Origin of the sequence: Delftia sp. DT-2, assembly GCF_028401915.1 — a bacterium.
Taxonomy (GTDB): domain Bacteria; phylum Pseudomonadota; class Gammaproteobacteria; order Burkholderiales; family Burkholderiaceae_C; genus Comamonas; species Comamonas tsuruhatensis.
On sequence record NZ_JAQOTI010000006.1, the window covers coordinates 227,413 to 421,109 of the forward strand.

The 193,697-nt window shown below is 66.6% G+C and carries 161 protein-coding genes, 5 tRNA genes and 1 riboswitch (1 of these 167 running past the window's edge); of the genes, 104 read left to right on the forward strand and 62 right to left on the reverse strand.

Annotated features, from left to right (window positions below; translation table 11 throughout):
* Positions 1-391, forward strand: partial view of a methyl-accepting chemotaxis protein gene (locus PO605_RS12570; protein WP_272206530.1) — the final stretch only. It extends 1,379 nt beyond the left edge of the window; 391 of the gene's 1,770 nt are visible here — the last part of the coding sequence; its start codon lies beyond the left edge, outside the window; it ends in the stop codon at positions 389-391.
* A gap of 40 nt (positions 392-431) precedes the next feature.
* On the opposite strand, the gene PO605_RS12575 is transcribed toward PO605_RS12570, so the two are convergent.
* Positions 432-890: a RidA family protein gene (locus PO605_RS12575; protein ID WP_047474742.1), complete on the reverse strand. Its 459-nt coding sequence runs from the start codon at positions 888-890 to the stop codon at positions 432-434.
* A gap of 174 nt (positions 891-1,064) precedes the next feature.
* Here PO605_RS12575 and PO605_RS12580 point away from each other — a divergent pair, with 174 nt between their 5' ends.
* The 3 genes from PO605_RS12580 to PO605_RS12590 all read left to right on the forward strand — a co-directional run bounded on the left by PO605_RS12580 (position 1,065) and on the right by PO605_RS12590 (position 6,166).
* Entirely contained in the window at positions 1,065-3,584 is a 2,520-nt protein-coding gene (locus PO605_RS12580; RefSeq protein WP_047474740.1) for a DNA internalization-related competence protein ComEC/Rec2, read from the forward strand.
* Positions 3,585-3,727: 143 nt separating this feature from the next.
* Positions 3,728-5,197: a circularly permuted type 2 ATP-grasp protein gene (locus PO605_RS12585; protein WP_016447617.1), complete on the forward strand. Its 1,470-nt coding sequence runs from the start codon at positions 3,728-3,730 to the stop codon at positions 5,195-5,197.
* Entirely contained in the window at positions 5,198-6,166 is a 969-nt protein-coding gene (locus PO605_RS12590; RefSeq protein WP_016447616.1) for an alpha-E domain-containing protein, read from the forward strand. It abuts the gene before it with no gap.
* A gap of 62 nt (positions 6,167-6,228) precedes the next feature.
* Here PO605_RS12590 and PO605_RS12595 read toward each other — a convergent pair whose 3' ends face one another.
* Positions 6,229-6,771, reverse strand: a complete 543-nt coding sequence (locus PO605_RS12595; RefSeq protein ID WP_052195882.1) for an ureidoglycolate lyase — start codon at positions 6,769-6,771, stop codon at positions 6,229-6,231.
* A 216-nt stretch (positions 6,772-6,987) separates the two neighbouring features.
* Here PO605_RS12595 and PO605_RS12600 point away from each other — a divergent pair, with 216 nt between their 5' ends.
* From PO605_RS12600 to PO605_RS12610, 3 genes are all read left to right on the forward strand, one after another.
* Positions 6,988-8,322, forward strand: coding sequence for an MFS transporter (locus PO605_RS12600; RefSeq protein ID WP_272206531.1), 1,335 nt, complete (start codon positions 6,988-6,990; stop codon positions 8,320-8,322).
* A gap of 86 nt (positions 8,323-8,408) precedes the next feature.
* Positions 8,409-9,134: a FadR/GntR family transcriptional regulator gene (locus PO605_RS12605; RefSeq protein ID WP_016447613.1), complete on the forward strand. Its 726-nt coding sequence runs from the start codon at positions 8,409-8,411 to the stop codon at positions 9,132-9,134.
* Positions 9,135-9,231: 97 nt separating this feature from the next.
* A complete protein-coding gene (locus tag PO605_RS12610) occupies positions 9,232-10,530 on the forward strand; it encodes a sensor histidine kinase (RefSeq protein WP_070080937.1) in 1,299 nt (432 codons plus the stop codon).
* 95 nt (positions 10,531-10,625) lie between these two features.
* On the opposite strand, the gene bfr is transcribed toward PO605_RS12610, so the two are convergent.
* Positions 10,626-11,102 (reverse strand): bacterioferritin, encoded by a 477-nt coding sequence (bfr, locus tag PO605_RS12615; protein WP_016447611.1) that lies wholly within the window; start codon positions 11,100-11,102, stop codon positions 10,626-10,628.
* A 368-nt stretch (positions 11,103-11,470) separates the two neighbouring features.
* Between bfr and ahpC the strand changes: the two genes are divergently transcribed.
* The 5 genes from ahpC to PO605_RS12640 all read left to right on the forward strand — a co-directional run bounded on the left by ahpC (position 11,471) and on the right by PO605_RS12640 (position 17,835).
* A complete protein-coding gene (ahpC, locus tag PO605_RS12620; RefSeq protein WP_016447610.1) occupies positions 11,471-12,034 on the forward strand; it encodes an alkyl hydroperoxide reductase subunit C in 564 nt (187 codons plus the stop codon).
* Between the two features lie 104 nt (positions 12,035-12,138).
* A complete protein-coding gene (ahpF, locus tag PO605_RS12625; protein ID WP_047470073.1) occupies positions 12,139-13,695 on the forward strand; it encodes an alkyl hydroperoxide reductase subunit F in 1,557 nt (518 codons plus the stop codon).
* A 309-nt stretch (positions 13,696-14,004) separates the two neighbouring features.
* Positions 14,005-16,293 (forward strand): TonB-dependent hemoglobin/transferrin/lactoferrin family receptor, encoded by a 2,289-nt coding sequence (locus PO605_RS12630; protein WP_334313804.1) that lies wholly within the window; start codon positions 14,005-14,007, stop codon positions 16,291-16,293.
* A gap of 70 nt (positions 16,294-16,363) precedes the next feature.
* Positions 16,364-16,717, forward strand: coding sequence for a hypothetical protein (locus PO605_RS12635; RefSeq protein ID WP_016447606.1), 354 nt, complete (start codon positions 16,364-16,366; stop codon positions 16,715-16,717).
* Positions 16,714-17,835, forward strand: coding sequence for a hemin-degrading factor (locus PO605_RS12640; RefSeq protein ID WP_047475400.1), 1,122 nt, complete (start codon positions 16,714-16,716; stop codon positions 17,833-17,835). The genes PO605_RS12635 and PO605_RS12640 overlap by 4 nt, the downstream gene beginning before the upstream one ends.
* A 36-nt stretch (positions 17,836-17,871) precedes the next feature.
* Here the strand turns inward: PO605_RS12640 and PO605_RS12645 are convergent, their stop codons facing one another.
* The gene (locus tag PO605_RS12645; RefSeq protein ID WP_016447604.1) at positions 17,872-18,153 is read right to left on the reverse strand and encodes a DUF2798 domain-containing protein; all 282 of its coding nucleotides are present in this window, start codon (positions 18,151-18,153) and stop codon (positions 17,872-17,874) included.
* Between the two features lie 144 nt (positions 18,154-18,297).
* Between PO605_RS12645 and PO605_RS12650 the strand changes: the two genes are divergently transcribed.
* The gene (locus PO605_RS12650) at positions 18,298-19,242 is read left to right on the forward strand and encodes a LysR family transcriptional regulator (RefSeq protein ID WP_047475398.1); all 945 of its coding nucleotides are present in this window, start codon (positions 18,298-18,300) and stop codon (positions 19,240-19,242) included.
* 8 nt (positions 19,243-19,250) lie between these two features.
* Here the strand turns inward: PO605_RS12650 and ppsR are convergent, their stop codons facing one another.
* On the reverse strand, positions 19,251-20,072 hold the full coding sequence (ppsR, locus tag PO605_RS12655) for a posphoenolpyruvate synthetase regulatory kinase/phosphorylase PpsR (protein ID WP_016447602.1): 822 nt from the start codon (positions 20,070-20,072) through the stop codon (positions 19,251-19,253).
* 208 nt (positions 20,073-20,280) lie between these two features.
* On the opposite strand from ppsR, the gene ppsA reads away from it, so the two are divergent.
* The 4 genes from ppsA (at position 20,281) to PO605_RS12675 (ending at position 25,853) form a co-directional block, all read left to right on the forward strand.
* Positions 20,281-22,671: a phosphoenolpyruvate synthase gene (gene ppsA / locus PO605_RS12660; RefSeq protein WP_016447601.1), complete on the forward strand. Its 2,391-nt coding sequence runs from the start codon at positions 20,281-20,283 to the stop codon at positions 22,669-22,671.
* 17 nt (positions 22,672-22,688) lie between these two features.
* Positions 22,689-23,051 (forward strand): DUF4212 domain-containing protein, encoded by a 363-nt coding sequence (locus PO605_RS12665; protein ID WP_016447600.1) that lies wholly within the window; start codon positions 22,689-22,691, stop codon positions 23,049-23,051.
* The gene (locus PO605_RS12670; RefSeq protein WP_016447599.1) at positions 23,044-25,134 is read left to right on the forward strand and encodes a VC_2705 family sodium/solute symporter; all 2,091 of its coding nucleotides are present in this window, start codon (positions 23,044-23,046) and stop codon (positions 25,132-25,134) included. The genes PO605_RS12665 and PO605_RS12670 overlap by 8 nt, the downstream gene beginning before the upstream one ends.
* Positions 25,135-25,337: 203 nt before the next feature.
* Positions 25,338-25,853, forward strand: coding sequence for a hypothetical protein (locus tag PO605_RS12675; RefSeq protein ID WP_016451268.1), 516 nt, complete (start codon positions 25,338-25,340; stop codon positions 25,851-25,853).
* Between the two features lie 132 nt (positions 25,854-25,985).
* Here the strand turns inward: PO605_RS12675 and PO605_RS12680 are convergent, their stop codons facing one another.
* From PO605_RS12680 to PO605_RS12705, 6 genes are all read right to left on the reverse strand, one after another.
* Complete coding sequence (locus tag PO605_RS12680) at positions 25,986-26,339, reverse strand: FKBP-type peptidyl-prolyl cis-trans isomerase (protein ID WP_012206859.1); 354 nt, start codon at positions 26,337-26,339, stop codon at positions 25,986-25,988.
* Between the two features lie 79 nt (positions 26,340-26,418).
* Positions 26,419-26,724: a winged helix-turn-helix transcriptional regulator gene (locus PO605_RS12685; protein WP_012206858.1), complete on the reverse strand. Its 306-nt coding sequence runs from the start codon at positions 26,722-26,724 to the stop codon at positions 26,419-26,421.
* A 220-nt stretch (positions 26,725-26,944) separates the two neighbouring features.
* A complete protein-coding gene (locus PO605_RS12690; protein ID WP_047475396.1) occupies positions 26,945-28,033 on the reverse strand; it encodes a Bug family tripartite tricarboxylate transporter substrate binding protein in 1,089 nt (362 codons plus the stop codon).
* A gap of 156 nt (positions 28,034-28,189) precedes the next feature.
* Complete coding sequence (locus PO605_RS12695) at positions 28,190-30,712, reverse strand: TonB-dependent siderophore receptor (RefSeq protein ID WP_047475394.1); 2,523 nt, start codon at positions 30,710-30,712, stop codon at positions 28,190-28,192.
* Positions 30,713-30,838: 126 nt separating this feature from the next.
* A complete protein-coding gene (locus PO605_RS12700) occupies positions 30,839-31,882 on the reverse strand; it encodes a FecR domain-containing protein (protein ID WP_052195904.1) in 1,044 nt (347 codons plus the stop codon).
* Positions 31,879-32,394 carry a sigma-70 family RNA polymerase sigma factor gene (locus tag PO605_RS12705; protein ID WP_013801139.1) on the reverse strand — a complete coding sequence of 172 codons (516 nt, stop codon included), beginning with the start codon at positions 32,392-32,394 and terminating at the stop codon, positions 31,879-31,881. The genes PO605_RS12700 and PO605_RS12705 overlap by 4 nt, the downstream gene beginning before the upstream one ends.
* A gap of 225 nt (positions 32,395-32,619) precedes the next feature.
* On the opposite strand from PO605_RS12705, the gene PO605_RS12710 reads away from it, so the two are divergent.
* The 6 genes from PO605_RS12710 (at position 32,620) to PO605_RS12735 (ending at position 39,684) form a co-directional block, all read left to right on the forward strand.
* On the forward strand, positions 32,620-33,258 hold the full coding sequence (locus PO605_RS12710) for a PepSY-associated TM helix domain-containing protein (RefSeq protein WP_013801140.1): 639 nt from the start codon (positions 32,620-32,622) through the stop codon (positions 33,256-33,258).
* Between the two features lie 20 nt (positions 33,259-33,278).
* Positions 33,279-33,806 carry a DUF2271 domain-containing protein gene (locus PO605_RS12715; protein WP_013801141.1) on the forward strand — a complete coding sequence of 176 codons (528 nt, stop codon included), beginning with the start codon at positions 33,279-33,281 and terminating at the stop codon, positions 33,804-33,806.
* A 100-nt stretch (positions 33,807-33,906) separates the two neighbouring features.
* Positions 33,907-34,725 carry a DUF4198 domain-containing protein gene (locus tag PO605_RS12720; RefSeq protein ID WP_012206854.1) on the forward strand — a complete coding sequence of 273 codons (819 nt, stop codon included), beginning with the start codon at positions 33,907-33,909 and terminating at the stop codon, positions 34,723-34,725.
* A gap of 41 nt (positions 34,726-34,766) precedes the next feature.
* The gene (locus PO605_RS12725; protein WP_272206533.1) at positions 34,767-35,843 is read left to right on the forward strand and encodes an FAD:protein FMN transferase; all 1,077 of its coding nucleotides are present in this window, start codon (positions 34,767-34,769) and stop codon (positions 35,841-35,843) included.
* A 45-nt stretch (positions 35,844-35,888) separates the two neighbouring features.
* Positions 35,889-37,274 carry a sulfite reductase subunit alpha gene (locus PO605_RS12730; protein ID WP_212646511.1) on the forward strand — a complete coding sequence of 462 codons (1,386 nt, stop codon included), beginning with the start codon at positions 35,889-35,891 and terminating at the stop codon, positions 37,272-37,274.
* 229 nt (positions 37,275-37,503) lie between these two features.
* Complete coding sequence (locus PO605_RS12735; RefSeq protein WP_047470607.1) at positions 37,504-39,684, forward strand: TonB-dependent receptor domain-containing protein; 2,181 nt, start codon at positions 37,504-37,506, stop codon at positions 39,682-39,684.
* Here PO605_RS12735 and PO605_RS12740 read toward each other — a convergent pair.
* From PO605_RS12740 to gabT, 3 genes are all read right to left on the reverse strand, one after another.
* The gene (locus tag PO605_RS12740) at positions 39,672-40,649 is read right to left on the reverse strand and encodes a ketopantoate reductase family protein (RefSeq protein ID WP_203400546.1); all 978 of its coding nucleotides are present in this window, start codon (positions 40,647-40,649) and stop codon (positions 39,672-39,674) included. The two genes, PO605_RS12735 and PO605_RS12740, sit on opposite strands and share 13 nt — an antisense overlap.
* Positions 40,650-40,754: 105 nt before the next feature.
* On the reverse strand, positions 40,755-42,212 hold the full coding sequence (locus PO605_RS12745; RefSeq protein WP_047470609.1) for an NAD-dependent succinate-semialdehyde dehydrogenase: 1,458 nt from the start codon (positions 42,210-42,212) through the stop codon (positions 40,755-40,757).
* Between the two features lie 31 nt (positions 42,213-42,243).
* Positions 42,244-43,572 (reverse strand): 4-aminobutyrate--2-oxoglutarate transaminase, encoded by a 1,329-nt coding sequence (gene gabT, locus PO605_RS12750; RefSeq protein ID WP_047470610.1) that lies wholly within the window; start codon positions 43,570-43,572, stop codon positions 42,244-42,246.
* A gap of 156 nt (positions 43,573-43,728) precedes the next feature.
* Here gabT and pdxR point away from each other — a divergent pair, with 156 nt between their 5' ends.
* A complete protein-coding gene (gene pdxR, locus PO605_RS12755; protein WP_046985635.1) occupies positions 43,729-45,237 on the forward strand; it encodes a MocR-like pyridoxine biosynthesis transcription factor PdxR in 1,509 nt (502 codons plus the stop codon).
* Positions 45,238-45,315: 78 nt separating this feature from the next.
* Positions 45,316-45,822 (forward strand): GNAT family N-acetyltransferase, encoded by a 507-nt coding sequence (locus tag PO605_RS12760; protein WP_016447586.1) that lies wholly within the window; start codon positions 45,316-45,318, stop codon positions 45,820-45,822.
* A 112-nt stretch (positions 45,823-45,934) separates the two neighbouring features.
* Here the strand turns inward: PO605_RS12760 and PO605_RS12765 are convergent, their stop codons facing one another.
* The 5 genes from PO605_RS12765 to PO605_RS12785 all read right to left on the reverse strand — a co-directional run bounded on the left by PO605_RS12765 (position 45,935) and on the right by PO605_RS12785 (position 54,277).
* Positions 45,935-46,414 (reverse strand): CYTH domain-containing protein, encoded by a 480-nt coding sequence (locus tag PO605_RS12765; RefSeq protein ID WP_016447585.1) that lies wholly within the window; start codon positions 46,412-46,414, stop codon positions 45,935-45,937.
* 150 nt (positions 46,415-46,564) lie between these two features.
* Positions 46,565-49,000 carry an RNA polymerase sigma factor RpoD gene (rpoD, locus tag PO605_RS12770; RefSeq protein ID WP_016447584.1) on the reverse strand — a complete coding sequence of 812 codons (2,436 nt, stop codon included), beginning with the start codon at positions 48,998-49,000 and terminating at the stop codon, positions 46,565-46,567.
* A 260-nt stretch (positions 49,001-49,260) separates the two neighbouring features.
* The gene (dnaG, locus tag PO605_RS12775; RefSeq protein ID WP_272206534.1) at positions 49,261-51,297 is read right to left on the reverse strand and encodes a DNA primase; all 2,037 of its coding nucleotides are present in this window, start codon (positions 51,295-51,297) and stop codon (positions 49,261-49,263) included.
* A 41-nt stretch (positions 51,298-51,338) separates the two neighbouring features.
* Complete coding sequence (locus PO605_RS12780) at positions 51,339-53,555, reverse strand: sensor histidine kinase (RefSeq protein WP_272206535.1); 2,217 nt, start codon at positions 53,553-53,555, stop codon at positions 51,339-51,341.
* On the reverse strand, positions 53,552-54,277 hold the full coding sequence (locus PO605_RS12785; RefSeq protein WP_016447581.1) for a response regulator transcription factor: 726 nt from the start codon (positions 54,275-54,277) through the stop codon (positions 53,552-53,554). Before PO605_RS12785 ends, PO605_RS12780 begins: the two co-directional genes overlap by 4 nt.
* A gap of 265 nt (positions 54,278-54,542) precedes the next feature.
* Between PO605_RS12785 and PO605_RS12790 the strand changes: the two genes are divergently transcribed.
* The 3 genes from PO605_RS12790 to PO605_RS12800 all read left to right on the forward strand — a co-directional run bounded on the left by PO605_RS12790 (position 54,543) and on the right by PO605_RS12800 (position 59,474).
* Positions 54,543-55,880, forward strand: coding sequence for an SPFH domain-containing protein (locus PO605_RS12790; protein WP_047470060.1), 1,338 nt, complete (start codon positions 54,543-54,545; stop codon positions 55,878-55,880).
* Between the two features lie 3 nt (positions 55,881-55,883).
* On the forward strand, positions 55,884-57,356 hold the full coding sequence (locus PO605_RS12795) for a hypothetical protein (protein WP_272206536.1): 1,473 nt from the start codon (positions 55,884-55,886) through the stop codon (positions 57,354-57,356).
* 471 nt (positions 57,357-57,827) lie between these two features.
* Positions 57,828-59,474: an acyl-CoA synthetase gene (locus tag PO605_RS12800; RefSeq protein WP_047472036.1), complete on the forward strand. Its 1,647-nt coding sequence runs from the start codon at positions 57,828-57,830 to the stop codon at positions 59,472-59,474.
* A 27-nt stretch (positions 59,475-59,501) separates the two neighbouring features.
* On the opposite strand, the gene PO605_RS12805 is transcribed toward PO605_RS12800, so the two are convergent.
* Genes PO605_RS12805 through PO605_RS12815 form a run of 3 tightly spaced genes read right to left on the reverse strand, consistent with a single transcriptional unit; the run spans position 59,502 to position 60,918 of the window.
* On the reverse strand, positions 59,502-59,837 hold the full coding sequence (locus PO605_RS12805) for an SMR family transporter (protein WP_012206837.1): 336 nt from the start codon (positions 59,835-59,837) through the stop codon (positions 59,502-59,504).
* 2 nt (positions 59,838-59,839) lie between these two features.
* On the reverse strand, positions 59,840-60,646 hold the full coding sequence (map, locus tag PO605_RS12810) for a type I methionyl aminopeptidase (protein WP_047472033.1): 807 nt from the start codon (positions 60,644-60,646) through the stop codon (positions 59,840-59,842).
* Positions 60,643-60,918 carry a ParD-like family protein gene (locus PO605_RS12815; RefSeq protein ID WP_016447576.1) on the reverse strand — a complete coding sequence of 92 codons (276 nt, stop codon included), beginning with the start codon at positions 60,916-60,918 and terminating at the stop codon, positions 60,643-60,645. Before PO605_RS12815 ends, map begins: the two co-directional genes overlap by 4 nt.
* A 397-nt stretch (positions 60,919-61,315) precedes the next feature.
* Here PO605_RS12815 and PO605_RS12820 point away from each other — a divergent pair, with 397 nt between their 5' ends.
* Complete coding sequence (locus PO605_RS12820) at positions 61,316-62,638, forward strand: NAD(P)/FAD-dependent oxidoreductase (RefSeq protein WP_043790781.1); 1,323 nt, start codon at positions 61,316-61,318, stop codon at positions 62,636-62,638.
* Between the two features lie 16 nt (positions 62,639-62,654).
* On the opposite strand, the gene PO605_RS12825 is transcribed toward PO605_RS12820, so the two are convergent.
* The 5 genes from PO605_RS12825 to PO605_RS12845 all read right to left on the reverse strand — a co-directional run bounded on the left by PO605_RS12825 (position 62,655) and on the right by PO605_RS12845 (position 69,991).
* Positions 62,655-64,268, reverse strand: a complete 1,614-nt coding sequence (locus PO605_RS12825; RefSeq protein ID WP_047468602.1) for a phospholipase D family protein — start codon at positions 64,266-64,268, stop codon at positions 62,655-62,657.
* Between the two features lie 23 nt (positions 64,269-64,291).
* Positions 64,292-65,521, reverse strand: a complete 1,230-nt coding sequence (gltS, locus tag PO605_RS12830) for a sodium/glutamate symporter (RefSeq protein ID WP_047468599.1) — start codon at positions 65,519-65,521, stop codon at positions 64,292-64,294.
* A gap of 137 nt (positions 65,522-65,658) precedes the next feature.
* Entirely contained in the window at positions 65,659-67,293 is a 1,635-nt protein-coding gene (locus tag PO605_RS12835; protein WP_047468597.1) for an alkaline phosphatase D family protein, read from the reverse strand.
* Between the two features lie 60 nt (positions 67,294-67,353).
* A complete protein-coding gene (locus PO605_RS12840; protein WP_047468594.1) occupies positions 67,354-68,952 on the reverse strand; it encodes a GGDEF domain-containing protein in 1,599 nt (532 codons plus the stop codon).
* A gap of 58 nt (positions 68,953-69,010) precedes the next feature.
* Positions 69,011-69,991: an NADPH:quinone oxidoreductase family protein gene (locus PO605_RS12845; RefSeq protein ID WP_016447570.1), complete on the reverse strand. Its 981-nt coding sequence runs from the start codon at positions 69,989-69,991 to the stop codon at positions 69,011-69,013.
* A 117-nt stretch (positions 69,992-70,108) separates the two neighbouring features.
* Between PO605_RS12845 and surE the strand changes: the two genes are divergently transcribed.
* From surE to PO605_RS13005, 32 genes are all read left to right on the forward strand, one after another.
* Positions 70,109-70,912 (forward strand): 5'/3'-nucleotidase SurE, encoded by an 804-nt coding sequence (surE, locus tag PO605_RS12850; RefSeq protein WP_047468590.1) that lies wholly within the window; start codon positions 70,109-70,111, stop codon positions 70,910-70,912.
* Positions 70,909-71,697 (forward strand): protein-L-isoaspartate(D-aspartate) O-methyltransferase, encoded by a 789-nt coding sequence (locus PO605_RS12855; protein WP_016447568.1) that lies wholly within the window; start codon positions 70,909-70,911, stop codon positions 71,695-71,697. The genes surE and PO605_RS12855 overlap by 4 nt, the downstream gene beginning before the upstream one ends.
* Positions 71,698-71,710: 13 nt before the next feature.
* Positions 71,711-72,622, forward strand: a complete 912-nt coding sequence (locus tag PO605_RS12860) for a peptidoglycan DD-metalloendopeptidase family protein (RefSeq protein ID WP_047475284.1) — start codon at positions 71,711-71,713, stop codon at positions 72,620-72,622.
* Positions 72,622-73,710: an RluA family pseudouridine synthase gene (locus tag PO605_RS12865; protein ID WP_272206537.1), complete on the forward strand. Its 1,089-nt coding sequence runs from the start codon at positions 72,622-72,624 to the stop codon at positions 73,708-73,710. Before PO605_RS12860 ends, PO605_RS12865 begins: the two co-directional genes overlap by 1 nt.
* A 110-nt stretch (positions 73,711-73,820) precedes the next feature.
* Positions 73,821-74,738: an SMC-Scp complex subunit ScpB gene (gene scpB / locus PO605_RS12870; RefSeq protein ID WP_047474400.1), complete on the forward strand. Its 918-nt coding sequence runs from the start codon at positions 73,821-73,823 to the stop codon at positions 74,736-74,738.
* Positions 74,735-76,132 (forward strand): pseudouridine synthase, encoded by a 1,398-nt coding sequence (locus PO605_RS12875; RefSeq protein ID WP_272206538.1) that lies wholly within the window; start codon positions 74,735-74,737, stop codon positions 76,130-76,132. Before scpB ends, PO605_RS12875 begins: the two co-directional genes overlap by 4 nt.
* Positions 76,133-76,256: 124 nt before the next feature.
* Positions 76,257-76,682: a nucleoside-diphosphate kinase gene (gene ndk, locus PO605_RS12880; RefSeq protein ID WP_016447563.1), complete on the forward strand. Its 426-nt coding sequence runs from the start codon at positions 76,257-76,259 to the stop codon at positions 76,680-76,682.
* Between the two features lie 92 nt (positions 76,683-76,774).
* Positions 76,775-77,899 carry a 23S rRNA (adenine(2503)-C(2))-methyltransferase RlmN gene (gene rlmN, locus PO605_RS12885; RefSeq protein ID WP_017404144.1) on the forward strand — a complete coding sequence of 375 codons (1,125 nt, stop codon included), beginning with the start codon at positions 76,775-76,777 and terminating at the stop codon, positions 77,897-77,899.
* Between the two features lie 28 nt (positions 77,900-77,927).
* Positions 77,928-78,788, forward strand: coding sequence for a type IV pilus biogenesis/stability protein PilW (gene pilW, locus PO605_RS12890; protein WP_174538864.1), 861 nt, complete (start codon positions 77,928-77,930; stop codon positions 78,786-78,788).
* Positions 78,781-79,752, forward strand: a complete 972-nt coding sequence (locus PO605_RS12895; RefSeq protein WP_047472010.1) for a RodZ domain-containing protein — start codon at positions 78,781-78,783, stop codon at positions 79,750-79,752. Before pilW ends, PO605_RS12895 begins: the two co-directional genes overlap by 8 nt.
* A 2-nt stretch (positions 79,753-79,754) precedes the next feature.
* Positions 79,755-81,038, forward strand: a complete 1,284-nt coding sequence (ispG, locus tag PO605_RS12900) for a flavodoxin-dependent (E)-4-hydroxy-3-methylbut-2-enyl-diphosphate synthase (RefSeq protein WP_047472013.1) — start codon at positions 79,755-79,757, stop codon at positions 81,036-81,038.
* Between the two features lie 184 nt (positions 81,039-81,222).
* Positions 81,223-82,482: a histidine--tRNA ligase gene (hisS, locus tag PO605_RS12905; RefSeq protein ID WP_212646543.1), complete on the forward strand. Its 1,260-nt coding sequence runs from the start codon at positions 81,223-81,225 to the stop codon at positions 82,480-82,482.
* A gap of 70 nt (positions 82,483-82,552) precedes the next feature.
* The gene (locus PO605_RS12910) at positions 82,553-83,236 is read left to right on the forward strand and encodes a YfgM family protein (RefSeq protein WP_016447557.1); all 684 of its coding nucleotides are present in this window, start codon (positions 82,553-82,555) and stop codon (positions 83,234-83,236) included.
* Between the two features lie 20 nt (positions 83,237-83,256).
* Complete coding sequence (gene bamB / locus PO605_RS12915) at positions 83,257-84,414, forward strand: outer membrane protein assembly factor BamB (RefSeq protein ID WP_016447556.1); 1,158 nt, start codon at positions 83,257-83,259, stop codon at positions 84,412-84,414.
* Positions 84,415-84,429: 15 nt separating this feature from the next.
* Complete coding sequence (der, locus tag PO605_RS12920; protein WP_016447555.1) at positions 84,430-85,776, forward strand: ribosome biogenesis GTPase Der; 1,347 nt, start codon at positions 84,430-84,432, stop codon at positions 85,774-85,776.
* A gap of 102 nt (positions 85,777-85,878) precedes the next feature.
* Positions 85,879-86,130 carry an RNA chaperone Hfq gene (gene hfq / locus PO605_RS12925; RefSeq protein ID WP_012206813.1) on the forward strand — a complete coding sequence of 84 codons (252 nt, stop codon included), beginning with the start codon at positions 85,879-85,881 and terminating at the stop codon, positions 86,128-86,130.
* Between the two features lie 67 nt (positions 86,131-86,197).
* The gene (gene hflX / locus PO605_RS12930) at positions 86,198-87,412 is read left to right on the forward strand and encodes a GTPase HflX (protein WP_016447554.1); all 1,215 of its coding nucleotides are present in this window, start codon (positions 86,198-86,200) and stop codon (positions 87,410-87,412) included.
* 71 nt (positions 87,413-87,483) lie between these two features.
* Positions 87,484-88,878, forward strand: a complete 1,395-nt coding sequence (hflK, locus tag PO605_RS12935; protein ID WP_016447553.1) for an FtsH protease activity modulator HflK — start codon at positions 87,484-87,486, stop codon at positions 88,876-88,878.
* Positions 88,879-88,890: 12 nt separating this feature from the next.
* On the forward strand, positions 88,891-89,781 hold the full coding sequence (gene hflC, locus PO605_RS12940; protein ID WP_016447552.1) for a protease modulator HflC: 891 nt from the start codon (positions 88,891-88,893) through the stop codon (positions 89,779-89,781).
* Positions 89,782-89,982: 201 nt separating this feature from the next.
* Complete coding sequence (locus tag PO605_RS12945; protein ID WP_272206539.1) at positions 89,983-91,131, forward strand: ATP phosphoribosyltransferase regulatory subunit; 1,149 nt, start codon at positions 89,983-89,985, stop codon at positions 91,129-91,131.
* Positions 91,132-91,170: 39 nt separating this feature from the next.
* Complete coding sequence (locus PO605_RS12950) at positions 91,171-92,547, forward strand: adenylosuccinate synthase (protein ID WP_016451293.1); 1,377 nt, start codon at positions 91,171-91,173, stop codon at positions 92,545-92,547.
* 43 nt (positions 92,548-92,590) lie between these two features.
* Positions 92,591-93,115 (forward strand): phosphoribosyltransferase, encoded by a 525-nt coding sequence (locus PO605_RS12955; RefSeq protein WP_047472007.1) that lies wholly within the window; start codon positions 92,591-92,593, stop codon positions 93,113-93,115.
* 152 nt (positions 93,116-93,267) lie between these two features.
* Positions 93,268-94,539 carry a YncE family protein gene (locus PO605_RS12960; RefSeq protein ID WP_047326700.1) on the forward strand — a complete coding sequence of 424 codons (1,272 nt, stop codon included), beginning with the start codon at positions 93,268-93,270 and terminating at the stop codon, positions 94,537-94,539.
* On the forward strand, positions 94,539-95,357 hold the full coding sequence (locus PO605_RS12965; RefSeq protein WP_047472006.1) for a polysaccharide deacetylase family protein: 819 nt from the start codon (positions 94,539-94,541) through the stop codon (positions 95,355-95,357). Before PO605_RS12960 ends, PO605_RS12965 begins: the two co-directional genes overlap by 1 nt.
* Positions 95,358-95,396: 39 nt before the next feature.
* A complete protein-coding gene (locus PO605_RS12970; RefSeq protein ID WP_013801177.1) occupies positions 95,397-96,377 on the forward strand; it encodes a sterol desaturase family protein in 981 nt (326 codons plus the stop codon).
* 15 nt (positions 96,378-96,392) lie between these two features.
* Positions 96,393-97,292: an EI24 domain-containing protein gene (locus PO605_RS12975; protein ID WP_016447546.1), complete on the forward strand. Its 900-nt coding sequence runs from the start codon at positions 96,393-96,395 to the stop codon at positions 97,290-97,292.
* Positions 97,289-98,107 (forward strand): competence/damage-inducible protein A, encoded by an 819-nt coding sequence (locus PO605_RS12980; RefSeq protein ID WP_047472004.1) that lies wholly within the window; start codon positions 97,289-97,291, stop codon positions 98,105-98,107. The genes PO605_RS12975 and PO605_RS12980 overlap by 4 nt, the downstream gene beginning before the upstream one ends.
* A 225-nt stretch (positions 98,108-98,332) precedes the next feature.
* The gene (glnA, locus tag PO605_RS12985; RefSeq protein ID WP_016447544.1) at positions 98,333-99,748 is read left to right on the forward strand and encodes a type I glutamate--ammonia ligase; all 1,416 of its coding nucleotides are present in this window, start codon (positions 98,333-98,335) and stop codon (positions 99,746-99,748) included.
* A gap of 180 nt (positions 99,749-99,928) precedes the next feature.
* Positions 99,929-100,432, forward strand: a complete 504-nt coding sequence (locus PO605_RS12990; RefSeq protein WP_047472003.1) for a hypothetical protein — start codon at positions 99,929-99,931, stop codon at positions 100,430-100,432.
* Between the two features lie 30 nt (positions 100,433-100,462).
* Positions 100,463-101,539: a nitrogen regulation protein NR(II) gene (gene glnL, locus PO605_RS12995; protein WP_016447543.1), complete on the forward strand. Its 1,077-nt coding sequence runs from the start codon at positions 100,463-100,465 to the stop codon at positions 101,537-101,539.
* A 45-nt stretch (positions 101,540-101,584) separates the two neighbouring features.
* Positions 101,585-103,153, forward strand: coding sequence for a nitrogen regulation protein NR(I) (ntrC, locus tag PO605_RS13000; RefSeq protein ID WP_047472001.1), 1,569 nt, complete (start codon positions 101,585-101,587; stop codon positions 103,151-103,153).
* A gap of 143 nt (positions 103,154-103,296) precedes the next feature.
* Entirely contained in the window at positions 103,297-104,109 is an 813-nt protein-coding gene (locus tag PO605_RS13005; RefSeq protein ID WP_227472451.1) for a hypothetical protein, read from the forward strand.
* A 15-nt stretch (positions 104,110-104,124) separates the two neighbouring features.
* Here PO605_RS13005 and xth read toward each other — a convergent pair whose 3' ends face one another.
* Complete coding sequence (gene xth, locus PO605_RS13010; protein WP_047472000.1) at positions 104,125-104,901, reverse strand: exodeoxyribonuclease III; 777 nt, start codon at positions 104,899-104,901, stop codon at positions 104,125-104,127.
* A 332-nt stretch (positions 104,902-105,233) separates the two neighbouring features.
* Here xth and PO605_RS13015 point away from each other — a divergent pair, with 332 nt between their 5' ends.
* Together PO605_RS13015 and PO605_RS13020 are read left to right on the forward strand one after the other, a co-directional pair.
* Positions 105,234-106,289: a fimbrial protein gene (locus tag PO605_RS13015; protein WP_272206540.1), complete on the forward strand. Its 1,056-nt coding sequence runs from the start codon at positions 105,234-105,236 to the stop codon at positions 106,287-106,289.
* Positions 106,290-106,390: 101 nt separating this feature from the next.
* Positions 106,391-107,662, forward strand: coding sequence for an amidohydrolase family protein (locus tag PO605_RS13020; RefSeq protein WP_047471997.1), 1,272 nt, complete (start codon positions 106,391-106,393; stop codon positions 107,660-107,662).
* A 35-nt stretch (positions 107,663-107,697) separates the two neighbouring features.
* Here the strand turns inward: PO605_RS13020 and PO605_RS13025 are convergent, their stop codons facing one another.
* Together PO605_RS13025 and PO605_RS13030 are read right to left on the reverse strand one after the other, a co-directional pair.
* Positions 107,698-108,417, reverse strand: coding sequence for a Crp/Fnr family transcriptional regulator (locus PO605_RS13025; RefSeq protein ID WP_016451304.1), 720 nt, complete (start codon positions 108,415-108,417; stop codon positions 107,698-107,700).
* A gap of 51 nt (positions 108,418-108,468) precedes the next feature.
* Complete coding sequence (locus PO605_RS13030; RefSeq protein ID WP_047471996.1) at positions 108,469-109,380, reverse strand: LysR family transcriptional regulator; 912 nt, start codon at positions 109,378-109,380, stop codon at positions 108,469-108,471.
* Positions 109,381-109,531: 151 nt separating this feature from the next.
* On the opposite strand from PO605_RS13030, the gene PO605_RS13035 reads away from it, so the two are divergent.
* Both PO605_RS13035 and PO605_RS13040 read left to right on the forward strand, forming a co-directional pair.
* Positions 109,532-110,524 (forward strand): Bug family tripartite tricarboxylate transporter substrate binding protein, encoded by a 993-nt coding sequence (locus PO605_RS13035; RefSeq protein ID WP_272206541.1) that lies wholly within the window; start codon positions 109,532-109,534, stop codon positions 110,522-110,524.
* Entirely contained in the window at positions 110,521-111,813 is a 1,293-nt protein-coding gene (locus PO605_RS13040) for a hypothetical protein (protein WP_047471994.1), read from the forward strand. Before PO605_RS13035 ends, PO605_RS13040 begins: the two co-directional genes overlap by 4 nt.
* A 47-nt stretch (positions 111,814-111,860) precedes the next feature.
* On the opposite strand, the gene PO605_RS13045 is transcribed toward PO605_RS13040, so the two are convergent.
* Genes PO605_RS13045 through PO605_RS13060 form a run of 4 tightly spaced genes read right to left on the reverse strand, consistent with a single transcriptional unit; the run spans position 111,861 to position 117,959 of the window.
* Positions 111,861-116,459 carry an IPTL-CTERM sorting domain-containing protein gene (locus PO605_RS13045; RefSeq protein WP_047471993.1) on the reverse strand — a complete coding sequence of 1,533 codons (4,599 nt, stop codon included), beginning with the start codon at positions 116,457-116,459 and terminating at the stop codon, positions 111,861-111,863.
* Between the two features lie 8 nt (positions 116,460-116,467).
* Positions 116,468-116,989, reverse strand: a complete 522-nt coding sequence (locus PO605_RS13050; protein WP_047471992.1) for a phage tail protein — start codon at positions 116,987-116,989, stop codon at positions 116,468-116,470.
* Between the two features lie 5 nt (positions 116,990-116,994).
* On the reverse strand, positions 116,995-117,486 hold the full coding sequence (locus tag PO605_RS13055) for a phage tail protein (protein ID WP_047471991.1): 492 nt from the start codon (positions 117,484-117,486) through the stop codon (positions 116,995-116,997).
* Entirely contained in the window at positions 117,486-117,959 is a 474-nt protein-coding gene (locus tag PO605_RS13060; protein WP_047471990.1) for a phage tail protein, read from the reverse strand. Before PO605_RS13060 ends, PO605_RS13055 begins: the two co-directional genes overlap by 1 nt.
* A 142-nt stretch (positions 117,960-118,101) precedes the next feature.
* Between PO605_RS13060 and PO605_RS13065 the strand changes: the two genes are divergently transcribed.
* Positions 118,102-118,473 (forward strand): DUF6916 family protein, encoded by a 372-nt coding sequence (locus tag PO605_RS13065; RefSeq protein ID WP_047471987.1) that lies wholly within the window; start codon positions 118,102-118,104, stop codon positions 118,471-118,473.
* Here the strand turns inward: PO605_RS13065 and PO605_RS13070 are convergent.
* The 6 genes from PO605_RS13070 to PO605_RS13095 form a co-directional block, all read right to left on the reverse strand.
* Complete coding sequence (locus PO605_RS13070) at positions 118,460-118,984, reverse strand: GNAT family N-acetyltransferase (RefSeq protein ID WP_047471986.1); 525 nt, start codon at positions 118,982-118,984, stop codon at positions 118,460-118,462. The two genes, PO605_RS13065 and PO605_RS13070, sit on opposite strands and share 14 nt — an antisense overlap.
* Entirely contained in the window at positions 118,974-119,333 is a 360-nt protein-coding gene (locus tag PO605_RS13075) for a DUF6916 family protein (RefSeq protein ID WP_047471983.1), read from the reverse strand. Before PO605_RS13075 ends, PO605_RS13070 begins: the two co-directional genes overlap by 11 nt.
* Positions 119,334-119,444: 111 nt before the next feature.
* On the reverse strand, positions 119,445-120,374 hold the full coding sequence (locus PO605_RS13080; RefSeq protein WP_047471981.1) for a dihydrodipicolinate synthase family protein: 930 nt from the start codon (positions 120,372-120,374) through the stop codon (positions 119,445-119,447).
* An 11-nt stretch (positions 120,375-120,385) separates the two neighbouring features.
* On the reverse strand, positions 120,386-121,558 hold the full coding sequence (locus tag PO605_RS13085) for an L-rhamnonate dehydratase (RefSeq protein ID WP_047471979.1): 1,173 nt from the start codon (positions 121,556-121,558) through the stop codon (positions 120,386-120,388).
* Between the two features lie 28 nt (positions 121,559-121,586).
* Positions 121,587-122,615, reverse strand: a complete 1,029-nt coding sequence (locus PO605_RS13090; protein WP_047471977.1) for a 4-hydroxythreonine-4-phosphate dehydrogenase PdxA — start codon at positions 122,613-122,615, stop codon at positions 121,587-121,589.
* A 7-nt stretch (positions 122,616-122,622) separates the two neighbouring features.
* Positions 122,623-123,594 (reverse strand): Bug family tripartite tricarboxylate transporter substrate binding protein, encoded by a 972-nt coding sequence (locus tag PO605_RS13095; protein WP_034367281.1) that lies wholly within the window; start codon positions 123,592-123,594, stop codon positions 122,623-122,625.
* Positions 123,595-123,708: 114 nt separating this feature from the next.
* On the opposite strand from PO605_RS13095, the gene PO605_RS13100 reads away from it, so the two are divergent.
* Positions 123,709-124,665 (forward strand): LysR family transcriptional regulator, encoded by a 957-nt coding sequence (locus PO605_RS13100; protein WP_047473884.1) that lies wholly within the window; start codon positions 123,709-123,711, stop codon positions 124,663-124,665.
* Here the strand turns inward: PO605_RS13100 and PO605_RS13105 are convergent.
* The gene (locus PO605_RS13105; protein WP_016447520.1) at positions 124,662-125,591 is read right to left on the reverse strand and encodes a LysR family transcriptional regulator; all 930 of its coding nucleotides are present in this window, start codon (positions 125,589-125,591) and stop codon (positions 124,662-124,664) included. The genes PO605_RS13100 and PO605_RS13105 overlap by 4 nt on opposite strands.
* 126 nt (positions 125,592-125,717) lie before the next feature.
* Between PO605_RS13105 and PO605_RS13110 the strand changes: the two genes are divergently transcribed.
* From PO605_RS13110 to PO605_RS13120, 3 genes are all read left to right on the forward strand, one after another.
* Positions 125,718-126,500 (forward strand): putative hydro-lyase, encoded by a 783-nt coding sequence (locus tag PO605_RS13110; RefSeq protein ID WP_047473885.1) that lies wholly within the window; start codon positions 125,718-125,720, stop codon positions 126,498-126,500.
* A 232-nt stretch (positions 126,501-126,732) separates the two neighbouring features.
* Positions 126,733-130,365, forward strand: coding sequence for a hydantoinase B/oxoprolinase family protein (locus PO605_RS13115; protein ID WP_047473886.1), 3,633 nt, complete (start codon positions 126,733-126,735; stop codon positions 130,363-130,365).
* A 126-nt stretch (positions 130,366-130,491) separates the two neighbouring features.
* Positions 130,492-131,781, forward strand: a complete 1,290-nt coding sequence (locus PO605_RS13120) for an MFS transporter (RefSeq protein ID WP_047473887.1) — start codon at positions 130,492-130,494, stop codon at positions 131,779-131,781.
* 28 nt (positions 131,782-131,809) lie between these two features.
* On the opposite strand, the gene PO605_RS13125 is transcribed toward PO605_RS13120, so the two are convergent.
* Positions 131,810-132,319 carry a DUF1993 domain-containing protein gene (locus PO605_RS13125; RefSeq protein ID WP_047473888.1) on the reverse strand — a complete coding sequence of 170 codons (510 nt, stop codon included), beginning with the start codon at positions 132,317-132,319 and terminating at the stop codon, positions 131,810-131,812.
* A 116-nt stretch (positions 132,320-132,435) separates the two neighbouring features.
* Between PO605_RS13125 and hxpB the strand changes: the two genes are divergently transcribed.
* The 4 genes from hxpB (at position 132,436) to PO605_RS13145 (ending at position 137,835) form a co-directional block, all read left to right on the forward strand.
* Positions 132,436-133,131: a hexitol phosphatase HxpB gene (hxpB, locus tag PO605_RS13130; RefSeq protein ID WP_231574515.1), complete on the forward strand. Its 696-nt coding sequence runs from the start codon at positions 132,436-132,438 to the stop codon at positions 133,129-133,131.
* 162 nt (positions 133,132-133,293) lie between these two features.
* A complete protein-coding gene (locus tag PO605_RS13135) occupies positions 133,294-133,914 on the forward strand; it encodes an RNA polymerase sigma factor (protein ID WP_047473890.1) in 621 nt (206 codons plus the stop codon).
* Positions 133,911-134,945, forward strand: a complete 1,035-nt coding sequence (locus PO605_RS13140) for a FecR family protein (RefSeq protein WP_272206542.1) — start codon at positions 133,911-133,913, stop codon at positions 134,943-134,945. The genes PO605_RS13135 and PO605_RS13140 overlap by 4 nt, the downstream gene beginning before the upstream one ends.
* Positions 134,946-135,216: 271 nt before the next feature.
* On the forward strand, positions 135,217-137,835 hold the full coding sequence (locus tag PO605_RS13145) for a TonB-dependent siderophore receptor (protein WP_047469924.1): 2,619 nt from the start codon (positions 135,217-135,219) through the stop codon (positions 137,833-137,835).
* Positions 137,836-138,031: 196 nt separating this feature from the next.
* Here PO605_RS13145 and PO605_RS13150 read toward each other — a convergent pair whose 3' ends face one another.
* From PO605_RS13150 to PO605_RS13160, 3 genes are all read right to left on the reverse strand, one after another.
* Positions 138,032-139,114: a metallophosphoesterase gene (locus PO605_RS13150; protein ID WP_016447512.1), complete on the reverse strand. Its 1,083-nt coding sequence runs from the start codon at positions 139,112-139,114 to the stop codon at positions 138,032-138,034.
* Positions 139,115-139,209: 95 nt separating this feature from the next.
* Positions 139,210-139,710 (reverse strand): dihydrofolate reductase, encoded by a 501-nt coding sequence (locus PO605_RS13155; RefSeq protein WP_017406729.1) that lies wholly within the window; start codon positions 139,708-139,710, stop codon positions 139,210-139,212.
* Positions 139,711-139,731: 21 nt separating this feature from the next.
* Positions 139,732-140,556, reverse strand: coding sequence for a thymidylate synthase (locus PO605_RS13160; RefSeq protein ID WP_047469008.1), 825 nt, complete (start codon positions 140,554-140,556; stop codon positions 139,732-139,734).
* 176 nt (positions 140,557-140,732) lie between these two features.
* Between PO605_RS13160 and PO605_RS13165 the strand changes: the two genes are divergently transcribed.
* Positions 140,733-141,314, forward strand: coding sequence for a hypothetical protein (locus PO605_RS13165; protein ID WP_016447509.1), 582 nt, complete (start codon positions 140,733-140,735; stop codon positions 141,312-141,314).
* A gap of 78 nt (positions 141,315-141,392) precedes the next feature.
* Here PO605_RS13165 and PO605_RS13170 read toward each other — a convergent pair whose 3' ends face one another.
* Both PO605_RS13170 and PO605_RS13175 read right to left on the reverse strand, forming a co-directional pair.
* On the reverse strand, positions 141,393-142,823 hold the full coding sequence (locus PO605_RS13170; protein ID WP_016447508.1) for an FAD-binding oxidoreductase: 1,431 nt from the start codon (positions 142,821-142,823) through the stop codon (positions 141,393-141,395).
* Positions 142,824-142,867: 44 nt separating this feature from the next.
* Positions 142,868-143,266, reverse strand: coding sequence for a DUF2069 domain-containing protein (locus PO605_RS13175; RefSeq protein WP_016451330.1), 399 nt, complete (start codon positions 143,264-143,266; stop codon positions 142,868-142,870).
* 101 nt (positions 143,267-143,367) lie between these two features.
* On the opposite strand from PO605_RS13175, the gene PO605_RS13180 reads away from it, so the two are divergent.
* Entirely contained in the window at positions 143,368-144,720 is a 1,353-nt protein-coding gene (locus tag PO605_RS13180; RefSeq protein WP_017406725.1) for a YihY family inner membrane protein, read from the forward strand.
* Here PO605_RS13180 and PO605_RS13185 read toward each other — a convergent pair.
* Positions 144,717-145,070 carry an Mpo1-like protein gene (locus PO605_RS13185; RefSeq protein WP_016447505.1) on the reverse strand — a complete coding sequence of 118 codons (354 nt, stop codon included), beginning with the start codon at positions 145,068-145,070 and terminating at the stop codon, positions 144,717-144,719. The genes PO605_RS13180 and PO605_RS13185 overlap by 4 nt on opposite strands.
* Before the next feature lie 219 nt (positions 145,071-145,289).
* Between PO605_RS13185 and PO605_RS13190 the strand changes: the two genes are divergently transcribed.
* A complete protein-coding gene (locus PO605_RS13190; protein ID WP_047469015.1) occupies positions 145,290-146,117 on the forward strand; it encodes an alpha/beta fold hydrolase in 828 nt (275 codons plus the stop codon).
* Positions 146,118-146,130: 13 nt separating this feature from the next.
* Here the strand turns inward: PO605_RS13190 and PO605_RS13195 are convergent, their stop codons facing one another.
* Positions 146,131-148,563, reverse strand: a complete 2,433-nt coding sequence (locus PO605_RS13195; RefSeq protein ID WP_047469019.1) for an acetamidase/formamidase family protein — start codon at positions 148,561-148,563, stop codon at positions 146,131-146,133.
* Positions 148,564-148,723: 160 nt separating this feature from the next.
* On the opposite strand from PO605_RS13195, the gene PO605_RS13200 reads away from it, so the two are divergent.
* Complete coding sequence (locus PO605_RS13200; protein ID WP_047469023.1) at positions 148,724-150,199, forward strand: acetamidase/formamidase family protein; 1,476 nt, start codon at positions 148,724-148,726, stop codon at positions 150,197-150,199.
* 48 nt (positions 150,200-150,247) lie between these two features.
* Here the strand turns inward: PO605_RS13200 and PO605_RS13205 are convergent, their stop codons facing one another.
* Together PO605_RS13205 and PO605_RS13210 are read right to left on the reverse strand one after the other, a co-directional pair.
* On the reverse strand, positions 150,248-151,057 hold the full coding sequence (locus PO605_RS13205) for an alpha/beta fold hydrolase (RefSeq protein WP_047469025.1): 810 nt from the start codon (positions 151,055-151,057) through the stop codon (positions 150,248-150,250).
* Positions 151,058-151,079: 22 nt separating this feature from the next.
* Entirely contained in the window at positions 151,080-152,378 is a 1,299-nt protein-coding gene (locus PO605_RS13210; protein WP_047469027.1) for an O-acetylhomoserine aminocarboxypropyltransferase, read from the reverse strand.
* Between the two features lie 106 nt (positions 152,379-152,484).
* Between PO605_RS13210 and PO605_RS13215 the strand changes: the two genes are divergently transcribed.
* Complete coding sequence (locus PO605_RS13215) at positions 152,485-152,937, forward strand: CBS domain-containing protein (protein ID WP_012206758.1); 453 nt, start codon at positions 152,485-152,487, stop codon at positions 152,935-152,937.
* 100 nt (positions 152,938-153,037) lie between these two features.
* Here the strand turns inward: PO605_RS13215 and PO605_RS13220 are convergent, their stop codons facing one another.
* Positions 153,038-153,415: a helix-turn-helix domain-containing protein gene (locus PO605_RS13220; protein ID WP_223275132.1), complete on the reverse strand. Its 378-nt coding sequence runs from the start codon at positions 153,413-153,415 to the stop codon at positions 153,038-153,040.
* A 319-nt stretch (positions 153,416-153,734) separates the two neighbouring features.
* On the opposite strand from PO605_RS13220, the gene aroC reads away from it, so the two are divergent.
* Positions 153,735-154,832, forward strand: coding sequence for a chorismate synthase (gene aroC / locus PO605_RS13225; protein ID WP_016451332.1), 1,098 nt, complete (start codon positions 153,735-153,737; stop codon positions 154,830-154,832).
* 66 nt (positions 154,833-154,898) lie between these two features.
* Here the strand turns inward: aroC and nrdR are convergent, their stop codons facing one another.
* The 3 genes from nrdR to PO605_RS13240 form a co-directional block, all read right to left on the reverse strand.
* Positions 154,899-155,354, reverse strand: coding sequence for a transcriptional regulator NrdR (nrdR, locus tag PO605_RS13230; protein WP_012206755.1), 456 nt, complete (start codon positions 155,352-155,354; stop codon positions 154,899-154,901).
* Between the two features lie 22 nt (positions 155,355-155,376).
* The gene (glyA, locus tag PO605_RS13235) at positions 155,377-156,624 is read right to left on the reverse strand and encodes a serine hydroxymethyltransferase (protein ID WP_016447497.1); all 1,248 of its coding nucleotides are present in this window, start codon (positions 156,622-156,624) and stop codon (positions 155,377-155,379) included.
* Positions 156,625-156,658: 34 nt separating this feature from the next.
* Positions 156,659-156,834: riboswitch (ZMP/ZTP riboswitch) on the reverse strand.
* Positions 156,835-156,970: 136 nt separating this feature from the next.
* Positions 156,971-157,891 (reverse strand): lytic transglycosylase domain-containing protein, encoded by a 921-nt coding sequence (locus tag PO605_RS13240; protein WP_016447496.1) that lies wholly within the window; start codon positions 157,889-157,891, stop codon positions 156,971-156,973.
* 767 nt (positions 157,892-158,658) lie between these two features.
* On the opposite strand from PO605_RS13240, the gene PO605_RS13245 reads away from it, so the two are divergent.
* The gene (locus tag PO605_RS13245) at positions 158,659-162,471 is read left to right on the forward strand and encodes a DUF748 domain-containing protein (protein WP_047469037.1); all 3,813 of its coding nucleotides are present in this window, start codon (positions 158,659-158,661) and stop codon (positions 162,469-162,471) included.
* A 154-nt stretch (positions 162,472-162,625) separates the two neighbouring features.
* Positions 162,626-165,250 (forward strand): DUF349 domain-containing protein, encoded by a 2,625-nt coding sequence (locus PO605_RS13250; protein WP_047469040.1) that lies wholly within the window; start codon positions 162,626-162,628, stop codon positions 165,248-165,250.
* Positions 165,251-165,403: 153 nt separating this feature from the next.
* Here PO605_RS13250 and PO605_RS13255 read toward each other — a convergent pair.
* The 5 genes from PO605_RS13255 to PO605_RS13275 form a co-directional block, all read right to left on the reverse strand.
* Positions 165,404-165,488: transfer RNA gene (locus PO605_RS13255), tRNA-Leu, on the reverse strand.
* Positions 165,489-165,643: 155 nt separating this feature from the next.
* Positions 165,644-165,728, reverse strand: a tRNA-Leu gene (locus tag PO605_RS13260).
* A gap of 154 nt (positions 165,729-165,882) precedes the next feature.
* Positions 165,883-165,967 (reverse strand) — tRNA-Leu (locus tag PO605_RS13265).
* Positions 165,968-166,125: 158 nt separating this feature from the next.
* A tRNA-Leu gene (locus tag PO605_RS13270) sits at positions 166,126-166,210 on the reverse strand.
* 158 nt (positions 166,211-166,368) lie between these two features.
* Positions 166,369-166,453 (reverse strand) — tRNA-Leu (locus PO605_RS13275).
* A gap of 34 nt (positions 166,454-166,487) precedes the next feature.
* On the opposite strand from PO605_RS13275, the gene rnr reads away from it, so the two are divergent.
* Positions 166,488-169,055: a ribonuclease R gene (gene rnr, locus PO605_RS13280; RefSeq protein ID WP_017404495.1), complete on the forward strand. Its 2,568-nt coding sequence runs from the start codon at positions 166,488-166,490 to the stop codon at positions 169,053-169,055.
* 6 nt (positions 169,056-169,061) lie between these two features.
* On the opposite strand, the gene PO605_RS13285 is transcribed toward rnr, so the two are convergent.
* Both PO605_RS13285 and PO605_RS13290 read right to left on the reverse strand, forming a co-directional pair.
* A complete protein-coding gene (locus PO605_RS13285) occupies positions 169,062-170,642 on the reverse strand; it encodes an NAD(P)H-hydrate dehydratase (RefSeq protein WP_047470476.1) in 1,581 nt (526 codons plus the stop codon).
* Between the two features lie 45 nt (positions 170,643-170,687).
* On the reverse strand, positions 170,688-171,959 hold the full coding sequence (locus PO605_RS13290; protein WP_047470474.1) for an FAD-dependent oxidoreductase: 1,272 nt from the start codon (positions 171,957-171,959) through the stop codon (positions 170,688-170,690).
* Positions 171,960-172,326: 367 nt separating this feature from the next.
* Here PO605_RS13290 and rpsB point away from each other — a divergent pair, with 367 nt between their 5' ends.
* From rpsB to PO605_RS13395, 21 genes are all read left to right on the forward strand, one after another.
* Complete coding sequence (gene rpsB / locus PO605_RS13295) at positions 172,327-173,079, forward strand: 30S ribosomal protein S2 (protein ID WP_016447490.1); 753 nt, start codon at positions 172,327-172,329, stop codon at positions 173,077-173,079.
* A gap of 114 nt (positions 173,080-173,193) precedes the next feature.
* Positions 173,194-174,090 carry a translation elongation factor Ts gene (tsf, locus tag PO605_RS13300; RefSeq protein ID WP_016447489.1) on the forward strand — a complete coding sequence of 299 codons (897 nt, stop codon included), beginning with the start codon at positions 173,194-173,196 and terminating at the stop codon, positions 174,088-174,090.
* Positions 174,091-174,155: 65 nt separating this feature from the next.
* Positions 174,156-174,878: a UMP kinase gene (pyrH, locus tag PO605_RS13305; protein ID WP_016447488.1), complete on the forward strand. Its 723-nt coding sequence runs from the start codon at positions 174,156-174,158 to the stop codon at positions 174,876-174,878.
* A gap of 43 nt (positions 174,879-174,921) precedes the next feature.
* Positions 174,922-175,482, forward strand: a complete 561-nt coding sequence (frr, locus tag PO605_RS13310; protein WP_016447487.1) for a ribosome recycling factor — start codon at positions 174,922-174,924, stop codon at positions 175,480-175,482.
* 35 nt (positions 175,483-175,517) lie between these two features.
* A complete protein-coding gene (uppS, locus tag PO605_RS13315) occupies positions 175,518-176,264 on the forward strand; it encodes a polyprenyl diphosphate synthase (RefSeq protein ID WP_043792021.1) in 747 nt (248 codons plus the stop codon).
* A gap of 13 nt (positions 176,265-176,277) precedes the next feature.
* Positions 176,278-177,132: a phosphatidate cytidylyltransferase gene (locus PO605_RS13320; protein ID WP_016447485.1), complete on the forward strand. Its 855-nt coding sequence runs from the start codon at positions 176,278-176,280 to the stop codon at positions 177,130-177,132.
* Positions 177,129-178,307: a 1-deoxy-D-xylulose-5-phosphate reductoisomerase gene (ispC, locus tag PO605_RS13325; RefSeq protein ID WP_047470471.1), complete on the forward strand. Its 1,179-nt coding sequence runs from the start codon at positions 177,129-177,131 to the stop codon at positions 178,305-178,307. The genes PO605_RS13320 and ispC overlap by 4 nt, the downstream gene beginning before the upstream one ends.
* Before the next feature lie 82 nt (positions 178,308-178,389).
* Positions 178,390-179,760: an RIP metalloprotease RseP gene (gene rseP / locus PO605_RS13330; protein ID WP_047470468.1), complete on the forward strand. Its 1,371-nt coding sequence runs from the start codon at positions 178,390-178,392 to the stop codon at positions 179,758-179,760.
* A gap of 45 nt (positions 179,761-179,805) precedes the next feature.
* Positions 179,806-182,103, forward strand: a complete 2,298-nt coding sequence (bamA, locus tag PO605_RS13335; RefSeq protein ID WP_016447482.1) for an outer membrane protein assembly factor BamA — start codon at positions 179,806-179,808, stop codon at positions 182,101-182,103.
* Positions 182,103-182,612, forward strand: a complete 510-nt coding sequence (locus PO605_RS13340; RefSeq protein ID WP_016447481.1) for an OmpH family outer membrane protein — start codon at positions 182,103-182,105, stop codon at positions 182,610-182,612. The genes bamA and PO605_RS13340 overlap by 1 nt, the downstream gene beginning before the upstream one ends.
* A 24-nt stretch (positions 182,613-182,636) precedes the next feature.
* Entirely contained in the window at positions 182,637-183,644 is a 1,008-nt protein-coding gene (lpxD, locus tag PO605_RS13345) for a UDP-3-O-(3-hydroxymyristoyl)glucosamine N-acyltransferase (protein ID WP_016451336.1), read from the forward strand.
* Entirely contained in the window at positions 183,641-184,081 is a 441-nt protein-coding gene (fabZ, locus tag PO605_RS13350) for a 3-hydroxyacyl-ACP dehydratase FabZ (RefSeq protein WP_012206736.1), read from the forward strand. Before lpxD ends, fabZ begins: the two co-directional genes overlap by 4 nt.
* Positions 184,082-184,088: 7 nt before the next feature.
* Positions 184,089-184,886, forward strand: a complete 798-nt coding sequence (lpxA, locus tag PO605_RS13355) for an acyl-ACP--UDP-N-acetylglucosamine O-acyltransferase (RefSeq protein WP_017404505.1) — start codon at positions 184,089-184,091, stop codon at positions 184,884-184,886.
* A gap of 21 nt (positions 184,887-184,907) precedes the next feature.
* A complete protein-coding gene (lpxB, locus tag PO605_RS13360) occupies positions 184,908-186,098 on the forward strand; it encodes a lipid-A-disaccharide synthase (RefSeq protein WP_016447478.1) in 1,191 nt (396 codons plus the stop codon).
* Positions 186,061-186,768 (forward strand): ribonuclease HII, encoded by a 708-nt coding sequence (gene rnhB, locus PO605_RS13365; RefSeq protein WP_047470463.1) that lies wholly within the window; start codon positions 186,061-186,063, stop codon positions 186,766-186,768. Before lpxB ends, rnhB begins: the two co-directional genes overlap by 38 nt.
* A gap of 64 nt (positions 186,769-186,832) precedes the next feature.
* Complete coding sequence (locus PO605_RS13370; RefSeq protein WP_047470460.1) at positions 186,833-187,624, forward strand: TrmH family RNA methyltransferase; 792 nt, start codon at positions 186,833-186,835, stop codon at positions 187,622-187,624.
* A 174-nt stretch (positions 187,625-187,798) separates the two neighbouring features.
* Positions 187,799-188,971 (forward strand): glutamine-hydrolyzing carbamoyl-phosphate synthase small subunit, encoded by a 1,173-nt coding sequence (gene carA, locus PO605_RS13375; protein ID WP_016447475.1) that lies wholly within the window; start codon positions 187,799-187,801, stop codon positions 188,969-188,971.
* Complete coding sequence (gene carB, locus PO605_RS13380) at positions 188,964-192,212, forward strand: carbamoyl-phosphate synthase large subunit (protein WP_016447474.1); 3,249 nt, start codon at positions 188,964-188,966, stop codon at positions 192,210-192,212. Before carA ends, carB begins: the two co-directional genes overlap by 8 nt.
* 251 nt (positions 192,213-192,463) lie before the next feature.
* A complete protein-coding gene (gene greA / locus PO605_RS13385; protein WP_016447473.1) occupies positions 192,464-192,940 on the forward strand; it encodes a transcription elongation factor GreA in 477 nt (158 codons plus the stop codon).
* Positions 192,941-192,984: 44 nt separating this feature from the next.
* Positions 192,985-193,428, forward strand: coding sequence for a DUF4149 domain-containing protein (locus tag PO605_RS13390; protein ID WP_016447472.1), 444 nt, complete (start codon positions 192,985-192,987; stop codon positions 193,426-193,428).
* A 101-nt stretch (positions 193,429-193,529) separates the two neighbouring features.
* The coding region (locus PO605_RS13395) for a helix-turn-helix domain-containing protein (protein ID WP_272206543.1) at positions 193,530-193,697 on the forward strand (168 nt) is incomplete at its 3' end.

Below are 193,697 nucleotides of genomic sequence, written 5' to 3' on the forward strand. Positions count from 1 at the left end.
GGAGCAAAGCGCGGGCGTGGCCCAGGTCAATCAGGCCGTGGGACAGCTGGACCAGATGACGCAGCAGAACGCGGCCCTGGTCGAGCAAAGCGCGGCCGCGGCGCAAAGCCTGCGAGAGCAGGCCGAGCAGCTGTCGCGCACGGTGGCGGTGTTCAAGGTGGCGCACCTGGCGCCCTCGCCGACGACGCTCGCAAGGCAGGCTGCGCCGGCGGTGCGCACTGCGCACAGCGCGGCCGCAGCGCCAAGGCGGCCGGTAGCAGCCGTGGCGCCTGCGGCTGTCGGGCCGGTTGCCGCGCGGCCTGCCGCAGCAAGGGAGGCGGCGCCCAAGCTGGCCTCGGCGCCCCGGCCCGCCGCACCGGCAGCCGAGGATGGCCAATGGGAGAGTTTCTAGCCGCCTGCGAGCACGGCGGCGCCGTGCGGCGGCATGCCGATCAGGCCAGTTCGGCGATCAGCTCGATTTCCACGCAGGAGCCCAGCGGGATCTGGGCCACGCCGAAGGCGCTGCGCGCATGCGTGCCGGCATCGCCGAAGACCTGGCCCAGCAGCTCGCTGCAGCCGTTGGCCACCAGGTGCTGCTCGGTGTAGTCGCCCGTGGAGTTGACCAGGCACATCAGCTTGACGATGCGGCGCACGCGGCCCAGGTCGCCGCCGGCGGCGTGCTGGAGCGTGCCCATCAGGTCGATGGCGATGGCGCGCGCGGCCTGCTGGCCGTCGTCAGTCTGCAGATCACGGCCCAGCTGGCCTGCCCAGACCTTGCCGTCCTTGCGTGCGATATGGCCGCTCAGGAACACCAGATTGCCCGTCTGCACATAGGGCACGTAGGCTGCCGCCGGGATGGCAGGCGACGGCAGTTCGATGTTCAGGGCCTTCAGTTGTTCGTAAACGCTCATCGTTGATTCCTTCGAGACAAGAAAAATCCGGCGCCAGTGCCGGGGTGGCGGACAGTGTGACACAGCCCCCGTGCACCCTGGCATGTCAGGGCCTGGGCTTCCGTCAGTCTGATTGTTGTCTGAATCCGAGGCGGTGCATGGTGGCTGCGCGGCATCCGCTCCTAGCATGTGTGGATGCACCCTGCGGCAGCTGCCCAAACTCTCTCGCCGTCTTCCTGGACGCCCCTGCTGCTCGGCTGCGTGGCCGGTGCGGCCTGGCAGGTCACGCAGCCGCGCCTGTGGCCGCTGTGGATATATCTGCTCTTGGCGTGCATGGGGCTGGCAGGCCTGGCATGGAGGGCGTGGCGGGCATGGGCAGGCCGGCGCTGCCGTGTTGTGCACGGCCTGTGGGCCGCTGTCTGCGCCGCCTTGCTGATGGGCGGGTTGACAGGCTGGCGTGCCCAGGACTTTGCGGGCCAGGCGCTGTCTCCGCCGTTGGAGGGGCGTGACCTGCGCATCGTCGGCGTCGTGGCATCGCTGCCCCAGAACATGGCCCAGGGCATGCGCTGGCGCATGGCCGTGGAGCAGGCGCAGATCGCGGGCCGCGAAGAGGCCCTGGCTCCGTTTCCCGGGTTGATTGAGCTGTCCTGGTACGCAGCCCGGGGCCGGGCGTCCAAGGGCGCCGCAGCGTCGCTGCCCGTCCTGCGCCCGGGCCAGCGCTGGGCCCTGACCGTACGGCTCAAGCGCCCGCATGGCGCGCGCAATCCCCACGGTTTCGACTATGAGCTGTGGCAGTGGGAGCAGGGCGTGCAGGCCACGGGCTATGTGCGCGAACAGCCAGCGGCGAGCCTGCTGGCCGACACCGGCGCCTACGCCCTGCAGCGCTGGCGCCAGCAGATGCGCGAGGCCATCGTGAACCGGGCAGCCGCACTCGCGCAAGCCATGCAGCGCGTAGGCATGGACCCCGCGCAGTCGCCGCGCATGCTGGGCGTGGTGGCCGCCCTGGCCATGGGCGATCAGCAGGCCATTGCGCGTGACGATTGGACGCTGTTCCGCCATACCGGCGTGGCCCATTTGATGAGTATTTCCGGACTGCATATCACCCTGTTCGCATGGCTGGCTGCGCTGGTCGTGGGGCGACTGTGGCGTTGCAGTGCCCGGGCCTGCCTGTGGTGCCCGGCACCGCAGGCGGCGCTGCTGGCCGGCGTGCTGCTGGCGGGCGGCTATGCCCTGTTCAGCGGCTGGGGTCTGCCGGCGCAGCGCACGGTGTGCATGCTGGCAACGGTGGCCGCGTTGCGCGTCACAGGGCTGCGCTGGCCCTGGCCCGCCGTGTGGTGCCTGGCGCTGGCCGTGGTTGTCGTGCTCGATCCCTGGGCCCTGTGGCAGGCGGGCTTCTGGCTGAGTTTTGTCGCCGTGGGCGTGCTGCTGGCGACCGATGCACGCATGCAGGGCGCGGTGCGGCCGTCGCTGCCCGCCCGTGCCCTGGCGTTGTGGGGTGAGCAGTGGCGCATCACTCTGGCGCTGGCGCCACTGGGGCTGATGCTGTTTGGCCAGCTGTCGCTGTCGGGGCTGCTGGCCAATCTGGCCGCGATTCCCTGGGTGACTTTCGTGGTCACGCCACTGGCCTTGCTGGGGGCCTTGTGGCCCCCGTTCTGGACGGGCGCGGCGCTGGCGTTGGCGCCGCTGCTGGAACTGCTGCAGTGGCTGGACCGGTGGGGCTGGGCCGTGTTGCAGCTGCCGCAGCCGCCGCTGTGGGCGGGGCTGGCTGCGCTGGGTGCAGGCCTGGCGCTGGTGGCTCCGGTGCCGGCCGGATGGCGTTGCTGGGGCCTGGCCATGTGCCTGCCGGCCCTGTGGTGGCCGCCGGCCGCACCGGCGCATGGCGAGTTCGATTTGATGGCCGTGGACATAGGCCAGGGCAATGCCGTGCTGCTGCGCACGGCCCGGCACGCCCTGCTGTATGACACGGGTCCGCAGTACGGCATGGACAGCAATGCCGGCGAACGGGTGCTGGTGCCGCTGCTGCAGGCCCTGGGGCTGCGCCTGGATGCGCTGTGGCTCAGCCACCGCGACGGCGACCATACGGGCGGCGCCTTGGCCGTGCATGCCGCGCAGCCGCAGGCCGAGGTCTGGGGATCGGACTCCGTGATCCTGGACCCCGCTCTGGCCGGCCTGGGCGCCGTGCGCCGATGTGAGGCCGGCCAGCAGTGGGAGTGGGATGGCGTGCAGATGCAGGTGCTGCATCCACCCGCGGGCGAACCGCTGCCGGCCGCGCAGGCCCTGGCCCACGCCAATGCGGGCAGCTGCGTGCTGCTGCTGCGTTCGGCATCCGGGGTGCAGGCCTTGCTGGCCGGCGATATCGAGGCTGCACAGGAAAGGGCGCTGGCGCAGGCCGGCGCCCTCACGCCCGTGCAGTGGCTGCTGGTGCCGCACCACGGCAGCCGCACCTCATCGAGCACTGCTCTGGTGCAGGCCCTGGCACCGCGCTGGGCCATGGTTCAGGCGGGATACCGCAGCCGTTATGGACATCCGGTCCCCGAGGTGGTGCGGCGCTATGAGGCCAACGGCTCCAGTGTGGTGCAGTCGGCCCGCTGCGGCGCAGCGCATTGGCGCTCTGCCGATCCCGCACAGCTGGTCTGCGAGCGGGAGCGGGCGCGCCGTTACTGGGACATGCATGTCACGCACGTCAGGCACATCACGCAGAGGCAGGGCGGATAGGACGGGTGCCGATGGCCGCGCAGCCGGCATATGCTGGATACCGCTTGTCCGGATTGAGGTTACCTATCGCTACACTGGTGCGATACGAGGGCTGGCCCGCAGCTTGCTTTACCTCGTACACATGCAGCGACAGGAGGTGACGAATGCATCCATTTGACGAGATGTACACGATGACGCCGTTCGACGGCAGCGATGTGCGCCTGCACTACAAGGACTATGCGCAATGGCTTGCGCGCCAGTCCGAACAGACGCTGCGAGCGCGCAGCGCCGAGGCCGAGATCATCTTCCGGCGCGTAGGCATCACGTTCGCCGTCTACGGCGACAAGGATGAAAGTGGCGCCGGCACCGAGCGCCTCATTCCCTTCGACCTGATTCCGCGCGTCATCCCGTCCCATGAATGGGAGCGCATGCAGGCAGGCCTGGTGCAGCGCGTGACGGCGCTCAACCGCTTTCTGCACGACGTCTACCACGACCAGGAAATCCTGCGCGCGGGCCTGCTGCCGCGCGAGCTGGTGCTGAACAACAGCCAGTACCGCCCCGAGATGCGGGGCCTTGCCGTGCAGGGCGGCATCTACGCCCACATCGCCGGCATCGACATCGTGCGTGCCGCCAATGCCCAGGGCGAGGGCGTGTACTACGTGCTGGAGGACAACCTGCGCGTGCCTTCGGGCGTGTCTTACATGCTGGAGAACCGCCGCATGATGATGCGGCTGTTCCCCGACCTGTTCTCCCGTCATCCCGTGGAGCCCGTGGCCCACTATCCCGACATGCTGCTGGAGACGCTGCGCGCCAGCGCTCCGGCCGGCACGCCCGAGCCCACGGTGGTGGTGCTCACGCCCGGCATGTACAACAGCGCCTACTTCGAGCACGCCTTCCTGGCCCAGCAGATGGGCGTGGAGCTGGTCGAGGGCCAGGACCTGGTGGTGGACAAGGACGTGGTCTACATGCGCACCACGCGCGGCCTGCAGCGCGTGGACGTGATCTACCGGCGCGTGGACGATGATTTTCTGGACCCCGAAGTCTTCCGTCCCACCTCCACGCTGGGCTGCCCCGGCCTCATGCGCGCCTACCGCGCGGGCAACGTCAGCATCTGCAATGCGGCGGGCACGGGGGTGGCCGACGACAAATCGGTCTATCCCTATGTGCCGGAGATGATCCGCTTCTACCTGGGCGAGGAACCCATTCTGCAGAACGTGCCGACCTGGCTGTGCCGCAAGCCCGACGACCTGCGCTACGTGCTCGACCACCTGGATGAGCTGGTGGTCAAGGAAGTCCACGGCGCCGGTGGCTACGGCATGCTGATCGGGCCTGCCGCCTCGCGCGGCGAGATAGAGGATTTCCGCCGCGCGCTCATTGCCAATCCCGGCGGCTACATCGCGCAGCCCACGCTGGCGCTGTCCACCTGCCCCACCCTGGTGGAGCAGGGCATCGCGCCAAGGCATATCGACCTGCGTCCCTTCGTGCTCAGCGGCAATCAGGTACGCATGGTGGCCGGCGGCCTCACGCGCGTGGCGCTCAAGGAAGGCTCGCTGGTGGTCAATTCATCACAGGGCGGCGGCACCAAGGACACCTGGGTGCTCGGGGCCGGTGAGTCAAACGAGGGAGGACATTGAATGCTCAGCCGTACTGCCGATCATCTGTACTGGATGTCCCGCTACACGGAGCGTGCGGAGAACACTGCCCGCATGCTCAACGTCTCCTATGACACTTCCATGCTGCCCCAGGCGCCTCAGGCGGCGCGCAAGGCCTGGCAGGGCGTGCTGTCCATCAGCGAGCTGATCCCCGCCTATGCCTCCCGCCACGGCGAGGTGCAGCGAGAGGCCGTGCTGCACTTCATGGTGCGCGACGAGAGCAACTCCTCGTCCATCGCCTCCTGCCTGCGCGCTGCGCGGGAGAATGCGCGTGCCGTGCGCGGCGCGCTGACCACCGAGGCCTGGGAGACCCAGAACCAGACCTGGCTGGAACTCAAGCGCCTGCTGGCCGAGGGGGACTGGGAGCGCGATCCGGGCCAGTTCTTCGAATGGGTCAAGCACCGCTCGCACCTGTCGCGCGGCGTGACACTGGGCACCATGCTGCAGGACGAGGCCTTCCACTTCCTGCGCCTGGGCACCTTCATCGAGCGCGCCGACAACACGGCGCGCCTGCTGGACGTGAAATTCCACGCCATCGAGCGCGACTACCATGGCAGCGCGCGCAACGGAGCGTCGGGCAAAGGGGCCACGCCCTTCGACTTCTACCACTGGAGCGCGCTGCTGCGCAGCGTCTCGGCCTTCGAGGTCTACCGCAAGGTCTACCGCGACGTGATCACGCCCGAGCGCGTGGCCGAGCTGCTGATGCTGCGCAGCGACATGCCGCGCTCGCTGCTGGCCAGCATGCTGGAAGTGGTGGCCAACCTGGAAAGCGTGGCCAACGACCAGTCGCGCGAGACCCAGCGCAAGGCGGGCCGCCTGCTGGCTGACCTGCGCTATGCGCGCATCGACGAAATCCTGGCCACGGGCCTGCACGCCTATCTCACGCAGTTCCTGGATCGCGTGCACGACCTGGGTCAGGGCATCAGCCGCGACTTCCTGGTGCCTGCCTGAGCCGCCGTCGCCCAATGAACAAAGCCGCCCTCGGGCGGCTTTGTTCATTGGGGCAGGGCCATTCAGTCCTGCGCGCTGTCCAGCTCCAGCACAACGCCTTCGGCATCGCCGATGGGTACCACGTCGCAGTTGTCGCCAGGGCCTCCCCGGTCCACCACGATGAAGCGCGCGGGCGCGTTCAGGGCAATCAGCGAGTGGTGCCAGACGCCGCGGCGGTAGTTCACGCCCTGGCGTCCGTTGGTGATGAAGGCGCGCAGGTCGCCGGGCGCCACCTGCTCGCCCAGGGGCGCAACCACCACGATGAAGGGCTGGGCGTCCAGCGGCATGAAGGCCTGGCTGCCCAGGGGATGGCGCTCCATGCTCGTCAGCTGCAGGGGCAGCGCATAGGGGCGGGCGTGGAACAGGTTGATCAGCGCATGGCCCTCGCTGCCGCCCGTGTCCACGCGGGCCAGGGCATGGTAGCGCTCGGTCATGCCGTCATTGATCAGCAGCGGCGTGTGGCCGGCACTGTCGATGACCTCGCCAAACTCGGCAAAGGCTTCGGCGGTCAGCGGTTGGGCGCGCAGGCGAAGGCGGGCGGGGCGGGCTTCTGACAAGGTACTCACGAAGTATTGCCTCTTGTTTTCATACTGGTATTACCAGTTTGCCGTTGCCTGGGGATTTTGTCAAACCTGAGTGACGCCAGCCTGTGTCCTGCGCGTCATTTGTGGTGGTTCGGGTAAATGCGAGTGTGCATTGGCCGGCGGGAAGGGCAACATTCGCTCCGTATTTTCAGACCGGTCATACCAGTTGATCGCAACCCTTCAACCAAGGACTTCCTGATGTCATCACTTCCCGCATCCGCCGAGGCCGCCGGCGCGGCCCCGGCGCTGTCCAGCGAAACGCCGGCCGAGGCAGCCGTCTACCGCAAGGTGGCCTGGCGCCTGCTGCCCTTCATCATGGCCTGCTACGTGGCGGCCTATCTGGACCGGGTGAACGTGGGCTTTGCCAAGCTGCACATGCTGGCCGACCTGCAGTTCAGCGAGGCCATGTACGGCCTGGGCGCGGGGCTGTTCTTCATCGGCTATTTCTTCTTCGAGGTGCCCAGCAACATGCTGATGCACCGCATAGGCGCCAAGGCCACCATCTCGCGGATCATGATCATGTGGAGCCTGATCTCGGCGGCCATGATGTTCGTGACCACGCCCACGCAGTTTTACGTGCTGCGCTTCCTGCTGGGCGCGGCCGAGGCCGGTTTCTACCCCGGCATGATCCTGTACATGACCTACTGGTTTCCCTCGTACCGGCGCGCCCGCATGGTGGCGCTGTTCATGTGCGCGATCCCGGTCTCGGGCATCCTGGGCGGACCGCTGTCGGGCGGCATCATGGACCTGATGCAGTGCGTGGCGGGGCTGCGCGGCTGGCAATGGCTGTTCCTGATCGAGGCCATTCCCTCGCTGATCCTGGGCCTGGCCGTGCTCTGGTACCTGGACAACAGCATCCGCGCAGCGCGCTGGCTGACCGAGGCGGAAAAGACCCTGCTGGAGCGCAACATCGCCCGCGAGAACGCCAGCAAGAGCGACAGCCACGTCACGCTGCGCGCACTGTTTTCCGACCCGCGCATCATCAAGATGGCCATGATCTGCTTTTGCACCGTCATGGGCCAGTACGGGCTCACGTTCTGGCTGCCCAGCCTGATCCGCCAGTCGGGCGTGGAGGGTGCCTTCCAGATCGGCCTGCTGACGGCCGTGCCGTTTTCGGTGGCCGTGGTGTCCATGAACCTGGTCAGCCGCAGCTCGGACCGCATGCGCGAGCGCCGCTGGCACCTGATCGTTCCGTTCTGCGTGGGCGCGGCGGGCCTGATGCTGTCGGCCATCTTCAGCGGCAACGTCTACCTGTCGCTGGCCGCCCTGGCGCTGGCCGCGGGCGGCAGCCTGGCGACCTCTCCGCTGTTCTGGAGCCTGCCCACGGCCATCCTGTCCAGCGCAGGCGCGGCGGCCGGCATTGCGCTGATCAACTCCTTCGCCAACCTGGCCGGCTTCATCAGCCCCTACATGATCGGCCTCATCAAGGATGCGACGCAGAGCACCAATGCGGCCATGTTCGTGCTGGCCGGCGTGCTGCTGTTCGGGGCCTTCCTGACCTATACCGTGCCCGCCAAACTGGTCAACAAGTAGCGCCGGACAGGGCGCGTGAACCGGCGGGCGAGGCGCGCAGTCGCTAAGATCGGCGCACCGCCCCCGGGCCAGAGATCCGCCAACGCATGGAACCCAGCACCGCCATCAGCACACCCGCCGGCAACCCTGCCAGCACCGCCGTTGCCGGCAATGCCGCCCGCGTGATCCGCGAGTGGATCGAGGGCGGCGTGTATCCGGTGGGCTCGCTCCTGCCTTCGCAGCGCGACCTGTCGGAGCAGTTGGGCATCAGCCGCACCTCGCTGCGCGAGGCGCTGTCCACGCTGCAGGGGCTGGGCCTGGTCGTGGCCCGGCCTGGCAAGGGCATGTACGTGACCGAGGCGCCCGAGGCTGCGGCCGCAGACGCCTGGCGCTTTGCCGACTCGCATGCACTCACCGATGTCTATCAGCTGCGCTACGCGCTGGAGGGCTTTGTGGCGCGCCTGGCGGCCCTGGTGGTGCAGCCTGAGGATGTGCAGGCCCTGCAGGCCAATCTGCAGGCCATGCAGCAGAGCATAGAGCGGGCCGATTTCGTGCAGGCCACGCGACTGGATTTCGAGTTCCACCTGCAGATCGCCACCATCTCGGGCAACCATGCCATCGCCGACGTGCTGCGCGGCAGCGGCGAGGTCATGCAGGAAAGCCAGCGCCTGCCGTTCTACAAGCGGGGCGCACGGCATGCGACCACCGAGGAGCATGCGGCCATCATCGATGCCCTGTCCCGCGGCCATCCCGAACTGGCCCAGCAGGCCATGGCCACCCACATCGTGCAGGCGGCCCAGCGCGCGGGCGTGCACTTTCCCACCGGCCTGTAGGCACGCCAGCCCGTGCCTGATCGGCCGGGTTTTTGGCCTTACCATCATCGGCGCAGCGCATTTTTTCCCTATCTACAGACCGCCCGGATGCCGATCCATGACAAGCCAAGGAAATGAACTCTGCATACTGGCAGACGCCCTAGAGGCGCAGCGCGAAGGACTCTTGCAGACATGGCGCAAGGCCGTCAGGCGGGACCCGGCGCTGACCGCTGGTGAGGCGCTTCCCCGAACCCAGCTGAACGATCACATCCCGGCCGTGCTGGCCGCGTTCGAGCAGCAACTGCGGACCCTGGGCGGTGCACCGGCAGACACCGCCGAGCCGCCGGGCGATGGCGAGCAGGCCGCCGCCCACGGCCTGCACCGCTGGCAGCAGGGCTATGACCTGCATGAAGTCGTGCGCGAGCTGGGGCTGCTCAACGAAGTCATGGTGGCGCAGCTGGAGGACTATGCCCAGGGGCGCCCTGATGCGCACGTCGCCATGCCCGTTGCGCGCAAGGCCTGGGCCGCCACCTATACCCGCGACGTTCAGGACAGCAGCACCCAGTATTTCCGCCTGCAGCAGCAGGAGGCCGAGGGCCATGTCCGGGACCTGGAAGCGGCGCTGCATGACCTGAGCGCGCTGGACCTGCAGCGCTCGCAACTGTGGGAGCAGGTTGCGCATGACCTGCGCAGCAACGTCGGCGTGGTGGCCAATGTGACGCATGGCCTGGGCATGCAGCATGCGCCGGCGCAGTCGCGCGAGAAACTCCTGCGCATGCTGGACCGCAACGTCCAGTCGCTGCGACATCTGCTGGATGACGTGACGGAGCTGGCCAAGCTGCACGCCGGGCGCGAGCATCGCCAGCTGACCTCCTTTGACGCAGCCCAGGTGATCACCCATCTGTGCGAGGGACTGCAGGCCCTGGCCAACGAGCGCGGCCTGTACCTGCACCTGCAGGGGCCGGGGACGATGCCGGTGGAGGGGGATGCCTTGAAACTGCGCCGCATCGCGCAGAACCTGGTGCTCAACGCGCTCAAGTACACCCAGGAGGGCGGCGTCACGGTGAAGTGGGCCCTTGGTGATGGGGAGGACCAGCGCCGCTGGATGCTCTCCATCGGGGATACGGGCCCCGGCATGGAGCCGGCGGCGCCCCTGGTTGCCGCCCTCAAGCACGCCACGGACCTGGACCCTTCGGGCCATCTGACGTCGGCGGCCTCCGCAGAGGTCCGCGCCGGGGGCGAGCCACGGCCCGGCGTCGCGGCGGCCCGCTACCGCAGCGGCGCAGGCGAGGGGATAGGCCTGTCCATCGTCAAGCGGCTGGCGGAATTGCTGGACGCCACGATCGAGGTGCAGTCGGCCGCGCAGACCGGCACGACCTTTCTACTTCTGTTTCCGCTGCGATATGCCGACGAGTGACCGATAGCTGGGCCATGAGATGAAAAAAACGGGCACACAGGCCCGTCGTTTCGCGTGCGGGGCGCAGCCTGTGCCGCCGCCCCTGAGTCCGGTGCTCAGGACTCTTCGTCCATCTGCGACTGCAGATAGTTCTGGATGCCGACCTTGTCGATCAGGTCCAGCTGGGTTTCGAGGTAGTCGATGTGCTCCTCGGTATCGTCCAGGATCTTTTGCAGCAGGTCGCGCGAGACGTAGTCGCGCACGCTTTCGCAGTGGGCGATGCCGTCCTTGATGGTCTGCTGCGCGGTTTTCTCGCTGCTCAGGTCGCAAGCCAGGGCTTCGGGCACGTCCTCGCCGACTTGCAGCTTGCCCAGGTCCTGCAGGTTGGGCAGGCCGTCGAGCACGAAGATGCGGTCCATGAGCCAGTCGGCGTGCTTCATCTCGCCGATGGACTCCTTGTATTCCTTCTTGGCCAGCTTGTCGAAGCCCCAGTGCTTGTACATGCGGTAGTGCAGGAAGTACTGGTTGATGGCCGTCAGCTCGTTCTTGAGCTGGGCTTGCAGCCAGGTGATGACTTGTGCGTCGCCTTGCATGGGGAACTCCTTTGTTGTACGTGGGGGACCGCGCCGATCGCCGGCCGCTATAGGGGTGGATTGTCTAGGGTTTCTGCGTCAGATCAAGCAAACCCCTGTTATCACGCATTGGCTGCTTATGAGGCGCGTTCTCGTTTGCGGGCCGGCATGCTGACGCGGCTGCGGGGTTGCTGCATTGCCTTGTCATATTTCGGCCCAAAATAGCCTCTTCAGGCCGGTGGCGGGCTGGTCAAGCCCGCAGGCCTGGAGACAAGGATGTTCACATAGTTTTTGGCAATCGGATGAATTCAATCAATTCATTGGATCAATCGATGGCCTGGGCCTAGACTTCGTCCTGTGTTCACTCACCAACCACAAAGGAAACAGCAATGTCCGTGATCAACACCCAAATCAAGCCCTTCAAGACGCAGGCCTTCAAGAATGGCAAGTTCATCGAAGTGACCGAAAAGGACGTCCTGGGCAAGTGGGCCGTGTTCTTCTTCTACCCCGCTGACTTCACCTTCGTGTGCCCCACCGAGCTGGGCGACGTGGCCGACCACTACGACGAACTGCAAAAGCTGGGCGTGGAAGTGTTCTCCGTGTCCACCGACACCCACTTCGTGCACAAGGCATGGCACGACGCGTCGGACACCATCCGCAAGATCAAGTACACGATGCTGGGCGATCCCACCTGGGAAATCAGCAACAACTTCGAAGTCCTGCGTCCCGGCCAGGGCCTGGCTGACCGCGGCACCTTCATCGTCGACCCCGATGGCGTGATCCAGGCCGTGGAAATCACCGCCGAAGGCATCGGCCGCAACGCCGTCGACCTGCTGCGCAAGGTCAAGGCTGCCCAGTATGTCCGCAACCACCCCGGTGAAGTCTGCCCCGCCAAGTGGGAAGAAGGCGACAAGACCCTGGCTCCTTCGCTCGACCTGGTCGGCAAGATCTAAGCGGTACACCGCTTCCTGTTCACAGTTGAACTGTTGAAGACGCCCGGGTGCCTGGCGCCCGGGTTTTTTTTTCCCAGAATTTCGTATTTCCAGAGGAGTCCGACATGCTTGACAACAACCTGAAAGCCCAATTGCAGGCCTACCTGGAGCGCCTGCAGCGTCCGGTGGAGCTGGTGGCTTCGCTGGATGACAGCCAGGGTGCGCGCGAGCTGAAGGAGCTGCTGCTGGAGATCCGCGAGCTGAGCGACAAGATCACCGTTGTCGAGCACAACGATGCCCAGGTGCGCAAGCCCTCCTTCCTGATCACCAATCCCGGCGTGGACAGCGGCGTGCGTTTCGCAGGCGTCCCCCTGGGCCATGAATTCACCTCGCTGGTGCTGGCCCTGCTGCAGGTCGGCGGCCATCCGTCCAAGGAATCGGCCGAGTTGCTGGAGCAGGTGCGCAACATCGACGTGCCGCTGCACTTCGAGACCTACTACTCGCTGTCCTGCCACAACTGCCCGGACGTGGTGCAGGCGCTGAACCTGATGTCCGTGCTCAATCCCAAGATCAGCCATACCGCCATCGACGGCGGGCTGTTCCAGAAGGAAGTCGAGCAGCGCGAAGTCATGGGCGTGCCCACCGTCTTTGTGAACGGCGAGCGCTTCGGCCAGGGCCGCATGGAGCTGGCCGAGATCGTCGCCAAGGTCGACACCGGCGCCGCTTCGCGTGAAGCGGCCAGGATTTCCGCCAAGGACGCCTTCGACGTGCTGATCGTCGGCGGCGGCCCGGCCGGCGCGGCCGCTGCCATCTATGCGGCACGCAAGGGCATCCGCACCGGCATTGCCGCCGAGCGCTTCGGCGGCCAGGTGCTGGACACCGTGGACATCGAGAACTTCATCTCGGTCTCCAAGACCGAAGGCCCTCAGCTGGCCGCCGCCATGGAGCACCATGTGCGCGACTACGAGGTGGACATCATGAACCTGCAGACGGCGTCCAAACTGATTCCGGCTGCCACGGAAGGCGGGCTGATCGAGGTGCAGACTGCCTCGGGCGCCAGCCTCAAGGCCAAGACCGTCATCCTCTCGACCGGCGCGCGCTGGCGCAACATGAACGTGCCGGGCGAGGACAAGTACCGCACCAAGGGCGTGACCTACTGCCCGCACTGCGACGGACCGCTGTTCAAGGGCAAGAATGTGGCCGTCATCGGCGGCGGCAACTCGGGCGTGGAAGCGGCCATCGACCTGGCCGGCATCGTGCGCAGCGTGACGCTGCTGGAGTTCGCCAGCGAGCTCAAGGCCGATGCCGTGCTGCAAAAGAAGCTAAAGAGCCTGCCCAATGTGACCGTCATCCTCAACGCCCAGACCACCGAGGTCAACGGCGACGGCAAGAAGGTTACCGGCCTGACCTACAAGGACCGCACGACGGAAGAGGTCAAGACCGTGGCGCTGGAAGGCATCTTCGTGCAGATCGGCCTGCTGCCCAACACCGACTGGCTCAAGGGCACGGTGGAGCTGACCCGCTTCGGCGAGATCGTGATCGATGCCAAGGGCCACACCAGCGTGCCTGGCGTGTTCGCCGCAGGCGACTGCACCAACGTGCCGTACAAGCAGATCATCATCGCTGCCGGTGCCGGCTCCACGGCGGCGCTGTCGGCCTTCGACCACCTGATCCGCCACTGAGCTGAACAGGCGTGAGAAAGGGCCCGGATGCCTCGGCATCCGGGCCTTTTTTCATTCCGGCGCTGTCAGGCGCGTGCCTTGCCGGCGCAGGTGGCACACAGATGGCTGTCCAGCAGCCCGGTGTGCCAGCAGGGATTGCGCCAGGGCCTATGCGCCAGATCAAATCAATGAATGAGAACTATTCGCATATAATTTTTCTTCATCCAGCCAGCACATGACGCGCCAACGGCTGGCGGGCCGACCGCCAGCCGCTGCAACCAGAAGCCAGCTCTCGCACATCCATGTTGATCAGAGAGAGAGGGCTTCGCAATGGCTTATGACTTCGCAATGCAATCATGCGCCCGGCGGGCGCGCCATCCCCTGGCCGCCGCCTGCGCGCTGCTGTGCGCCTCCGCTGCCCTGGCCCAGGGGCCGGGGCAGGCCGCCGCAGACGCGGCAAATGCCGCAAACGCCGGAGATGCCGACACGCAATTGCTGGCGCAGGCCGCGTCCGGGGCACGGACCCGTGCCCCGGCCCTCAAGGAGATGGTGATCAGCGCCTCGCGCGAGGTGCAGGACCCTGACACCCTGCCCATGAGCATCGACGTGATCGACGCCGGCCGCATGGAGCGCGAGCAGGCCAGCGACATCCGCGAGATGGTCAACCTGCTGCCCAATGTCGATGTGCCGCGCGCCCCGGCCCGCTTCTCGCTGGCGGCCTCGTCGGCCGGGCGTGACCAGAACAGCGGCTTCAACATCCGTGGCCTGGATGGCAACCGCGTGCTCATGCTGGTCGATGGCGTGCGCCTGCCGCGCAGCTACAGCTTCAGCGCCAACAGCTTCGGCCGCGACTACCTGGACCTGGGCCTGGTGCAGCGCGTGGAAATCCTGCGCGGCTCCACGCCTGCGCTGTATGGATCGGACGGCATGGGCGGCCTGGTCAACTTCGTGACCGTGCAGCCGGACGATCTGCTGGGCAGGGACAAGCGCATCGCCGGCCGCGTGGCTGCCGGCTATGACGGCTCGGACAACGGCCGCAAGCTGGGCGCCACCGTGGCGGGCCGAGTCAGCCCGGAATGGGCCTGGCTGCTGTCGGCGGGCCTGGGCCGCTCCCGTGCGCTGGAGAACATGGGCACGAACAACGTGACGGGCGCGGCGCGCACCACGCCCAATCCCGAGAAAGACCGCAGCGAATCGCTGATGGGTCGCCTGGTCTTCACGCCCAGCGCCGTGCAAAAGCATGTCTTCACCTTCGAGAACGTGGACAAGCGCGCCGACTACGCCCTGCTGTCCGCGCGCTCGGCCACCGTGGCCAATTCCGACTCGCGCACCGACATGAAGCGCTGGCGGGCCAGCTGGCAGGGCCAGTGGCAGCAGCTGGGCACGGCGCTGGCCGACGAACTGCAGCTGATGGCCAGCTACCAGAAGTCCGACGCGCGCGAATTCGTCACCGAGACGCGCATCGGCCTGCCCTACCGCGAGCGCGACGTGACCTATGACGAGGACGCGATCCAGCTGCACGCCCAGGCCAGCCGCCTGCTGCGCTGGAGTTCCTCGGCCAGCGGCAAGTTCACGTACGGGCTGGACTACCTCCGCAACAAGGTGGTCAACGTGCAAAACGGCATCACGCCGCCCGTGGGCGAGAGCTTCCCGCTCAAGCGCTTCCCTGACACCACCGAAAGCGCCACCGCCCTGTTCGCCCAGGCCGAACTGCACAACGGCCCCTGGAGCGTGACCCCGGGCCTGCGCGCCGAGCACTACAGCATCAAGCCCCGGCAGAACGGCTTTGTGCCCACCGTGGTCAGCAACTCGGACTCCGCGCTCTCGCCCAAGCTGGGCGTGATGCTGCAGGCCAGCCCGGTCTGGTCCGTCTATGGCAACTATGCGGCAGGTTTCCGGGCGCCCAACGCCGGGCAGATCAACGCCTTCTTCGAGAACCCGGTGGCGTTCTACCGCAACATTCCGAATCCCGACCTGCGGCCCGAAAAGAGCCAGACCTTCGAGCTGGGCCTGCGCGGGCGCATGGACAGGCTGCGCCTGGACGCCGCCGTGTTCACGGCGCGCTACAAGGACTTCATCGTCGACCAGCAACTGGTTGCGGGCCAGCCCGGCAACGCGGCCAACCCCGCCATCTACCAGTCCATCAACGTGGGCCGCGCCCGCATCAGCGGCTTCGAACTCAAGGCCGACTACGACTGGGGCCGCTGGGCCGGCGGCGACTGGCAGACGCGCCTGGCCTACGGCTACACCGACGGCAAGGACACGCAGTCCGACAAGCCGCTGGACACCATCTCGCCCCAGCAACTGGTGCTGGGCGTGCGCTACGAGCGCTCTGTCGTGGGCGTGCAGTTCAACGTCTCGCACTGGAGCGGCAAGAAGGCCGGCGACGTGTCCAACGGCAGCACGGCCTGGCTCAGCCCCTCGGCCACGGTGCTGGACCTGAGCGCGCAATGGCGCATCCGTCCCGACCTGCGCCTGAACGCCGGCATCTACAACCTGACCGACAGGAAGTACTGGCGCTGGTCCGATGTGCGCGGCCTGCTGGCCACCACGGCGATTGCCGACGCCTACAGCCAGCCGGGGCGCCATGCGCGCGTCTCGCTGATCAAGGATTTCTGAAGCCCGGCGCCTGAAGGCCAGGCGCCGCGACCCGTGTCCCTACGATGTTTTGCAACGCAAGGAGAGCCCCATGCACCGTACCGAGAGTGAAAGCCTTGCCCGTGACGAGGAATACCTGCTGGCCGAAGGCGAGGCCCAACTGGCCGCCACGCTGGCGCTGATGACCGGCTTCGGCCACGGTTGCTGCGAGGCCCACCGGCCCGCCATTGCCGGCAAGGTGGCCGATCAACTGCAGGGCCTGTCCGGCGACAGCAGCTTTTCGCCGGACATGCGGGCCTTGCTGCAACGCCTGCAGCGGCGCTGGCAGGCGGTCTCCGAGGCCAGCGCCGCGCAGCGCGCACCCCGGGCCGAGGCGGCGGCCGAGACCCGCCATCCCTCCGTTGCCCACGCGCTCTGGCATGCCCCTTTGGAGACCCTGCAATGATCACCACCGCCGCCGCAGCCTGCGATGACCTGCTGATTCCCGTCAATGCGCCCGACGTGCGCCAGCGCTTTGCCCAGGCACGCCAGAGCGGCCTGCGTGCCAAGGAGGCCGCCGAATCCATGGGCCTGCCCGAAGGCGCCGCCATCGGCGCCCACGCGGGCCTGCATGACGGCGGCCTGCAGGTCGTGCCGCTGCGCGCGCAGTGGCTGCAGGTGCTGCGCGCGCTGCAGGACTGCGGCACCGTGATGGCGCTCACGCGCAATGAGTCCACGGTGCATGAGAAGACGGGCGTGTACCAGAAGCTCTCGGCCAGCGGCGGCGTGGGATTGGCGCTGGGCCGCGAGATCGACCTGCGCCTGTTCTTTGCCCAATGGCATGCCGGCTATGCCGTGACCGAGCAGCCCGCCCAGGCTGGAAGGCCGGCCACGCACAGCCTGCAGTTCTTCAATGCCCATGGCCGCGCCGTGCACAAGGTCCATGCGCGCGAGTCCACCGACATGGCAGCGTGGGATGCGCTGGTACGGCGCTTTGCCGAGCCCAGCGCGGGCTACCTGTTTCGCCATGCCCGGCCCAGAGCGCTGCCGCAGTCCGACAAGGTCATCGACGTGCACGGCCTGAGCGCCGCCTGGGATGCCCTTCAGGACACGCATGAATTCTTCGACCTGCTGCGCCGGTTCGGCGTGGAGCGCCAGCAAGCCTTCCGTCTGGTCCCCGGCCATTGCGCGCGGCTGGCACCCGAGTCCGTGGCCCAGTTGCTGGGCGATGCGGCGGTGGACGACCTGCCCATCATGGTCTTCGTGGACAGCGGCGGCTGCATCCAGATCCATACCGGCCCCGTGCACAACATCCAGCCCATGGGCACGCCCGGCGGCGCGCAATGGATCAATGTGCTGGACCCCGGCTTCAACCTGCATCTGCGCTGCGACATGATCGCCAGCGTCTGGGCCGTGCAAAAGCCCACGGCCGATGGCGTGGTCACCTCGGTCGAGGCCTTCGACGCGCAGGGCGATCTGATGGCCATGTTCTTTGGCGAGCGCAAACCGGGCCTGGCCGAACTGCCGGGATGGCGCGAGCTGGTGGCGGGCTTGCCGCGCTTGGCAGTGCAGACACTGGCCTGAGCGGCCCAGCCCCTGGAAAGAGCCGGCCGGGCCGCCTCAGAGATGCACGGTGGCGGCCACCAGCCTGCCCACCAGCGGACGCACCACCATCACGCAGACAAAGGCCACGGGCATGGCCAGCACATAGGTCTGCATCACGCGCCGCAGGTAGTCGGCGCCCAGGCCGCTGTTGGCGCCGACGATGGCGCAGCACATCAGAAACGCCATGATGGCCGACATGTAGAAGGCAAAGACGATGGGCGCGAAGCGGCGGTGCAGCTTGCGGCTGCGCGGTGCCGCAGGGGTTGCGGGAGCGATGGAGGCAGAGGTATCGGGCATGAAGGCGTATCCGGTCAGGCCGCTTGTCGATTCGGCGCGGCAAGTGCGCAACTGTAGGCAAGGCCCGGGCCGCCGTGTAGAGGGCTGCAGCTTGGTGTACTCGTAAGCTATATTGATGAATTGATTTTTCATCCATAGGTTTTTGTGCCTAATCTGCGCTCCATCGAGACCTTCGTCAAAGCCCTGGAAGGCGGCTCCATCGCCTCGGCCGCGCGCCAGCTGGGTATTTCTCCGGCGGCGGCCAGCCAGAACATCGCCCGGCTGGAGCGCGAACTGGGCACGCGCCTGATCACGCGCACCACGCGCTCCATGGCGTTGACCGAAGCCGGCGAGCGCTATCTGGCACGTGTGGGCCCTGTGCTGCAGGAGCTGGAAAAAGCGCAGTCCGACCTGTCGCAGCTGCATGGCGAACTGCAGGGCCGGCTGCGCATCGCCTGCATGGCCGCCTTTGGCCGCCATGTGCTGGCGCCGCTGCTGCCGGCCTTTGCCGCGCGGCATCCCCGGCTGGAGCTGGAGTTGCTGGTGGTGGACCGGCAGGTGGATGTGCTCAAGGAAGACGTGGACATCAGCGTGCGCTACCGCGATGTGCTGGAGCCCGGCATGGCCGTGCGCCAGCTGGCGGCCGTGCCGCGCGTGCTGTGCGCCTCGCCGGCCTACCTGCAGGCCCACGGCAGGCCGCAGACCGCGCAGGACCTGCTCGACCATGACTGCCTGCTGTACCGGCGCGAGGCCGATGGCCGCTTCATGCGCTGGCCGTTTTCACGCGACGGCAAGCGCGTGGACCCGCAGCTGCGCGTGACCGCCATCGCCAGCGATGTCGATGCACTCACCGAAATGGCCGTGGCCGGTGGCGGCATCGTCTGGATCGGCAGCTTCATCGCCCACCGGTACATGCGCGAAGGGCTGCTGCAACCGCTGGCCCTGGGCCCTGCGCGCAAGGGGCAGCTGCACTTCGATGACACCACGCTGGATTTCTTCGCCTGCTTTCGCGACCGCCAGTACGTGCCGACCAAGGTGCGTGCCCTGGTGGACTATCTGGTCGAGACGCTGCCGCAGCAGCCCATGCTGCGCTGGAACGCCTCGGCCTGAGACCGGGTTCAGTGCCCCAGGTGCTGGGGCAGGACTTCCTGCAGGATCGTGGTGGCGATTTCCTCGATGGACTTGGTGGTGCTGGACAGCCACTGGATGCCGCTGCGGCGCATCATGGACTCGGCCTCGGCCACCTCGTAGCGGCAGTTGGCAAGGCTGGCGTACTTGGAGTCGGGCCGGCGCTCGTTGCGGATGCTGGACAGGCGCTGGGGGTCGATGGTCAGGCCGAACAGCTTCTTGCGGTAGGGCACCAGGGCGGGCGGCAGCTGCTTGCGCTCGAAATCCTCGGGAATCAGCGGGTAGTTGGCCACCTTGAGACCGAACTGCATGGCCAGGTACAGGCTGGTGGGCGTCTTGCCGCTGCGCGAGACGCCGACCAGGATCACGTCGGCGCCCGTCAGGTCCTGGTGGGTCTGGCCGTCGTCATGGGCCAGCGTGTAGTTGATGGCCTCCATGCGCTCCAGGTATTCCTTGCTTTCGCTGATGTCGGCGAAGCGGCCCACGCGGTGCAGCGACTTCTGGCCCAGCTCCAGCTCCAGCGGCCGCACGAAGGTGCCGAACATGTCGAATACCTTGCCCTTGCATTGGCTCTCGATCAGGTCGAGCATGTCCTGGTTGACCAGGGTGGTGAAGACGATGGGCTTGTGGCTTTCCGACTCGGCCACATGGTTGATCTGCCGCACGGCCTGGTGGACCTTGTCCATGGTGTCCACGAAGGGGATGCGGACCAGGCGCGACTTGGTGTCGAACTGGGCCATGATGGCCGTGCCAAAGGTCTCGGCTGTAATGCCAGTGCCATCGGAGATGACGAAGATGGTGTGGGTGTGCATGGTGGTCGGGCTCTGGACAGGGGGCTGCCGTCGGTTCACGGCAAACGCCTACAATGGCGCCCATTATTCCCAATTTCCCATCCATGCTCGCTGCCGGCCTCCAACCAGAACAGCAAAGCCTCGCGCACGCCTGCGTGGGTGGATCGACCGTGCCCGGCTTTGGCAGCCGGGGCGGCGCACTACGGTTTTCAACTTCTGGAGCTTTCCCATGTCTCAACTGTTCGAGGCCACCGCCCTCGTCGTTCCGTTTGAACAACTGAGGATGACCGATGTCGAGTCCGTAGGCGGCAAGAACGCCTCGCTCGGCGAAATGATCTCGCAGCTGCCGCAGGGCGTGCGCGTGCCCACGGGCTTTGCCACCACGGCCCATGCCTTCCGCCAGTTCCTGGCCCACGACGGCCTGGCCGACAAGATCAGTGCCAAGCTGGCCGCCCTCGACGTGGAGGATGTCCGCGCCCTGGCCCAGGTCGGTGCCGAGATCCGTGCCCTGGTCGAGAACCAGCCCTTCCCGGCCGATCTGGAGCAGGCCATCCGCGAGGAATTCGTGCGCCTGCAGGGCGGCAACGAGGCAGCCTCGTTCGCCGTGCGCTCCTCGGCCACGGCCGAAGACCTGCCCGACGCCTCGTTCGCGGGCCAGCAGGAAACCTTCCTGAACGTGGTGGGCATCGAGTCGGTGCTGCACAAGATGAAGGAAGTGTTCGCCTCGCTGTACAACGACCGCGCCATCTCCTACCGCGTGCACAAGGGCTTTGCCCACGACGTGGTGGCCCTGTCGGCCGGCGTGCAGCGCATGGTGCGTTCCGACCTGGGCGCGGCCGGCGTGATGTTCACCATCGACACCGAATCGGGCTTCGAGGACGTGGTCTTCATCACCTCCAGCTACGGCCTGGGCGAGACCGTGGTGCAGGGCGCCGTCAATCCTGACGAGTTCTATGTGCACAAGCCCATGCTCAAGGCCGGCAAGAAGGCCCTGATCCGCCGCAACCTGGGCTCCAAGCTGATCCAGATGGTCTTTGCCTCGCCCGAGGAAAAGGCCGCCAGCGGCAAGCTTGTCAAGACCACCGACGTGGCCCATGAGCTGCGCAACCGCTACTCGCTGTCCGACGAGGACGTGCAGCAGCTGGCCCACTATGCCCTGGTCATCGAGCAGCACTATGGCCGCCCCATGGACATCGAGTGGGGCAAGGACGGCACGGACGGCCAGCTCTACATCCTGCAGGCCCGTCCCGAGACCGTGAAGAGCCAGGCCAAGGGCCAGGCCGAGCAGCGCTATGCCCTCAAGGGCACGGGCAATGTGCTGGCCGAAGGCCGCGCCATCGGCCAGAAGATCGGCACGGGCCCGGTGCGCCTGGTCAATGACATCGCCAACATGGACCAGGTCCAGCCCGGCGACGTGCTGGTGACCGACATGACCGATCCCAACTGGGAGCCGGTGATGAAGCGCGCCTCGGCCATCGTCACCAACCGTGGCGGCCGCACCTGCCACGCGGCCATCATTGCGCGCGAGCTGGGCATTCCGGCCGTGGTCGGCTGCGGCAACGCCACCGATCTGCTCAAGGACGGCACCCTGGTCACCGTCAGCTGCGCCGAAGGCGATACCGGCAAGATCTATGACGGCCTGATCGAGACCGAGGTCACCGAGGTGCAGCGCGGCGAGATGCCCGCCATCAAGACCAAGATCATGATGAACGTGGGCAACCCCCAGCTGGCCTTCGACTTCGCCCAGCTGCCCAACGAGGGCGTGGGCCTGGCCCGCCTGGAGTTCATCATCAACAACAACATCGGCGTGCACCCCAAGGCCATCCTGGACTATCCCGCCGTGGATGCCGACCTCAAGAAGGCCGTGGAGTCCGTGGCCCGTGGCCATGCCTCGCCGCGCGCCTTCTACGTGGACAAGGTCGCCGAAGGCGTGGCGACGATTGCCGCCGCCTTCTGGCCCAAGCCCGTGATCGTGCGCATGTCGGACTTCAAGTCCAACGAGTACCGCAAGCTCATCGGCGGCAGCCGCTACGAGCCCGAGGAAGAGAACCCCATGCTGGGCTTCCGTGGCGCGGCGCGCTACATCTCCGAGGACTTCGGCGAGGCCTTCCGCATGGAGTGCGAGGCACTGCGCCGCGTGCGCGAGGACATGGGCCTGACCAACGTGCAGATCATGATTCCCTTCGTGCGCACGCTCAAGCAGGCCGAGCGCGTCACCCAGCTGCTGGCGGCCAACGGCCTCAAGCGCGGCGACAACGAACTCAAGCTCATCATGATGTGCGAGGTGCCCTCCAACGCCATCCTGGCGGACGAGTTCCTCGAGTTCTTCGACGGCTTCTCCATCGGCTCCAACGACCTGACCCAGCTCACGCTGGGCCTGGACCGCGACTCCGGCCTGGAGCTGTTGGCCGCCGACTTCGACGAGCGCGACCCCGCCGTGCGCAAGATGCTGTCGCGCGCCATCAAGGCCTGCCTGGACCAGGGCAAGTACGTGGGCATCTGCGGCCAGGGCCCATCCGACCACCCTGACTTCGCCCAATGGCTGGCTGACGAAGGCATTGCCTCCATCTCGCTGAATCCCGACAGCGTGGTCGCCACCTGGCAGCGCCTGGCGCAGTAAGGGCTGGCAGCGTCGCCATGCATACGCCGGACGCGCACTTGCATGACGACGCAGTCGGGGGACCGTCCGAAGGCGAGACCTTCGCCCCCGACCTGCACGACATCCACCATCTGTGGCTCAAGGCCGTGCTGCTCGCGGTCTGGGTCGCCGTCTCCTTCGGTGCCTGCTACTACGCACGCGACCTGCAGGCGCTGGTCCCCGACTGGCCGCTGGCCTACTGGTTCGCGGCCCAGGGGGCAGTCCTGATGTTCCTGGCCATCGTCATCGTCTATTGTCTGTCCATGGACCATTTCGAGCGCCGCGAGGCCCGGGCCGCTGCCCCGTCTGAACCCGCCGCCCCGCAACCGCCCGCCCCGCCGTCGCCTCCCGGCCATGGCTGAGCGCTCGCTGCTGACGGCCGCCTCCCGCTGGCGGCTGCACCGCATCGTGGCCCTGTACACGCTGGGCGTGCTCGGCTTTCTGGCCCTCATGTTCTGGGCCGAGCAGCAAGGCCTGTCGCGCCACTGGATAGGCCCCATCTTCCTGTTCTTCACCGTCATGGTCTACGCGGCCATCGGCGTGTACCTGCGCACCAGCGATCCCGAGGAGTACTACGTCGCGGGCCGGCGCATCCCGCCCTTCTACAACGGCATGGCGGCAGCGGCGGACTGGGTCAGCGCGGCGTCCTTCATCAGCCTGTCGGGGGCGCTGTACCTGCAGGGCTTTGCCGGCGTGCCGGGGCAGGCCGGCGGACTGGCCTACCTGCTGGGCTGGACGGGCGGCTTTTGCCTGGTCGCCATGCTGATCGCGCCGCACCTGCGGGCGATGAAGCTCTACACCATTCCCGACTTCTTCCAGCAGCGCTACGGCGGGCGCTGGCCGCGCGTGATCGCGGCGCTGGCTGCCGTGACCTGCTCGTTCACCTACGTGGTGGCCCAGATCTACGGCGTGGGGCTCATTGCCTCGCGGCTGACGGGCGTGCAGTTCGAGATCGGCATCATGCTGGGCTTGGGCGGTGTGCTGCTGTGCTCCTTCCTGGGCGGCATGCGTGCCATCACCTGGACCCAGGTCGCGCAGTACGTGGTCATCCTGCTGGCCTTTCTGATCCCCGTGTCCTGGCTGGCCTACCGGCAGATGGGCAATCCCGTGGCGCCGCTGGCCTATACGGCCCAGCTCGGCCAGATCGCGGAGATGGAGCAGCGCCTGCTGGACTCGCCGGCCGAACAGGAAGTGGTCGCCGCCTACCGCCTGCGCGCCGAGGTGCTGGAGGACAAGCTCAAGGACGTGCCGCGCGTGCTGGCCGCCGAGCGCCAGCAGCTTTCCGAGCGCATACGCGATCTGCGCACGCGCAGCGGCGACATTGGCGCCATCATGGCGGCCAGCCGCGAACTGGCCGCCATGCCGCGCGACGAAGCGACTGCGCGCGCCCTGTGGACACGCCAGCTGCAGGAGATGCGCGAGCGCGAGAAGCCGCTGGGCGGCATTCCGCTGCACAGCCTGCCCTTTGCCGGCAACCCCGATGGATCGGCCGAGGAACGTCAGGTCTACGAGGACAGCCGGCGCAACTTCCTGGCGCTGATGTTCTGTCTCATGGCCGGCACGGCAGGCCTGCCGCATTTGCTCACGCGCTACTACACGGCGCCCTCGGTGTCGGGGGCGCGGGCCTCGGTGGGCTGGACGCTGTTCTTCATCGGCGTGCTGTACATGAGCGCGCCGGCCCTGGCCGTGCTGGTCAAGTTCGAGGTCATGAACAACCTGGTGGGCATACGCTTCGACGAATTGCCCACCTGGATGGCGCAGTGGGCCCGGGTCGATGCCTCGCTGCTGGCCGTGGAAGACGTCAATGGCGACGGTGTCCTGCAGTTCGGCGAGATCCGCATGGGCGCCGACCTCATCATGCTGGCCACGCCCGAGCTGGGTGGCATGCCCTACGTGGTCTCGGGCCTGGTCGCGGCGGGCGGCCTGGCCGCCGCGCTGTCCACGGCCGATGGCCTGCTGCTGACCATCAGCAATGCGCTGGTGCGCGACTTGTACTTTCGCGCGCGGCGGCGCCGCGCCTCGCCCGAGCAGCGCGTGATCCTGTCCAAGTTCGCGCTGCTGGTGGTGGCGCTGTCGGCCGCCTTCGTGGCCTCGCGCCGTTCCTCGGACATCCTGCCCATGGTCACGGCCTCGTTCTCGCTGGCGGCATCGGCCTTTGTTCCGGCCATGGTGCTGGGCATCTTCTGGCGCGGCACCACGCGTCGCGGGGCGGTGGCCGGCATGCTGGCCGGCCTGGGCATCACCGTCTACTACATGGTCTCGCACGTGCCCGCGCTGCAGCCTGTGTTGCCCGAGGCGCTTCATGCCCGCCTGTGGTGGGGCATACAGCCGATTTCCTCGGGTGTCTTCGGCGTGCCGGCGGGCCTGCTGGTGACCTGGCTGGTCAGCTGCCTGGACCCGCGCCGGCGCGCTGCGGCGCGCTCCGTGCCAGGGCGCGTGGCCTGACGCGGCATGGGCTCCATGGGCCGACGACATTGCCAACGAAATTGCCAACGAAATTGCCAATTTTTGTCTTGATGGCAGATCTGGATCAGTCCCGGCCCAACTGAAGCCCGCGCGTGCTGGAAAACCCGCTTTTGGGAGCCGGAGGCTCATGACACGCTGCGAGCCGTGTCCGATCCGATCCCCTGCAGAGAATTGCGTCCGCCATGCATCTTGTGAAAACGTCCGCCGGCCAACAGGCATTCAAGGAACGCCATGCCGATCTCTCTCCCCGGCTGCGCTCGGCCTTTTTGCTGTTTGACGGCCAACGCAGCGTGGCGCAAGTGCTGCAGGCCGTTGCCGGCATGGGCGTGACCCAGGACGAAATCCTGGCGCTGGTGGAGCGCGAATGGCTGGCGCCCCGCGATGCAGCCGAACCCCGGCTGGGCGTGGTGGCCGTTGCGGCGCCTGCCGTCACTGCTGCCGCCGCATCGCCGGCCCAGCCTGCCGGCGATGCGTCTGCGCCATCCGAGCCTTCGCTGGCCGTGCGCTACCGCAACGCCTATCCGCTGGCGGTGGCCATCACGGCCAATATGGGGCTCAAGGGATTCCGGCTCAACCTGGCCGTCGAGGCGGCCATGGGCTACGACCAGCTCGTGGCGCTGGCCCCGCGCCTGCGCGAGGCTGCCAGTCCCGCCAGCTATGTGCCGCTGCACGAGGCGCTGTTCGGCAAAGCCCCCTGAGCGAGAAGCCGCCCCCACGCTGTCCTTGCCGCGCAAGGTCCGATGCTCCTGGGGGCTCTTGGGACGGTCCGCAAATGAAAAAAGGCAAGGCGCCTTCGCGCCTTGCCCTTGCGTGGGCCAGCGGGTGCAGGCTCAGACGGCCAGCAGCTCCACATCGAACTTCAGCGTGGCGTTGGGCGGGATCACGCCGCCAGCGCCGCGTGCGCCGTAGCCCAGTTCGGCCGGGATGATCAGGGTGCGCTGGCCGCCCACCTTCATGCCTTGCACGCCTTCGTCCCAGCCCTTGATCACCATGCCGCCGCCCAGGGGGAAGACGAAGGGATCGTTGCGGTCCTTGCTGGAGTCGAACTTCGCGCCTTGCACGCCGTTGTTGTAGAGCCAGCCCGTGTAGTGCACGGTCACGCTGCGGCCGCGCTGGGCCTCGGCGCCGTCACCCACGACGGTGTCTTCATACTGCAGGCCGGATGCGGTGGTGGTGAAAGCCATGGTGGTATTCCTTGAGAGAGAAACGGTGGGGGAAAAAGACTGTCCGGCGGCAAGAGGGCGAAGGGCCTGGCCGCAAGAATCACTTCTTGGCGCGCGCGGCCACCCAGCGGTTGGCGAATGCCTGCACATCGGACAGGCGCTTGAGCAGGTCCTGGCCGGCCAGCGTCACGGTATAGCCGTCGGAGCCATGCTCCAGCAGCCCGCATTCGCGCAGTTCCTTGATGCGGGTGTTCAGCGTGTTGGGCGTGATGCCGCCCACGCTGTCTTGCAGCAGTCGAAAGGTCTGAGGATGGCCGTCACGCAAAGCCCACAGCACGCGCAACGCGTAGCGGCATTCGAGTTTCTCGAACAGCTGGTTGATGGCGGCGTTTTCCTTGGAGCTCATGACGCTTCTCCTTGCGCAATGGTGTGTGTGAGCCGGCGGGGGCATCCGGGTGGGACGCGCGCCGAGCCAAGTCCCGGGGAACTATAGCTCTGGATCCATTCTGCTACAAGTTTGGTAGCTCAAAACCCACAGCGGCAATGCGCTTCGCTAGAGGAATACGCGAATCTCCGAACCAGTGTTGCAGGCCCGCCACGCAACCTGCCCGCTGGACTTCGGTTTCTCAGCTCTTGAGTTTGAGCAGATAGGTCATGACGCTGGCCGTGGTGTGCTCCAGCTCCAGAAAGCCGCTGAAATCGCGGCCTGCCTGCCACGAAGGCTCCCAGCGGTTCTGCCGCAGGGCGCGCTGCCAGCTTTCGTGCTGGGTCGCCTGCTCCACGGCGCCCAGCAGGGCCTGGGCGCGTGCGGCGCTGACCTGCTTGCCCGTGAAGACGGCGCGCCAGTTGGCCATGTCGGCATCCAGTCCCTGTTCGCGGAACGAAGGCAGGCCGAACAGGCTGCGGCGCGAAGACACGCCAATGGCGCGCAGCCTGCCGCTGGCCAGGGCTTCGCTGAACTCGCTGTAGCCGGACACACCCATGCGCGCATCGCCCTTGAGCAAGGCCTCCACCACCTGGGCGCCGCCCGGAAAGGGCTTGTAGACCAGTTGCTCGGGCACCGCCTTGGCGGCGCGCGTGAGCAGGCCGGCAAACATGTGGTCCACGCCGCCGGCCGAGCCGCCCGCAAACGACTGGTGGGCCAGATCGCTGCGCAGCGCGGCGACCAGGTCCTTGGCATTGCGGATGGGGGAGTCGGCAGGCACGGCCACTACCAGATAGTCGCTGGTCAGGCGGGCAATCGGCTGCACGTGCGACATGTTCACGGCCGGCTTTTGCAGCGCCACGGCACCGACCATGACCATGCCGCCGATCAGCAGCGCATCGGGGTCCTGGCCATGGCGTTCGACAAACTGTGCCAGGCCGATGGTGCCGCCCTTGCCGCCCAGGTTTTCATACTCCACGCGATCTGCCGCGCCGCATGCCACCAGGGCCGCGCCCAGTGCGCGGCCGGTCTGGTCCCAGCCGCCCCCGGCATTGGCCGGAATGACGATGCGCAGGCTGGTCGCCACGCGCTGGGCGCTGCCGGCCGCCCGTGTCGCATGGGCTGCAGGTGCTGCCGCTGGCGGTGCGGCATGGGCCAGAGGAGAGCACAGCATGGCCAGGGCAGCGCCCTGGGCCAGCATCTGGCGGCGGTTCTGGCGCATTCCATCGGCGGTATGGGCGGCGGTATGGGAGGCGTTGGCGGCGGTTTGCGAAAAGCTCGGAAGGCGCATGCAGTCTCCAATCGGGTTCGCGCGCCATTGTGGGCGCAAATGAATCAGAAAAGCAGATTATGTAAGCATGTGCGTCAGCTGCTTGACACAACACAGTACAGCGCAGTCCGGCCCGCGCGGCTCTGGGGTCCCAAGGCCGGTGCGGTCCCTCGGAGCTCAGAAGTCGTAACGCATGCTCACGTTGACGCTGCGCGGCGCACCCCAGGTGTAGTACAGGCCCTGGGCATTGAAGTTGGTCACGCCCGAGAAATAGTGCTTGTCGAACAGGTTGTTGACGTTGGCCGCGATGCTGAGATGGCGGTTGATCTGGTAGCGCGCCATCAGGTCCATCACCCAGTAGGCGTCCTGGCGCAGCGTGGCGGCGCCGCGGCTGGTGGAGATGGCGCTCTGCCAGCGCGCGGCGCCGCCCACGGTCAGGCCGGACAGCGCGCCCTGCGCGAAGCGGTAGGTGGTGCCCAGCTTGAACTGGTGGCGCGGGCTGGTGGCGGCGTTGTCCAGATTGCTGTTGATGGTCACGTAGCTGCCCTGGGCCTGCCAGCCCTTGGCCAGCTCGCCGGACAGTTCCAGTTCGAAGCCGCGCCTGCGCGCGCCCTGGACCGCGCGGTAGGCCGTTTCGCCATTGGGCATGAGCCCGTCTTCCACGGCCGTGTTGTCGGTGCGCATCCAGAAATGGGCGACGCTGGCGTTCAACCGCTTGTCGAAGAATTCGCCCTTGGCGCCGATCTCGTAGGTCAGGCCTTCCTCGGGCGGCAGGGTGCGTTCCTGCAGATCCTTGGCGCTTTGCGCCTTGAAGATGCTGGCGTAGCTGCCATACAGCGAGATGTTCGGGCTGACGTCATACACCAGGCCCGCATAGGGCGTGACCACGCCGTGCTCGCGCATGTTGTAGTTGTACCAGCTGATGTCGGTCACATCCTTCTGGTCGTAGTTGGTCACGCGCAGGCCGGCGATCAGCTTCAGCGGATCGGCCAGATTGAGGCGTGCCGCGCTGTAGAGATAGCTGCGCTTGTTGCTGAACAGGTCGTTGGAATAGGGGATGTTGTCCGCTGGCGCCGGGATGGCTGCGCCGCCCTGGCTGAAGTCCACCTGCGGCAGGTCCAGGCCGGGGCGCGCGCCGCGCAGCAGCGTGGTGCGGTTGCGTGCGGCGCCCGCGCCCACCAGCAACTCATGCTGGCGGCCGAACAGCGTGAACGGGCCCTGCACGTCGATGCTGATGTTCTGGTTGCGGGACTCGATGTCCTTGTAGGCCGCGAACTGGGCGGAGCTGGGCAGGGCGTAGCGCAGCAGGCCGATCTGCATGTCGGGCGTCTTCACCTCTTCATGCGACATCTGCAGCTTGGCCTTCCAGCCGCTGGCAAAGCGGTGCTCCAAGCGCGCGAAGCTGTTGAGCGACTCCTGCTCGTAGCCCGACCAGGGCGCTGCGATGTTCAGCGAGCGCGGCATCCAGCCGACGAACTGGCCGGTGCCCGTGTAGCCCTGGATGGGCGTGGTGCCGCCCGAGCCGCGCAGCTCGCGCTGGCGGTAGGTGATGCCGGCGCTCAGCAGGGTGTCGGGGGTGAGGTCGTATTCCAGCGTGCCGTACAGCATGGAGCTGTTGCTGTGCTGGTGGTCGCGGAAGCTGTCGCCGCTCTTGCGCGAGGCCACCAGGCGGCCGCGCAGGCTGCCTTCCTGGTTCAGCGGACCGGCAATGTCGGCATCGGCACGGTAGGTGCCCCAGGTGCCCGCGCTGGCCATTGCGCTGGCCTGGAAGTCGCGCGCGGGGCGCTTGCGGATCAGGTTGACCGTGGCTCCGTAGGCACCGTCGCCATTGATCAGGCCCGACGAGCCCTTGAGCACTTCAACGCGGTCGATCTCGGCCAGATCGTCCAGCGAGTACATGATGTGCGTGTTCCAGCCCCAGCCATTGGTGAGCTGGCGGCTGCCATCGGTCTGCAGGTTGACGCTGGAGCCGCGCACGTTGAAGGTGGTCATCTCGCTTTGGCGGACCACGGCCACGCCGGGCGTCTGCTCCAGCACGTCGGCCAGCGTCTCCAGCTTGAAGTCGTCCATGCGCTGGCGCGTCATCACGCTCACCGACTGCGGCGTCTCGCGCAGCGACAGGCCCAGGCCCGTGGCCGTGCTGCTGGGTCCGGTCGCGGTGTAGGCGCCCGTGCCTTCCGTGGCGCTGCCGACCTCGGCCTTGGCGGTGACGTGCACCTCGCCCAGCGTGGTGGCGCCCACGGCTGAGGCGGCAGGCGCTGTCGAGGACGCAGGCGATGCCTGCGAGCGTCGCAGCGTATAGCCGCCGTTGCCCGAGGTCGCGGCCGCCAGGCCCGAGCCCGCCAGCAGGCGGGTCAGCGCCTCGGCCGGCGCATGGCTGCCCTGCACGCCCGGGCTTTGCAGATCGCGCACCAGCTCGGGCGTATAGGCCAGCAGCACTCCCGAGGCCTTGGCGAAGCGCGTGAGCGCGGCCTCCAGCGGTCCTGCCGGAATGTCGTAGGCCTGGGCGCGCTCGGTACCTGTCTGGGCCTGGGCCTGGCCCTGGGCATTCGCGGGCAAGGGCAGGGCGGACAGGCTGGCCAGTGCGGCGGCCAGGGCCAGGGTCAATGCGGACAGGTGGAACACGGGCGCAGGCTGCGCGGGGCGGAGGACGCGTGCCGCCGCGGTAGCGAGGCGGCGCTGGTGATGGAGGTCGGACATGTTGGTGCGGTCTTTGGATCAGGGAGGAAACATGGCGCCGCAAAGCGCCTCTCCCCTGCTTGTCACGCGAGATGGGAAAAGGTACAGACCGATGTCACCGGGCCGGGTTGTCCCGCCGCCTTCTCTTCATGCCGGACCTATGCGCACCCAGTAGCGCACCGGCACATGGATGCGCACGGGCAGCACCTGTACCAGGGACTGCAGGATGCGGTCCGTATCGGCGAGCGGGAAGACGCCCGACAGGCGCAACCCGGCCACCTCGGGTGCCAGCGTGATCAGCCCGGGTCGGTAGCGGCGCAGTTCGTCGATGAAGCGGTCCAGGCGCATGTCCGAGGCCACGAGCACGCCTTCGTCCCAGCCCGGCCCCTCGCCGGCCGCGCCGGCCGGCAGGGCCTGCGTGGCACTGAGCCTTGCGGCTTCGCCGCTGTCGACACGCAGCAACTCGCCCGTGCGGCTGCGGGCCTCGACCGCACCCTCGAAAACGGCCACGCGCGTATCCGCAGTCTCCATGTCATGGCGCACCGTGAAACGCGTGCCCAGGGCGCGCAGCCTGCCCGCGGGCGTGTCCACCACAAAGGGGCGCGCGGGCTGGGCCGTGTCATGGGCGGTGGTGACCATCAGCTCGCCGCGCAACAGCAGCACGCGGCGCAGCTGGTCGTCGAAGGCAAGGTCCACGGACGTCTCGGTGTTGAGCAGCAGCTGCGTGCCATCGGGCAACTGCAGGGAGCGCCGCTCGCCCTTGGCGGTGCTGACATCGGCATTCCAGGCCTGCCAGGGCAGGCGCTCATGCGCAGTCCATGCCGCAGCACCTGCGCCGGCCAGGCCAGCGACGCTGGCCAGCAGGCGGCGGCGTGACTGGGAGGTCTTGAGGCTGCGCGCCAGCGTGGCCGTGGCAAGGGGGCCATTGAGGGGACCGCTGTCCGGGCGTGTGTCAGGCAGCCTGAGCCGCGCATTCGTGGCCTCGATGCGCTGCCAGGCCCGCTCATGCAGCGGATGGGCCGCGCGCCAGTCCAGCCATTGTGCGCGTTGTTCCTCTGTGCACTCGCCTGACCACAGCTGCACGAGCCAGTCCACGGCGCTGTGGACCACGTCAGGCGGCAGCGCGGGGTCGGCACTATGGGTGGAGCCATCGGCGCCATGGACGCGCCCGGCAGCGCAGCGCTGTGTCATGCCGCATGTTCCGGGAAGTAGCAATGCCGGATGGCGCGCGCCATGTACTGCTTGACCGAGCTGACCGAGACCTGCAGCAGCAACGCGATCTCGGCATAGGCCATGCCGTCCAACTGGGCGTGCAAAAAGGCCGCGCGTACCTTGGGCGGCAGGCCGTCGAGCAGGCGGTCCAGCTCGCACAGCGTCTCCAGCACGATGGCCCGTTCCTCGGGCGAGGGCGCCAGCGGCTCGGGCTGCAGCGCCAGCGTGTCCAGATAGGCACGTTCAATTTCTCGGCGGCGCAGGTGGTTGGCCATCACGCGCTTGGCCACCGTGGTGAGGAAGGCGCGGGGCTCCCGGATCTCGGACAGTTCGGTGCGGGACTCCATCACGCGCACGTAGGTGTCCTGTGCGAAATCTGCCGCATCGCCTGCATGGCCCAGCCGGCGCTGCAGCCAGGTGCGCAGCCAGCCATGGTGCTGCTGGTAGAGATGGGCAAGGGCCTGGTGGGGAGTCACGGCGGGACAGGACACGAAGGGCGAAGAGAGGGGATGCAAGTGATAAGCATTCTTATTTTACTTTGAGTGATGCTGGCACCGCCTTGGCGTGGCGCACGATTAAGCCGGTAAAGCTTGTGTAAATGCGATCAATTCTTATTTGTGGGCGGTAGAATCCCCGGGCCTTTCCTTTCCTGGGCTCCCGTGCCCGCCATCCGTGATGGTTGACGCCGCGTGGCGCTGCCGCCTTTTTCTGTTGCGATGACATCCCCCAAACCGGACCCTCGGCGCCGTTCCTACTGGCTCAAGACACTGCACGAGTGGCACTGGGTCAGCTCCGCGCTGTGCCTGATCGGCATGCTGCTGTTCGCCGTCACGGGGTTCACGCTCAACCATGCGGGGCAGATCGAGTCCAAGCCGCGCATCGTGCGGGGCGAGGCGGCATTGCCCGATGCGCTGCGCGTGCAGTTGGTCCAGCAGCAGGCCAGCCAGCCGCGCGACCGGGCGCCCGTGCCTGCGCCGTTTGCGGACTGGGTGCGCGGCCAGTGGGGCCTTGAGGCCGAGGGCCGCGAGGCCGAATGGACGGCCGACGAACTCTATGTCTCCCTGCCACGCCCCGGCGGCGATGCCTGGGTGCGCGTTGCCCTGGCCGATGGCGAGGCCGAATACGAGCGCACCGACCGGGGCTGGATCGCCTATCTGAACGACCTGCACAAGGGCCGCAACACGGGCGCCGCCTGGAGCTGGTTCATCGACATCTTTGCCGCAGCCTGCCTGGTGTTCACCGTCACGGGCCTGTTCATCCTGAAGATGCATGCAGGCAACCGCCCCTTCACCTGGCCCATGGTCGGCATGGGGCTGGTGATTCCCATGCTGCTGGCCCTCCTGTTGATCCACTGAGAACCGAAAGAGCCTTGCCAATGAATCCGCACTTCTCTCTGCGCTACACCATGGCGCTTGGCGCCTGCCTGGGCGCGGTCCCGGTCTTTGCCGCCGGCCTGAACGTGGGCGTGGAAATTCCGCGCCTGGATGTCGCCGAATACCACCGCCCCTACGTGGCCGTGTGGATCGAGCGCGCCGACGCCTCGGTGGCCTCCACGCTGTCGGTCTGGTACGACGTGAAGATGCGCAATGCCGAAGGCACGAAGTGGCTCAAGGACATGCGCCAGTGGTGGCGCCGCACGGGCCGTGACCTGACCCTGCCGATCGATGGCGTGACCAGCCCCACGCGTCCCGTGGGCAAGCACCAGCTGAGCTTCACCGAAGGCTCCAATCCCTTCGCCAAGCTGCCGCCCGGTGAATACAAGCTCGTGGTCGAGGCCGCGCGCGAAGTCGGCGGCCGCGAAGTGGTCACCGTGCCCTTCAAGTGGCCCGCGGCCAAGGCCGAGCAACTGAGCGCCAAGGGCAGCAGCGAGCTGGGCGAGATCAGCGTCGAGCTCAAGCCTTGAAATTGAAAGCCGCCCAGGCGCTGTGCGCCTTCCCCCTCACGAGGGGGACGACGCCATCGCTGCACGTGCCAGACCCATCCACGAACCAAGGAGATTTTTCATGAAGTCCAAGACCCGCTTTGCCGTCCGTCTGGCTGCCAGCCTCGCCATTGCCTGCGGCGCCTTCCAGGCCGCGCAGGCCCACAACCTGTGGCTGCTGCCCTCGACCACGGTGCTGTCCAAGGCCGAATGGATCACGGTGGATGCCGCCGTCTCCAACGACCTGTTCTTCTTCAACCACGTGCCGCTGGGCCTGGACAACCTCGTTGTCTCGGCACCCGACGGCTCGGCCGTCGCGCCGCAGAATGCCCATCGCGGCAAGCTGCGCAGCGTGTTCGACCTGGACCTGCAGCAAAGCGGCACCTACCGCCTGGCCATCGTCAACGACGGCCTGTTCGCCTCCTGGAAGGACAAGGCCACGGGCCAGAACCGCCGCTGGCGCGGCTCGCCCGAGAAGTTCGCCGCCGATGTGCCCGCCGACGCGCAGGACCTGAAGGTGACCCAGTCCGTGGGCCGCATCGAGACCTTCGTGACCGTGGGCAAGCCCAGCGCCGTCAAGCCTTCGGGCAAGGGCCTGGAGCTGGTGCCCGTGACCCATCCCAACGACCTGGTCAAGGGCGAGAAGGCCACCTTCGCCTTCCATGTGGACGGCAAGCCTGCCGCCAACCTGGAAGTCGTGCTGGTGCCCGGCGCCACGCGCTACCGCGACAACAAGGGCGAGATCAAGGCCACGACCGACGCCAAGGGCGAGTTCAGCGTGACCTGGCCCACCGCCGGCATGTACTGGGTGGATGCCGACGCGCAGGACAGCAAGACCTCGCTGCCCCAGGCCAAGGAGCGCCGCCTGTCCTACGTGGGCACGTTCGAGGTGCTGCCCTGAGCCTTGCGTCCCCACCCGGGGCTCCGTCTGCGCCCACGCCCGTGCGCGTGAGCTTCGCGCCCGCCCTGTTGCAGGGCAGCGCAGGCCGGGGCCTTGCCGCGCCTGTGTCCACAGGCGCGGCGTCCTTTGCCGTCTCCGGCTACGCGCCGCAGGCGGTGCGGCGGGCAGACCCCGCCGCGCTGCAAACACTCACCGGCGAGGCCATGGGCACGACCTGGAGCGTACGCCTGCACAACCCGGATTTCCGCCCGCTCGATGAGGCGCGCCAGGCCATAGAGGCTGCGCTGGCCCTGGTCGTGCGCCAGATGAGCAACTGGGAAGCCGGCTCCGACATCTCGCGCTTCAACCGCGCCGAGCCCGGCAGCTGGCATGCACTGCCGCCCGAATTCTTCACCGTGCTGGCCTGTGCACTCGATTGGGCACAGGCCAGCGGCGGCGCCTGGGACCCCACCGTGGGGCCGCTGGTCGAGCTGTGGGGCTTCGGCCCGCGTGCGGAAAAGGCGCAGGGCGCTGGCATCCCCGATGCCGATGCACTGCGGCGGGTGCGCGAGCGCGTGGGCTACCAGCGCATCGTGCTGGACCTGGAGGGCCGGCGCGCGCTGCAGCCCGGCGCCGTGCATGTGGACTTCAGCGGCATTGCCAAAGGCTATTCGGTGGACCTGGTCACCGAGCGCCTGCAGGCGCTGGGCCATACCGATTTCCTCGTCGAGGTGGGCGGCGAGCTGCGGGCCTGCGGTCAGCGCCCTGGCAACCAGCCCTGGCGCGTGGCCGTGGCCAGCATGGCGGACCAGTCCACGCCGCTGGCGCTGCCGTTGCGCGACATGGCCATCGCCACCTCGGGCGACCACTGGCATGCCTTCGAGCAGGGCGGGCGCCGCTACTCCCACACCATCGATCCGCGCAGCGGCGAGCCCGTGGCGCACGGCCTGACCAGCGTCACCGTGCTGCATGCCGAATGCATGCAGGCCGACGCCCTGGCCACCGTGCTCACCGTGCTGGGGCCGCGTGCGGGCCTGGACTTTGCCGAGCAGCACGGCGTGGCCGCACTGCTGTGCGAGCGCACGGCGCAGGGCCCTGCCATGGCGATGACCACGGCGTTTGCCGCGCTGGCGCCGTGAGCGCCCCTAACCTTTTCTGCGCCGTGTAGATTTTCCGGTCACGCCATGTTCCTGTCCGAATCCGGGCTGCGCATACTCGCAGCCGCTGTCCTGGTACTGCTGTATGTGGCCATGTGCGCCGCCATCTGGTGGCGCGAGCGCCGCCAGCGCGCGCGGGCGCAGCACGAAGCCGCGGCGCTGGCCTCGGCGCGCGAGGGCGCGCTCCCCCTGCTTGTGGCCTATGCCAGCCAGACGGGCCAGGCAGAGGAGCTGGCACGCGAGACTGCGCGGCTGCTGCATACGGCCGGTGAGAGCGTGCATCTGTGCGCCCTCGATGCCGTTGATGTGAAGCTGCTGGCGCAGACCCAAAGGGCGCTGTTCATCGCCAGCACCTATGGCGAGGGCGATCCGCCCGACAACGCAGCCCTGTTCCTGGCGCACTCCATGGCGCAGGCGCAGGGCCTGTCCCATCTGCAATACGGCCTGCTGGCGCTGGGTGATCGCCAGTACGCGCAGTTCTGCGGCTTTGGCCGCGCGCTGGACGGCTGGCTGCGCGCCGGTGGCGCCAGGCCCTGGTTCGAGCGCATTGAAATGGACAACGGCGCGCCGCAGGCGCTGACCGCCTGGCAGCACCAGCTGACCCAGATCAGCAGCCTGGGCGACATGCCGGCATGGGAGCAGCCGGTCTTCAGCGAATGGACGCTGGCCGCGCGCCGGCATATGAACCCGGGCAGCGCAGGCGAGCCGGTGTTCCACATCGAGCTGCAGCCCCCTGCAACGGAGGCCGCGCTGTGGGAGTCCGGCGACCTGGCGCAGGTCTGCATTCCTGCGGACCCGCGGCATCCGCGCGAGTACTCCATCGCCTCCATCGCCCAGGATGGCTGCGTGCATCTGCTGGTGCGCCAGGCGCGGCGCGAGGACGGCTCGCCGGGCCTGGCCTCGGGCTGGCTCACGCAGGGCGCGCCCCTGGGGGCAGCCATCACCCTGAGGCTGCGTGCGCACCGCAATTTCCGGCTGGAAGACAACCTGCAGCGCCCGCTGGTGCTGATCGGCAACGGCACGGGTCTGGCCGGCCTGCGCAGCCACCTGCGTGCGCGTGCCGCAGCAGGCCTGGGGCCCAACTGGCTGCTGTTCGGCGAGCGCAATACCGCGCATGACCGGCTCTATGGCGACGAGCTTCAGGCCTGGTGCGAGGGCGGCGTGCTGCAGCGCCTGGACCTGGCTTTCTCGCGCGATCGCAGCGAAGGCGCGCCGCGCGCCTATGTGCAGGACCTGCTGGCGCAGTCCGGCGATGTGCTGCGCCAATGGGTGGCGCAGGGCGCAGCCATCTATGTGTGCGGCAGCCTGCAGGGTATGGCCCAGGGCGTGGACCAGGCGTTGCACGCCGTGCTGGGTGAGGCGCAAATGGACCAGCTGGTGCGCAGCGGCCGCTACCGGCGTGACGTGTATTGAGGTGGTGAGAGCAGCTTGCGCCAGCGCAAGCATTGGTGCCGTCAGCGCTTTCTGCTCCTAGGAACGTAGCATCCGTGCGACAGATAAATCCTATTGTGATCATGAGAATGGAAATGATTCTCAATGTTCATATAATTTCGTTACATATCCCCATCCCATCGCATAACCAAAGATTTCAAAGCGAGTTGCACGGGCCTCACAGCCCGTTTTCCGTTTCTGGAGTGTTTGCATGTCGTATCGCGATCTGCGCGGCGTTCTTCCGTCGCGTCCTTCCCCTCTGGCCCTCCTGGTGGCCGCCATCTGTGCTTCGGGTGCCGCATCGGCACAGACCCCATCGCAAAGCAATGCGGCTGCCGCCACCGAGTTGCGCGAAGTCGTGGTCTCTGCATCGGGCTTCGAGCAGGACATCAAGGAGGCGCCGGCCTCCATCACCGTCATTCCGCGCGAGGAACTGGCCAAGGGCCGCTTCGGCAGCCTGACCGACGCGCTGGAGAGCGTGGAAGGCATCGACGTAGGCGCCCCCGCGGGCAAGACCGGCGGCCTGAACATCAGCATCCGTGGCATGCCCAGCGACTACACGCTGGTGCTGATCGACGGGCGCCGCCAGAATTCGGCCGGCAATGTCACGCCCAACGGCTTTGGCGAGACGCAGACCAGCTTCATGCCGCCCATCGGCGCCATCGAGCGCATCGAGGTCATCCGCGGCCCCATGTCCACGCTCTACGGCTCCGACGCCATGGGCGGCGTGATCAACATCATCACGCGCAAGGTCGGCAAGACCTGGACGGGCAGCGTCAGCGCCGACTACACGCTGCAGCAAGAGTCGGAGTTCGGTGATATCAAGTCCGGCAAGTTCTACCTGAGCGGCCCCATCAAGGAGGACCTGCTGGGCCTGTCGATCCGCGGCAGCACCCAGCGCCGGGCCGCTTCGGACATCACCTATGCGGGCGCCAACGGCCAGCCAGCCGTTCCCATCATGGGCGGCAACCCCGTCAAGTCCGAGATCAACAACCTGGGCCTGCGCCTGGCGCTCACGCCCAACAGGTACCACGACATCACGCTGGACCTGGACTCGGGCCGCCAGACCTATGACAACTCGCAGGGCCAGTTGGGCACGCTGGGCACGGGAGGCTACAGCCCCGAGCAGAAATACAACCGTGACCAGCTCACGCTGGCCCATACCGGTCGCTACGGCTTCGGAACCTGGGACACCAGCTTCATGGTCAACCGGACCGAGACCATCGGCCGGACCGTTCCCCGGGGAACCCCGGGCGCGACGCCAGGTGCCGCGCGCACGCTGGAGGTGGAAAGCAAGGTGCTGGACAGCAAGCTGGTCCTGCCCTGGGGTGCCCACCTGACCACGCTGGGCGGCCAGTGGTGGGATGCCGAGATGAAGGACGGCGTGGCGCCGAACAAGTTCGCCTTCACGCAGAAGGCCCTGTTTGCCGAGGACGAATGGAGCCTGACCGACGCCTTCAAGCTCACCATGGGCGCGCGCTATGACCGCCACAGCCTCTTCGGCGGCAAGCTCAGCCCGCGTATCTACGGCGTGTGGAATGCCGCGCCGCAGTGGACCGTGAAGGGCGGCGTCAGCAACGGCTACAAGACGCCGCGCGTGGAGCAGCTGGCGCCCGGCATCAACGGCTTCGGCCAGCAGGGCCGCCTGCCGCTGGTGGGCAGCCCCAACCTCAAGCCCGAAACCAGCCGCACCACCGAACTGGGCGTCTATTTCGACAGCCCCACGGGCTTTGCGGGCAGCGCCACGGTGTTCAACAACGAGTTCAAGGACAAGATCACCAGCGGCCCGGGCCTGATCAACTGCGACTTTGCGGCAGCGCCCAACCGCCCCGGCTGCGTGAGCTTCGGCGACTGGCCGCTGGTGGATGCCTTCGGCCAGTCCATCAACGTGGACGAGGCCGTCACGCGCGGCCTGGAGCTGAGTGCGCGCATGCCGCTGGCGCGCGGCTGGAACGCCAGCGCCAACTACACCTTCACCAAGAGCGAGCAAAAGAGCGGCCCCAACCTTGGCAACCCGCTGAGCGACACACCCAGGCACGCGCTCAACGCCCGCCTGAACTGGGAGCCGGGTGCCCAGTGGAACCTGTGGCTGCGCGCCGAGTACCGCAGCGAGCGCTACCGTGACCCCGGCACCAGCGCCAGCTCCCAGGCCGCCAAGGCCGCGCTGGGCAACTACAAGGCCTATACCCAGTTCCACCTGGGCGGCAGCTACCGCGTGAGCAAGCAGTTCACCATCAACGCGGCCATCTACAACGTGTTCAACAAGGATTTCGTGGACTACCAGCCCTACAACGTACCGGGCCAGGTCCAGGGCACCGTGATCTTTGGCAACCGCTACGCGAACAACCAGGAAGGCCGCCGCCTGTGGGTGTCTGCCAACTACGAGTTCTGAGGCGGGTTCAGGGGCTCCTGGCTGGCCTGCACGCGTGAAGGGGCCAGCCTGACCAGCACCTGCAGCGTGCGGTTCAGCGGCACGGGCACGCCCAGGGCCTCGCCGCGCCGCACCACGTAGCCGTTGAGGTGATCGATTTCGCTGGGCTTGCCCAGCGCCAGGTCCTGGGCGGTGGACGAAAACTGGCCCGGCATGGTGGCCGGCAGGCCGCGCACGGCAGCGGGCACGTCGCCGGGCAGGGCCACGCCGTCGGCCCTGGCCACGGCCAGGCATTCGGCCACCACGTCGTCCACCACGTCCGTCACGCCGGGCGACTGCACCAGCGGGCCGTAGGGCAGCTGGCACAGCGCCGACAGCGCGTTGTAGGCGCAGTTGATCACCAGCTTGGCCCACAGCGCGCCGCGCACGTCGGGCGATACCTGCACGGCAATGCCTGCCTTGCCAAACTGCAGGGCCACCTGTTCACTGAGTGCAGACGGCGCAATGACCAGCTCGCCGCGGCCGAAATGGCGCACATGGCCGGGGCCGGCCATGGCCGTGGCCACGTAGACCACGGCGGCCGCCACGGCCACGGACGGGCCCAGCACGGCGCGCACGCGCTCGTCGTTGTCCACGCCGTTTTGCATGGTCAGCACCAGGGTGCCCGGCGCCAGGTGCGGCTGCATCTCGCGGGCCGCTTCCTCGGTGGCCGTGGACTTGACGCAGAACATCACCACATCGGCATCGCGCACGGCGCTGGCCTCGGTCGATGCCTGCATGGGCACCTGGATGTCCAGCGCCGCCGTCTCCAGCCGCAGGCCATGCTGCTGCACGGCCTGCACATGGGCGGGGCGGCCGATCAGCGTGACCTGGTGGCCGGCGCGCGCCAGCAGTGCGCCGAAATAGCAGCCCACGGCGCCTGCGCCCATGACGGCGATGCGCAGCGGTTCGGAAGGAGAGGGGAGGCGGGCGGAAGAAGCGTCCATGGTGCAGATCGGATGGGCCTTTGATGGCGCCCAGTCTAGCCAGGCTGCCGTCGAAGGCCCATGCCGTCTTCCCTGCCGGGTGCCATTGCGGACGTCAGGCAACCCTCATGCCGTCTGCAGGCACAGGTACTTGGTCTCCAGGTATTCCTCGATGCCGTGGCGCGAGCCCTCGCGGCCCAGGCCGGACTGCTTGACGCCGCCGAAGGGCGCGACCTCGTTGGAGATCAGGCCGGTGTTGATGCCCACCATGCCGTACTCCAGCGCGCGCGACACGCGCCAGATGCGGCGGTTGTCGTTGGTGAACAGGTAGGCGGCCAGGCCGTAGATGGTGTCGTTGGCGCGGCGCACCACCTCGTCCTCGTCATGGAAGCGGAACAGCGGCGCCAGCGGGCCGAAGGTCTCTTCCTCGCAGACTTGCATGCTGTCGTTCACATCGGCCAGCAGCGTGGGCTCGAAGAACAGCTGGCCCGGCACCGGGCGCCTGCCGCCCGCCAGCAGGCGCGCGCCCTTGGACAGCGCATCGGCCACATGGCTTTCCACCTTCTGCACGGCCGCCTCGTTGATCAGCGGGCCATGGGTCACGCCGGGCTCCAGCCCATTGCCGACCTTGAAGCCCGCCATGGCACGGGCCAGGCGGCGGGCCAGTTCGTCGTGGATGCCGTCCTGCACATAGATGCGGTTGGCGCACACGCAGGTCTGGCCGGCGTTGCGGAACTTGGAGGCCACGATGCCGGCCACGGCCTGGTCGATATCGGCATCGTCAAACACGATCAACGGTGCATTGCCGCCGAGCTCCAGCGACAGCTTCTTGACCGTGTCGCTGCACTGGCGCATCAGCAGCCGCCCGGTGGCCGTGGAGCCCGTGAAGCTGAGCTTGCGCACCACGGGGCTTTGCGTCAGTGCCTGGCCGATGTCCTGCGGATGGCCGGTCAGCACCTGGAAGACGCCGGCGGGAATGCCGGCCTCCTCGGCCAGCACGGCCAGGGCCAGGGCCGTGAAGGGCGTGCTTTCTGCCGGCTTGACCAGCATGGTGCAGCCGGCGGCCAGCGCCGGGCCGGCCTTGCGCGTGATCATGGCGGCCGGGAAATTCCAGGGCGTGATGGCGGCGCACACGCCAATGGGCTCGCGCAGCGTGAGCAGCTGCTGGCCTGCGTTGGGCGACTGCAGCAGCTCGCCGTCCACGCGCTTGCCTTCCTCGGCAAACCATTCGATGAAGGAGGCCGCATAGGCGATCTCGCCGCGCGCCTCGGCCAGGGGCTTGCCCTGCTCCAGCGTCATCAGCCGCGCCAGATCGTCCTGGTGCGCCAGCATCAGGTCGAACCAGCGGCGCAGGATGCCGGCGCGCTGCTTGCCCGTCAGCGCGGCCCAGGCGGGCAGGGCGCGCTGTGCGGCGGCAATGGCGGCCTCGGCCTCGCCGGCCTGCAGGGCGGGTACCTGGCCCAGGCGTTCGCCGGTGGCGGGATTGAAGACATCGATGGCGGGGCCGGAGCCCACGGGGTGCCAGCCCTGGGCAAGCAGGCAGGCCTGGCGGAACAGATCGGGGCGTTGCAGTGAAAGACTCATGGTGCGGGAAGGCTCAGGCTGTGGAATGGATTCAGGCCGCGACCGGCTGGGGCGCGGTCTGGGTGATGGCGTTGGCGATGATGTCCAGCGCCTTGCCGAACAGCGGCTCTGGAATCGTCAGCGGATAGAGAAAGCGGATGGCGTTGCCGTACAGACCGCAGGTCAGCAGCAGCAGGCCTTGCTGCTGCGCACGCTGGACGATGGCGGCCACGCGCTGCGCGTCGGGCGCACCGCTGCCGGGAATGTGGAATTCCACGGCCAGCATCGAGCCCAGGCCGCGCACTTCGGCGATGCCGGCATCCTGCGTCTGCAATGCCTGCAGGCGCGAGCGCAGCTGGCTGCCCAGTGCCAGGGCCCGCTCGCACAGGCGCTCTTCATCGATCACATCGAGCACGGCATGGGCAGAGGCCACGGCCAGCGGGTTGGCGGCGTAGGTGCCGCCCAGGCCGCCGGGATGGGGTGCGTCCATGATGGCCGCGCGGCCGACCACGCCCGAGATCGGCAGGCCGCCGCCCAGGCTCTTGGCCATGGTGATCAGGTCGGGCCGCACGCTGTAGTGCTCCATGGCAAACAGCTTGCCCGTGCGTGCAAAGCCGGTCTGCACCTCGTCGGCGATCAGCAGCATGCCGTGCTGGTCGCACAGCTGGCGCAGGCCCGTGAACAGCGCGGCAGGCACGGGGTTGAAGCCGCCTTCGCCCTGTACGGGCTCCACGATGATGGCTGCCACGCGCTGCGGGTCCACCGAGGTCTTGAGCAGCATGGCAATGGCGTCCAGCGACTGCTGCACGCTGATGCCCTGCACATCGCTGGGAAAGGGCGCGTGGAAGACTTCGCCCGGCATGGGGCCGAAGCCCTGCTTGTAGGGCGCCACCTTGCCCGTCAGCGCCATGCCCAGCTGGGTGCGGCCGTGGAAGGCGCCCTGGAAGGCGATCACGGCCGAGCGGCCCGTGGCATGGCGGGCGATCTTGACGGCGTTTTCCACCGCCTCGGCGCCCGTGGTGAAGAAGGCGGTCTTGGCCGGGCCGTCGATGGGCGCCAGTGCATTGATGCGCTCAGCCAGTGCAATGGCGCTTTCATAGGGAACGATCTGGAAGGCCGTGTGCGTGAAGCACTCCAGCTGGCGCTGCACGGCCTGCACCACGCGCGGATGGCGGTGGCCCGTGTTGAGCACGGCAATGCCGGCCGCGAAGTCGATGTACTGGCGGCCCTCGGCATCGGTCAGCAAGGCGTTGTCGGCCTGCACGGCGTGGAAGCCGCACATCACGCCCACGCCGCGCGGCATGGCGGCGGTGCGCCGGCTCTGGAGTTGCTGGTTGACGGACGAGGCTCTGGTGGTGTCGTTGGTGGCGGCGCTGGACATGAGAAGGTCTCCGTTGAGGTGGCTGCAATGCTTACGGTTATAGTGGCGATTGGTTCCATGAATGGAGCCATCTTTTGAAAAGATGATGGTGCCAATCGAGTTCGCCACCATCGCTTCCACAAGGCAGGCAACGCAGGCAACGCAGGCAAGGCAGACATGGCAAAACCTTCCGTGTGCGCGGACCTCATCCTCCAGATGGACTGGCGCGGGCTGGGCGGGGACCGCGTCCGCCTGAACCGGGCCCTGTACCTGGCGCTGCGCCAGGCCGTGGACAGCGGGGCCCTGTTGCCGGGCAGCCGCCTGCCGGCCTCGCGCGACCTGGCCCGCGAGCTGGATGTGTCGCGCAACACCGTCAACCATGCCTATGAGCAGCTGCAGGTGGAGGGCTATGTGCGCAGCCAGGTCGGGCGTGGCACGCAGGTGGTCGACACCCTGCCTGCGGCCATGCTGCTGAGCGGCGGACGTGCACCCGCCCGCCGCGCTGCCGCCGCAGCGCCTGCGCCTGGCGGCGGCCTGTCCGTGCAGGCACAGGCCTTGCTGAAAACCGCCCAGGCTTCGGAGCAGCAATGGGGCGCCTTCATGCCAGGCGTGCCCGACGTGACGCAGTTCCCGCGCGCCGCCTACGCGCGCATCCACAACCGCCTGCTGCGACACGCCGGGCCGCAGCTGCTCACCTATGGCACGCGCGGCGGCGTGGAGGCGCTCAAGCAGGCGCTGGCCGAGCACCTGCGCGTGGCGCGCTCGGTGAACTGCGCGCCCGACCAGGTGCTGATCACAGAAGGCGTGCACCAGGCCATCGACCTGGTGGTGCGCAGCCTTGCCGACCCTGGCGACTGCGTCTGGATGGAGGAGCCGGGCTACTGGGGCATCGCCAACGTGTTGCGCATGCAGCACGGGCTGAGCCTGCACAGCGTGCCAGTGGACGAGGAGGGCATGCATCTGCCGGACGGCCTGCCCGTGCCGCGGCTGATCTTCGTCACTCCCTCGCACCAGTACCCGCTGGGTGCCGTCATGAGCATGGCGCGGCGCCGCGCGCTGATCGCCTACGCGCGCCGGGTGGGTGCCTGGATCGTCGAGGACGACTACGACAGCGAATTCCGGTTCTCCGGCAGCCCTGTGCCCAGCATGCAGGGCATGGAGGAGGACGCGCCCGTCATCTACATAGGCACCTTCAGCAAGACCCTCTACCCGGGACTGCGCATGGGCTACATGGTGCTGCCCCCGACCCTGGCCGAGCCGCTGCGCCGCATCCATTCCGAGCTGTACCGAGAGGGTCACCAGCTGCCGCAGCAGGTCATCGCCGAACTGATCGTGGAAGGCCACTACGCCGCCCACATCCGCAAGATGCGCCTGCTCTACGGCAAGCGCCGCCGCATGCTGATGGCCTTGATCGAGCGCTATCTGGGCGCCGACCACCTGCCCTGGGTGGACAGCGGCGCGGGGCTGCATTTCGTGATGCAGCTGCCCGGGCAGGACGATGATGTCGTGCTCGCCGAGGACCTCCGGCAGGCCGGCATCTTCGTCAAGCCGCTGTCGCGCTACTACGCGGGTCCGCACCGGCGGCGTGGCCTGCTGCTGGGGTACGCCTGCGTTTCCGAGGAAGAGATAGGCGCAGCCTTCTTCCGCATGCTGGCAGTGCTCGGAGCCCGGCATGGCCGGCGCTGAGGCCCGGGCCGGACCATCCGGCCGGGCGCCGCCTTGGCTCCCGACGCCAACCCTTTTTTGTCTGCCTAAGGATGCACCATGATCTCCATCCGCCCCGTTGAACCCCATGAATGGCCGCAGTACCGGGATATCCGCCTGCGTGCCCTGCGCGATGCACCCGACGCCTTCGGCAGCACCTGGGAGTCGGAGGCCGCAAGGGTTGACGCGGACTGGGCTGCGCGGCTGCAGGCCGCCGTTGCCGGCGGCAGGGACAGGGTGCTCTTCGCCGTCAACGGCGGCCAGGCCTGCGGCCTGCTCTGGTGCAAGCTGTGTGCCCCCGAGCCCGGCGTGGCCGATCTCTTCCAGATGTGGGTCGATCCCGCCGTGCGTGGCCGGGGTGCGGGCCAGGCCCTGCTGGCCCAGGCCGTCGCCTGGGCCTGGCACAAGGGCATGCAGCGTGTGCGGCTGGGTGTGACCGATGCCGACTCTCCCGCCATGCGCCTGTACCTGGCGAACGGCTTCCGGCCTGTGGGCGGGCTGCAGCCGCTGCGCGAGGGCTGCGAACTGCGCGTGCAGACGATGGCCCTGGACCGGGCCGGCGGCTGAGCCGCTGCACAGCGCAGGAAGTTCCGGCAGTCAGTCCCTGCGGCCTCTGTCGCCCCCTGGTGGCCCCGTGTAGCCCCCCGTAGCCCCGGGGCGTCCACAAGGCCGTCCTGCATCAGCCCGGCAGCACGGCCGGTGAAGGCACCTGCCGGGTCTTGGCCAGTTGCGCGTTGCTGTAGCGAAGATCCGCGGTGACCTCCGCTCCCAGCCAGGCGGGCGAGGGCGGCTGGATATCCTCGCTGGCCAGTTCGATCTCGGCCGTGACCAGCCCGGCCAGCGGGCCTTCGAATACATCGACCTCGAAGTCGAAGCCGTCCACCGTCACGATGTAGCGCACCTTTTCGAGTGCGCCATGCGCGCAGTGCTGGGCCAGCAGCGTCTCGGCGTCGGCCAGCGGAATCCGGTATTCGAATTCGGCGCGGCTCATGCCGCGTGCCGGCCCCTTGAGCGTGAGAAATCCGGCGTCCCCGGCGATGCGCACCCGCACCCACATGCCGTTGTCGGCGATGTATCCCTGCGCCATGCGCACGCCGGTCAGGCCGGTCACGACGCCGGGGTCGGCCACAAGGTATTTGCGTTCGATTTCGAGAGCCATGCTGATGCCCTTGCAGACAAAGGCGGCAGTCTATCGCGCCACCATCGCCCTGCCCGGCAGATGGCCGGCCACAAACAAAAAGCCCCGCAGGGGAGTGCGGGGCTTTCCAGGGGGCGGTTGCCGGCCCGGGGGGGCGGCATCCACAGCGCCTTACAGCGAGTCGATGAAGCTGCGCAGCTTGTCCGAGCGGCTCGGATGCTTGAGCTTGCGCAGGGCCTTGGCCTCGATCTGGCGGATGCGTTCGCGCGTGACGTCGAACTGCTTGCCCACTTCTTCCAGCGTGTGGTCGGTGGACATTTCGATGCCGAAGCGCATGCGCAGCACCTTAGCTTCGCGCGGGGTCAGGCCGTCGAGGATGTCCTTGACCACGTCGCGCAGGCCGGCCTGCATGGCGGCGTCCACGGGAGCGGTGTTGTTGGTGTCCTCGATGAAGTCGCCCAGGTGCGAATCGTCGTCGTCGCCGATCGGCGTTTCCATGGAGATCGGCTCCTTGGCGATCTTCATGATCTTGCGGATCTTGTCTTCCGGGATCTCCATCTTGGCCGCCAGGATGGACGCGTCGGGCTCGAAGCCGAACTCCTGCAGATGCTGGCGCGAGATGCGGTTCATCTTGTTGATGGTCTCGATCATGTGCACCGGGATGCGGATGGTGCGCGCCTGGTCGGCGATCGAGCGCGTGATGGCCTGGCGGATCCACCACGTGGCATAGGTCGAGAACTTGTAGCCGCGACGGTATTCGAACTTGTCCACGGCCTTCATCAGGCCGATGTTGCCTTCCTGGATCAGGTCCAGGAACTGCAGGCCACGGTTCGTGTACTTTTTGGCGATGGAGATCACCAGGCGCAGGTTGGCCTCGATCATCTCCTTCTTGGCGTCACGGCTGGCGCGCTCGCCGTCGTTCATGCGCTTGTTGATGCGCTTGAGCTCGTCCAGCGGCACGACCACGCGCGATTGCAGGTCGATCAGGTTCTGCTGCAGTTCCTGCACGGGCGGGACATTGCGCTCCAGCACGCTGCTCCAGGGCTTGCCCGCCGCGACCTGCTCCACCACCCACTGCAGGTTCAGCAGGTTGGGCGGGAACTGGGCGATGAAGGTTTCCTGCGGCATGCCGCACTTGTCCACGATGATCTTGCGCAGCTCGCGTTCCTTCTTGCGCACGTCATCGACCTGGGCACGCACGAGGTCGCACAGCTTCTCGATGGTCTTGGCCGTGAAGCGGATGGTCATCAGCTCTTCGGTCAGGGCCTTCTGCACCTTGATGTACGTGGGCGTGCCGTAGCCTTCCTTGTCGTACACCTTGTGCATCTTGTCGAAGTTCTCGCGCATGGCGTCGAAGCGGCGCAGCGCCTCGTTCTTGAGTTCTTCGAGCTTCTTGGTCAGTGCCTTGGAGCCGCCCTTGCCGTCGTCGTCGTCCTCTTCGTCGTATTCGTCGAAGTCTTCTTCGGCCACGTAGTCGTCGTTCTCATTGGCGTTGACGAAACCGTCGACGATGGTGGAGATGACGACCTTGCCTTCGCGGATTTCCTCGGACATGGCCAGGATTTCTGCGATGGTGGCGGGCGAGGCCGAGATGGCCTCCATCATGTCCATCAGGCCGCCTTCGATGCGCTTGGCGATTTCGATCTCGCCTTCGCGCGTCAGCAGCTCCACCGTGCCCATTTCGCGCATGTACATGCGCACGGGGTCGGTGGTGCGGCCGAATTCGGAGTCCACCGTGGACAGGGCGGCTTCGGCCTCTTCCTCGGCTTCCTCTTCGGTGGTGGCGGACTGGCCCGTGTTGTTCAGCAGCAGGGTTTCCGCGTCGGGGGTCTGCTCGTAGACGGCCACGCCCATGTCGTTGAGCATGGAGATCACGACTTCCAGCGTCTCGGCATCGACCAGCTTGTCGGGCAGGTGGTCGTTGATTTCGCTGTGCGTCAGGTAGCCGCGCGTCTTGCCCAGCTTGATCAGCGCCTTCAGGCGCTGGCGGCGGGTGGACATTTCCTCTTCGGTCAGGACGGTTTCGTCCAGGCCGAATTCCTTCATCAAGGCACGTTCCTTGGCCTTGCTGATCTTCATGCGCAGGGGCTTGACCTTTTCAGCCGGGGCCGAGGAGGCCTCGACCTCGACTTCCACTTCGGTCTCGACTTCGCCTTCCACTTCGCCATCGATGTCGCCATCGATGTCCGACAGGTCGGCGTCGTCCATGTCGTCGCCCGCTTCCTTGGCCTTGGGCTTGCGGCCGCGCTTGGCGGGGGTCTTGGCTGCAGCGGTGGAAGTGGCGGCCTTGGCCGGCGCCTTCTTGGCGGCAGCAGGCTTCTTTTCTGTCTGGGCGGGGGCGTCGTCGCCTTCGGCTGCCTTCTTGCGGCCACGCTTGGGCGTCGCGGCGGCGAGCAGTTCGTCGGCCATGGCTTTGAGTTCGGCTTGGGACTTGGTTACCACGTCGGTATCTTTCTTTGCTTTGGCCGCAGATGCGGCGCTCTTCGGTCCTGCAGCGGCTTTGCCGGCACCGGCCTTGACGGCCGGGGCTGAAGAGGTTGTCGAAGTCTTGGGCTTCGCTGGAGCTTCGGGGGCCTGCTTGGACTTCACGGACTTTGAAACGGGCATGAGCACCTCACGGTCGGGAGCGAACACACACAAAGGGAAACTCAAACAAGCGCCGCCTAAGCGCGCGCGGACGGACTAGGCCCGCCAGGGAAGCGTACATATTCCAGGCAAGATGTCTGGGCGATCATTTGGTGTGCAGTCCTTGCGGGAAATTGGGCCGTGCAGTTGCTGCAATCACGTGAGTTCGTCACGGGGCCCGGTCCGGAGGTGCTGCTGTCGCTCTTGCCGATAGCCCCCAATTATATCTGCTTACCTCGATTTCAAGAGGAAGTGCGCATCTGGTTTTCCAGGGCCTGCTGTCGGGCAAAGAGATCGCGATAGCGCTGGGCGGCGCTGGGGTCCCGTGCCATGTCGCGCAAGGCTTCGTCGATCTGAGCCTTGATGTGGACGATGACCATGCGATTGAGGACATCACGCAACTCACGGCGCAGCTCGGGCAGTTCGCCCTCGGGGTGCGCGTGGGGGCCGCTCATGAGCCTGTCTGCCAGCGTTTCGTGAGGCAGGCCGCGCAGTTGTTCGCGCAGCACGGCAAAGGGCCGGGCCCCGGATTCCTGGAACTGTGCCTCCATCCAGCGGAACATGGCGCCATGTTCGCCTGAGCAGTGCGCCAATGCCTCGAAGTCCTCGTGGGTGAGTTCTTCCATGAATTCCATGTGCGCCATGAGCAGGCGTGCCGCCTGGTCGGTGCGTGTGGCTGGCGCGCCACGCGGGCCCATGGGGGGCGGGTTGAAGTCGGCCCGGCCATTCTTGTCCCAGGGTTTGCGCGGCCAGGGCTTTTTGCCGCCGCGCCCGGGCTCGCCGCTGCGCCAGCCGCCCGCGCCGCTTCCATGGCCGCCACGCTCGTGCCAGCCCGAAGGCGCGCCGTATTCGACAGGCTGGCCCCAGTCGGGCGCGGCCGGTGCATGGCCGGCCTGCTGGCCCGGATGGGAAGCACCGCCGGCCATGGAGCCCCGCGCCGGGGCGCTGCGAGCGGCTTCCTGCGACCACAGGTCGGAGAGGTCGCGCGCATCGAGCTGCACGAGTTCGGCGATCTCGCCCAGCAGCTGGCGCTTGAGCGCGCCGTCAGGCAGGGCCGTCCACAGGGGGCGGGCATTGCTGGCCATGTGGGCACGGCCTTCGGCCTGGCCCAGGTCGCAGCCTTCGCTGGCCGCCTCGATGAGAAAGCGGCTCAGCGGCAGCGCGTCGCCCACGTAGCGGGCAAAGGCTTCGCTGCCGTATTCGCGGATGAAGCTGTCCGGGTCGTGTTCGGCGGGCAGGAAGAGGAATTTGACGCTGCGCGTGTCGCTGGCATAGGGCAGGGCCGCATCGAGCGCCTTGCGCGCGGCGCGCCGGCCCGCCCCGTCGCCGTCGAAGCTGAAAACGACGGCGTCAGTAAATCGAAACAGTTTGTGAATGTGATCGGGCGTGCAGGCCGTGCCCAGCGTGGCGACGGCGTTGGCAAAGCCCAGCTGGGCCAGGGCCACCACGTCCATATAGCCTTCGGTGACCAGCGCATAGCCCATGTCGCGCAGGGCGGTGCGGGCCTCGAACAGGCCGTAGAGTTCGCGCCCCTTGTGAAACACCGGGGTTTCGGGCGAATTCAGGTATTTGGGCTTCTCGTCGCCGAAGACGCGGCCGCCGAAGCCTATGCACTCGCCCTTGACGTTGCGGATGGGAAACATCAGCCGGTCGCGGAAGCGGTCGTAGCGCTTGCCGTCGTCCTCGCCGACGATGACCAGGCCCGATTCTTCGAGCTGCGGATCGTCGTAATGCGCAAACACGCTGGCCAGGTTGCGCCAGCCGGCGGGCGCATAGCCCAGGCCGAAGCGCCTGGCGGTCTCGCCCGAGACGCCGCGGCGCTTGAGGTAGTCGATGGCCTGGGGAGAGGCCTTCAGGTGCTTGCGGAAAGATTCGCCGGCCTTTTCCAGCACGTCGGTGAGGGTGGCCTGTTTCTGCTTCTGGGCGGCCTGGCGCTCGCGCTCGGCCGGGCTGATGTCGTCCTGCGGCACCTGCAGGCCAACCTGGCCGGCAAGATCCTGCACCGCTTCGACGAAGCCCATGCCGGCATGGTCCATCAGAAAACCGATGGCGTTGCCGTTCTTGCCGCAGCCGAAGCAGTGATAGAACTGCTTGCTGGGGCTGACGGTGAAGGAAGGCGACTTCTCGCTGTGGAAAGGGCACAGGCCCATGAAGTTGGCGCCGCCCTTCCTGAGCTGTACGTAACGGCCCACGATGTCGACCACGTCGACGCGCGCGAGCAACTCCTGGATGAACGATTGGGGAATGGACACCCGCGTATTGTGCCTTCGCGGGGCCATCCGGCCGTGCCCCGGGGGCACTGGCCGGCAGCGCCCGGCCCTCAGCCCAGGCGCTGGAAGGTCAGCGTGAAGGCCACGCCATCGCGCGTGTTGTGGGCCCTGATCGTGCCGCCCATCTTGGCCATGTAGGTCCTGGCCACGAACAGGCCCTGTCCCCGGTGCTCGGCGCCGCTGGCGGCAGAAGGCTCCTGGGGCGCGGACACCCCCAGCTCGAAGATGCGCTCCAGCAGGTCCTCCGCAATGGTGGCGCCCTGGTTGTGCAGCGTGGCGCTGGCGGTGGACTCGGAGGCCGACAGCGACAGCGTGATGGCCGTGCCGGCCGGCCGGTAGCTGTCGGCATTGCGCAGGATGTGGGTGACCACGTCCTCCAGAGCAAATTCGTCGGCGCGCACGATCACGGCGCCGGCGGCTCCCGCGCTCCCGCTCTTGTTCCCGCCTTCGTAGACCACATCGGCAATGCCCGCATAGTGCGCGTTGGCCGCCACGTGGCTGAGGAAGGCGTCCAGGTCCAGCCGGCCCTCCGGCACGGTGGCGGCCTGCAGCGCCTCGGCCGGCGATGCCGTGCCGTAGAGCACATGCACGGCCTGCTGCATGCGCTGCACATAGCGGTGGCCGGGGTCGTCGGGGCCGTACAGCACCATCAGCGATTGCAGGGGCGACATGATCTCGTGGCCCACGGCATGCCACATGTCGCGTTCCTGCTGGGCGCGCAGCTGCTCGCGCTGCAGGTCGTCCTTCACGCGCTGCAGCAGGTCGGCCAGGCCGCCGGCCAGAATGCCCAGCTCGTCGGAACCACGCAGGTCCGACACTTCGAGATCGCCCAGGCGTGGCCCGACATGGCCGTCCTGCACGTTGTAGGAGACGGCGGCGGCGCGCCGGGTGAGGGCGGTCACGCGGCGGATCAGCCCCAGCTCGACGATCAGCCAGGCCAGCGCAATGGCGGCCAGCATGGCGCCCAGGTACCAGGACAGGCGCGTGGCCACGGCGGCCAGGCCCTGCTCCACATCGCGCGGGTGGCCGGTGAAGCTGACGGTGTAGTTGCCCGTGGGCGTGTCCAGAATGTCCTGGCCCGTGGGCACGGCCGGGGTCATGGTGGCGGCGGAGACGCCGGCTGCATCCAGCGGCAGCCAGCTGATCAGGCGCAGCAGCCAGGGCGCCGACGGCGCGGCCTGCACATCCACGCCCTTGAGGGTGATGGCGCTGGCCTCGTCGGCACCCACCTTGCGGATCTGCACGCGCTCGCCGGGCAGCAGGCTGCGCGAGATGTCGTTGAGCGAGGCGGCCAGCTGCGCCCCCGGCGCATTGCTGTCGAACAGGGGCGCGGCCGCCTCGCCCGGGGCCAGCATTTCCACGCGCACACGCATGCTGCCCAGGTCTTCGGGCGGCCAGACGGGGCGCACGTCCCTGCGGAACAGGGCCTCGCGGAACAGCTCGACCGGCAGGCGGATGGAGTAGTGCGTGCGGCGCAGGCAATCGGCTGCAGGGGGCGTCTTGTCATTGCCCGCATGGCCCTGCACGCCAGGAGGCAGGTCGCGGCAATGGCCGTTCTGCCAGAGCCAGCCACGGAAATCGCGCACGGGCCGCGCGCGGGCGTCAAGCTGGGGCGTGCCGTTGTCCACAAAGCCGGTGAGCCGGCCGTGCTCGCCGTTGCCGGCCCTGCTGCCCTGCTGCGGCATGGCCTCATAGGGGGCGATCCAGCGGTAGGTGCTGCCGCGCATGTCCAGCGTGATGCGGGCGCGGTGCGCCTGGGCGGGCTCGCGCGAGCCGCGCTCGCGCGGTGTCAGCTCGCCTGCGAAGAAGCTGCCCACCAGATAGATGAAGCCGCCTGCGTAGGGATTGTTGCCGATGGCCGCGCACAGCGAGGCGCCATCGGGATACTGCACCGAGCAGCCGGCCATCTCCACGGCCTGCTGGGACTTTTGCGGATCGTCGAAGTCGATGGCCGCGTAGGGCAGCAGCAGCGGCGCCAGCGGTGTCACGCCCTGGCCCAGGTGGCCGGCGTTGAGCAGGGCCAGCCGGCCCGAAGGATGGCGCAGCCGCGCCATGACCTCGGCCTGGCTGCGCACAAAGCCGTGCTGGTAGGCCTGCCAGGCGCGTTCCTTCTCGTCCTTGAGCACCACCACGCTCAGCGCCACCGTGGCCACGGCCAGCAGCACGAACACGCCGCGCAGCAGGATGCGCTGGCGGAAGGCGGCCAGGCCCAGGCGCGGAACTTCCAGCCGGGGCAGCTCCAGTTTGGGGTTGAGCAGGCGCTTCATGCGCGGGCGGCGGCGCCGGCCTGGCCCACCCAGCGAAAGCCGCGCATGGGCACGTTCTCTATGCCTTCGAAGCCCGGGTCCACCTCGCGCAGGGCCTCGCGGATGGTGCTGACGTGCTTGCGCACGTTGTCGCGGTTGCGGCCGCTTTTGACCACCTCGAACAGCTCGTCGTAGGACACCACTTCGCCGCTGCGCTGGTGCAGCGTGGCCAGGATACGCTGGGCCGTCAGCGGCAGGTTGATGCGCTCGCCGCGCCAGGTGGGCGTGCGCTGCCACAGGGGGTCCAGCACCAGGGCATCGCCTGCGGGCGCTGCGGCGGCCTGCGCGGCCACGGGCGCCGCGCGCTGCGTGGTGCGCAGGATGTCGAGGAAAGTCTCGATGAAGTCGGCCTCCTCGAAGGTGGTCTTTTGCAGGTAGTCCCAGGCGTCCAGCGCTTTCATGATGCTGCGGTAGATGGCGGCCGGCATGGCCGACACCACCAGCACCGGCGTGCCCTGGCCCAGCTTGTTGATGGCGTTGATCAGCGCCACGCCGGCATGGCGCTCGCGGCCCAGCTCGATGTCCAGCACCACGGCGTCGTAGTGCTCGCGCGCCAGGGCGGCCTCGGCCTCGTCGCGCGTGAACCACTGGTCGATCACGATGCCGCTGCGCGCACTGCGTATCCATCCCGCCAACTGGTTGCTGGTGGGCAGGTCGTCTTCGATCACGGCGATACGGGTCATGGGGCTGTGCAGGGGTGGGGTCGGGGAGGCCGCCGTGGCGGTGTTCGCGGGATTATCTCGGCCCTGCGCCGGCCCGGGTGTGAGTTTTTCTTCCAGGGCCGGAGCGTTTGCGCCGCCGGTGTGAGCGCTTTGGTCCGTGCGCTGCGTTGTTGCTTCCGGGGTGGATCCGAACAATCGGTCCTCAATGAGCCACCCCTGTTTCCGGTGCCTCAGAAACAGCCAACAACAGCCAACAACAGCCATCACAGCCGAGAGAGAGAACACCATGAAAGCCACCTGGAACCGCATCATGCAGGCCCTGACGGGTCGCAAGTCCGCCCGCCTGGACGGAGCCGGCCCTGCCGATTCCTCCGAGCCTGCAGCCGACGCCGGCACGCTGCCGGGCAACGCGCCCCGCCGCCAGCCCGTGGACTGGGCAGTCCTGCTGCCCACGGCACGTACCGTGCGCTGGCTGGCCATCGGCGTCGTGGTGGTGGCAGCCGGCCTGGTGGTGGTGCGCAACCCGCCCGTGCAGCACCTGGAGCAGGGCACGCTGGGCGTGCGCCTGAACCAGTTCACGGGCTCCGTCAGCCTGTGGCGCGATGGCAGCGTGTGGGTGGTGCCGGGCCTGCACACGGTGCGCGTGTTCTCCCTGCGCGACCAGAGCTACCGTCCGGAGGCCATGCGCCAGGCCAATGGCAGCGCACCCCTGCAGTCGGTCGAGGGCCTGTCCCTGGGTCTGGACCTGAACGTCCGCTATGCGCTTGATCCCGCATCGCCCGCCGTCAAGGCCGGCAACCTGCCTCTGGACATAGGCGGCGACATCGTGGAGCCCGCCGTGCAGGGCCTGGTCTACAAGGTGTTCGCACGCTACACCGTGCGCGAGATCTTCTCGACCAAGCGTGCCGAGATCGCCCAGATCATGGAAACCGAACTGCGCACGCGCCTGGCGGCCGACGGCGTGACGCTGCGCAGCATCCAGATCGGCAAGGTGGACCTGCCCGCCGAGTACCGCCGCGGCATGGACAGCCTGCTGGCCGAGGAACTGGCCTCCGAGAAGATGCGCTACACGCTGGAGCTCAAGGACAAGCGCGTCAAGGAAACCGAGCTGGACGCCAATGCCGACAAGGTGCGCCGCGAAGTGGCCGCCGAAGCCGCCGCACGCGAGCAGGTGATTGCGGCGCGTGCCCAGGAAGAGGCCATGAAGCATGTGCTGCCCTTCAAGCAGCGCCAGATCGAGCAGCGCCAGCTGGAGGCCGAGGCCGAGCGCGTGGCCCGCGTGAAAGCTGCCGAGGGCAGCGCCCAGGCCCGCCGCATCGAGGCCAATGGCGAAGCCGATGCACGCCAGAAGCTGGCCGAGGCCGAGGCCTTCCGCATGGACCGCCTGGGCAAGGTCAACGCCGAGCAGATGGCGCGCGAAGGTACCCTGGTCACGCGCTACCCGCTGCTCATCCAGAAGACGCTGGCCGACAAGCTCTCGGACAAGATCCAGGTCATCATCGCGCCCCCGCCGACCAATGGCGACTTCATCGGCGCGGCCCTGCTGGGCGGCAGCCGCAATGCACAGGCCGGCGCAGCCTCCGTGGCGGCCGAAGATGCCAACGCAGCCGTTCAGGAGCAATAAGCCATGCTGACCGTATCGACCTTGGCCGCCGCAGCGCTGGCCACCGGCATGGGCAGCGCCATCGTGGTGCAGGACCAGGCCAGCCTGCGCGCCGCGCCGCGCGATGGCGCCCAGCAGCAGGCCAGCCTGTGGCAGGGCGAGGTGCTGGAGATCAGGGGCGAACGCCTGGACTACCTCCAGGTCTGGGACCACAAGCGCGAGCGCGGCGGCTTCATCCGCGCCAGCGATGTGCGCCGTGTGGCCCTGACAGAGGCCGATGCCCCCGCGCTGCTGGCCGTGCTGCGCTTCGTGCAGGACACGCCCGGTGCCGAGGCGCTGGGCATCGGCCTGGCGGCCGCCTACCTGCAGGCCGCGCCCGCCAGGACCCTGGCTGGCGCCGAAGGCGCGCAGGCCTTCGACGCACTGGGCGGCTTTGCCGACCGGCTGGCGCGGCGCGCCTCCGCCGCTGCGCCCGGCAAGGCCTCGGGCGCCACGCTGTCGGCCCACCTGGATGTGGCCAACGGCTACGGCCTGCGCTTTGCGACCTATGAGGTCGAAGGCCGCATGCAGGTCTGCTATGAAGGCGAATTCTTCCGCCGCGTGCTGGCCATGCCCGCCGCCGACGCGCCGCAGCGCGCCCGCGCCGCCCTGGCGCTGACACGGCCCGAATGCGTGGACCCCGATCTGCCGGCCCATGAGCGCGCCCGCCTGTACGCCTGGCAGGCCGATGTGCTGGAGCGCGTGGATGTGACCGGCCTGCCGCCCTACCTGCGCGGCCGCGTGCAGATGCGCCGCGCCAGCGTGTGGGGCGCGCTGGCCTTTCAGCAGGCGCGCAAAGGCATGGCCGACCCTGCCGTGGCTGCATCGGCCGCCCGGGCGCTGGCCGAGTTCACGGGCGTCAGCAAGTCCGAGCTGCCCGATGAAGACCAGAGCGCTTACAACGACGCGGCCATGCGGGTGAGCGCCGTGCGCTGGGCGCTGGCGCCTGTTGCTGCTGCGGCTCCTGCTGCCGGAGCCCGCCCGACGCTGCTGACCGAGCCCGGTGCTCCCGGCGAAACCTGCGTGCTGCTGGTGGACGCCCATCATGGCGCCAAGGCCCCTTTGCTGCGCCGCTGCACCTATGGAGTGGTGTGGGCTGCATCGGCCAGCACCAACCGCGAGGGCACGGCCGTGGCCCTGGCCGTGCAGCCGCTGGAAGGCTGGCGCGAACTGTGGGTGCTGCGCAAGACCGAAGGCGGCTGGCTGGCCGATGTGCTTCCCCCCGCCGCCACCGCGCCGGAGACCGGCGTGGCCGAATGGGCGGGCTGGGTGCCTGGCGGCCAGCTGATGCTGGTGGCGCGCGAGGCCCGTGGCCAGGGCCGCTACCGCAAGAGCTTCGAAGTGGTGCGGCTGGACGGCCTGGCCACCGAGCGCGTGACCGGCGATGTGTCTGCCCTGCCGCTGTTCCAGCGCTGGCAGGACCCGGCCTGGAAGCGCCAGTCCCTGAGCCTGCGCTGAAGCAAAAAAAAGCCTGCACCGGTGGGGTGCAGGCTCGTCTCCAACGATGCCTGGAGCGTTGCCAGGCGACTCCTCTAGGAACTCCTTGTTCGCCTTCCAGCGGCGCTGGCCGGCGAATCCAAGCGGCGATTCTACGAGTGAAGCCGGGGCCGTGCGGCCGAGTCATCTGATAAATGATGTCTTATAGAGGACTGTGGTTGTGTAGTCGCCTGGGGGACAGTCGGAGGCGCGTCTGCAGGCTGGTCAAGTGATTGTTTTGCATGAGTATTTTCAATTTCCATGAAATTCTGAAAGTTGTGATGCCCTGCAAAGACCATGCATGCCGCTTTGGTTATCCGGGCCTGTGCGGTGGCGCGCCCGGTGGTCGCGCATCAAGCTTGTGTAAGCCTGTCTTGCTATATCTTCAGGTTTCGCCAGTCTGCAATGGCAGACCTGCATCACACCAAGAACCCCAGCGAACCGGAGACCACGATGACCCACATATACGACCAGCACCTGGACCGCAACAGCGCCAACCATGCGCCGCTCAGCCCCTTGGGCTTCATCGCCCGCACGGCCGAGGTCTATCCCGAGCGGCTGGCCGTGGTCCACGGCACGCTGCGCCGCAACTGGGGCGAGACCTATGCGCGCTGCCGCCAACTGGCCAGCAGCCTGCACAAGGCGGGCGTGGGCAAGAACGACACCGTGGCCGTGATGCTGCCCAATACGCCGCCCATGGTGGAGGCGCATTTCGGCGTGCCCATGGCGGGGGCCGTGCTCAATGCGCTGAACACGCGGCTGGATGCGGAAACCATCGCCTTCATGCTGGACCATGGCGAGGCCAAGGTGCTGATCGTGGACCCGGAGTTCACGGGCGTGGTGGCCAAGGCGCTGAAGCTGCGCCAGCGCAGCGCGCCGCTGCTGGTGATCCAGGTCGAGGACGCGCTGTACGGCCCGGCCGCCGAGCATGTGGGCAGCCTGGACTACGACGATTTCGTGGCCGGCGGCGATGCCGGTTTCGACTGGCAGCTGCCCGCCGACGAGTGGGACGCCATTGCGCTGAACTACACCAGCGGCACCACGGGCAACCCCAAGGGCGTGGTCTACCACCACCGGGGGGCGGCCATCAATGCCATCAGCAATGTGCTGGAGTGGGACATGCCCAAGCACGCCGTCTACCTGTGGACCCTGCCCATGTTCCATTGCAACGGCTGGTGCTTTCCGTGGACGGTGGCGGCACGGGCGGGGGTCAATGTCTGCCTGCGCCGGGTGGAGGCCCAGGCCATCTTCGACGCCATCCGCAACCACGGCGTCACGCATTACTGCGGCGCGCCCATCGTGCACGGCCTGCTGGTCAATGCGCCGGCCGCCATGAAGGAGGGCGTGCCCGCCGGAGTCAAGGCCATGGTGGCGGGCGCGGCGCCGCCGGCGTCGATGATCGAGGGCATGGAGCAGCTGGGCTTCGACATCACCCATGTCTACGGCCTGACCGAGGTCTACGGCCCGGCCACGGTCTGCGCCAAGCACGCAGCCTGGGATGCGCTGGACATCGGCGAACGCGCACGCCTCAATTCCCGCCAGGGCGTGCGCTACCACCTGCAGCGCTCGGCCAGCGTGCTCGATCCCGAGACCATGGAGCCCGTGCCCCATGACGGCCAGACCATGGGCGAGATCATGTTCCAGGGCAACATCGCCATGAAGGGCTACCTGAAGAACCCGCAGGCCACGGACGAGGCCTTCCGCGGCGGCTGGTTCCACACGGGCGACCTGGCCGTGCAGCATCCGGATGGCTATATACAGATCAAGGACCGCAGCAAGGACATCATCATCTCGGGCGGCGAGAACATCTCGTCCATCGAGGTCGAGGACGTGCTCTACCGCCACCCGGCCGTGCTGGCCGCCGCCGTGGTGGCCAAGCCCGATCCCAAGTGGGGCGAGACGCCCTGCGCCTTCATCGAGCTGAAGGCCGGCGCGCAGACCACGGCCGAAGACATCGTGGCCCACTGCAAGAAGCACCTGGCCGGCTACAAGGTGCCGCGCGCCGTGGTCTTTGGCGAGCTGCCCAAGACCAGCACGGGCAAGATCCAGAAGTTCGAACTGCGCCGCCAGGCCGGATCGGTCCAGGCCATCACGGGCTGATGGCCAGGCCGCAGCGCGGGCAGCGGCTCAGTGTCCGGCCGTCTTGGAAAACAGCTGGATGACCAGCACGCCCGCCACGATCAGGCCCATGCCCGCCAGCGCGGGCAGGTCCAGCGTCTGGCCCTGCCAGAGCCATCCGACCAGCGAGATCAGCACGATGCCCGCGCCCGACCAGATCGCGTAGGCCACGCCCGTGGGCACGGTGCGCAGCGTCAGCGACAGGAAGTAGAAGGCCAGCGCGTAGCCCAGGACCGTGACCACGCTGGGCCACAGCCGCGTGAAGCCTTCGGACTGCTTGAGGCAGGAGGTGGCCGCCACCTCGGCGACGATGGCCAGGCCCAGGTACAGGTAGTTGGACGCCATGCTCAGATGGCCGCGTAGCTGCCCGTGCCCTCGGGCCAGCGCGTGAGCACGTCGAAGCCCGTGTCGGTCACCACCACCATGTGCTCCCACTGGGCGGACAGCGACTTGTCGTTGGTGATCACCGTCCAGCCGTCGGCCAGTTCGCGCGTGGCCGCCTTGCCGGCGTTGAGCATGGGCTCGATGGTGAAGATCATGCCGGCCTCCAGCACCATGCCCTGGCCGGGCTGGCCGTAGTGCAGCACCTGGGGGTCGTCGTGGTAGACCTTGCCGATGCCGTGGCCGCAGTACTCGCGCACCACGCTGAAGCGCTCGCGCTGGGCCACGGTCTGGATGGCATGGCCGATGTCGCCCAGCGTGGCGCCGGGGCGCACGGCGCGGATGCCGGCCAGCAGGGCCTCGTAGGTGGTCTCCACCAGGCGGCGCGCCTGGTTGGAGGGCTGGCCCACGTAGTACATGCGGCTGGTGTCGCCGATCCAGCCGTCGGGCGTGGTCACGGCCACATCGACATTGAGGATGTCGCCCTCGCGCAGGATCTGACGGGCGTCGGGGATGCCGTGGCAGACCACGTGGTTGGGCGAGGTGCAGACCGTCTTCGGAAAGCCGTGGTAGCCCACGTTGGTGGGCACGCAGCGCAGTTCGTCGACGATGAAGTCATGGCAGAGCCTGTCCAGGTGCTCGGTGCTGACGCCCGGCTGCACGTGGGGCACCAGCATCTGCAGGACGCGGGCGGCCAGGCCACCGGCCTTGCGTGATTGCCCGATATCGAGGGCATCGTGCAGCGGGACGCTGCGCAGCTTGGCGCCCCTCATTGCAGGCCTTCCGACAGGCGCACGGGGCGCGGGCGGCGTGCTGCCGTATCGGCGGGAGCCGGCGCCGCTTCGGGCTCGCCCAGCTTCAGCGTGGCCGCGGCCTCTTGCAGCAGCAGGGCGCAGATGCCTGCGTAGTCGAGATGGGGATGGTGTTCGGCCAACTGGCCGACACGCAGCCAATGCTCGGCCTGGGCGTTGATGGATCGACCCAGGGCCGCGCTGGACAGGCGGATCTGGTCGTGCAATTGGTCGGATATTTTGACGATTCCCATGGGGTGGCGATCATACGGGGAATATACGTTTCGTATATTGACAATCGCAAATCGCGGGCCCGGCAGCGGGGCATTCGTGCAGGCCTGCAGATGCAGGCCGTCATGTCGTCGGCGATGCTGCGTGACGGACGGGGCGGATGCTCTTGTGTTGATAGCGCAATGATCAGGTCCGGCTGGCCATCCGACAGAGGTGATGTTTTTCCTGCGGCGCGGTCCTGTACAAGACCCTGCTCGGTGTGATCGACGGTCTTCTATCAGATATCTGTTGCAGATCTGGGGCTTACCCCTAGCAAGTCGCCTGCTACCCAAACTGACAAGAATCAAGACTGTCTGGAAGCGAATGTCCTGCAAGCCGGCGCATGGTGCGGCCGGCCGGGCCTTCCGGCAGGGAGCAGCAATGGGCAAGGAACAAGAAGCGGGTTCGGCAACGGCATCGGGCGGGGCGCGCATCGTCGTCGTGGGCGGTGGCGTGGCGGGGCTGGAGATTGCCACGGCGCTGGGCAAGGGGCGCACGGGGGCCATCGGCTCGGTGACCCTGGTGGACAGCGATTCGGCCCATGTCTGGAAGCCCATGCTGCACACCATTGCCGCCGGCACGCGCGACCTGGCCCAGCAGCAGACCACCTACCTGGCCCAGGCCAGCGACGCCAGCTTTGCCTACCAGCCCGGCGAGATGTGCGGCCTGGACCGCGAGGCCCGCGAGGTGCTGCTGGCCCCCATCGAGGCGCCTGATGGCCGCGAGATCGTGCCGGGCCGGCGCATTGCCTACGACAGGCTGGTGATCGCCGTGGGCAGCGGCGCCAATGATTTCGGCACGCCGGGCGTGGACGAGCACTGCTTCATGATCGACTCGCGCCGCAAGGCCGATGCCTTCAACAGCGAGATCCGCCTGCGCATGGTGCGCTGCATGACCAGCGGCGAGCAGCTGCGCGTGGCCATCGTGGGCGGCGGCGCCACGGGCGTGGAACTGGCGGCAGAGCTGGTGCAGCTGGCCGAGAGCGCCCGCGCCTACGGCGCGCTGGGCGAGGCCGCGCGCTTCGGCATCGTGCTGATCGAGGCCGGGCCGCGCCTGCTGCCCGGTTTTCCTGAAGAGATTTCCGAAGCCACGCGCCTGCGCCTGCAGGCCCTGGGCGTTTCGGTGATCGTCAACGGCCGCGTGCAGTCGGCCAGCGAAGAGGGGTTCGTTCTGGCCAGCGGCGAGTTCGTCCCCGCAGGCCTGCGCGTCTGGGCAGCGGGCGTGAAGGCCCCGGCCTTCCTGGCGCAGCTGGGACTGGAGACCACGCAAGGCAACCAGCTCAAGGTCAACGGCCAGCTGCAGACCAGCGACCCCCATGTCTACGCCGTGGGGGATTGCGCCAGCTTCACCCTGCCCGGCGCCAGCGTGCCGCTGCCGCCCACCGCCCAGGTGGCGCACCAGCAGGCCCGCTATCTGGTGGAGACGCTGCCGCGCCTGCTGAAGGAGCCGGGTTTCCGTCCCGAAGGCTTTGCCTACCGCGACTTTGGCGCCCTGGTGTCATTGGCCCATTACGACGCCTATGGATCGCTGGGCAAATTCGGCCTGTTCAACGGCGGCGTGATCCGCGGGCGCATGGCCATGCTGAGCCACATCATGCTGTACCGCTCGCACCAGGCCCGCATCTACGGCTTTTGGCGCGGCGGGCTGCTGTGGCTGATCGATTTGATGAATTCGCGCCTGCGCCCGTCGATCCGGCTGGACTGAGCGGCAGGGCCCGGCATCAAAGCAGCCCCTCGATGGGCAGCCAGCCCAGCACGCGCAGCATCAGGCGCTTGAATGCACTGCTGCCGGGCTCGGTGGTGGTGGTGAGTGGCTCAGGCGGCGTGCCGCTTTCCGTGGTCCAGCTCAGGCGGCCCTGTGCATCGATCTGCACGTGGTAGGCGGCGGACGGCAGGCTCTGGTCGAGCATGCGGCTCATCTGCGAAGCCATCTCGGGGCTGTCGATCAGCAGGCCCATCTCGGTGTTGAGGTGGGCCGAGCGCGGGTCGAAGTTGAACGAGCCCACGAAGATGCGCTCGCCATCGACCGCAAAGGTTTTGGCATGCAGGCTGGAGCCCGAGCTGCCGGGGCGGCTGCCTGAGCCCACCCCCGCTTTCCCTGCCGATGCCGCTGCGGGCGAACGCGGGCCTGGGCTGGGTTCGTCGTCCTGCGTGCCGATCTGCCGGCGCAGCTCGTACAGCTGCACGCCTTCCTCGATCAGCGGGCGCCGGTAGCGGGCATAGCCGGCATGGACCACGGCCACGTCGGTCGCCTCCAGGCTGTTGGTGAGCACGCGCACGGCAATGCCCTGGCGGCGCAGGCCGGCCAGGGCGCGCACGCCGGCCTCGGTGGGCACGAAGTAGGGCGAGACCAGGTCCAGCTGGCGCTGTGGCTGGCCGATGGCCGGGGTCAGCTGGGTGATCAGCAGGCCCTCCTTGGGCACCTGGCCCAGCACCTTGGCCGGGTCGTCGCTGACCAGGGTGGCGCGGGCCCATTGCAGTGGCAGGCGGCCGGCCAGCAGCTCGCGCGTGAACGGGCTTTGCGCCACGGCGCGCACATAGGCCTGGGCTTCGGGGCGCTGCACTTCGGTGGCCAGGGCCTCGTAGGCGCGCGCCACCGCATAGTCGGGCAGCGGCGGCAGCAGGCTGGCCGCGGGATAGGCCGACGCGCTGGCCCAGTACTGGTCGAAAGCATGTGAAATGTCGGCCACCACCGGCCCCATGGCCACCACGTCCAGGTCGGCGAACAGCACGCCGTCGGTGGCCGCGAAGTACTCGTCGCCTATGTTGCGGCCGCCCACGATGCTGGCCTGGCTGTCGGCCGTGAAGCTCTTGTTGTGCATGCGCCGCTGGGTGCGCGAGAAATCCGTGACATAGCCCAGCGCCTTGGGCGTGCGCTGGGCAAAGGGGTTGAACAGCCGCACCTCGATCTGCGGATGCTGGTCCAGGGCGCCGAGCTGGGTGTCCAGTCCTGCCGTGCCGCCGTCGTCCAGCAGCAGGCGAACGCGCACGCCCCGGTCGGCGGCGCGGCGCAGTTCGTCGAGCAGCAGGTGGCCCGTGGTGTCGCCGCGCCAGATGTAGTACTGCACATCCAGCGTGCGCTGGGCCACGCGGGCCAGCAGGGCACGCGCCGCATAGGCGTTGCGTGCATCGGAAAGCGCGTGGATGCCGGTAAGCCCCGGATGCTGGTCCAGCAGCGGTGCCAGCGCCTGGCCCAGCAGCGTGGCCTGTGCGGCCTCGGGCGGCAGCGCCGTGGATTCGCTGCGGCCAGCCAGCGGCGGCAGGCTGCAGCCTGCCAGCAGCAGGGTCAGGACGAGCGCCTGGGTGGTGGCAAGGGCGCGGCGCAGCAGGGGCATGGTGCGTTCGGTGTTCGTAGTGGTCAGTGCAGCCAGCGTATGAACAGCTGGATCACCGTGGCATTGACGATGTCGACGAAGAAGGCGCCCACCATCGGCACGATGAGGAAGGCCTTGTGCGAGGGGCCGTACTGGTTGGTGATGGCCTGCATGTTGGCCACGGCCGTGGGCGTGGCACCCATGCCGAAACCGCAGTGGCCGGCGGCTAGCACGGCCGCATCGTAGTTGCTGCCCATGATGCGGAAGGTCACCAGCGCGGCATACAGGCCCATCACCAGGGTCTGGGCCGCCAGGATCACCATCAGCGGCGCCGCCAGCCCCGCCAGCTCCCACAGCTTGAGCGACAGCAGGGCCATGGCCAGGTAGATGGACAGCGAGGCATTGCCGAAGACGTCGATGGCCCGGTCGAATACCTGGAAGTGAAAGACATAGTCCAGCGTATTGCGGATCACGACGCCACCTGCCAGCGCCCAGACGAAGGTGGGCAGGGAGAACAGGGTGCCGGCGGTGAACTGCGCCATGAACTCGGCAAAGCCCAGGCAGCCTGCGAACAGGGCCAGTGTTTCTATGGCCGCGCTGGTGGTGATCAGGCGCGTCTGCTCGGGGTTCTCGAAGCCGCCATGGCTTGCACTTTCGCCCAGCGGGGGCTGTTTTTCGGGGGCGGCTGCGGGGTCGTGCACGGCAAGCCTGCGGCGCGTGATCAGGGCCTTGGCCAGCGGGCCGCCGATCAGGCCGCCGATCACCAGTCCGAAGGTGGCACAGGCAATGCCCAGCGTGACCGCGCCCTGGATGCCGTACTCGCGCTCGAAAACCTGGCCCCAGGCGCCTGCCGTGCCATGGCCGCCCGTCAGGGTGACGGAGCCTGCGATCAGCCCGAACAGCGGGTCGAGCCCGAGCATCGTGGCCAGGCTTACGCCCACCAGGTCCTGCAGGCCGATGAAGACGGCGACCACGGCCAGGAACAGCAGCAGCGAACGGCCGCCTTCGCGCAGCTTGGCGAAATCGGCGCTCAGCCCGATGGATGAGAAAAACACCAGCATGAAGGCCATCTGCAGCTCGCTGCTGAAGCTGAAGGTGTAGCCCAGGGTTTGGTTGAGCACGAACAGGGCGACGGCGACGACCAGACCGCCGGCCACGGGCTCGGGGATGTTGAATTCGCGCAGCAGGCGCAGGTGCTGCACCAGCCATTTGCCCAGCAAAAGGACGAGGGCGGCGAAGATCAGGGTGTAGTAGGCGCTGAAAGTCAGGTGCATGGCTTCCGTGTTCTGGTGGGCGGGGCAAGGCAGCGCACCATACGATAGGCGGCATGCCGGGTGGCGATGTCAGGATAGCCACTGATTGCCAGGCCTGCTGAAAGTGCCCTTCGGTCGTGCCCTGCGTCAGTGCCCTGTCAGCTGGCTACGGGGCCGGGCCGCCTGTCCTCGACGGTGAAGCGGGCCAGCGTGTAGATGCGGCTGTCGGCTCGCATCGGGTTGGCCACGGCGCGCAGCTCGCTGGTCCAGCGCTCCGGCGTGATGTCGGCCAGCCCGTAGCCGCGTTCCTCGCAGCGTGCGTACAGCACCTGCGGGTTGTGGTCGACGATGGCATCGACCTTGGCCTGGGTGGTGCCGCTGCGCGAGGTGATGGAGGTGCTGCAGAACTCGCTGGCCACGATGGGATTGCGCCGCTCGGGCGCGGCCTCGGGGTCTGCGTGCACGGCACAGACATAGTTCTGGTGCAGGTCGCCGCCCAGCAGCACGCTGTTGCGCGGCGTGGGCTGGGCGCCCGGCGTGAGGTGGCGCACCAGGCGCTGGCGCGCGGCAGGGTAGCCGTCCCAGCTGTCCGTGGCCTGCGATCCCGAGGGCGGCCGGTGCGTGGACACCAGGGTGGGCTGGGCCAGGATGCTCCAGCGCGGCCCCTCGCTGCCCTGGTGGCGGGCGTCCTCGGCCAGTTGGCGGTACAGCCACTGCTCCTGGGTCCAGCCCAGGAAGCTGCGCGCCGTATCCGACAGGGCTGCGCATTGCGCAGGGCGCACGCTGCCCTTGTCTGCCGCTCCCTCGGCGCGGCAGGCCTGGGCGCTGCGGTACTGGCGGCCGTCCAGAAAATGCAGCCGGGCCAGCCGGCCCCACTGCAGGCTGCGGTACAGCTGCAGCCCGCCGCCGCCATGCTGGGCGCCCGCGCCGGTCAGCGCGCTGGCGCGCAGCGGCATGTTCTCGTAGAAGGCCTGCCAGGCAGCCATGCGCCGGGCCAGGAAGCGCCCGGCATCGCCCTGGCCCTGGTCGCCGGCGTAGTTGTTCTCCACCTCATGGTCGTCCCAGCCCACGGACCAGTTGCACATGGCGTGCGCTGCCTGCAGCAGCGGGTCGCTCTTGTGCAGGGCGTAGCGGTCCCGGTAGTCCTGCAGGCTTTGCGCGGCCCGCAGGTTGTGGGTGCGGGCCAGGCCCAGCGTCATGGCGGGCGTGGCGTACTCGTAGATGTAGTCGCCCAGGAAGAGCACCAGGTCCGGCGCGTCCTGCACTACCTGGCGCCAGGCCGCGTAGTAGCCGTGCTCCCAGCGCTGGCAGGAGGCATAGGCCAGGCGCAGCCGCTGGGGCATGCTGCCGGGCGCGGGCGCCGTGCGGCAGCGGCCCGTGCTGCTCACGGCCTGGCCCAGCATGAAGCGGTAGTGGTACCAGCGGTCAGGCGCCAGCCCTCCCACCTGCACATGCACGCCGTGGCCCCATTCGGGCTGGGCCATGGCCTCGCCGCTGCGCACGATCTGGCGGAACAGCGGGTCGTGCGCCAGCTCCCAGCGGATCTTGAGCGCAGGCATGGCTGTGGTGTCGGTCTCGCCCAGCTGTGCAAGCGGCGGCGTCAGCCGCGTCCACAGCAGCACGTTGTCGGGTTCGGGGTCGCCGCTGGCCACGCCCAGCGTGAAGGGGTTGTGCGCAGGCCGCTCGCCCAGGCGGGCCCAGGCGGGCAACTGGCCCAGCGCCGTGGCCAGGCCCGCTGCGACCAGAAACTGGCGCCGCGGTGCAGGGACGGGGGCGCTGAAGGGCAGGGGCATGGCGGTTCGGGGGCAGGTGGCGCAAGAAAGCGGGGAGATACGGAGCGTGGCCTCGGTGGATCAAAGGCCGGCGCCTGCATTTCCAACTGGCTGCCATTGTGCGCCTGATGCCGTGGCAATGCTGTGCTTGCCGCGCTCCTTGGCCTGCAGCATGGCGGTATCCGCGCGGCGCAGCACGTCCATGCCGTTTTCGTGGCTTTGCAGCTGGGCCACGCCCGCACTGAAGCTCAATGGCCGGGGGGCCGGCTGGCCTGGCGTCTGCGAAGAGGCTGGCAAAGGCGTCTGCTCCAGCAGCTGCAGCAGGCGCTGCAGCGCCTGGGCGCCCGCCGTCTCCGGTGTCTGGGGCAGCAGCAGCACGAAGGCCTGGCCCTCGTATCGGCCCACCACGTCCTCGGGACGCAGTCCCTGGCGTGCCAGCTGGGCCACATGGATGAGGGCGGCATCGCCCGTGGCATGCCCCAGCTCGGCATTGAGGGCCTGCATGCCGTCCATGTCGAGCAGGGCAACGCTCAGCGGCTGGCCATGGCGCTGGGCGCGCGCCACCTCGCGGTCCAGCGCCTCGCTCACACCCAGGCGGTTGAGCTGGCCGGTCAGCGGATCGTGGCGTGCACGGCGCGCGGCCTCGTCCAGTTCCTGCTGCAGGGCCTCTATGCGCGCCTCGCAGGCATCGACATGGCTGCGCAGCGATTGCAGCTCTTCCTGGGCCACGCGGCTGCCGGCGGCCATGGTGCGGGTGGCCTCCAGCACCTGTTGCAGCAGCGGGGCGGCATCCTCCAGGCGCTGGATGCCGTCCAGCTGGCGCGCGGCTTCCTCCATGCGGGCGCCCAGTGTTTCGTTGCTGCTCGTGATCTTTGCCAGATGCTGGACGAAGCCGCCCAGCATGTCCTTGAGCGCCTGCTGCGCGGCGGCCATGCCGTCCTGCAGCTGCATGCGCCGGTGGATCACGGTCTGCAGCTCGCGCCGCGCATCCACCAGGGGCGCGGGTGACAGCGGCGGCGTGATGGCCTGCTCGATGGCCGTGAGCTGCGGCACCAGCCAGCTGCCGTGCGTGGGGTCCTGGGCCAGATGCTGGATCAGGGTCTGCAGCAGCTCCTGCACCAACTGCAGGACCTGGAGCTGGTCGGCAATGGAGAACGACAGCTGGTAGTGCTGGTCATGCAGGCGCCGCGCCAGGGCCTTGGCGTCCACGGGCGGTGCCTGCAGCTGTTCCATGAGCTGCTGATGCAGTTGCCGGGTCTTGGCTTCCTGGGTGTTCAGCAGCGCAAAGAAGGCCTCGAAGCGCCGCGCCAGCTGCTGCGTCAGATCCTCGGGCAAAGCCTGCAGGGGCGGCGGCACGGGCAATTCCACGGGCCTGGTCTCATGGGTTGGCGGCTGCAGGGCCGCGTTGGCATAGGCGGTGATGACCTGCTGCAGGCCCTGCCAGTCGCTGCGCTCTATGGCGGCGCCCAACTGGTCGCGCAGGCGCTTCTGTCCGGGCGTCTGCGCAGGCAAAAGCGCATGGACGTGGCGCAACGGCCCCTGGGGAAAGCTGGCGGGGCCGGGTTCGCCGGCTGCCTGCTCATAGAGGCGGGTGTAGTTTTCCGGGGTGGGCGGCAGGCGGTTCAGCGCCAGTTGCCGCAGGGTTTCGCGTGCCAGTTCGGAGGCGGAGCGCTCGGCCATGGGTGGGCAGTTGTTTCAGAATGCAATGCCCTCCAGTGTGGCATGGCCGGCGCCCGGTTCACTGCTCGTTGACCATGACCAGCTTGCCCTGGACCTGGCGCGATCCCATGCGTGCGTAGGCCGCGTGCAGCTCAGCCATGGGCATGGTGCGGTCGATCACGGGCTTGATCTTTCCCTGGCCGTACCACTGGGCCAGCTCCTGCATCATGGCCGCGTTGGCCTTGGGCTCGCGCCGGGAGAACTCGCCCCAGAAGACACCCACCAGCGATGCGCCCTTGAGCAGCGGCAGGTTCAGCGGCAGGGCCGGGATGGGGCCTGCGGCAAAGCCCACGATCAGATAGCGGCCGCGCCAGGCAATGGAGCGGAAGGCGGGCTCGGCGAAGTCGCCGCCCACGGGGTCGTAGACCACGTCGGGGCCCTTGCCGTCGGTGGCCTCCTTGATGGCCGCGCGCAGGTCGCCCTGGCTGTAGTTGATGGTGGCATCGGCGCCCTGGGCCTTGCACAGCGCGCACTTTTCGTCGGTGGAGGCTGCCGCGATCACGCGTGCGCCTGCCGCCTTGGCGATCTGGATGGCGGCCGTGCCCACGCCGCCTGCCGCGCCCAGCACCAGCACGGTCTCGCCCTCGCGCAGCTGGCCACGGTCGATCAGCGCATGGTGCGAGGTGGCATAGGTCATGATGAAAGCCGCTGCATCGACGAAGCTGAATCCATCGGGCAGCGGCATGCACAGCGCGGCCGGTGCCAGCGTATGGGTGCCAAAGCCCCCGGTGCCCGACAGGCAGGCCACGCGCTGGCCCACGCTGAGGTGGCTCACGCCCTCCCCCACGGCCTGGACCACGCCCGCGTATTCCGAACCCGGCACGAACGGCAGCTCAGGCTTCATCTGGTACTTGTTCTGCACGATCAGCAGATCGGGAAAGTTCAGGCTGGCCGCCTTCACTTCGAGCAGTACCTGTCCAGGGCCCGGCGCGGGTGTGGGCAGCTGCGTCCACTGCAGTTGATCGACGCCCGTGGGCGTTGTGCAAAGCCAAGCGTGCATGGTGGTTGTCTCCTGTGATTGAATGCCTGGCCGATGATAGGAGTGTGGCGGGAATGCCTCCTGTCCCTCGGGCGACGAGACGCCCGCCTACAATCGCCCGCAATCCCTGCTGTATCCATGAAGATTCTCATTTGTAACGACGACGGCTACCAGGCGCCCGGCATCCAGGCCTTGTACGAGGCGCTGCGCACGGTGGCAGACGTCGAGGTGGTGGCGCCGGAGCACAACAACAGTGCCAAGTCCAACGCCCTGACGCTGAATGCACCGCTGTACGTGCACCAGGCCCACAACGGTTTCCGCTATGTCAACGGCACGCCGGCAGACTGCGTGCACATCGCCCTGACCGGCCTGCTGGGCTACCGGCCCGACCTGGTGGTCTCCGGCATCAACAACGGCGCCAACATGGGCGACGACACCATCTACTCGGGCACCGTCGGCGCGGCCATGGAGGGCTTTCTTTTCGGCATTCCCGCCATTGCCTTCTCCCAGGTGGACAAGGGCTGGTCCGAGATCGAGGCCGCCGCCGCCGCCGCACGCCAGCTGGTCATGGACATGCAGTCGCAGGAACTGATCGGCCTGTCGCCCTGGCTGCTCAACGTGAACATTCCCAACATGCCGCTGTCCGCGCTCAAGCCGCTCAAGCTGTGCCGGCTGGGCCGCCGCCATGCGGCCGAGCGCGTCATCACCCAGGAGAGCCCGCGCGGCGAAATGATGTATTGGATAGGCAGCGCAGGCGCGGCCATGGATGACTCGGAGGGCACGGACTTCCACGCCACGTCCCACGGCCACATGTCTGTCACGCCGCTGAAGGTGGACCTGACCGACCATGACAACCTGGGCTACTGGGCGCGGACGGCGGCCAGGCTGGCATCGGCCAGTCAGGCCGTGCTGCCTGCCCAGGGCGGGGCGGTGCAACCGTGAGCGAGCGCCGTCCCGGAGTTCCCTCGTGGGTGGCGCGCTCGGTGCAGAACCCTGCGCCGGCCTCGCGCGCGGTGCCCGCGCGCTCCGCGCTGGCCACCGCCGCCGCCCGTGCCCCGCAACAGCCCTCGGGCATCGGCATGGATTCGGCCGCCGTGCGCGCGCGCATGGTGCAACGGCTGGCCGCCACCGGCATCCAGTCGCCGGCCGTGCTCGCTGCCATGGGAGCGGTGGAGCGCCACCGCTTCGTGGACAGCGCCCTGGTCAACCAGGCCTATGAGGACACCAGCCTGCCCATCGGTCTGGGCCAGACGATCTCCAAGCCCAGCGTGGTCGCCCGCATGACCGAGCTGCTGCTGGGTTCGGAGGCCGCGAAGTCGGGCCTGGGCCGCGTGCTGGAGATCGGCACCGGCTGCGGCTACCAGGCGGCCGTGCTGGCGCGCGTGGCACGCGAGGTCTATTCGATCGAGCGCCTGCGCGGCCTGCACGAGAAAGCGCGCAGCAACCTGCGGCCCTGGCGCCTGACCAATGTCCATCTGATCTTTGGAGACGGCATGGAAGGCTATGGCAGCGGCGCTCCGTACGCGGGCATCATCTCGGCCGCCGGCGGCGAGAGCATGCCCTCGGCCTGGTGCGACCAGCTGGCCGTGGGCGGGCGGCTTGTCGCGCCCATGGTGGTTACGGGGGGTAAGCAGGCACTGCTGGTGATTGACAAGAGTTCACACGGGTTTACGCAATCGATTTTGGAGGCCGTGAACTTTGTCCCCCTAAAATCGGGCATCGCCTAGAAGGGAATAACTTATGTTGGTATCGCGAAGTCTTGGGGCTTGGGGAACGGTGGTGCTGGCCGGCATGGTTCTGGCAGGCTGCACATCCCAAGTGAACAGGGCTCCCGTGGAGGACCGCGGAACATCCACCTCCACTTCCACCTCTTCCTCGCCATCGGCGGCCGTCAAGCCGCTGCCCGGCGTCGAGAACGCCGGCAAGCCCGGCTACTACACCATCAAGCCTGGTGACACGCTGATCCGCATCGGCCTGGAGACCGGCCAGAGCTGGAAGGACATCGCGCGCTGGAACAATCTGGAGAACCCCAACCTGATCGAAGTCGGTCAGGTGGTTCGCGTCGTGCCGCCGACCAGCTCGTCCATGGCAAGTTCGGACAGTGGCAGCACACGTTCTTCGCCGTCGTCCTCGTCCTCCTCTTCCACGCCCAGCGGCTCGCCGGTGGTGGCAACGCCGCTGCCGCCCGTGGCATCCTCGGCATCGTCTGGCAGCTCCACCGCAACGCCTGCACCCGCGCCGACCCCGGCACCGGCTCCTGCACCCGCAGCCGGCAAGGGCGCCGACGATGTGGACTTCATCTGGCCTGCCTCGGGCAGCCTGATTGCCGGCTTCGACGAGGCGCGCAACAAGGGCTATGACATCGCAGGCAAGGCCGGCGACCCCGTGATGGCCGCTGCCGATGGCCGCGTGGTCTATGCCGGCGCCGGCCTGCGTGGCTATGGCAACCTGATCATCCTCAAGCACAACAACACCTACCTCACGGCCTACGCGCACAACCAGACGCTGTTGGTCAAGGAGGACCAGACCGTGCGCAAGGGCCAGAAGATTGCCGAGATGGGCAGCACCGACGCCGACCGCGTGAAGCTGCACTTCGAGGTGCGTCGCCAGGGCAAGCCTGTCGATCCTTCGCGCTACCTGCCTTCGCGCTGATGAGCCGCAGCACCAGGCAAACCGGACAAGCCCCTGCCCCGCAGGGGCTTGTTTCTTCTGCGCCCGGCGAACCGCTGCCGGAATCGGTCGAGGACCAGGACCAGGACGAGGCCGACGCCGAAGGTGGCGAGGTCGAGGCCACCACCGCCGAGCTGCGCGAAATCACCGTGCCGCCCGCCCAGCACGGCCTGCGCGCCGACAAGGTGCTGGCCGAATGCGTGGCCGAGTTCTCGCGCAGCTATCTGCAGCAGCTGCTTGCGCAGGGCGCGGTCACCCTCAACGGGCGTGTGCTGGGCAAGCCTTCCGCCAAGGTCGCGGCCGGCGACCGCATGGTGCTGGAGATGTGGCCCACGCAGCAGAGCATGGCCTTCCAGCCCGAGGACATGGCGCTGGACGTGGTGCATGAGGACGAGCACCTGCTAGTCGTCAACAAGCCGGCTGGCCTGGTCGTGCACCCGGCGCCCGGCAACTGGACGGGAACCCTGCTCAACGGCCTGCTGGGGCGCGACCCCAAGGCGCGCGAGGTGCCGCGCGCCGGCATCGTCCATCGCCTGGACAAGGACACCAGCGGCCTCATGGTCGTGGCGCGCAGCCGCGCCGCCATGGATGCGCTGGTGGCCATGATCGCCGCACGCGATGTCAGCCGGCAGTACCTGGCGCTGGCCCACAAGGCCTGGGGCCCGCGCAAGCACCGCGAGGTCGATGCGCCCATCGGCCGCGATCCGCGCAACCGCCTGCGCATGGCCGTGGTCGACCTGGCCCAGCATGCGGGCAAGACCGCGCGCACCGACATCGACCTGCTGGCCGGCAACGACGAGGTCAGCCTGGTGCGCTGCACGCTGCATACGGGCCGCACCCACCAGATCCGCGTGCACATGGCCTCTCTGGGTCATCCGCTGGTGGCCGATGCCGTCTACGGCGGCAAGGACGCTGGCGGCATGACGCGCCAGGCCCTGCACGCCTTCCGGCTGGCCTTCACCCATCCCATGACGGGCCAGGCCCTGGTGCTGCATGCGCCGCTGCCCGCCGACATGGCGCAGGCGCTGGAAAATTGGGGGCTGAGCTACAATCCCGCCGAAAGCCTCTGACCATCTCTCGCATGGCATCTGTGGAGCGCTTGCTTCCTCTTCTTTGATTCGGCGCACCCTGGCTGCCACCCCTGGTGGCACGCGCGCCTTTGTTCCCGAGACGCTGAGCCATGAATACGGTAGATGCCAAGCGGGTCCTGGAAACTGCATTGATCTGCGCGCCGCAGCCTGTCACGCTGCGTGAGCTGCGCTCGCTGTTCGATGACGTGCTGGGCTCCGACACGCTGAAGGACCTGCTGCTGGACCTGCAGAAGGACTGGGCGCAAAAGGGCGTGGAGCTGGTACAGGTGGCGTCCGGGTGGCGCTTCCAGAGCCGGCCCGAGATGCGGGTGTACCTGGACCGGCTGCATCCCGAAAAGCCGCCACGCTACACCCGTGCGACCCTGGAGACGCTGGCCATCATCGCCTACCGTCAGCCGGTGACGCGCGGTGATATCGAGGACATACGTGGTGTGACGGTCAACAGCCTGCTGATCAAGCAACTGGAAGACCGGGGCTGGATCGAGGTGATTGGCCACCGGGAAACCGTGGGCCGGCCCTCTTTGTTTGCCACCACGCGCCAGTTTCTGGACGACCTGGGCCTGCAGTCGCTGGACCAGTTGCCCATGCTTGAGGAGCCCGAATCCCAGCAAAGCCTGTTCAAGGCGCTGGAGGAGTCGGGCGAGCCTGAGGTGCAAGAGAGTGTGCCAGCCGGTGACGCCCCGCCGACCGAAGGCTGGGGTCCCGACGAAGTGCCGCCAGTCATCGGCGCGCAGGACGTGGGCGAGGAATTGCTGGATCAGGTGCCGTTGCAGGCCGATGAGACGGAGCTGCAGGAGCTGGTCGAGGATGGTGAAGACGACGCCCTTGCCGCTCTCTTGCCAGAGGCGCCCTCGGGCGAGGCTGAGACACCGGATGGGACAGATGCCGCGAGTGCCGCAGAAGCTGCGCAGACCGCAGACACAGCGGAAAAAGCGGACACCGCGGATACGACAGACACAACGGATACGGACGGCGCTGCACTGCAGGCCGAAGAAGGAAAGCCATGACGGGTAGTGATATCTCCAAGGACCAGGACGCCCAGCCGGCGTCCGACGAGGCTGGCGCACAGCGCAAGGCCCGCCCCGCGCGCTCGCGCGCTCCCAAGGCCGAGTCCCGGCCTGGCGTCAGGCCTGCGCGCAAGCCGCGCCCGGCCGCCGAGGCGGTGCCTGCCGAAGACACCGAGCAGGAGCTGGTGACGGCTGATGCATCAGAGTCAAGCGACTCAGGGTCTGCCGAAGGCTACGGTTTTGCGGACGTCATCTCGGGCGAGCTCGACGCCGCCGAAGAGCGCGACGATGCCAAGCCTGCCAAGCGCGTACTGCTGCCCCAGGTCGATTCGCCCAAGCTGCACAAGGTGCTGGCCCAGGCCGGGCTGGGATCGCGCCTTGAAATGGAGCAGCTCATTCTTGAAGGCCGCATCTCGGTCAACAACGAGCCTGCCCACGTGGGCCAGCGCATCCAGTTCGGCGACCAGATCAAGGTCAACGGCCAGCCCATCCGCTTTCGCATCGATCCGCCGCCGGCGCGTGTCATCGCCTACCACAAGCCCGTGGGTGAAGTCGTCACGCACGACGATCCCCAGAACCGCCCCACGGTGTTCCGCAAGCTGCCGCGCCTGCAGCATGGCAAATGGCAGTCCGTTGGCCGCCTGGACCTGAACACCGAAGGCCTGCTGCTGTTCACCAGCTCGGGCGAGCTGGCCAACTCCCTGATGCACCCGCGCTTCGGCCTGGAGCGCGAGTACGCGGCCCGCGTGCTGGGCGCGCTCAGCAAGGAAGAAAAGCAGCGCCTGACCGATGGCGTGCAGCTGGAAGACGGCGTGGCCGCCTTCGGCTCGATCGAGGATGGCGGCGGCGAAGGCGCCAACTGCTGGTACCGCGTGACCATTTCCGAAGGCCGCAACCGCGAAGTGCGCCGCATGTTCGAGGCGGTGGGCCATGCCGTGAGTCGGCTGATCCGCATCCGCTATGGCGCCATGGTGCTTCCGCGCGGCCTCAAGCGCGGCGCCTGGGTGGAGCTGGACCAGGCCGACATCCAGTCCCTGGCCTCCGCGGCAGGCATGCAGGCGCGTGCGCCTGCTGCATCCAAGCCTCCGGCCGGAGGCCGCCGTGGTGGCCCGGCCGACCGCAACACCGTCCGCCGCGAAGGCGGCGGCCGCTATTTCGACGGCAATCGCCCGGCACCCAATGCCATGCTGGACGGCCCGCGTGCCAAGCCCGCTCCCAAGGGTGGCAAGGCGGACGGCGGGCAGGGCAGAGGGCAGGGCGGTGCAGGCGGGCGGGGCAAGACAGGTGGCAGCCAGCAGCCCGATCCGATGCGTACATCGGTGGGCTACATCGGCTCCGACAGCCTGTCGCGTGCACGCCAGAACGCCAAGCGCAAGCCGGGAGGGCGCCGCTGAAATACGGCGGTCAGCCTCCCCTTTGGCAGCACCATGTCATCAAGGACTTTGATGGCACAGCTAGAATCAACGGTTTTGTCCAATTGACAAAAATCCATAGTAACCCTGATTAGGAACCATTCAAATGGCCATCGAACGCACTCTTTCCATCATCAAGCCCGACGCCGTTGCCAAGAACGTGATCGGCCAGATCTACGCTCGCTTCGAGGCCGCCGGCCTGAAGGTCATCGCCGCCAAGATGGTGCACCTGTCGCGCGGCGAAGCCGAGCAGTTCTACGGCGTCCACAAGGAGCGTCCCTTCTTCAAGGACCTGGTGGACTTCATGATCTCCGGCCCCGTGATGATCCAGGCCCTGGAAGGCGAGAACGCCATCCTGAAGAACCGTGAACTGATGGGCGCCACCGACCCCAAGAAGGCTGAGAAGGGCACGATCCGCGCCGACTTCGCCGACAGCATCGACGCCAACGCCGTGCACGGCTCTGACGCCGCTGAAACTGCAGCCGTGGAAGTGGCATTCTTCTTCCCCGGCATGAACGTCTACTCGCGCTGATCCCCGCGTCTTCCGCGGCCGTCATGGTCTGTCCGGTGCAGGCCATGCCTGCCGCGGAAGAGCCGAGAGCGGCGTGGCACCGGCCTGCCGACATGAATACCAATTTGCTAGATTTTGATCTCGACGGACTGGCCGCTTATTGCGAACAGCTCGGCGAGAAGCGTTTCCGCGCAACGCAGCTGTTCCGCTGGATACACCAGCGAGGCGCCAGCGATTTCGACCAGATGAGCGATCTGGCCAAGTCCCTGCGCGAAAAGCTCAAGGCGCGTGCCCACATCACGGCCCTGCCGGTTCTGACCGAGCATGTGTCTGCCGATGGAACGGTCAAGTGGCTGTTCGACGTGGGGGGCGGCAATGCCGTCGAATCCGTTTTCATTCCCGAAGATGACCGGGGCACGCTGTGCGTGTCGTCCCAGGCCGGCTGTGCCGTGGGCTGCCGCTTCTGCTCCACGGGTCACCAGGGCTTCAGCCGCAACCTCAGCACGGGCGAGATCCTGGCCCAGCTCTGGTATGCCGAGCATGCGCTGCGCAAGCGCCTGGGCACGGGTGGCGAGCGCGTCATCTCCAACGTGGTGATGATGGGCATGGGCGAGCCGCTGCAGAACTACACGGCCCTGGTGCCGGCGCTGCGCGTGATGCTGGATGACCATGGCTACGGCCTCTCGCGCCGCCGCGTGACCGTGTCCACCTCGGGCGTGGTCCCGATGATCGACAGGCTGTCGCAGGACTGCGCCGTGGCCATGGCCGTGTCGCTGCATGCGCCCAACGACGAGCTACGCGACCCGCTGGTGCCGCTGAACCGCAAGTACCCCATCCACGAGCTGCTCGATGCCTGCGAGCGTTACCTGGAGTTCGCGCCGCGCGATTTCATCACGTTCGAATATTGCATGCTCGATGGCGTCAATGATCAGCCCGAGCATGCGCGCCAACTGATAGAGTTGGTCCGCGCACGTGGCGACGGCCGCAGCTGGTGCAAGTTCAACCTGATTCCGTTCAACCCCTTCCCGGCCTCGGGCCTGCTGCGTTCACCTGCAGCGCGGGTGACGGAGTTCGCCAGCCTGCTGAGCAATGCCGGCATTGTGACCACGGTGCGCAAGACACGTGGCGACGACATCGACGCAGCCTGCGGACAGCTGGCTGGCGATGTCAAGGACCGCACGCGCGCTGCCGAGCGCATGGCAAAGCAGCGCACCATTGTTCTCAAGCAGATGCCTTGAGAGGACCTACGGAACAAAGGGACAGTTCATGAAGTCAGTGGCTCGGCGGCTGCGATCGGGGGGTATCGGTGGATGCATGCGCTGGGCAGTGCCGGTGCTGGTCCTTGCCTTGGCCGGTTGCGCCGGCAAGCAACCTTTGGTGCCTTCGGCGAATTCAGGCTCCGGCAATGCTTCGTCCGTCTCCAATGCTTCGATGGCCTCGGCCGCCGAGGTCGATCCCCGTCGCCGCGCGGCCATTCGCCTGGAGCTGGCGGCTTCCTACTTCCAGGCCGGCCGCATCGATGTGGCCCTGGAAGAGGTAAACCAGGCGCTGGCCTCCGACCCCGGTTCCGCCGATGGCTATGGACTGCTGGCCCTGATCTACATGCGCAACCAGGACTGGGACCAGGCCGATGCCAGCCTGCGCAAGGCCATGTCGCTGCGCCCCCAGGACGGTGACCTGCAGCACAACTACGGATGGCTGCTGTGCCAGCGCAAGCAGTATGTGCAGGCCCAGGAATGGCTGGACAAGGCACTGGCCCAGCCCGGCTACCTGGAGCGTCCCAAGACATGGATGGCCAAGGGCCTGTGCCTGCAGCAGGCCGGTCTGCTGGTCGAGGCCCAGCAGGCGCTGCTCAAGGGCTATGAACTCGACGCCGCCAACCCGGTGATAGCCTATCACCTGAGCAATGTGATGCTGCAGGGGGGCGACGCCAAGAGGGCGCAGTTCTACATCCGCCGCCTCAACAGCAGCCCCCAGTCCAACGCGGAAAGCCTGTGGCTGGGCATCAAGATAGAGAGGGCGCTGCAGCAATCTGCAGCGATGCGGCAGCTGGCCGACCAGCTGCACCAGCGCTTCCCGGAGTCCCGCCAATGGCTGGCCTACGAGCGTGGAGCATTCAATGAGTGAGGTGTTGGCGGTGCATGACGAAGCAGGTACGCAAGGCGAGAACGCCAAAACTTCCATGACGGCGGGCACGCTGCTGCGTCAGGCGCGCGAGGCGGCAGGCCTGTCGCTGGCCGGACTGGCGGCGGCGCTCAAGGTGCCGGCCCCCAAGCTGGAGGCCCTGGAGGCGGATGACTATGCCGCCTTCCAGGACCATGTCTTCATGCGGGCCCTGGCACAAAGCGTCTGCCGCACGCTGCGCGTGGACTCGGCCTCGGTGCTGGCCCTGCTGCCGCGCACCCAGCTCAAGAGCCTGGCCGATGATCGCGGCAGCATCAATGCCACGTTCAAGGAGCGCTCCTTCAAGGCCACCGGAACACCGCTGGGCCGCGAAAACGGTTCGCGCAAGGTCGCCATCATCGTGCTGCTGCTGCTGGCGGCCGCCGCCGCCGTGTACTTCCTGCCCAAGCACGAAGGCGATGCCGAGGAGCCGCAGGCCGGCTCTTCCGACGCCGCTGCCCTGGTGTCGCCGGCCGCAACCGTGTCCGAGCCCGTGGCTGCCCAGGAGCCTGTGGCGCCCGCAGTGACGGCGCCAGCCTCCGAAGGGGCGGCGCCTGCAGCACCTGCAGCGCCTGCAGCCACGCCAGCCGTCCAGGCGCCTGCAGCAGCGGCTCCCGCAGCCGGCGTGCCTGGCGATGTGCCCGCCGATGCCGCAGCGGCGACTCCTGCAACCCAGGCCGCGCAAACGCCTGGTGGCGTGCTGGTCATGAAGGCCAGCGCACAATCGTGGGTGCAGGTCAAGGATGCCAACGGCCGCGTGGTGCTGCAAAAGACGCTGGCGGCAGGTGAGTCGGTTGGCGCTGAAGGTGCGCTGCCGCTGTCTGTCATCGTCGGCAATGCCAGCGGCACCGAAGTGCGCGTCCGTGGTGAGCTGCTGGAAGTGGCCAAGACCACCCGTGACAACGTGGCCCGCTTTGAGGTGAAGTGACCGTGCAAGATTTCCTATCCACGCAGCAGCCGATAGCGATTGCCTCGCCGCTGCCGCGCAAGTCCCGCCAGGCCCGCGTGGTCTGGCGCAACAATGTCGTCACCGTGGGCGGCGATGCGCCTGTGCGCGTGCAGTCCATGACCAACACCGATACGGTGGACGCGGTCGAGACGGCCATACAGGTGCGCCAGCTGGCCCAGGCCGGCTCGGAGATGGTGCGCATCACCGTCAACACGCCCGAGGCAGCCGCTGCCGTGCCCTACATCCGCGAGCAGCTCGACCGCATGGGCGAGTACGTGCCTCTGGTGGGCGACTTCCACTACAACGGCCACCGCCTGCTCACCGAATACCCGGCCTGCGCCGAGGCGCTGTCCAAGTACCGCATCAACCCCGGCAACGTCGGCAAGGGCGAGAAAAAGGACAGGCAGTTCGGCCAGATGATCGAGGCGGCAGCCCGCTACGACAAGGCCGTGCGCATCGGTGTCAACTGGGGTTCGCTGGACCAGGAGCTGATGGCGCGCCTGATGGACGAGAACTCGCGCCGCGCCCAGCCCTGGGATACGCGCCAGGTCATGTTCGAGGCGCTGATCTCCTCGGCCGTCGATTCCGCGCGCTTGGCCGAGTCCATGGGGCTGAACGGCGACAACATCATCCTGTCGTGCAAGGTCAGCGGCGTGCAGGACCTGATCTCGGTCTACCGGGCCCTTGCGCAGCGCTGCGACTATGCGCTGCACCTGGGCCTGACCGAGGCCGGCATGGGCACCAAGGGCACGGTGGCCTCGGCCGCCGCGCTGTCCGTGCTGCTGCAGGAAGGCATTGGCGACACCATCCGCGTCTCGCTCACGCCCCAGCCCGGCGAGGCGCGCACGCAGGAAGTGGTGGTTGCCTCCGAAATCCTGCAGGCCCTGGGCCTGCGCGTTTTCGTGCCCAGCGTCACGGCCTGCCCTGGCTGTGGCCGCACCACCAGCACCACCTTCCAGGAGCTGGCCAAGCGCATCGACGACTACCTGCGCGGCCAGATGCCGCTGTGGCGCATGAAGTACCCCGGCGTCGAGGCCATGAAGGTGGCCGTGATGGGCTGCATCGTCAACGGCCCTGGCGAGAGCAAGCACGCCAACATCGGCATCAGCCTGCCCGGGACGGGCGAGGCGCCCGCTGCCCCCGTCTACATTGACGGCGAGAAGGCGTTGACGCTGCGCGGCGAGCGCATTGCCGAGGAATTCCAGACCCTGGTCGAAGACTATGTGGCGCGCACCTATGGCACCACCGCTGCCGCACCCGCCTGAGCGGCTGCGCCAGGCATTGCAGTTATTGCAAAATAGATAGCACACCACGCTTTGTTTCATGGGGTCTAACGCGGGATGCGCGTGGGAGCATGGAGCGCAAAAGGCGGGGTCCGCTCCTGTTTCCGAGCATTCATCGAACGAGAACAACGTGGCCAAACCCGAAAAACTCTCCGCCGTCAAAGGCATGAACGACATTCTTCCCGCCGAGTCCGCTCGCTGGGAATGGCTGGAGGCGCAGGTGCGCGAGCTGATGGCGCGCTTTGCCTACCGCAACGTGCGCACGCCCATCGTCGAGCACACGCAACTGTTCGTGCGCGGCATCGGCGAGGTGACGGACATCGTCGAAAAGGAGATGTACTCCTTCGAGGACAAGCTCAATGGCGAGCGCCTGACGCTGCGCCCAGAAGGCACGGCGAGCCTGGTGCGCGCCACCATCGAAAACAACCTGCTGTACGACGGCGGCAAGCGCATGTGGTACATGGGCCCCATGTTCCGCCACGAGCGCCCGCAGCGCGGCCGCTACCGCCAGTTCCACCAGATCGGTGCCGAGGCCCTGGGCTTTGCCGGCCCCGATGTCGATGCCGAGCTCATTTTGCTGGCCGTCTCCCTGTGGAAACAGCTGGGCCTGACGCAGTGGCGCCTGGAAATCAACAGCCTGGGCCAGCCCGAGGAGCGCCAGGCCCACCGCCAGGCCCTGATCGCCTACCTGGAGCAGCACCAGGACGTGATGGACGAAGAGGCCAGGCGCCGCATGTACAGCAACCCGCTGCGCGTGCTGGACACCAAAAATCCCGCTATGCAGGCCATGGTCAACGGGGCGCCGCGCCTGCTGGACTTCCTGGGCGAGGGCTCGCTGGCCCACTTCGACGGACTCAAGGCCATCCTGGACGCCAATGGCGTGCCCTGGACCGTGAATCCGCGCCTGGTGCGCGGCCTGGACTACTACAACCTCACGGTGTTCGAGTTCATCACCGACATGCTGGGTGCGCAGGGCACCATCTGCGCCGGCGGCCGCTACGACTACCTGATCGAACAGGTGGGCGGCAAGAGCGCGCCGGCCGTGGGCTGGGCGCTGGGGGTGGAGCGCGTGCTGGAGCTCGTCAAGGAGCTGGGCGCCGACATCCCCGCGCCCACGCTGCACGCCTACGCCATCGTTCCCGACGTGTCGGCCATGCCCGTGGCCCTGCGCACCCTGCAGCAACTGCGCGAGGCCGGCGTGCGCGTGCAGATGCATGCGGCCAGCGCCGAAGGCCTGGGCAGCATGAAGTCGCAGTTCAAGAAGGCCGACGCCAGTGGCGCGCATTTCGCATTGATCTTCGGCTCCGACGAGCTGCAGCAGGGCCTGGTCACCGTCAAGTCGCTGCGCGATGGCACGGGCCAGCAGGTGCAGCAAGCCCTGGCCGATGCGGCCCAATGGGCTGCCACCCTACAATCGGCGGTTTGACCGTCATCCGCAGCTTTCCAGGCCACCGCTCCAGCGGCGTCCTCCATACACAAGGCGACACAGGCGATTCATGGCAAACCATTTCGATCTCGAAGAACAAGAGCAGATAGAGCAGCTCAAGCATTTCTGGAATACCTGGGGCACGTTGATCACGGGTGTGCTCGTGGTCATCTTTGTCGGCTTTGCCGGCTGGAATGGCTACCAGTACTGGGAAAAGCGCCAGGCCACCCAGGCTGCCGCTCTGGCGCATGCCGTCGATGTGGCGCTGTCAGGCAAGGATGCGGCGCGCGCCGGCCAGGCCTTTGCCGATCTCAAGGACAAGTACGCCGGCACCACGCAGGCAGCCCAGGCCGGCCTGCTGCTGGCCAAGGCTGCAGTGGACGAAGGCAGGCTCGATGATGCCAAGGCAGCCCTGACCTGGGTGGCCGACAAGGGCGACGAAGGCTACAAGGCCCTGGCCAAGCTGCGCCTGAGCGCCGTGCTGGAGCAGCAAAAGCAGTACGACGAAGCCCTGAAGGCGCTGGATGGCAGCATGCCCGAATCCTTCGCCGGCATCGTGGCCGACCGCCGCGGCGACATTCTTGCGGCCCAGGGCAAGACGGCCGAGGCCATCGACGCCTACCAGCGCGCCCATGCGCTCCTGGACAAGGGCGTGGACTACGGACGCCTGATCGAATTCAAGCTCAACGCCCTGGGCGCCACGCCCACCGTGCTGGCACAGGCCAAGACTTCGACCTCGGAGAAGCAACCTTGAAAACTTCGGCAGATCAACTGATGGCAATCTCGCGCCCGCGTGGCGTTGCGCGCTGGATGGCTCTGGGCCTGCTGGCCGGTGCCTTGGGCGGCTGCTCCACGGTCTCCTCGTGGTTCAGCAGCGACACCAAGCCCAAGCCCAAGGAACTGGGGGCCAACCCCGGCCTGCTGGCAGTGCACCAGGCCTGGACGGCCAAGCTGGGCGCCGAAGTGCCACTGGCCACCGACATCCATGTGCAGGGTGACACGCTGCTGATCGCGGCCAAGGACGGCAGCGTCACGGCCCTCGATGCGCGCAATGGCAGCCAGCTGTCGCGCTTCACCGTTGGCGAGCCGCTGACTGCCGGCGTGGGCGGCGACGCCCAGCGCCAGGCCGTGCTCACGCGCAGCAACCAGGTCATCGTCTACTCGCAAGGCAAGCAGCTGTGGAAGCAGCCGCTGCCCGCAGCCGCCTACACGCCGCCGCTGGTGGCGGGCGGCCGCGTCTTCGTGCTGGCGGCCGACCGCTCGCTGGCCGCATTCGATGCCGCCAATGGCCGCAAGCTGTGGACCGCGCAGCGCCCTGGCGAACCGCTGGTGCTGCGCCAGCCCGGCGTTCTGATCGCCGTGGGCAACACCCTGGTGGCCGGCCTGTCGGGCCGCATGGTGGGCATCGATCCCGACACGGGTGCCGTGCGCTGGGAGGCCCCGCTGGCCAGCCCGCGCGGCACCAATGACGTGGAGCGCCTGGTGGACCTCGTCGGCCGCGTCAGCCGTGTCGGCGACAGCGTCTGCGCGCGCGCCTTCCAGGCTGCCGTGGGCTGTGTGGATACGCAAAATGCATCGGTGCGCTGGACCCAGCCGTCCAAGGGTGCCGACGGCATCGACGGCGATGGCGAGACCGTGTTCGGCGCCGAAAGCAATGGCACCGTCCAGGCCTGGCGCCGCGGCGACGGCTCGCGCGTGTGGTCCATCGACCAGTTGCAGCACCGCCGCCTGACGGCGCCGTTGATGCTGGGCCGTTCGGTGGTGTTTGGTGATGACTATGGTGTGGTGCACCTGCTGTCCAAGACGGACGGACAGGCGCTGGCACGATTGAAGACGGACGACTCCGGTGTGGCCTCGCCCCCGGTATCGGCTGCCAATACGCTGGTGGTGGTAAGCCGCAGCGGAACTGTGTACGGCTTCCGGCCGGATTGATAGGTATTTTCGGGAATGAAGCCAGTTATTGCCCTGGTAGGGCGACCCAATGTGGGCAAATCGACGCTGTTCAATCGGCTGACCAAGTCGAGGGATGCAATCGTCGCGGATTTCGCGGGCCTCACGCGTGACCGCCACTATGGACAGGGCCGCCAGGGCAAGCACGAATACATCGTGATCGACACCGGCGGCTTCGAGCCTGATGCATCCAGCGGCATCTTCAAGGAGATGGCGCGCCAGACGCAGCAGGCCGTGGCCGAGGCAGACGTCGTGGTCTTCGTCGTCGATGCGCGCCTGGGCATGTCTGCCCAGGACCATGACATCGCCAAGTACCTGCGCCGCCTGGGCAAGCCCTGCGTGCTCGTGGCCAACAAGGCCGAGGGCATGAAGGAAGGCGTGCAGCTGACCGAGTTCTACGAACTGGGCCTGGGCGAAGTGCTGCCGGTTTCCGCCGCGCACGGACAGGGTGTGCGCGGCCTGGTCGACCTGGCCCTGGGCCAGCTCAACCTGCCCGAACCCGAGGAAGACGACCCCTTCGACGATGTGGCCCAGAAGCCCATCCGCCTCACCGTGGCCGGTCGCCCCAACGTCGGCAAGTCCACGCTGATCAACACCTGGCTGGGCGAGGAGCGACTGGTCGCCTTCGACATGCCGGGCACCACGCGCGATGCCATCTCCGTGCCCTTCGAGCGCGCCGGCCAGAAGTTCGAACTCATCGACACAGCAGGCCTGCGCCGCAAGGGGCGGGTGTTCGAGGCCATCGAGAAGTTCTCCGTCGTCAAGACGCTGCAGGCCATCGAGAGCGCCAACGTCGTGCTGCTGCTCATCGATGCCACGCAGGGCGTGACCGATCAGGATGCGCACATTGCCGGCTACGTGCTGGAAAGCGGCCGCGCCGTGGTGCTGGCCGTGAACAAATGGGATGCGGTGGACGACTACCAGCGCCAGATGCTGGAGCGCTCGATCGAGACGCGCCTGTCCTTCCTGAAGTTCGCTCCCATGCACTTCATCTCGGCCGAGAAGCGCCAGGGCCTGGGTCCGCTGTGGAACTCCATCATCCAGGCGCACAAGGCAGCCACCTGCAAGATGCCCACGCCGGTGCTCACGCGCCTGCTGATGGAAGCCGTGCAGTTCCAGACGCCCAAGAAGACAGGCATCTACCGACCCAAGATGCGTTACGCGCACCAGGGCGGCATGAACCCGCCGGTCATCGTCATACACGGCAATTCGCTCGAGCATGTGACGGAGGCCTACAAGCGCTTCCTCGAAGGGCGGTTCCGCAAGGAATTCAATTTGGTCGGCACGCCGTTGCGGATCGAGTTGAAAACCTCTCATAATCCTTTCGCCGACAAGGACAAATAACAAGCCACGGAATTTGGGGAAAACCCTTGTGCAGACAGGGGGCCCAAAACACTGTGGTAAGGTGTCGGTTTACAACAACACTCTTCGAACACGGAGAATATCGTGAGCAACAAAGGCCAACTCCTCCAAGACCCGTTCCTGAACGCGCTGCGCCGCGAACATGTGCCGGTGTCCATCTACCTCGTCAACGGCATCAAGCTGCAAGGCCAGATCGAATCCTTCGACCAGTACGTGGTTCTGCTTCGCAACACCGTCACCCAGATGGTTTACAAGCACGCCATCTCCACCATTGTTCCCGGCCGCGCCGTGAACTTCTCCACGGCCGAAGCTGCCGGCAGCGACGCCAGCGCTTGAGCTCGCTGCGCCCTGATGCCTCCCCGCACAGCCGGGGAGCTTCCTCACCCTTCGGGAGAGGTTTTTCTTGAGTTCTGAATCTTTTGACCGGTCCACGCCAACGCCAGTGCTGCTGGTGGGCGTGGATTTCGGCTTTCCCCATTTCGATGGCGAGTTGGAAGAGCTGGGCCTGCTGGCCGGCACGGCCGGCCTGCGTCCCGTTGCACGCCTGACCTGCAAGCGCAAGGTGCCCGATGCGGCGCTGTTCGTGGGCAGCGGCAAGGCCGACGAAATCCGCATGCTCGCCCAGATGCACGGTGCCCAGGAAGTGCTGTTCGACCAGGCCCTGAGCCCGGCCCAGCAGCGCAATCTGGAGCGCCATCTGCAGATGCCGGTCAACGACCGCACCCTGTTGATCCTGGAGATCTTCGCCCAGCGCGCCCGCAGCCATGAAGGCAAGCTGCAGGTGGAGCTGGCGCGCCTGCAATACGTGGCCACGCGCCTCGTGCGCCGCTGGACCCACCTGGAGCGCCAGATGGGCGGCATCGGCGGGCGCGGCGGCCCTGGCGAAAAGCAGATCGAGCTGGATCGCCGCATGATCGACGAATCGATCAAGCGCACCAAGGAGCGGCTGCTGAAGGTCAAGAAGCAACGCGCCACGCAGCGCCGCCGGCGCGAGCGCCATGGCATCTTCAACATCTCGCTGGTCGGCTACACCAATGCCGGCAAATCCACGCTGTTCAACGCGCTGGTGAAGGCGCGGGCCTATGCGGCCGACCAGTTGTTCGCCACGCTGGACACGACCACGCGCCAGCTGTATTTGAACGAGGCCCGGCAATCGGTGTCCCTGTCGGACACCGTGGGCTTCATCCGCGACCTGCCGCACGGGCTGGTCGATGCATTCCAGGCCACGTTGCAGGAGGCGATCGATGCCGATCTTCTGCTGCATGTGGTTGACGCCTCCAATCCGAATTTCCCGGAACAAATCCAACAAGTCCAGAAAGTTCTGAAGGAAATCGGTGCCCAGGAGGTGCCTCTGGTACTGGTTTTCAACAAGCTCGATGCCGTCGATGAAGAGCGGCTTCCAGCGCAGTTGCAGGACCAGTACGAGCTTGACGGGCTACCTGTTTCACGGGTGTTTGTCAGCGCCCGCTCCGGTGAGGGGCTGCCGCAGCTGCGGCAGCTGCTGGCCGACCACGCACTGCGCGCAGAAGCGGAATACGCCGAAGCGCATGGTGGTGAAGAGCGGGGCGAAGGGGAGGTGGATGGCGCGATGCCCCCTGGGCAGGACGCCGAATACTAGGGGCTAGCGCCCTGATTGGGCAAAATGCCGATTGGGTCCCTGTCTTTACCGAAGAAACCGAGACTTCTCGCATGAATCTTTCACAACGCGCCCATCGCTGGGCGATGCTGCCGCAGCGCCTTCGCGGGATGTTCAACCTGAATGATCCGCGCTGGGGACGTGGCGACGACAAGAACGACGATGCCTCGCGCCCCGATGCCGACCGTCCCGCTGCGCCGCCGCCTGCGGAACCCGCACGCGACAACCGCGACAGCCGTGACAACCGTCCCTCCTCGGGTGGGGGTGGCCAGCCGCCGGATCTGGACGAGCTGTGGCGTGACCTCAACCGCAAGCTTTCGGGCCTGTTCGGGGGCAAGCCGGGCGGTGGCCGCGGGCAGCCGCCCGTGCGCAATGGCGGTGGCAGCCAGCCGCCGGACATGCGCAGTGCTGGCATGGGCGTGGGCCTGATTGCCGGCATTGCCTTCATCATCTGGATGGGCACGGGCATCTTCATCGTCCAGGAAGGCCAGCAGGCCGTCATCACCCAGTTCGGCAAGTACAAGAGCACGGTGGGTGCCGGCATCAACTGGCGCCTGCCGTACCCGATCCAGCGCCATGAACTGGTGTTCGTGACGCAGATCCGCTCGGCCGACGTGGGGCGCGACACCATCATCAAGAGCACGGGCCTGCGCGAGTCGGCCATGCTCACCGAGGACGAGAACATCGTCGAGATCAAGTTCGCCGTCCAGTACCGTCTGAGCGACGCGCGTGCCTGGCTGTTCGAGAGCAAGAACCCGTCCGAGGCCGTGGTCCAGGCCGCCGAGACCGCCGTGCGCGAAGTCGTCGGCAAGATGAAGATGGATACGGCGCTGGCCGAGGAGCGAGACCAGATCGCGCCGCGCGTGCGCGACCTGATGCAGACCATCCTGGACCGCTACAAGGTGGGCGTGGAAGTCGTGGGCATCAACCTGCAGCAAGGCGGCGTGCGTCCGCCCGAGCAGGTGCAGGCCGCCTTCGACGACGTGCTGCGTGCCGGCCAGGAGCGCGAGCGCGCCAAGAACGAAGCCCAGGCCTATGCCAACGACGTGGTGCCCCGCGCAGCCGGCTCGGCGGCACGCCTGCTGGAAGAGGCCAATGGCTACAAGGCCCGCATCGTGGCCCAGGCCCAGGGTGATGCGCAGCGCTTCAGCTCGGTGTTCACCGAGTACCAGAAGGCGCCCCAGGTCACGCGCGACCGCATGTATCTGGAAACCATGCAGCAGATCTACGGCAACGTGACCAAGGTGCTGGTGGAATCGCGCCAGGGCTCCAACCTGCTGTACCTGCCGCTGGACAAGATCATGCAAGGCGTGAGCGGCAATGTGCCGGCAGCCGATGGCTCGGCTGCCCCCAGCACCCAGGCGCCTGCGCCTGCCGCCATTCCCGGCCTTTCGAACGATGCGCGCAGCCGCGACAGCAGTCGCAGCCGTGACCGCGAAGCACGCTGAGGAGCAGCCCAAGTGAACCGAGTTGGATTTTTCATCACCAGCATTCTTCTGGCGCTGGCGCTGCTCAGCTCCATGCTGTTCGTCGTCGATCAACGCCAGTTCGGCGTGGTCTATGCCCTGGGTCAGATCAAGGAAGTGATCACCGAGCCGGGCCTGAACATCAAGATGCCGCCGCCGTTCCAGAACGTGCGCTACATCGACAAGCGCCTGCTCACACTGGACAGCACCGACACCGAGCCCATGCTCACTGCCGAAAAGCAGCGCGTGGTCATCGACTGGTACGTGCGCTGGCGCATCTCCGATCCGTCGGAGTACATCCGCAACGTGGGCCTGGATGAGTCGGCCGGTGCCATGCAGCTCAACCGCGTGGTGCGCAACGCCTTCCAGGAGGAAATCAACCGCCGCACCGTGCGCGAGCTTCTGTCCAGCAAGCGCGACGCGCTGATGAACGACGTCAAGCGCGAAGTGCTGGAGACCGTGCGCGGCGCCAAGCCCTGGGGCGTGGACGTGGTCGACGTGCGCATCACGCGCGTGGACTATGCCGAGACCATCACGGAATCGGTCTATCGCCGCATGGAGGCCGAACGCAAGCGCGTGGCCAACGAGCTGCGCTCCACCGGCGCCGCCGAAGGCGAGAAGATCCGCGCCGAGGCCGATCGCCAGCGCGAGATCACCATCGCCAACGCCTACCGCGATGCCCAGAAGCTCAAGGGCGAGGGCGATGCGGAAGCCGCCCGCACCTATGCCGACGCCTTTGGCAAGGACCCGCAGTTCGCGCAGTTCTACCGCAGCCTGGAGGCCTACAAGTCCAGCTTTGCCAAGAAGAGCGACGTGCTTGTGCTCGATCCTTCGCAGACCGACTTCTTCAAGGCCTACCGCAACGGCGGCAGCTCTGGAAAGTAAGAACGCCTGAGCGGCAACGCGGCCCGGCCCATGCACGGCGCCCCTGTTGGGGCGCCGTTTTTTCTTGCGCTGCCGCTGGCGCCCGCACACCGAATCGATTCGGAATACCGAACGCTCCTCGCGGGCCTTGGGACACCCCCAATTTGGGCTGGCCCGCAACAGCCGGTAGAATCACGTTTTTAACAGCCTCCCCCTTTTTCCATGTCTGCTTGGGTCCTGCCGGATCACATCGCCGATGTCTTGCCTTCCGAGGCCCGGCACATCGAAGAATTGCGTCGAGGCCTGCTCGATACCGCACGTGGCTATGGCTATGAACTGGTCATGCCGCCCATGCTGGAATACCTCGAATCCCTGCTCACCGGCACAGGGGAGGCGCTGGACCTGCAGACCTGCAAGCTCATCGACCAGTTGACGGGCCGCACCATGGGTCTGCGTGCCGATACCACGCAGCAGGTGGCTCGCATCGACGCCCATCTGCTCAACCGCAAGGGCCTCACGCGCCTGTGCTACTGCGGCCCCGTCGTCCATGCCCGCCCTGACCGCCCCCGCGCCACGCGTGAGCCGCTGCAGTTCGGTGCCGAAATCTACGGCCACCAGGGCATGGAAGCCGACCTGGAGGCACTGCACCTGGCGCTGGACTGCCTGCGCAGCGCAGGCGTCACCGACATCAACGTCGATCTGGCCGATGTGCGCATCGTGCGCAGCCTGCTGGCTGGCGTGATGGTGGACATGCAGGTGCTGCGCGGCGTGCATGCCGCGCTGGCCGCCAAGGATGCGAGCGAACTCGAGCGCCTCACCCGGGACTTCCCCGTCGCCTCGCGCGAAGGCCTGATGGCCTTGCTGCAGCTGTACGGCGGCATCGAGGTGCTGGACCGCGCCGAGAAGCTGCTGGCGCGCACGGCAGGCGTGCAGCCTCTGCTGGACCAGCTGCGCTGGCTGGCCCAGCGCCTGGAAGGCGTGAACGTGAGCTTTGATCTGGCCGATCTGCGCGGCTATGCCTACTACAGCGGCACGCGCTTCGCCGTCTATGTTCCGGGTGCCAGCGACGCGCTGGTGCGCGGCGGCCGTTATGACGAGGTGGGCGCGGTCTTCGGCCGCAACCGGCCCGCCGCCGGCTTCAGCCTGGACATCAAGCAGCTCGTGGCCGTTGTGCCCGAGCGCCCGCTCAAGGCTGCCATCCGTGCGCCCTGGGGCGACGATCCCCAGGTGGCAGCCGCCATCGCGGCATTGCGCCGGCAGGGCGAGACCGTGGTCTGCGTGCTGCCAGGCCATGAAAGCGAAGTGGACGAGTTCCACTGCGACCGTGAGCTCGTGCAGGTTGCCGGGCAGTGGGCCGTGCAAGCCATCTGACGCATTTGTCAATTTCTTCGGATTTCATCGGATTTGAATATGAAAGCTACCAAAGGTCGCAACGTGGTCGTGGTCGGCACCCAGTGGGGTGACGAAGGCAAGGGCAAGCTGGTGGACTGGCTGACCGAAAGCGCCCAGGGCGTGGTCCGCTTCCAGGGTGGCCACAATGCGGGCCACACGCTGGTCATCAATGGTGTGAAGACCGCGCTGCACCTGATTCCCAGCGGCATCATGCGCCCCGGCGTGAAGTGCTATATCGGCAACGGCGTGGTGCTGTCGGCCGCCAAGCTGTTCGAGGAAATCGAAGGCCTGGAGAAGGCCGGCGTTCAAGTGCGCGACCGCCTGCGCGTGTCCGAAGCCTGCCCGCTGATCCTGCCTTTCCACTCGGCGCTGGACGTGGCGCGCGAAGCGGCGCGGGAGCAGGGCGGCACCGAGAAGATCGGCACCACCGGCCGTGGCATCGGCCCCGCCTACGAAGACAAGATTGCCCGCCGCGCACTGCGCGTGCAGGACCTCAAGTACCCCGAGCGCTTTGCCACCAAGCTGCGCGAACTGCTGGCCCTGCACAACCACATCCTGGTCAACGTGCTGGGCTCGAAGAACTTCACCTTCGGTGACGCGCTCAAGCCGTACATCAAGGATGGCGAAGTCCAGTTCGACGCCGTGTACGAAGAAGCCATGCGCCATGCCGAGCAGCTTTTGCCCATGATGGCCGACGTCTCGCGCGAGCTGAACGCCGCGCACGCCGAAGGCGCCAACCTGCTGTTCGAAGGCGCGCAGGGCACGCTGCTGGACGTGGACCACGGCACCTATCCCTACGTCACCTCGTCCAACTGCGTCGCCGGCAATGCGGCTGCAGGCTCGGGCGTGGGCCCCGGCATGCTGCACTACATCCTGGGCATCACCAAGGCCTACTGCACCCGCGTGGGCGGCGGTCCTTTCCCCACCGAACTGGATTGGGAAAAGGAAGGCACGCCAGGCTGGCACATGAGCACCGTGGGCGCCGAAAAGGGTGTGACCACCGGTCGCTCGCGCCGCTGCGGCTGGTTCGACGCCGCGCTGCTCAAGCGCAGCGCCCAGGTCAACGGCCTGTCGGGCCTGTGCATCACCAAGCTCGACGTGCTCGACGGCCTGCAGGAACTGCTGCTGTGCGTGGGCTACGAGCTCGATGGCGAGAAGATCGACCTGCTGCCCATGGGCGCCGACGAGATCGCCCGCTGCAAGCCCATCTATGAATCCATCCCCGGCTGGACCGATTCCACCGTGGGCGTGACCGACTACGACAAGCTGCCGGCCAATGCCCGCCGCTATCTGGAGCGCATCGAGGAAGTGACGGGCGTGCCCATCGCCATGGTTTCGACCAGCCCCGACCGGGATCACACCATCCTGATGCAAAACCCCTACGCCGCCCAGTGAACTGCTGGCGTTTGAACCCCAAGATTGAACCAGGAGCCATTCCATGCTGACGGAAGACGGTCAACACCTGTATGTGAGCTACGACGAATACCACGGACTGATCGAAAAGCTCGCGATCAAAGTGCACCAGTCCGGCTGGGAATTCGACACCATTCTCTGCCTGGCCCGTGGCGGCCTGCGTCCCGGTGACATGCTCAGCCGCATCTTCGACAAGCCGCTGGCCATCATGTCCACCAGCTCCTACCGCGCCGAAGCCGGCACGGTGCAGGGCCATCTGGACATCGCGCGCTTCATCACCACGCCCAAGGGCGAGATTGCCGGCCGCGTGCTGCTGGTCGATGACCTGGCCGATTCGGGCCACACGCTGAATGCCGTGATCGCCATGCTCAAGACCAACTATCCGCCGATCACCGAGCTGCGCAGCGCCGTGATCTGGACCAAGGGCCTGTCCGCGTTCACGCCTGACTACTCGGTGGACTACCTGCCGACCAACCCCTGGATCCACCAGCCTTTCGAGCACTACGACACGCTGCGTCCCGAAAAGCTCCTGGAAAAGTGGAAGATCTGAGAGCCGTTGCGCTTTCAAGGTCCTTGCCTGCAAAGGGAGCCAACCGGCTCCCTTTGTCGTTGTGGCCTGCGTTTTCATGCGTTGTCGTCATGCCTTGATGCAAGTCATGGGTTGGCGCGCTTGTCGCGATATCTCGGGCCAACGTCGCGTAAATGTCGGTTTTTTGCACAGCTTCAAAAGCCGATGCCCTAGAGCGTCCGAGGGCTGAATGGCGCGGCTACACTGCGCAGATTCTCAGAAGGTGGTGCTTTGTGAAACGTCTTTCCGTCGGGCGCTTGGGCGCGGCTGTGGCTTTGGTTGTGGGCGGCGGTGCGCTGGCCTGGCTGGCCGTGGCGTCCCTGCCCGGATCCAAATCGGCCCGTGCGGCCTCAGCCACGCCTGCAGCCGTCCAGGCGCAGGCTGCATCGGCTCAGGCCGCTGCCGTTCCCGCCGCGCCTTCCGTGCCTGCGGCCTCTGCTGCCCCGGTAGCGCCTGTTGCGCCTGTTGCGCGTGTCACGCCGCCGCCGCAGACCCAGGGCCCCACGCCCATCTTCGTGCTCAACTCGCTCGATGCCAACATCAGCATCGTGGACCCGGTCACCTGGCAGGAGACGGCCCGCATTCCCACGGGCAAGGAGCCGCACCACCTCTACCTCACGCCTGACGAGAAATCGCTGGTCGTGGCCAATGCGCTGGGCGATACCCTGACCCTGGTCGATCCGCGCACGGGCGAGGTGCAGCGCGTGATCCGCGACATCATCGACCCCTATCACCTGCGCTTCAGCCCGGACATGAAGTGGTTCGTCACGGCGGCCAACCGCCTCAACCACATCGACATCTACCGCTGGGATGGCCAGAACCCGCAGTTGGTCAAGCGCGTGCCCACGGGCAAGACGCCCAGCCATCTCTGGATCGATGCCAGGAGCACGACCATCTATTCCACCATGCAGGACAGCGATGCCCTGGTGGCCATCGACATCGCCACGCAGACCATCAAGGCCCGCGTGCCCACCGGCCCCATGCCGGCCGATCTCTATGGCAGCCCGGACGGCACCAAGCTGTTCATCGGCCTGACCGGCAGCGATGGCGTGGAAGTGTTCGACATCACCGGCCCCGAGCCGCGCAGCGTGGCCCGCATCAAGACAGCCGCTGGCGCCCACGCCATGCGTGCCGCCGGCGATGGCCGCCACCTGTATGTGAGCAACCGCGTGGCCAACACCATCAGCAAGATCGACATGCAGACCAACCAGGTCGTGGCCAGCTACCCGGCCCCGGGAGGCCCGGACTGCATGGACGTTTCCGCCGACGGCCGCTACCTGCTGGTCAGCTCGCGCTGGGCGCGCAAGCTGTCGGTGATCGACACCGTCGAAAAGAAGGTGGTCCAGCAGGTCAAGGTCGGCAAGTCGCCCCACGGTGTCTGGACACTGGCCCACGCGCAGCGCTGATGGACCGCAGACTCTTTGCGCAATCGCTGGCTGGCGCCGCCGCCTTCAGCCTGCTGCGCCCCGCGATGGCCGCAGGGCAGGGCACGGGCTGCGCCAAGACCGTGTACCTGACGTTCGACACGGGCCACATGGGCATTGCCGACCTGGTGGCCGAGGTGCTCAAGCGCCATGGCGTACCAGTGACCTTCTTTGCCGCCAACGAGCGCACGCAGCAAGGCGACGGCAGCCTGGGCGAGACCTGGGCGCCCTGGTGGCGCGCGCGCGCTGCCGAAGGCCATGAATTCGCCTCGCACACCTACGACCACATGTACTGGCGCGGTGATCTGCGCGCCTCGAAGAACGGGCCGGTCACGGGTTTTCGCGTGCGCCCTTCGGCAGGGCCTCGCGCCAACGAGAACTTCACGGTCGATGCGGCAGGCTATTGCGACGAGATCCGCCGATCCGCACAGCGGCTGCAGCAGATCACCGGGCGCAAGCCTCTGCCGCTGTTCCGTGCGCCCGGCGGCAAGACCTCGCCCGCGCTGCTGGATGCCGCGCGGCAGGGGGGCTACATGCATGTGGGCTGGGCCAGCGCGGGTTTTCTGGGCGATGAGCTGCCCAGCGACCGCTACCCGAATGCGCAGCTGCTGGCCCAGGCGCTCAAGAACATCCGCAGCGGAGACATCCTGCTGGCCCATCTGGGCATCTGGTCACGCAAGGACCCCTGGGCACCGGCCGTGCTGGAACCTTTGATCACGGGCCTGCTCAAGCAGGGGTTCTGTTTCCGCACGCTGCGGGAGCATCCCGACTATCGGGATTGGATAGCAAAATTCGCATGACGTCCGCGCGCGCAGCGCGGCGGGCGATGGGAGCGTGGTGTGGACTGGTGGATTCAGTGGTTCGGTAATGCGCAGCAGCGCCTGTTCGAGGGCGTTGTCCAGCCTGTGCTCTTTTGGCTGGGACAGGCCAGCCTGCTGGAGGATGCCTACGACGCCACAGGCTGGCTGCTGGTGGGCCTGCTGCAGATCTTCATCATGGTGGCCGTGATCGCGCCGCTGCAGTACTGGCGGCCCGTCGAGCCCGTCACCGACCGGCGCGCCATCCACGTGGACATCATCTACACCGTGGTCCACCGGCTGGGCCTGTTCCGGCTGGCCCTGTTCTTCACGCTGGACCCGCTGTGGGACGAGCTCATGGGCCGCCTGCATGTCTGGGGGCTGCCGAGCTTTCACCTCGACGGCGTGTGGCCCGGCGTCACCGACCTGGCCTGGGTCAGCCTGATCATCTACCTGCTGGCCTTCGACTTCCTCGACTACTGGATACACCGGGGCCAGCACAGCATCGGCTGGTGGTGGAAGCTGCATGCGCTGCACCACTCGCAGCGCCAGATGACGGTCTGGAGCGACAACCGCAATCACCTGCTCGACGATGTGATCCGCGACACCATCATCGTGCTCGTGGCCCAGCTCATCGGCGTGGCTCCAGGCCAGTTCGTGGCCATCGTGGCCTTCACCCAGCTCAGCGAGAGCTTCCAGCATGCCAACCTACGCGTCTGGTTCGGCACCATCGGCGAGCGGCTGTGGATCAGCCCGCGCTTTCACCGCCGCCACCACGCCATCGGCATTGGCCACGAGCCCATGGCGCCCGTGCGCAACAAGAAGGCGCATGGCAACAACTTCGGCGTGCTCCTGCCCTGGTGGGACATGCTGTTCGGCACCGCCAATTTCGAGCTGCGCTTCGATCCCACCGGCGTGCGCGACCAGGTCCAGCCCAATGCCCAGGGCCAGCTGCGCGACTACGGCCAGGGCTTTTGGGCCCAGCAATGGCGTGGGTTCCTAAGGTTGATGGGTCGCGCTTGAGGCTGGGCTCGGGGTATGCTTGCCGGCATGGGCTTGCTACTCGATTCCTTCTGGCGTGCGACGGCGTATTGCCTGCATAAGCGGGTGATTGCATGGTCGCTGTTTCCCCTGCTCTTCATGGCCATCACGGCCTGGCTGCTGGGTTACTTCTTCTGGGCCGATGCCGTGGTCTGGACGGAAGGAGTCCTGCAGGGCGTGGGCTGGCTGCACACGGTCTGGTCCTGGATGGGCGTGCAATCGCTGCCCGAGCTGGTGGCGCCGGTGCTGGTCGTGCTCTCGGTCACGCCGGTGCTGGTCGTGGTCTCGCTGCTGCTGGTGGCGCTGTTCATGACGCCGGCCCTGGTCGAGCTGGTGGCGCAACGGCGCTTTCCGGCACTCGAGCGCAGGCAGGGTGCCACCCTGATCGGCAGCCTGCTGTGGTCGGCCGGCTCCTCGCTGATCGCCCTGATCGCGTTGCTGGTATCGGTTCCATTGTGGTTCGTGCCTCCCCTGGTGGTGGTGATCCCCCCGCTGATCTGGGGCTGGCTGACCTACCGCGTCATGGCCTTCGACGCGCTGTCTGCCCACGCCAGCAAGCCAGAACGCCGCAGCCTGTTCCTGCGCCACCGCCTGGCGCTGATGCTCATGGGCGTGGTCTGTGGCTACCTGGGGGCGGCTCCGGCCATTGTCTGGGCCTCGGGCGTGGTCTTCGTTGCAGCCTTCTGGATACTGATTCCGGTGGCCATCTGGATCTATGCGCTGATCTTCGCCTTCTCCTCGCTGTGGTTTGCCCATTTCTGCCTGGCGGCGCTGCAGCGCATGCGCGAGGAGGAGCCGGCGCTGCCCGAAGCACCCATCATTCCCTACGCTCCCGACGCGCCGCAAGGCTCCGGCACAGCCCCTGTTCCCCCCACCCCGCAAGAAAAGACCACATGACCCTTCAAGTTGGCGCACTCATCATCGGAGACGAAATCCTGTCGGGCAAGCGTGCCGACAAGCACCTTCCCAAGCTGATCGAACTGCTGGGCGCGCGTGGCCTGTCCCTGGCCCATGCCGAGTACGTGGGCGATGACAGGGCGCGCATCACCGACGCCCTGCGCAGCGCCTTCGCATCGCAGGCCGTGGTCTTCAGCTTTGGCGGCATAGGCGCCACCCCCGACGACCACACGCGCCAATGCGCGGCCGAGGCCCTGGGCGTGCCGCTGGCACTGCACCCGGAAGCCGTGGCCCTGATCCGCGAGCGCATGCGCGATGTGGCCACCGAAGAAGGCAAGCCCTACGAACCCCAGCGCGCCGACAACCTGCACCGGCTGCAGATGGGCAACTTCCCCGAAGGCGCGCGCATCATCCCCAACGTCTACAACAAGATCCCGGGCTTTTCCTGTTCGGGCGCCAGCGGCACGGTGCACTTCGTGCCCGGCTTCCCGGTCATGGCCTGGCCCATGGTCGAGTGGGTGCTGGAGCAGCGCTATGCCAAGCATTTCCACAGCACGGTGCAGCGGGAGCATTCGGTCATCGTCTACGGCGGAATGGAGGCCACGCTGACGCCGCTGATGGTGGCCATAGAGCGCGACCACCCGGGCGTCAAGGTGTTCAGCCTGCCCAGCGTGGATGATTCCAACCACGGCCGGCACATAGAACTTGGTGTCAAGGGCGAAGCTGGTGCCGTCACCAAGGCCTGGCCCACGCTGCTGGAAGGCTTGCACTCATTTGGTGCAATTCTTGGCCCTGAATTGGTGCGCAATATCTGATTTGCGGCCCTTCATCCAAATCTGCACCGATTTGGTGAGTGGGTACTCGGGCCGGGCCAGGCTGCAATGTCATCCACAACGCCCACGCAAGGCGGCAGAATCACGGGGCTGGCGCGCCAAGCAGGTGCCAGTCTGCGGGCATGCACTCAATGGATGCAGCCTGGCACGCAAACTGCTTAAGAGTATTTATCTTTTTTGATCAGCCAGATTGGCAGGAGAGATCTGATGGCAAAGACCGTTGCAGACGTGTTGAACATGGTGAAGGAGAACGAGGTCAAATTCGTGGACCTTCGTTTTACGGACACCCGTGGCAAGGAGCAGCACGTCACGGTGCCGGTGTCGCACTTCGACGAAGACAAGTTCACCTCGGGCCACGCCTTCGACGGCTCGTCGGTGGCAGGCTGGAAGGGCATTGAAGCATCGGACATGCAACTGATGCCCGATCCCGCCACCGCGAACATCGACCCCTTCTTTGAAGAGACCACGCTGTTCCTGCAGTGCGATGTGATCGAACCCGGCGATGGCAAGGCCTACGACCGCGATCCCCGCTCGGTGGCCAAGCGTGCCGAAGCCTATCTGAAGGCCTCGGGCCTGGGCGATACCGCCTACTTCGGTCCCGAACCTGAATTCTTCATCTTCGACGGCGTGCGCTGGAACACCGAACCCGGCAGCACCTTCTACGAAATCGAAGAGTACGAAGCCCCCTGGAATTCCGGCGCCAAGTTCGAGTCCGGCAACCGCGGCCACCGTCCGCGCAACAAGGGCGGCTACTTCCCCGTGCCGCCCGTGGACAGCACCCAGGACCTGCGCGCCGAGATGGTGCTGCTGCTCGAGCAGCTGGGCATTCCCGTCGAAGTGTTCCACCACGAAGTGGCTGGCGCCGGCCAGAACGAGATCGGCACCAAGTTCTCGACCCTGGTGGAGCGCGCCGACTGGACACAGGTCATGAAGTACGTGATCTGGAACGTGGCCAACACCTACGGCAAGACCGCCACCTTCATGCCCAAGCCCTATCCGGGCGACAACGGCTCCGGCATGCACGTGCACCAGTCCGTCTGGAAGGATGGCAAGAACCTGTTCGCAGGTGACGGCTATGCCGGCCTGTCCGACTTCGCGCTGTACTACATCGGCGGCATCATCAAGCACGCCCGTGCCCTGAACGCCATCACCAACCCCGGCACCAACAGCTACAAGCGCCTGGTGCCCGGCTTCGAGGCTCCGGTCAAGCTGGCCTACTCGGCCAAGAACCGCTCGGCATCGATCCGCATCCCCTACGTGGCCAACCCCAAGGGCCGCCGCGTCGAGGCACGCTTCCCCGATCCGCTGATGAACCCCTACCTGGGCTTCTCGGCCCTGCTGATGGCAGGTCTGGACGGCGTGGAAAACAAGATCCATCCCGGCGAAGCCGCGACCAAGGATCTGTACCACCTGCCCCCGGAAGAGGACAAGCTGGTGCCCACGGTCTGCCACAGCCTGGACCAGGCCCTGGAAGCACTGGACGCAGACCGTTCGTTCCTGACCAAGGGCGGCGTGTTCTCGGACAGCATGCTCGATGCCTACATCGAGCTGAAGATGGGCGAAGTGACCCGTTACCGTCAGGCCGTGCACCCGGTCGAGTACGACATGTACTTCTCGCTGTAAGGCGGGTCGGCAAAAAGGCGGCGCAAGCCGCCTTTTTTGCTTTCGGCCAGGACCTGGGTATGCTGGGCGCGGAACCAAAAGGGGTTGGCCCGCTCAAGAAATGACGTCCAGCCCGGAAGATGGAGCGATACTTGCCCGGACAAGCCGGGCCCTTCCGATCTGGCTACCCGAGGGAATGGAATGAAGAAACTGTTTGTGTCACTGCTGCTGCCCCTGCTGTCGGTGGGAGCCTGGTGTCAGGACGTGATCTACCGCTGCGGCAACGAGTACACCAACAACGTCAGCCAGGCCAAGGCCAAGGACTGCAAGCCGGTGGACGGCGGGCATGTGACGGTGATCCATGGCGGCAGCAAGCCGGCGGCCTCGGGCGGCGGCCAGGCGCCGCGCACCTCCGCCGCTCCTGCGGCAGGATCGCCCGCTCCGGCCAAGGTCAACAGCAGCGCCCAGAAGGCCCGCGACTCCGATGCGCGGACCATCCTCGAAAGCGAGCTGGCCCGCGCCCAGGAGAAGCTGACACAGCTGCGTCAGGAGTACAACGATGGCAATCCCCAGCGCACCGCATTGGAGTTGCGCAATCCCCAGGGCTATCTGGAACGTGTCGAGCAGCTCAAGAGCAGCATCTCGCGGCAGGAAGGCGATGTCGCCGGCATCCGCCGCGAACTGGATCGACTTCCCAAGAACTGACGGGCCCGAGCGGCCCATGCGAGCCCGGCCATGATCCAGGACGACCGGCCGGCGCCCCCGGCCTCCTATCAGGCGCTTGATCTGCTGTGCACGCTGATGACCGTGCTCGACGAGCAAGGCGCCGTGCTTTTCGCCAACGCGGCCCTTGAGAACGCACTGGGCCTGTCGCGCCGCATGCTCGAAGGCAGCGAGCTGGCTGCCTGCTTCACCGAGCCGGCCTTGCTGGACAAGGCCTTGCGCGGCGCCCAGGACAACGACTTCGCTGCCCTGCGCTTCGAGGCCAGCCTGCACCGCGTGGGGGGCGATGCGCTTCCTGTGCACGTCACGGTTTCCCTGGCCGAGCGGCCCGGCCATGTGCTGGTGGAGTTTTGGCCGCTGGAGCAGCAGGCCCGTCAGGACCGCGAGGAGCGTTTGCGCGAGCAGGCCCAGGCGCACAAGGAGCTGATCCGCAACCTGGCCCACGAGATCAAGAACCCGCTGGGCGGCATCCGTGGCGCGGCCCAGTTGCTGCAGATGGATCTGGACGCGCCCGAGCTGCGCGAGTACACCGAAGTCATCATCCACGAGGCCGACCGTCTGCAGGCGCTGGTCGACCGGCTGCTGGCGCCGCACCGCCATCCGCACGAGGTCGGTGACGTCAACATCCACGAAGTCTGCGAGCGCGTGCGTTCGCTGGTGCTGGTCGAGCATCCTGCAGGGCTGACCATTACGCGCGACTACGACATCTCCATTCCCGAGTTCCGGGGCGACAGCGCACAGCTGATCCAGGCCGTGCTCAACATCGTCCAGAACGCGGCGCAGGCCTTGCACGAACGCATCGCTGCCGGCGATGCCGAGATCATTTTGAGAACCCGTGTGGCGCGCCAGGTAACTTTTGGTCGCCAACGCTACCGGTTGGCATTGGAATTGCATGTGATCGACAACGGGCCAGGCGTTCCCGATGCCATCAAGGAGCGGATCTTCTATCCGCTGGTATCGGGAAGGGATGGCGGTTCGGGACTGGGGCTGACGCTGGCGCAGACCTTCGTGCAGCGCCACCAGGGGCTGATCGAATGTGAAAGCCAGCCGGGCCGCACGGATTTCCGCATCCTCATTCCCCTGCCTTGAGGCCCACGGAAGTCAACACTGCAACAAGGGAAGGAAGCACCACCAATGAAACCGATCTGGATCGTGGATGATGACCCTTCCATCCGCTTCGTGCTGGAAAAGGCACTGGGCCGGGAAGGCTGGGCAACGCGCAGCTTCGTTCAGGCGCGCGACGTGCTCACGGCACTGTCCGATGTCGATGCCAGCGACCCGGCGCGCCAGCCACCACAGGTGCTGGTCAGCGATATCCGCATGCCCGGCGGCTCCGGCCTGGAACTGCTCGAGCAGATCCGCGCCCAGCAGCCCGGCCTGCCCGTCATCATCATGACCGCGTACTCCGACCTGGACAGTGCCGTCTCGGCCTTCCAGCGCGGAGCCTTCGAGTACCTGCCCAAACCCTTCGACCTGCCCAAGGCGGTGGAACTCATCCGCCGCGCCGTCGAGGAAAGCCTGCGCGAGGACGTGGCCGAGGCACAGGCCCCGCTGCAGGCCGAGATGCTGGGCCAGGCGCCTGCCATGCAGGACGTGTTCCGCGCCATCGGCCGGCTCAGCCAGAGCCAGGTCACGGTGCTGGTCACGGGCGAGTCGGGCTCGGGCAAGGAACTGGTGGCGCGCGCGCTGCACAAGCACTCGCCCGTGGCGGGCGGCCCCTTCGTGGCCATCAACACCGCCGCCATCCCCAAGGACCTGCTGGAGTCCGAGCTGTTCGGCCACGAGCGCGGCGCCTTCACGGGCGCACAGACCCAGCGGCGCGGCCGCTTCGAGCAGGCCGAGGGCGGCACGCTCTTTCTCGATGAAATCGGCGACATGCCTTTCGACCTGCAGACGCGCCTGCTGCGTGTGCTGTCGGACGGGCATTTCTACCGTGTGGGCGGCCACCAGGCCGTCAAGGCCCATGTGCGCGTCATCGCCGCCACCCACCAGGACCTGGAGCAGCGCGTGCGCAACGGCGCCTTCCGCGAGGATCTGTTCCACCGCCTCAACGTCATCCGCCTGCGCCTGCCCGCGCTGCGCGAGCGCAACGAAGACGTGCCCATGCTGGCACGCCACTTCCTGCAGCAAAGCGCGCGGCAGCTGGGCGTGGAGCCCAAGCGCATGGGGGTCGATGCCATGCAGCGGCTGCAGTCGTTCGCCTTTCCCGGCAACGTGCGCCAGCTGGAGAACATCTGCCACTGGCTGACCGTCATGGCGCCAGCACAGGTCATCTCGGTCAAGGACCTGCCTCCCGAGGTGCTGGGCGAGGCCGCGCCACCCGTGGGCGGCGGCAATGCCGGCGTGCCCGCACCGGTGATGCTGTCGCATGCGCCGGCCGTGGCGGAAGAGGGAGTGGGCCGCATCGCCATGCCAGCCCCGTCGCTGGCCCAGCCGCATGACGGGGGGCTGGCCACGTCCGACCTGGACTGGGTGCATCTGCTGGGGCAGCAGGCGCGCCAGCTGCTGGAGCACACCCAGGCCCAGGGGCATGGCGAGGTCTGGGACCAGCTGTCCCGCCGCTTCGAGGCGCAGTTGATCCGCTCGGCCCTGGCCGTCACCCACGGCCGCCGGGTCGAGGCCGCCCAGCGCCTGGGCATAGGCCGCAACACCATCACCCGCAAGCTGCAGGAGCTGGGCATGGACGAGGACGCCTTCGAGTAAGGCAAGCCGGCGGGCGGCCGGGCCCTTGCCTTGGCAAGGGTCCGGCTCCTACAGGCCGGCGCCCGGGGTGCTGACGGGCCGGGCCGCCCGGGCTTGGGACAATGGAGTCCTCTTCGCTGGAACGGCCTACGTCCCGACCTATCGTGCCCACAGTCCTCTCCAACCTCTGGCAAAAGGCCAAACCCGCCCGCCCGGGCGTGATGTACCCATCGACACCGCGCAAGCTCGGCGAGCCGGTCGATGCGTACTGGCATGACCGCTATTTCCTGGAGCCGTACTTCGTGCCGGGGCGCGGCTACGACCAATACCGGCCCGCCTATGCACTGGGCTGGAAGGCTTCCCTGTCGCCGGAACACGCGCAGCAGGATTTCGAGTCCGCAGAAGCCCGGCTGGAAGAACGCTGGGAGCAGGAACGGGGCGGCAGCCTGCTGCACTGGAACCAGGTGCGTGAGGCCGTGGAGGCCTCCTGGCTGCAGGCGCGCCGGCGCACGCCCGCACAGCCTGCGGCTTCCACGCTGGAACTGCAGACCACGGCGCTGCTCAATGCCGTGCTGGCCCTGGGTCGCCAGGCCCATGTCCGGTTGGGCGAATGCATGGATCCCATGCCCCAGGGACTGATAGGCCAGGTACTGGCGCGCCACTTCAATGCCAGCCAGGTCCTGGTCGATGACCTGGAACGCGCCATCGACGCCAACGGCGGCGTGGTGCTGCCCGTGCGCGACAGCCGTGCCGCACTGCGTCGCAACGCCTTCTGGGACGGGCTGCTGGGCAGGGAAGAGGGCGCGGACTACGTGCTGGACCAGGCCGAGTCCTGCCAGCAGCAATGGCTGAGCGCCTATGAGGCCGCCGAGCAGGCACGCCTGCCCAGGGCGCTCAGCGAGATTCTCCACCGCCAGTCCCTGATGCTGCGCGGCCATATCGAGGCCATCCACTGGCTGCGCCGCTACATGCTGTAGCGCAAGTCTGAAAGACTAGCCCAATGTCACGACGACCGGCGCATGGTCGCTGGGCTGAGGGTTCTTGCGCGGCGCGCGGTCCACGATGCAGGCGGTGACGCTGGGACGCAAGGCCTCGCTGACCAGGATGTGGTCGATGCGCAGGCCCCGGTTCTTCTGGAAACCCAGCATCCGGTAGTCCCACCACGAATAGCTTTTCTCGGGCTGGTCGAACATGCGGAAGGCATCGGTCAGGCCCAGCTGCAGCAGCGCCTGGAAATGCGTGCGCTCTTCCACCGTGTGGTGGATCGTGTCCTTCAGGCCGATGGGATCGTAGGAGTCGCGGTCCTCGGGCGCCACGTTGAAGTCGCCCACCAGCACCAGGCGCGGATGGGCTGCCATCTCGCTTTTCACCCAGTCCTGCAGCGCCTGCAGCCAGCGCATCTTGTAGGCGAACTTGTCTGTGCCCGGCGCCTGCCCATTCACGAAGTAGCCGTTGATCAGGCGCACCGGGCCGCCTTCGGCATCGAGGGTGGCGGCAATGATGCGTGCCTGCTCGTCATCCAGGCCCGGGATATTGCGCACCACGTCGTGCACCGGCGTGCGCGTCAGCCAGGCCACGCCGTTGTAGGTCTTCTGTCCATGGCTGACCGCGTGGTAGCCGGCCTCCTGCAGCGCCTGCAGCGGAAACTTGTCGTCGGTGAGCTTGAGTTCCTGCAGCGCCAGCGCATCGACAGGATTGGCCTGCAGCCAGGCCAGCACCTGCGGCAGGCGCACGGACAGGGAGTTGACGTTCCAGGTGGCGATTTGCATAAATAAATCCAATTAAATCAAATGATTGCGTGATTTTTCGATGGTTGCTCTTGTGGCGGTTGCCAGCCTGTTCACCCGAAAAATCATGCCCTTGCCGCAGCAGTCAGCCCCTATTTTGATGCGCGATTGCGCTTGGGTGTTTTTCAGGCGATTCGGCAGCGCGGCTGTCAGCCCTGGCTTCGGCCAGCATATCGGCATGCGGGGCTGTTGACGTGATGGGGCCTGCCTCGCCACGACCTTCATGGCACCGGGCAGACCTTGAATCAGATTGATCTGATTTCATCTCGGATGAAAGGTGTCTACGATTGAAAATTTGCCAAGGAAATGCGGCCTTGGAATTTTTTCATTATCCGGAGGTATTCAAAATGCATATATTCATAGGTGCTTTTTGCAGAATAAACAAGGCTGTCATGATATTTATTTTGGCAATGATGGCCACCTCCGCATGGTCCGCATGCGCAATTGAAAATGCAACTGATGGGTCAGGCTATTACAAGTATGTGTTCAGTAATTTCAATCCTCCAGAATTCAATTCCAATGTAGCCAAGAATACGGTGATTTACTCAAAAACCGCTGTAGCGGTAATAAGTAATGGGCTTGGCGCTAGATTGATGAATTGTGTTCCATCGGTCACGGGCTATATTTTAGGTAAATCTACACCAGTCAATAATATATATCCGACGACAGTCGAGGGTATTGGCATGAGGGTTTCGACTAGATATGGTGCTGCGCCTGTAAGTGGTTTGGGGTATTCCAATCACCCCGGATCTTTTGCATATCCACTTATCGATGTCACAGTTGAGTTGATCAAGACCGCAGATGGCGATATCACTGCAGGTGGCGTGCTGGACAGCGATTTCCTGTACGAACGCGCGAATAATGCATTTGGCCAGATTCTCGCTCAATACAACTTTTCCTCGCCCGTCGTCGTCCGGCCCAAGGTGCCCACCTGTACCCCACAGGCGCCGGAGCCCGTGCGCATGGCCCAGACTGTCACTCAAAAACTCATCTCAATCGGCTCAACCGGTGCTCCCCGCTCCTTCCTCATCTCGTTGTTGTGCAAGGGCGGCATCCCAGGTTCGTTGACCAACGCCTATGTCACGCTTACGGATGTGGCAAATCCTGGAAATATCGGCAATGCTCTGACCCTGTCCAAAACCTCGGTGGCAAAAGGTGTGGGTGTGCAGATCCGCAAGGATGACCAGATACTGGGCTTTGGCCCGGACTCCAATGCCGCCGGCAACAGGAATCAATGGTTTGCAGGGGCTGTTGCCTACGGGCAGGCGCGGTTGGATATCCCGCTGACGGCGCGCTATGTCAAGACCGAAGAGAACGTGACCATAGGCAGTGCCAATGCGGCGGCGACCTTCACCATCAGCTGCCAGTAGTTCCCCCCTGATCCCTTGCGCTTTCGGTCTGACCGCTGGCAGGCCATTCAGCGTGGTCAGGCAAGTCTGCGGGTGTGCGGCCATGCCCGCAGAATACGCAGATGCTTGATCTACTCGTCATTCACGCCACGCTGCCAGACGGCCGCCAGGACATGTCCATCGCCGTGCAGGGCGGGCGCATCGTCGAGGTCGCGGCCGGTCTTTCGGCGCCCGCCCATCAGGTCATCGATGCACAGCACCAACTGGTGTCGCCGCCCTTCGTCGATCCGCATTTCCACATGGATGCCACGCTGAGCCACGGCCTGCCGCGCGTCAACCGCAGCGGTACGCTGCTGGAGGGCATAGCGCTGTGGGGCGAGCTCAAGCCGCTGCTCACGGCCGAGGCGCTGATCTCGCGCGCGCTGGAGTATTGCGACTGGGCGGCGGCCAAGGGGCTGCAGGCCATCCGCAGCCATGTGGATACCAGCGATGCCCGCCTGCTGGCCGTCGATGCGTTGCTGGAGGTCAAGCGCCAGGTGGCTCCCTATATCGACCTGCAGCTGGTGGCGTTTCCGCAGGACGGCGTGCTGCGCTCGCCCGGCGGCGTCGCCAACCTGCGGCGGGCGCTGGACAAGGGCGTGGACGTGGTGGGCGGCATTCCCCACTTCGAGCGCACCATGGCCGAGGGTGCCGACAGCGTCAGGCTGCTGTGCGAGCTGGCGGCCGAGCGCGGCCTGCTGGTGGACATGCACTGCGACGAGTCCGACGACCCGCTGTCGCGCCACATCGAAACCCTGGCCTTCGAGGCGCAGCGCCTGGGCATGCAGGGCCGCGTGACGGGCTCGCACTGCACCTCCATGCACAGCATGGACAACTACTACGTGAGCAAGCTGCTGCCGCTGATCGCAGAAAGCGGCGTGGCCGTGATTGCCAATCCGCTGATCAACATTACGCTGCAGGGCCGCCAGGACAGCTATCCCAAGCGCCGCGGCATGACGCGCGTGCCCGAGCTGCTGGGCGCAGGCGTCAACGTGGCCTTCGGCCATGACTGCGTGATGGACCCGTGGTACGGCATGGGCTCGGGCGACATGCTGGAGGTCGCCCACATGGGCTTGCATGTGGCGCAGATGACCAGCCAGGACGGCATGCGCGACTGCTTCGACGCCGTGACCACGCGCGCGGCGCGTGTGATGCACCTGGACGGCTATGGCATCGAGGTCGGCTGCGATGCCAGCTTCGTGCTGCTGCAGGCGCGCGATGCGGCCGAGGCGATACGGTTGCGCGCCACGCGCCTGAAGGTGTTCCGCAAGGGCCGGTTGCTGGCCGAGGCGCCTGCTGCAACGGCTGCGCTGCATCTGCCGGGCCGCCCGGCAAGAATCGACTGGCGGCGCTGAACCGGCGTTGAACCGCCGGCGCGCTGGCGCCGGCCTCAGGCGCCGGCCAGGCTGGCCTCGCGCACGATGGTCTGCAGGGCCACCAGGTCCCTGACCACCAGGCCCTGGGCTTCCACGCGAATGCAGGCGTCGCGCTCCATGCGCTTGAGCTCCTGGTTCACGCGCTGGCGCGAGGCGCCCAGCAACTGGGCCAGCTCCTCCTGCACCAGTTGCAGGCCTATGCGCAGCTCGCGCGGGTCGTCCAGCACCTGTGTGCCGTAGCTGCGCGACAGGTGCAGCAACTGCTTGGCCAGGCGTGCGCGCAGGGGCAGGGTGTTGAGGTCTTCCACCAGCCCGTAGGTCTGGCGTATGCGGTGGGCCTGCAGGCGCAGCAGGGCGTCGTAGAACTCCACATGCGTGGCCAGGATGGCGTGAAAGCTCTCCTTGTCCACGCACAGCAGCGTGGTGTCGCCGTGGGCATAGGCATCGCGCGTGCGGGGCTCGTCAAGAAAGGTGGACATGGCACCGAACCAGGCACCCGGCTCCACATAGGCCAGCGTGGTCTGCCGACCCGACAGGCTGGTCGAGCTCATGCGCACGGCGCCCTGCGCACAGGCATACCACCTGTGCGGCACATCGCCGCGTGCATAGATCAGTGCCCCGTCCTTGAGCCGCCGGACCGTGGTCTGGCGCAGGATGTCATGGCGCAGCGAGGGCGAAAGGCTGCAGAACCACTGGCCGGAATTGATGGCCTCGCGCTCGGCGGGGGTGAGCATGGGCTCGTGGGTACTCGTTTGCAAACCGCTTGTCTCCAATCGGCCGCAATTTTAGGGCGTGCGGGCCTGCGGATAGGCGTGCAATTGCTCGCGCAGCAACTGCACGAAGCAGTCAGCCCTTTCGGTGGGCGCGTATTGGGGCGGCAGGGCCAGCACCACCTCCACCGCGCAGGCTGGATGCAGTGGCAGCACACGCAGGTCGCGCGCGAACACCGAGGCCACGTAGGGGTTGACCACGCCCAGCCCCAGCCCCTGTGCAGCCAGGCTGCAGATGGTGGAGGAGTAGGTGGTCTCCATGGTGGAGCCGGCCTCTATGCCCTGCTCCTGCATGGTGCTGCGCAGTTGCAGGTAGATGTCGTCATCGGCGTTGAGCGTCAGCAGCAGCTGGCCCTGCAGGTCGCGCACATGCAGCCGCGTGCGCGTGGCCAGCGCATGGTCCGGGTGCATGACGCAGACGGCGCGGCTGCGGTGCAGCACGGTGGCATCCAGCTCGGGCGTGCTCAGCGCCATGGTGCTGACCACCAGGTCGAAGTGGCCATGCAGCAGGCCCTCGCGCAAGGGCGTGGAGCCCAGGGTCTGCAGGCTGATGTGGGTGCCCGGGTAGCGCTGCGCGAAGCTGCGCACCACGGCCGGGATCACGCTCAGGCCCAGGGCCGGCGTGCAGCCTATGCGCAGCGTGCCGGCGCCGGACTGGCGCAGTGCGGCCAGGTCGCGCTCTATGCGCTCGCGCCCCAGGAAATGCTGCTGCACGGTGGCGAACAGTTCCACGGCCTCGGCCGTGGGGCGCAGCCGGCCCTTGTGCATGTCGAACAGCTTGAGCCCTGCGGCCGCCTGCATCTGGGCCAGCAGCCGGCTGACCGAAGGCTGCGTGGTGTGCAGCAGCCGCGCGGCGGCCGTGGTGGTGCCGGTCTGCATGACGGCACGGAAGGCCTCGATCTCTCGGGCGCTCAGGGGTCTGGACATGGCGATTCGGTCCTGCTCGGGGTGGCTGGCAATGTATATCTTTTCTGTATAGAGGCCACGAAAAAATGCATTTTTCCAAAGATGACAGGCTTTCTACACTGCCTCCATTGCATCGATTGCCCAGGCGCGGCAGCGCCGTCGAAAGGATTCCATGAACAAGACAACAGCACGTCGCACGGCCGCCGCAGTAATCGCCGCCGCCGTGGCGGGCATGGTGCCGGCAGCCGCCCAGGCACAGGACGGCTTTCCCCAGCCCGGCCGGCAGCTGCGCATCATCGTGCCGTTCACTGCAGGCGGCAGCTCCGACGTGCAGGCACGCATGCTGGCCGACCGCCTGAGCCGGCTCTGGGGCCAGCCGGTGGTGGTGGAAAACAAGCCCGGCGCGGGCGGTCATCTGGGAGGCCGATATGTGGCCGATCAGCCGGCCGACGGCTACACGCTGATGGTGGGCTCCATCGGCCTGCATGCCGCCTATGGCGTGTACGGCAAGCTGGCCTATGACCCCGCAAAGGATCTGCGCGTGGTGACCGTGCTGGCCGAGATGCCGCATGTGGTGGTGGCCACGCCCAGCCTTGCCGCCAGCAACCTGGCCGAGCTGACGGCGCTGGCCAAAAAGGCGCCTGGCACGGTCAACTTCGGCTCGGCCGGCGTGGGCTCGTCCGTGCACATGATGGGCGAGCTGTACAAGCTGCAGGCGGGCGCGCCTATCGTGCACGTGCCTTATCGCGGCAGCTCGGCCGCGCTCAACGACCTGCTGGGCGGCCAGATCCAGCTCATGTTCGAGAACCCGCCCACGGTGCTGTCGCACATACGCGGCGGCAAGCTCAAGGCGTTGGCCGTCACGGGCAGCCAGCGCCTGGCGGCCCTGCCGGACGTGCCCACGGCGGCCGAGTCCGGGCTCAAGGACTATGTGGCCACCTCCTGGACCACGGTGGCCGTCTCCTCCAAGGTGCCCGAGGCCATCGTCAAAAAGCTCAATGACGACATCCGAAAGGTCGTGGCCACGCCCGAGTTCCGCAAGGGCCTGCAAGAGCAGGGCATGAGCGCCGTCGCCAACAGCCTGCCTGAGGCGCAATCCTTCGTTGCCCGCGAAAAGCAGCGTTGGGACCGCGTGATCGCCGAAGGTCACATCTCTGCCCAATGAAACACTCCATGACTTCGAACCCCCCCGCATCCTTCGTCCCCTGCCGCCGCCTGGGCGATGGCCGCCAGCACCACTTCTTCGGCTACTACAACAAGTCCAGCTGGGACCGCAGCAATCGCCTGGTGCTGGCGCAGCAAACGCCGTGGATGGACCAGTACCTCACGCCCCAGGCGCGGGCGTCCATCGGCTACTTCGATACCGAAAACGGCGACCGCTTCCACGCCGTGGGCGAGACCGGCGCCTGGAACTGGCAGATGGGCAGCCAGCTGCAGTGGCTGGACGGGCTGGCGGGCCGGCAACTGATCCACAACGACAGGACGGCAGATTCCGGGGGGCGCTATCCGGGGTTCGGCTCCGTGGTCATCGATGTGGACAGCGGCGAGCGGCGCACCCTGCCCATGCCCGTCTATGTGGTGGCGCCCAGCAGCGCCTGGGCGCTGTGCGTGGACTACCGTCGCCTTTACATCACGCACGAAACCATTGGCTACAGCGAAGAGGGTGGTCCCTTCGCCTTGCCCCTGGCGCCCGAGGACGACGGCATCTGGCGCATGGAGGTCGCGACGGGCGAGGCAAGGCTGCTGGCCAGCTATGCGCGGCTCAAGGCCTTTCATCACCGTACATCGATGGACAAGGCCATCCACTGGGTCAGCCATATCGAGGTCAACCCGTCTTCCTCGCGCATTCTTTTCCTGCACCGCTGGACCGAACGCGTCAAGGACGAAACCTGCTTTCTGCACCGCCTCATCACCATGGCGCCCGACGGGTCCGACATGCGCCTGCTCGAATGCTCGGACCATCCGCTGCCCCAGCTGGCCGACGACTTCGACCCGATGGCCGTGGGCACGTTCGACTACGAAAAGTCCGAATACCAGATCTCGCATCCGCTATGGCGGGACGACAGCCACATCATTGTGTGGGGCCCGCATGCCGGGGAGATCCACTATCACCTCTATGACGATGTGGAGGGCGGTGACGTGCAGGTGGTGGGCGCAGGCGTGCTGGTGGAGAACGGCCACATGAGCTTCTCGCCCGTGGACACGCGCTGGCTGCTCAGCGATACCTATCCCGACGACCGCACGCACGAGCGCTTCCTGTTCCTGTACGACATGCACACGGGCGAGCGCCACGACCTGGGCAGCTTCTACGCCTCTCCCGATCTCAGCAAGGAAAACCGCTGCGACCTGCACCCGCGCTGGAGCCGTGACGGGCGCCAGGTCTGCATCGACTCCGTGCACGAGCACCAGCGGCAGATGTATGTGCTGGATGTGTCGGGGATCGTGCAGGCTTGACTCGGGTAGTCGGGGGCGCGTGAGCAGCCCCGGCTACCGTGTAGGACTCAGCGCGGCTTGCGCATTCGCGTGCGGCGTCCGGCCAGGGCTGCGACGCTCAGCATCAGCGCTGCCAGCGTCCACTGGCCCCATTGCGAAAGCGTGGGAATGGCCGCGGGGCTGCCGCCGGCAGCGGCGGCCAGCACGGCCACGCCACCCGGGTCACTGATGAAGGCGTTCACATCCAGGTCGTCATCGCCGTTCCTGCCGTCCTCAATCGTCAGCGTCACGCTGTTGTCGCTGGCGTTGAACTGCGCGCCGGTGAAGTGATACCAGTGCGGCGTTGCGTTGTCGGACGTGGGGCCGTACTTCCAGTACTGTGCATTGCGGGGCAGATTGTTCGGGAACGTGAGCTTGATGCTCACCGTGGATCCCGGCGCACCGTTGTGGACAGCGAAATCGAACAGGCCCAGCGGGAACTGAAGATTGGCAGGCGGTGCGTCGGCAGGTGACCTGATGTGCCCCTGCAGCGGGATGAAGCCCGCAGTCTGCGCCGGGCCTGTTCCCATGGGTGTGAACACCCATGGGCTTCCCGCAGCAATCTCTGCTGAGACCGTCGTTCCGCCCACGGTACCGGTGATGGTGCTCAGAGAGTGGGGGGGCAGGGTGATCGTGAATGTCTGGTTCACGGGCGTTGCCGCGGCGTACTCGGCATCGCCGGCCTGGCTGGCCTGCAGCGTGCAATCTCCCGTGCGCATCAGCCGCAGCGAGGTGCCCGTGACCACACAGGTCTGAGGAGTGAGGCTGCTGAAGCTGATCGGCAGGTTGGAGTTGGTTGCGGCGGCGTTTGCCAGCGACAGGGCCTGGGGGCTCAGATAACGCAGGGACGAGAAATCGAAGGTGATGTTCTGGATTGCCTTGCCGACTGCAATCTGTACCGAGCCGGTGGCCTGTGCATGGTTGGCATCGGCCGCCTTGGTCGCCGTCACCGTGCAGCTGCCTACGGCCGTGCCGGTGACGGTGTTGCCGAACAGCGTGCAGTTGCCAGCGCCTGCCGTCAGCGCCAGCGTGAGCACACCGCTGCCGCTGCCGCCAGTGACGGTGACCGTGCTGGAGTCGCCTTTGGGAATGCTGGCGGGTGATGCCACCACGGACAGGGCCACCTGGCTTGCCTGTGACACCGTCACCGAAGTGCTGGCCGTGGCCTCTTCATGGTCGGCATCCGCTGCCTTGGTGGCCGTGACCGTACAGGTTCCGACACCCAGGCCGGTGAGCGTGGAGCCCGCGATGCTGCAGGGGCCCGCGACGCTCAAGCCGATGGCGCCGGTGCCCGAGCCGCCCGTGGTGCTCAGTTGCGAAATGCCGCCAAAGCTGATGGCTGCAGGACTGGCCTGCACCGACAGTGCTGTCTGTCCAGCCTTGGCCACGATGACGGTGGTGCTGGCGCTGATGGCCTGGTGGTTGATGTCGCCAGCCTTGGTGGCCGTGATGGTGCAACTGCCGGCGCCAATGGCACTCAACTGGTTGCCGGTCACCGCGCAGAACTGGGCACCACCCGTCACGGCGTAGGTGACGGCGCCGCTGCCCGAACCCCCAGTGGTCGCCAGGGTTGCCGTGGCGCCGAAGGTCAGGGTCGAAGGCGTGGACTGCACGCTCAGGGTGACCTGGGCTGCAGGGGTCACGGTCACCACGGTGGTGGCCAGCGTGTCCTGGTAGTTGGCATCGCCCAGCTTGGTGGCGGTCACTGTGCAGGTGCCCGTGCCTTCCGCAGTGAGCGTGTTGCCGTTGACGGAGCAAAAGGCGGCTCCATCCGTGATGGAAAAGCCCACGGCGCCGGACCCTGCGCCGCCACTGGTTGACAGCGCGGCCGTGCTGAAGGCCGCCAGCGTGCTGGGCGTTGCCGTCGCCGTCAGAGCAGGCTGCTGGGCCTTGATCACCGAGATGTCCACGGTGGTCGTGGCGGCCAGGTAGCTGGCGTCTCCCGCCTTGGTCGCCGTCACGGTGCAATCGCCCACGGCCGTGGCTGTGACCGTGTTGCCTGACAGGGCGCAATAGGCCGCGCCTGCGGTTACGGCGTAGCTGATGGCGCCTGCGCCAGAGCCGCCGTTGGTGCTCAGCGTGGTGGTGCTGGCATAGGGCAGGGTCTGGAGTGCTGCACTTGCCGTCAGTGCAGCCTGCGGGCTCTTGTCATTGGTCAGCGAGAACGAGGTGCTGGCCGCCCCTGCCTGCGCCGTCACGGTATAGCTGCCGGCGAACAGGTTGGCCGTGGCACTCAGCGATGCGATGCCCTGGGCGTTGGTCGTGACCGAGGTTCTTGTGGCAAAGGTCGTGGATGGCCCCGATGCGGCAGGCGCATTGAAGTCCACCATGATGCCGGCAAGCGGCTGGTCGTCGATGTCGGTGACCTTGACCGACAACGGCGTGGCAAAAGGCTGCTGGATGCGGGTGGACTGTTGAGAGCCAGTGAGCACCGCCATGGCCGCAGGTGGGCCGAAAGGATCAATGCGAAATACCAGACCATTCGAAAGGCTCTCGTTTGCGCTGAGGGCGCTGTTCGCAGGGTTGGTCAGGCCGTTGGTGCCCGATGTGGTGGTGGCGCCGCCCACGGAAAGAAGGGTCCTGCCCTGCACATTGGTTGCGGCCAGGCTGCGCATGGCCTCGTTTTCCGAGGTGCCCAGGAACCCGGCATAGTCCCAGCTGTTCGGATTGTTGGTTGCGACGCTGACCAGGAAGCCGTCCTGCTTGCCACCTGGCGTGGTGGACAGGCCGCTTTGAGCCTTGACGGGAAAGCCTGCGCCATTGTTGGTGCTGCCCGTGGCGAACCAGCTCCTGCCGTCGCTGGCCAGCCCTTCCACGCTGTCGTAGCCATTGCCACCCAGGTAGGTGGCGTCCAGCACCTGGTCTCCTGATGCATTCAGGCGCAGCACAAAGCCGTCCATGCCGGTGCTGCGCGCGATCTGCGGCCCGAGGCCCTGGCGCCGTCCGCTGTTGTCGGCGGGAAAGTAGTCGGACCCGGTCTCCCCGCCCACGAGCAGTGAGCCGTCATACATCAGGTTCAGGGCCAGTGCACGGTCCGCACCGGCGCCCGAGCCTGTCAGCAGCGTGAAGTAGTCGAAGGCGCTGCCGTCGGCCCGGATCTTGGCGACGAAGCCGTCTGATCCATCGATGGCGCGCGAATTGATTTGTGTCCTGAGGCCCGTGGCGCCCGGCATCCCCGAGACAGAGTCGGTCGCGCCAGCCACATAGGCCGCGCCGGTGCCGTCCACGGCAATGGCATATCCGATGTCGGCGCCGCCGTCGCCGCCGATGTATCCGGCGTACTCCAGCCCGCTGCCTGAAGCGTCGATGCGGGCCACGAAGGCATCCCGCATTTCTGACTGCGCAGGGCCGGAGCCGTGGTTGAGCTGCGGTCCGTTCACGGCAGGAAAGCCTTTGCCTTCCGTGAATCCGGTCACATAGACCCGGCCAAGGGTGTCCAGAGCCAGGGCATTGGCCTGATCGTCACCCGTTCCACCAATCAGGCCCGAATACAGAATGCCGGCACCGTCTGGTGCCAGGCGCATGACGAAGGCATCCCTATCCGTCGTGCTCTTGCTGCGCCGAAAGCGTTGGTTGGCATCTGTGCCAAGCAGGGGGAAGCCGGTGGATTCCGTGCTGCCCGCCAGGTGGATGCGGTTTTGTATGTCCACGGCCAGGCCGTTGCAGGCGTCGTCTTCCGATCCGCCCACATAAGTGACGCTCATGGGGACACCCTTGGGATCGAATCTGACGACGAAGGCATCCTCGCCACCTTTGCTGCTGCCCGCGTTGGGCAGGTCGGACGATTGCGTCACGCCACAGGCGTAGGTGTTGCCGTCGCTGTCTCGTGCCACGGCGTTGACCTGGTCGGCCGAGTTGCCTCCGACCAGGCCCGAGTAGCCGGTCCAGGCCGGATCGATGACCAGCGGCAGGCCTTTGTCATGGCTGCCCAGCTCAAAGCCCACGCGCCAGGTGGTGGCGTCCACCTGCTCCAGCCGATAGCGGGCGGGCACGTCCACGCGGCCATTGCCCCGGGGTTGGTAAACCAGCGGTGCATCGTCGGTGAAAAGGTCGTTGCCTATGCTCCACTGCAGCGCTCCCGTGGGCAGGATGCGTGCATCCGTCGCACCTTCCACGCGCAGCCAGACCTGTGCGGCATCGGCACCAGGAGCCAGTTCAAACTGGTACTTCAGACCGCCGGGCTCGCCCTGGAAAACGGCATCAATGCCTGGCCAGACACTGCGGTAGCCCAGCGCACCGAAGCTGCGCAGACCTGTGCGCCATTGCGCGGCTTCGCCGACCAGCCAGTGGTAGAGCGTGGGCGAAGGCTGCATGCCCTGCGGCGTCGACATGGTCCCGTTCTCGAAGCTGTAGCGCAGGCGCGAATCCGGGCGCAGGCTCAGACTCCGGGCCACGCCGGATGCGGCCACCGACCGGCCTTGCACGCCGTTGATCTGGCCGGGCAGGTCGATGCTCATGCCTTGCGCATCGAAACTGATGCGCTTGCCTGCGGCCATGGCGCGAAAGCCGGCACCGGGTATCTCTATGAAGCGGTTGTCCCTGCCGGAGAATTCGCGTTGGACCAGGGGGGCGGCCTGGACCCCCGTGGTCAAGGCCAACAGGGTCAGGGCCGCAATGGAACTGCGCATAGGTGTACTCAGCTCCGAGGGGGAAAGACGCCCTGCAAGGCGATGATGAAATTCATGACCAGGAAGGGCGGAAGATTGTTGTGTGGCTGGCTGCCGCCCGCAGCTTGAGGGGGAGCCATGGTGACCGCAGAGGTGTTGGAGGCTGGCGCGATGTAGGGGCGCGTCGGTGCAGCGCCCAGGGTTGCGCCGGCCGGGCTTGCCACGGCGGGATCTGCGGGCGAAGCAGCCAGGGCCTGATGGGTGTGCCTGGGAATTTCCGATTCCAGCAGCGTCACGGTTTCAGTACCACCGGTTTCGCCCAGATCGTGCAAGGACAGCCCCGGTCCCTGGCCTGGATGCATGGGCATGCGCCCTTGAAGGTTGGGAAGAGAAAAATTGGATTTTCCATCGCCACCATAGGTTGTTCCCAGCAGGGAAAACAGCGCCGTGTTCTGAGAAAGCGGCAGGAGCTGACCATCGCAAAAGGCCCAGCCCTTGGGTGCGAAGTTGAACCCGCCAAGGCGGATTTCGGCGACGAAGGGATCGGACATGGTCTTCAGGTCTGAGAAGGAAAGAGGCCTTGCATGGCCATGCAAAAGCTCAGTGCCAGATAGGGCGGCATATTGAGGTGTGGCTGGCTGCCGCCCACATTGGCCAACAGGGCGGGCATGCTCGTATTGCCGCTTTGCGCATAGTGGCCGCGCGCCGCTGCAGGCAGGTTGCCGTTGCCCGATGTCGCCTGGCCCGTGGTGCCGGAAGCGGCCATGGCGTGGCTGTGCTGCGGTATCTCTGGCAGGGTCAGGGTATGGGCTTGCTCGCCTGCTCTCTCCCCCAGCGTATGGCCGGCCCCCATGTGCATGGGCATGCGGCCGCGCAGGTCGGGCAGTGCAAAGTTGGTCTGCCCGTTGCCACCGTAGGTGGTGCCCAGCAGCGAGAACAGTGCCTGGTTCTGGTTGATGGGCAGCAATTGCCCATTGCAAAGGGCCCAGCCTTTGGGGGCGAAGTTGAAGGAGAAGACGCGAACCTCTCCGAGAAAAGGGGTAGACATCAGGTGGGTGAGGGATAGATGCCGAACAGCGAGATGATGAAGTTCACGCAAAGATAGGGCGGCATATTGGTATGCGGCTGTGACCCACCGACCGCGCCCACCATCGAGGCCGCCATGGGCGTAGCGGGGGCACCGTTCGCAAAGGCCTTGTGATCCCTGTGCTTGGCAAACACCGCATCGGCGGGCGAGGCCAGAAAGCCGGTGCCGGAGGACGCGGGGACGCCGTGCGTGTGGGCTGGAATCTGATTGACGGTCAGCGTGACCTCTTCGACTCCAGCGGCCTGTGCCAGCGTGAATTCGTTGCCTGCGTGCAGGGGGATGCGGCCACGCATGTCTGGCAGGGCGAACGTGCTTTGGCCATCACCGCCGTATGTCGTGCCGATCAGAGTGAAAAGGGTTTCGTATTCCGAGATGGGCATTTGCTGCCCTTCGCAGAACATCCAGCCTGATGGCGCGAAGTTGCCGGCAAACATCCGGATTTCCCCAACATAGGGTTGAGCCATGGCAAAGTGGGGTGAAGTTAGAAAACGTTAATAATTGCAAAATAGTTTAGTATGCCAACCTGTTGTGCGGCAAAAATATTTCGCTGCCGTTGCTTTGGCAGGAAGGGCCACGATGAAGACAGGACGCCGTGCTTTCATGCAGGTTGCTGGGGCCTTGCCCGCTGCAGCGGCCGTTTCCGGGATTCCAGTGATCGCCTGTGCGGCTGGCATGGAGTTGCGCCGCAGCCACTTTCAGCCGCTGCTGGGCCATAGCTTCTCGGTAGCAGGAGAAGTTTCCGAGTTACGTTTGGTTTCGTTGGCAGCGCTGCCGCACACACTGCAGGGCGACCGCTCTTTCAGCGCACTGTTCGAGTTGTCCCGCCCTGGTGCCTTGCCACAGAACACCTGGGAAATCGCTCACCCGGCTCTGGGACGCCACGCTGTTTTCCTGAGTCCCAGCGACGCGCAAGGCGGTCTGCTGGAAGCCGTGTTCAACCGCGGCTGAGCGCCGCGGTCCTGCGCATGCGCAGGTAGATGCCTTCCTGGTCCTGCTCGACAAAGCCCAGGCGCGTATACAGGCGCCGGGCTGGATTGTTGGCTTCCACGAACAGCTGCATGTCGCGCCCTTCTTGATCTGCCCAGCCGGCCAGCCATTGCATGAGGGCCGTGCCCAGTCCCTGGCCTTGAACAGCGGCGTCGAGCGAGATGTCCATCACTCCCAACGGCCCGGGTGCGAGATTGAGGTAGAGCCGGCCTATAGGCAGACCTGCCCTCTCGATCACGAAAAACGCGCTGTGTGCGTAGTGCTTGCGGTAGTGCTGGTCCTGCAAAGCGAACTGCGAATCGCAGAAGGCATGCTTTTCAGCTTCGCTCCAGGGCACGTGCGCCAGTTCGGCAGCGCGTACCTGGCGGTACAGGGCGCGGAGAAAAGCGTAGTCGGCTTCTTCGGCCAGGCGCAGCCGCACATCCTCCAGATTCAGCGGCGGCAGCTCGGGCACGAACGGCTCAGATGGCATGGGAAAAGCAGGCCTCGTAATCGACATGGCCTGCCGACTGCGCAATGGGCGTGATGAAGATGGCGTAGTCACCGAGCTGTGCATGGCGCACGCGGTAAGTGCGCTGCGGCAGCTGCGGCTGGCGCGGACCGCGAAACACCAGGGAGAACTGCAGCATGCCGGGCGTGTCGGCCGATGTCTGCGTTGCGCCGAGCACTTGCATATCGATGCCGATGGTGCGCTCGCCCTCCGCCGTGAAGAAGCTCACGGTCTGCTGGGCCAGGGCCTGGGCGTCGCTCCAGGTCAGGACTCTTGCATACAGCGCGTCGTCCAGCTCGAAGTCGGAAGGGGGCAAAGAGGTGGCGGACATGGGCGGCAGTCGATTCATTGGGGCTGGGCAGGCAGAGCGGCAGCATAGCCCATGCGCAGGCGGCTGCAGCCCTCTGGTGCCCCTCTAATGCGCCCCCAACAACCCAATCCCTCAGCGCCCCCAGCGCAGCACCAGCGGATCGAGCCGCCGCGCAATGTCCAGCAGCTGGCGGCGCACCTCGGGGTGCATGGGCGGCCAGGGCGCGCGCGGCGCGTCGCAGGCGATCACGCCGCCGGCCTTCATCAGCGCCTTGGCGGCCAGGAAGCCGGCCTGGCGGTTTTCGTGGTTGATCAGCGGCAGCCAGCGCTGGTAGAGGGCGAATGCGGTGTCGGGGTCGCCGTTTCTGTGCGCTTCGATGATGGGGCGTATGCCGTCGGCAAAGCCGCCGCCCGTCATGGAGCCCGTGGCGCCGGCCTCCAGGTCGGCCAGAAGGGTGATGCCTTCCTCGCCGTCCCAGGGGCCTTCGATGGCCTCGCCGCCCAGGGCGATGAGTTCGCGCAGCTTGCCGGCGGCGCCTGCGGTTTCCATCTTGAAGTAGCAGACCTGCTCGATCTCGCGGGCCATGCGCGCGAGGAAGGCGGGGGACAGCGGCGTGCCTGCGGCGTGCGCGTCCTGGACCATGATGGGAATGGTGATGGCATCGGACACGGCCTGGAAGAAGCCCTGGATCTGGGGTTCGCCGAAGCGGAAGGTGGCGCCGTGGTAGGGCGGCATGACCATCACCATGGCCGCGCCCATGTCCTGCGCGCGGCGGCTTCGCTCGGCGCACACGCGCGATGAGGTGTGCGTGGTGGTGACGATCACGGGCACACGGCCCGCCACATGTTCCAGCGCCGTGCGCGTGAGGATCTCGCGCTCGTCATCGGCCAGCAGGAACTGCTCGGAGAAGTTGGCCAGGATGCACAGGCCATCCACGCCCGAGTCGATCATGAAGTCCAGGCAGCGCCTCTGGCTGGCCAGGTCCAGCGTGCCGTCCTCGTGGAAGGTGGTGGGTACCACGGGAAAGATGCCGCTGTAGCGCGGCCGAGAAACTCCGGGCATGGCGTGCTCCCTCATTCGACGATGCGGAACTGGTCCAGGTACTCGGTCTTGAGCGTGAGGCCCAGGCCCGGCACATCGTCCCTGAGCTGCAGGAAGCCGTTCTCGGCCACGGGCTCGCCGTCGAAGATGTACCAGAACAGCTCATTGCCCACTTCCACGTCGAAGATGGGAAAGTACTCGGCCATGGGCGAGGCCAGCGTGCTCATGGTCAGGTGGTAGTTGTGCATCTGGCCCGCATGCGGGATGACGGGCACGCTGAACGCCTCGCACAGCGCATTGATCTTGTGCGCGGCCGTGATGCCGCCCACTCGGTTGGTGTCGTACTGCACGACGCTGACGGCCTTTTTGTCGAGCAGCTGCTTGAAGCCGTAGAGGCTGAACTCGTGCTCGCCGCCCGAGATCGGAATGCTGGTGAGGCGGCTGAGTTCGGCGTAGCCGTCGATGTCGTCGGCGATCACGGGCTCCTCCAGCCAGCGCGGCTCGAACTTCTCCAGCTTGGGCAGCATGCGCCTGGCGTACTCCAGGTTCCAGCCCATGTAGCACTCCAGCATCAGGTCGCAGTCGTAGCCTATGACTTCGCGCACGGCCTCGACCGAGCGCAGGTTCTCGCGCACACCTTCCTGCAGATGGGCCGGGCCGTAGCCGAAGCGCATCTTGAAGGCCTTGAAGCCCTGGTCCAGGAATTTTTGCGCCTCTTGCTGCATGGCCTTGAGGTCGGTGCGGTAGAGCTTGCTGTAGTAGCAGGGAATCCTTTCCTTGGTGCGCCCGCCCAGCAGCTTGAACACGGGCTTGTTCACGCTCTTGCCCAGGATGTCCCAGATGGCCAGGTCCACGGCCGAGATGGCGGCCATGGTCACGCCCTTGCGGCCCCAGGCGTGCGTGGCGCGGTACATGCGCTGCCACAGGTATTCGTAGTCCCACGGGTCGTGGCCGATGACCAGGGGCGCCAGGTACTCGTCGATGATGGCCTTGGCGATGCGCGGCGCCAGCGCCACGTTGCCCAGGCCGACGGTGCCGTCATCGGTCTCGATCTCCACCACCGTCCAGGAATGGAAGCGGAAGGTGGACATGGTTTCCTGCGGCGCATAGAGCAGGTCCATGGCGTTGGAGCAGAAGTTGCCCTGGGGCGGCACGGTCTTGCCTTGCCACTCGTAGACGCGGGCGCGGACGGATTTGATTTTCATGATGGTGAGGGCGGGGGAGTGAAGTCAGTCAGGACAGGCGCGCGGCGCCCATGCGGCAGGCGATCAGAAAGGCCTGCCAGGTGGCCTCCACGCTGGCCCGGCCCTGGCCCGCGATGTCATAGGCCGTGCCGTGGGCCGGCGTGGTGATGGGGATCGGCAGGCCGCCCTGCACGGTCACGCCGCGCGAGAAGCCCAGCAGCTTGATGGCGATCTGGCCCTGGTCGTGGTACATGGTCACGATGGCCTGGTACTCGCCCGCCTGGGCCTTCAGGAAGATGGTGTCGGCCGGGAAGGGGCCGTGGAACGGGTCGGGCGTGGGCCAGTCGCGGGCCTGCAGCGCGCGCACGGCCGGCGCGATGATGTCGATTTCCTCGCGCCCGCAGGTGCCGCCGTCGCCGTTGTGCGGGTTGAAGCCCGCAATCGCCACCTTGGGGGCCGCCATGCCGCTGGCCAGCAGCGCGCGGTAGATCAGCTCGGCCGCCTGGGCGATGCGCTCCTGGCTCAGATAGCCGGCCACGTCCCTGAGCGGCACATGGGACGAAATGCGCGAGGTCCACAGATCGCCCAGCGTGTTGAATTCGCAGAAATAGCCGCTCACACCCAGGTACTCGGCAAAGTGGTGCAGCTCGTCCTCATGGCGCAGGCCGCCCAGCTTCATGGCCTGCTTGTTGAGCGGCGCAAAGCAGATGGCGTCGATCTGGCCGGCCTGGGCCGCGTCCATGCACAGGTCCAGCACCTGCAGCACCGAGCGCCCGCCTGCGGCTTCGGCACGACTCTGGTGCACGGCATCGGGGGCCACCGTGTCCAGGGCCAGGAAGGCGGGCAGGGCGGTATCGGTGCGGCCACGTGCATGGGCCATGCTGGCGATGGGTGTGGTGGCCACCTGCAGGCCCGCGATGCGCTGGCCCTGCTGCCACAGCCAGGGGTCGCCGGCCAGCACGATGTTGGCGTTTTGCATGGCCTCGGGCCGCGCCAGCAGGCGTGCGATCAGTTCGGCGCCTATGCCGGCGGGATCGCCCAGGGTCAGGGCGACGACGGGAAGTTCGGATGCGGGCATGTGCGGCTCAGTCGATCTTGATGTGGTTCTTGCGGATGATTTCGCCAAAGCGCTGGTACTCTGCGTTGTGCAAGGCAATGAACTCCGCCTGGCCCATGGGCTGCAGCTCGGCGCCCACGGCCTCCAGGCGCGTGCGCGTCTCGGGCATGGCCAGCACCTTGTTGACTTCGTCGTGCACCCGGGCCTGCACGGCGCGGGGTGTGGCCGCTGGCATGTAGATGCCGTACCAGGCGCCTATCTCCACGCCGGGCAGGCCGGCCTCGGCCAGCGTGGGCACCTGGGGCAGCTGGGCGTTGCGGCGCGGCGACGTCACGCCCAGCGGGCGCAGCTTGCCGGCCTTGATCTGGCCGATCACCGAAGGCATGGTGTCAAAGCTCATCTGCACCTGGCCGCTGACCAGGTCCACCAGGGCGGCGGCGCTGCCCTTGTAGGGCACGTGGGTCAGTTCAATGCCGGCCGCGTCCTTGAACATCTCGGCCGCGATGTGCTGGGTGCTGCCCGTGCCGCTGCTGGCGAAGTTGATCCTGCCGGGCTCCTTGCGGGCCAGGGCGACCAGTTCCTGCACCGAGTTGGCGGGCAGGTTGTTTCCCACCACCAGCACATTGGGCACTGCGCCCACATAGGCCACGGGCACCAGGTCGCGGTTGCTGTCGTAGCCCAGCTTGAGCAGGTGCGGGGCGATCGCATGGGCCGTGACCACGCCCATCACCATGGTGTGCCCGTCCGTGGACTTGGCCGTCATGTCCACGGCCAGGGTGTTGGAGACGCCGGGGCGGTTTTCCACGATCACGGGCTGGCGCAGCAGCGGCGCGAGCCGGTCGGCCACGGCGCGTGCCATGGCATCCGTGCCGCCGCCCGGGGCCGAGCCCACCAGCATGCGCACGGGCCGCGCGGGCCAGTCGGGCGGGGTTGGCGGGGTTTGAGCGGTGGCGAGCGAGGGCAGCAGGGCGGCTGCGGCCAGCAGGATGCGGCGTTGCATGTCTTGTCTCCGGTGCTTTTGTTGTGGGCCCATGCTAGGCAGGCAATTGATTGCCGTAAACTGAAAATTGCTGATGAATGGATAACTCCAGGCAATCAATTCAAAGGGACTTCCATGGGCTCCATCGACCGCAGGGACAGCACGCCGCAACTGCTCAACCGCCTGCGCATGCGGCAGGTGGCGCTGATGCTGGCCATAGAGGAGCAGGGGACGCTGCGCGGCGCTGCAGCCCGGCTGGGCCTGAGCCAGCCGGCGGCCACCAAGATGCTGCATGAGCTGGAAGGCGCGCTGGGCCTGCCGCTGTTCGAGCGCGTGGGCCGCGGCCTGCAACTGAACGCCGCCGGCGAGCGCGTGACGGGCTACTTCCGCCACCTGCGCGGCGGCATGGAGGCGCTGAACCGCGAGCTGCAGGAACTGCGCGAAGGCAGCGCGGGGCGGCTGGCCGTGGGCAGCATCATGGCGGCGTCGCCGGGCCGCCTCACGCAGGCGCTGCTGGCGCTCAAGCGCCAGTGGCCGCTGTTGTCCATCGAGGTGGCCGTGGACACCAGCGACCGGCTGCTGGCGCAGTTGCAGGACGGGGTGCTGGAGGTGGTGGTGGGCCGTCCGGCCGGGCCGTCCGACGCGGATCACCGGTTTTGCTCGCTCGATGATGAGGCCCTGTCCATCATCGCGGGCTGCGGCCATCCGCTGGCGCGTGCCCGCAGCGTGAGCTTTGCGCAGCTGCAGGCCCATGGCTGGGTGCTGCAGCCGCCGGGCAGTCCCATGCGCGCGCTGATCGACCAGGAGTTCCAGGCCCACGGCCTGCCGCTGCCGCGCGGCCTGATCGAGACGGGCTCCATCCTCACCACCATGAACCTGGTGCGCAACTCCGATCTGGTGGCCGTGATACCGCAGGCCGTGGCCCGCGACCATGCCGAGCACGGCATGGTCCGCATCCTGCCCTACCGCATGCGCCGCAACCTGCAGTCCTACGGCAGCCTGGTGCGCCGCGACCGGCCGCTGAGCCAGGCGGCCGCCAGCTTTCTGGCGCTGTTGCACGGGCAGGAGCCGCCGCCGGCATCCGCGCCCTAGCCGATGTACCGCACCAGATGCGGGCTGACCCGCTTGCAGTAGCTCTTGCAGACGCGGCGCAGCACTTGGGCGGTGTCGGTGACGCCGGGCGGCGGGCTCTTGGGGTACCAGGTGGTGATGCGAAAGGAGGGCGGCGTGGGCAGATCCAGCTCCACCAGCTCCCCGCTTGCCAGCTGCGGCGCCACCAGCATGCCGTGCATGATGGCGACGCCCAGGCCCTCGCGCACCAGCGAGACCAGGGCCGCCAGCGAGGGCGATCCCGAGATGCGCAGATCGCTGGAGACCATGCCGCTTTGCACGGCCAGTTGCTGTGCCATGGCCACGGCCTGCTCGTAGGGGCCGGTGCCGCGCATCTGTGTCAGCAATTGCTTGCCCAGCGCCTTGTGCAGTCCATCCTTCCTGGGCACCAGGCCCCGCCTGGCAATCCAGTGCACGGGCACCTCCAGCAGGTTTTCGACCACGGCGAACTGGGGGTCCACGCCGCTGCCGGTGCGCACGATCAGGTCCAGGTCGCGCCGCATCATCTGCTCCGACAGGTGGGTGCTCAGATCGACGGTCAGGTCCAGCTCGATGTGCGGCAGGCTGGCGCCCATCGCCTTGACGAATTCGGGCAGGAAGGTGTGTACCGCCGTCTCCAGCACGCCGACCCGCAGGCGGCAGCCGATGGCGTCGTCGGACCTGGCGGCACGCTCCAGGGTGCGTGCGGCTTCAATGACGGCCTCCGCATGCCGCAGCAGCCGGGCGCCGGCGTCGGTGATCTGCAGCGTCTTGCGGTCCCAGTGGAACAGGGTCACGCCCAGGTCCGACTCCAGCCCGCGTATGCGCATGGAGACGGCGCCGGGGCTGGCGTGGACCAGTTCGGCCACGCGGCGCACGCTGCCGATGCGTGCCAGCAGCACAAAGGTTTCCAGAAAGCGGATGTTCATGGGGGTCTGCGCGGGCTGCGGTGGCTGTTCAGTTTTTCTGGGAGAGGCTGCGCACAATTCCTGAGTGGACCGGTGGCCTGCTGCTTTTTACATTGGGAGGCATCTCCACTCAATAGAGGCTCACCCATGACGCACTGGACCCATCCGACCGAGTTCCGACAGGAGGTGCGCGCCGGCCGCTTTCGCGGGCAGACGGCCGGGCAGTGCCCCGGCTACACCCAGGGCAACCTGGCGATATTGCCGCGCGAGTGCAGCGAGGAGTTCCTGCGCTTTGCTCGCCTCAACCCCAAGTCCTGCCCGCTGATCGGCGTGACCGAGCCCGGCAGCAGCCGCGTGCCCGAACTGGGCGATATCGATCTGAAGACCGACCTGCCCTCGTACTGGGTGTTTCGCGATGGTCACAGGGCCGAGCAGGTGAATGACCTCACGGAGCTGTGGCGCGACGACCTGGTGGGCTTCGTCATCGGCTGCTCCTACTCCTTCGAGGACGCGCTGCGCGAGGCGGGCGTGCCCGTGCGCCACATCGATGAAGGCCGGGGCGCGCCCATGTTCATCACCGACATTGCCAACGGCCAGGCGGGCCGGTTCGGTGGCCGGATGGTGGTCAGCATGCGGCCCATGACGGCCGCCCAGGCCATCCGTGCGATCCAGGTGACTTCGCGCTTTCCCAGCGTGCATGGGGCGCCCGTGCACCTGGGCGATCCCGCGCAGATAGGCATTGCCGACATCGACAGGCCGGACTTCGGCGAGCCCATGGCGCTCAGGCCGGGAGAGATTCCCGTGTTCTGGGCCTGCGGCGTGACGCCCCAGCAGGCCATACGCTCGGCGGCCCTGCCATTCGCCATCACGCACGAGCCGGGCCACATGCTGGTGACGGAGTTGCGCAACAGCCATCTGGCCGCGTTCTGACGGCCTGCCTGCCTGGCATGGGTCCGCTTCGGCGGGCCTTTTTCTTTGCGTCGCTGGCCGGCAAGGGGCCGCTCCTGTTCAGTTTTCGTGAACAGAGGGGGCGAAAACTTCTCGATGGACGCGGTCCAGGGGCACTTTTAGATTGGACGCCAGTGGTGGGCACCGGCGGAGGGCCGTGCTCCAGGCCACGGTTTTCCTGACTTCAACTTCGAGACAAACGGGTTCCGACACCATGCAAGAACGCTCCACTCCCCATGACAGGCGCTGGCAATTCTGGATAGACCGTGGCGGCACATTCACCGACATCGTGGGCAAGCGGCCCGATGGCAGCCTGGTCACGCACAAGCTGCTGTCGGAGAACCCCGAGCAGTACCGGGACGCGGCCGTGGCCGGCATCCGCCACCTGCTGGGGCTGGCGCCGGGCGAGCCGGTCCCCGCCGATCAGGTGGAGTGCGTGAAGATGGGCACCACGGTGGCCACCAATGCGCTGCTGGAGCGCAAGGGCGAGCCCACGCTGCTGGTGACCACGCGGGGCTTTCGCGATGCGCTGCGCATCGCCTACCAGAACCGTCCGCGACTGTTCGACCGCCATATCCAGTTGCCCGAACTGCTCTACAGCGAGGTGGTCGAGGCCGTGGAACGTGTGGATGCCCATGGGAAGGTGCTGCGCGAGCTGGACGGGCTGCACCTGCACACGGCGTTGGCCGCAGCCCATGCGCGCGGCCTGCGCAGCGTGGCCATCGTCTTCATGCATGGCTACCGCCATACGCGGCATGAGCAGATGGCGGCGCGCATTGCGCGGCAGTTGGGTTTCACGCAGGTCAGCACTTCGCACGAGACCAGTCCGCTGATGAAGTTCGTGAGCCGGGGCGATACCACGGTGGTCGATGCCTACCTGTCTCCCATCCTGCGCCGCTATGTGCAGCAGGTGGCTGCAGAGATGCCGGGAGTGCGGCTGTTCTTCATGCAGTCTTGCGGAGGGCTGTCCGACGCGGGCAGTTTTCAGGGCAAGGACGCCATCCTGAGCGGGCCGGCCGGAGGCATCGTGGGCATGGCGCGCACGGCGGGCCTGGCCGGGCACGACAGGGTCATCGGTTTCGACATGGGTGGCACATCCACCGACGTCAGCCACTATGCAGGCGCCTTCGAGCGCGAGTTCGAGACCCAGGTGGCCGGCGTGCGCATGCGCGCGCCGATGATGAGCATCCACACCGTGGCCGCCGGCGGCGGCTCGGTGCTGGCCTATGACGGTTCGCGGTTCCGCGTGGGACCCGAGAGCGCGGGTGCCCATCCCGGCCCGGCGAGCTATCGCCGCGGCGGTCCCCTGGCCGTGACCGATGCGAACGTGATGGTCGGCAAGGTCCAGCCGCGCTACTTTCCCAGCGTGTTCGGGCCTGCCGCCAACGAGCGACTGGACGGCGAGGCCGTGCGTGTCCGCTTCGAGGAACTGGCGCGGCAGACGGGGCGCACTCCCGAGGACGTGGCCGAGGGCTTCATCCGCATCGCCGTGCAGCAGATGGCCAACGCCATCAAGAAGATCAGCGTGGCGCGCGGCTATGACGTCACGCGCTATACGCTGCAGTGCTTCGGCGGCGCGGGCGGCCAGCATGCCTGCCTGGTGGCCGATGCGCTGGGCATGTCCCGCGTGTTCGTGCATCCGCTGGCCGGCGTGCTCAGCGCCTACGGCATGGGCCTGGCGGACCAGACCGTGATCCGCGAGCAGGCCATGGAGCTGGCGCTGACTGCCGAGGCCCTGCCGCTGATCGCCGAATGCCTGGATGCGCTGGGCACGGGCGCGCAGGCGGAGCTGGAGCGCCGGCAGGTCGGCGCAGGCCCTGTGCAGGTGCGGCACAACGTGCATGTGCGCTACGAGGGCTCCGATTCCGCCTTGGTCGTGCCCTTTGGCTCCCTGCCGGGCATTCAGTCGGCTTTCGAGTCGGCCTACCGCCAGCGTTTCGCCTTTCTGATGGCGGGCAAGGGCCTGGTGGTGGAAGCCGTGTCGGTCGAAGCCGTGATTGCGGGCGATGCGCCCGGCGAGCCGGTGCTGCCGGAGCATCCGCCGCGCGAGCATCCGCGCCGCGAAACCGTGCGCATGTACTCCGGCGGCGCCTGGCATGGCGCGGCCCTGGTGGTGCGCGAGGACCTGCGGCCCGGCGACGTCATTGCCGGCCCGGCCATCATCGCCGAGCGCAACGCCACCACCGTGATCGAGCCTGGCTGGTCGGCCAGGCTCACCGGGCTGGATCACCTGGTGCTGGACCGGGTGGTGCCGCGCAAGGTCGAGTACGCGGCCGGCACGACGGTGGACCCTGTGCTGCTGGAGGTCTTCAACAACCTGTTCATGAACATCGCCGAGCAGATGGGCCTGCAGCTGCAGAACACCGCCTATTCGGTGAACATCAAGGAGCGGCTGGATTTCAGCTGCGCGCTGTTCGATGCCCGGGGCCATCTCATCGCCAACGCGCCGCACATGCCCGTCCATCTGGGCTCCATGGGCGAAAGCATCCAGACGGTGATCCGCAGGAATGCCGGGCGCATGGCCCAGGGCGATGTCTACGTGCTCAACGACCCCTACCAGGGCGGCACCCATCTGCCGGACATCACCGTCATCACGCCGGTCCATATCGCCGGCGAGGCATCTCCGACCTTCTACGTCGGCAGCCGGGGCCACCATGCCGATGTGGGCGGCATCACGCCGGGCTCCATGCCGCCGTTTTCCACGCGCATCGAGGAAGAGGGCGTGCAGATCGACAACTTCAAGCTGGTCGATCGCGGCGTGCTGCGCGCCCAGGAGATGGTCGAGCTGCTGCAAAGCGGCGAGTACCCGAGCCGCAACCCGCAGCAGAACCTGGCCGACCTGAAGGCCCAGATCGCGGCCAATGAAAAAGGCGTGCAGGAGCTGCACAAGATGGTGGCGCAGTTCGGCCTGCCCGTGGTGCAGGCCTACATGGGCCATGTGCAGGACAACGCAGAGGAGTCGGTGCGCCGCGTCATCACGCGGCTCAGGAACGGGCAGTTCACGCTGCCGCTGGACAACGGCGCGCAGATCCGCGTGGCCGTCACCGTCGATACGGCCGAGCGAAGTGCCGTCATCGATTTCTCGGGCACCAGCGTCCAGCAGACCAACAACTTCAATGCGCCGCGCGCCGTGTGCATGGCGGCCGTGCTCTATGTGTTCCGCACGCTGGTGGACGACGACATTCCGCTCAACGCGGGCTGCCTCAAGCCTTTGAAGGTCATCATTCCCCAGGGCTGCATGCTCAACCCCAATGCACCGGCCTCGGTGGTGGCGGGCAACGTGGAGACCTCCACCTGCATCACCAATGCGCTGTTCGGCGCGCTGGGCGTGATGGCGGGCAGCCAGCCCACCATGAACAACTTCACCTTCGGCAATGCGCACCACCAGTACTACGAAACCATTGCCGGCGGCAGCGGCGCGGGCGCGGTGCTGGACGCCGAGGGCCGGGTGGAGCGCGGGTTCAACGGCACCAGCGTCGTCCAGACGCACATGACCAATTCGCGCCTGACAGATCCGGAGGTGCTGGAGTTCCGCTTCCCCGTCATGCTGGACAGCTATGCCATCCGCGAAGGCTCGGGCGGCAGCGGGCGCTGGCATGGGGGCAGCGGCGGTGTGCGGCGCGTGCGCTTCCTGGAAGCCATGACGGCCAGCATCCTGTCCAACGGACGCCTGAACCCGGCCTTCGGCATGGCGGGCGGCCAGCCGGGACAGCCGGGCATCAACCGTGTGCTGCGCGCCGATGGCCAGGTCGAGGCGCTGGAGCACATCGGCGCCGTGCAGATGCAGCCCGGCGATGTGTTCGAGGTCTGCACGCCGGGGGGCGGCGGCTACGGAACGGCGGCCTGACACGCCGCCTGCAGGGGTCTGTCCGGGTGGTGGATGAGGGCCGCCCGGCCAGGCCTGGTTCATCACCGATGCAATGCCATTGAAGGCAAGACGCTTCTGCATACCGAAGCGCAAGGAGACTGAAAAATGACAAGCCTTGACAATGCCAAGCCCCTGGCTGGCGAACAGTCGCAGGGCAGCTGGCTGGGCCAGCTCGAACCCCGGGAAAAACGCGCACTGACGGCCTCGTTCGGCGGCTACGCGGTCGATTCCTTCGACTACTACACGCTGCCCTTGGTCACGCCGATCCTGCTGTCGCTGTGGGGCATGAGCAAGACCGAGGTCGGCCTGATCGGCACCTCGACCCTGGTGGCCTCGGCCATCGGCGGCTGGATGGCCGGCATCCTGGCGGACCGCTACGGGCGTGTGCGCGTGCTGCAGTGGACCATCCTCGTGTTCGCGCTTTTCACCTTCGCCTGCGGCCTGGCGCAGACACCGGGCCAACTGCTGCTGGCCCGCACGCTGCAGGGCCTGGGCTTTGGCGGCGAGTGGGCCGTGGGCTCGGTGCTGATCGCCGAGACCATACGGCCGGCCTTCAGGGGCAAGGCGGTGGGCCTGGTGCAAAGCAGCTGGTCCATAGGCTGGGGCGCGGCCGTGCTGGTGTCCATGGCGCTGTTCTCGTTTCTGCCGCCCGAGATGTCATGGCGGGCCATGTTCCTGCTGGGCCTGCTGCCGGCCCTGCTGATCCTGTACATACGCCGCACCGTCAAGGACCCCGAGGTCTACCTGAAGACCCGCGCCGCCGTGGGCCGGGGCGAGCGCAGCGGGCACTTCCTGGACATCTTCAAGGGCGGCATGCTCAAGACCACGGTGCTGGCCAGCCTGATGTTCACCGGCATGCAGGGCGGCTACTACGCCATTGCCGTGTGGCTGCCCACCTTCCTGAAGAACGAGCGCCACCTGACGGTGCTGGGCTCGGGCGGCTACCAGTTCATGTTCATCTTCGGCGCCTTTGCAGGCTACCTGTGCGGTGCCTACGCCTCCGACCGGCTGGGCCGGCGCCTGGCCTTCACGCTGTTCGCCATCGGCGCCGGCAGCCTGGCCTATGCCTATACGCTGCTGCCCATCACCGATGCCTGGATGCTGGTGCTGGGCTTTCCGCTGGGCTTTTTCATGTCGGGCATCTTCAGCGGCGCCGGAGCCTTCCTGGCCGAGCTGTTCCCCAACGAACTGCGCGGCTCCGGCCAGGGCTTTTGCTACAACTTCGGCCGCGGCATCGGGGCCACCTTCCCTGCGCTGGTGGGCGTGCTCAGCGACCGGCTGGGCCTGTCGCTGGGCATGGCCATCGGCATCTGCGCCACGGCGGGCTACGTGATGGTGGTGTTGTTTGCCATGTGCCTGCCGGAGACGCGAGGCCGGGATCTGGCCGCGCAGTGAAGCGCTGGCCAGACCGGCCCCGGCACGCTCAGTAGCTGCCCATGTAGTCGCGCTTGCCGACCTCGACGCCGTTGTGGCGCAGCAGGGCATAGGCGGTGGTCACATGGAAGAAGAACTGCGGCAGGCCGTAGTGCAGCAGGTAGGCGCTGGCGGTCAGCTTCTTTTCCTTGGGCGTGCCGGGGCGCAGCACGATCTCGCGGGACTCGCTTTGCGCGAACTGCTCGGGTGCGAACGAGCCCACATGGTCCAGCGCCTTGGCGATCAGCGCCTGCAGTTCGGCAAAGCTGGTCTGCGTGTCGGGCCACGAAGGCACCTCGGCGCCGGCCAGGCGCGAGGCGATGCCCTTGGCGAAGTCCGCAGCAATCTGCACCTGGCGCACCAGCGGGAACATGTCGGGGAACAGGCGGGCCTGCAGCAGGGCGTCGGGATCGATGTTCTTCTGCGCGGCGTGTTCCTCGGCCTTTTTGAGCACGTCGGACAGGGCCTTCAGCATCTGCTGCAGGACGGGAATGGAGGCGGTGTACAGGGGGCTGGTCATTGCGGGCTCGCTAAGGATTGTGAAGGGCTGGCAATCGCATGCATCTGCATCCATCGCCAGCCGGCACAGGCTAACAGCAACTGCTTTCACTTGCCGCCTGCGCTAGCATGCGCGCCATGCAAATCCCTGAAGCCGCTCCCTCGTTCGCAGGCCTTGGCCAGGCCGGATTCGGCGCCGCCATCTTCGACATGGACGGCCTGCTCATAGACTCCGAGCCCTTCTGGAAGCGTGCCGAACGCGAGTCCTTTGCCGAGGTCGGCATCGACATCACGGCCGAGATGTCCCGCGTGACGGCGCCCATGACCACGGCGCAGGTTGCCGCGCACTGGTACGCCCACCGGCCCTGGCAGGGGCCCAGCCAGCGCGAGCTGGAGAGCCGCGTGGTCGCGCGCGTGGCGGCCCTGGTCAGCGCGCATGGACAGGCCCTGCCCGGCGTGCGCGAAACACTGGGCGCCTGCCGCGCCCTGGGCTGGCGCGTGGCGCTGGCTTCGAACTCTCCTTTGTCTTTGTGCCACCACACCCTGGATGCGCTGGGCCTGCGGCCGGCGTTCGACGCCATCGTCTCGGCCGAGCAGGTGGTGCGCGGCAAGCCCGCGCCCGACATCTACCACTTCGCGGCGCAAAGCCTGGGCGTGCCGGCCGGGCGCTGCCTGGTGTTCGAGGACTCGGTCTCGGGAACACATGCGGCGCGGCAGGCCGGCATGACCGTCATCGCCGTGCCGTCCGAGGACCAGTGCTTCGACGCGGCGCAGCCTGCGCCGAACTGGGTGGTGCCCACGCTGGTGGCGCTGCATGGGGCAGCGGACCGGTAAGGCATCCGCAGCACCCGCATCGCATGGCGCGTGCCGGCCGCAAGGGTGTTGATGAGAACCATTCTCAGTACAATCGCCGCCCGTGCCGTTCTTCTTCGTCCTGTCCGTTTCCCATGCTGGCCTGCCTGCCCGCGTCCAGACCGCCGTGCCGGGAGCCTGCCCGTGAGCGCGCGCGTGCCTGGCGCGGACGATGATGCCGCCCCCTCCCTGCTGGCCCGCGTGTATGCACGCTGGCACCAGCCTCTGCGCCGCCTGCTGGGCCGGCAGATGCGCAACCGCGAGGATGCCGAGGATGCGGTGCAGGAGGTCTTCGTGCGCTATGCGGCCTCGGGCAAGGCCCTGCCGCCCGATGAGCAGGAGCCCTATCTGCGCGTGATCGCCCGCCATGTATCGCACGATGCCTGGCGCCGCTCGGCGGGCGCGCCGGGGCGCGAATCGGTCTCGCTGGATGAACACATGGAACTGGCGCAGCAACTGCCGGCCGGCGAAGGCTCGGACCCCCTGCAGGCGGCGCACCACCGCGAGCGCCTGTGCCGCCTGGAGCAGGCCATGGCCGAGCTGCCCGAGCGCCGCCGCGAGGCCTTCGTGCTGCACAGCATCGACGGGCTCACGCAGACCGAGGTGGCGCAGCGCATGGGCATCTCGCGCCGCATGGTGCACAACCATGTGACGCTGGCCATGGCCTATTGCGAACTGCGCGTGCAGTACGGCAGCGCCGAAGACATGCGCCTGATGCAGGGCCTGCTGGCGCAGGCCGCGACGGACGGGGAGGGCCGGGAATGACGCTGACCCCGCAACGCCTGCAATTGCACGCCCGCGCCGCCGACTACTTCGCCCGCCGCCGCGAAGCCGACTGGACCGGCGCCGACGAGCGCGAACTCGACGCCTGGCTGGCCGCCGACCCGCAGCACCGCAGCATCTTCGAGAGCCTGGGGCGCACGGTGCTGGACCTGCAGCAGTTGCGCAGGCCGGCGCTGGCCTGCGACGCGGCGGCTGCGCCGCAAGCCAGGGCGAGCGGGCCGCGTGCGCAGACACAGGCCCACTTGCCCGCGCCGGCGCGTCAGCGCACACGCCGCGGCCTGATGCCTGCGTTGCTGTCGGTGGCTCTGGTCGCGACGCTGGCCCTGGGCGGCGGCTGGTATGCCTGGGACAACCACGCAAGCCATGTGATCGAGATGGCCACCGGCCCTGGCGAGGTGCGCGAGGCCGAACTGCCCGATGGCACACGGGTCACGCTGAATTTTTCCTCTAGGCTGCAGGTGCGCTACTACCCGCGCCGCCGCGAGACGGTGCTGGACCAGGGCGAGGCCTTCTTCCAGGTCGCCGCCGACCGCTCGCGGCCCTTCACCGTGGACAGCGGCGCCAGCCAGGTCCGCGTGGTGGGCACGGCCTTCAATGTGCGCGCCGGGCCGCCAGCGCTGGTGGTGAAGGTGCTGGAGGGCAAGGTGGAACTGCGTCCCGACCGCCATGCTGCGGACGACCGGCGCCTGCTGCTGGGCGCGGGCGCAGGCATGTCCGTCGATGCCCGCGACGGCACACGGCAGCCGCTGGCCGCGGGCGCGGACACCGTGGGTGACTGGCGCAGCGGCCAGCTGGTGTTCCAGCAGGCGCCGCTGACCCAGGTGGCAGCCGATCTGGCGCGCTACCTGGGCCAGCCCGTACGGGTGGATGGCGATGCGCGGCTGGCCGCGCTGTCCGTGTCCGGCGTGGCGCTGACCGGCAAACCCGAGGTGTTTCTGCGCTCGCTGCCGCACTTGTTGCCGGTGCGTGTGCAGGGCGATGCGCAAGGCGGCTGGCGAATCTCGGCGCATTGAGTGCTTTGTCTATTTGTAAATTAATGTAAACAACTCGCTTTCTCGGTTCGGCCACGTTCCCACTTTGGCGCGGTAGCGGGTTTTACCTTCATGGAGGCCGGGTTTTCTCGCGCCTCCATGGTTGCCAGCCAGGCCGCTGCCCAGTGCACAGCTCAGCCAACAACCGCGACGGCCGCGCACGCGCGTGGCGGGTGGACGCTCAACTGTCTGCCTGCCACCCACCGCGCACACCGCGACAGCGGGCAATGGACACAGTGCAGCAGGAGCAGGGATGCAAGCAGGAAAAGAACACGGCAGCGCCGCCATGGGCGCGGGCATTTGGGGAGGAGAGTTTCAGCACAGGGGCAGGCCATGGCGGCGGGCAAGGATGCCGTCGCTGGTGGCTGCAGCCCTGGTTGCGCTGGCGCAGCCTGCGGTGCAGGCGCAGCAGCCATCGTCCGTGCAGGCGGGGCAGGCCGGCCAGGCAGGGGAGCTGGCCTTCAGCATCGCGCCCCAGCCGCTGGCCGGCGCGCTGCGCCAGTTCACGCAGCAGGCCCAGCACCAGGTGCTGTTCGATCCGCAGATCGTTGCAGGCCGCACTTCGCCGGCCTTGCAGGGCCGCTTCACGCCGCGCCAGGCGCTGGACCGGCTGCTGGCGGGCACCGGCGTGACCGTGATCGATGCCGTACCGGGCGCCTATACGCTGAAGGCACCTGCCAGGGAGCCGTCGCCGGCAGCCGATGCTGCGCTGGGCACGGTGCTGGTCACGGCCCAGGCGCACGCTGGCGATACCACGGAGGGTTTGGGCTCCTATGCGGCCTCGCGCGTGTCGCTGGGCAAGGGGCAGAGCGTGCGCGAGACGCCGCAGTCCATCTCCGTGGTCACGCGCCAGCGCATCGAGGACCAGGGCCTGGTCTCCGTGGGCGACGTGATGCAGCAGACCACGGGCGTGACGGTGGACTACGCGGGCTCGGGTGGCCTGGGCGGCACGGCCAACAGCTTCTACGCGCGGGGCTTCAAGATCAGCAATGTCCAGATCGACGGAGCGGCGGTGGACGCCTTCAGCCAGGGCACCTTCGACCCCAACATGGCCATGTACGACAGCGTGCAGGTGATCCGCGGCGCGGACGGCCTGTACAGCGGCAATGGCGAGCCCGGCGGCTCCATCAACCTGGTGAGAAAGCGCCCCACGGCACAGCCGCAGGTGCTGGCCTCGGCCTCGGTGGGCAGCTGGAACCAGCGCCGGGCCGAAGTCGATGTGGCCGGCCCGCTGGCCGCCGATGGCCGGGTGCGCGGCCGCGCCGTGCTGGCGCACAGCGACCGCGAGTTCTTCTATGACTACGCCGATGCGCGCAACACCTTGCTCTACGGCATCGTGGAAGCCGATCTCACGCCTGCGACCAAGCTGACCCTGGGCGGCAGCTACGACAAGTCGGCCAGCCTGCCCTGGCGCAGCGGCCTGCCGCGCGCGGCCAATGGCGACGATCTGCACCTGCCGCGCAGCACGGCGCTGATGGCCGGCTGGGGCCACTACGACAGAACCAACAAGGAACTGTTTGCGCAGCTGGAGCAACGACTGCAAGGCGACTGGCGCGTCCGTGCCCATGCCAACTACGTCAAGGTCGACAGCGACAGCCGTCTGGCGGACATGTCCGGGGCGGTGGACCCCTCGACCGGCTTGGGCGCGGCGCTCAGCGGGTTCTCCAACGATTTCTATTCCACCAAGAAGGCGCTGGATGCCAACGTCAGCGGAACGTTCTCCCTGCTGGGGCGCAGGCACCGGCTGCTGCTGGGCGCGGACTGGGTCAAGATCCGCGACACGCAGGACACCTTTCTCTCCGAAGTGGATACGCCGGCGGGGGGGATCAGTGTGTTCGGCTTCGACCCGGGCGCCATTCCCCTGCCCAGCTTCGTCTGGAAGACGCGCAGCTTCGCGGGCTATGGCGCCACGCAGAAAGGCCTGTACGGCCGGCTCAACCTGAGCCTGACGGACCGCCTGACCGCCATCGTCGGCGCGCGCCGCGCCAGCTACGACACGCAGACGCCCTGGCTGCGCTTCGACCGGGCCGGCAATCTCACCAGCCGCATCGTGTCGTCCTATGGCGAGAGCGGCATCTTCACGCCCTACGGTGGCCTGGTCTACGACATCGACGACCGCTGGACGGCCTACGGCAGCGTCGCCGAGATCCACAAGTCCCAGGCCGACAAGCTGGGTGGGCCCTTGCCCGGCACGCCGCTGGACCCCATCAAGGGCCGCAATTTCGAGCTGGGCGCCAAGGGCGAGTTCAACGAGGGCCGGCTGATGGCCTCCATGGCCCTGTACCGCATAGAGCGCAATGGCGAGGCCGTGGCCGATCCCTCCTACCCCAACACCGACATCGGCGACGCGGGCCTGAACTGCTGCTGGCTGAGCAAGGGCAAGGTGGTCAGCCAGGGCGTGGAAGGCGAGATCTCGGGCGAGCTGGCGCGCGGCTGGCAGCTGTTTGCCGGCTACACCTTCAACCGCAACCACAACAAGACGCCGGGCATCGAAGGCATCTACCACTCCGTCACGCCCAAGCATCTGTTCAAGCTGTGGAGCACCTACCGCCTGCCCGGCGAGCTGTCGCAATGGACGATTGGCGGTGGCGCCAATATCCAGAGCGCGCATTTCGTCAGCGGCTCGGCCAATGCCTTCAATCCTGACACGGGCAAGTTCGACGGTGCGGCCGTGCCCTTCAAGTTCAGCCAGGGCGGCTATGCCGTGTGGAATGCCAGCGTGCAGTACCGCATCAACCGCAACTGGCAGGCCGTGCTCAACCTGAACAACCTGTTCGACAAGGTCTACTACCGCACGGTGGGCACCAGCGGCGGCAACAACTGGTATGGCGAGCCACGCAATGTGATGCTGACGCTGCGCGGAACGTTCTGAGGCACCCCTGAGCGGCTGCGCCGCTTCCCCCTCTCTTCGGAGGGGGGCGGACACCCTCTGGGCGTGGCGCCCAACGCCAGCAACCTGCTGGACAGGCGCTGCTACGTGCCTTCGTTCAACACGGTGTCGGGCAACAACTGCTACGGCGCACCGCGCTCGCTGCTGCTGACGCTAAGCGCCGCGTATCTGGCGCGTGCTATGCGGCAGCGGCCGCCGCAACGCCGAACTCCTCGCTGTCCGCCTGGGCACCGTCGTCGAACACCAGGCGGCGCTCAGGCCAGCGCATGGCGGCAAGCTTGAAGCGCTGCTGCGGGTCCTCGCCCGCCAGGCGGGCATTCCAGCGGCCGCCGACCGAGTAGTCCACGCAAAACACATTGCCGCGCCGGCCGTGCCAGGACAGCGGGCCCGTCTGGCCGAACAGGTTCTCGGCCTGGGCGCCGTGGAAGGACGGGCCGCCGCGATTCAGGCGCCGCCAGTAGTGGCCCACGACCACGGCCTGGGCATCCTCATATTCGTTCCACCAGGCCACGCGCTCGACGAAGCGCCACTTGCCGCCCGCGTAGAAGGGATTGCGGCATTCGCGCTCCACGCCCGAGGTCAGCACCTTCAGCGGATTGACCATGGCCTTGGCCAGTTCGCTTTCGCTGTGCGCGGGCAGGAAGGGCGGTAGCCAGTTGCGGTCTTCCAGGTCGTGCGGCCATTGCCGGCGCTCGGCGCGCATGCGCTCGGCCACCTTGTTGACCTGGGCCTGCTGGGCGGCCACGGCCTCGAAGTGGTCATAGGCGCTGCGCGCGCTGCCCGGCGGCAGCTCGCGCGCCATGGCGATCTGCTGCGGGCGCCAGGCCGCGTGGACCACGCGCAGGTCCTCGCGCTCCATGGCGATGGGCAGCCGCTCCAGCAAGGCCAGGGTGTCGGGGATATCGCACAGCGGCATGCGTGCGAACGGGGCGTACTTGGGTGTGTCGGAGGCCACGCGGCTGTCGAAGAACCAGCCGGAGCCGTCCTTGGCATCCTCGCGCAGCAGGTTGATTTCGTGGTTGCCGAGCACGGCCAGCGCATGGCCCGACTCCAGCATGGGCACCACGCGGGCCAGCACGCCCGGGCTGTCGGGACCCCGGTCGCAGAAGTCGCCCACGAAGACCAGGCGCCTGCCCTGGGGGTGGCGGCCCAGCGCGTCGTAGCCCAGGTGCCCCAGCAGATGCTCCAGCGCTTCGGCTTCGCCATGGATGTCGCCGACGATGTCGAGCGGACCGGGGGGCAGGGGCTGGACGAGGCTCATGGCGGAAAGATGCAAAAGACGGCGCAGGCTTGGAAAACCGACATTATTTGCACAGACCCGCCGTGCCCGCCAGCCCCGTTTGCGACAGGACCGTGTCAGCGCCGTTGCAGGCGCACAAAGCTGTAGGGCAGGCCATTGGCTGCCACATGGCGGCTGCGCGAGGCCTCCTGCCACTCGGGGCCCGGCGTGGGCGCGAAGGCGTCGCCTTCGTAGTCGCGTTCGATTTCAGTCACCTCGATGCTGTCGGCCAGCGGCAGGGCCTGGGCGTAGATCTGGGCACCGCCCATGACCCACACGTCAGCGGATGCCTGGCGGCCCAGCGCCAGGGCCTGCTCCAGGCTGGTGGCATGCAGCACGCCGGGGGCGGCTGGCTCGGGTGCCCAGTCCGCCTGGCGTGTGACCACGATGTTGGTGCGCCCGGGCAGCGGCCTGAAGCGGGCCGGCAGCGAGTCCCAGGTCTTGCGGCCCATGACCACGGCCGAGCCCTGGGTCAATTGCTTGAAGTGCGCCAGGTCCTCGGGCAGGTGCCAGGGCATGGCATTGTCCTTGCCGATGACGCCGTTGGCGGCGCGTGCGTAGATGAGATGGATGGCCATCGGGCGGGTCTTTCTGCTGCCTCAGACGGCCACGGGGGCCTTGATGGGCTCGTGGTGCTGGTAGCCGACGACCTCGAAGTCCTCGTACTCGTAGCCGAAGATGGAGTCGGGCCGGCGCTTGATCTGCAGCGTCGGGTAGGCGAAGGGCTGGCGCGCCAGCTGGGTCTCGACCTGGGTGAAGTGGTTGTTGTAGATGTGGCAGTCGCCACCGGTCCAGACGAAGTCGCCCACCTCCAGGTCGCATTGCTGGGCCAGCATGTGGGTCAGCAGCGCGTAGCTGGCGATGTTGAAGGGAACGCCCAGGAAGATGTCCGCGCTGCGCTGGTATAGCTGGCAGCTGAGCTTGCCGTCGGCCACGTAGAACTGGAAGAAGGCGTGGCAGGGCAGGAGCGCCATCTGCGGCAGGTCGGCCACGTTCCAGGCGCTGACGATGATGCGGCGGCTGTCCGGGTTGCTCTTGAGCTGCTTGACCACTTCGGCGATCTGGTCGATGTGGCCGCCGTCCGGCGTCGGCCAGTTGCGCCATTGCACGCCATAGACCGGGCCCAGGTCGCCGTCCTCACGGGCCCATTCGTCCCAGATGGTGCAGCCGCGCTCCTGCAGCCAGCGCACATTGCTGTCGCCGCGCAGGAACCACAGCAGTTCCAGGATGATGGACTTGAGGTGCACCTTCTTGGTGGTGACCAGCGGAAAGCCTTCGGACAGGTCGAAGCGCATCTGGTGGCCGAACACGCTGCGCGTGCCCGTGCCGGTACGGTCGGTCTTGGACACGCCGTGCTCGTACACATGGCGCATGAAATCTTCGTACTGGGAGCGGGCTGGGCGGGGCGCTGGAGTCGTGTTCATCTTCCGGATTATCCCTTGATGAATACGGCGCCTTGTCCGACGGTATCCATGCCCCTTGAAACAAGGTCTGGCGCCCCGGGTGCGAAAATGCCCGCAGACTGGTGCCGGTGCATTGCCCAGGCTTTCGCACCGGCGTCACCGCTTTTTTCGCATCCGCTTTGACAAGGAGCTTGCGCATGTCTTCCATGCTCTCCCCCTGGCAGGCCGCCGTTGCATTGGGTGTCGCCATGCTGGCGCTGACAGCCTGCGATCCGCGTTCTCCCTCCGTCCCGACTCCCAAGGCCGCGCAGTCCGTCGCACTCGATGTGGCTGCACCAGCCCCGGAATTGGTGCTGGCGTTTCCCGCGCGCACGCGCATGCCCTCCACCGCCAAGGCGGGGGAGCCCGGCCTGGACAGCCTGGCCGAGTACGTGGGCAAGTATCCCTACGACGGCACCAACTACCTGGAGCAGGGCGTGCTGGCCGACCGGCTCAAGGCGCTGCTGGGCACCAGCTACCCGACCCTGCTGAGCAATATGCGTACCGTGGGCCCGCTGACCAAGGAAGGAGATGTCTGGAGCATCGTCGGCCTGCGCCCGCACCAGGGCGGCGAGGAAATGGGCGCCATCGTGATCGATCCCGCCCGCAATGCCCTGCGCGTGTGGCTGCTCACCGGCGGCAAACAGTCCGACTTCTCCGATGCGGCCGGCGCCGACATCGCCTGGCCCGAACAGGTCAACAAGACGATGGCCAATATCGAGGCCAAGCCGGTTTCCTGACAAGGCAGGCACGTGCCGCTCCTGGCTCAGGACGGCGCGTGCAAACCCGGCGCTGCCACAGAAGGGGCGGCGTTTCGCTCAGGAGGCTTGCCTCGGCAGGATGCAGCCCGGGTTCATCAGTCCCTGCGGGTCCAGCGCCTGCTTGATGGCGCGCATCATGCCCAGCGCCACGGGGGACTGGTACTTCTGCAGCTTGTCCACCTTGAGCGCACCCACGCCGTGCTCGGCCGAGAACGAGCCGCCGAATTCGGCCACGGCTTCATAGACGAGGTGGTTGACCAGGTGCTCTCGCTCGTTGAGGAAGGCCTTGGCGTCACCGCCCTCGGGCGCCTGCACGTTGTAGTGCAAGTTGCCGTCGCCCAGGTGGCCGAAGTTGACCAGGCGCACGCCAGGGATCTCGCGTTGCAGCACGGCATCGGTGTGCTCGACGAAGGCGGGGATGCGCGATGCGGCGATGGAGATGTCGTGCTTGATGTTCAGGCCTTCCTCGGCCTGGGCCAGCGGAATGCTTTCGCGGATGTGCCACAGCTCATGGGCCTGCGACAGGCTTTCGGCCACCACAGCGTCGAGCACGCAGCCGTCCTCGAAGGCCAGCTCCAGCAGCGCCTCGAAACGCTCGCGCGCATGCTGCTCGGACTCGCTGTCCGAATTCTCGACCAGCACGTAGTAGGGCGGCGCGCCGATCAGCCCGGCAAAGGGCACGCGCAGCTGGGGCATGTGCTTGATCACCAGCGACAGAGCGAACTGGCCCATGACCTCGAAGCCCGTCAGGCCCGCGCCCAGGTACTGGTGCGCCATGCCCAGCAGGCGCACGGCCGCTTCCATGGAGGGCACGGCGGCGAAGGCCGTGAGCTGGGCCGCAGGCTGGGGGAACAGCTTCATGGTGGCGGCGGTGATGATGCCCAGCGTGCCTTCGCTGCCGATGAACAGGTCGCGCAGGTCGTAGCCGGTGTTGTCCTTGCGCAGGCCCTTGAGGCCGTCCCAGATCTCGCCCTGCGGGGTGACCACTTCCAGACCCAGGCACAGCTCGCGCGTGTTGCCGTAGCGCACCACCTGGGTGCCGCCCGCGTTCGTTCCCAGGTTGCCGCCAATGGTGCAGCTGCCTTCGGCGGCCAGCGACAGCGGGAACAGCAGGCCCTCTTTCTCGGCAAGCTCCTGCAGGCTTTGCAGGATGCAGCCGGCCTCGACGGTGAAGCTCAGGTTGTCGCGGTCGATGTGGCGCACGGCATTCATGCGCGTGAGGCTGAGCACGACCTGCGTGCCGCTGTCGTCCGGCGTGGAGCCCACCGACAGGCCGGTGTTTCCGCCCTGCGGGATGATGCTGGTGCCTGCGGCCGCGCATTCGCGCACCACGGCGGCCACCTCGGCCGTGCTTGCCGGGCGTACCACGGCCAGGGACTTGCCGCGCACGCGGCGGCGCCAATCCTGTTCGTAGGCCACAAGGTCGCCCTCGGTGAGGACATGGGCTTCGCCGACGATCTGGCGCAGGCGTTCAAGCAGTGCAGTCATGTTGCAACTTCTTTCAAAGACGTGAAGGCATGAAAACGGAGGGCTCAGCCGCCGGCCGCCTGGGCCGCGCGGCGCGCGCTGCGCTGTCGCCAGCGCACATGCAGGGCGCAGGCGGTGAACAGCATCAGGCACAGGAAAACTTCAAGCAGCGCCAGCCAGCGCCCGGGTGCGGGGTCGCTCCAGGCGCGCACCACGCCCTCGGTGAAATAGATCCACACCAGCAGGCTGACCCAGCGGTAGGTGTACATGCGGTGCTTGAGCAGGCCGATCAGCGGAATCGCCAGCGGCAGGGCCTTGAGCACCAGCCAGGAGCCCCCGGGCCGCATGGGCGCCAGCCACAGTTCCCAGGCCAGGCTCAGCACGATCAGGCCCATGAGGCTGGAGACCGCCAGCCAGCGGGTGGCGGCGACATCGGCGCCGGGGCGAGAAATGGAATCAGTCATCGGGGTGGCATCATATCGGCCATGGTCTTGACCTTTGAACATGTGATTGCTTGGATGGCCGCGCCCGCTGCAGACATGCGCCTTGCGGCGGAGATGGGGCGATGAGCGGCGGCCCCGAAAAGGAGCCCGTCGATGGCCTGGAGGATGGCTCCCTGGCGCTGCCCGTTCCTGCCCAGGAGCGCAGCCTGTCCCTGGCCGAGCCGCCCGAGCCTGCGGTGCCGAGATCGTGGCGCGAACGCTGGCGCTGCTTTCCATGGCGCAATACCGCACACACGCTGCGCGAACGCTTTCGCGAGGACCGGCTGGGCGTGACCGCCAGCAGCCTGACCTTCACCACGGTGCTGGCCCTGGTGCCGTTCTTCACGGTGGCGCTGGCGCTGTTCACGGCCTTTCCCATCTTCTCCCGCGTGCAGATCGTGCTGGAGCGCTGGCTGATCGACAGCCTGATCCCCGAGACCATCGCGCGCCAGGTGCTGGGCTATCTGACGCAGTTCGCCTCCAAGGCCAGCCAGCTGGGCATGGCGGGGTTTTCCATTCTGGTGATCACGGCGGTGGCGCTGATCCTCACCATTGACCGCACGCTCAACAACATCTGGCGCGTGCGCCAGCTGCGGCCGCTGGGCCAGCGCGTGCTGATCTACTGGGCGGCGATCACGCTGGGCCCCCTGGTGCTGGGCCTGAGCCTGGTGCTGTCTTCCTATGTGATGTCGGCCTCGCGCGGGCTGGTCAATGCGCTGCCCGAAGGCTTGCGCTTCATCTTCGATTCCATCGAGTTCCTGGCGCTGGCCGCTGGCATGGCGGGCCTGTACCACTACGTGCCCAACACGGCGGTGCGCTGGCGCCATGCCTGGGTGGGCGGCCTGTTCGTGGCCACCTGCATGGAGCTGGCGAAGAAGGCGCTGGGCCTGTACCTGGCCTCGGTGCCTACCTATTCGGTCATCTACGGCACCTTCGCCACGCTGCCCATCCTGCTGATCTGGATCTACATGGCCTGGGTCATCGTGCTGCTGGGCGCCGTGGTCACGGCCTACCTGCCCATCGTGATGGCGGGCGTGCAGCGCATGCCGGGCCAGCAGGGCTGGCAGTTCGAGATGGCCGTGGAGATCCTGCAGTACCTCGCACAGGAGCGCGAGTCGCCCGCCAAGGGCTTGTACGCCAGTGATCTGGCGCGGCGCCTGCGTGTGGACTGGCAGCAGATCGATCCGGTGCTGCAGGCGCTGTCGGTGCTGGACTGGGTGGGCACGGTGCAGGCCCCCGGCACTGTGGCGGCCAGCGAAGGCCCCGAGCCCCGCTACATGCTGCTGGTGGAGCCCCATCGCACGCCGCTGCAGCCGCTGGTGCAGCGTCTGCTGCTGGCGCCGTCGCCGGCCGTGCAGCCGCTGTGGGATCGCACGGGGCTGGCAGGCATGACGCTGGCCGATCTGCTGGAGCAAAGGCCGCAGGCTCCGGTCTAGAGCGGGATGCGGCCCGTCAGGATGTCGCGCCACATCACCCAGTCGCCGCGAAAGCTGTAGAGCGGGCGCTTGAAGCTGGCGGGCCGGTTCTTCTCGAAGCCGAAATGCCCTATCCAGGCAAAGCCGTAGCCAAACAGCAGGCCGCCCAGCAGGAACCAGAAATTGCCGGTCAGGAACAGCGCGAACAGGCACAGCAGCGCCAGCGTGGAGCCCACGAAGTGCAGGCGCCGGCAGGTGCGGTTGCTGTGCTCCTGCAGGTAGAACGGATAGAACTCGGCAAAGCTCTTGAACTGGCGCGGGTCCACGGCAGCCTGTGCGGCGCCGGGCAGGGGAGCGGAAGCGTGTGACATGGCAGGCCTTCGCAAGCATGGGGTAGGGTCAACTTATACGCTGCTGCCTTGCCGCTCACCATCGGAGGAACCCGCGCGCCCAGGTTCGCAAAAGCTGCCCCGAGAGAGACAAAAGCTGCCGCATTCCGCCCCGCGCGTCGCCACGGTGTCGCCCTCTGGCGGCATGCAGGCGCATGATGTCTGCCGGGCCGGCGCCGACCGGCATGGAGTTTTTTTTCGATGCCTTCCTCGTGCATGACCGACATCCCCGCATCCTTGAACGAAATCCGCATTCCCACACCGCAGGGCAGCATCTACGTCAGGCGCTGGCAGGCGCCGGCGGCCGGCGAAGGCGAGCAAGGCCCGGCGCGCGCGCCCATCGTGCTGCTGCACGACTCGCTGGGCTCGGTAGCGCTGTGGCGCGATTTCCCGCAGCAACTGGCCGAGGCCACGCGCCGCGATGTGCTGGCCTACGACCGGCTGGGCTTTGGCCAGTCCGACCCCTATCCGGGCACGCTGGGGCCGGGCTTTGTGGCCCGGGAGGCAGAGACCGTGTTTCCGGCGGTGCACCAGGGGCTGGGCCTTGGGGATTTCATTGTGCTGGGCCACAGCGTGGGCGGCGGCATGGCCGCCATGGTGGCGGCCCGATATGGCGCGCAGTGCAAGGCGGTGATCACGGAGTCCGCCCAGGCCTTTGTGGAAGATCGCACCTTGCAGGGCATTCGTGCGGCCCAACAGGATTTCGCCCGGCCGGGCCAGCTGGCGCGCCTGGAGAAATACCACGGCGACAAGGCCGCCTGGGTGCTGTCTGCCTGGGTCGATACCTGGCTGTCGCAGCCATTTGCCGACTACCGGCTGGACGAGGCGCTGGAGCGCGTGCGCTGCCCGGTGCTGGCCATCCACGGCGAGCATGACGAGTTCGGCTCCCTGGTCCACCCCGAGCGTATCCGCGACCGGGCGCGCGGCCCTGTGGAGGTGGAGATCGTGGCCGGTGGCGGCCACGTTCCCCATCGCGAGCAGCCCGAGCGCATTGCCCAGCGCATCGCCCGCTTTCTGGCACGGGTCTGATCCCGGGTGGGCTTCAGTGGCCCGCCTGGGCGGACGCCGAGAGCTCCGGCGGAAACAGCTTCTTCTTGATCACGGCGTGCACGCCCCAGTTGCCGTCCACCACCTGCGTCACGGCGAAGTCCACGGCCACGGAGATCAGTGATACGGCCTCGTCCTCGTCCAGCCCGTGGGCCAGCATCAGATAGCGCCTTGCCTTGTGGAAAGCGTCACGCATGGCGCCTTCCAGCGATGATTTGCGATAGACCTGGGACTGCGCCTGGCTGCCCAGTTCGGCCAGGTGGTCGGTGAAGCTGAAGCCCTGTATCACCCATTCGGAGCCGGTCTCCAGGAAAGGGTGGTCCAGCTCTGCAAGGAAGCGGTTGTCCAGCGCGGCGCGCTTGTGCACCCGCAGCTCGAAGCTGCCGGTCAGCGAGCATTCGATGGCCGTGCCGCACAGTTCCGAGTCGCCTTGGGATGCATGCGGGTCTCCCACCGAAAACAGCGCGCCTGGCACCGATACGGGCAGGAAGAGCGTCGCGCCCTTGCCGGCGCGCCAATTGTCCAGGTTGCCGCCGAAGTAGCTCGGCGGTATGGAGTCGATCAGGCCGGCCTCTCGCGGTGCCACGGCCAGCATGCCGAAATGTGGACGCAGCGGCACGCGTGCCTTGTCCAGCACACCAAAGCGCCGGGTGATGGTGGCGGGGTCCACGGGCACGCCCGGGTAGTCGATGGTCGGATGGACCACGCCGAAGGGGTCGGTCTGCGGCGTCCAGCGGTAGTTGTAGACAGCGCGGGCCGTGGGCTCCTCGGGCAGTGCGTGGTCGATTTCGTAGATGGTGACCACTTCGCGCTGGCGGGGCTCCGTGATCTGGTCGCGGTAGTGAAAGCCCCACCAGGCGGCGGCGTTGCTGCCGAAGACACGGCCGTGGTGGGCGGGGCTGCAGCTGGGGCGTGGCTGCACGTCGAGGATGCGTATCTCCAGCAGGTCGCCAGGTTCGGCCTCATGCACATAGACGGGGCCGGTGCAGATGTGCACGCCGAAGCCCTCGCCCGCGCCGCGGCCGTAGATCGAGGCGTCCATCGGGCCCGCGCCGCGCCGGTCCACGGCCTTCTGGGCTGCGGTCCAGTGGAACACGCTTTCGGCGCCCGGATCGCCTTCGATCATGCGTTCCCAGTCGTCCGAGGCATGCTGGGTCAGCGTCTCCATGGTCACCACGTCACCCGAGCGCACCGAAAGCACGGGCTTGAGTGAACGGCTCAGGTAGCCCCAGTGCACGGTCTTGTCGGAGACCGGAAGATAGTAATGCTGGGGCGACGCACCGCCATTGTCTGCGTGCGCCGAGCGCTTGGGCACAAGGGCCAGCGCCTGGGCGTAGCGTGCATGGTCGCGCAGCAGGGCCTGGAACGGGCTGTGTGCCAGGCGCGCTGCGGCCGGTTCTGCACCCTGCGCAGCGCTCTCGGCGGGCGAGGGGCGTCCGCGCTGGCCGGGCGGCGCATCCTGCACGCGCGCCGGACTGGCGCGATAGGCCTTGGGGGACAGGCCATAGCGGGCCGTGAAGGCACGGCTGAAGTTGGCGGCATCGCCAAAGCCCCAGCGAAAGCACAGCTCGGCGATGGAGAAATGCTGCAGCGAGCGGTTGCTCAGGTCCATGCGGCAGCGCTCCAGCCGGCGTTCGCGCAGGTAGGTGCTGAAGCTGGTGGCCGCTCCCTTGAACAGCTTTTGCAGATAGCGCGTGGACAGCCCCTCGGCTTCGGCGATGGCATCGATGGACAGCTCGGCATCGCCCAGCCGGGTTTCGATGGCGCGGCAGATGCGGCGCAGATGGCCAAGCTGCACGGCGCTGGGCGGCTCGGTCGCCTCGGCCTGCTCCTGGTCGGGATTGCCGGCGCGCGGTGTCAGGCAGGTGACCAGCATGTCGGTGAGCGTGGCCTCCACCGACAGCAGATCGTCCTGTGCCAGTGTGTCGATCTGCTCTGCCAGTGAGGCCGCCATTGCCATGCACATGGCCCCCACACCGCCTGTCCCGCCGATGTGCCTGGCCTCGGGCGGGCACGAGCGCAGCAGGCGCAGCAGAAAGCTCGAGGACTCCAGCCGCGCAAGCAGCAGGCGGCCGTCGCCGGGCAACTGCAGCTGCCAGTCCCGGTCTGACTCCAGCAGCAGCGCGGAGCCGGCCTTGAGCGGGAACGCGGCGTCCTCGACCACCGCATCGGCGCTGCCTTGCAGCAAGGCGCACAGCAGCAGGCCCGGGCCGCGCAGCCGTTTGGCCACGGCCCGCAGCGTCAGTGGCGAGGTGGCCAGCGCAATGAATACCGATCCCAGTGGCGAGCTGCGCAGCGCCAGGTGGGTGGCCGGTGGCGTGGGCGCTTCGCCATGGATGTCTGCCCTGGACAGCGCCTCATTGAGCGCAGCCTGCCGCAAGGCATCGGGAAATGCGTGGGTGGAAAAGCGTCTTGGATCGTCGTGCATCAGGGGCGAACTATGAACTGCCGCGTACTGCCTGTCCAAGCCCGGCGCACCGGATGGCAGCCGCGACAAGTTTTTGTACGCGCAGGAACAACCGGCCTGGACATGCTCGCCTGGACACTGGCGCTGCCGGCACCGATCCACAACAGCAGGAGTATTTTCGATGACCATCCCCCACCAAGAACATATCTGCGGCCCGGGCTGCCAGCACGGTGCTTCGCCAGCCGATGAGACGCTGATCCGCGAGGAATTCCAGGTTGCACGCCGTTCCTTCCTGCGCGACGCCATGGTGGTCGGTGGCGGCGCGGTCTCGGCCGGCGCCATCAGCGGTGCGATGGCACCGTCCCGGGCCTTTGCCCAGGGTGCGCCTGGCGCCCGGGCCGGCCAGGGCATGGCCAGCCACTACTACATTCCCGCCTCTGCCAGCACCGTGCTCTGGGGCTACTTCAGCAGATCGGCCAAGCCGGTGGTCGAAGTCGAATCGGGCGACTACGTGACCATGGAGACGCTGACCCACCATGCCAATGACGATGCCGAACGCATGGTCCGGGGCGACCCTGGCGCCGAGAGCGTGTTCCACTGGGACAGCCAGCGCAAGAACGTCGATCGCCGGGGTGCCGGTCCCATGGATGCCAAGAACGGCGCAGGTGGGGGCCAGGGCGTGCACATCTGCACGGGGCCGGTACGCATCAAGGGCGCCCAGCCCGGCGATGTGCTGGAAGTACGCATCATTGATGTGGTGCCGCGCCCCTCGGGCAACCCGCAGTTCAAGGGCCGGACCTTCGGCAGCAATGCGGCGGCGAACTGGGGCTTTCACTATGGCGACACGCTCACCGAGCCCCGAAAGCGCGAGGTGGTCACCATCTACGAGGTGGATGCGACCGGCGAGCGCAACTGGGCCCGCGCCGTCTACAACTACCGCTGGACGCCGCAGACCGACCCCTTCGGCGTGGTCCACCCGACCATCGACTATCCGGGCGTGCCCGTGGACCACCGCACGATCAGCAAGAACGATAACGTGCTGCGCAATATCCGCGTTCCCGTGCGCCCGCATTTCGGCACCATCGGCGTGGCGCCGGCCGAGGTGGAGATGGCCAGCTCCATTCCGCCCAACCACACGGGCGGCAACATCGACAACTGGCGCATCGGCAAGGGGGCGACCATGTATTTCCCCGTGGCCGTGCCAGGGGCCAACTTCACCGTGGGCGATCCGCATGCCTCGCAGGGGGATTCCGAGCTGTGCGGCACGGCCATCGAGTGCTCGCTGACCGGCACCTTCCAGTTGATCCTGCACAAGAAGGCGGACCTGCCTGGAACGCCGCTGGCCGAACTGGCGTATCCGCTGCTCGAAACCCAGGACGAATGGCTGCTGCACGGCTTCAGCTACGCCAACTATCTGGCGGAGCTGGGGCCGGATGCGCAAAACCAGATCTTCAAGAAGTCTTCCGTGGACCTGGCTCTGCGCGACGCCTATCACAAGATGCGCCACTTCCTCATGACCACCCAGGGGCTGGGAGAGGACGAGGCCATCTCGCTGATGTCGATCGCCGTGGACTTCGGCATCACCCAGGTGGTGGATGGCAACTGGGGCGTGCACGCGCTCGTGAAAAAGAGCATCTTCCCCGCGCGCGGGGCGTGAGTGCGTGAGTGAGTGCGTGCCTGCCCTGCGGGCAGGACCCGGCCGGTCTCAGCGCGCCAGGAAATCCCGGATGGCGAACAGCGTCTGGTCGGGCGCCTCGGTCATCTGGTTGTGGCCGCTGGGCAGGTGCACGATGCTGACCTGGCGCTGCGCGGCCCGGGCCGCCTCGATCAGGCCCTTGGCGGCCTTGGGCGGCGTCATCTGGTCCTGCTCGCCCAGGGCGAACAGGACCGGACATTGCAGCGCCGCCATGGCCCCCTCGCCGCCCGCATAGCTGTCGCAGGCCTTGAAGCCGGCGTGCAGCAGGTTGGTGCGGTCATTGCTGGCCAGCACGCGCCGGCCCAGCGCCATGCCGGCGCCGAACACCCAGCTGCCTGCGCCGCTGGGTGGCGCCAGCGTGGCGCGCGAGAACACATTCACCATGTGGATGGCCTGCTCGGGCGTGCTGAGCGCGGAGTCCAGCAAAGCAGGCGAGACCTTCATCGGGTAGGCCGTGCCCACCAGCACCAGGTGGCTGACGCGCGCGCCCAGCCGCGCGGCCGCTTCCATGGCGATCAGGCTGCCCCAGCTGTGGCCTACCAGCGCGGCCTTCTCGATGCCTGCCGCATCCATGAGCTGGCCGATGAAATCCGCCGCCGCCTCCACGCTGGCCGGCGCATCGCCTGCGCTGCGGCAGTGGCCCGGCAGGTCTATGGTCAGCACGTTCCAGCCGTGGTTGGCCAGGTAACGGCTTTGCAGTGCCCAGACGCTGTGGTCGCACAGCACGCCGTGGATGAGGATGGCCGTCGGCTGTGCGGGATTGAAGGCCTTGCCGCCGGTATAGGCGTAGATGGCGTGGCCGTGAACATCGATCTTCATTGTTGGTGTCTCCCTTGCCGATTCACGCGGCCTTCTCGGCCGCCCTGAGGGCGCGCTTGAGGTCGTCGATCAGGTCGTCTGCGTCTTCCAGCCCGATGGACAGGCGGATCGTGCCCTGGCCGATGCCGGCCTGGGCCAGCGCCTCGTCGCTCATGCGGAAGTGCGTGGTGCTGGCAGGGTGGATGACCAGGCTGCGGCAGTCGCCCACGTTGGCCAGGTGGCTGAAGACCTTGAGCGTCTCGATGAACTTGCGGCCCTGGTTGCGGTTGCCCTTGATGTCGAAGCTGAACACCGAGCCTGCGCCGCGCGGCAGCAGCTTCTTGGCGAGCTGGTGCGAGGGATGGGTATCGAGCAGCGGGTGGCCCACGCGGCCCACCAGCGGATGGCTGGCCAGGAATTGCACCACCTTCTCGGTGTTGCGGATATGGCGCTCCATGCGCAGCGGCAGCGTCTCTATGCCCTGCAGGATCAGCCAGGCCGTGTGCGGGCTCATGCAGGCGCCGAAGTCGCGCAGGCCTTCGCGGCGTGCGCGCAGAAGGAAGGCGCCGGTGCTGCTTTCCTCGCTGAACACCATGTTGTGGAAGCCGTCGTAGGGCTCGGTCAGCTCCGGGAAGCGCCCCGATTTTTCCCAGTCGAAGCTGCCGCCATCCACCACGATGCCCCCGACCACGGTGCCGTGGCCCGACAGGAACTTGGTGGCCGAGTGGTAGACGATGTCCGCGCCATGCTCCAGCGGCTTCATCAGCCAGGGCGATGTCAGCGTGGAGTCCACCAGCAGCGGCACGCCGGCCTCATGCGCGATGGCGCTGATGGTGGGAATGTCGAGCACGTCCAGGCCCGGGTTGCCCACGGTCTCGCCGAAGAACAGCTTGGTATTGGGCCGCACGGCGGCGCGCCAGCCGTCGATGTCGCCGGGCTTGACGAAGGTGGTCTCTATGCCGAAGCGCGCCAGCGTGTAGTGCAGCAGGTTCTGCGAGCCGCCGTACAGCGCCGTGCTGGCCACGATGTGGCTGCCCGCGCCCATGAGTGTGGCCACCGACAGGTGCAGCGCCGCCTGGCCGCTGGCCACGGCGATGGCGCCCACGCCCCCTTCCAGGGCCGAGACGCGCTGCTCCAGTACGGCGTTCGTGGGATTGGAGATGCGGCTGTAGACGTGGCCGGGGCGCTCCAGATTGAACAAAGAGGCCGCATGGTCGCTGGACTCGAAGACGAACGAGGTCGTGAGGTGGATGGGCGTCGCGCGCGCACCGGTGGCGGGGTCGGGCTGTGCGCCCGCGTGCAGCGCCAGAGTGTCAAAGCCGGGATCCGAGTAGCCGGGCATTCCTGTCTCCATGGTTGTCAAGGCAAGCGGGCATTGTGGGCTATATTTCCCGGCAGACATGGGCTTGCCGCAACCACGGCGACACAGACAATCTTGGAGATACGGCATGAAAGTAAGTGACATCCTGCGCGTCAAGGGCAACACCCTCTACACGGTGTCGCCGGACGAAAGCCTGGCCAGCGCGGTGCAGGTGATGTCCGAGCGCGATATCGGCTCCCTCGTGGTCATGGAGCACGGCGACGTGGTCGGCATGCTGACCTTCCGCGAAGTGATCCAGGGCTTTGTCAAGCACGGCGGCGTGGGCGAGACGCTGGTGCGCTCGGCCATGGACGACGCTCCCATGACCTGCACCATGGAAACCGACATGGACGAGGTGCGCCGCATGATGCTGGACCGCCATGCGCGCTACATGCCGGTGATGGACAAGCGCATGCTGATGGGCGTGATCAGCCTGTACGACGTGGCCAAGGCCGTGGTGGACAGCCAGAACTTCGAGAACCGCATGCTCAAGGCCTATATCCGCGACTGGCCCGAAGGCGAGCGCCAGGGCGCGGACTGATCATCCGGTCGCGGCAAGACCGTCCCTGCCCATGCAGCAAGGCCTGCGACCGCAGAACGCGGCGCAGGCCTTGGTTTTTTACGGCCGGGCGCAAGCCCGTTCAATGCACGCTGCTGCGCCGGGGCTTGAGCAAGGCGCTGGGCGGCACGGCATAGGCCTGCCTGAAGACGCGGCTGAAGTGCGAGAAACTGGTGAAGCCGCAGGCCATCGCCACATCGGTCACGCGCCGCGCATTGTCGGCCTGCAGCAGCAGGTGGGCCTGGGCCAGGCGCTCGTTCCAGAGCCAGCGGCTGGGAGTCAGTCCCTCGGTGGCGAACAGGCGCGCCAGGCTGCGCAGCGACATGCCCAGGCCCTGGGCCACCTGCAGGGGCTTGAGCTCGGGGTCATCTAGCCGGGCCCGCATGTACTGCTTGGCCTGGGCAAGCCGGTTGCGGGTTCTGAAATCATCGGGCCTGGCTGAGACCAGCAGCATGGTCATCAGGGTGGGGTGAAGATTCTGGTCACCGGCATCCTGTTGAAGGATGGGTGAGGGCGGTGGAGTGCTGCTCGCAGGATCGCTGCGATCCTGGCGTTGCGTTGAGCCGGAAGAGGTCTGCATTTCACGAATCTCCCGCAAGTTGCGGCTGGTGCCTGAGGGATGGTCCGCAGGCGGTTGAAGAACAATGTTCTGTAATTCTAGCTATCAATATTTGTAATTTGATAGTTTTATTGTTTCTTTGCGGGAGATGGCTGCCTGCGCAATGCACCGCTGCAGCGGGAGCGGCGCTTGGGGGCGACCCGGGCATAATCATCGGCCTATGAGCGGCAACACCTTCGGAACCCTATTCACTGTCACCAACTTCGGCGAATCGCATGGCCCGGCCATCGGCTGCGTCATCGACGGTTGCCCGCCTGGCATGGCACTGAGCGAGGCGGACATCCAGCACGACCTGGACCGCCGCCGCCCCGGCACCAGCAAGTTCGTGACGCAGCGCAACGAGCCGGACGCGGTGGAAATCCTCTCGGGTGTCTACGAAGGCCGTACCACGGGCACGCCGATCGCTTTGCTGATCCGCAATACCGACCAGCGCAGCAAGGACTACTCCAACATTGCGCAAAGCTTTCGTCCCGGCCATGCCGACTACGCCTACTTCCAGAAGTACGGCATCCGTGATCCGCGCGGCGGCGGCCGCTCCTCCGCACGGCTGACGGCGCCCACGGTGGCGGCCGGCGCCGTGGCCAAGAAGTGGCTCAAGGAAAAATTCGGCACCGAGTTCCGCGCCTGCATGACCCAGGTGGGCGAGCTGTCGCTGCCCTTCGAGAGCTGGGAGCATGTGCGCAACAATCCCTTCTTTGCGCCGGTGGCCGATGTGTCCCGCTACGAGGAATACATGGATGCGCTGCGCAAGTCGGGCGACTCCTGCGGCGCCGCGCTGCGCGTGCAGGCCAGTGGCATGCCGGTGGGCCTGGGCCAGCCGCTGTATGACCGCCTCGATGCCGACGTCGCCTACGCCATGATGGGCCTGAACGCCGTCAAGGCCGTGGAGATCGGCGCGGGCTTCGACAGCGTGGTCCAGCGCGGCACCACGCACGGCGACTCGCTGAGTCCTGGAGGCTTTCGCAGCAACAACGCCGGTGGCATCGTGGGCGGCATCAGCACGGGCCAGGATCTGGAGGTGCGCATCGCCATCAAGCCCACCAGCTCCATCATCACGCCGCGCGAGTCCATCGACACCCAGGGCCAGAGCACCGAAGTCATCACCAAGGGCCGCCATGACCCCTGCGTGGGCATCCGCGCCGCGCCCATCGCCGAAGCGTTGCTGGCCCTGGTGGTGATGGACCACGCCCTGCGCCACCGCGCCCAGTGCGGCGACGTCGATTCAGGCCTGGCGCCGATTCCTGCCGCGGCGCCCTGAAAGCGCTGCCAGGACGCCAAAGAGAAAGCCGCCCAAGGGCGGCTTTCTTGTGTCCTGCCGGCCTGATCAGCCAGGATTGCGGACTTCATCCATGACGTTCTTGAAGTCGTCCACGTCCTCGAAGCTGCGGTAGACGCTGGCGTAGCGGATGTAGCCGACCTTGTCGAGCAGCTTGAGCTCGCGCATCACCATCTCGCCCAGGCGGCTGGAGAGCACTTCGCGCTCGCCCAGGTTGCGCAGCCGTTCCTCGATGCGCTCGATGGCGGCATCGATCTGCTCCGTGCTCACGGGACGCTTGCGCAGCGCAATCTTGAACGAACCCAGCAGCTTGGCGCGCTCGTACTCGATGCGCCGCCCGTCCTTCTTGACGATGGCGGGGAAGCTGACCTCGGGCCGCTCATAGGTGGTGAAGCGCTTGTCGCAGCCGCCGCATTGGCGGCGGCGGCGGATGAAGCCCCCATCCTCGGCCTCACGGGTCTCCACGACCTGGGTGTCCGGGTGGCTGCAGAACGGGCACTTCATGGCAGGCCTCTATGCGCTCAAATCAGGCGCCGTAGACCGGGAAGCGGGCCGTCAGCTCGGCCACCTGGGCGCGCACGCGGGCCAGGTTGGCTTCGTCGCTGGGGTTCTCCAGCACGTCGGCCAGCAGGTTGGCCGTCAGGCGGGCTTCCTCTTCCTTGAAGCCGCGCGTGGTCATGGCGGGCGTGCCCACGCGGATGCCGCTGGTCACCATCGGTTTTTCGGGATCGTTGGGGATGGAGTTCTTGTTGATCGTCATGTGGGCGGCACCCAGCGCGGCTTCGGCCGCCTTGCCGGTGATGCCCTTGGCGCGCAGGTCCACCAGCATGACGTGGCTTTCCGTGCGGCCGGAGACGATGCGCAGGCCGCGGGCCGTCAGCGTTTCGGCGACGACCTTGGCATTCTTCACGACCTGCTCCTGGTAGGCCTTGAACTCGGGAGACAGTGCTTCCTTGAAGGCCACGGCCTTGCCGGCGATGACGTGCATCAGCGGGCCGCCTTGCAGGCCGGGGAAGATGGCGCTGTTAATGGCCTTCTCATGCTCGGCCTTCATCAGGATCACGCCGCCGCGCGGGCCGCGCAGGCTCTTGTGCGTGGTGGTGGTGACCACGTCGGCGTGGGGCACGGGGTTGGGGTACACGCCCGCGGCGATCAGGCCGGCGTAGTGGGCCATGTCCACCCAGAAGATGGCGCCGACTTCCTTTGCGATCTTGGCGAAGCGCTCGAAGTCGATGGCCAGGGCGTAGGCCGATGCGCCGGCCACGATGATGCGGGGCTTGTGCTCGCGCGCCAGCGCTTCCATCTTGTCGTAGTCGATGGCTTCTTCGGCGTTCAGGCCGTAGGAGACCACGTTGAACCACTTGCCCGACATGTTCAGCGGCATGCCGTGCGTCAGGTGGCCGCCTTCGGCCAGGCTCATGCCCATGATGGTGTCGCCGGGCTTGGCAAAGGCCATGAGCACGGCCTGGTTGGCCTGGGAGCCGGAGTTGGGCTGAACGTTGGCGGCCTCGGCGCCGAACAGCTTCTTGACACGGTCGATGGCAAGCTGCTCGACCACATCGACGTTCTCGCAGCCGCCGTAGTAGCGCTTGCCTGGATAGCCTTCTGCGTACTTGTTGGTGAGCTGGGAGCCCTGGGCTTCCATCACGGCGGGCGAGCAGTAGTTCTCGCTGGCGATCAGCTCGATATGTTCTTGTTGACGCAGGTTCTCGGCCTGGATGGCGGCAAAGACTTCGGCGTCGACCTTCTCGACGGTATTGGTGCGTTGAAACATGGCAGTCCTGTGAACTTGAAATTCCCTTGAGGCCAAGGGCTGCCCAGGCGAACGGCGGAACACTCCAGATCCCGCGTGCGCATGGAGGCTGGGCGGTACGCTCCCCGGTGGTTCACAGAAGGTGGTTCTTTTCAGGCCTTCTGCTGGTTTCCACGTCAGCGGCAGCGGTGCGTGAAGCGGCTGCGCCTATCGCCAGTTGCGTACCCCGCTAGTGTAGCTGAGCTGATGGAGCCGAAGACAGGCGAGGGGCGTTGGCAAAGCCGCCTGCCTGGCAGATCAGCGGGTACAGGCAGGAATGAAAAAAGCTGGCCTTAGCCAGCTTCGTGCGCCATGTCGGTGGTTCCGGTTACAGCGCCGGCTCCTGTGTCTGCAGGGCCACCTGTTCGGTGCGCGCGGACATGCTGCTCGAGCTGACCGGCACTGCCGGGGTGCCAGCGGACGCTGCCGAGGCCGCAGGTCCGGCTGCCTCGGCCGTGGATGTGGCCGGCTTGGTGGCTGCGATCTGGACGGCCTGCTTGGGCTGCTCGATCTTGGCGGTCATCAGCGGCACGGCACGCAGGCCGGCGGCCATGCGCAGGCGCTGGTGCTCGGCCAGCACCTTGGCGGCATAGCCGCCGTCGGTGGGCAGGTTGGCCGCGCCCACGTAGTAGCGCAGGCCACCTTCGATGGAGCCGGCGCGCTCAATGCACTCCTTGAGCACGCGCACGCCCACGCGCAGATTGCTGACGGGGTCGAACGCGGCGTTCTGGCCGCCGAAGTTCTCGTACTTGTCGGTATGCACCGTGGTCATCACCTGCATCAGGCCCTGCGCGCCGACAGCACTTTGCGCGAACGGATTGAAGCTGGATTCGATGGCCATGATGGCCAGGATCAGCGTCGGGTCCAGGCGGTTGACCTTGCCCAGGTCGTAGGCCTCGCTGACCAGTGCCGCGATGGGCTCGGGCGCCACGCGGTACTTCTTGCTGAGCCAGAAGGCCACGGCCGCCTGATCCTTGGGCAGGTTCTTCGGGTTGGTCGCCGTCGCGCGGTCGCTGGCCGCGAGTTCGACGGGCGCACCCAGCTCGGCCATCTGGCGAGCGGTCAGCCAGGAGCGCAGCTGGCTCTCTCCGGCATCGCGCAGGTCGGGACGGGCGAACAAGGTAATGGCCAGGAAGGCCACAGCCAGGCCCAGAAGGGCGAAGCTGTTGTGGATGATGGCAAGAAAACCGTTGGCCACATCGATGGCGAACGTTCGCGCGGCGGCGAAAAATTTTCCTGACGCTGGCATAGCTTTTTCCTTTCTAGGGGCACCAACCCGAAACGGCCTTCGCCGAAGCGAAGGCCGGTGAGGCTGACACCCTGGATTGGGTGCTGCGGATCCGGGAGGCTGGCGCTTGGTGCACCATTGCGTTGTAGGCCTGCGGGATCTGCTCAGTCGTGAGGCAGCAGAAACAAAAAACGCTCTATTCGAGCGCTGGCGGATTCTAGGAGTTCACCAAATACACGGTCAACACTATGAAGTGCGTTTGTTAGATCGATGAATAATAACAAACCATGGATGCAAACACAGTTTCTGAGTGTTTGAGAGCAGGTTGCGTGCTACCGATGTGGGGCGCTTGCGGCGGTTGTACAGGGCTTCATGAAATTGCAATGAAATGCAAAAGCACTGGCAGGCCTGGCCTGCGTCCTTCTATATTGGAGGCGACTGCTCCTGCAGTCGTCTCGCCAAGGTGGAAGACGGGTAAAAGTGGTGTTCGATGGTTCGGGCACAGTCGTTCAAGTCTTCTTCCGCGGCCTTCCTGGAAGCAATCTCTTGCTTCCGAGCAGCAAGGACCATCCTCTCCTTGACTGCGGAAAACGGCCAGGACTTGTGCCTGCCGTAAAGCCCGGAAGCCGGTTCAAGGCTTCCGGGCTTTGTCGTTCCAGGGTGACTGCAACGTCAAGAAATGTGCGGTGATGCGGGTTGAGGTCTTGCTGCCAGCCCAATTTCTGATGCAATGCAGCCACCGCTGCGTCCTCTGTCCAGGATGGCGCCGTACTAGTTATTAGAGCCCCATGCAATTTCTCTTCAAGCACCGCTGGCTGCGCAGGCTGGCCATCGCCTTTGCAGCGTTTCTTTTGCTGTGGCTGCTGCTGTGGGCGCTGGTGCCCGTTGTCGCCAAAAGCCAGCTGGAAAAGCAGGCATCGGCCAAGCTGGGTCGCCAGGTCCATGTGGGGGCAGTGGAGTTCCGGCCCTGGTCGCTGGAGCTGACCCTGCGTGATCTGCGCATTGCCAAAAGCCAGCCGGCGGGCGCAGGGCAGGCAGAACCCGCGCCGTCGTCGCCACAGCTGCAGGTCGACCGCATCTATGTGAATGCCAGTATCCAGTCCCTCTTCAGGCTGGCGCCTGTCCTGGATGCCATCGAGGTCGATGCGCCGGTGCTGCGCCTCACGCAGCAGAGCCTGGGGCACTTCGATGTGGATGATGTGCTGGCCCGGCTGGCCGAGCCCAGCGATACGCCGCCGGCCAAGCCCTTGGGCTTTGCGCTGTACAACATTGCGCTGCGCGACGGCCGCGTGCAATTGCAGGACGATGTCCAGAAGCGTGAGCACATGCTGGATCAGCTGCAGCTGAAGCTGCCGTTCATCAGCAATCTGGAGTCCAAGCGCGAGATCAAGGTGCTGCCGCACCTGTCCTTCGCGCTCAACGGCAGCCGCTTTGAATCCAGTGCCCAGAGCACGCCTTTCACCGACCAGCGCCAGACGGCCGTCGATCTGAGCTGGCAGGGCGTGGACCTGACGCCTTACCTGGGCTATGTGCCCGCCAATGCTCCCGTCAAGCCGCGCTCCGGCGTGCTGGATACCAATCTGCACATCTCCTTTGTGCAGGCCGAGCAGGCCGTGGTGCGGATCACCGGCGAGGTCAGCCTGTCCGGTGCCGAGTTGCTTGACCGCGATGAGGCGCCCCTGCTGCGTTTCGAGCGCCTGGCGGCCGTGCTCAAGAACGTGCAGCCCCTGCAGTCGGTGGTGGAGCTGGAGTCCGTGCAGTGGAGCGCTCCAGAGATTTTCGCGGCCCGTGATGCGCAAGGCCGCATCAACTGGATGGCGATGGGCAGTCGCTCTGCCTCCGATTCCAGGCCGGCAGTGGAAAAGCCTGCCTCCGAGGCGCCCCAGCCCTGGAGGGTGAGCCTGGACAGGCTGGCCATTGCCGATGCCACGGTGCATTGGCGCGATGCGTCGCCCGGCGCAGGCCAGTCGGGTGCGGCGCTGCAGGCGCGCCAGCTGTCATTGGAAGTGCGCGATGTCCGCTGGCCGCTGGAGCAGCCTTTGCAATTTGATGCCGGCATGCAGGTGCAGTCTGCAGCGGCAGGAGAGGGCGCAAAACCCGCCGAACTGAGGCTGAGCGGCGCCATGACCGACAGGCAGGGGCAACTGGCCGTCTCCGCGCGCCAGTTGCCTCTGCAACTGGCGGCGCCGTATCTGTCTGCCCATCTCAAGCCGGAGCTGACCGGCCTGCTGAGCACCGACGCCGGCCTGGGCTGGAGCGGCTCCGCCATGGTGGTGCAGGTGGCCGAACTGGGCGTGGAGCAGTTGAGCCTCAAGGACAAGGCCGCGCCGGTCGACATCGCGCGCCTGCAGCTGGAGCAGGTACAGGTCAATCTGGCCAGCCAGCAGGTTTTCGTGGGGCGCCTGGCGCTGCAAAAGCCGCAGCTGGGCGTGTCGCGCGACGCCCAGGGCCGGTGGATGTATGAGCAATGGCTGCCACCCGTATCCTCGGCACCTGCGACGCCGGACCCCGCCAAGGACAAGCCCAGGCCCTGGGGTCTGAGGCTGCAGGCCGTGGAAGTGGACGGTGGCGCCGTTGCGCTGCGTGACGAAGCGCCCGTGCGCAACGCCGATTCGGCGCGCACCGTGTCCCTGGATCTGAGTTCACTGCGCCTGCGCCTGGGCGCCATCGAGCCGCTGGCGGCCAAGTCCGCTCCCACGCCGCTGGAGCTGTCCGCCCAGGTCGGCTCGGGCCGGCGTGTCCAGGCAGGATCGCTGAGCCTGCGCGGCGATCTGGGACTGGCGCCACTGTCGCTCCAGGGCAGGCTGCAGGCGCGCAGCCTGCCGCTGCACGCGCTGGAGCCCTACTTTGCCGACATGCTCAATGTGGAGCTGGTGCGCGCCGATGGCAATTTCCTGGGTCAGCTGCGCTTTGCCAGCCAGCCTGCCGGCCCCGAGCTGATGGTGCAGGGCGATGTCGAACTGGTGGATTTGCGCATGCGTTCCGCGCTGGCCTCGCCCGTGCAAGCCGGGGGTGAGGCTGCGGGGCAGGGCGCACCCAGCACGGCCGCAGGCGCCGTGGCAGCCGTGCTCAGCGAATCCACGGCCGACCGGGCCAAGGCTCGATCGGCTGCCTTGGGCCTGGGCCTGCGCGATGAACTCGTCGCCTGGAAAACCTTGGCCGTGCGTGGCCTGGACCTGCAGATGCAGCCCGCCCAGCCGCTGCGCCTGAGCGTGCGCGAGACGGCGCTCAGCGACTTCTTTGCACGCGTGATCGTGCAGCGCAATGGCCGCATCAATCTGCAGGACATCGTCAAGTCGGCCCAGTCTCAGCAGTCCCTGGAGCAAAACACCGCGCCGGCTGCGGATGGCGCGGCGGCTCCTGCCGAGCCCGTCCCGCCGAAGGCCGCTTCCGGGCCTGCACCGGTCATCAAGATCGGCCCCATCGTGCTGACGGGCGGCAAGGTGCAGTTCTCCGACTACTTCATCCAGCCCAACTACTCGGCTGACCTCAGCGAGCTGGCCGGCCGCCTGAGCGCCTTCTCGTCCGAACAGCCGGCCGGGGAGCAGGGGCCGCAACTGGCGGATGTGGAGCTGCGCGGCCGCGCCCAGGGCACGGCTTCGCTGGAGATCACCGGCCAGGTCAATCCGCTGGCCAAGCCGCTGGCCCTGGACATACGCGCCCAGATGCGCGATCTGGAGCTGCCGCCGCTGTCGCCGTACTCCATCAAGTACGCGGGCCATGGCATCGAGCGCGGCAAGCTCAGCATGGATGTCAGCTACAAGATCGAGCCCGATGGCCAGCTCACGGCGCGCAACAAGCTGGTGCTGCACCAGCTCACCTTCGGCGAAGCCGTCGAAGGTGCGCCGGCCTCGCTGCCCGTGCGCCTGGCCGTGGCATTGCTGGCCGACCGCAACGGCGTCATCGACCTGGACCTGCCGGTCAGCGGCTCGCTCAACGACCCGCAATTCAGGTTGGCGCCAGTCATCTTCAAGATCATCGGCAACCTGATCATGAAGGCCGTCACCTCGCCGTTCTCGCTGCTGTCGGGCGCATTTGGCGGCAGCGGCGAGTCGGGCGTGGTGGCCTTTGCGCCGGGCCGATCCCAGATCGATGCCAAGGCCCGCGAAAGCCTGGACAAGGTGGTCGCCTCCCTCAAGGAGCGCCCGGCCCTCAGGCTCACCGTGATCGGCGAGGCGCGCGAGGCCCAGGACAAGGAGGCCTGGAAGCAGGCCGAACTCGATCGCCTGTTGCTGGCCCAGAAGCGCCGCCAGGTGCTGCGCGAGGGCAAATCGGCAGAATCGGTGACCGAGTTGTCTGCTGCCGAAGTGCCGGCTTTGACCAAGGCGCTTTACAGCCGTGCCGACTTTGCCAAGCCGCGCAATGTCATCGGCATGGCCAAGGACTTGCCCACCGACCAGATGCGCAGCCTGCTGCTGGAGCAGATCACCGTGCCCGACGATGCCATGCGCGAGCTGGCGCTGGCGCGCGGCGTGGCCGTTCGCGACTATCTGGCGCAGCAGCAGTTGCCGCTCGAGCGCCTGTTTCTCGGGGCCCCGAAACTGGATTCCGACGACCAGGAATGGAGCCCGCGCGCCCAGCTCAGCCTGTCCGCACAGTAGCCCGGTTTTGGCTCCGCTTCAAATAACGGCGAGAATATGGTTTTCCCGGCCCGGCTAGCATGCCCGCATGCAGCCCGGCCGGCCGCGTCTGGCGGCCCGCGGCAGCCAGGCATTCAACGATTGATTCATGTCTTCTCTTTCCCCCCGCAGCACCATGTCCGATGCACCTGAAGTGAGCCCTGCTTCTGCCAAGAATCCTGAACAACACCCCTTGGATGTGCTCACGGGCGGTGCCTTCTCCGCCGAAACCTCGGGTGATCGCGCCTCGCGCATCCGCGACTGGCTGGCAACCCAGCCTTCGGTCGAGCAATTGCAGGACGTCCTCAAGGAGCTGAGCGCGCGCGACAAGAGCGCGGCCCGCGCCGTGCGTGAGCGTCTGGATGAAATCCGCCGCACCAAGGACCAGGAAAAGATCGCAGTGGAATGGGCTGAAAAGGCCCAGGCACTGCTGGTCGCATCGCCCTTCAATGCCGCCGACGCCATCGCCTGGCAGCGCGACGCCGCCAAGGCAGGCGCCCCGCTGTCGCGTGAGCCGCTGTCGCAGTACAAGGCCCAACTGGCCGAGCGCGTCAAGGCCATCGAGGAACTGCAGCATCGCGTGCAGGTCCAGCGCGAAGTGGCTGTCTTGCTGGCCCAGCGCATCGAAGTCCTGTCCACCAAGCCATGGCGCGACGCCCAGGCTGTGCTCGACAACCTGCGCGCCGACGTGGCCCGCTGGCAGGAGCAGGCCGGCGAGCTCACCGGCGATGCCAACTGGGCCAGCGTGGATGGACGCTTCCCGCCCCAGCTGGAAGCCGCCAGCGCACAGCTGATCCTTGTCTGGGATGCCTTCCAGTCTGCCCTTGCGCTGACCGAGGCCGCCGCAGCGGACGAAGCAGCCCCGCTGCCCACCGTGCCCGTGTGGGCCGATGAACTGCGTGTGGCGCGTGGCCTGCCTCCCGAGGCAGCGGCCGCCGAGCCGTCCAAGCCAGCGCCTGCCGGCCGCAGCGCAGCGCAGCCCAAGGCCAAGACGTCGCCTGAGCAGGTGGCTGCCGCCAGCGCTGCCCTGACCCAGGCGCTGGAACAGCTCCAGGCCGAGACGGCTGCTGGCGAAAGCAAGGCTGGCTCCGCTGCCGTGCAAGCCGTGCGTGCCGCCATCAAGGCCCATGGTCGTCTGGTGGACGACGCACTGGTCACCAAGGTGCACGAGGCCCTCTTGGCAGCAGGCGAAGCCGAAGGCTGGCCGCGCCAGAACGCAGACAAGCTGCGTGAGGAGCTGGTTGCCAAGGCGGAAGCTCTGCTGAACCGTCCTGAAGGCCAGGCGCTGGGCGGTCGCAAGATCCAGGAATCCCTGCGCAGCCTGCGTGAGCAGTGGAAGCTGGCCGACCAGGGCAGCGCGGCCAACCACGCTCTCTGGAAGAAGTTTGACGAAGCCTGCAACGCGGCCCACAAGGTGGTCGAGTCCTGGCACGACAAGCTGCGCACGGAAACCACCCAGTCCAAGGCACAGCGCCTGGCGCTGATCGAAGAGATCAAGGCCTGGGCAGCGCAGCAGGCCGCCAGCGAAGATCTCAAGGGTGCGGCCCGCGCATTGCGCCAGTTCGCTGAACGCTGGCGCGAGAGCGGTCATATCGGTGAAAAACTGTTTGCCGAGCTGCAGCCCCAGTTCAAGCAGGCCATGGCCCTGGCCGAGGCTCCGTTGCATGCTGCGCAAAAGGCCAGCCTGCAGCGCCGCCACGCCATGATCGACGAGGCCACGGCGCTGGGCGCCGCACCCAGCCTGCGCATCGATGCCGTCAAGGCACTGCAGCAGCGCTGGCAGGCCGAGGCGCAGGCCGTGCCGCTGGATCGCAAGCACGAGCAAAAGCTGTGGGACGCCTTCCGCAAGCCCCTGGACGAGGCTTTCAACCGCAAGGGCAGCGAGCGTGGTTCCCGGGCCGCAGCCGTGCAGCTCAGCGACCATGACCGCCGCGTACTGGAGGCTTCGCAGGCCGTGGAAGCTGCCAACACATCGGGTGACGTGCAGAAAATCCGCGCTGCGGTGGAGGCTCTGGAGCAGGCGCTGCGCGGCCGTGCCGATGCCTCCGTCAACGCTGCCCAGCCGGAACAGGCGCCAGTGGCTGCGGCCGGCTCGGAAGAATCGCAAGCGAAGACGGCGCCGGCGCGCCCCGTGGTTGCCGTGCGCGGGGATGATCGTCCCGGCATGAAGAAGGAAGAGGGTGGTGCGCGCGCTGCCCGTCCTGGCGACCGCCGCGACGGTGGCCGTGGCCGCGATGGAAGGGACGGACGCGACAACCGTGACAATGGCCGCTTTGGCCGCGAACCGCGTGAAGAGCGCGGTCCGCGCCTGGCCGATCCGGCCTTCCGTGCCCAGCGTGAAGCCATGGAGCATGCGCAGGACGCTCTGCGCAAGCTCGCGGCCCAGGCCCATGGCGAAGCGCTGACCCAGCTGATGGCAGCCTGGGAATCGCGTGACGCTACGCAGATTCCGGCGGCCCAGCAGCTCGGCGGTCGCGTGTCTGCGCAAGTGCGCAGCGCCTGGTCGCAGGCATTGGCCCAGGCGCCCAAGGGTGATGCGGGTGAAGCCCTGCTGCGCCTTGAAATGGCTGCCGACGTGCCCACGCCTGCAGAGCATCTGAGCGCCCGCCGTGCCCTGCAGCTGCAACTGCTGACGCGCCGCAACGATCCGGCCCCGCAGGAAACCTGGGGCAGCGATGCCGCGCGGGTGCTGGCATCGGCACGCGATGACGCCACCGCACGCCGCCTGCAGAACGTGCTCAAGCAACTGCTGCGCAAGTGACGGGGTGGGGTTGAGACCCTCATCGTCAAGAAAGGGAGCCGTCGGCTCCCTTTTTTTTTGGCCCTGCCGATACCTGATGGTGCTTGGGATGGAGGCATCCATGTACGCACCCAAGCAAAAAGGCCGTTGCATGTGCAACGGCCTTTTCATGTTTGGTGCCCAGGAGAGGACTCGAACCTCCACGGAGTTACCCGCTAGTACCTGAAACTAGTGCGTCTACCAATTCCGCCACCTGGGCATTTCAGAGTACGCAAATTATATAGCGCGAAAGCGACGTGCCGGGCCGGCTTGCAAAGATTTTCGTGAACTTTTTGCGGTGTGAAGCGCGGGCCCGTCGACTATCGGGATCGACAAAGAAAAAGGCCGTTGCATGTGCAACGGCCTTTTCATGTTTGGTGCCCAGGAGAGGACTCGAACCTCCACGGAGTTACCCGCTAGTACCTGAAACTAGTGCGTCTACCAATTCCGCCACCTGGGCATTTCAGAGTAAGCAAATTATATAGCGCGAAAGCGATGTGCCGGGCAGGTTTGCAAAGATTTTCGTGAAATTTTTCTGGCGAGAGGCGCGTGACGTCGCTTTTCGGAAACGGCAAAGAAAAAGGCCGTTGCATGTGCAACGGCCTTTTCATGTTTGGTGCCCAGGAGAGGACTCGAACCTCCACGGAGTTACCCGCTAGTACCTGAAACTAGTGCGTCTACCAATTCCGCCACCTGGGCTTGCTGAAGCTGAAATTCTACTGCATTTTTTGCAGCGAAGTCCTGATCTTCGATTTTTTCTTGAGACTGTGATCGGCCAAGTCATGAAGCCAGGGAGCTACCTTCTTGTGAAGATAGTTCCTCAGTTCACCGCAACCTCTGCAGGTTGTCGTTAAACTTGGTGCCCAGGAGAGGACTCGAACCTCCACGGAGTTACCCGCTAGTACCTGAAACTAGTGCGTCTACCAATTCCGCCACCTGGGCTTGCTGAAGCTGAAATTCTACTGCATTTTTTGCAGCGAAGTCCTGATCTTCGATTTTTTCTTGAGACTGTGATCGGCCAAGTCATGAAGCCAGGGAGCTACCTTCTTGTGAAGATAGTTCCTCAGTTCACCGCAACCTCTGCAGGTTGTCGTTAAACTTGGTGCCCAGGAGAGGACTCGAACCTCCACGGAGTTACCCGCTAGTACCTGAAACTAGTGCGTCTACCAATTCCGCCACCTGGGCATCTCAGGAAAGATTTAGATTGTATACCAAGAAAATGAACCCTCACGCAAAAAGTGCCGACGCGAACGACGAAATCGGGGGCAGTGTGCAGGGGCACCGCGACGGACATGGCTTCGTCATCCGTGATGACGGCGAAGGCGACATCTTCCTTCCTCCCAATGAAATGCGTGCGGTGCTGCACAAGGACCGTGTCAAGGTTCGCATCGTGCGGCAGGACCGCCGCGGCAGGCCTGAAGGCCGCGTGGTCGAGATCATCGAGCGGCCTGCGCACAACATCATTGGCCGCTTCTTGCAGGAAAGCGGCGTGTATCTGGTCGCTCCCGAAGACAAGCGCTATGGCCAGGACATCCTGATCCCTGCCAACGCGACGGGTTCGGCCAAGATCGGGCAGGTGGTCGTGGTGGAGTTGACCGAGGCGCCTGCACTGTTCGGCCAGCCCGTGGGGCGCATCATTGAAGTGCTCGGTGAGGTCGACGATCCCGGCATGGAGATCGAGATTGCGGTGCGCAAGTACGGCGTGCCCCATGTGTTTTCCGATGCCTGCCTGGCACAGGCTAAGGCCCTGCCGGACAGGGTGCGGCCTGCCGATCGCAAGAATCGCATCGATCTGACCGATGTGCCCCTGGTCACCATCGATGGCGAGGATGCGCGCGACTTCGACGACGCCGTCTACTGCGAGCCTGCCAAGGTCGGGCGCGGCAAGGGCTGGCGCCTGCTGGTGGCGATTGCCGATGTGAGTCACTACGTGACCACGGGCAGTGCCATCGATATCGATGCCTATGACCGTGCCACCAGCGTCTATTTCCCGCGCCGCGTGATCCCCATGCTGCCCGAGAAGCTCAGCAATGGCCTGTGCTCGCTCAATCCCGATGTGGATCGCCTGTGCATGGTCTGCGACATGCTGATCACTGCAAAGGGCGATATCCATGCCTATCAGTTCTACCCCGCGGTGATGCACAGCCATGCGCGCTTCACCTATAACGAGGTGGCTGCCATCTTGGCCAATACGCGTGGCCCGGAGGCTGCCAAGCGCTCCGATCGCGTGGGCGACTTGCTGAATCTGCATGGGGTGTACCAGGCGCTGCTCAAGTCGCGCGAAGCACGCGGCGCCGTGGACTTCGAGACCACGGAGACGCAGATCGTCTGTGACGAGAACGGCCGCATCGAGAAGATCGTGCCGCGCACGCGCAACGAGGCGCACAAGCTGATCGAGGAGGCCATGCTGGCCGCCAACGTCTGCAGCGCGGACTTCATCGAGCACAGCGGCCGCGTTGGCCTGTTCCGCGTGCACGACAAGCCCTCGCTGGAGAAGCAGGACATCCTGCGCAACTACCTCAAGGCCATGGGAGTGGGTATGGCGCTTGGCGAGAATCCGGCCACGTCCGAATTTCAGGCCATTGCCAATGCCACCAAGGACCGGCCTGATGCCCAGCAGATCCACACCATGCTGCTGCGCTCGATGATGCAGGCCTTCTACACGCCTGAAAATTCGGGTCACTTCGGGCTGGCCTTCGATGCCTATACGCACTTCACCAGTCCGATTCGCCGCTATCCCGACTTGCTCGTGCACCGCGTGATCAAGGCCGAGCTTGAAGGCACGCACTATCGCCTGCCCGAGCTGCCCACGCCTGGAGAGGCCGAAGCCAAGTTGGCCAAGCGTCTGGCCTCGCGTGTCAGTGCACCCGGCCAGAAGCCGCGCAAGCGCGCGCCTGCCGCCGAGGTCCAGGCCTGGGAGGCTGCAGGCCTGCACTGCAGCGCGAACGAGCGCCGCGCCGATGAGGCCAGCCGAGATGTCGAGGCCTGGCTCAAGTGCAAGTACATGCGTGAGCATCTGGGGGAGGAGTTCGCAGGCGTGGTCTCTGCGGTCACCACCTTCGGCATCTTCGTCACGCTCGATGCCATGTATGTGGAGGGTCTGGTCCACATCACCGAGCTGGGGGGGGACTACTTCCGCTTTGATGAGGCGCGCCAGGAACTGCGGGGCGAGCGCTCGGGCATCCGCTACGGCATAGGTACGCGGCTGCGCGTTCAGGTCAGCCGTGTGGACCTGGATGGCCGGCGCATCGATTTCCGCCTGGTGCGCGACGGCGAAGAGCAGCCGGCTTCGGGTCGTTCCGGCAGGGCGCCGGCGCGCACGGAAGCCCATCAGGGCGAAAAATGGGGGCGCCGCGACGCCAAGGAAAAGCGTGCGCAGCGTAACTCCGGCGGTGCCGGCGGAGCCCGGTCTGAATCCGATGGCGCGGTGTCTTCCGGCAAGCAGGGGCGCAAGGCGTCCAAGAAGGCTATGGTCAAGGGCGTGAACCTGGCCGCGCTGGAGGCTGAATATGCGAGTGCCCAGTCCCGCCCGGCCGCGCCAGTGCGTCAAAGCGACGTGAGTGAGCCGGCCGTGGTGCCGGGTTCGTCCGCACCTGCGGCACGCGCTTCCCGCAGGGGCAGGGCGGCTGAAGCGCGCAAGTCTGTCGCCGTCGATGCTGACCACGGTCTGCCGCAGTTGCCGCCGCCATCGCCGGTGCAGGCGCTGCGCGCCTTGGGTAAGAAGGCCTTGGGGGCCGTCAAGTCCAAGGTGGCAGGCAAGACATCCAAGCCCCGGCGCAAGCCCTGAGGGCGTCTATTGGCCCAGCCGCTGGGCCAGCGCGCTGGCGCTGAACGGCATTTGCGCGGGCCATTGGTCTGCCGCATGGCCGTGGCGCCAGGCCGCCAGTGTTGCGGCCTGCGCGGGGTCCAGCCCTTGCGCCCATAGCGCGGCAATCAGCCCGGCGAGAACATCTCCGGTTCCTCCGGTGGACAGCCGGGCGTTGCCTGTGGGGTTGATCCAGCAGGGCGGCGATGCATTGCCGTCGCCCTGCGGTCCGGCGATCACGGTGCCCGAGCCCTTCAGCAACGCAGTGCAGTTGAATTGGAGCGCCAGTTGCCTGGCTGCTGAAAGTCGCTGGGCCTGAACCTGGGCAGTGCTCATTTTCAGCAGGCGGGCGGCCTCCAGCGGGTGCGGTGTCAGCACCGTGTGCTGGCTGCGTCGTCTGCGTTCTTTCAGAAGCAGGGCCAGCGACTCATCTTCGGCAACCGCGTTCAGTGCGTCTGCGTCCAGTACCAGCCTGGGCGCCTGATCCAGAATTTGGGGCAGCCAGGCGCGCACCGCCATGCCGCCGCCACATCCGCACACGACGGTGGCGCCGCGCCAGTTTTGTGCTTCGGGGCTGCGCAACATGATTTCGGGCCAGGGGGAGATAGCCTGGCCTGACCCGTGCGAGGCATCGAGCAGTGCCAGCATCACGCGTCCCGCCCCGCCGTGCAAGGCTGCCAGTGCGGCCAGCCAGGCGGCGCCGGTCATGGACAGGCCGCGGTGTTCCAGCCCCTCTCCGCCCAGAATGGCCACGTCGCCAAAGCTCCCCTTATGGCTGGCATGCGGACGCGGGGCGCGGGCTTCCGGGGAGAAAAGTTGTGCGCACGGTGAGATGGCGAAGGGTGGCGCGCTGCTTGCCAGTCCTGTGTCCAGATCGTCCCACCATATATGGCCGCAGGCGTCGCGGCCGCTTCCTGTGAACAGGCCGGGTTGCAGTGTCAGCAGAGCCAGCGTATGCCGTGCGCTGACCGGGAGGTTCATGGGCTCGAATCCAGGCAGGTATTGCCCGGTGTCGGCATCCAGGCCGGATGCGATGTCCACGCAAAGGACGGGGCTGATGCCGGACTGCAGGCTGCGCAGCAGCGGCAGCAATCGGTCATCTTTTCGGGTGGGTGGGCTTGCCGTGTCGGGTCGGCGCAGGCCGATGCCGAGCAAGGCATCAATGCACAGATCCTGAGGCCCCATGTCAGGGGGCATGTGGGCGATCCATTGCACGCCGGCCTTGTGGGCTGCATCCCATGCGGCACGCGCGTCGGCGGGCATGCGGTCGCGTTCGCGCACGCAGCTGACCAGGATGCGGCAATTGCGGGATCGTGCCGGCATCGTGTTCAGGTGCTGTTGAAGCCAGGCGGCTGCCTGCAAGCCGTCTCCGCCGTTGTTCCCAGGGCCGCAGGCGATCCAGATGCGGTTGGCGTGAGGGGCGATGGCGCGTGCCAGGCGTGCCAGCCCCATGCCTGCGCGCTGCATGAGGCGGTGTGCGGGCAGTCGGGCCGCGGCATGCTGTTCCTGGGTGCGTGTGGCCACCGTATCGAACAGTGGCAATGCGGTGGATGTGGGAATGCGCAGCATGGCCTGAGCATAGCCGCCAGCCGCAGGGCGGGGTGTCCGCAGCGGTCAGCCGAAGCGGCGCGGATCCAGCAATGCGCTGTCCAGGAAACTGGTGCGGTTGTCCATCAGGTCGCTCAGCATGCTGGCGCAGCCTTGGGCAATGGCGGCACCACAGCTGCCATGGCCCAGGTTGAGCCAGATGCCGGGCAAACCGCTGGCGCCCAGCAACGGCAGTCCATCGGCTGTGCACATGCGTGTGCCATGCCAGATCTGAACGCCCGAGGTCAGCACGGCGCTGCCGGGAAAGACCATGTTGAGTCGGTGGTACATGCGCTGCAGCGTGGCCTCGTGCATGGGGCCGTGGCTGCCCAGTTCAGCGCCGGCCACGACCCGCATGCGCTGGCCAAGGCGCACCAGGGTCATCTGCTCGCTCCAGTCGACGATGGCGTGGCGGGGCGCGTAGCCTTGTTCGCGCAGCGGAGCACTGATGCCATAGCCGCGCAGGGCGATCATGGGCAGGCGCAGGCTCAGCGGCGCGAGCAGGTTTGCGGCCTCGGCGCCAGCGCAGACGACGATGGCATCGTGCGACCGGGGTGTGTCTTCGCCTTGCAGCTGCAGGCGAGCGGTGCGCCCGGCGCCGCCGGGCTGCAGTCGTCGCACCAGGCGTTGCGTCTCGAATCGTGCTCCTGCGGACTGTGCGGCCTGCCTTTGCATCAGCGTGGCCAGGCGGCCGTTGGCGGCGCCAGCCTGCGGGAAATACAAGGAGCCTGCGAGTGCGGTCTCCTCGCCCAGCGCGGGCTCACGCAGGCGGGTCTGGGCGGCATCCAGTGCCTCGCAGCGCGTGCCGGCCTCGGCCAGCGCTGCCAGTGCAGGTTTCAGTTGCTCATGGTCGGCCTCGCTGCCCAGCAGCACCAGGCTGCCGGAGACATATTCCGGGTCCAGCTCCCACTGCCGCCACAGCGATTGCTGGAACTGCTGGCTGCGCTGGGTGAGTGTCTCCAGTGCCGCCATCGTGGCTGTGGGTTCGCCGGCTTTGCGCAGGCGCCGCCCAGCCTGGCGCCATTGCCATAGCCAGCGCAGCTGGGCTGCGAGGTTTCCGGAGCCGGGGCGTGGCAAAGCCTGCCGGCCGGGAAGCGTGGGTGAGCGTTCTGTGGTGGAGAGGCCGGGGACGCTCCACGGTTGGAGCAGGCTGGGGCCCAGCCAGCCGGCATGTCCGAAGCTGGCTTCCTCGGCCACCGTGCCATGGCGCTCGTAGACGGTGACCTCGTGCCCGACCTGGGCCAGTGCGTGGGCTGTCGCAACGCCAATGCTGCCGGCGCCCACAATCGCGATGTTCATTTTGGGGTGGAATCTGCTGAAGTGCCTGAATTATCAAGCGGATGTAGCTATCACTACAGGAGTGTGTGGCCGATGCGGCAGCCGTGGCTATGCGGGGTGTGAGCGCGCGTTGGGTGCGAAGCCTCAGTCTTGGGATGGCGTATGCTAGAATCTTGCGGCTTTGCTAGGGGTTCACCCTGATTTTCTTCGGAATTGCCGGAGATCAGGTGATGGCTTTGGGGTGCGAGGTGTTCGTCATGAATGCCTGCCCATGCTTGCAACCCCCGTTGCAAAGTCAATCGCAAACCAGTCCCTTCAAGGTGTTGCTTCCTGTATCCAGGGGGCAATTGTCGGGCTGGATTTTAGACCTAACCTTTGAGGTATTCATATGTCCGTCACTATGCGCGATATGCTGGAAGCAGGCGTCCACTTCGGTCACCAGACCCGTTTCTGGAACCCCAAGATGGCCCCCTTCATCTTCGGCCACCGCAACAAGATCCACATCATCAACCTGGAAAAATCGCTGCCGATGTTCCAGGACGCCCAGAAGTTCGTGAAGCAGCTGGCTTCCAACGGCGGCACCATCCTGATGGTCGGCACCAAGCGCCAGGCCCGCGAGCTGGTGGCTGCCGAAGCCCAGCGCGCTGGCGTTCCTTTCGTTGACCAGCGCTGGCTGGGCGGCATGCTGACCAACTTCAAGACCGTCAAGACGTCCATCAAGCGTCTGAAGGAAATGAAGGCCCAGCAGGAAGCCGGTCTGGAAGCCATGAGCAAGAAGGAACAGCTGATGTTCGTTCGCGAACTGGAAAAGCTGGAAAAGGACATCGGCGGCATTCAGGACATGAACAGCCTGCCCGACGCCATCTTCGTGATCGACGTGGGCTTCCACAAGATTGCCGTGGCCGAAGCCAAGAAGCTGGGCATCCCCCTGGTCGGCGTGGTTGACTCCAACCACAATCCCGAAGGCATCGACTATGTCATCCCCGGTAACGACGACTCTGCCAAGGCCGTGCAACTGTACGCCCAAGGCATCGCCGACGCGATCCTGGAAGGCCGCGCTGCTGCACTGACCGACGTGGTCAAGGCCGCATCCGGCGAGAGCGGTGACGAGTTCGTGGAAGTGGAAGAATCCGCTGCCTGATTGAGCTTGTCCGGCTGAGCGACCTCGTCGCCGAATAAAAAGCGGGGCTCAGGGTAGCCCCGTTTTTTTAAGCCGAAATCCTGTAACGAATCGAACTGACATTGGAGAAATACGATGGCTGCAATTACCGCAAGCATGGTGGCTGAACTGCGCGCAAAGACTGACGCGCCCATGATGGAGTGCAAGAAGGCCCTGACCGAAGCCGAAGGCGACCTGGTCAAGGCGGAAGAGCTGCTGCGCGTCAAGCTCGGCACCAAGGCTGGCAAGGCTGCCTCGCGCGTGACCGCCGAAGGCGTGATCGCCGCCTTCATCAATGGCAACCAGGGTGCCATGATCGAAGTCAACAGCGAAACCGACTTCGTGTCCAAGAACGACAGCTTCATCGCGATGGCCAACGCCGCCGCCAAGCTGGTCGCCGAGCAAAACCCCGCCGACGTGGCCGCGCTGAGCGCACTGGCCTATGAGCAGGACGGCTTCGGTCCCACGCTGGAAGACGTGCGCAAGGGCCTGATCGGCAAGATCGGCGAAAACATGTCCTTCCGCCGCTTCAAGCGCTTCGAAGGCTCCAGCCTGGCTTCCTACCTGCACGGCTCGCGCATCGGTGTGGTCGTCGAGTTCGACGGCGATGCCACGGCTGCCAAGGATGTCGCCATGCACGTGGCCGCCATGAAGCCCGTGTCCGTGACCAGCGCCGACGTGCCCGCCGAGCTGATCGAGAAGGAGCGTACCGTTGCTGCCGCCAAGGCTGCCGAGTCCGGCAAGCCTGCCGACATCGTCGCCAAGATGGTCGAAGGCTCGGTGCAGAAGTACCTGAAGGAAGTCTCGCTGGCCGACCAAGTCTTCGTGAAGGCTGCCGACGGCAAGCAGACCGTGGCCCAGATGCTCAAGGCCGCCAACACCAACGTCAAGGGCTTCACCCTGTACGTGGTCGGCGAAGGCATTGAAAAGAAGGTCGACGACTTCGCTGCCGAAGTGGCTGCCCAGGTGGCTGCCGCCAAGGCCGGCGCCTGATCCTTCCGGGCGACCGAACCGTTCCCTTCACCATCCATCATCATCCACCACTTCGGAGAAACACCATGACCCACGCCACACCGGCCCACAAGCGCATCCTGCTCAAGCTGTCCGGTGAGGCACTCATGGGGGATGACTCGTTCGGCATCAACCGTGCGACCATCGAGCGCATGGTTTCCGAAATTGCCGAGGTCACCAAGGTTGGTGTCCAGGTGGCGGTGGTGATCGGTGGGGGGAACATCTTCCGCGGCGTGGCTGGCGGCTCGGTCGGCATGGACCGTGCCACCGCCGACTACATGGGCATGCTGGCCACGGTCATGAATGCCCTGGCCCTGGCCGATGCCATGGACAAGCAGGGGCTGACAGCCCGCGTGATGTCGGCCATTGCCATCGAGCAGGTCGTGGAGCCCTATGTGCGCCCCAAGGCCCTGCAGTACCTCGAGGAGGGCAAGGTGGTGGTGTTCGCTGCCGGCACCGGCAACCCGTTCTTCACGACCGACACGGCCGCCGCGCTGCGTGGCGCTGAAATCGGCGCCGAGGTGGTGCTCAAGGCCACCAAGGTCGACGGTGTCTACACCGACGACCCGATGAAGAACCCCGACGCGACCCGCTACCACAAGCTGGCTTTCGACGAGGCCATCTCGCGCAACCTGGGCATCATGGACGCCACCGCCTTTGCGCTGTGCCGCGATCAGAAGCTGCCGATTCGGGTGTTCTCCATCGTCAAGCCCGGCGCGCTCAAGCGCGTGGTCATGGGCGAGGACGAGGGCACGCTGGTGTACGCTTGAGTGTTTTGATACCGCGTTACACAGCTCTTCAAGGAACAAGAACATGACGATTGCAGACATCAAGAAGACCACCGAGTCCAAGATGGGCCAGTCCATCGAAGCGCTCAAGAACAATCTTGCGCGCGTGCGCACCGGTCGTGCCAATCCATCGCTGCTGGACTCCATCCATGTGGAGTACTACGGCTCCATGGTGCCGCTGTCCCAGGTGGCCAACGTCACCCTGCTTGACGCGCGCACCATCAGCGTCCAGCCCTGGGAAAAGAGTATGTCGGCCAAGGTGGAGAAGGCCATCCGCGAAAGCGATCTGGGCCTGAACCCCGCCTCGCTGGGCGACCTGATCCGCGTGCCCATGCCTCCCATGAGCGAGGAGCGCCGCAAGGAAATGACCAAGCTGGCGCGCAATGAAGGCGAAGCTTCCAAGGTCGCCGTGCGCAACCTGCGCCGCGATGCCAACGAAGCCGTCAAGAAGCTGGTCAAGGACAAGGAAGCCTCGGAAGACGATCAAAAGCGTTGCGAAGCCGATGTCCAGAAGATGACCGACAAGCACATCGCCGAGATCGATACGCTGGTGGCGGCCAAGGAACAAGACATCATGGCGGTCTGAGGCTTCTTGCCTCATTTGCCTCAGGGTCCGTACCTTTGACCAAACAAGACTCCGGCGCGGTGCCGCGCCATATTGCCGTCATCATGGACGGCAATGGACGCTGGGCCAATCGCCGCTTTCTGCCGCGACTGGCCGGCCACAAGCAGGGCGTGGAATCACTGCGCCGCTGCGCCCGCGCCTGCGTCCAGCGCGGCGTGCAGGTCCTGACCGTCTTCGCTTTCTCTTCCGAGAACTGGAACCGTCCCGAAGAGGAGGTTTCCGGTCTCATGGGCCTGCTGGCCAACGCACTTGCCAAGGAAGTGCAGCAACTGAGCCGCGACGGCGTGCGCCTGCATTTCATCGGTGACCGCAGCGGCCTGGGCGAGAAAGTGTGCGCGGGCCTTGCGCAGGCCGAGACCGTCACTGCGCACAACAATCGCCTGGTTCTCAACGTCTGCTTCAACTACGGCGGACGCTGGGACATTGCACAGGCAGCTGCCCGGCTGGCAGAGAAGGGCGAGCCCATCACCCCGCAGAGCCTGGACCGCGCGCTCGCGCTGGCCCATGTGCCCGACCCGGATCTGCTGATCCGTACCGGCGGGGAAATGCGCATCAGCAACTTCCTGCTGTGGCAGGCTGCGTATTCCGAGCTTTTCTTCAGTGACAGCTTGTGGCCTGATTTCGATGAGGCCTGCCTGGACGAGGCCATCGCGGCTTTCGCTTCACGCGAGCGGCGCTTCGGCCAGACTTCCGCGCAAGTACAACAATCACAACCGACGTCGTCCCATCCGCAGACGTCCTGAACAAGGGGGAGCCATGCTCAAGCAGCGAGTCATCACCGCCCTGATCCTGCTGGCCATCCTGTTGCCTGCGCTGTTCTATCCCACGGGTATTCCGTTCGCCGTGGTGGTGCTCGTGCTCATGGCGGCAGGTGCCTGGGAATGGGGGCGTCTCAACGGCTTTGGCACCGCGGGCGCCATCGGCATAGGCGCCATCTGCACGGCGATGTGCCTGGGCGCCTGGGCTGCCGGCTGGCTGGAGCGTCCCCTGTCTGCGCTTTGGATTGTTGCCGGTGCTGCCTGGGTGCTGGGTGGCGGGGCGCTGCTGCGTGCCGGCGTGGCTGGCTGGCCGCGCATTGCTGCGCCTGTGCGCCTGGTCGGCGGAGTGCTGGCCTTGTGGCTGGCCTGGGTCGCCGTGGTGCAGGCGCGCATGATGGGCATCAACTTCCTGCTGTCGGTGCTGGTGCTGGTCTGGGTGGCCGACGTGTTCGCGTATTTCGCAGGACGGACCCTGGGCCTGAAATTCACCAAATCCAAGCTGGCTCCCACGATCAGCCCCGGCAAGAGCTGGGAAGGCGTATGGGGCGGCATGGCAGGCGTTGTGGTGCTGGCCTTGGTCTGGGTCTGGGCTGACCGCCACTACGCGGTGGCCGTGCCCAGTTTCTATTCATTGCTGCTGGCGCGCGGGGCTTGGTTCCTGCTGCTGGCGGTTGTTTTCATGGCCGCGATGAGCGTGGTCGGCGACCTGGTCGAATCCCTGGTCAAGCGCAGCGTCGGCGTCAAGGACAGCAGTGGCCTGCTGCCCGGTCATGGCGGCGTCCTCGACCGCGTCGATGCCCTGCTGCCGACCCTGCCGCTGGCCCTGATGCTTTCCTCTTTCGCGCATTCATGAAGCAGAAAATCACCGTCCTGGGCTCCACAGGCTCCATCGGTACCAATACGCTGGATGTGGTGGCGCGCCACCGCGATCACTACGAAGTCTTTGCGCTCAGCGCGGCCACGCAGGTGGACCTGATGCTGCGCCAGTGTGCCGAATTCAAGCCCCGCTACGCCGTCATGGCCAGCGCGCCGCATGCAAGGCTGCTGGCTGAGCAGCTGCGCAGCAATGGATTGGCCACCGAAGTGCTGCAGTCGCCTGACGCGCTGGAGCAGATCGCCTCGCATCCTGAAGCCGATGCCGTCATGGCGGCCATCGTCGGTGCGGCGGGCCTGGCGCCTTGCCTGGCCGCCGCACGCGCCGGCAAGCGCCTGCTGCTGGCCAACAAGGAGGCGCTGGTGGTTGGCGGTGCACTGTTCATGGACACCGTCAAGCGCCACGGCGCAACACTGCTGCCCATAGACAGTGAGCACTCGGCCATCTTCCAGTGCCTGCCCGAAGACCGCACCAGCTGGCCCGATCGCGTGGACAGTCTGCTGCTCACAGCCTCGGGCGGGCCTTTTCGCCTGCGCGATCCGTCCACCCTGTCCGAGATCACGCCGGAGCAGGCCTGCGCGCACCCGAATTTCTCCATGGGGCGCAAGATCTCCGTGGACTCGGCCACCATGATGAACAAGGCGCTGGAGGTGATCGAGGCCCGCTGGCTGTTCGACATGGGGCCTGACAAGATCAAGGTCGTCATCCATCCGCAGCAGATCGTGCACTCCATGGTGCAGTTCAAGGATGCTTCGGTGCTCGCGCAACTGGGTACGCCCGACATGCGCGTGCCCATCGCCTGCGGCCTGGCCTGGCCCCGCCGCATCGCCAGCGGTGCGGCGCCCCTGGATTTCGCCAAGCTGTCTGCCCTGACCTTCGAGGAGGCGGATGCCGTGCGCTTTCCGGGCCTGCACCTTTCCTGGCAGGCGCTGCACGCCAGCGAGGGAACCACGGCGGTTCTCAACGCTTCCAACGAAGTCGCCGTTGCCGCCTTCCTGGAGCGGCGCCTGGCATTTGACCGTATCCACGCTGTGAATTTGCGCACGCTCGAGACCTTGCTGCCGCCTACACTGGGCAGTCTGGAAGACCTGCTGGCCCTGGACGCGCAGGCGCGCGAAATCGCGCAGACCGTGGCGCGGCAGTGGCAGCTGTGATGCCGGCTTCGCAGGTCAGGAGGGTTTTCTTGATGGGCCTGCGGCGGAATCCAGAGGCGCATTGGATTCAAAGGAGTATCAATTGTTGCTGACCGTTGTCGCATTCGTGGTCGCACTGGGCTTGCTGATTGCCGTGCATGAGTGGGGCCACTACCGCGTCGCCGTGGCTTGCGGCGTGAAGGTGCTTCGCTTTTCCGTCGGATTCGGCCGCCCCATCCTGCGATGGAAGCGCAAGGGTTCGGACACGGAATTTGTCATCGGTGCACTGCCCCTTGGCGGCTATGTGCGCATGCTCGATGAGCGTGAGGGCGAGGTGCCTGCCGACCAACGCCATCTGGCATTCAACACCCAGCCGCTGCGTGCGCGTGCAGCCATCGTGGCCGCAGGCCCCGTGGCCAATCTCGTGCTGGCCATTGCGCTGCTGGCCATCGTCAATTGGGTCGGCATGCAGGAGCCCGTTGCACGGCTGGCAACACCGCCAGCAGGCACGGTGCTGCAAATGGCGGGTGTTCAAGGCGGCGATCGCGTTTTGCGCATGGCTTTGGGTGACCAGGAATGGGAAGAGGTCCGCTCCATCAATGATCTGCGCTGGACGCTGACCCGTGCAGCGCTCGATGACGAGTCCGTGCGCATGGAGGTGCTCCAGGCCCGCCGCACCGCCCCGTCCGAACTGCGCCTCGCGCTGGCTGGTCAGGTTCAGGGCGAGCCCGATGCCGCCTTCTTCGAGCGCCTGGGCTTGCTTGGTCCCTGGACGCAGCCCGTGCTGGACAAGGTGATTGCCGGTGGTGCCGCCGAGAAGGCGGGCCTGCGCCCGGGCGATCTGGTTTTGCGCGTGGGTGGCACCTCGGTGGACGATGGCACGCAGCTGCGCAATCTCATCCGCAAGATGGGCGCATCGGGCCAGGTCCAGCAGCAGATCTGGCTGGTGGAGCGCGAGGGGCGGCAGTTGCAGATCCCGGTGCTGCCCGACCTGGGCCGATCGGAAGACGGCAAGGAAAGCATCGCCCGCATCGGCGCCTACATCGGCAGCGCCCCGGAAATGGCGCTGGTGCAGCGCGGTCCGCTGGAGGGCCTGTGGGCCGGCGTGCAGCGCACCTGGGAGCTGTCGTCGCTGACACTGCGCATGATGGGCCGCATGGTGATCGGCGAGGCCTCGCTCAAGAACATCAGCGGGCCCCTGACCATTGCCGACTACGCGGGGCGTTCGGCCAGCATGGGCCTGGTCCAATATCTCTCGTTCCTGGCGCTGATCAGCATCAGCCTGGGGGTTCTCAACTTGCTCCCCCTGCCGGTGCTCGATGGTGGGCACCTGATGTATTATCTTTGGGAGGGCGTGACTGGCCGAAGCGTGTCGGAAGTCTGGGCCGGACGCTTGCAGCGTGCAGGCGTGGCGGTTTTGATGATGATGATGTCCGTCGCCTTTTTCAACGATATCAACCGGCTTTGGGGCTAACTTTTCAGCCGTTTTCGGCAAGCCGCAGCGGCGGCAAATCCATTCATGACTAAACGTATCAATCGCCTGGGCGTGCGCGCTGCATCGACCCTGGCTGCCATGGTTTTGGCTGCCAATGCAGCCTGGGCACTGGAGCCCTTCCGCGTACAGGACATCCGCATCGAAGGTCTTCAGCGCGTGGAGCCGGGCACGGTCTTCGCTTCCATCCCCCTGCGCGTGGGAGACCAGTATGACGACGACAAGGGCGCAGCCGCCATCCGCTCGCTGTTCGCACTGGGCCTGTTCAAGGACATCCGCCTGGAAGCCAACGGCAACGTGCTCGTCGTCGTGGTCGAAGAACGCCCGACCATCGCCGAAGTGAACTTCGCCGGCACCAAGGAATTCGACAAGGAAACCCTGCAAAAGGCCATGCGCGATGTGGGCCTGGCCGAGGGGCGTCCGTTCGACAAGGCACTTGCCGACCGCGCGGAGCAGGAGCTCAAGCGCCAGTACATCAACCGCAGCCTGTATGGCGCCGAAGTCGTCACGACGGTCACGCCCATCGAGCGCAACCGCGTCAACCTGACCTTCACGGTGACCGAAGGTGATCCCGCCCGTATCAACGAGATCCATATCGTCGGTAACAAGGCCTTCAGCGAATCCACGCTCAAGGACCTTTTTGACCAGGACACCGGCAACTGGATGAGCTGGTACACCAAGTCGGACCGCTATGCGCGCAACAAGCTCAACGCCGACCTGGAAACGCTGCGCTCCTACTACCTGCAGCGTGGCTACCTGGAATTCCGCGTGGACTCCACCCAGGTGGCGATCTCGCCCGACAAGCAGACCATCTCGCTGACCCTGAACATCCATGAAGGCGAGCGTTTCGTGGTCTCCGGCGTCAAGCTGGAAGGCAACTACCTGGACCGCGACGACGAATTCAAGTCCCTGGTCAAGATCAAGCCCGGCGAGCCCTACAACGCCGATCAGGTCACGGCAACGACCAAGGCCTTCACCGAGCACTTCGGCAACTTCGGCTTTGCCTTCGCGCGCGTCGAGGCCGTGCCGGACATCGACCGTGCGACCAACCGGGTGGCCCTGGTGCTGCACGCCGAGCCTTCTCGCCGCGCCTATGTGCGACGCATCAATCTCAGCGGCAACAACCGCACGCGCGACGAAGTGATCCGCCGCGAATTCCGCCAGTACGAGGCTTCCTGGTACGACGGCGACAAGATTCGCCTGTCGCGCGACCGGGTGGACCGTCTGGGCTTCTTCACAGAAGTCAACGTCGAAACCCAGGAAGTGCCGGGTTCGCCTGATCAGGTGGATCTGGTCATCTCGGTGGCTGAAAAGCCCACCGGCTCGCTGCAGCTGGGCGCTGGTTTTTCCAGCGCTGAAAAGGTTTCGCTGTCCTTCGGCATCAAGCAGGAAAACGTGTTCGGCTCAGGCAACTACCTGGGCGTGGACGTGAACACCAGCAAGTATCGCCGCACCATGGTGCTGTCCACCACGGACCCGTACTTCACGGACACCGGCATCTCGCGCACCTACGACCTGTACTACCGCACTGACCGTCCCTACTACGACGATGCGGCCTACAAGATCGTCACCTCGGGCGGCAGCGTCCGCTTTGGCGTTCCCTTCAGCGAGATCGACACCGTTTACTTCGGCGGCGGCGTGGAGCGCTCCGAAATCAAGCCCGGCACCTACCTGCCCCAGGCGTACAAGGACTATGCCGACAAGTACGGCTACTCCAACACCGGCATACCACTGACCCTGGGCTGGTCACGCGACAGCCGTGACAGCGCGCTGGCGCCCAACTCCGGTCTCTACCAGCGCCTGAACACCGAGTGGTCGGTGGGTGGCGAGGCCCGCTATGTGCGAGCCAACTACCAGATCCAGCAGTACATCCCTCTGAGCAAGAAGTACACGCTGGCACTGAACGGTGAACTGGGCTACGGCAAGGGCCTCAATGGCCGTCCGTTCCCGCTGTTCAAGAACTTCTTCTCGGGTGGCCTGGGCTCGGTGCGTGGCTTCGAGCAGGGCTCGCTGGGTCCGCGCGACACCAAGGAAAACCTGGCGCTTGGCGGCTCCAAGAAGGTGACATTGAACGCCGAGTTCATGGTTCCGTTCCCTGGTGCCGGCAATGACAGGACTTTGCGTCTTTTTACATTCCTCGATGTGGGCAATGTCTACGGAGCCAACGAGAACTTCGATCTCGGAGAGCTGCGGGCATCCACGGGCCTGGGCATCAGCTGGATTTCCCCGCTGGGTCCCCTGCGCCTGGCCTTTGCTCAACCCATCCGCAAGCAGACCGGGGATAAAATCCAGCGACTGCAATTCCAAATCGGAACCTCTTTCTAATGAAATCTCTATCTAGCCATTTTTCCCTGGCTGTGCTGCTTGGCGCCATGGCCGTTTCCGCACACGCCCAGGAGTTCAAGGCCGGCTTTGTGAATACGGATCGCATCTTCCGTGAAGCATCGACTGCCAAGGCTGCGCAGTCCAAGCTGGAGCAGGAATTCTCCAAGCGTGAGAAGGAGCTGATTGACCAGGGCAACTCGCTCAAGAGCGCTTCGGAGAAGTTCGAGCGTGAAGCTCCCACCATGGCCGAAAGCCAGCGCGTCTCGCGCCAGCGCCAGCTGGTGGATCAGGACCGCGAGTTCCAGCGCAAGCGCCGTGAGTTCCAGGAAGACCTGAACTCCCGCAAGAACGAAGAACTGGCCCAGGTGCTGGAACGCGCCAACAAGGTGGTCAAGCAAGTGGCCGAATCCGAGAAGTACGACGTCATCCTTCAGGAAGCCGTCTACATCAACCCCAAGTACGACATCACTGACAAGGTGATCAAGGCGCTGAACGGCGGCGGCAAGTAAGCCAGCTGTCCAGGGCTGCATGCCGTGAGCGTATTGTTGGGCCAGATCCTCGATGCACTCGGTGGCGAGTTGGTCGGTGGCGAAAGGGAGATGTCCATCTCCCGCATCGCACCGCTGGACTCTGCCGGGGCCGGGGATCTCAGTTTTCTGAGCAACCCCCGCTACCGCCAGCAACTGGCCGCCTCCGAGGCGGCCTGCGTTATTGTGGCGCCCGCCATGCGCGAGCTGGCGCAGCAGCGGGGTGCCTGCATCGTGGTCCCTGATCCGTATGCGTATTTCGCCAGGGCTACGCAGTGGTGGAAGCGAAACTGCAGGCCCGTGGCGCCGGCCGGTATCCATCCGAGCGCCGTGGTGCACGAGAGCGCCATCGTTGATGCATCGGCCACCATTGGCCCGCTGTGCGTGGTCGAGGAGGGCGCCACGATCGGTGCCCACACCGTGCTCAAGTCGCGCGTCACCATTGGCGAGAACTGCCATGTGGGCGCGCGCTGTCTGCTGCATTCCGGCGTAGTGCTGGGGGCGGACGGCTTTGGGTTCGCGCCCGAGAACGGCGCATGGGTGAAGATCGAGCAGCTCGGCGGCGTGCGGATCGGCGACGATGTGGAAATCGGCGCCAATACCTGCATAGACCGGGGTGCGCTGGACGACACGGTGATCGAGGATGGGGTCAAGCTCGACAACCTGATCCAGATCGGTCACAACGTGCACGTCGGCAGGCATACGGCCATGGCCGGCTGCGTGGGGGTGGCCGGCAGCGCGCGCATTGGCGCGCATTGCACCGTGGGAGGCGGGGCCATCGTGCTGGGCCATCTGCAGCTGGCTGACCGGGTGCATATTTCGGCAGCGACGGTAGTGACCCGTTCGCTGACACAATCAGGTGTTTACACGGGCATGTTTCCCGTGGATGAAAACGCCAAATGGGAAAAAAATGCTGCGACGCTGAAGCAGCTGCACTCCATGCGCGATCGCATCAAGGCCCTGGAGCGGCAACTGCAGCAATCGGCGGATCAAGGCCATAACGGAACGCAATGATGGATATTCACGCAATTCTCAAGCAACTGCCCCACCGCTACCCCTTCCTGCTGGTGGACAAGGTCACGGAGCTTGAGCGCAATACACGCATCAAGGCGATCAAGAACGTCACGTTCAACGAGCCCTATTTCATGGGCCATTTCCCGGGCCGCCCTGTCATGCCTGGCGTGCTCATCCTGGAGGCGCTGGCGCAGGCGGCCGGCCTTCTGGCCTTCGATGCGATGGGCCAGGTTCCGGATGAGAACAACATCTACTACTTCGTGGGCATCGACGGGGCGCGCTTCAAGCGTCCCGTGGAGCCGGGCGACCAGCTGGTGCTGGAGATCACCATCGACCGTGTGCGCGGCGGCATCTGGAAGTTCAAGGGCGTGGCCCGCGTCGAGGACGAAGTGGCCTGCGAAGCCGAGCTGATGTGCACCATGCGCAACGTGGGCTGACGGGCGCATGGCTGGCATTGAACGCATCCATCCCACGGCACTGATAGATTCCGCTGCGCAGCTGGATTCGTCGGTGTCGGTCGGCGCCTATGCCGTCATCGGACCGCATGTGGAAATCGGCGCCGGCACCACCATCGGCGCGCATTGCGTTGTCGAAGGCCATACCCGCATTGGCTGCGACAACCGGATTTTCCAGTTCGCGTCCCTGGGCGCGCAGCCCCAGGACAAGAAGTACGCAGGCGAGCCTACCCGGCTGGTTATCGGCGATCGCAATACGGTGCGGGAGTTTTGCACCTTCAACACCGGTACCGTGCAGGACCAGGGCGTCACGGCCATCGGCGACGACAACTGGATCATGGCCTATGTGCATGTGGCCCATGACTGCGTTGTCGGCAGCCACACCATCCTGGCCAACAACGCTACCCTGGCCGGCCACGTGCACGTGGGCGACCATGTCATCCTGGGGGGCCTGACGGGCGTGCACCAGTTCACCAAGGTGGGTGCCCATGCCATGGCCGGCTTTGCCAGCCATATCTCGCAGGATGTACCGCCCTTCATGATGGTGGATGGCAATCCGCTGGCCGTGCGCGGCTTCAATATCGAAGGATTGCGCCGTCGCGGCTTCGGGCCGCAGCGCATTCAGGCCGTCAAGCAGATGCACCGTCTGCTGTACCGCCAGGGACTGACCCTTGAAGCTGCGCGAGAAGCCATTGCTTCGCTGGAGGGTGAACTGCCCGAGGCCGCGGCCGATGTATCGCTGATGCTGGATTTCCTGGCGGCTTCGACCCGGGGCATTGCGCGCTGATCTGGCGCGCGAAAGGACGGCATGACAGAGAACGCGGCGCCATCGGCGCGCCTGAGTCCATCGATTGCCATGGTCGCCGGAGAAACCTCTGGCGACCTGCTGGCGTCCTTGCTCCTGGGGGGGCTGCAGTCCCGCTGGCCAGAGGCCTCGGCCTTTGGCATCGGCGGGCTGCAGATGCAGCAGCGCGGCTTTGAAGCCTGGTGGTCCAGCGAGCGCTTGGCCGTGCATGGATACAGCTGGGAAGTGTTTCGCCGGCTGGCCGAGATTCTGAATATCCGACGCCAGCTGCGTCAGCGACTGCTCCAGCAGCGGCCGGCCGTCTTTGTCGGCATCGACGCGCCGGACTTCAACCTGGGGCTGGAAACCGATCTGCGTGCTGCGGGCATCAAGACCGTGCATTTCGTCTGTCCTTCGATCTGGGCCTGGCGTGCCGATCGCGTCGACAAGATCCGCCGCGCGGCCGATCATGTCCTGTGCATCTTCCCCTTTGAGCCCGAGTTGCTGGCCCGCCATGGCATAGACGCGACCTACGTGGGCCATCCCCTGGCCAGCGTGATTCCGCTGCAGCCCGACCGCGCAGCTGCGCGCCGCCGGTTAGGGCTGCCCGAAGATGGTCTGGTGCTGGCCGTGCTGCCCGGCAGTCGGCGCTCTGAAATACGTTACCTGGCTGCCCGCTTCTTTCAGGCGGCAGCTTTGGTTCGGAAGGCGCTGCCAGCTATTAAAATAGTAGTGCCTGCTGTGCCTTCGCAATTCGACGAGCTGCAGCGCATTGCCGCGCAAGCCGGCATGGCTTCGTCGCTGCACATCGTGCGCGGCCAGTCCCATGACGCATTGGCAGCCTGTGACGTGACGCTGATAGCCAGCGGCACGGCCACGCTGGAAGCCGCCTTGTACAAGCGGCCCATGGTGATCGGCTACAACATGCACCCGTGGAGCTGGCGTCTGATGCGTGGCAAGCAGCTGCAGCCCTGGGTGGGCCTGCCCAACATCCTGTGCGGCGATTTCGTCGTGCCCGAGCTGATCCAGGATGCGGCAACGCCCCAGGCGCTGAGCGCGGCCGTGCTGCAATGGCTGCAGGCCTGCGAGCATTCCCCTTCAACCGTCGAAGCGCTGGTACAGCGCTTCACAGCGCTGCACCATGAATTGCGGCGCGATACTGCCGAACTGGCCGCCCATGCGATCGAGAAAATCATTGCCCCCACTGCCGCCTGAACAGGCGTGCCTGCCCTGGCATCCGCCGGGGTTGGTTGCGGGCGTGGACGAAGCGGGCCGCGGCCCGTTGGCCGGCCCCGTGGTGGCCGCCGCTGTCATTCTTGACGATCTCCATCCCATCGATGGCCTGAACGATTCCAAGAAGCTCACGGCTGCGCGCCGCGAGGCACTCTATGACGAGATCCGTGCCAAGGCGCTGTGCTGCAGCATTGCCGAGGCCTCGGTCGAAGAGATCGATCGCCTGAACATCCTGCAGGCCACGCTGCTGGCCATGCGCCGCGCGGTGCTGGGCCTGCGATTGAAGCCGGTACTGGTTCTGGTGGATGGCAACCAGTTGCCCGTGCTGGATGTGCAGGCTGAGGCCATCGTCAAGGGCGATGCCCTGGTGCAGTCCATCTCGGCGGCCTCCATTCTTGCCAAGGTCACGCGGGATCGGTGGTGCCAGCGCCTGCATGAGCAATACCCGGAATACGGCTTCGACGGCCACAAGGGCTATGGCACGGCGGCCCATCTTGCCGCGCTGCGCCTGCATGGCGCCTGCCAGGAGCACCGACGAACCTTCGCGCCCGTGGCCCATGTCGTGAGCATTGCCCGCAGGGCCGAGCCGCTGGCAGCCGCCCGCGTGGCCGCTGCGGCGCAGGGCGCGCAGGCCTTGCTGCTGTCGGCCTGAGCGCCTTCGCTTTCTGCGCCCGTGGCGCTGTTCTTCGCTGTTCTCTTTGCCCGGAAGCCTTGCCATGAGCCGACAACCTGCCGCTACATCGATCCAGTCCCGTGACAACGCCCTGGTCAAGGATTTGCGAAGGCTTGCCCAGGACAGCGGGGCCTACCGCAAACAAGGACGTGTCTGGCTGGAGGGGGACCATCTGTGCCGTGCTGCCCTGGCGCGCGGCATGCAGCCCGCCGTGGCCGTGGTGGCCGAGTCCTTCTGGCCTCAGGTGCCGCTGGAGTGGGTGCAGGGCGCAGGCAAGTGCGTGGTGCTGTCCGATGCCGTGTTTGCCGAGGTCAGCGGACTGGAGTCTCCGGCGCGCATCGGCTTTCTGATGGACTGGCATGCGTCGGCGGCCGTGCGTGCCGGCGTGGCCACCGTGGTGCTCGACCGTGTGCAGGACGCAGGCAACGTGGGCTCCATTCTTCGCAGTGCGGCCGCTTTCGGCTTCGGCCAGATCGTGGCCTTGAAGGGCACGGCTGCGCTGTGGAGCCAGAAGGTGCTGCGCGCCGGAATGGGCGCGCATTTCGGGCTGCACCTGGTGGAGTCGGCGTCACCCGAGGACCTGAATGCGCTTGGCTTGCCCCTGATCGTGACCAGCTCCCATCAAGGTGAACTGATCCAGAGCGCCGCTCTGCCCTGGCCGTGCGCCTGGGCCATGGGCCATGAAGGGCAGGGCGTTGGCGAGGCGCTGATGCAGCAGGCGGCGCAGCATGTGCGCATCGGCCAGCCGGGTGGTGAAGAGTCTCTGAACGTGGCTGCGGCAGCGGCGATATGCCTGCACGCAAGCAGCGTGAGTGCCGGCTCACGTCAAGGGTAATCCCGCCTCCTGTCAGGAGGCTGAAGCGCGACCAGCCTATAATGGGCGGCTTTCAAGCATTCCACAATACGCCTAGCGACGCTTCCTCGCCACCCCCTGCAGACAAGCTGTAAACCGCACGGACCCGTCCGTGCGGCACGCTGGGCGTAACCGTAATTAGAACCGGAGAACCCAGTGCTTTTGTCTCTCAAGGGAGCATTCCCATCCGCCATCCTGGCGCTCGCAGACGGCACGGTCTTTGTTGGCAACTCGATCGGTGCGCAAGGCACCACGGTTGGTGAAGTCGTTTTCAACACGGCGATCACCGGCTACCAGGAAATCCTCACCGACCCCAGCTACTGCCAGCAGATCGTGACGCTCACGTATCCGCACATAGGCAACTACGGCGTCAACGCAGAGGATGTCGAGGCTGGCAAGGTCCATGCGGCGGGCCTGATCATCAAGAACCTTCCGCTGCTGGCCAGCAACTTCCGCAAGTCCGAGACCCTGCCCGACTACCTGACGCGCAGCGGCACGGTGGCGATTGCCAACATCGACACGCGCAAGCTCACACGGCTGCTGCGCGACAAGGGCGCACAAAACGGCGCCATCGTCGGTTTGGCCGCTGGCGAAGAAGTGACCCAGGCGCGCATCGACGAGGCACTGGCTGCGGCCAAGGCGGCCCCCAGCATGAAGGGCCTAGATCTGGCCCAGGTGGTGAGCGCCGCCCAGCAGTACGAATGGACGGAAACCGAGTGGAAGCTGGGCGAAGGCTACGGCCAGCAGCAGGCCCCGCGTTTCCATGTGGTGGCCTATGACTTCGGCGTGAAGTTCAACATCCTGCGCATGCTGGCCGAGCGCGGCTGCAAGCTGACCGTGGTGCCGGCCAAGACGCCCGCCAAGGATGTGCTGGCACTCAACCCCGACGGCGTTTTCCTGTCCAACGGCCCTGGCGACCCAGAGCCCTGCGACTACGCCATTGCCGCGACCAAGGAACTGGTGGAGTCCGGCAAGCCCGTCTTCGGCATCTGCCTGGGTCACCAGATCATGGCCCTGGCCGCTGGCGCCAAGACCTTCAAGATGGCCAACAGCCACCACGGCGCCAACCACCCCGTCAAGGACCTGGACAACGGCCGCGTGAGCATCACCAGCCAGAACCACGGGTTTGCGGTGGAGATGGAGTCCCTGCCCGACACGCTGCGCGCCACGCACATCAGCCTGTTCGACGGCACGCTGCAAGGCCTTGAGCACAAGGACAAGCCTGCGTTCTGCTTCCAGGGCCACCCCGAGGCTTCGCCCGGCCCGCACGATATCGCCTACCTGTTTGACCGCTTCACGGCGCTGATGGAGAAACACAAAAATGCCTAAGCGCACCGACCTCAAAAGCATTCTGATCATTGGCGCCGGTCCCATCGTCATCGGCCAGGCCTGCGAGTTTGACTACTCCGGCGTGCAGGCCTGCAAGGCGTTGCGCGAAGAGGGCTACAAGGTCATCCTGATCAACAGCAACCCTGCCACGATCATGACCGACCCGGCCACGGCCGACGTCACCTACATCGAGCCCATCACCTGGCAGACGGTCGAGAAGATCATCGCCAAGGAGCGTCCCGACGCCATCCTGCCGACCATGGGCGGCCAGACCGCGCTGAACTGCGCGCTGGACCTGTGGCGCAACGGCGTGCTGCACAAGTACAAGGTCGAGCTGATCGGCGCCACGCCCGAGGCCATCGACAAGGCCGAGGACCGCCTCAAGTTCAAGGATGCGATGACGCGCATCGGCCTGGGTTCGGCACGCTCGGGCATCGCCCATTCGATGGACGAAGCCTGGGCCGTGCAAAAGGAGATGGGCTTTCCCACCGTCATCCGCCCCAGCTTCACGCTGGGCGGCACGGGCGGCGGCATTGCCTACAACCCCGAAGAGTTCGAGACCATCTGCAAGCGCGGCCTGGAAGCGTCGCCGACCAATGAGCTGCTGATCGAGGAATCGCTGCTCGGCTGGAAGGAGTACGAGATGGAAGTCGTCCGCGACAAGGCGGACAACTGCATCATCATCTGCTCCATCGAGAACCTGGACCCCATGGGCGTGCACACCGGCGACTCGATCACCGTGGCGCCCGCGCAGACGCTGACCGACAAGGAATACCAGATCATGCGCAACGCCTCGCTGGCGGTGCTGCGCGAGATCGGTGTGGACACGGGTGGCTCCAACGTGCAGTTCTCGGTGAATCCGAAGGACGGCCGCATGATCGTCATCGAGATGAACCCGCGCGTGTCGCGCTCCTCGGCGCTGGCCTCCAAGGCCACGGGCTTCCCCATCGCCAAGGTCGCTGCCAAGCTGGCCGTGGGCTACACGCTGGACGAACTCAAGAACGACATCACGGGCGGCAAGACGCCTGCGTCGTTCGAGCCCTCGATCGACTACGTGGTCACCAAGATCCCGCGTTTCGCATTCGAGAAGTTCCCGGCTGCCGACAACCGCCTGACCACGCAGATGAAGTCCGTGGGCGAGGTCATGGCCATTGGCCGCACCTTCCAGGAGTCTTTCCAGAAGGCGCTGCGCGGCCTGGAAGTCGGCGTGGACGGCATGAACGAAAAGACCCAGGACCGCGAGATCCTCGAAAAGGAACTCGGCGAACCAGGTCCGGACCGCATCTGGTATGTGGGTGACGCCTTTGCTGCCGGCTGGACGCTGGATGAAGTGCACAACATCACCAAGATCGACAAGTGGTTCCTCGTGCAGATCGAAGAGATCGTCAAGATCGAACTCGAACTGGACAAGGTCTACGAGGAAAAGGGCGATGCCGCGCTGGCTGCACTGGACGCCACCACGCTGCGCACGCTCAAGCAAAAGGGCTTCTCCGACCGCCGCCTTGCCAAGCTGCTGCACAGCACCGACAAGGCCGTGCGCGAGGCGCGAAAGGCACTGGGCGTGCGCCCCGTGTTCAAGCGCGTGGACACCTGCGCTGCCGAGTTCGCCACCGACACGGCCTACATGTACTCCACCTATGACGAGGAGTGCGAAGCCGAGCCGACGGACAAGAAAAAGATCATGGTGCTGGGCGGTGGCCCGAACCGCATCGGCCAGGGCATCGAGTTCGACTACTGCTGCGTGCATGCCGCGCTCGCCATGCGTGAGGACGGCTATGAAACCATCATGGTCAACTGCAACCCCGAAACCGTGTCCACCGACTACGACACCTCGGACCGCCTGTATTTCGAGCCGCTGACGCTGGAAGACGTGCTCGAAGTCGTGGCTGTCGAGAAGCCGGTCGGCGTCATCGTGCAGTACGGCGGCCAGACGCCCTTGAAGCTCGCCCTGGGCCTGGAAAAGGAAGGCGTGCCCATCATCGGCACCACGCCCGACATGATCGACGCGGCCGAAGACCGCGAGCGCTTCCAGAAGCTGCTGCATGAGCTGGGCCTGCGCCAGCCGCCCAATGCCACGGCCCGCACCGAGCCCGAAGCGCTGGAAAAGGCGGCCGGCCTGGGCTACCCCCTGGTCGTGCGTCCCAGCTATGTGCTGGGTGGCCGTGCCATGGAAATCGTGCATGAGCAGCGCGACCTGGAGCGCTACATGCGCGAAGCCGTCAAGGTCAGCAATGACTCGCCCGTGCTGCTGGACCACTTCCTGTCCAACGCCATCGAGTGCGATGTGGACTGCGTGCGTGACCGCGAAGGCGCCGTCTTCATCGGCGGCGTGATGGAGCACATCGAGCAGGCCGGCGTGCATTCGGGCGATTCCGCCTGCTCGCTGCCGCCTTACTACCTCAAGCCCGAGACCGTGGCCGAGATCAAGCGCCAGACGGCTGCCATGGCCAACGCGCTGAGCGTGGTCGGCCTGATGAACGTGCAGTTCGCCATCAAGGAAACGGCCGATGGCGACGTGATCTACGTGCTGGAAGTCAATCCGCGTGCCTCGCGCACCGTGCCCTTCGTCTCCAAGGCCACGGGCATCCAGCTGGCCAAGGTGGCTGCGCGCTGCATGGCCGGCGACACGCTGGCCCAGCAAGGCATCACCAAGGAAGTCACGCCGCCGTACTTCAGCGTCAAGGAAGCCGTCTTCCCGTTCGTGAAGTTCCCGGGCGTGGACACCATCCTCGGCCCCGAGATGAAGTCCACCGGCGAAGTCATGGGCGTGGGCAAGACCTTTGGCGAAGCCTTCGTCAAGAGCCAGCTGGGCGCCGGCGTGGCACTGCCCACCCAGGGCAAGGTCTTCCTGACCGTGAAGAACGCCGACAAGCCGCGCGCCGTGGCCGTGGCCAAGGAACTGGCTGCCATGGGCTTCGTGCTGTGCGCCACGCGCGGCACGGCGGCGGCCATCTCCGAGGCAGGTATCGAGGTGCAGCTCGTCAACAAGGTGACCGAGGGCCGCCCCCACATCGTGGACATGATCAAGAACGGCGAGATCGCCATGGTCATCAACACGGTGGAAGAGCGCCGCAACGCCATCGCCGACTCGCGCGCCATCCGTACCAGCGCCCTGCTGGCGCGCGTGACCACCTTCACCACCATCTTCGGTGCCGAAGCCGCCGTCGAAGGCATGAAGTCCATGGGCAACATGGATGTGCACTCCGTCCAGGAGCTGCACGCCCAGCTGCAAACGGCCTGATCCTTCCGCGCTGCCGTCCCTCGTTTCTGACGAGGTGCAGCCGGCGGCACTGTCCGACAGTGCCGCCGGGTTTTCCCACCGAAGCTGGTGGTCAAACGCGGCATAATGGACCACATGACTTGATGAAACCGCCGCGCGGCAACGTGCGGCGGTTTGCTTTTGGGGCGCAGGCCCTGCCGCCATACTGCCGGCCCGCCTGTGCCAAAGAAGCCGCGCAACGCGCGGCGTTTGCTGCACATGGAGACTTTTCAATGGCCACCATTCCCATCACCAAGCGCGGAGCCGAGAAACTCAAGGACGAGCTGCACCGTCTGAAGACCGTGGAGCGTCCTTCCATCATCCAGGCCATCGCCGAGGCCCGTGCCCAGGGCGACCTGAGCGAAAACGCCGAGTACGAGGCCGCCAAGGACCGCCAAGGCTTCATCGAGGGCCGCATTGCCGAGGTAGAGAGCAAGCTGTCCGCAGCCCAGATCATTGATCCCTCCGCCGTGGATGCTGGCGGCCGCGTGGTCTTCGGTGCAACGGTTGAACTCGAAGACGAAGACAGCGGCGACACGGTCAAGTACCAGATCGTCGGCGAGGACGAGGCCGATCTCAAGCTGGGCCTGATCAATGTCTCCAGCCCCATTGCACGCGCGCTGATCGGCAAGGAAGAAGGCGATACCGCTGTCGTGCAGGCACCGGGCGGCGAGCGCCGCTATGAAGTGGTGTCGGTGCGCTACCTCTGATGCGTCGGTGCCTGTGCCTCGATCGTTGAGGAAGGCCTAAGCCCATGAGCAACCTGTACGAGCGCGTTCCCCTGCTGGCTGCTGCCCTGTGGTGGGGCAGCCTGTCGGCCATCGGCTTCATGGCCGTGCCCATGCTGTTCGCCCACTTGCCCACGCCGGCTGTCGCGGGCTTCATGGCTGCCAAGCTGTTTGCCGCGCAGACCTGGGTGTCCATCGCCTGCGCGGCCGTGCTGCTGGTCCTGTCCCGGCGCAGCAAGGAGTCGGTCCTGCAGCCCTGGGCCAAGGCCTGCCTGGGCTTTGTGATCGCAGGCATGCTGCTGGCATTTGTCGTCCAGTACGGCGTGTCGCCGCGCATCGTTGCACGCGACAACCTCAAGCTGTGGCACAGCGTGGGCACGGTGATGTATGCGCTGCAGTGGCTGTGTGCGCTTGTCGTGCTGTGGCGCATAGGCCGTTCGTCTCAAGCGAACACCCGGGCCACGGCCTGATCCCGGTCCTGCCGGTTCGGCACCATGCCAAACAAAAACGCCCGCAAGCGTGAACTGCACCCCAAAAGTTGGACACCAGTCCAACCTATGGGGTGTTTTTCATGGCGAAGCACGATGAGCGTTTGAAGCTCGAAGTTGTTCAGAAATATTTATCGGGGTCGGCCGGTCACAGGACGCTGGCGCAGCAGTACGGTGTGAGCCGCTCCTGCCTGCGCGGATGGGTCAACGCCTACCGGGAGCACGGCGAGAGCGCGTTGCGCAAGAAGCGC

Coding starts and splice junctions, on each gene's coding strand:
- PO605_RS12575 (WP_047474742.1), bottom strand. CDS start 890: ATGAGCGTTTACGAACAACTGAAGGCCCTGAACATCGAACTGCCGTCG.
- PO605_RS12580 (WP_047474740.1), top strand. CDS start 1,065: ATGCACCCTGCGGCAGCTGCCCAAACTCTCTCGCCGTCTTCCTGGACG.
- PO605_RS12585 (WP_016447617.1), top strand. CDS start 3,728: ATGCATCCATTTGACGAGATGTACACGATGACGCCGTTCGACGGCAGC.
- PO605_RS12590 (WP_016447616.1), top strand. CDS start 5,198: ATGCTCAGCCGTACTGCCGATCATCTGTACTGGATGTCCCGCTACACG.
- PO605_RS12600 (WP_272206531.1), top strand. CDS start 6,988: ATGTCATCACTTCCCGCATCCGCCGAGGCCGCCGGCGCGGCCCCGGCG.
- PO605_RS12605 (WP_016447613.1), top strand. CDS start 8,409: ATGGAACCCAGCACCGCCATCAGCACACCCGCCGGCAACCCTGCCAGC.
- PO605_RS12610 (WP_070080937.1), top strand. CDS start 9,232: ATGACAAGCCAAGGAAATGAACTCTGCATACTGGCAGACGCCCTAGAG.
- bfr (WP_016447611.1), bottom strand. CDS start 11,102: ATGCAAGGCGACGCACAAGTCATCACCTGGCTGCAAGCCCAGCTCAAG.
- ahpC (WP_016447610.1), top strand. CDS start 11,471: ATGTCCGTGATCAACACCCAAATCAAGCCCTTCAAGACGCAGGCCTTC.
- ahpF (WP_047470073.1), top strand. CDS start 12,139: ATGCTTGACAACAACCTGAAAGCCCAATTGCAGGCCTACCTGGAGCGC.
- PO605_RS12630 (WP_334313804.1), top strand. CDS start 14,005: ATGGCTTATGACTTCGCAATGCAATCATGCGCCCGGCGGGCGCGCCAT.
- PO605_RS12635 (WP_016447606.1), top strand. CDS start 16,364: ATGCACCGTACCGAGAGTGAAAGCCTTGCCCGTGACGAGGAATACCTG.
- PO605_RS12640 (WP_047475400.1), top strand. CDS start 16,714: ATGATCACCACCGCCGCCGCAGCCTGCGATGACCTGCTGATTCCCGTC.
- PO605_RS12645 (WP_016447604.1), bottom strand. CDS start 18,153: ATGCCCGATACCTCTGCCTCCATCGCTCCCGCAACCCCTGCGGCACCG.
- ppsR (WP_016447602.1), bottom strand. CDS start 20,072: ATGCACACCCACACCATCTTCGTCATCTCCGATGGCACTGGCATTACA.
- ppsA (WP_016447601.1), top strand. CDS start 20,281: ATGTCTCAACTGTTCGAGGCCACCGCCCTCGTCGTTCCGTTTGAACAA.
- PO605_RS12665 (WP_016447600.1), top strand. CDS start 22,689: ATGCATACGCCGGACGCGCACTTGCATGACGACGCAGTCGGGGGACCG.
- PO605_RS12670 (WP_016447599.1), top strand. CDS start 23,044: ATGGCTGAGCGCTCGCTGCTGACGGCCGCCTCCCGCTGGCGGCTGCAC.
- PO605_RS12675 (WP_016451268.1), top strand. CDS start 25,338: ATGCATCTTGTGAAAACGTCCGCCGGCCAACAGGCATTCAAGGAACGC.
- PO605_RS12680 (WP_012206859.1), bottom strand. CDS start 26,339: ATGGCTTTCACCACCACCGCATCCGGCCTGCAGTATGAAGACACCGTC.
- PO605_RS12685 (WP_012206858.1), bottom strand. CDS start 26,724: ATGAGCTCCAAGGAAAACGCCGCCATCAACCAGCTGTTCGAGAAACTC.
- PO605_RS12690 (WP_047475396.1), bottom strand. CDS start 28,033: ATGCGCCTTCCGAGCTTTTCGCAAACCGCCGCCAACGCCTCCCATACC.
- PO605_RS12695 (WP_047475394.1), bottom strand. CDS start 30,712: ATGTCCGACCTCCATCACCAGCGCCGCCTCGCTACCGCGGCGGCACGC.
- PO605_RS12700 (WP_052195904.1), bottom strand. CDS start 31,882: ATGACACAGCGCTGCGCTGCCGGGCGCGTCCATGGCGCCGATGGCTCC.
- PO605_RS12710 (WP_013801140.1), top strand. CDS start 32,620: ATGACATCCCCCAAACCGGACCCTCGGCGCCGTTCCTACTGGCTCAAG.
- PO605_RS12715 (WP_013801141.1), top strand. CDS start 33,279: ATGAATCCGCACTTCTCTCTGCGCTACACCATGGCGCTTGGCGCCTGC.
- PO605_RS12720 (WP_012206854.1), top strand. CDS start 33,907: ATGAAGTCCAAGACCCGCTTTGCCGTCCGTCTGGCTGCCAGCCTCGCC.
- PO605_RS12730 (WP_212646511.1), top strand. CDS start 35,889: ATGTTCCTGTCCGAATCCGGGCTGCGCATACTCGCAGCCGCTGTCCTG.
- PO605_RS12735 (WP_047470607.1), top strand. CDS start 37,504: ATGTCGTATCGCGATCTGCGCGGCGTTCTTCCGTCGCGTCCTTCCCCT.
- PO605_RS12740 (WP_203400546.1), bottom strand. CDS start 40,649: ATGGACGCTTCTTCCGCCCGCCTCCCCTCTCCTTCCGAACCGCTGCGC.
- PO605_RS12745 (WP_047470609.1), bottom strand. CDS start 42,212: ATGAGTCTTTCACTGCAACGCCCCGATCTGTTCCGCCAGGCCTGCCTG.
- gabT (WP_047470610.1), bottom strand. CDS start 43,572: ATGTCCAGCGCCGCCACCAACGACACCACCAGAGCCTCGTCCGTCAAC.
- pdxR (WP_046985635.1), top strand. CDS start 43,729: ATGGCAAAACCTTCCGTGTGCGCGGACCTCATCCTCCAGATGGACTGG.
- PO605_RS12760 (WP_016447586.1), top strand. CDS start 45,316: ATGATCTCCATCCGCCCCGTTGAACCCCATGAATGGCCGCAGTACCGG.
- PO605_RS12765 (WP_016447585.1), bottom strand. CDS start 46,414: ATGGCTCTCGAAATCGAACGCAAATACCTTGTGGCCGACCCCGGCGTC.
- rpoD (WP_016447584.1), bottom strand. CDS start 49,000: ATGCCCGTTTCAAAGTCCGTGAAGTCCAAGCAGGCCCCCGAAGCTCCA.
- dnaG (WP_272206534.1), bottom strand. CDS start 51,297: ATGGCCCCGCGAAGGCACAATACGCGGGTGTCCATTCCCCAATCGTTC.
- PO605_RS12780 (WP_272206535.1), bottom strand. CDS start 53,555: ATGAAGCGCCTGCTCAACCCCAAACTGGAGCTGCCCCGGCTGGAAGTT.
- PO605_RS12785 (WP_016447581.1), bottom strand. CDS start 54,277: ATGACCCGTATCGCCGTGATCGAAGACGACCTGCCCACCAGCAACCAG.
- PO605_RS12790 (WP_047470060.1), top strand. CDS start 54,543: ATGAAAGCCACCTGGAACCGCATCATGCAGGCCCTGACGGGTCGCAAG.
- PO605_RS12795 (WP_272206536.1), top strand. CDS start 55,884: ATGCTGACCGTATCGACCTTGGCCGCCGCAGCGCTGGCCACCGGCATG.
- PO605_RS12800 (WP_047472036.1), top strand. CDS start 57,828: ATGACCCACATATACGACCAGCACCTGGACCGCAACAGCGCCAACCAT.
- PO605_RS12805 (WP_012206837.1), bottom strand. CDS start 59,837: ATGGCGTCCAACTACCTGTACCTGGGCCTGGCCATCGTCGCCGAGGTG.
- map (WP_047472033.1), bottom strand. CDS start 60,646: ATGAGGGGCGCCAAGCTGCGCAGCGTCCCGCTGCACGATGCCCTCGAT.
- PO605_RS12815 (WP_016447576.1), bottom strand. CDS start 60,918: ATGGGAATCGTCAAAATATCCGACCAATTGCACGACCAGATCCGCCTG.
- PO605_RS12820 (WP_043790781.1), top strand. CDS start 61,316: ATGGGCAAGGAACAAGAAGCGGGTTCGGCAACGGCATCGGGCGGGGCG.
- PO605_RS12825 (WP_047468602.1), bottom strand. CDS start 64,268: ATGCCCCTGCTGCGCCGCGCCCTTGCCACCACCCAGGCGCTCGTCCTG.
- gltS (WP_047468599.1), bottom strand. CDS start 65,521: ATGCACCTGACTTTCAGCGCCTACTACACCCTGATCTTCGCCGCCCTC.
- PO605_RS12835 (WP_047468597.1), bottom strand. CDS start 67,293: ATGCCCCTGCCCTTCAGCGCCCCCGTCCCTGCACCGCGGCGCCAGTTT.
- PO605_RS12840 (WP_047468594.1), bottom strand. CDS start 68,952: ATGGCCGAGCGCTCCGCCTCCGAACTGGCACGCGAAACCCTGCGGCAA.
- PO605_RS12845 (WP_016447570.1), bottom strand. CDS start 69,991: ATGCACGCTTGGCTTTGCACAACGCCCACGGGCGTCGATCAACTGCAG.
- surE (WP_047468590.1), top strand. CDS start 70,109: ATGAAGATTCTCATTTGTAACGACGACGGCTACCAGGCGCCCGGCATC.
- PO605_RS12860 (WP_047475284.1), top strand. CDS start 71,711: ATGTTGGTATCGCGAAGTCTTGGGGCTTGGGGAACGGTGGTGCTGGCC.
- PO605_RS12865 (WP_272206537.1), top strand. CDS start 72,622: ATGAGCCGCAGCACCAGGCAAACCGGACAAGCCCCTGCCCCGCAGGGG.
- scpB (WP_047474400.1), top strand. CDS start 73,821: ATGAATACGGTAGATGCCAAGCGGGTCCTGGAAACTGCATTGATCTGC.
- PO605_RS12875 (WP_272206538.1), top strand. CDS start 74,735: ATGACGGGTAGTGATATCTCCAAGGACCAGGACGCCCAGCCGGCGTCC.
- ndk (WP_016447563.1), top strand. CDS start 76,257: ATGGCCATCGAACGCACTCTTTCCATCATCAAGCCCGACGCCGTTGCC.
- rlmN (WP_017404144.1), top strand. CDS start 76,775: ATGAATACCAATTTGCTAGATTTTGATCTCGACGGACTGGCCGCTTAT.
- pilW (WP_174538864.1), top strand. CDS start 77,928: ATGAAGTCAGTGGCTCGGCGGCTGCGATCGGGGGGTATCGGTGGATGC.
- PO605_RS12895 (WP_047472010.1), top strand. CDS start 78,781: ATGAGTGAGGTGTTGGCGGTGCATGACGAAGCAGGTACGCAAGGCGAG.
- hisS (WP_212646543.1), top strand. CDS start 81,223: ATGAACGACATTCTTCCCGCCGAGTCCGCTCGCTGGGAATGGCTGGAG.
- PO605_RS12910 (WP_016447557.1), top strand. CDS start 82,553: ATGGCAAACCATTTCGATCTCGAAGAACAAGAGCAGATAGAGCAGCTC.
- bamB (WP_016447556.1), top strand. CDS start 83,257: ATGGCAATCTCGCGCCCGCGTGGCGTTGCGCGCTGGATGGCTCTGGGC.
- der (WP_016447555.1), top strand. CDS start 84,430: ATGAAGCCAGTTATTGCCCTGGTAGGGCGACCCAATGTGGGCAAATCG.
- hflK (WP_016447553.1), top strand. CDS start 87,484: ATGAATCTTTCACAACGCGCCCATCGCTGGGCGATGCTGCCGCAGCGC.
- PO605_RS12945 (WP_272206539.1), top strand. CDS start 89,983: ATGTCTGCTTGGGTCCTGCCGGATCACATCGCCGATGTCTTGCCTTCC.
- PO605_RS12950 (WP_016451293.1), top strand. CDS start 91,171: ATGAAAGCTACCAAAGGTCGCAACGTGGTCGTGGTCGGCACCCAGTGG.
- PO605_RS12955 (WP_047472007.1), top strand. CDS start 92,591: ATGCTGACGGAAGACGGTCAACACCTGTATGTGAGCTACGACGAATAC.
- PO605_RS12960 (WP_047326700.1), top strand. CDS start 93,268: ATGTCGGTTTTTTGCACAGCTTCAAAAGCCGATGCCCTAGAGCGTCCG.
- PO605_RS12965 (WP_047472006.1), top strand. CDS start 94,539: ATGGACCGCAGACTCTTTGCGCAATCGCTGGCTGGCGCCGCCGCCTTC.
- PO605_RS12975 (WP_016447546.1), top strand. CDS start 96,393: ATGCTTGCCGGCATGGGCTTGCTACTCGATTCCTTCTGGCGTGCGACG.
- PO605_RS12980 (WP_047472004.1), top strand. CDS start 97,289: ATGACCCTTCAAGTTGGCGCACTCATCATCGGAGACGAAATCCTGTCG.
- glnA (WP_016447544.1), top strand. CDS start 98,333: ATGGCAAAGACCGTTGCAGACGTGTTGAACATGGTGAAGGAGAACGAG.
- PO605_RS12990 (WP_047472003.1), top strand. CDS start 99,929: ATGAAGAAACTGTTTGTGTCACTGCTGCTGCCCCTGCTGTCGGTGGGA.
- glnL (WP_016447543.1), top strand. CDS start 100,463: ATGATCCAGGACGACCGGCCGGCGCCCCCGGCCTCCTATCAGGCGCTT.
- ntrC (WP_047472001.1), top strand. CDS start 101,585: ATGAAACCGATCTGGATCGTGGATGATGACCCTTCCATCCGCTTCGTG.
- xth (WP_047472000.1), bottom strand. CDS start 104,901: ATGCAAATCGCCACCTGGAACGTCAACTCCCTGTCCGTGCGCCTGCCG.
- PO605_RS13020 (WP_047471997.1), top strand. CDS start 106,391: ATGCTTGATCTACTCGTCATTCACGCCACGCTGCCAGACGGCCGCCAG.
- PO605_RS13025 (WP_016451304.1), bottom strand. CDS start 108,417: ATGCTCACCCCCGCCGAGCGCGAGGCCATCAATTCCGGCCAGTGGTTC.
- PO605_RS13030 (WP_047471996.1), bottom strand. CDS start 109,380: ATGTCCAGACCCCTGAGCGCCCGAGAGATCGAGGCCTTCCGTGCCGTC.
- PO605_RS13035 (WP_272206541.1), top strand. CDS start 109,532: ATGAACAAGACAACAGCACGTCGCACGGCCGCCGCAGTAATCGCCGCC.
- PO605_RS13040 (WP_047471994.1), top strand. CDS start 110,521: ATGAAACACTCCATGACTTCGAACCCCCCCGCATCCTTCGTCCCCTGC.
- PO605_RS13045 (WP_047471993.1), bottom strand. CDS start 116,459: ATGCGCAGTTCCATTGCGGCCCTGACCCTGTTGGCCTTGACCACGGGG.
- PO605_RS13050 (WP_047471992.1), bottom strand. CDS start 116,989: ATGTCCGATCCCTTCGTCGCCGAAATCCGCCTTGGCGGGTTCAACTTC.
- PO605_RS13055 (WP_047471991.1), bottom strand. CDS start 117,486: ATGTCTACCCCTTTTCTCGGAGAGGTTCGCGTCTTCTCCTTCAACTTC.
- PO605_RS13060 (WP_047471990.1), bottom strand. CDS start 117,959: ATGTTTGCCGGCAACTTCGCGCCATCAGGCTGGATGTTCTGCGAAGGG.
- PO605_RS13065 (WP_047471987.1), top strand. CDS start 118,102: ATGAAGACAGGACGCCGTGCTTTCATGCAGGTTGCTGGGGCCTTGCCC.
- PO605_RS13070 (WP_047471986.1), bottom strand. CDS start 118,984: ATGCCATCTGAGCCGTTCGTGCCCGAGCTGCCGCCGCTGAATCTGGAG.
- PO605_RS13075 (WP_047471983.1), bottom strand. CDS start 119,333: ATGTCCGCCACCTCTTTGCCCCCTTCCGACTTCGAGCTGGACGACGCG.
- PO605_RS13080 (WP_047471981.1), bottom strand. CDS start 120,374: ATGCCCGGAGTTTCTCGGCCGCGCTACAGCGGCATCTTTCCCGTGGTA.
- PO605_RS13085 (WP_047471979.1), bottom strand. CDS start 121,558: ATGAAAATCAAATCCGTCCGCGCCCGCGTCTACGAGTGGCAAGGCAAG.
- PO605_RS13090 (WP_047471977.1), bottom strand. CDS start 122,615: ATGCCCGCATCCGAACTTCCCGTCGTCGCCCTGACCCTGGGCGATCCC.
- PO605_RS13095 (WP_034367281.1), bottom strand. CDS start 123,594: ATGCAACGCCGCATCCTGCTGGCCGCAGCCGCCCTGCTGCCCTCGCTC.
- PO605_RS13100 (WP_047473884.1), top strand. CDS start 123,709: ATGGGCTCCATCGACCGCAGGGACAGCACGCCGCAACTGCTCAACCGC.
- PO605_RS13105 (WP_016447520.1), bottom strand. CDS start 125,591: ATGAACATCCGCTTTCTGGAAACCTTTGTGCTGCTGGCACGCATCGGC.
- PO605_RS13110 (WP_047473885.1), top strand. CDS start 125,718: ATGACGCACTGGACCCATCCGACCGAGTTCCGACAGGAGGTGCGCGCC.
- PO605_RS13115 (WP_047473886.1), top strand. CDS start 126,733: ATGCAAGAACGCTCCACTCCCCATGACAGGCGCTGGCAATTCTGGATA.
- PO605_RS13120 (WP_047473887.1), top strand. CDS start 130,492: ATGACAAGCCTTGACAATGCCAAGCCCCTGGCTGGCGAACAGTCGCAG.
- PO605_RS13125 (WP_047473888.1), bottom strand. CDS start 132,319: ATGACCAGCCCCCTGTACACCGCCTCCATTCCCGTCCTGCAGCAGATG.
- hxpB (WP_231574515.1), top strand. CDS start 132,436: ATGCAAATCCCTGAAGCCGCTCCCTCGTTCGCAGGCCTTGGCCAGGCC.
- PO605_RS13140 (WP_272206542.1), top strand. CDS start 133,911: ATGACGCTGACCCCGCAACGCCTGCAATTGCACGCCCGCGCCGCCGAC.
- PO605_RS13145 (WP_047469924.1), top strand. CDS start 135,217: ATGCAAGCAGGAAAAGAACACGGCAGCGCCGCCATGGGCGCGGGCATT.
- PO605_RS13150 (WP_016447512.1), bottom strand. CDS start 139,114: ATGAGCCTCGTCCAGCCCCTGCCCCCCGGTCCGCTCGACATCGTCGGC.
- PO605_RS13155 (WP_017406729.1), bottom strand. CDS start 139,710: ATGGCCATCCATCTCATCTACGCACGCGCCGCCAACGGCGTCATCGGC.
- PO605_RS13160 (WP_047469008.1), bottom strand. CDS start 140,556: ATGAACACGACTCCAGCGCCCCGCCCAGCCCGCTCCCAGTACGAAGAT.
- PO605_RS13165 (WP_016447509.1), top strand. CDS start 140,733: ATGTCTTCCATGCTCTCCCCCTGGCAGGCCGCCGTTGCATTGGGTGTC.
- PO605_RS13170 (WP_016447508.1), bottom strand. CDS start 142,823: ATGACTGCACTGCTTGAACGCCTGCGCCAGATCGTCGGCGAAGCCCAT.
- PO605_RS13175 (WP_016451330.1), bottom strand. CDS start 143,266: ATGACTGATTCCATTTCTCGCCCCGGCGCCGATGTCGCCGCCACCCGC.
- PO605_RS13180 (WP_017406725.1), top strand. CDS start 143,368: ATGAGCGGCGGCCCCGAAAAGGAGCCCGTCGATGGCCTGGAGGATGGC.
- PO605_RS13185 (WP_016447505.1), bottom strand. CDS start 145,070: ATGTCACACGCTTCCGCTCCCCTGCCCGGCGCCGCACAGGCTGCCGTG.
- PO605_RS13190 (WP_047469015.1), top strand. CDS start 145,290: ATGCCTTCCTCGTGCATGACCGACATCCCCGCATCCTTGAACGAAATC.
- PO605_RS13195 (WP_047469019.1), bottom strand. CDS start 148,563: ATGCACGACGATCCAAGACGCTTTTCCACCCACGCATTTCCCGATGCC.
- PO605_RS13200 (WP_047469023.1), top strand. CDS start 148,724: ATGACCATCCCCCACCAAGAACATATCTGCGGCCCGGGCTGCCAGCAC.
- PO605_RS13205 (WP_047469025.1), bottom strand. CDS start 151,057: ATGAAGATCGATGTTCACGGCCACGCCATCTACGCCTATACCGGCGGC.
- PO605_RS13210 (WP_047469027.1), bottom strand. CDS start 152,378: ATGCCCGGCTACTCGGATCCCGGCTTTGACACTCTGGCGCTGCACGCG.
- PO605_RS13215 (WP_012206758.1), top strand. CDS start 152,485: ATGAAAGTAAGTGACATCCTGCGCGTCAAGGGCAACACCCTCTACACG.
- PO605_RS13220 (WP_223275132.1), bottom strand. CDS start 153,415: ATGACCATGCTGCTGGTCTCAGCCAGGCCCGATGATTTCAGAACCCGC.
- aroC (WP_016451332.1), top strand. CDS start 153,735: ATGAGCGGCAACACCTTCGGAACCCTATTCACTGTCACCAACTTCGGC.
- nrdR (WP_012206755.1), bottom strand. CDS start 155,354: ATGAAGTGCCCGTTCTGCAGCCACCCGGACACCCAGGTCGTGGAGACC.
- glyA (WP_016447497.1), bottom strand. CDS start 156,624: ATGTTTCAACGCACCAATACCGTCGAGAAGGTCGACGCCGAAGTCTTT.
- PO605_RS13240 (WP_016447496.1), bottom strand. CDS start 157,891: ATGCCAGCGTCAGGAAAATTTTTCGCCGCCGCGCGAACGTTCGCCATC.
- PO605_RS13245 (WP_047469037.1), top strand. CDS start 158,659: ATGCAATTTCTCTTCAAGCACCGCTGGCTGCGCAGGCTGGCCATCGCC.
- PO605_RS13250 (WP_047469040.1), top strand. CDS start 162,626: ATGTCCGATGCACCTGAAGTGAGCCCTGCTTCTGCCAAGAATCCTGAA.
- rnr (WP_017404495.1), top strand. CDS start 166,488: ATGAACCCTCACGCAAAAAGTGCCGACGCGAACGACGAAATCGGGGGC.
- PO605_RS13285 (WP_047470476.1), bottom strand. CDS start 170,642: ATGCTGCGCATTCCCACATCCACCGCATTGCCACTGTTCGATACGGTG.
- PO605_RS13290 (WP_047470474.1), bottom strand. CDS start 171,959: ATGAACATCGCGATTGTGGGCGCCGGCAGCATTGGCGTTGCGACAGCC.
- rpsB (WP_016447490.1), top strand. CDS start 172,327: ATGTCCGTCACTATGCGCGATATGCTGGAAGCAGGCGTCCACTTCGGT.
- tsf (WP_016447489.1), top strand. CDS start 173,194: ATGGCTGCAATTACCGCAAGCATGGTGGCTGAACTGCGCGCAAAGACT.
- pyrH (WP_016447488.1), top strand. CDS start 174,156: ATGACCCACGCCACACCGGCCCACAAGCGCATCCTGCTCAAGCTGTCC.
- frr (WP_016447487.1), top strand. CDS start 174,922: ATGACGATTGCAGACATCAAGAAGACCACCGAGTCCAAGATGGGCCAG.
- PO605_RS13320 (WP_016447485.1), top strand. CDS start 176,278: ATGCTCAAGCAGCGAGTCATCACCGCCCTGATCCTGCTGGCCATCCTG.
- ispC (WP_047470471.1), top strand. CDS start 177,129: ATGAAGCAGAAAATCACCGTCCTGGGCTCCACAGGCTCCATCGGTACC.
- bamA (WP_016447482.1), top strand. CDS start 179,806: ATGACTAAACGTATCAATCGCCTGGGCGTGCGCGCTGCATCGACCCTG.
- PO605_RS13340 (WP_016447481.1), top strand. CDS start 182,103: ATGAAATCTCTATCTAGCCATTTTTCCCTGGCTGTGCTGCTTGGCGCC.
- fabZ (WP_012206736.1), top strand. CDS start 183,641: ATGATGGATATTCACGCAATTCTCAAGCAACTGCCCCACCGCTACCCC.
- lpxA (WP_017404505.1), top strand. CDS start 184,089: ATGGCTGGCATTGAACGCATCCATCCCACGGCACTGATAGATTCCGCT.
- lpxB (WP_016447478.1), top strand. CDS start 184,908: ATGACAGAGAACGCGGCGCCATCGGCGCGCCTGAGTCCATCGATTGCC.
- rnhB (WP_047470463.1), top strand. CDS start 186,061: ATGCGATCGAGAAAATCATTGCCCCCACTGCCGCCTGAACAGGCGTGC.
- PO605_RS13370 (WP_047470460.1), top strand. CDS start 186,833: ATGAGCCGACAACCTGCCGCTACATCGATCCAGTCCCGTGACAACGCC.
- carB (WP_016447474.1), top strand. CDS start 188,964: ATGCCTAAGCGCACCGACCTCAAAAGCATTCTGATCATTGGCGCCGGT.
- greA (WP_016447473.1), top strand. CDS start 192,464: ATGGCCACCATTCCCATCACCAAGCGCGGAGCCGAGAAACTCAAGGAC.
- PO605_RS13390 (WP_016447472.1), top strand. CDS start 192,985: ATGAGCAACCTGTACGAGCGCGTTCCCCTGCTGGCTGCTGCCCTGTGG.